This is a genomic window from Paenibacillus sp. TC-CSREp1 (assembly GCF_050171015.1).
GTDB lineage: Bacteria > Bacillota > Bacilli > Paenibacillales > Paenibacillaceae > Paenibacillus > Paenibacillus silvae.
In genome coordinates this window covers 173,014-338,023 of record NZ_JBNOKM010000008.1, presented here as the reverse complement: position 1 = coordinate 338,023, position 165,010 = coordinate 173,014, and the positions used below count along the sequence as shown (strand labels likewise).

Below are 165,010 nucleotides of genomic sequence, written 5' to 3'. Positions count from 1 at the left end.
GGCGTGGCGGAATGGCAGACGCGCTCGACTCAAAATCGAGTGGGAAACCGTGGAGGTTCGAGTCCTCTCGCCGGTATTGATAAAGAGTTTCTCAGATATATCTGAGAAACTCTTTTTGTTTTATCTGAAATACATAAAACATCAAACTGGCAGGTGGTAACTTCTCTATTAAATAACAGTAACATAGAAGTTGACGTTTCATGCTATTCGGTATATTGTAGATATATTAAGTCTTTAAATTGAAAGGACGTGTGGAAGCTGACGATTCAGCCATTAACAGCAAATACAGAGATTTTGTTTGACCTCGGTGTGTGGGAAGAAGCCTGGAAGACACGTCCCAGAAGTTCAAGGTATCAGAAAAAAAGTGCGCCCTTTGATACAGAGGAAGCTTTTGAGCGGTGGGCTCGTAATTATCACGCCCAGTCGTTCACCGATGAAGGTCAGAAACGTGCAGCACGCATTATGGGATGGATTGAAAATCAGGGGGTGACCTTTCAAGGAGCCTCGGTGCTTGACATAGGTGCAGCCTCTGGTATTTTCACGATTCCGTTTGCAGAAAAGGGTGCTGTGGTCACTGCAGTTGAGCCTTCTGCCTTGCTTGTCTCGTTAATGAAGGATACGATCCCTGCTGATCTGCAAAATAACATCACGATTGTATCGGAGCGATTCGAAGAAATATCTATCCAGGACAAGGGCTGGGAGAAACAATACGATATCATCTTTGCATCAATGTGCCCGGCGATGTCGAATTGGGAAACGATTGAGCAAGCCATAAACTGTGCCCGAAAATATGTCTATGTCAGCATGATGGCGGGTACCAAAGAGCATACGCTTATGGATAAGCTAAGAACGGTGCTCGGCAAGGAGGTTCCTTATAAGGCAGGAGATATGGCATATCTTCAGCAGCTGCTTTACCTTAAAGGTTACTCATATACAATGATTGTTACGAGAGAAATAAATGATTTTGAGATTACAGTGGAAGAATTAATTGAAAAGCTGCCTGAATGGCTGCACACATATGATATGCCAAATGATGCAGCAGCTTTAAGTAAAGCAGAGAAATATATTCGTGAAACATATCAAGAAGATGTAGTCCCGTTCTCACGCGGAGCAAGGTTTGGTAAAATGCTTATTCATCTGGAACAAGCACATATGAAAACCGTGCCTGCTGTCAAAAGATAGAACATGTAGACCTGATCTGGATGAAAAAAGCTGTGTGGTGGTCTACGGATGATGAACAGCAGGCAGTTCGGTAACATTGGCTCTATTTTTGCTATCCCTTTTCCCTGTACACTTGATAGCCTCTCTTATTGGTCACTGTTAACTTTTAACGGCCCGTTCTGGATGCTGTTTGCGCTCCCGGTATTTTCCGGGAGTCATACCCTCCCACTTGCGAAAGGAGCGGATGAAGTTCTGTGGATTCGTGTATCGAAGCCGCTCTGCGATTTCTTTTACCGTCCATTCACTCTCATCCAGCCATCTTTTGGCGATATTTAGCCGATACCTGGTCAGGTACTCGCTAAAGGAGGTACCGGTTTCTTTACGAAAAACACTGCTTAGATAATTGGCGTTGTAATGAAGACGTTCAGCACATTCCTCGAGGGTTAAATCTTTATCATAATCTTGCTGGATCATGGCAATCATCTTTTCGGAAATGTTCTGATATTGTGCATACTGTCTTTCTTTGAAAATATCAATAACAGGCAGAATCACCTCTCGATAGAACCATTGCTCGATCTCTGCGGCGTACTGTAAGTTATGCAGCTCCTGAAAAAGGGAACGAGAGCCTGCACTGATCTGTGAGAGCCTTACTCCCGATTCTTGAGCCACTTGCAGGACTCGTGTCAACAGCCTCATTAGAGCAGCCTGATACTCTTCCGGGGTGCATTTAAGGGTAAATACCGTCTGCATCATTCCGGTCAATTGCGCAGCAGCTGCAGTCTCGTCTGCTTGTTGAATAGACTGAAGCAGGGAATACTCCAGCGCCTCAGGGTAAGTCATAGCCCATGCTGTGGAGACCAGATCAAATTGCCCATATTGAACAATAATACCAGCGCCAAGCCGCATTCGATGTTTCAAGGCATCCATAGCTTCGTCATAGGCTTGCGGGATATGATCCATGAAGAGATGTGGCTGGCTCAAGCCGATACTAACCTTCAAGTCAAGCACCTCATGGATCTGTTGCTGCAGCTGCTCTGTTCGTAGCAAAAGCTGCTTTGAGAACAACTTCTTATCTTCCTCGATTGTGCCCACCACCGTTACAACGTTTTGCTCCATAACTATGGGGAGCAGCTGTTGATCTGGTCTAATGCTTTCCTCCAGAATGTTCTGAAGCGCAAATAAAAGCAGGGAACGATCTTCCATGGTGTATCTTTCATGATTCAACAGTTCGGGCTGCAGTGCAATAACGGCAATGTTTTGCCATGTTGAAAGCTGTGTGACATAGCCCTGTTCGCGTAATGTTTCATGCATGGTATTGGGGCAAGTCCGACCTTGTAACCATTGAAGCATATAATATGTGCGTATCTGGCCCTGATGCTGAATTAATGTGGATTCCAACTGGGAACGTGCATCGGATAAACGGGTGACACCCAGCCGAATCTGTTCAAGTTCATCAGGCTGACTCACTACATTCTGGTTCAGCGAGACGGTATGTCCGCTCCCCTTAACGCTCAAGTGATCACCTAATTGAGCAAGAAGACGTTTGATCGGAGCGAGCATTTGCCTGGAGCCAAGCCAAGCGAGCAGCAGCGAAAGTAAAAGCATAGCCAGACTTATATAAAGTGTGTGAAAACCGATTTGGATATAATCCTTGGTCAACGTGTTCTCGGGGGAGATGAGAATATACGTCCATCCCTTTAATGTCGAGGGAGTATAAGTTAACGAATAATCCGCATCGGCAAAACGCACTTCACGTTTCGCAAAAGCATCCGAATAAGTCACAGGTAACAAGGTTTCAATAGATTCACCTTTATTTCGATCCTGCAGTCCCAAAGCGGATAACGGTTGTCCGATATACGCGGCATTCGGGTGAGCAATGATCCGCTGATCCCGATTAATAATGATGAGACCGGAGGCAGATGAGTCATTTGCAACAGATTGCCCCAGTGGGTTTTGCATATAACAAGCTGGAATTCCGGCCACCAGGGCTACATTGGATGAGTGAGCGACATCAGGAACTGTTCTGGCAAGAGCAATATGATAGATACAGCTTGTCCTGGAAGCGGTATTCTCGCTGCTGTTCTCATGACTGAAAATAGATGATGGTGCAAGCTGCCATCCCGAGGTTAACGTATTTGTAATGAGATCTTTCATCGGCAGAGATAATGGAAAGCGAGTATTCGCATACAAGCCCGCATGATCAATGAGCCAGTTCTGGGACTGATTAACCAGCATAATGTCCAGCATCGGCTCCCAGGACCTCATATGCTGAAACTCGGTTTGCAGCTCTACTGCCTGTAACGGTTTTTTTCGTTGCTGCAAAGCAGGGTCAGTAAGGGAACGGCGTGTGATTGGAGAACGGACAGCCTGATCCAGCATATAGCTGACTGTAGCCAGCTTGTGTTCTACATTGGATTGTATTTGTTCAAGCAGCTGCTCGTTTGCTTCTGCGCGGTGCAGCTCAGTCTGGCTGGAAGAGTACATAATAGCGGCAATTCCCGTCAAAAGAATGGGTACGGTGCTTAACAGCAGGCCGAATATAATCATTTTATGAAGATAACTTATTTTTCGCACAGGTCCGCTCCTTGACGTAAATAGTAGATTTACCTTTATTTTAGTAAACGCTTTCAATTAGAACAACTTAAATTTTGTTTATTTGGATAAAAAAGTAATTCGGAAAGGACAGTCCAAGGTCCAAGAGGAACCCCGACCTGAGTCTAGGATCAAAAACCGTCCACGGTCTGTTTTGAAAAATAACAGAATCCCCTAGAATAAAGACATAAGGTTGAACAAGAAACACGGAAACAAACAACAAAGCAAATGAGCTAAATGAAAAAATCTTAAAACAAATCATTAGCAAAACGGAAAGGGTGGTGAAGAACAATTATGAGAATGAACAAAGGAAATGGCTGGGCAATCGTGTTAATCGTGCTGGGAGCATTACTTTTATTCGGAAAATTGACCCCGCTGCTTGGACACCTGATGGGTTATCTGATTCCGATCCTGATGATTGCACTGGGATATTACGGAGTCAAGCAAGGTAACGCAGTCTTCGGCTGGATCGTACTTGTCATCGGTATTCTCTCGCTGGTGGGGAAACTCTCCTGGCTCATCGGACCGATTATCGCCATTGCATTAATCGTCTGGGGAATCTCGATGCTGGGCAACAATCGTAACAAATATCGCCGTTACTAAAGTTCCACGACTAAGGAAAAGGAGGACAGAACCTAATGAGTGTATTTCGTCGAATGCGGGATATTACCGTAGCTACTCTGAACGAACATCTGGAACAAAGTCAGGACCCGGTTAAATTGATTGATCAATTTCTGGTCTCGACCCGCCAAGACATTGGAGAAGCTGAGAAGCTTCGTCACCAGTATGCAAGTCATACAAGACAAATGAAACAGCAGGCTGATCAGGCCGCAGCAATGGTGAACAAACGGGAAGAACAAGCATCCATGGCCTTGAAGGCTGGAGAGGAACATCTCGCCAAGCTGGCTTTGCAGGAGAAGATTCTGCATGAGGAAAAGATGGATCAATACAATGAGCTGTACACACAAAGCGCTGCCGCACTGCAGGAGCTTGATGATCAGATTCACCAGTTGAAGGCAGAGTATCAGAATGTATACAGTAAACGCCAATATTATTACGCCCGGATGCAAACCATCCAGCTGCAGCAGCGAATGAATCAACGTGGAAATTACAATGGTCAAAACGTACCTCGTATGTTTAACCAGTTGGATGATCAGGTCTCTGATCTTGAATATGAGGCACAAAGTCTCCGGGACATCCGGCGCATGAGCCAAGAAGGTTCGGGAATATCGGGAGGCATGTCATCCTCTATGCTGGACAAAGAATTGGAGCGTTTGAAGCAAAAGCTCAATAACGATAAAAAGGAGTAGTCACATGAATAAATTATACCGCTCAACGCGAAATCATATGCTGACAGGTTTGATCGGCGGCATATCTGAAAATCTGGGATTAAGTACCACGCTGCTACGGATCATATTCTTCATCAGTATCTTCGCAACGGGTGGTACATCACTATTCATCTACTTCATTGCTGCACTGATTGTACCAAAGGAACCACACTACGCTGATCCGTACGTTATCAATCCAGATCGCGGCAGAGGTTACAAGTAAACGAAAGGAGAAAGCACATGAGCAAATTATACCGCTCAACGCGTGACCGAATGATGACTGGTCTGATCGGTGGCATATCTGAAAATATTGGAATGGATTCCACACTGCTGCGTATCATCTTTGTTATCAGTATTTTCGCCACCGGAGGCACAACGTTGTTAATTTACTTTATCGCCGCTCTAGTGGTACCGAAAGAGCCGTTCCCGCCATATGATCCATATGGTTACGGTCCGGGACCTGGTCCAGGCAGAGGTTATGGCGGTTACGACCAGCAGCCACCAAGAGACCCTTATCACAACAGTCACAATCAACCAGGTCCCGGCTTTGGCCCAGGCCCTGGATACAACAACAGACCGCAAGCAGGCTCGCGCTCTTATGACAACAACATGTATGGAACAGGAAGCCAGAACGAAAGTGAACTGGACTCCATGATGAAAGATATTGAGAAAAAGGCACTGAAAAAAGAAGTGGAAGAGCTTCGCCAAAAACTATCTCGTTATGAGAAGGGAGAAAAGTAAAATGGGAGTATTTAAACGGATTAAGGATATGACGAAAGCATCTGTAAATGATATGTTGGATAAGGTAGAAGATCCGATTGTAATGTTGAATCAGTACCTGCGTGACATGGAGGCCGAAATTCATGAGGCTGAGGTTACTGTAGCCAAACAAATGGCGAATGAGCGTCGCATGAAACAACGTCTGGATGAAGCGGAACGTACTTCCGTACAACGTGAATCGCAAGCGGAAGCTGCCTTGGCTAATGGTCAGGAAGAAGTAGCTCGTAAATTGCTGGAAGAGAAAATCTATTTTGATCAAAAAATTACGGAATACCGTGAACTGCATGCTCAATCCGAAGCACAAGCGAAAGATTTGCTGCAACAGCTGCACGACATGAAAGACGAGTTCTACAAAATGCGTAACAAACGCAATGAGCTTGTATCCCGTGCACAGATGGCTAAAGCCAAAAAGCAAATGTCTTCAATCAACAGCTTACATTCCATCGAAAGCGGAAGTGCATCTCTCGGATTCCACCGTATGGAAGAGAAAATCATGCAGCTTGAGGCTGAAGCCGATGTAGCACGTGCGCCATACCGCAACACAGGTTCTACGTATACCAATCCGGTTGATGTGGAAAAGCAATTCAAAGTAGATCAGCAATTGCAGGCGTTGAAAAACAAAATGGGTAATGCCGCCAAAAATGAATCGAGCAATTCTGCTAAAGAATAACTGTTCGCATGATGGACAATATGATATTCTATAGATCGTGTGTACTATACGAATCGTAGAACAAAAGTTAAGCCATACAGGACTTGATTGCCTGCTATGGCTTTTCCGACGAAACAAGAAAAATGACTTGCAGAGGAGGTGCGGCAGCATGAACAGAAAAAGCCAGTGGCTTGCGATTATTATTATTATAGTGGGTATGCTGATGCTGTTTAATCGGCATATGAATTTGCTGACCGCTGCTGCACTGATCCTGTTAACAGTGGGTATGCTTCAAATTCGCAAAGGGGATACCCATAAAGGTTATCGTTATCTAGGCATAGGTGCAGCCCTGCTGCTGCTAGATAACTTGATGATTGTTTTTTTGATTGTACTTGCCTCATTAGCGTATTTTTATTCGAAAAATAAAAAGATTCATTTTCATGATTATGTATGGAAAAAACAGAATTTCATGGCACGTTACTACTGGGATCAATCCTCCTGGAGGCTGCGCAGCATGAGTCTGTGGCACGCCATTGGCGAAGTTAATGCCGATCTTTCTCTCTCGATTCCGGAGGAGAAGCAGACCATCGTGCTGCTGCAAGGTGTTATGGGGAATGTACGATTGACCCTGCCTGAGGATTATGGCGTCGAGATTGAAGCGTCAGTGCTGTTTGGCAGAATCAATCTGCTTGGCGAGCAGGACAGCGGTATGATGAACAAATTAGTATGGAGAACTCCTGGGTACGAATCCAGTGAACATAAAGTAAAATTCGTTATTTCTTATATTGTTGGCGACTTAAACATTCGTAATCCGTAGTAAATAGAATAAATGGAGAAAAGGAGGAATCCCGATTGAAGAACAGAAAACATACTGACATGGTTACCCGAAGTATGCGTGAAGGGGTCCTCCTTGTTTTCATTGTGCTTGCTGTTGTTTTATATGTATTGTATACATATGGATATCTGGCTCCGTTTAAAGGCTGGAGTCATCTGATTCAATCCGGGCTCGCATTGCTGTTGCTGCTGATTGGCATTGGTGCCATTTTCGGATTTTATCAGAGCTACAGGGTCAAACGAAGGCTTGAATTGTTAACGGAAACCCTGCTTCAATGGGAAAAGGGATCACTATCCCGTACCGTGCCCGATCTCGGTGAGGATGATGTGGGGCGGCTAAGCGAGCAGCTTGGCCGGATCGGCAAGAAGTGGGAGGATCAGGTATCCTCCCTTCAAAGGTTGTCCACCAACAATGCGCAGCTGGCAGAGCAGGCCAGAATTACAGCCATTGTAGAAGAGCGCCAGCGGCTCGCACGTGAGCTGCATGATGCGGTGTCACAGCAGTTATTTGCAATCTCGATGACAGCAACGGCGGTAGGACGGAAGATGGGGAAGGATTTTGAAAGGGCGCAGCGTCAGGTCGCTTTGATTGAAGAGATGGCTTCGGTTGCCCAGTCCGAGATGAGAGCACTGCTGCTGCATCTGCGTCCGGTTTATCTGGAGGGTAAACATCTGGAACAGGGGCTGCGTGATCTCGTAATGGAGCTGAAAACCAAAGTGCCGATGGAGATTGTGCTGGAGATGGACGAAGATATCGACCTGGTTAAAGGAATCGAGAATCATCTGTTCCGAATCATTCAGGAAGCCATGTCGAATACACTGCGCCATGCGAAGGCTGAGAAAATGGAAATTCGTCTGCAGCGCAGAATGGATGCGGTTCGTGTGTTGATTCGGGATGACGGGCAGGGCTTTGATCTGGATGAGCAGAAGCAGGCTTCATATGGCTTGGCAAATATGCGGGAACGGGTAACAGAAATTGGTGGAGCTATCCAGTTTGTGACAGCTCCTGGCAAAGGAACACGAATTGAGATCACGATCCCTGTGATGAACGATGAAAGCGAGGTAGAAGATGTCAATGGAACCGGAAGTCGAAACGGAGACGGAATCGTCGATCAGAGTATTGCTCGTGGATGATCATGAGATGGTGCGTATCGGTCTTGCTGCTGTGCTTGATACCGAGGATGGCATCGAGGTCATCGGTGAAGCAGGAAGTGGAGAGGAAGGCATTCGGCTTGCACAGGAGTATAAGCCTGACGTAGTGCTGATGGACCTTGTCATGGAAGGCATGGATGGTATTGAAGCGACACGTCAGGTGCTCAAGATCAACCCGGAATGCAAGGTTATTGTGTTGACTAGTTATCTGGATGATGAGAAAATGTATCCGGTCATTGAAGCCGGAGCTTTCAGTTATTTGCTGAAAACGTCCAGAGCCAATGAAGTTGCTGACGCGATTCGTGCAGCTGCCCGCGGTCAGTCCGTTCTGGAGTCGCAGGTAGCATCCAAAATGATGAATCGGTTTAGACAGCCACAAGCGGCTGCGCCTTTGCACGAGGAGCTTACCGATCGGGAGATGGATGTTCTGCGCTTGCTGGCTCAAGGCAAGTCCAATCAGGATATTGCGGATGAGCTGATTATCGGCATCAAAACGGTGAAGTTCCATGTAACCAATCTGCTTGCCAAGCTCGGAGTAGATGACCGGACACAGGCAGCAATCTATGCGTACAAAAATGGTTTAGCCGAGTAAGACGCAGTATGTGAAATGGTAGGAGATTCATCCGTATCGGGAATGTTAGAATATGCAAAAGCAAGATGATCATGAAGCTTGATTATAACAGGAAGCTCAGTCTGCCTTTACGTGGCAGAGGGGCTTTTTTTGTTTTGCCATGGAAAATAAGATGCTAGGAGTGAAGGACAAAGGGGAAGTCCCCCCTCAGGCTGTATAATCCCGTCTGAAAGAGGGTATGCTGGTTGATAGATTCATAGAATGGGAGAAAGAAACAGGGGGGAATTCACTTGTTGAATCGTTGGATGACGACAGGCATTATTACAGTGGCAATTATTATTTTAATCAGTGTTATACATGCACAGGTATATGCGGAAAATATGACGGCAGCAAAGCCTTTATCCGAAACAGCGGCTTTGGAGAAATTGCTGCATACAGCAGATTCGATGATCGACCGTACGGATCGCTTGGTGATCAAGTGGCAGGCTGGGGGGAAGGGGAACGCTCAGGAGCATGCGGTGAAGCTGGCTCTGGAGCTCGGACTCGCGGCACCAGTGCAGATGTGGAAAAACGGACATCAGGTGTATCGCAGTGAGGATACAATCCGAGCTGAAATATCAGGCCAAAGCACCCGAGTGCTGCTCAACGCAGTGGATACGGATGATGAAGGCTATTACATTATTGTACAGCTGTCTGGAGGAAGGAATCTGGACCGTAATACATTGTTAACATGGCATGGGCAGATGGCAGAAGTTATGGAGGAGCTGGGCATGAAGGCGAGCTGGAATATGTCGGTGCAGGGTATGGTGGATGAAACAGCGACAGACATAAAGCCCGAGACAGATGGACAACTCGCAGTGATGGAAGCCAAGCTTTCCCGTACAATGAAGATGAGGGCTGTGGAGCGGTATGAGGATGAAGCAACAGCAAGCATTTCCTATCAGGCGGCTGACTTGCCTCTGGAAATTCAAAGCGGTACACATCGATTAAATATGCAGCTTGCGGTGCATCAAGTGAGTGGGCAGCAGGCTGCTCGAGTTACGGCAGGTTTTCCACTCATCACGATTGAATATTGAATGGTGGAGGTAATGAAGTATAGTGCATCCGGCGAGGTGATATGCTAAAATGGCATCACATCCAGGAAGAAACTGGATGGTCGATGTCGGATGCCTGTCAGAAGCAGAGCAGATGAACACTATTACATAGCTCGGGAAGCAGACTAAGAAGAGTCCTCCCGGAAGAAAGAGGAGCCTATGGATAATAAACAGATGCAAAATGAAGTGCAGACACCAGGTGCAGTGTTTTTCATTTTTGGAGCGACGGGCGATCTGGCCCGCCGGAAGCTGTTTCCGGCCATCTATAGTTTATACCGTGAGGGCAAGCTTGCCGAGGATTTTGCGGTCATTGGCGTAGCCCGGCGTCCGAGGTCACAGGAGCAGTTTCGGGACGATCTTCTTGAATCCATTCAGGAGTTCTGCCGTTATACGGCAGGAGAGCCTGAAGAATGGAATGCTTTTGCCGAGCATTTTGAATACAAATCACTCGATATTAACAACGTAGACGGGTTTCGTGAGCTGCGGGAGCAGACGGAGCAGCTGGAAGCCAAATTCAAAACACCAGGCAACCGCTTGTTCTATCTGGCGCTGGCTCCTGAGCTGTTCGGTAGTGTGTCGTACAGCTTGAGAGATGGCGGAATGCTGGAGGGCAGAGGATGGAATCGTCTGGTGATTGAGAAGCCGTTTGGATACGATCTGCCATCAGCAGAGAAGCTGAATGAGCAGATTCGCGAAGTGTTCAAGGAGGAGGAAATCTACCGGATTGACCATTATCTGGGCAAGGAAATGGTGCAGAATATCGAGGTCATTCGCTTCGGCAATGCGTTCTTTGAGCCGCTGTGGAATAACAAACATATTGCTAACGTGCAGATTACGCTGGGTGAGACGGTAGGTGTGGAGGAGCGTGGCGGTTATTATGACCATTCTGGTGCTCTCCGCGATATGGGGCAGAACCATATGCTGCAAATGCTGACGATGATTGCGATGGAGCCGCCAAGCCGTCTGTTCCCGGAGGATATCCGCGATGAGAAGGTGAAGGTGCTGCGTTCCCTGCGGGAGTTTACGTCAGATGAAGATGTACGAAACAATGTGGTGCGAGCTCAGTATACGGAAGGGGAGTACCGTGGAAAACAGCTTCCAGGGTATCGCCAGGAGGACAAGGTTGATCCGGAGTCCAATACAGAAACGTATTTTGCTGCGCGTGTATTTGTAGACAATTTCCGCTGGGCAGGTGTGCCGTTTTATATTCGGACAGGCAAACGCCTGCCGGTAAAAACGACGGAGATTGTCGTTGAGTTCAAATCGATGCCGAATAACGTATATCTCGGTAAAAAATATAAGCTGGAGCCGAATCTGCTGGTCATTCGGGTGAATCCGATGGAGGGCATTTATATCAAAATCAATGCCAAGAAACCGGGCTCGGATTCCGAGATACAGCCGCTGGCGATGGACTTCTGCCAGAGCTGCATGATCGGAATCAACTCGCCTGAGGCTTATGAGCGCCTGCTGCACGATGCAGCAGAAGGCGATTCCACGTATTTCACCCGCTGGGATGAAGTGGCGACGGCCTGGTCTTTCGTGGATCGCATCGCAGCTGCGTGGGGGCGGAATCAAGGCGAGCTGCACACGTATCCTGCAGGCACGTGGGGACCAGAGGCGACAGGCAAGCTGCTGGAGCAGGATGGTTTCCATTGGTGGCCGGTGAACGGACAGGATGAGGACAGTGTTATTTGGCATGTGAATGGTTAAGGTCATGAGCATGTGAAGATAAGGATGTATATGTGATTAAACAGAGTTCAGCGGCTTGAGGGAAAGCAACTGGAATCAAATCAGTACAGGTTAGTGTCAAAGAGATGGTTATTCAAGCCCGGAAGATCGCAAGAAAGATGCGGTGTTTTCGGGCTTTTTTTTCGGTTGAGATCAAAGGGGAAAGAGGCGCAGAAAGGCAGCTCCATCATAAGGAAATAAATAATTAAAATTAAGTAATTGACAAAAAGTAAGTATGTAACTTATACTCAACACATGAGTTAAAGAGTTACGCAAATGACCTGCTGCATTCGGGCCACACAAAAATACAATAATCCGAGTCAGGGGAGCATTCATGAGATAAAAGGTAAACCAGCTGAAGGGGTTTGCGGCAGACAGAATCATGAAAAAATTTGGCATAATATCTTTAATCTAAGAATACTATTTTGTAATTATCGAATGGAGGAAAAAGAAGATGATGTTGGATCTAGGGTTGTTGTTAATTCGTTTGGTGATTGGTTTGTCGTTTATGGCGCATGGGGCACAAAAGCTGTTTGGATGGTTCGGGGGTTACGGTATTAAAGGGACTGGCGGCTGGTTTGAATCGATCGGCATGAAGCCGGGCGCACTGCTTGCTCTGCTCGCAGGACTTGCGGAATTTGGTGGCGGCTTGCTGCTGGCGCTGGGTCTGCTCACACCGGTAGGCGGCATTCTGATTGCACTGACTATGGTGATCGCTATTGTGAAAGTGCATGGTGCTAACGGCTACTGGTCTACACAGAACGGATTCGAATACAATCTGGCGATTCTCGTACTGGGCGTAGCCCTTGCTCTGACAGGCGGCGGGCAATATGCGCTGGATGCACTGATTTTCTAAAATCGAATAATCTGCAAGGAATGAGAGGACCCGGATGCCAGCGGTATGGCAGAAGGGTTCTTTTTTGCGAAGAAAAGTGTAGAAGTTGGGGAAGGTAATCGGTTATTTTCGCTACAGATTATGGTACAATAGGAGAGTTGAATTGAGAACGAGTGATGAAACAGGAATGGAAGCGCCGAATCTGAAAGGATGAACTCCATTGTAAATGTGTAAAATGAATTTATCGTGTACTTCCAATTATGGGGACGACATGTGAATGAATAGACAACCGGCTTCGCCGGGTGGCATAAGTTTACCAAGGTTTGGCTACTTGCAATAATGGACCGGCATATGCCGGATTAACGTGAATGAACGGACGAAAGGGATAGACGCTATGAGCAAAGCTGCAAACAACATTCTGCAACAGGAAGTGGACAAACGTCGCACGTTTGCCATTATCTCTCACCCGGATGCGGGTAAAACGACTTTAACGGAAAAGCTGCTGTTGTTCGGGGGCGCGATTCGTCTTGCGGGAACAGTAAAGGCCCGGAAAGCCAGCAAACACGCGACAAGCGACTGGATGGAAATTGAGAAACAGCGGGGGATCTCGGTTACGTCTTCCGTTATGCAATTTGACTATCTGGGTCATCGGGTTAACATTCTGGATACACCAGGTCACCAGGACTTCAGTGAAGATACGTATCGTACGCTGACGGCTGCCGACAGTGCGGTCATGCTGATTGACGTGGCAAAGGGTGTCGAGGCACAGACGATTAAATTGTTCCAGGTGTGTGCGAAGCGCGGCATTCCAATCTTTACGTTTATTAACAAGCTGGACCGTGAAGGACAAAGCCCGTTTGATCTGATGGAAGAGCTGGAGAACGTACTGGGTATCCGCTCTGTGCCAATGAACTGGCCGATCGGAACAGGACGCGATCTGTGCGGTGTATACGACCGGATGAAAAATCAGGTGGAGCTGTTCCAGGGTGACGATCACTCCACCATTAAAGTGCAGAAGGTTGAAAGCTACAAAGATCCGATCATTCGTGAGATGGCGGGTGAATACCTGCATGAACAGCTGTGTCAGGAGCTTGAGCTTCTGGATGTTGCAGGTGATCCGTTTGATATGGAAAAGGTACAGCGCGGTGAATTGACGCCGATTTTCTTCGGTAGTGCGATTAACAATTTCGGTGTGCAGACGTTCCTGGAGAACTTCCTGGAGCTGGCTCCCAAGCCAGAGCCGCGTCGCAGTACAGCAGGTGAAATTGATCCAACAAATGAGAAATTCAGCGGATATGTATTCAAAATTCAAGCAAATATGAACCCGGCACACCGCGACCGTATTGCGTTCCTGCGCATTGTATCCGGCAAGTTCGAGCGTGGCATGAGCGTGAAGCATAATCGTGTGGGCAAAGAAATCAAGCTGTCTCAGCCGCAGCAGTTTCTGGCACAGGATCGGGATATTGTCGAAGAGGCGTATGCAGGCGACATTATCGGTCTGTTTGATCCGGGGATTTTCCGAATTGGAGACTCCTTGAGCCAAGGCAGTGAAGTGGTGTTTGATGAGCTGCCAACGTTCTCGCCAGAGATTTTTGCCAAAGTTACGGTTAAAAATGCGTTAAAGCACAAACAATATCAAAAAGGGATTGACCAGCTGACAGAGGAAGGCACGATTCAGGTGTTTAACACGGTGAGCTTTGATGAGACCATTCTGGGCGTAGTCGGTCAGCTCCAGTTCGAGGTATTTGAATACCGGATGAAGGGTGAATACGGGGTAGATGTGCAGCTGCAGCGGATGCCGTATCAGTTTGCCCGCTGGATTATAGATGAGAATCTGGACCCGAGCAAATTCCGGATTAACTCCGCGCTGGTTAAGGATAAAAAAGGAAACTACGTCGTTCTGTTCGAGAACGAATATGCGATGAGAACGGCTATCGACAAAAATCCGACAGCGAAGTTCCTCGAAACTGCGCCTTAATGGAAAAATAGATCATCCTGAGCATTTATGCGACTATGTACGCACGCAGGCTTAAATAGTTCAATCCCTCCGCCGTCTGGTGGAGGGATTGTTGCTTTACCCTTACCTTCAAGGCATGCATAGACCTGCCAATCAGGGAGAGTTTTTTTCGCAGACAGAACAAACGGTTTGATGGTTTCCCTTCGTCCGCCAGTGCTTCGGTTAGCGAAGCGGCTGAACGGGAATGTTGTGCAGATGCTCCTGCGCGATCTGAATCAGTTCCTCCTGCTTGGCAGGTTCGGTGTTCTTCCAGATCATTTCGAAAATGGCGCCAAGTCCGGGCAGTGCTGCCTCAGGTCCGTCCACTGAACCTTCGATCATCTCTCGCAGTTGGTCATCACTTTTGTCATGAACCTTATGAACAATCGCTTCACGCAGGCTTAATGTAATGGGCATCGCATTTCCCTCCTCGTATTATTCGGCTGCTGTATTACTGTTCCCTGCGGAGGGGGAGCGCATTCAAGTTTCTCCGCCTTTGTGGTATACTACGAAGGATTATTTACGTTGGCATCGTACCGGAAGAGGTGCGTCATGCCGTAATGCAGCGGGAGGTTAAAGACCCTGATGGCAAAGAAACAATATGCTGTAATTGGCATGGGACGGTTCGGGTCAAGTGTGGCCAATGCACTGAGCGGTATGGGATTTGACGTGCTGGCGATTGATGCGAACGAGCAGCGGACGCAGGAAATGTCCAATGTGGTGACTCATGCGGTATCGGCAGACTCAACGGATGAAGAAGCGCTGCGCGCGCTGGGCATTCGCAATTTCGATGTAGTTGTTGTTGCGATTGGCGAGGATATTCAGGCCAGCATTCTGACAACGCTGATTTTGAAGGACATGGGTGTACCGGTGCTGATCGTAAAAGCTCAGAATGAGCTGCATGGCAAGGTGCTGCAGAAGATTGGTGCGGACAAGGTGATCTACCCGGAACGGGATATGGGGCTGCGTGTAGCGCATCACCTGACATCCCCGAACATTCTGGATTATATTGAGTTATCCGAGGATTACAGCATTCTGGAGATGAAGGCATCGGAGCAGATGATTGGCAAAAACCTGCTGGAGCTGAACATCCGGGCACGATTTGGCTGTAACGTCATGGCGATCAAGAGCGGGGGATCGATGAACATCTCTCCATATGCCGAGGATCGGATAGTAGATGGAGATGTGCTGGTTATTGTAGGGCACAAGGATCATCTCACCAAGCTGGAACTGGCTTATCCGAAATGAAATGGGAATTCGGGAAGGATGGAACGATGGATATTGTATCACCGCAAAATACACGTGTAAAAGAATGGGCCCAGCTGCTGGAGAAAAAGCATCGGACCCGTCAGCATAAATATATTATCGAGGGCATTCATCTCGTACAGGAAGCACTGCGTGCCGGAGCCGATCTGGAGTGCATCGTGTACGATGGGGAGCAAGGGGTGCCGGTGGAACTCGCCGGATTGGAAAATCCGCTGAAACGAGTAGAGTGGGTCAGTGTGTCTCCTGCGGTTATCGCTAAATGTACGGATACGATGACACCACAGCCGGTATTTGCAATTGTGCGGAAAAGCACAGAGCCACTGCAGAGCCTGATTGCAGAGCGTGCAGGTCTTGTTGTTGTATTGGACGGGGTACAGGACCCCGGCAACGTGGGTACCATTATTCGCAGTGCGGATGCCGCCGGAGCGGCAGGAGTCGTGCTTGGCGCTGGCTGTGCGGATGTATATAACCCCAAAACGATTCGTTCGACGATGGGTTCATTGTTCCATTTGCCTATTGTAGAGGGAGAGTTGGGGCTGCTGCTGCCTGAAGCGAAGTCCTCAGGTGTGAGGCTGGTCAGCACCTCGCTGCAAGCAGAATATTCGTGCTATAGCTATGATTTTACACAACCTGTATGGCTTGTCATTGGAAACGAAGGCAAAGGCATCTCTGACACTACGGCACAGCTTGTAGATGACGCAATTACGATTCCGATGCAGGGCCAAGCCGAGTCCCTCAATGCTGCGATGGCTGCAACGATTTTGCTGTTTGAGGCGATGCGGCAGCGGATGTTTAACTAACTAATAATTCCTGTCTAATTTTATTTTTACTGTCCCTAACTAAAATTAACTGTCCCTGAATAAAAATACCTGTCCAGAGTCACTCGAAGACTGGAGAAATGCAGCGTATTTAATCGCACATTTCCCCAGTCTCTTTCTCTCCCTTTTTCTTTTCCTCAAGCATTTCCTCTTTCTTTTTCTCTGAGCTTTAGCCTTTGTCCATTGATTTCTCTTTCATTTTGGACAGTAATTATTCTCTCGTTACGTTCACAATTGAACCAGTTCTTGACTAGTTTTTCTCCCTTACGACCTGACATGAAAGGAAATGAATTTTTATCCCGAAAATCGGTTTCTGCCTTGTGGGAAAGGGATTTAGGGCATGTTGGAGAAGGGCAAGTTTTGAGGCAGTATTTTTTCGTTCTTACAGGATGATGTAACTAAATTGAAAACCAAATGTGGTTTATAGAGTATTTAGATGACAGATTAACAAGTTAAATGTGACAGTTCCTCTAAAAATGATTAGTGAGCGTCTCCACCTCAACATTTTTAGCATCTTCATCCATTACACCATCCCACGCAAGAACTCTCCTGTCTGTTACAAGCACAGACTCCTAGAAGAAGCATTGAGGTTTATCAAGTTGGCACAAAGCGTCAACACGAAAAGAGATGATAGCCTTTATCTCAGTTTATTGATATACGACCCTCATTGTATCAATTTCCATGTGGTGGTTGCCTACAAAGACTGCCTTCACTTTTATGACCAAACGTTTGTTATTGGAGATTAAAAAATGAAAAGATTCATTTTATAAATACACTTACGTGAAAAGAAAGGTAGAAATATTCGATTAGCAATATTAACTGAGTACTCCTTTGCGCTTTTTCGATACTTATAACGTTACTCTTCATCTCCTGCATCCAGAATTCCAAGCACTTTTTCCCCGTTTCAACCGCCTCATCTATTTTTGTTCAACATTTGCTTCTCCTATTCCAGGATAATCCAAACTCGCCGAATTCCTTGTACCTCTTCTTATTTACCTGTTGTCAACTACATATTCTATAATCTCACAGGTTATTTCCAATAGATTGACAGGTTATACTTATTTATCTATCGTGTTAAGATGTTTTAAAGTTTATTAACAAATTAATTTTTTTTAGCAATTAAAATTAAAATTTCAATTTACTTAATATGGAAATTGGAGGATTGGAATATGGAGGTACAAAATGCACATAACAAATTATTAGAAGTTTTATTTTCTACCTTTTATGAGAAGTTTTCTTCGAATAGCAATCAACAAGTAATTAATTATCGCTTAATAAATAAAATGTTTATTCAGTTAATAGCTGTACATAAACTCGAGTGTCGAATCGAAACGGAGAAACTTAAAATTAATAAATATGTGAAACTTGATCATGTTTTTTTTAACGATTTGGAACTTATAAAGAGCAAAACTAGAATTAAGTTTGATAAACAAGTACTTGTGCTAAAGGAACTTTCTGAAAATTTCAAAAGTAGAGGATTTATCGATTTGCCTATAGTGATTAAAGGAGCCTCCGTTTTTGGAATAACAGGAGATTTGCGCACGTTAAAAAGAAGTAATGACATAGACATTATTTACTCTGATCTACCTTTGTTGGAAAGTGTACTGACAGAGATGGGGTTTGAAAAAGATGAAATGAACACCCCTAGTAAACACGAGTACTCTTTGATGGTTAGAGGAGACATATTAATTGATATTCATAAATGTATACCGATATTAAAATATTCTGAAGGGATCATCGAGAAAGCTGTTAAGGCAAAAAGAACAGGAAGTAATATACTTTTTGAGTCCTTTACTCAAATGCAGGAATATACTGTAGAGTATTCTGAGCTAAGGCATAACTCTTTTAAGAGCTCTTCTAATTTAGATATGGATGTCCCGGAGATACACTACCAAATATTGATTCTCTGTGCAGAGATATTCAGAGATTATGTTAAATCACAATCCCATTTTTCATCGGGAATTGTAATGGCTGATTTACTTGATGTTATGGAACTGGTTGGAAATCCAACTTTTCAAATGAGCAAGTTTAAAACAATAACGAGTGGAGAGAGAAGTCTTTCTGTATCATTTGTTGCTTACTTATTAAAAGAAATATTCAATAATGACTTACTTGATTCATTTATAGATGAACAAATGCGCTATCCTAAGTTTTTATTCTGGAATGGAACAATGTATTTGCCTACAGAATCTTATGAATATATCCATTCTGATCCAAGTGATATTACTCGTCTACTTCATTCAGAAACATTTAATTTATTTGAAAATACTAAAATCATAAATCCTAAACATTCTAGTTATAATTCTCACGGAATATCAAACGTAAAACGGGTTCATTTAGAGAAACATAACGGTTTGTTGAATATAAGAATAACGTTGTTCAATAAACCAATAACGAACACAGCTGATGTTTTTGAAATGACAATTGAAGGAAAAAGGTGTTGTGCATCTTTTGATGGAAGTTACTTCAGAATTGAAGAAATTCTTAAAGGTTGTACAGTCGATTTGTATGATGAAAAAGAAGAGTATTCAGTAAAATTGAGTGTTCCAATAAATATGTTATTGACCCCCTTAAAAATGATCTCTGGAATTATGATTTGTGTTACGAGATGGGGCGATGGTCCGCTATCAACTATTATCCCCCTGACTGTGATTAGTAGTTAGTAATTCATAAAATTTTTCCTAGAAAGGAGGTGATAAATATGCTGAAATATGAGAAACCAGCAATTGTGGTTTTAGGTTGCATATCAGAATTAACTGGATCTGGAGGCCAAAACAACAATGATGGCTGGAGCTGGTCTAGATTGGCATAATGCTTATCTGTAGTTAATAATAAAGGAGATCATATGGATATGGTCTCCTTAAAAAAGGGGGAGTTCATTATAAATAATCTAAAACTTTCTAAAGATTACTTTGGATTTAAAGGATCATTTAACTTTAATAATAGGAAAAATGAGTTAATATACGTTGATCAAATCGATCTCGGATTTTCATCTCCTCAGAGTAATAAAATCTTTCAAATTATTACAAAGGGAAACCAACCTAAGACTAGTCATAGTAAAGATGAATTATTTTTGGCAGGATACATATGGGAAGAAGTGGAGAAAGAAAGGGGGATCATTAAACATTTAAAAGAAGCATTAAAAGAGAACAAATTAAATAGTGTACGTGCTATTAATGGTCAGTTTTCAGGTGGACTTTTGGAAGAGAAATCTATCATATTGTTCAGAACTATACATTCTCCTAAAAACATCTTTTATATTGTTGTAGAAGACACATTATATTTTTCTACTTCATACATGGATTTAGTGAGTTTTGTTGAATTTGATGAGGGTTTATTACCTGCATTGTGTTGGGGAGAAGATGTACTCCCTTTTAATGGAATAAATATTCTTGAAGAAGGAGAGGTTTTAACTTTCGATGAAGATGGAATCATGATTGAAACATTTGATTTTTTAGATCAAATGAGCAGTAGCAATAATATAAACGATCTAATACAACACTTTAAAGAGATATTCTCTGAATCATTATTTTCTAAGATAACACATTATAATTCTCCAGGTTTGATGTTAAGTGGAGGGATAGATTCTTCAATCGTTATTGGTGCTCTCTACAAAGGCGATTATGATTTGAGTCGCTTGTTTACCTATACTTGGGGTTCAAACAAATTTACGTCATGCAATGATTTTAAATATGTTAGTAAAATTAAGGATATGCATACATTTAATGAAAATTTTATAGATGTGGGTGAGTTTGAACAAATTGATATGCTTGATATGTGTAGTTCTTTTATACTTCCCTCTAATCATTGTCTAAGTTCTTGGTGGATGAGTGCAGTGAGCCTAGCTAATTCAAATAAGAACACATGCATTATAAGTGGTCTTAAGGCAGACACTTTATTCGATACATTCAAATTAAGACCAAAAACTACTCACTTGAACTTGAGGGAAAAATTTCATTTGTTCTTACACGGTTTAAGTGTCCCTTATTACAATTATTTTTGGAATAACTCTAATCCCTATCATAATTATAAGTTTAACGGGGTGGATTCCAGAGGAATAGATATATTCACTGAGAAATCCAAACAACAACTATCCTCTTATATGGAAAATCCGTATAACAATTTTAATTCACAATATTTAACCCTTGATTATGAAGTATTTTACCCCAACGGTATTGTTCATTTCTCTCCCTTTAATGATCGAAAAGTCCATTCATTTGCGAATAGTCTACAGGATATATATAAGCGGTTCCCTTTTCAAGGTAAGGATATAAGTAAACCCATCTTAAGAGCAGCATATATAGAAGAATTACCACACGAGGTGTATTCAAGAATATCTAAATCCAATTTTGAAGAAGTAATTTATAGATACGTCGAAACTAATAAAGAGAAGATACTAAATATATTTAAAAAATCATTTTTATTAGAAAAAGAAATTATTGATTATGAAAATATACAAAGAGTCTTTAATAACCGAGATTTGTTAGAGCTAAATACAGGAACCATACTCATATCTGCAATGATTGAATTATGGATAAGTCAATTTAAAAAAAATGTAATTAAACCTACCTAAAGGAGAGGAATTTATGATAATTCAATTAAATGAGAACGTTCTTTTTGAGAAGACGGATACTGACAGCTATTTTATCGATTTGAATTCTGGGAAATATGTGTACAATAATGCATCTTCCACTGTAATTATCGAACAATTGTTAAAATCAAGTGATATCGAAGAGGTTATCGAATATTTATCAAAGATATATATTGTTGATAAGAATGAGTTGAAACAAGATGTTTTAGAGGTGATTGAAGAGCTGCAAAGAATATCATTAATATTCTATGAGAGCGGTGAGTAATGTGTATATATATAAAAAAATTGGTGGAATGAATTTATGTATCGTTATGAACAATAATTTTTATGAAGAATTTATTAATAAGTTCCTTATATTTAATGTGTCCAACTCTAGTGATATTCAGTGTAAAATCAAAATAAATTTCATGAAAAAAAGGAAAATTCAGGATCAATCGCTAAGCATATTGAAGTATAGTAAAATCGAATTAAAGAATGCTTATTATTATTACAATAAAAATTTAGAAGAATATTTTGTAGAAGGTTTTGGTTTTAGTGGAAATATCAATGTCATTAAACAAGAGGTGAACTGGTTCGTTTATGAAATGATTGACCCAAGGACATTTTTTCATTTACTCATACTAGATCCAGTATCATTAATCTCACCTTATTATAACCTATTGATTGGTCATGGAGCAGTCATTAGAGAGAATAATGATGCTCATGTAATTTTTGGACAATCTATGGCTGGTAAAAGTACGATATCTAGACTTATATCGGAACAATATATGGAGATGAATAAAATATCAGATGACACTTTTGCCTTAGCAGTAGAAGATAATAGTATGGCAATTATACCTTTTAATACAGGCGATGGATACTTAAAATCCTCTTCGGATATAAAAAGAGAATTAGAGAAAAAGAAGAATGGATTGATTTTAGAGAACGAAAAAAAAATATATGTTATTGATGAACCTGATTCCATAGTAGACTCTCTTGTCCTGAAGAATAGTTTTTTTCTGAAGAAAGATATTTCCGTGAACGATACTGAAATTACAAAATTGAATACCACTCATTATTTTAAAGAACTATTGGAGTTCCATGCTTCAATTCCGAGCTTGTATACCAAGAAGAAGTTTCAATTGTGGAAACTAATAAGTAATTATTCTCAAGGTTACTTAATCAGATATAAAGATTTGTGTGATGTAAAAAGACTTGGTGAAGCTATGAGGTGGAAATATGAAAAATGATTTCAAAAAGTTATCCTATATGATTATGAAAAAAAGTGAGCCCAATTATATGCTAATTTTGAAAAAAAATATCTCAATAATTTTTTCTTTATTCGTTTATCTAAGAATTTTGAAAATGTACAAAATGAAAGGACTAAATAGTACACTACAGTTGAACAAATCAATAAACAAAAATATAAATAAAACAAAAAAAATGAAAGGTGAAATCAGTAATGATACTTTATTAAATTTTTCGATGATGTTAGTTTTGTTCTACAGATTTTTTGGGAGGCTTTATGGTGAAACAGGAAATTGCTTAGAGAGGTCTGTGCCTCTTTATTCAGCTCTGCTCTATTTAGGTTTTGAACCTAAACTAGTTATTGCAAAACCTAAAAAACGGGGATCTCTCACTTTTATGTTTCATGCTTGGGTCGAGGTTTCCAGTAAACCGGTAAATGACTTCGCTGATATTAGGGATCATTATTATGTGCTGTATAATTATTAAAGGAGGTTGTGATTGCCTATGAATCAAATCCGGGCAGGGATTATTGAGATATTGTATAAAAGTAAAACAATCATTTTTTTAATTTTGTTGTTCAATATCTCAGCCTCGTTAGTCTCTATCGTGCAACCACTCCTTTTTAAAGATTTATTTGACGATATTTTACCTGGAAAACATATGGGGACGGCTACATTATATATTATAATACTCGTTCTTATCCCCATTGTTTATGCCGCATTAAACAGTGTTACCACGTATTATAACAATGAGTTAGGGAACTATCTATCCAAGAACCTTCGGGTACGCTTGTTTTCTCAATTGCTTCAAATCCGACCAAGAAATGTGGACAAAATCGGAAGAGGAGAAATTATTAACCGAATCACCTCACAAGTAGGAATGCTTTGTGAAGTTTTTGTAGTAGAAACCATCATGTCGATCGTAACGAATGCCATTTTGTTAATTGCCACTTTGTGGATCATGCTCTCCATGAGTGTTGAACTAACGTTAGTAGCCATTATTTCATTCCCTGTGTTTATGTATGGCTTCAAGCGCTTTAGGAACAAGACGGAGAGGTTGGATAAGAATTATTATAACATTTTGGAACAGGGCATAAGTTATTTGAATGATTTCTTTTATAATTTGAAAGCGGTTCATATGTCTAATGGGCATCAGGCTGAGAACAAGAGGTGGAACAACTGGAACGATGAAGCCTGGAAGATTTCAAAGCAGGCTCGGGTTTTTCATCATATGGTGTTAAACCTTGTTGCGGACACTGTTATTTCCTTGATTACGGGTATCATTTATGGCTATAGTCTGTACCTGATCCTGATCGGTCAAATTTCACCAGGGACTTTGCTGGCCTTTATTGTTATACTCCCAAGATTGTATAGCATTTTCAAGTCGCTTTTTACGCTAAATATCGATATGAGCCGTATGAAAGTGATCGTAGATAACTTGAATGAAATACTTGAATTAGAAAAGATCGAATCAGGAGCTAAACTTCCTGATTATACCCAAATCCCTTGCCTTCAGATGAAAAATGTATCGTATCGTTATGCGTCAGAAGACTCCTTTGGTATCTCGAACTTTAATTTAGATATTAAGCCAGGAACTTTCGTTGGTATTGTTGGTCTAAGTGGATCAGGGAAATCCACGATCTTTGAACTTATTCACAGATATATAGAACCGGATGACGGGGAGATATTACTGGACGGCGTACCTATAAAGGAAATCGATCTTTATGAATTAAGAAAATATATTGGCTATTCTCCGCAAAAGGGAGTGTTGTGGAATAAGTCTATTTTAGAAAACATTATTTATCCGCTGGAAAAAGAAGAAATGGATGAAAAGGCTTGGCTCAGATTCAATACCGCTGTTGAAGTAGCTCATGTTCAATCATTTGTTCAAGCCATGCCTGAGCAATATGAGAAGAAGGTGGAGAGCCACGGAGATAATCTCTCTGGTGGAGAAATTCAACGAATTTTATTAGCTAGGGCATTCATGAATGAATCTCGAGTTCTGATGCTGGATGAGTATACCTCTGCTCTGGATGCCATGACGGAGAGCGACTTGAATGATACCTTATTGAACCTAAAGGGGAAGAAAACTATATTGGTCATAGCACACAGGCTCTCAACCGTGAAGAATGCTGATTATATCCTAGTGATTGAAAAGGGGCACATTATAGAGCAAGGCAGTCCAAGTGAATTGCTGTCTCGAAAGGGGAATTATTACAAGATGGTGGATAAACAGCAATTATAAGACTGTATTCATGGGATAAAGCTCTTGAGGAGCCGGACGTTTTAATAAAGAACTCCTGTTCAATTCCTAATTGTTTGTAATAAAATAAACTGTCTCTAAACCACCAAAGATTAAAATAACGGTCCAGAAATACTCGAAGACTGGTTGAAATGTATGTATTCAAGCCCACATTTCCCAGTCTTTTTGGACATGTGATTTATTACATCAATTGAGACTGATAACAGTATGAGATGAGACTATCTATAACCTTAAAATAACACTGATATAGTGTCGTAAAGCCAGCAATGGCCATTTAAACGCAAAAAGACATCTAAAGCATGGAATTCTTAGTTTACATAGATATATTATATTAAATCAAAAAAGTGGAATTAATTGAGACCTTCTTACTTTTAAGATAATGTGCTCTGTCACAGGACGGAGATGAGTATATTGGGGGTTTTTTCCATTTAAAATTAAAATTAAATCGAACGATATCGCCTGCTAAAACCAATATATAGTGTAAGAAGAAAGGGGATGGAAAATGAGTGAGGAGAACGAGTACATACGATTGGTGAAGCTGACCTTGGCTGGAAAACATGAGGCTTACGGAGAGTTATACGAGAAGACGGTAGCGGATGTGTATCGCACGGTTCGTTTTCTGGTTTATGATGCGGCGGATGCGGAGGATTTGGTACAGGAGATTTATATCCACGCGTATCAATCCTTGGAAAAATTTGATACTGGACGGGCTTTTCGGCCATGGTTAATGGGAGTCAGCATGCGGCAGGTCAAAAGTTATCGACGCAGGAAGCTGATGCAGTTTCGATTCAAGCAGCGGATTGAACAGATGAATACCGGTACAGGCATGGAAGCCGATTTCTCATCTCATTTAATCCATAGACTGGCGAACCGTCATTTACTGGAGCAGGTACAGCGTTTGCCCTATAAGCTGCAGCAGGTCGTTATTTTACACTATTTGAACGAATATACCCAAGAAGAAGTCGCTGACATTTTAGATATCCCGCTAGGTACAGTGAAATCCCGAATTCATGCTGCGCTGGCCAAGTTGAGACAGAAACAGCAACGGCATTCCGAAATGACACGAAAGGTGGATCATGCCAATGAAATTGGATGAACAGTTACGAACGGCATATCAGGAGGAAACAAAGGATTGGATGATCTCAACTCGTGTCAAACATAACGTAATGAATAGGACTCAGAAGAAAGCATCTGGTGTACAACGAATCAGAACATGGCGGGTGACTATACTACTGGCCGCAGTGCTTCTAATTCCTACTGGAGCTTATGCGGGATATACATACTTGGCTGACAGCATATACGGTTCGAAAGATCAAATTACCTCATTAGGTGGGACAACAGCAGATTACGAACGATTGGAAGCAAAGCTGCAGCAGGCCAAGGCTCATTTTACGGAAAAGGAATTCGAGTTGTACATGGGGCTGCTCAAACAATTTGGACAGATGGCATTGACTCATGCAGACGCACAAGGGAAGTTGAATCCAGAGAGCTGGAGTATGGCAGAACAGGAAAAGTATAAAGAATTAGTGGCTGAGCTCCAGCCGTTCTTTGATAAGCTGGAAGGGTTGGAGAGCAACTCTTCCAAGGCTATACCGGTTTCACCGAGACTAATGGACGAAGAAACATTCTGGACGGAACAATTAACAAAGGCAGAAGAGATATTTACGAAGGAGCAATATGCTGACTTCAGGTCGGTATATGAACAGATGAATAAGTACAAAGCACTAGTGGAAGATTCTGACGGGATATATCATATGGATCGATTGTCCAAGGATCAGAGGTCTGATCTGGATCACTTAACAGAACGAATGGGTGTATATTTGGAAAAGCTGGGGCTGGATGTGCGCTGATGCACAGTACACAGACAGACAGCTTGGGTAAACTCGGGAATCAGGTTACTCTCAAGCTTAATTTGCTAACTATTCGCTACTAGCTAATCCCTTCCTCTCAATCTCAAACGATATTGATGTGGTGTGGTGCCCGTTGCTTTTCGGAATACTTTACAAAAATAAGAGGTGCTGGACATGCCTACACGATGGCCGATCTCGGGAATGGACAAGATTGAACGGCTTAGCAGTACGCAGGCTTGACGAATACGGGCGGCTTGAGCATATGCAATGATGCTGTTGCCCGTTTCTTTTTTGAACAAATGAGATAGGTGATAGACGGATAGATGAAGTTCATCTGCTATATGCTCTATACGAAAAGGCTCTGCATAGTGCTGCTCAATCCACTGCATGGCTGCCTCGGCATGGGGATTCATAAAACCTGAGCGAATTGTTGTCTGATCTGAGAAGTGCGAATGAGGGGAATGGGCTTCACTTTTCCATAAATAGCGAAGTTGCGTCAGTATATTTAGTGTGAAAAGACAGGCATCCTCCGCTGCTTCATAAGGCAATAGGTCTGGATACTGCTTACCAAAATGTTCAAGAAGCTGAACAAGTGGAGCATCAGGCATCAGATATAGTGGGGGTGTGGATATTTGCTCATTGAGAATGTGATATGTGAAATGGTGTGTAGTGATAAAGTGCGGCCAATATTCCTGCAGCAGATCAAGCTCTACCATAAGCACTGTGCGAATGAACGGGTGCTTGCTCGATACCTGCATCTGTACATGGTGCAGCTGGAAGGGCCGGAAAATCATGAGCATCCCCGGTTCGAGTGGAAAGGCATGGCCCTCGGTAATCAACTGTCCGTAACCATCATGAATATAGGTTAATTCTAATATGTACGCTTTATCATGCCGTGCATCATATAGATGCCATGCTCTGGATGATGGGGGCACCTATCGAGGCGCAGGCTATGATTGCCAATACGGCGCATGATAATGCCGAAGTGGAGGACATATCCATGGCGATGCTACGCTTCAGCCAAGGAGCAGTGGGGATGATTACAAGTTCCGTGGTGCATCACGGAGAGGAGCAGCAGTTAATTTTTCAAGGAAAAAAAGCCCGCGTGTCTGTTCCCTGGAAAGTAGTGGCTTCCACTTCGCAAAGTAATGGATTTCCCGAACCTAATCTTGATCTCGAACGGTACCTTCATCAGCAGTATGACGCATTGCCTGAAGTTATTCATTCAGGTCACGCCGGACAGGTTGAGAATGTGCTGGATGCTATAGAGAAGGGGACATTGTTAGTTGTTGATGGAGAGAGCGGACGGAATACGCTGGAGCTGATTGTTGGTATCTACAAGTCTGCAAGTACTGGGGAGAAGGTGGTTTTTCCCATTCCATCGGATGATATATTTTATTCCAGGGAGAGTATGATGCGGCACGTTATTCACTTTTATGAAAAGAAGTCGTCTGTTGAAAACTTTGAGGATAGGGGCATTACGCTTGGACGCAGATTAGATGAAAAGTATTAAAAGGACGCATAAAGGTATTTCAAGCATGCATAATTAACGTGAAACAAAAAGGTGAACATAGATAAAGAGACCGCTGTATCCACGGATACAGTGGTTTTTTATATCGGGGACTGTAAGTATAGTGGGTTCTTTTCATGGTATTATTAGTAAGGAAGAATATGTATTAGTGATAAATTTCGAGGTGATATATTTGTTGTGAATCTGGTCAGTTCCAGATAACTTTCCTAACGGCAGCGTGGGTGAATATATTAAAGGCAGTGGAACGGATCGATTTGTTTTTAGAGAAGTCAAAAAATTGACCGAGCCTATTGTTGCCCCTAAAGTTGAATTTAAAACCTTAAGCGATGTATTACAGAATAGGATGTTTTTGAAAGAAATAAAATTAAAGGTGCTACGTTTATTCAGAGGCTTTGAGAAATTTGAGGATTGATAGTTGAATGTTTTGCAAAATTAAAGGAGAGGTATATGGACAAGAACAGCCATGCGGATTGGAACGAACCTTTTAGAGAGATCAATCATTTTAATGATTTTGTGGATGTGATAAAAAATTGGGAGAGCTTATATGAAGAGTGGGAGCAGTATAACATCTATGGCATGATTGCCATTTTAGCTGCCAGTTTAGACAATATCGAGGAAAATTTTTTGAATGATGAAATCGAGAATTTGCATGAGCATCTCACTGACAAGCAGTTGAACTTTCTCATTAGACTGGGGAAAGTTGCTGAGAAAGGCGTTAAGTAGTAAAGAGGGACGGATAGGGGGATGATTTGGGGAATCTCACTGGATGTATTCTGGGAGTATTGTGTTTGCACCTGAATTTAGAATCTGATTCGAATGTTACGGAGAGTAGCTTGAATAGGAGGAGTTGAAGAGCATATGAGCAGGTTAAAAGTAGAGAGCATCGTAATCAGCTTTGGCAAACAACACATAACCATTTACGGATTTTTAAATATTAATAATAAGAAGATAGGTGATTAATATTCACTTCGTTTGGCAAATGTCAAAGTATAAAAAGGACGAACTGCCTTTGTATCAACCAGGTAAGAAAGAAACATGGACATTTGGTATCTGATATTGGAAAAGTAATGTGCGGTAAAATGGTCACGGGTCATGAATATCTTCAGGTAGAGAATGCATTTGTCGAGGGTATACAGGTATTTATGATGTATTCAAAGTCACCTCATCTCACCATCAAAAAACTTGAAAAATCACTACAACCGGAAATAATCAAAGCCGATATGACTAAAAAGGGATTTTCTCTGGAGCGTTATATTAAATTGCTTGATTTCTTTCTGTTATTGGAAAAAGGCCTGAAATTGAATATTGAAAATATGGAACATGTTGCTCGTTTGGCTTTAAGAGAATACATCTGGATTCAGTTAGCGTCAGAGTCCATGTTTGTTCGCTTCAATTATGATTATTATGTGGACGTTGGTACTAAGGACAGATGTGATGAAGCAGTTCAAAAAGTAATGGATTTGGAGTTATCCATAGGATCTCTGGGATGAACCATATCCATTAGCATAGGAGTGGATACAATGACTAGTCAATCGGAAGCATTTATGAGGAAAATGTTAGAGTTTTTACCATCAACAGAGGCATCCTACAGAGAATCCATCGAGTTTAATGGTGAGGTGCTGGAGACGGTTATAATCGAGAGTGTTTTCATGCCGGCATTCATTGAACTTATAAGACAAGAGCAAAACATCGATCTATTAGAACGGATTTTTGAATATTTTGAAGAAGTTTCGAATGATAAAGATACTCACTTAATAAATACATTTTCAATTACGGTATTAGAAATACTGGGTAACGAAAATAATATTTTACGAACTGCAAAGAAATACATGGGACCTAAAACGACAAAAATGCAAATAGAAGCGGATAAAGCTCTGGGTAGAGAAGTTTAGCTGATAACGCTCCTAATTAATTGGAAGGTGTATGATGAGCATAGAGCCATTTAGTAACATATCATTGAGAGGTCGAGTTGCTTATGCAATAAGCTGCCTGGAGAACATGATTTCAGCTTGGGATTATGACATTAACAATTGGGAATCAGTCATGCTTACTCTGTTATTGAGGGACATGGAATGAATAGTCTGAATTGTTTGGAAAAAATTATTTTATTTATGGAAAAGAACCAATTCCCATTACCGGATGTCCGTTTATTTCTGATGTACTCTTTTGATGAAAATAGAGGATGGGGCAACTGGTTTGATGGTAAAAGAATATCAAAATGGCTGGAGGGTAAGCCAGGTGGATAAACCTCTTTACGACTTAATAACAAAGTTGAAAGTAACACTTGAAGCTGAACCAGACAGTATTATCTACGGTGAATTAGGTGAAGGCAGGCCTAACCTTGAAATGAAGGATACCGCTTTGGAACTATATCTGGAGTTTTTGAAGAAATTCGATGGTGCAAGATGTAGAGTAATAGATCTATGGTCATTTGAGACATTAACTTCACATCAGTATCGTATAGCTGGTTTTATGGGGGAACCAGATGAATGGCTAGAAGTAGGTCAAATATTGTATGAACCGTTAGTGATTAATAAGAATTCTGGACACATCTATTATTTTACACAGAATCACCAAGAAGTATGGACCAAGGGGGATCTGGGGGATTTCAATCACTTCCTTTGTCATTATGTTTTTGGTCTCAAATATAAAGAAATTGTACCTGATGTATATCGAGATGATTGGTATTCATTACTTGAGAAGATAAATTGGGCATCAAAATAATTTGAATTGTTCTTTAAAACGGTTTTACAATCCGTCTTATGTAGAATCCCCTTTCGAGTAACCGAAAGAGGATCTTTTCTTGAATATGTTACCAATGTTGGATTTATTTGAGTTAAATCATTTATGATCTAGAAATAAGCTAAAATGCATCCTTTAATGATGATGTTACGATTATATCAAAGACTATCTGGGTTTCGTCATCAACAATAAACGCGATCATACGCACATCTTCCATATTTGGTATGGGATCATAGATTGAAATATCCTGATATGTACCATCGTTCATCTTTTTATAATAGTATTCTACGATTCCATGACCTCTTACTCCAGCTGACCCATATTGGTTTATAACATCGAATAAAGTACTTTTGCCCAGTACAATTCCCTTTTTCGTAAGTAGTGAAATATCTGTATAAGTGGAATCATCCGTGTATGAGTAAATACTCCAGCCATCTAACTCTCCGCTTTGGTTAAAGTGTGCATTGAATAATGGATAGTTATCATAATCAAAAATATTCTTCCCTGTAGATTTTCCAAATTGTTCATCAATGGATTTTTTCGAGTCTCCAAATCTAAGTTCTGAACTATTGCCCTGAATGACCAAATTAAAATCCTCATCGGTCAAGGACACTGTACTGAAATCAGGAATCACCTCAGAGGGAGTACCAACCAGATCAGGCAAAAGACTGAGGTCCGTAGGAATTTTTGGTCTTTGCTCAATTTTAAGTTTTCCATGAAAAGCAAGTTGACGTATCCATTGGAGTGCCTCTGCTCTTGAAAGTGTACTTTCACCATCAAACTGCTGTGGAGAAGTTGCTTTGCTGTTGGCTAATCCTTGTCCAATCAGGTAGGTTACTGCATAATGACCAGTAAAGTGAACACCTTGAGATGCACTGATGATTTCGGCAACACGTAGTTTTGTGATCGGTTTCATTCTCATTGCGAAGTTGTTTTCTCCAATTGTCGGATGGTTGTATAGTTTGGCTGTCCTGTAGAGGCCTTCTGTCCAATTCTCGCTGGGAAGATATGCACTATTTGCACTTGCATTTGGAATAGCTAGACCCACTGCTCTGTAAAACATCTTAAGGAACTCAGCCTCTGTAATGACATGGTCTGGTTTAAGATTGAAATTAGTATATCCATTGATTATGTTACTAGAGATACCCCATTGAAATAAACGCTTGGCCCAGTGCTCATTCATATTTTTCACTGGGATTCCTCCCCATGTCCAAGCGGTTATTTCTTCATCGTTCTGCTGAGTCTCGGATTGAGCTGCTACAGATGTAAAACCCAATAGTGATGCGGTTAAAATGAAAAAAGCGGTTATACGTCTGAGACTTATCACGATCTGTACTTCCTTTCCTGGATTTATTGTAGCCATAGTGATTTATCGGTTTATTGTCTTATAAAGTAAAGAATAGAAGTGAAAAAGCATAGGTGAAGGGGGGATCCTTCACCTATGCTTTTTTTTATTTCTTTTTTTGTCATAACAAGTTAATCCATCCTGTTTGATTTTTAACATATTGATCTTTTGTTTTCTTAAACATTCAAACTCACAACCACTTCTCCGCCCATCGCTCCACCGCGCTTAGCGCTCGTCCTAGCTCGGTTCCTTTGCGGGACAGCATATATTCAGTTCGAACGGGACGCTCTGTAATTACATGTCTGACGACCAGTCCCTCTTCCTCTAATTCCTTCATCCGCTCATTTAATACACGTTTACTCAAATCAGGAATATAAGCATGAATTTCACTGAAGCGTTTGGGCTCCTCCATCAATGCATGGATAATCAGGGCTACCCATTTCCGGCCAATGATCTGATAAGATAGTTCCACCTTTTCGCATAATTGCTTGGCATTCTTATCATCGTTCATAACGGTTACTCCTTTGGTTTAGTATGGCTTGTAATATCATTAGTATACTTATTGTAACCTGAATGTCCACAAGGTATATGTATAAAATATCACATGCCAATTGTTATTAAACTTACCACATAAAGCGTTAACATTCAATAAAATTGTCTGTAACCCTTGGTACAGCTGGAGTTCACAGCTTAGACAAGAATATTGACGAATTGTGACGACAGGTGTAATATGAGTAACGTTAATTATTAGTGGTTACAATTTATAACCTATGTCAAATAGTGATTCAGGTTGTGGAGAGAAGGAATGTTCCCATGGTTGGATTCAGGTCATGTGCATAACGGAGGCGAGGCGGGCGATGTACCCACTTATTCCGTCTTTTGTCATGCTTGGATTTGAACATTTTGCAACATCATATACTATACTGCACAGATCATAGGAGGCACTCCAATGGACGCAATGACATTTGTCTTGTTCGGGGCAACAGGCGATTTAGCCAAACGCAAAATTTACCCTGCATTATACAATCTGTTTGTAGATCAGAAAATGCCTAAGGCATTCTCCGTAATTGGTTTGGGACGTCGCGAGCTGTCAGATGCGGATTTCCAGGCGAATGTGGAAAAGTCACTGCATGAATTTTCCCGTCAGAAACCGGAGGAAGCATCACAAGTACGTGATTTCATCGGTGCTTTCCGTTATTGCTCACTGAACAACACCAAGCCTGAAGATTACACACGGCTTCTTCAATTGGTACAGCAGCGGGAGCAGGAGCTTGATATTCCTGAAAATCGCATGTTCTACATGTCGGTTGCACCTGAGTTTTTTGAACCCATTGCATTAAACATTCAAGAGAGCGGCCTGGGTAACACCAAGGGCTGGAAGAAGCTCATCATCGAGAAGCCGTTTGGACATGATTTGCAATCTGCACGTGAGCTGAATGAGAAGCTGAGCAATACGTTTGCGGAGGAAGAAATTTATCGCATCGACCATTTCCTTGGCAAACCGATGGTGCAAAATATTGAAACCTTGACGTATGCCAATCCGGTTATTCAGGCGCTGTGGTCCAATCGCTACATTGCCAATGTACAGATTACAGCGAGTGAAACTGTAGGTGTTGAGGAACGTGCAGCGTATTATGACCAGAGTGGTGCGCTTCGCGACATGTTCCAGAACCATATGCTTCAGTTGCTGATGATGATCGCATTGCATCTGCCGAAGCGCTGTACACCACAGGAAATTCAATATAAAAAGAAAAAAATTGCTGAAGCTCTGCGGCCGCTAACCAAAGAGAATGTCGCTTCTGAAGTCGTTCGCGCTCAGTATGGTGCAGGAGAGCTGCAAGGCTCCTCTGTAGTCGGTTATCTGGACGAGCCGGGCATTCCGGCCGGATCGCAGAATGAGACATATGTGGCTGCAAGGCTGTGGCTGGATGACCCTTTCTGGAGCGAGGTTCCGTTCTATATTCGTACAGGCAAACGCATGGCTGAGAAATCAACCCGTATCGTCATTGAATTCAAGTCACCGCTCAAAACAGGGCATGAGTCTGAAAATACGATGGCTCCGAACTTGCTGACACTTGAAATCGGCCCGGGCGAAAGCCTGTCCCTTCAATTAAATGTGAAGAATCCGCTGAACAAGGGTGAGGTTGAGCCGATGAATATGACCTTCCAATCCGGGGAGCGCAACGTTCCAGAGGCGTATGAAAACCTGATTTTTGATGCGATGCGCGGTGACGCAACGTTCTTTGCACACTGGAATGAAGTGGAGCTGGCTTGGCAGTGGGTACAGCCGATCCAGGAAGCTTTTGCAGCCGGTTCAATTCCACTGGACACGTACAAAGCTGGATCAGATGGACCAGAATCTGCTGATCGTCTGATTGCGGAAAATGGCTTCCGCTGGTGGTAAGCTCGAGCTGATTGCAAGCCACAAATTATGTAGTAAGTACGCATCATTTTTCACTCAAAATTATACCGTTTCAATTTTGCATAAGCCCTTTCGACTTTCGCAGCCGAAAGGCCGCAAACATTTTCTATATAGATGGTGTTTGTTAAAAATGTTTTCGCATGGTAGCAAAGAGAAGTGTAGGGGACGAAATCGATTCCGAAGAAGCGAAGCGTGCGCCTTTATCACCGAATTTTCCCCTCGAAATAAGAGCATCCAAAAAATTCGGGGATAACAGCGCTCGAAGGAACGATTCGTAACCGGAACGGATAATTTTGCTAGATGGTTATGAACTGGTTTTTAATAATACACTTAACACTAAATATTTGCATAACAGGAGGATTTTATTATGAAACTCGGACTTATCGGACTTGGAAAAATGGGCTTGAACCTGGGCAGAAACCTCATTGATCACAAACACGAAGTGGTTGCCTTTGACCTGAATGCAGAAGCGGTTAAAGAAATGAAAGAATACGGAGCTCAAGGCGTTTCCTCATACAAAGAAATGGTTGAATCTCTGGAATCCCCACGCGTGCTGTGGATCATGGTTCCTCACAACGTTGTAGATGCTGTACTGGCTGAAGTAAGCCCGCTGCTGTCCAAAGGTGATATCATCATCGAAGCAGGAAACTCCCACTACAAAGAGTCCATCCGCCGTTATGAAGAGCTGAAGCCACAAGGCATTCATTACATGGATGCAGGAACTTCAGGCGGTATGGAAGGTGCGCGCAACGGGGCATGTTACATGATCGGTGGAGATCCGGAGGCTTGGGCGATTGTTGAGCCTGCATTTAAAGATACTTCTGTCGAGAACGGTTATCTGTATGCCGGTAAAGCAGGTAGCGGACACTTCCTCAAAATGGTGCACAACGGAATTGAATACGGCATGATGGCTTCCATCGGTGAAGGCTTCGACGTGCTGGAGAAAAGCGGCTTTGACTTCGACTTCGAAAAAGTAGCGCGTGTATGGAACAACGGTTCCGTTATCCGTTCCTGGCTGATGGAATTGACAGAGCGTGCCTTCTCCAAAGATGCTAACCTGGACGAAATCAAAGGTGTAATGCACTCCTCCGGCGAAGGACGCTGGACGGTTGAAACGGCATTTGATCTGCAAACGGCGACTCCGGTTATCGCGTTGTCCCTGCTGATGCGTTACCGCTCCCTTGAAACCGATACGTTCACAGGTAAAGTCGTTGCGGCATTGCGTAACGAATTCGGTGGACATGCTGTGGAGAAAAACTAATTCATTCCAAGTTCAGCTATTGTGAAAAGTAAACCTTTCGCCTGTGCAGATGACATATCTGCTGCGGGCGGAAGGTTTTTTTATATTGGGGCATCCTGATCTGTTCATCCTGCGGATATCAAAATCAGGATACCCCAACCCGCTTGGCAGCAGAACCGTGCAATACACGGTAAGCCTCTCTGCGTGAGGCTGCCTTGTACCGCACCTGCAGCATCGCCAGCTGAGCATCGCAGGGCGCTGTCCTTCTTTTTCGGGACAACGCTGCATAAGCATTACATATAAGCCTATGGCTCATCCCGCAGGGGAGGGACGCTTCGATGATGCGAAAGAGATGGCGAAGCCGAAAACGGCGGCCCAAGCCGCCCAGCGGCAGACGCAAGGTGTGGTTCATTGTTTTGCTCGTGGCAGCGTTTTGTTTAATGCAGGGATTTGCATATGTGGACAAAAAGATGAAACCTCCCATTATGCACCTCGCCAAAATTCGGGTGAAGCAGATTGCAACAGAGGCAATTAACAAAGCGATTACGGCTCAGGTCGCTGAAGGCAAGACAACAGAAGGGCTGATAGATTGGAAAACGGATACGAAGGGCAAAGTTTCGGGGTTCATGCTGAACTATAACGAGCATATGCGAATTACGGCAAGCACGATGAATGTGGTACAGTCTACACTTCAGAATGTGCATATGTTGAAGGAAAAAATCCCGCTAGGTCAGGCTTTGGGCAGCCCTGTGCTGGCTTCGTTTGGGCCAAGTATCCCCGTTCGGATTGAACCGCAGGGTGCAGTGAAGGTGGATCTGAATACCCGCCAGCAGAATGCAGGCATTAACATGATTCTGGTGGAGGTATATATCCACATTATTGCTGAAGTTGCTGTGGTGGTGCCTTTTGACATGGAGCCGGAGACGGTGGATACCGAAATACCTATTTCTTATCTGCTCGTGGTTGGTGATGTGCCGATGTATTATTACGATAATCAGGGCAAGCCGGTTGGCAGCAACGGCAGCAATGCTCCAGCAATCGCGCTCCCGTCAGGTCAATCAGGGGTATCCAGTGGTGGAAGTGGTCATACGGGAACGGAGAATGGTACAGGTGCTAATGGCGGGAACAGCGCCGGTGGAACATCTGGACCACTTCAGGTTCAGCCTCAGACTCCGCAGCAAGCACCGGGCAGTGGTACGCAGTCGAACGGCCTGGAGCTTGAACTGGACCCGCCTGATCTGAACGGCAATGCTTCATCTGGTCAGAGCGGGCATCCATAAGTGAACGGCAAAGAAGGCCTCTCGCATCGTGCGAAGGCCTCCTTTGCGTTCTGATTTTGGATTTTGTACATAGAAATCTTTTTGCTTGCTAAAGATTTTGTTTGTGTTCCGGGAGATCTATTTGCTTTTTTTATTTTTCTGACTGCGTTCATCCTGCTCCCAATGTCTGAGCAGCGGATAGGGATCGAAGGACCATTCATGCAGGCCGCTGTCCCGATATATGCCATAATGAAGATGTGGAGGGAATTTGCCTTGCGTTCCCGGTTTGCCGTAGCCAGAGCTGCCTACCCAGCCTACGACCTGACCGGGAGTAACGACATCACCGATCTTGACCCCTTTATCAAAGCCGCTCAGATGAGCGTAATAGTGATAATGGTTATTCAGATCCCGAATACCGATACGCCATCCTCCAAACGGATTCCAGCCTTTGATCTCCACCATACCATAACAGGTACTGCGAACGGGCAGACCGTGAGGAGCGAAGATATCCGTTCCTTCATGGATGCGGTAGCCGCCCCAGCTGCGCTTGGTTCCCCAGGTGCTGCGGTACGAATAGTTGGTGCCCAAAGGCACAGGGAAGGCGTGTCCAAATAAATCAAGCGTGTCAAAATGCTCATATAATTTCGCGAATTGCTGTATCCGTTGAACTGCCCTGGAATTATGGTAATACTCCCACAGACCAATGGCGAAATCCTCCTGCTTGCTGCCGTACTGCCGTATGATCGAGGCCATGCTGTACAACACATCCAGATCATTGTTTGGGTCTGCTACCCCGTCACCAGAGCCATCCCGCCCGTTCCCGTTGAAAAAAAGAATGGAGGCCGGGTGCTGGTCCGTTTCATCCGGGTTCAGCCATCCTCTCCATGCCGGTGCAGTCATGAAAATGCCGGTTAACCGTTCGGGATGCTTGCGATCCTTCGGGTGGGCACGTGTGATGGTTCGCTCATATTGATCAATAGCGGCGAGTCTGTACCACGGAATTTGTGTCATCTGCCCGATACTTTCATACAGATGGCGCCTTGCGGCAAAGATATCAGCAGGTTTAGGCTCGGTAGCTTGTGCAGCAGGCGCCGTTTGCTGCACAGATTTACCGTGAACATCAGCAGGCAGGAATGGGAGAAGCAGCGCGCCTGCGAGTAGTGTTTTCAAGCAAAAGCCGTAGGTGTTGCGAGTTATCCAGTGCTGTTGCACAGGGAAGCAGCCCCTTTCCGTTAAGATGATGCACATGTGCCCGATAAATCAAGCTATACCCTAGCGTTCTTCAAAAGCTCTGATTTTATCCATGTCAGCTTGAAAGCACAAGATGTGACAAATGGGGGTTTTTCCAAGCCTTTCATGGTATAATATGTTCCGAGCAACAGCCTAACTTCAGGTAGAAAGAAGGTTTATGCATTGGCTAAACGTGTGAAAGAACCGAAACCGGACTGGATTCGGATTAAATTGACAACCGGAGACAACTATCAGGAAATTAAAAACATGATGCGTTCCAAAACATTGCATACCGTATGTGAGGAAGCACGGTGCCCGAATATTTATGAATGCTGGGCGAATCGAACAGCTACTTTTATGATTTTGGGGGATATTTGTACAAGAGCCTGCCGATTCTGCGCAGTTAATACCGGTTTGCCTACAGAGCTTGATTTGCAGGAGCCGGAGCGTGTAGCAGAAGCAGCTGAGCAGATGAACCTGCAGCATTGTGTTATTACAAGTGTAGCCCGGGATGACTTGAAGGACGGAGGGGCTTCCATCTTTGCAGAGACGGTTAAGGCTGTGCGCAGACGCTTGCCGCTGTGCAGTGTAGAGGTGCTTATCCCGGATTTCATGGGAGATCGGGATTCACTGCAGATCGTTATGGATGCCAAGCCGGATATTCTGAACCATAACATTGAGACGGTTGAGCGGTTGTCAGACAAAGTGCGTGCCAAAGCAAAGTATAAACGTTCCCTTGAACTGCTTGCCCGTGCAAAAGAGATGCAGCCTAACATCCCGACGAAATCAAGCATTATGCTCGGTGTCGGTGAGGAATATAATGAAATTTTGGCAACGATGGATGATCTTCGCGCGGTGAACTGTGATATTATGACGATTGGTCAATACTTGCAGCCATCCGAGAAACATCTGTTTGTTGAAAAGTACTACCCGCCTGAAGAATTCGCAGCATTGAAGCAGGAAGGGTTGAAGCGTGGATTCAGTCACGTGGAATCCGGTCCGATGGTTCGCAGTTCTTACCATGCACATGAACAGGTGAAATCAGCGAATCAGCATGCGGAACAGGCGGCAACACACGCATGATGGAGGAGTCCGGATTGGAACAGGATAAAAATAAGGAAGAACAGCAGGACCAGCAGCAGACACAGGAGACTGTGCAGGAAACCGTTCAGGAAAAACCTAAAGCCCCTGTCATTGTACAGGTCGGCAGCAAGAATTATGAAATTGTTCAGAACCACAAAGAGGGCTGGAATCCTGAAGTGTTTCGTGACCGGTACAGTGAAGTGCTGGAGCGGTATGACTATATTATTGGCGACTGGGGTTACAGCCAGCTGAGACTCAAGGGTTTTTACCGGGACAATCATCCCAAAGCAACCAAAGATTCAACGATCTCTTATCTGGTGGATTACATTAACGAATACTGTAATTTTGGCTGTGCCTACTTTGTGCTTCAAAAGTGTAAAGAGCAGCCTCAAGCCAAAGCAAAAAGCGGTTCCTGAGAAGGACCGCTTTTTTAATGCTTTTTTCTGCATATCCAATGATAATCTCTGTCAAGCATGATTCGGCTGAATTAATCCAGGAAGGCTGTCCGAACCCGGTTCCAGAACGGATACGGGCGAAACCGCGCGAAGCTGACCTTCTGCTGCGACACCTGACAGCGTACCGAGATCAGATCCTCAACCATCACATTGACATGATCAATCGTTAGCAGCAGACGCTGATCTTTACGTGAGAAAATGTCGCAATGATGATGCTTGGGCAAAATGACGGGTGAACCTAGTGTTCGATACACACGGTTGTTGATCGAGGCAATCTCCGCAATCTGGATCGCATCAATCGTTGGATGCACCATGGCGCCCCCAAGCGCTTTGTTGTAAGCTGTACTGCCCGAAGGTGTAGATACGCAGATGCCATCGCCCCGAAACATCTCAAAGGTAACGTCGTTGATGTCCACCTGAGCCACGACGGTACCGTCTACCCCTTTTAACGTAAATTCATTCAGTGCGATGTAAGAGGCGTTGCCTGACTTTTTACGAATCTCCAGCTCCAATAGAGGGTACTGCACAATACGTGGCTTGAGGAGGTCAGGATCACCTTTACCGCTCATTAATCGCACCAATTCCCTTAATTCTTCCTTCTTCCAGTCGGCATAGAAGCCGAGATGGCCTGTATGAACCCCAACAAAAGCAATGTCCGGAATGCGGTCGATGAAATTGTGAAAAGCCTGAAGCATCGTACCATCGCCTCCGATGGAGATGACGATCTCCGGCGATTCTGCATCCAGTTTGAACCCTTCTTCCTTCGCCAGCGCATGAAACTGCTGACTGAGATCAATTGATAACTGGTCTCCGCGGTCTTGAACATAGTATCTCAAGATGAAAGCTCCTTTGTGGTCATTATACTACCGATGATAATCAATTCCGCGCCAGAACACAACGTTCGATTGAACTTCCGGACAAACTATTTGCACAAATCCTATTTTTTTCCTCGTTTGATCATGAGCTTTGAACCGATCCAGGCAAGGCATACCATTAGAAAAAGTACAGAACTGAACACGCTGATTCCTGTTATGCCGATACGTTTCCATTCTGGTGAATAGGCAGACGGAGGTATAAATGCATCATTCACAAAAGTAGGAGAAGCCATGCTGCTCATCAGCAACGGCCATAACAAAACAACAAGCAGTGGTGCAATGGCTGCATGAATTGCTCTTGCCAGTAAGAATGGTCCGTACCGCATCGGGGTGCTGCTTAACACACTCATAATCTGTGCATGTACCGACAGTCCTCCCCAGGAGAGCACGAAGGAGGCAGCAGCGACTTTGAACACTAGAGGAACGGAGACAGCGCCTGCTTCCTTGGCGCCAAGAGTTACTTCAAACAAACCTCCCACAAGACTGTGAGACAGCGAAGGCGGCAAAGCGGCGAGATGCAGCCCCTGTTCTGTCAGGTTATATAAGACGCCAAGCCATCCGGTCTGAACCATTAATTCCATAATGACGGAAAAGAATACAACAAGCCCGCCTACGATAATAATAAGGCGAAGGGAAGAGGAGACAGCATGTCTCAGCAACTCACCCAATGTCCTTCCATCTGCTTGCCTCGCTTCGTGCATCGCGTATATGGCGCGCATGAAGCGGCTGCGATGTTCTTCTTGTGCAGCAGGGGGCGTGGCGGTGGAGGCATCCGAACGACCGTGAAAACGCATGAGCATCCCGACAAGCACAGCAGCGGCATAATGAGATGCCACAAGAATCGGAGCGATGGACGTGTCATGGAAAAAACCGACCGATACCGCTCCGATCATAAAGATCGGATCAGAGGAGGTCGTGAATGCGACCAGACGCTCGCCTTCCTCCCGCGTAACCAGCTTCTGTTCCCATAGTTGTGCTGTCAGCTTGGCTCCGGTTGGATAACCTGAAGCGCAGCTTACTGCAAAAACAAAGCCTCCGCTTCCCGGAACGCGAAAAAGGGGGCGCATAAGTGGATTAAGCAGTGTGCCGAGAAAATGTACGATACCAAAGCCGAGCAGCAGCTCGGACAATACAAGAAAGGGGAACAGTGAAGGAAACAGCACGTCCCACCAGATGGCTAAACCTCTGACGCTTGCATGCCAGGTCTCTGCCGGATATAGCGCCATCAGGGTACAGAAGATTAGGAGAGCCAGTGTAGTCAGCAAGGGAATGACGCGCTGAGCAGCAGTCATGTGTTTTTCTCCTTTATGGTTAAAATAGAATGATCTGCAGCCGATCACGGGCTTTTGCCATCAATATATGAGAAAAAGCGGACAAACAGTACAAAATATTTATAAGAAAGCGTTTGCAAAAGTGGCTGTGTTTTTAAATGATGTATGCTAAAATAGGTAAAACGCCTCAACGTCACCTAATGGTCAATAAGGTGGAATCAATAAGGATGGAGTGATGATCATGAGTCTTGTCGCCGGAGTCCTGGTCTGTGCATTTGTGTATGTTATACGTGCCTCACTGGTACGTACCGAAGAGGAAGATTGGCGAAGTTATTAATGGAATATGCGGTGCGCCAGCCTTAGGGGTGGCGCTTTTTTTGTCTTTTTTTGATAGAATGGAGATGCTGGCTTTAAGGGCCAGGTAGTTGACTTACTGTTCACCATGTTCATGTGACGTGTATTATATTGCAAAATTCGACATCAGAAAGAGGTGAGAACCATGAATCCCAGTTTAAGCATTTATGATAATCTTGGAGGTGCTCAAGGCGTTCGTGCATTGGTCGAGGCTTTTTATCCGATTGTATTGCAGAATGAGCAGCTTGCACCCCTTTTTCCGGAAGATATTCAGCCGGTAATAGACAAACAGTACATGTTCCTGTCTCAATTTTTTGGAGGACCGGCGTTGTTCTCCGAAGCTTACGGACATCCGATGATGCGTGCTCGTCATATGCATTTTGAAGTAACGGTTGAGCGAGCAGAAGCATGGCTTGCCTGCATGAATAAGGCGTTAACACAAATTGGTGTAGAGGAGCCTCTGCATTCGTTTATTTTACAGCGTTTATCAGGGCCGGCGCACCATTTTGTGAATACGCCATAGTTCCAAATATACGACAAGCCTTACGGGAGAGGGATGGAACAAGTGGAATTAGAGCCGCTGTATAAGGTGAAGGTGAAGTGTCATTATTGCGAGACTGAATTTGAAACCTCACGGGTAAGACCTAGCTTGAAACGGCCTTACCGGACAGATTCTGATTTTTGTGCGTATTACAAACAGGAGAATCCAGATTTTTATGTCGTTCGGATCTGTCCTTCGTGCGGATTCGCTTCGACAGAAAATTCAACGGTCAATCTGAGTGATGTGCAGCGCAAGGCGTTTATGGAGCAGATTGGTAACCGCTGGCTCAAACGGGATTATAGTGGTGCAAGAAATTTGGAACAGGCACTCGCTACATACAAACTTGGCTTGTTGTGTGCTCAGGTAATACAGGAGAAGGATCGCGTTGTCGCTGGTCTGTTGCATCATATCGCCTGGCTGTACAGATATATGGAGGATCATACACAGGAGCATCGTTTTCTTGAATTCAGCCTGGAAGCATACGTCAAGGTGTTCGAAAGGGAAGGTACAGGCGGTAATGAAGCGAAGCTGCTGTATTTGCTCGGGGAGCTGAATCGCAGAGTTGGTCGATTTCATGAGGCGGTCCAATGGTTTGGACGAGTTATTCATGACAAGCGCATTACCGATGCAGCCATGATCCGGGCTTCAAGGGAACAGTGGGCACTGCTGCGTGAACAGATGTTATCCAGCAAAATGGAGCTGCCTGAGGAAATGCTGGAGGCAGACAAAGAGGCTGCGAAGCGCAGCCCCCTTTAGTCTGATCTCGTATCAAATTAGCGGATAGGCCGACTGGCCAACAGATAATCGTTATCGGTGTCAATGACGGTTATGCTGCTGTTGCAGCAAGGGAAAACAAGTAATTTCTTTTTTCCTTCACGAATACGGATAAGTTCCTTAGGTTTAAGGGGTAACAGTACATTGTTGGTGTCACAGAAGGGGCACTGCTGCACGTAAATATCCCCCATAATGATGTCATATGGCCAGCTGTTCTCAAAAGGAATCATTCCGCGCTGCCTTCTTTGTCCGCAGGTTTGGCCGCTTCTTCCTTTGCGAGTTCTGCAATCTTCTGCATGAGAATATGTTGAGGCATATGCATCAGATGCTCCAGAGGCACGCCGAGAGATGCTGCTAGTTTGACGGCAGTTTCAGCCGATACTTGTAAAGGTTTCATACATTGACCTCCTGAAAAGTTGTTGCATTATTTCTCTAGTATAGAGATACGTTGCGTATAAAACCAGTTTTTAATTCAAAGTGTTACATTCAATCTACAGAAAGAGGTGCCTTAATTAGATGAAAATGCCATTACACCCTGTGTGGGATCTGGAGTCCATCTTTAGTGGAGGTTCTTCTTCCGAAGCATTCGCCTCATATCTTAACGAACTGGACAAAGATGTACGAACATTGAAGCAAACCCTTCAGCAGATGGCTGCTCCTGCGACGCTGGAAGATGCAGCTGCTTATGAGCCTGTTCTGGAATTGCTGCAAAGCTGTTATGTGCGGATATCGGAGGGCTCTGCCTTCGTATCCTGTCTGTCAGCACAAAATCAGCAGGACAAAAAAGCGGCCCAGCTTCAAGGTGCTGTCAGCTCCATTGCCGCAATGCTGAATAGCAGCAAGTCGAAGCTGGATAACATCTTTAGCGAGACGCCGGATGTTGTATGGGATCAATGGCTTGCGCAAGCTGACATACAGCCGCTGTCCTTTGTATTAAACGAAAGTCGGGCTCAGGCTAGAGACAAAATGTCACCTGAACTGGAGGGACTGGCTCTCGATCTTGGTGTTGACGGTTATCATGGTTGGGGGAAGTTTTATAATACCATCGTAAGCAAAGTGAACATTCCGTTTGAGCAGGATGGAGAGACCGTTATGCTGTCTGCCGGACAAGCGGCCAACAAGTTAAGTGATAGTGAGCGTGAAGTTCGTGAGCGGGTATTCAGCTCATGGGAGCAGGCCTGGACCGAGGTCGAAGATTTCTGTGCAGACACACTGAATCATCTTGCAGGGTTCCGTCTGAAGCTCTACGAGAAACGTGGCTGGCAAGATATTTTGAAGGAGCCGCTGGCGATTAATCGGATGTCACGACAGACGCTGGATGCGATGTGGGACGTTATTAATGGAACCAAGCCGGTTCTTGTGAAGTATCTGGAACGAAAAGCCAAATTGCTTGGTGTGGATAAGCTGAGCTGGAGCGACGTAGATGCGCCGGTAGGAAAATCTGTAGGTAAAGTAACGTATGATGAGGCGGCGTTGACGATTGTTGAGCAATTTGCGAGATTTAGTCCAAAACTGTCCAGCTTTGCGGAGATGGCGTTTGAAAAACGCTGGATCGAGGCTGAGGATCGCCCGGGGAAACGTCCAGGAGGCTTTTGCACGTCACTGCCGCTAAGCAAAGCGACTCGCATTTTCATGACGTTCTCTGGTACTGCGTCGAATGTATCCACGCTGGCTCATGAGCTTGGACATGGCTACCATCAGCACATTATGGAAGAACTGCCTGCTCTGAATCAGCGCTATGCGATGAACGTGGCTGAGACAGCTTCGACATTTGCCGAGATGATTGTAGCCGATGCTCTGGTGCAAACAGCGCGTGATGAGCAGGAAAAGCTGGCGCTGCTGGAGGATAAAATCCAGCGCAGTGTTGCCTTTTTTATGAACATCCATGCTCGTTTCCTGTTTGAAACCCGTTTCTATGAGCAGCGCAAGAAAGGCCTGGTAAGTGCCGACGAGCTCAGCGGATTAATGGTAGAGGCTCAGGAAGAAGCCTTCTGTGGCGTTCTTGCTTCCACTCATCCGCATTTCTGGGCATCCAAACTTCATTTTTATTTGACGGGTGTGCCGTTCTACAACTTCCCTTATACGTTCGGATATATGTTTAGTGCGGGAATCTATGCCCGGGCTCAGCAGGAAGGCACGGCTTTTGCTGATAAATATGATGATCTGCTTCGTGATACGGGTCGGATGACCGTGGAGCAATTGGCTCAGAAACATTTGGGTGCGGATCTGACCCAAGCTGATTTCTGGCAGGCTGCAGCGAATCTGGCTATTGCGGATATAGAACAATTTATGCAAATGACGGAGAACATGATTTAGTTTAAACCTTTTCTTTCATAATCATTAAGGGTCGTAATTTGATGTCGGAGAGACATGAATTACGGCCTTTTTTTGTTGTGCACACATGTTTTTTGTTCTGAATTATTTTGTCGTAAATCAAGGAAAAAGCTCATTTTAAGGAATGCAAATGGCAATAAATTGCGCAAAATTTAGTAATAATTACCCAAAATTGTTTTATTTTGTTGAGTAATCACATATGTTGTCATATAATGAGCCGTAAGTCCTTGTTTTATAGGACTAAAAGCATAATAGGAGGAGTGTTATCGTGAAAATGGAACAGCTTTCACTAGCAAGGCAGTTAGATTTGGTATTTAAAGAGCTTGATCAGGAGTTGGCAGGTCTGGATTCAGGGGTAGTTTTTGTGCAAATACGAAATAATATTATCGGAAAGTTTGGTGTTCGACATAATCCGATAACGGGTCGGGATGGACAGATGGAAATGGAGGGAGCTGGCCTCACGCATGCACAGCGAGTTTCTTTCCGTGCGATGGCGCTGGAGACACTGAAGTTCAAGCGCAATTGGACGCATGGGGAAATAAGCTATGATTTTACAGTTCGACAGAATATGATTCTGGTGGATGCAACGATGGAGTCCAATTATAATATGGCGAACCTGATGATTCGATATCCCAGAACGAATACATATCTGGATTCAAACAGGGAATCATCTTAACAAAATAAAGCGGCACTTCCGAAGAAGGCCGCCTTTCCGTTCAAGCTCTACTCAGGGCAGAAGCAATAATTTCGAGCTTACGAACGACCCGATAATTGCTGCTCAGCGATTTGTACCAGACGTTTGGTGATGTAACCACCCAGAGAACCTGTCTCACGGGAAGTGTAGTTACCGTAGTAACCATCTTGCGGGATTGTTACACCCAGCTCTTGTGCAGCTTCCATTTTCAATTGTTGCAATGCTGCTGTCGCTTGAGGAACAACCAGGTTGTTAGAGCGGCTTCCGCTACCTTGGTTTTGGCTTCCGTACATATGTCTCACCTCCTTATAGGTTGGTGATGTTAGTATGGATCGGGAAAGCGGAAATATACATGATATGGCGTAAGGGAATATATGGATAATCAAAAGGGTTCATGTCAACTTAAACAGCCGATCCATTGCGGATCGGCTGCTTTTTACAGGAGCATATAGATAAGTTAAACTATTTATTTACACGTGAACGGAGAGGACAGAAAAAAACTGAAAAGCGGATCGGTCGCCTTTATCACCGGATTTTTCCCTTTGGAAAAGGGAATAGAAAAAATCTGGGGATAACAGCGATTGGAAGGTTGTTCTGTCATCGGAGTGGATTGTGTAAAATCTTTAGTTCAACTTATATAGTTATGAAAATATTAGCCGAATGAATGGATTCATATCATCATCCAGACGGCTTCATTTGTTCGTTGAAACAACCTCAATTTTTGAGGTCAACTCGACGGGCTGTTCTGGCTCAAGCCGAATCAATCCTGTGATATCGTCGGTCATGGGCAGGTTTGGTGCATCTGGCAGCCAAGTGTAGGGTTCAATGCACAAAAATTGATCTGATTCACCCTTGGTATACAAAACCCAGTGTTTGAAAAAAGCTTCATCCACTGAATATTTCAGTGTATATCCATCTTTTCTGCGCAAATGAGCCACCGCCGGTTTGCCTTCCGCAGCACGAAGCAGTGTATCCCAGTTCCGGCCTTGCATGTTAATGCCTTCGCTGATGGAGGACCATTCATCATGTAAAGCTTCTATTTCGCCTGTAGGCAGCTGCTCTTTATTTTGGGCATATAATCCGGAAACCGGCAGCTGGAGCGTCCAGTCGGCAGGCTGTCCGTCGAGCAAGAACCATGTATGATATCCCATTCCGAAAGGAGCAGGTGTTGTGCTCAGGTTAGTGACACGCAATCGTTGGGTCAGCACAGCATTTTGCAGGCTGAACGTCATTTCAAGCTTCAACGGGATGGGGAATTGCTCCATCCAGTGCTCTTCGTTTTCGGTCAATAATTCGGTTGTGATCGTGCAGCCATCTTCATCTTCCTCAATATCACTGACACACCAGGCCTGGCTGCGATGGAGACCATGAATATGGTTGCCATGCTCCGTATTTTGATCGAACTGATAACGTACACCTTCATATTCGAATTGTCCCCGGTGAATGCGTCCAGGTGGTATAAGCAGAGGAACCCCGAAGTGATATGGCTTCTGCAAATAGAAGGCCAGATCATTCTCGTCCGGACGGCGAACAATATCCCGGTTATGCACCAGATCGCGAATCGAAATGATATTATTTCCCAGACGTGGCAGCAGGGTGATTTCCAATTCACGGCTATGTAGGATATACGTGTCGTAACCATTCCATTGACCTTTGGTCACTTGTTTCATATCGATGCTCCTTTTCCCACTTGAAATCTGTCTGCAGCAGTACGTGTTGCCGCACTGCTGCAGGCGTGTCATTGTTGTGTTCATGCCAGCTTGTCGTGTGACATCCTGCAAGCTGCTTCTAAAGACATGGCAGGATGGCACTACCATCATAACAGATTTTAAACGATCGGGAAAAAAAACGCATCCCATTTTGACATTCTGGCTCCCGCGCATTAAGATGGAATTCTGAACATTATTTTTGAATTGAATGATGTCAACGCGATGACAGGGACAAGTAGGTAAGGAATATTCTCTTCAGAAAGCCAGTGGTAGATGCGAACTGGTGTGAACTCTTTGCTGAATGGACCCTTGAGTGTATAACTGAACAGGCACTGCCACTGCAAGGCGGCCTCAGTAGGTATACCGGTTATTCCACGTTAAGGAACAATGAAGGCTTTTCTTTTGTTATGCTGCTTGTCAGTATAACGGAGAACAAGCGAATAAGGGTGGCACCACGGTCTCACGTCCCTTGCGGATGTGGGGCCTTTTTGCGTTCGCAGGATGAATTGCAAGAGCCACAAGGTGCGAGGTCATTAGTTATTGATGAAATCAGGGAGGTTTAAAATGATGAAAACAGTATTATCAGGCATTCAGCCAAGCGGTAAGCTGACATTAGGGAATTACATCGGCGCGATTAAAAATTTTGTGAAATTGCAGCATGACTACAAGTGTCATTTTATGGTTGTGGATCTGCATGCCGTTACCGTGCCGCAGGAGCCGGCAGCGCTTCGCGAGCAATCCGAGGCCGTTGCTGCCTTGTTCCTCGCAGCGGGCATTGATGCATCCAAGTCAAATGTATTTCTGCAGTCCCATGTGCCACAGCACGCGGAGCTTGGCTGGTTGATGACTACGCTCACTTCGATGGGTGAGCTGGAACGCATGACACAGTTTAAGGATAAATCCTCCGGTAAAGATTCGGTCGGTGCCGGTTTGTTTGTATATCCGTCTTTGATGGCTGCAGATATTTTGCTGTATAATGCCGATCTTGTGCCTGTCGGTGAGGATCAGAAGCAGCATCTGGAATTGACTCGTGATCTGGCTGGACGCTTTAACCATCGTTATGGAGAATACTTCACCATTCCTGAGCCTTATATTCCACAGGTGGGTGCGCGTGTGATGTCGCTGGATGATGCTTCCTCGAAAATGAGCAAAAGTAATCCGAATGCCGGCAGTTATATCGCTTTGTTAGACCCGCCGGATGTCATTCGCAAAAAAATCAGCCGTGCTACAACAGATTCAGGCCGTGAAGTCGTTTACGATCCGGCAAATAAACCGGAAGTCAGCAATCTGATGAGCATTTATGCAGAATGTGCAGGTATGACGCTGAATGAGGTTGCCGAGCGTTACGAAGGAAAAATGTACGGTCCGTTCAAAAAGGAGCTGGCTGAAGTGGTTGTATCTGTCATTGAACCGCTGCAAACAAGATATAATGAAATTCGCGAGTCTGGTGAACTCGCAGAGGTATTAGAAACTTCGGCAAGCCGTGCGGAAGAGGTTGCTCAGCAAACGCTGGATGCGGTGAAAGAGCGCATGGGTTTTGTTCCTAGACGCAAGCTGTAATTGGAATTGTATTGAACGGGGCATAGGATGAGCAGGATGGATACTCCAGCCTCAGTTGAAGAACAGTCCATAACCAAGCCTGTAAATCGTTTATGCTGTTAAAAAAGAGGAGGCGGATGAAAATATCCGTCTCCTCTTTCCTTTGCGCTGGATGATATCGTTAACGAGCCGGGAACGTTAAGAGGCTGATTCGGAAGCCGAATGGGCTTCCTGACGTTCTTTTTTGGCACGAATGATAAATCCCCATACGATATTAGCCATAGAGAGAACAAACAGTAATGTGGCAAGCCAGCCGTTGTAAGAAATCGTGATTGCTGTAACCGTTAACAAAACGATAGATGAGAATGCGAACCATAAGGATAAACCTTTGCTCATTGGGAAAAACCTCCATGTACAAATTTAATGAATTTTCGTATAACCTGAAGCGTGCGAGCCATAATAATCTTGCAAGCTTGCAATACATTACAGACACAGATTGAAAGGAGATTTTAAATATGGCTCAAGGATCTCGCTCTTCTAACAACTTGGTGGTACCTCAAGCGACAGCAGCACTGCAACAATTGAAAATGGAGGCTGCACAGGAACTGGGTGTAACTATTCCACAAGACGGATACTATGGCAACTACACTTCCCGTGAAACCGGATCTTTGGGTGGTTATATCACCAAACGTCTGGTACAAATCGCTGAGCAGTCTCTGGCTGGGTCTGGCAAATAATTATTATACCAAAGCAGCAAAGGCCCGGAGCGGATAACGCTCCGGGCTTTTCCCGCGCAATCATTCCTATATCTGATTGTGCCCCGCAATCCACACGACGTCAAGGGCGGGCGGATAAAAGTTTTTTATCCATCTTTTCATCACTCAGCCAGCCTACATACGTATCAATGGTTTCGAAATTGCGATCCATCACTACGACGGCGACAAAAGGATACTGTTTTCGGTGTCGATACCGGACATCTGCCCAGCGAACCTTATAGCCTGCGGGTAGTTCCTCTACATCTGCCACCGCGTAAGAAGTAAAGTAGAGAAACGCACTTACTTCCGGTGATTTACGTGAAGCGGCTACAGCGGCATGAGTGGATGAAGTGGCATGAAGGCTCCAGGTCAGCTCATTTCCGTCTATTTTGCCCAGTTCATAACTGCCATCCTTATTCGTTTTTACAACGTGCCAGCGGCTCCAGGAAATGGTGGGAATGACGATATATTTGGCTGGCTCCGGGCTGTTGTCCATCAGTTTCACTTTTCGGGCTACCAGTGCGCGTGTGATCGTGCGCCAGATATAATACACTCCAATCAGAATATACAGCGAAGTGAAGAGTGGAGCAGGCTGCACCAGATCAAAGGCCCATAGCAGAATAGCAATAACATGAGTGGTGAACAGGAACGGGTCGAAAATATGAATCACGTTCCAGGCAATCCAGCGTTCCGTAAAAGGCCGTGCGGCCTGGGTTCCATACGTATTAAACAAGTCAGTGAATACATGCACACCGACAGCGACAGCCGTCCAGAGAACGACGTGTGCAAGGGGAATCCCCTGGAAGATTAATCCGATTACGCCTGTAATCATGAGCACCCATAGCAATAAAAATGGCAGTGAGTGGGACATCCCCCGATGATTCCGAATGTAGAGTGAATTGCTTTTGAAACGCAGAGCAGTATCGATGTCCGGGGCCTGAGAGCCTGCAATGGTGCCAACCATGACCGCGGCAGCGAGCATCGGATTAGCAGCAACAACAGGATCAATGTAGGCGAGCCCGGCCAGACCAATGCCCATGACAAAATGTGTAGAGGTATCCATAAACGTCTCCTTTATGAGGTGTATCGTGTTCCAGCATTATACTTCTCTATCTAGGTGATACCCATATCTAGTGTATATTATCCGCCTGTACAGATGCAAAACAGGAATAACTTTGACAGGAATCTGTCCGATTTCCAACAAATGTACGAACATTGTCAAACTATTCAGTGAATTCCTGTGATAAAATTTATATCGGATGTGATCGACAATAGGGTCACTATTTTATACATATGTACCACTGAACCATCGCGATAACGCAAAATTTGAAGGATATGTGCTGAATCGGTTGAATCTTGTGACGTTAGAAAACACCAGGTATGCGTCAAGCTGAAGAGTATTGGTACTGATCAAAGATGTATGCGTATTCACTTTTATATTGTTGGGAGGAAAAGAAGAGGATGCAGGTCATAAAGAAATACAAATGGACTTGGATATTGCTTGGAATTGCCCTGATTATGGCGGTGTATTTAATGTGGAATACGGCGTTTGCCAGCAAGGAGAAATTACCCGAGATTCGGGAGATCCAATCGTTCTCCATGGAAAATGTAGACGGGCGCACCGTATCGCTGGCGGATACGAAAGGCAAAGTGCGATTGTTCTACTTTTATTTTACCAGCTGCCCTGATGTGTGTCCGATTACGACATTTACACTGTCTCAGGTGCAGGACTTGCTGAAAGAGGACGGTACGTTTGGAGACAAGGCGTCCTTTGTATCCATCTCTTTTGATCCAAAAGTGGATACGAGAGAGAAGATCAAAACGTTTGCCGACCGTTTCCATGCGGACTATTCCGGCTGGTATTTCCTGCGAGGGGATATGGATAAAACAAAGCAGTTCGCCAAGGAATCCTTTCAGATTCTGATTGAAGGCGAGAACAAGGATGATTTTGCCCATATGAATATGATTGGTCTGGTCGATGAAAATAACCAGCTGCGCAAAGTGTATAACGCATTTAACACAGAGGACGTGCAGCCAGAAGTCATTGCTGAGGACATTCGCAGGCTGATCAAGGAATAGAATATCGAAAGTTTAAATTGCAGATCAAGTTTCAACATTAGCGATAGATGAAAGGCTGTCTCCAGTTGATATAACCGGAAACAGCCTTTGTTGTCGTTGTTCATTTAATATGAAGGCTGCTCGGGATATTGAATATATTCCTCTAACCCGGCCTTCTCCAGTTGAGCAATGATGTATTCGTCAGGTGTGCCTTCTACCCCTGCGTACCCGCGTCTGGTATACATCTGCACGGCATCGGGAAAAGCATCGCGCAGCACCCCTCTTATTTTTTTGCCAGAGCTATCATTATCCATAAACAAATAAACCTCATCATATCCGACTTGCTTGCGCAGCGTCTCCAGTTTGAGGGAGTTCAGTGTGCCAAACGTGCATAAAATATTTATTTCTGGACCCACCAGACGTTTAAGCTTGCTGCGATCATTTTTACCTTCGACAATGACGTGTATAGGCATCTTGTTCACCCCTGATTCGAGAGCTGATGTCGACATTCCCCGGGAAATGTTACAGCGAAAATCGACTGAATGTACCTATAGTGTATCTGGAAACGGGCGAATGATGCAATAAATTACCCGAGCACACTTTTGGCATCGGAAGAAGAGAGGGACGCAGCAGGTCTGGATGTATAATACGGAAGCAACAGGATGCCAATCATGAGTAAAATAAATGCGATAAAATAAGGAGACACTCCAGTGCGGAGCTGTCCTGCTGTAATTGGACCGATGAATGAGCCAATAGAGGTGGCAATCGATTGTAACGAGAAGATGCGCCCAAGCTTGCTGCCGCCGCTTAAATGAATGAAGAGTGTAGCCATAGCAGGGAAAATAATACCTTTAGACATACCTAGCACAAATAACACAATGGATAACGAAATCTGAGGCATGGCTGCCATAACAAAAAAGCTCAAGGACATTAGCAGCACACCAGCGACTAAACGCAGTTTGGGTGAATAACGGTTAAGAAACAGCATGCTGAGTGTAAACAATGCACCGATGCTGATGATAGAGAACAGTAAACCGGTAGACATCATGGAAGAATGACCGCCTCCCCGCAGAGGCAGTTCAAAGAACAGAATGCCCTGTGCACAGGCGATGACGAGTGGAAGCATAAAATAACGCCAGGATACGGGCAGGAATGCTTTGGATGGCTCTGCTGGTGTATGACCGGATTTGGATTTAGCAAAACCAGAGGGTGCAGGTACAGACTTCGCGGGTTCGGTTGCCGGCTCCGGCTGGCGAATCAAACCTCTTGGCATAGTTAACAGTGCAATGACTCCTGTCAGGATCAGGAGGTAACCAAGACTGGAGAAGGTGGCAGAGAAGCCCATCGCCCCTACAATAACTGCACCGGCAGCTGGTGATACGACAGAGGCCAGTGTGTGCACGACACCATGTCCGGACATATATTTCCCCTGTTTGACAGGATCATTGGAGAGCTGGGCGAGCAGAGCCAGACAGGCGGGTGACAAAAAGGCCAATACAAAGCCGCTGATCGAGCGCAGGGCCAGCAGTTGCCAAGGGGTATGAATATGGGCCTGCAAGAGCAGGATGATGCCCGCACCCAGCAGGCTGAACACAATATATCTTCGGCTGCCGTGTTTATCAATCTGTGTTCCGGCGATCAGATTGCCAGGCAGATGAGTCAGGGAATAGATGCCCATCATCCAGCCGATGAAGGTTGGAGCTGCCCCGAGCGATATGGCAAAAGGCGTCAGGATGGGATACTGGGCGTGCAGATCAAATACTGCCAGGAACAAAAACAGGTATAGCCAGATGGCCGTCTTCACAAAAGCCCCTCCTTGTTAGGCGATGCCTGTTTATACACAGGTCTGGAACGTATCCACGTTCGTCGGACGAATCCTCATGGTACTACTTGTACGCCCCGCAGGACGAACTTAGACCGTTTATTTTTGCCGGAAAGGGCTTAGCTGACAGCGGGTTCGGAAATCATGTATAATATTCGGGAAGTGTCCTGATCAACTCTAATACGGAAGGTGTAGCCATGAACATAGAAGTTATAAAGGAATTTGTAATGCAGAACTGGCTGGTGATCGTTGTTGCGCTGATCATTTTGTTCTTTGTTCTGAATGTAGTCAAAACGATGTTGAAATGGGCGATTGCTATTATCATTATTGCGGCTCTGCTGATATACAGCGGTATCTCCATGGAGCAGATCAAACAGACGGTCACTGATGTGCAGTCCAGTACGATGGACACACTCAAAAAAGAAGCGACAAGCATTATGCTGGAGGAGGCTTCGAAGGCAACCTATGCAGCGGGACAAAATGGTGAATTTACGATTACCAGTCCCAATGTAGAAATTAAGGGCAGCACGAAGTCTGATAAAGTGGACGTTACGTTTCGCGGCATTTCGGTAGGAGAATGGAAGCTCGACAACGAAACGATCCGAACATTTGTCGAACAGGCAAAAAAGAACAAAACAGCACCAGCTTCGTAGTCAAAGGAGGAATTAAAACGTGCTGCAAACTTGGCTGGACAGCCTGAGGGAGCTTAACGGCATAACGATATTGCTGCTGCTTATTGTAGCGGCTTCCTTATTGCAGGGATGGTCCAGAGGGGCTTCACGTTCTGCGGGGAGACTCTTTGGTTTCCTGATGGACGGTATTATGGCAGTGATCGGTATTTTGTTATCCATCGGTTTAACCTTGTGGCTTGCGCCATATGTACAGCAGTGGTTATCCGAGCATGCTTCAGCTATGCCTAATCGGGAGCTGAGCCGATGGGAACAGTTGTATTATACGCTGGTTACAGCGATTGCGGATTTCCCGCTGATGCGGTTCGCTGTACTATTTGTACTCAGCTATGGCATTATTCGTATGGTTCTTGGTTTGTTGTCCTCTTTGATCATCAGCAGAAGGCATGCGGAGCACGAACCAGGTGCACCCAAAGGGGTAATCAGCCGACTGACTGGTGCAGTGATTGGTACCATTATCGGTTCAGTTCGCGGAATGATTGTTATTGCTGTATTGTTCATGATCGTCAGTCTCTATCCGGGCAGCATGTTCAGCCGTTATGTGGAGGCGTCGCCGATCTATATGCAAGGGGCAAAATCGGTGATTGAACCGTTGTCCGGCACGTTTATCAAGGACAAACTTCCCGTATTTACACAGGCGGTTCAGAAGGAACTTGGAAATATTCTGCAGCGGAAATATGAGGTCATTGATCATAACATTCCGGCAGATATTGAGCAGGCTGCGCAGGAGATTGTCAAAGGCAAATCTACGGATGAAGCAAAAGCGAGAGCTTTATATGACTGGGTAGGCACCCGCATTCAATACGATTACGGGAAAGTGGATGATTACGAGCAGAAGGGCATCTGGCATGAGCAGACCCCGCAGAATACGTTTGATACACGCAAAGGGGTATGTATTGACTACGCTCGTCTGTATGCGGTAATGGCTCGTTCTCAAGGGCTGGATGTCAAGGTTGTTACAGGTCTTGGTTATAACGGTCAGGGAGGCTATGGTCCTCACGCGTGGAATGAGGTATATGTATCAGACACCGAAAGCTGGATTCCGCTTGATCCGACATGGGCAATCAGTGGAGACTGGTTTAATCCGCCGAACTTTGCGGACACCCACCTGAAGGATCAGTCTGCTTGAGTGTAGACCTGACAAGGTTCGCAATATGACGACGTTGCCAGGTAATCATGCCGGAACTATTCAGTTTTCTGTGGTATGCATCAAGTCATGAAAGAGGTAGGAAGAATGAAAAAGCATTCCAATGAGAAGGATGAACTTGCGGACAAACGGCGTTTTAGCTACCGAATGAACGTATTTTTCTTCGCTTCCTTTATTATTTTTAGTGTAATTATTGTGCGTTTGGCCTATTTGCAGTTTGTCGAAGGGCCGGAGCTCAGCCAGGAAGAAGCGAGCAACATTACGAAGGATGTGCCGCTGGCTCCGGTAAGAGGAACGATCTATGATTCGACAGGTACGGTGAAGCTGGCCTATTCCAAGCCGATTCAGTCTCTGTATCTCACATTGTACAAAAACTATGGAGATGTGGATGGGCAGCCCAATCCGAAAATTGGTGAAGTGCAGGAGATGGCCGCACGATTGAATGACGTATTTGAAAAGTATAAAGCCCCTAATTCCGAATCCTTGACCGTGGATCAGATTATCGAGGAGATGGACCTGAATTCACGTAAGGCGAATGGTTTTATGCCACGTCTGATCAAGAGTGATCTGTCCGAAGGAGAGGTTGCTTATTTTCTCCAGCACAAGGATGAATTCAAGGGCATTCAGATCGTAGAGGAAAGTGTGCGATACTATGATCCGGATACCGTTGCCGTGCAAACCATTGGTTATCTGAAAAAATTCAAAAGCTCAAAATCGTTGAAAAAATATCAAGAAGTGGATGAAGCGAACAAAACGCAGACGGATCCGGGCTTGGTATATACGGAAAATGAGTTTGTCGGCTTCGATGGGCTGGAGTTCCAGTATCAGGATAAGCTGCGGGGGAAAAGTGGATATACGTCGGTTGACGTTGATTTACGTAACTTGCCTGAGGGTGTAGCGGGCACTACGCCGCCGCAGAAAGGCTATGACCTGATCTCCAGCATCAACAAAAATGTGCAGGTGAAAACCGAGCAGGCCATTATGGATCAGCTGAGCTGGCTGCATCGCAATCCGGTATCCGGTAAATTGCATCCCAACGCCAAAACAGGCTTTGCCGTTGCCATGGAAGTGGACACAGGTAAAATTGTAGCGGCTGCCAGCATGCCAGACTATGATACGAATGTTTGGAGAACAGGCAGCATCAGCACAGAAGATTACGATAAAATCAAATATATTTACCAGAATGGTACCATTCGGGGCTTCCCGCCGGATGATTCAAGAAAACGTGCAGAGTCGGTTGTCCTGCTTGGTTCAACGATCAAACCGCTCAGTGTACTGATCGGCTTGAAAGAAGGTTTCTTTACGACCAACACGGTGTACATTGACCGAGGATCAACAACATTTGGGGGAGACAACCGTCGCGTTCAGAACTCATCAGGTCACGTCTATGGTGCCATGTATCCACGCGATGCCATTCGTCATTCCTCCAACGTATTTATGATTGACGAGATTGGGAAGAAGCTCTATTCACAGTATGGTGCAAAGGGTGTTGACGTTTGGAACAAGTATATGGAGCAGTTTGGTCTTGGTATAAAAACAGGAGTGGACTTGCCGAATGAATATGCAGGATTCAAAGAATATGAAAGTAAATCTGAAAGCTCTTTAACCAAGCTGGCCTATGCTTCCTTTGGACAACAGGGGAAATATACAACGATGCAGCTGGCACAGTATACAGTGATGCTTGCCAACAAAGGAAAACGTATGGAGCCGCAGCTTGTGAAAGAGTTCCGGGATTCAGAGGGCAATGTGGTGGAAAAAGTGAAACCGAAGGTACTGAGCAAAGTAGACTTCAGTGATGCCTACTGGAATGAGGTACAGCGCGGTATGGCAACCGAGGTTTCTTCATTCAGCGGCTTCCCGTATGACTTTGCCAGAAAAACAGGTACTTCGACACAGAATGTTGGCGGGAAACTGGTGGATAACGGGGTATTTATCGCCTATGCACCACGTAACAATCCAAAGCTGGCTGTTGCCGTCGTGATCCCTGAAGGGGGCTTTGGTTCCAACAGTGCGGCTCCGGTTGCACGTGCCATCTTTGATGCTTATGATCAGGAATTTGGTCTGGATGGTATTCCGAAAAAAAATCAAAATAAAGAAACTGAAACAAATACGCCATAATTCGGTAGTGGAGACACTACAGGCAGAAGAAGGGCCTCAGCATGCTTTGTTGGGGCCTTTTTTTGTTGCAATTTTATGTAACCTAATGACGGGGATAACGTTATATACAGAGGAGAGTTCGTCTTTTCGGACTTGAATTGTGAGTTTGTATATTATTTGTCATATGAAGCTCATTACGAAAATGTAACCAAAAATAGAAAGACGTTACAGTAAGCTTTTGATAAACTTATAAAGAAGATTGATGCTGTTTTGCATCTGTAATGTCATTTTAACTTGGATATCTATTTTGTCTTTTACCATCTTACAAAGAACGGAGAGAACAGCATCTATGTTCAAACGATTCAAGAACAAACCGCCGAATGAAGACGAGCGCTCGGTTAACAAACCTTCCACAGCCAGACTGAACCTGTTTTTTTTCGCGGCATTTGTTATATTCAGTATCCTCATTTTCCGGCTGGCGTTTGTGCAGTTTGTCGAGGGGCCTGAGTTGACGTATATGGAGTCTACCCGCAATACAAAGGATATTCCGCTTGCTCCAGTACGTGGTCCGATCTATGATGCGACCGGTAAAGTGGCGCTTGCTTATTCGGAGCCAGTACAGTCCCTGTATGTTCTCTTATATGAAGATTATCGCAATGACGATCGCAGGCAGGAAGCAGAGGAACTGGCACAAGAGCTGGCAGATATATTCAAACGCTTCAATCCGGGAGATGAGAAGCAGCCCGATGCGGAGGAGATTATTAAACGACTGGATCTGGATCACCAGAAGACATTCGGTTATGTGCCAAGACTGGTTAAGTCCGATCTGACGACCCAGGAAATTGCTTTTTTTATGGAGAAAAAAGCAGAGTATCCCGGCATCATGGTTCTGGAAGAAAATGTGCGCCGATATGACCCGGACCGGGTGGCTGTGCAGGTTATTGGTTATACACGGGAATTTAAGGGAGCAGGCGCATTGAGGCAATACAAAACGATCATAGAGCAATCGGCTTCGCAACGTGATCCAGGATTGGTGTATTCACAGGACGAGAGGGTCGGATTCGATGGTCTGGAGCTGCAATATCAGCAGGAGCTTCGCGGAAGAAGCGGATATCAATCCATTGATATTGACTCTCGGAATTTGCCTACAGGCGCAATGGAGTTGACTCCACCAGAGAAGGGGTACAGTCTGATTTCCACGATCAACAAGGATGTTCAGCTTGCGGCACAAAAAGCCATTACGGATGAATTACGAAAGCTTCCAAAGGCGATTACGGGTTATGCTGTAGCTATGGAAGTCGACACAGGTAATGTGGTCGCCATGGCGAGTATGCCAGACTATGACCCGAATGATTGGGACTATGACAAAATCAAATTTGTATTCCGCAATGGAACGACAGAGTCTTTTCTGCCTAATGATAAGAAGCCGCGTCACGCCGAATCCGTGGTGTTGCTGGGATCGGTTATTAAACCGCTCAGCGTGCTTATCGGGTTGAAGGAAGGATTGTTCACTGCAGGACAGACGTATCATGATAAGGGTTATGCTGTACTCGGCAAAGATGGTCGGCAAGTGAGAAACTCACACTCGGCGTACAATGGAAACATTACTGCGCGGAGAGCCATCGAAAAATCATCTAATGCATTCATGATTGATATGGTAGGCAAGCAGTTGTTAAGAAAATACGGTGGAGACAAGGGTGTTGATAAATGGGACGAATACATGAAGAGTTTTGGTTTAGGTGTGTCCACTGGCATTGATCTGCCTAATGAATTTCTTGGCCGTTTGGAGTACAGAGAGGGAGAGGAGCATGAAAGTGCTCTGACACGTCTGGCGTTTGCGTCCTTTGGTCAGCAGGCGAAATATACGACGATGCAGCTGGCCCAATACACAACAATGCTGGCGAACAAGGGCAAACGAATGGAGCCTCACCTGGTGAAGGAGATTCGGGATGCAAACGGCAATGTGGTGAAGAAATTCACGCCTAAAGTACTTAATGAGGTGAAGTTTGCGGATGAACACTGGAACGAGGTGCATAAGGGCATGGTAACCAAAGTAAGCTCTTTTGATGGATTCCCGTATGATTTCGCCAGAAAAACAGGAACATCCGAGCAAGGAACCGGGCCGAATAAAAAGGAGAACGGTGTGTTTATCGCTTTTGCACCACGAGATAATCCCAAGCTGGCTGTAGCGGTAGTCGTACCGGAAGGTGGATTTGGTTCGGTCAGCGCTTCACCGATCGCACGCAAAATCTTTGATGCGTATGATGAGGTGTATGGCCTTGACGGCATCCCTAAGGGCAAGAAGGATCAAGAAAAAGAGTAAAAGCAAGTAGAATTCACACTTGTAGCTTTTTTGTACAATTTCGTGTGTATCTTCAAGGTAAAGAGGCCTGTTGATCTGGTCTGAAAATTTTAATCTCATATCCTTATGGACAGGCAAGGGAAATTATCCCTTGCCTTTTGTTTTGTCATCGGATAAAATTTGCACAAGGGAAACATTATTAGACGAGTTTAAAAATTAACGCCTTGTACAAGTTAATTAGTTATGGACAAATATTTTAGCGTAGGGAAAGGAGAGATGTAGCTTGATTAAGGTGAAGATGAGGGGCATTCATCGAGGTTTGATGACATTGGCATGTGTTGTGCTGATTATCGTACCGACCGCTTGTTCTGGTACTACGGGTGAGGGTGAGGATGACGGAGGGAAGGTTCAAGTGACTGCCACTACAGGTATGATTGCGGATGTCGCACGAGAAGTAGGCGGAGCGTATGTTGAGGTTACCGGTTTGATGGGGCCAGGGGTGGACCCGCATCTGTACAAAGCATCCCAGGGGGATATTCGCAAGCTGGAGCAAGCGGAGGTGATTTTCTATAACGGTCTGCATCTGGAAGGTAAAATGACCAGCATCCTGGAGAAAATGTCCACAAGCAAGCTGGTGACCGCAGTGGCCGAGAGAATTCCGACAGGGGAGCTGCATTCCGGTCAAGCGACAGGCGGAACGGAGTATGATCCGCATGTCTGGTTTAACGTCAAACACTGGATGCGCGCAGCAGAAGCTGTCCGCGACACACTTATAGAAGCGGACCCGGACCATACGGAGCAGTATACAGCTCAAGCTGAGCGTTATCTTGAGAAGCTGGATGCACTGGATACAGAAGTACGGGAGAAAATCGGACAGATTCCCGAGGCAAGCCGTGTGCTGGTTACAGCACATGACGCATTCGGCTATTTCGGCCAAGCCTACGGGATCAAAGTGATGGGGCTTCAGGGCATCAGTACCGCTGCTGAATATGGAGCCAAAGATGTAAGTGAGCTGCGGGATTTTCTTGTAGAAAATCAGATCAAAGCGGTATTTATTGAATCCAGTGTACCTGCGAAAGCGATGGAAGCGATCATTGCTGGAGCCGCTGAGAAGGGCCATACCGTCAGCATTGGCGGGGAATTGTTCTCGGATGCAATGGGGGCTGAGGGAACGGAAGAGGGCACCTATATCGGAATGGTTCGGCATAATGTCGAAACCATTGCAACGGCTCTAAAATAATATTCAACCTGGAAAAGGGAAGTGAATGAATGATGAATGGCATGAATGAGATGAATGCCGCAAGTCAGGAGGCAGAGCGTGTGGATCATAAGTGGCATGGAGAAGCCGTAAGGGAAGCAAACACGGCGGTTACTCCTCTTCGAGTAAGAAACCTGGCGGTGGCTTATCATAAGAAACCGGTGCTCAGCAACGTATCCTTTGATGTGCCTGAAGGGCAGCTGATCGGTATTCTTGGACCGAACGGAGCGGGCAAGTCAACGTTGATCAAAGCTGTGCTGGGGCTTGTGCCGAAGATGCACGGTGACATAGAAATTTTTGGACGTTCATACCGTGAAACACGGCGGCGTATCGGATATGTGCCACAAAGGGAGTCTGTGGATTGGGATTTTCCGACTCACGCCCTGGACGTAGTTATGATGGGCAGATATGGACATCTGGGCTGGTTTCGCCGCCCGGGCAAAAGGGAGAAGGAACTTGCTGCTCATTGTCTTGAACAGGTGGGCATGGGAGATTACATGTACCGTCAGATCAGCCAACTGTCGGGTGGACAGCAGCAGCGTGTATTTCTCGCCAGAGCTTTGGTGCAGGATGCAGACCTGTATTTCATGGATGAACCGTTTGCAGGGGTGGACGCTACAACGGAGAAAGCCATTATCTCGCTGCTGGAACAGCTGAAAAAGCAGGGCAAAACGGTACTGGTTGTTCATCACGATCTGGCTACGGTAGAAGAATACTTCGATCATGTATTGCTGCTCAATGGGCGTCTGGTTGCGGCTGGACCAACCAATGAAGTATTTGTGCCGGATACATTACAGGAGACCTATGGAGGCCGGATTGCAATGATCGGCAGCCCGACGGAGAAAGGACAGGTGTAAGTAATGGGGAACTGGCTGCTTTCCATTCTGTCTGATCCGAATACCCGCTGGATTTTGCTCGGCTGTTTATTGCTTGGCTTCAGCAGCGGCATTATCGGCTCGTTCACTTTTCTTCGTCGTCAAAGTCTGATGGGGGATACACTTGCACACGCGGCACTGCCTGGAATCTGTATTGCATTTATGCTGACAGAAACCAAATCGATCGGATGGTTTCTGTTGGGTGCGCTGGTAGCAGGCATTGTGGCGACTTTCGGCATTTCATGGATCACCCGCTTCTCAAGGATCAAGCAGGATACGGCAATGGGCATCGTATTAACTGTATTTTTCGGAATCGGTGTGGTGATGCTGACACGAATCCAGCACAGTGCCAGCGGGAGTCAGAGCGGGCTCGACAAGTACCTGTTCGGTCAAGCCGCATCCATGGTGCAGACCGATGTGTATGTTATGGGCGGAGTATGTCTTGTACTGCTGATTGCCTGCCTTGTCTGGTTTAAAGAATTCAAGCTTGTCAGCTTTGATCCGGGCTTTGCAAGAGGTATGGGACTGCCTGTAGGAGCTCTGGAACAATTCATTCTGCTGCTCACGGTTATTGCTGTTGTCGCGGGCATTCAAGCGGTGGGGGTGGTGCTGGTTGCAGCGCTGCTAGTTACTCCAGCGGCAGCGGCAAGGTGCTGGACGGATTCGCTTGCGCTTATGGTGCTGTTGGCAGGACTGTTCGGTGCACTAAGCGGTGCCGCAGGCACATTGTTCAGCACACTTGTCCCCAACCTGCCAACAGGACCGGTCACAGTGCTCGCGGCTACGGTGCTGTTCGCCGGGTCAGCGCTGCTCGCACCAAGACGTGGACTGCTTGCTCGCAAGCTGCGCAGCATTCAGGCGAGATCTGAATATTTGCGCGAAGAGCATGCATCGCTTCAGACACTGTCTGCTCAGGGCAAGATGCAGGAACGGGGGGAGATGTAAATGGCCACATTCTGGATTATTTTAACGGCAGTATTAGTGTCCTCTGCTTGTGCCATTCTTGGATGTTTCCTGATCCTGCGGCGGATGGCTCTGGTCGGAGATGCCATCAGCCATGCGGTATTGCCCGGAATTGCGATTGCTTTTCTATGGAGCGGCTCCAGAGACTCCCTGTGGATGCTGCTTGGTGCAACGGTGTTTGGGTTACTGACGGTATTTTTCATTCAAAGCCTTCAGGCGGGAGGGCTGTCCTCGGATGCTTCCATTGGCATTGTATTCACTGCACTCTTCGCCGCAGGTGTTATTCTGATCAGTCTGAACGCTCAGCATATTGATCTGGATCTGGACTGTGTATTATTCGGAGAGATTGCTTATGTACAATGGGATACGCTAACGTTGTGGGGAATGGATGTGGGGCCTAGAGCGGTGTGGATGCTGGGCATTACCCTGCTAGTCATTCTTGTCGTTGTGGGACTGTTCTATAAACAATTCAAGCTGTGTGCGTTTGATCCGGCTCTGGCAGCGGCTTGCGGCATCCCGGTGGTACTGTTCCATTATGTGCTGATGGGGCTGGTGTCCATGACATCGGTGGCTTCTTTTGAAAGTGTTGGCTCCATTCTTGTGGTTGGCATGTTGATTGTACCTGCGGCTGCCGCTTATCTGCTCACGGATCAGCTCGGCAAAATGATTGTGTACGCTGTCCTGATTGGAGCGGCTTCCTCTGTTGGCGGTTATCTGATGGCGTATGTGATGGATGCTTCGATAGCAGGATGCATGGTGGCTGTTGCAGGTATACTGTTTGTGCTTGCGCTGCTGTTATCACCAAAACATGGAATTGTGCTTCGTTATGTACGTCGTAAATATGCGGCAAGGTGAGGCCGGATGGACAGAATCCGTAAAAGACCGTCTGCAGCAGTGAACTTCATCCCAATGGATAGAAACAACTACCCATTGGAGGTGCAGTTCACGGCAGGCGGTTTTTGATGTTTTATTTTTCGGAAACGAAGCGTCAAAGCGCCGAATACAGGTTACTTTGTTGCATATGCATGTTCTGTGGTAAAATGTCGTTAGCTGTGACGTCCGGGGGGAGTCTGCCATTGGCGGGTACCGGGCGATCTTGTTGTTTTAATGGAGAGAGAAATACTGGAGGAGGATTTACAGCATGAGTGAACTGAAATACAAGCTGCTCGCCCTGGATATGGACGGTACGCTGCTGAATGATAATCATGAAATTACACAGGAGACGGCCAAATGGATACAGATTGCAATCCGTCGCGGGGTACATGTGTGCCTGTCTACAGGAAGAGCGGTATATCACGCCATGCCTTATGCGGTACAGCTTGCATTGGAGACTCCGATGGTAACGGTTAACGGCAGTGAGGTCTGGAAAGCGCCGCATGAGCTGCATATGCGCCATCTGATGGACCCGTCCTTGATTCGCAAGATGTATGAGATCGGTGAGAAATATAACAGCTGGTACTGGGCATACTCCGTGGAGGAACTGTTTAATCGTGATCGTTGGACGGATGATCTTGAAGAACGGGAATGGCTGAAGTTTGGCTTCACCACCGAGGATGATGAGATTCGTCATCAGATTATGACGGAGCTGCAGGAGATGGGCGGTCTGCAAATGACGAATTCCTCCCCTGTGAACATTGAGGTGAACCCGGAGAATGTATCCAAAGCGACCGGTGTAGCCGAAGTGTGCAAGCTGCTGGGCATCGACATGTCGGAAGTGGTTGCTGTAGGTGACAGTCTGAACGATCTTGCCGTGATTGAAGCGGTAGGTCTGGGTGTTGCCATGGGTAATGCACAGGAGCAGGTGAAGCAGGCAGCGGATATGATTATTGGAAATAACAATGAGGACGGCATTGCCCACCTGATTCGTGAACATATTTTGAAGGGGGAATAACCTTTGCTTGCAACCGTTGGCTGGATTTTAATTGTACTGCTCTTTGCGGTAGGCATGGCTGGCACGGTATATCCGATTCTGCCGGGTGCGATTGCGATTTTCTTCGCGTTTCTGGTCTACGGCTGGTTTTTCAGCTTTGATCCGTTCGGTGTGTGGTTCTGGATCATTCAGGTTCTGATTGTTGTTGTACTGTTCGTGGCGGATTACGTGGTCAGTGCTTGGGGTGTAAAAAGGTTCGGCGGCTCCAAGCTATCCACAACGCTGAGTACAATCGGGGTCATTATCGGGCCATTTGTCATCCCGGCCTTTGGACTTGTTCTCGGCCCCTTTCTTGGCGCATTTATCGGGGAATTAATCGGAGGCTCTTCCCCTTCCAAGGCATCCAAGGTTGGATTCGGCTCTGTTGTCGGGCTGTTTACAAGCACAGTGATGAAAATTATTTTGCAGCTGGTGATGATTGTGTTATTCATTATTTGGGTGGTCCGATTCGCCTAGAATGTCAGGTTAGCTAGCTTAGGGCCCGAGAGAGGTCCGGTGTGGGGGAAAGAAGGGGAATTCGTTTTGTCTAAGAAAGAAACATTTATTAAAGGTACGCTCATTTTGGCGGCCGCCGCACTGATTGCAAGGGTGCTTGGTCTGGTGCAGCGCGTGCCGCTGGAGCATATCCTCGGAGATATCGGTAACGCATCCTTTACGATCTCCAATACGGTTTATTTAATGCTGTTAACTGTTGCAACCGCAGGTATCCCGAGTACGCTGAGTAAAATGGTTTCGGAACGCTACGCGCTCGGACGTGCGGGGGAAGCGCAGCAGATTTACCGCGCTGCCTTGATCTTTGCGGCAGTGGCCGGTGTGGTCATGTCTGTGCTGTTATGGTTAGCGGCACCTTTCTATGCAACCAACATTTCCAAAGTGCCAGAATCTGTGAGTGCCATTCGGGCGCTGGCTCCCGCCTTGCTGCTCTTCCCGGCAATAGCCATGATGCGTGGGTACTTCCAAGGACGCGGCAATATGACTGCGGGCGGCATATCGCAGATTGTGGAGCAGTTCGCGCGTGTAGGTACAGCCATTGTTGTAGCATATGTGATGCTGCAGTGGAATTACGATGATCAGACCATTGCCGCGGGCGCGTCCTTCGGGGGTGTGTTTGGCAGTATCGGGGCGTTTGCCGTCATGCTGTATTTCACATTAAAGCTGCGCAAGAATGATCGTGCGGCACAGCTGAATTATGAGCGGGCAGAACAGCTGCCGATGCGGGGCATTTATGCTGATATTTTCAAATTATCGATTCCGATTGTGTTGTCTTCCCTTGCGGTTCCGGCAATCAACTTTATTGACTCCTCCCTTGTTGTTCCGCTGCTCAGTGGACGGATCGGACTGGAGGAGGCGACTGGCGTACTGGCGATTCTCGGGGCAAAGGCACAAAGTATTGCAGGCATTCCTCCGATTCTGGCGATTGCACTGAGCCAGTCTCTGGTACCTGTGATTTCGGCGGCTTTTGCCCGCAAGGATGAGCTGCATCTGAAAAACCAGGTTACGCTGGCTATGCGTATTTCCATCTTGACGGGCATGCCCATTGTGATCGCGCTGTGTGCAGCTGCTTATTCGGTAAACGGTTTGCTGTTCACGAGTCCGGATGGAACGCCGATTATTGCGCTGCTGACGTTCGGTACCATCTTCCAGATTACGATGATGACTACCAACTCGATCCTGCTGGGGGTAGGTAAACCGCGGATTACCATGATCAGCGTAGCGGCGGGTATTATCGTCAAGCTGATTGCGAGTCTTATTCTGGCGCCGCTGTTTGGCATCTATGGCATCATCATCGCAACGGCCCTCTGTTTCCTGGTGATTACGTATCTGAACCTGCGCGTGCTGCGCAAAATTGTAGATTTCTCTATTATGGGCGATCGCTGGCTGGGCTTCATTGTTACGGCGCTTCTCGCGGCAGCGGTCGGTTTTGCAGCCAATTGGAGCGGAAATCAGATTTTTGGTGCGTTCCTCCCTGCACGTGTATCATTCTTGTTAACCTGTATGGTTGTAGGCGTGCTGGTCGTAGTGGTGTACCTTGTTCTGATGGTGGTGCTTCGCGTACTGCGCAAGGACGAGCTGGGCAGTTATCCACGGATTCTGCAAAAAATTCTCCGTCCGCTCATGCGTCTGCAACGCGGCGCCGGACAACGGGGATGAGAGATAAGAAAAGAAAAGATAAGATAAACAAAGCGCTGTTCGCTCCTGTAGCGAATTGCGCTTTGTTTATTTTGTGGGTTTTGAGTTTTTTAAGTTCTGTGTGTTTATACGTTGTTGAAAGTTCTGAAAGATGATCTGAAAATTTTGTGATTTCTAAAAGTTTCTGAAACTTATGTGCGTTTTGTTGGTTTGCAGGATTTTGTTTGTAGATTTTGCTGATGCAGGTGGGCACCGAGAATAGTGTTTAGGTCTAAACAGTACTAGTGGGTAATCTGCTGTACATCATGAGCCAGGGCGGTTTTCAGCATGCCGTACCGATGCTCATGACTCATCTCGAACAGCCATGGCCTGCGGGGCGCCGTCAGGTATCCGAGGCAATCTCTTGTCTGGAGCCAATCCTGTCTCGTAATCGGTTCATACGGTGTATCTCCCCAAACGGCAAGCAGCTCAGGTGAATACAAACGCTGTCCTTCCGGCAGCCATTCCTCGTTCAGCAAAGCTTCAGCATACAGCTTGTGATCCTGTGGTCCAGCATGGTGTGTCGTGAACAGTCCGGGCCAATATTCAGCACGTGAACCTCTGTGAGGTATGGCGCGTGCGAATTCCAGTACCTGCTGGAGCACCTGTTCTACACCGAATAACAGCGCATACAGGCTTTTGCCGAACTGGATACGCTCATTGATTTTGCCGAAATGCTCAATGACCCGCCCGGTGAGTCCTGCTCCTTGTCCAAGAGGGAAAACGATGTGATTCAGTCCGGCCAGATTGTGCAGATGAAAAGCAGGCTTGGAGAGCACTTCTTTTTGAAAATATGGATGTTGTACAACTCTGCTCTCGATATAATTCTGCTCATTAATAATTAAGGCAACACTTAATATAGAGCTGCATCGTTCCAGCCAGAATCGCTCCCAGAACGGGGTCATAAACGCCGAGACGTGAAAATGGGATAATAGATGAAAGCAGCTTCGTCCAAGCCGCCGACTGTGTATATAGAGCTGCAACTGGGGATAGGCATCCTGGAAAATGAGGGCATTGCATCGCTCCAGCAAGCGGTACATATGCTCACGATCCTGCTGATTCTGCAGATTATGCATCAGATCACTATGCAAATCTGTCATGTGGTACCCGCCGTTGCGGGACACCATATGCGCCAGCAGTGCCCAGTGCAGTTCGGGGTACTGCTCGTAACATTCCAGATACGCTGCTGTGCGCGTCACGTTACTGCGATTATGCTGTTGTGTCAGCGTTTTGATGTCCTCAAGGATGATGCAATCCTCCTCGCACACGAGCGTACTGTTCGCCTGAATGCTGCGGGATGGCGATATGCCGCCAGTTCCAGGTAACAGCCGTTCAACCTCGGCGTGCAGAGCAGCCGCTGTATCCGAGTTCCAGCCCAGATCGCGCAGAGGATGTCGAAGCAATGAGGACGCCTGCCAGGCGGCCTGTTTGCCGCGCCATACTTCACGGGCCGCTCCGGGAATTGATCTAACAATCTGCAAAAACGAAGCAGGGTGATGTGTTTCGGTCGTGTCACTTCTGGTGGAAGTCATGAATGGAACATCCTTTCATGAAAAATGGTGTTTGATATATCAGGACTTGTGGTTATTCTAAGTATGCGCTGAACATTTGACTTCCAATCGCCAATTTGCTTCACTAAGATGGAGACAAAGGTACAGAAAGGGAGATGTGACTATGGAACAAATTACATCCAAGCCGGAATTTGATGTGGCGATTCAATCGCCGCGTTTGACGGTAGCCGTATTCAAGGCAGACTGGTGCGGGGATTGCAAATACATCGATCCATTTATGCCAGAGGTAGAAACGAAGTATTCACGTGATCTGACACTGATTGAAGTAGACGTGGATCAGGTTGGCCCGGTAAGTCAGGAACAGAATGTTTTGGGCATTCCGAGCTTTGTTGCCTATACAGATGGACGGGAACTGGTACGTTATGTGAACAAGCTGCGCAAGTCGCGTGAAGAGATTGAACAATTTCTGGATCGCGCCGTTGAGGTATACAACACGATACACAAGTAAGGGTAGGCGGCGCGATTGTAACTGCGTTTCGTTGTCACATGATGCGAAGCCGCTATAAGGATAACCATCCCAGCACGCGGTGCCCTGTCTCATGACAAGGTGGTCAGCAAGGAATTGATTTTGCAGATGCAGGGCATACTGTGAACAAGTTTCTCAAACTCAGGGCTGTCGGTTGAGCCGTAATCTGGCTTAAGACAGCCTTTTTCTGCTTAGTTAGGCATGTTGTGGGTGTAAATTGTAATTGATTTCCATTAAATCACAAGTTTGCGATTCAAACCATTTGGAGAACGGCACTAATGAGTTACTGGGGGAGGGCAATGGTGAGGGAATGGGTGAACGGTGTGGTGCAGCTTTTTCGGCGAGTTCCGTTACTCTAACGAATCCCAGAAACGCTATTTGGCCCAAATTACATGTTTTTATTTTGTAACGATCTCAGGAAAGCTTATTTCGGGAATTTCATGTGAAATGGGATGTATTTAGCGGGTTTTAATTGAAATAAGGTTTCTGGGGATCGTTAGAATCTAAGAAAGCTCTATTTTGCTTAAATAAGCTCATCTGGGATCGTTACAATAAAAGGGTGAAAATTAGGCACATCATAGGCACATCCTAGGCATGTCATAGGCACGTCAGAGACACTAAGAACACCGAGAATGCGGTAAAACGTCGCAAATATCCAAACATTGAAAACTTCACTGAACCATCCATCGAAGACAACGAAAACATCACGCAATCGGTAATGTTGAATACAACCGAATACAACACAACCGAACACGACCTAACTCAATATGTCGTTTTAATCAGGTTCCTATATATCGTTTAAATGAAGATTCGGCGTTTACGCGGTTGTCAATGTTTATTGTCTTCGTTCTCTAATTCCTGAATTGCTGTGTTTTTTGATGTTATCGATGTTACCTGTGTTTTGTATCCGGTCTTACAAATGGGGGAATCGGAGATCCTTATGATCTGTTCTCATAAAGTTTCACATCCAGAAAGCAGGAAAGCCTTACAGAAGAAACAAAAGAAGCGCTGCACAATACAGAACAAGCAAAGCACCACAAAACACCGCACAATAAAGTACTGAACAAGCAAAACACCGCTAATTGCTACACAATAACGAAACGAACAAACAAAACACTGCACACCTAAGCGTTACATAATAAAAACTAACATAAAAAATCCTAAAGAAGAAATACATAAATAAATTACACAACAAAGCTATCCACCAGCCGGAAGGCCCTAATATGACTATCGGGTCAAAATTTTAACAGACGTTAACATTTTGTCACAAAGCACGGCGTCAATGATGCTTTTATCCGTTATAATAAATTTAGTTGTGAAATTAGTGTCAAAGTACAGAATAAAATATCAAACGAACGATCATGAAGCGAAGATGCTCTTCGCCATCTTAAACTAACAGCGGGTGAGAAAAAATTGAAGCACTTAACATTGTTTAAATGGTTGACCGTATTAACCTGTCTTATTATGTTTCTGGCCACTTTTGGCGGCGGGATCGTAACCAAAACTGAATCAGGCCTTGGATGTGGTAATGAATGGCCTTTATGTAACGGAAAGCTCGTTCCTGCACATACTGTGGCCTCGCTCATTGAATACTCCCACCGTGCCGTGAGTGCATTGGCGGGCCTGCTGTCCATCGCTTCGTTTGTTGCCTTTTTGCGATTTGGCAAGCAGCGTCGTGATCTGCAGCTTTTCTCATTTCTGACCCTAGTATTTGTCATTATACAGGGGATTATGGGCGCTTTTGCCGTGGTATTCTCACAATCCTCTGCAGTCATGGCGCTTCACTTCGGATTTGCGTTAATTGCGTTTGCAAGCTCCTTAATGATGGCTCTCGGTATTCGGCAGGAAGCCAGGTACGGCGGTCTCGAACGACTGAACAGATATCCACGTGTCAGCAAAGGCTTCCGCAATCTGGTCTGGTTCTCAACCATTTACACATATCTGGTCGTGTATACAGGGGCATTTGTGAGTCATACAAACTCTGCTGGAGGTTGTTCCGGGTTCCCGCTATGTAATGGACAGATCGTTCCTGAGCTTTCGGGAGGGGTAGCTGTAGCATTTGCTCACCGTCTTGCTGCGGCATCGTTAGTGATTGTCATTGCAATTCTGGGACATTTTGCGTATCGCAAACATCCGGATAATCGGGAGCTGCGTACGCTGGGTGTGTTATCCGTAATATTGATTTTGATGCAAGTGGTTATCGGTATGTTTATGATGTGGACGATTAACCGCCCAGAGGTGTATATGTTTGTAGCACTCGCACATATGCTGGATATCGCTATATTATTCGGTGTGCTGACGTATATGAGCTTCCTGGTGTACAAACTGTATCGCCCGGTAAATCGCTTCTAAACTGAAGCAGCTGTCTATCTTAGAAAAGAATTCAGTTCCTGCACTTTTAACCCTGCACTTGCAGCCAGGCTGCACTATATTTGGAAAGTCCACCCTTCGGTGATACAGATTACTGGAGCAGGTGGACTTTTGTTTTTGTTTGATGTTTGAATCAACAGGGCAACCTAAACCAAGTTATAATGATTACAGTATTTGCAGCGGTTATTGGGGAGAGGTAGTGACTGTCCAGCAGCTGTGACATCATATATTTTGCATCATCAGTGGAAAGAGGAGGACATCTATGCTGCGTACGTTACTTGGTGAGAAACCGCGGGTCAATCAGGGTATTCTGAAGGAAGCGATGGATACGATGGCACACACGCTGGATTCATTTGAACGCCAGATGCATGTGGACCATGACCCGGAACATGATTACAGGAAGCTTTATATCTGGACGCAAGGGCTGATATCGTCATTGGATGAATTGGAGCAGAGTTATTTTGCAGCAGCCCATTTTCGTAAAAAAGTGGTTGCCGGCTCTACCGAAGATATGACCTCTGCCGAAAAGGCGGAGTATGCGCGTTATGTTTATTTTTATAAGGATGCATTTATTCGCTGCTTTGCCATCCTGGACAAACTGGGAACCGTTTTGAATGAAATATTCCAGTTGAATACTTCAAAGACGAAGGTGCATTTCTCTTATTATACGGTACTTAGGCAATTTGATTATCATCGGGAACACCATGCACTTGCATTGCAATTAATCAAGATCAAGGAAAATTATCGTGAACCCATGAGCAGGCTCCGCAAGCGGCGCAATATGGAGATTCATTACATGAACTCTGAAATGCAGGACGATCTATGGCAGCTGCATCAGACGATGAAGGGGAAAGTCAAGCTGGAGGATCTGGATCAGCATCTGCTGGAGATGCAGCAGGGTGTGGATATGGTCTGTGAAACTCTGCACACGGCATATCGATATATCACTCGAATCTGGCGTAAACAAGGCATGAGGCGATAATGGCATCAAGCTTTTACTCGTTTACCACAGTAGCTTAATGAAATAATACCCTTTGACAAATCGGAATACTTGGACTATACTGAGTTGCAGATCAGAAACTTACATGGATTTGTTATTTATCTAAAATGCACTATTTAATACAGTTTTGATATTGTAGCATTTAATGCAGTTTAATGATGTAATATTTGATGCAGTTCGATCATTATATATGATGAACTACAATAACCTATATAATTCTACAAAACATTATATTTCTCTTATCGAGAGTGGCGGAGGGACAGGCCCGATGAAGCCCGGCAACCGATCTGTGCTGATGACATGAATGTGTTTCATTACAGATGTTAGGTGCTAATTCCTACAGAATCATAGTGAATATGATTTTGGCAGATGAGAAGGTCATTTCACGTGAAGAGCCATCTTTGTATCTGCAAAGGGCTCTTTTTTCGCGTAAAAAGGGGAGTTTTCCCTTCCTTCGGGTAAAGATATATGTAGGTGATGGGGAAGGAGCCGTACTATTGATAGAACTGGTTGGATTAACCAAAACATATGGCAGGCGTGGAAAGACAACCACGGCGTTGTCAGAGCTTGATCTAAGCATCCAGAAGGGTGAAATATTCGGCGTTATTGGCCACTCGGGTGCGGGGAAAAGCACATTGATTCGTTGCATTAACTTGCTGGAACGTCCGACAGCAGGCGAAGTGTGGGTGGATGGCGTTAACCTGACGGAGCTTGGCAAAAGTGAACTTCAGCAGCAAAGACGCAAGATCGGCATGATTTTTCAGCATTTCAATCTGTTGTCTTCTGCCACAGTGTACGATAACGTTGCTTTTCCGTTAAAGCTGGTGAATACACCCAAGGATGCGATTGACCGCAAGGTGAAGGAGATGCTGGCTTTGGTCGGTCTGGAGCAGCACAGCAGCAAATATCCGGCACAGCTATCGGGCGGACAGAAACAGCGGGTTGGCATAGCACGAGCGCTTGCAAGTGATCCAAGTGTGCTTCTCTGTGATGAGGCGACCTCTGCGCTTGACCCGCAGACAACGAATTCAATTCTGAAGCTGCTCCTGGATATCAACGAAAAGTATAATCTGACGATTGTGCTTATCACGCACGAGATGCATGTGATTCAGACCATCTGCGACCGGGTGGCAGTAATCCATCAAGGTGGCATTGTAGAGCAAGGGCCGGTAACTGAAGTGTTCCTGAAGCCGCAGCATGCGATAACTCGGGATTTTGTGAGTCGTGATCGTGAAGGTGGACTGGCGCTGGAAGAAATGGTGCTTGCGAATGCCGGAACGGAGCTCGGAACAGGTGTATCATCCAAGCTGGTGAAAGTGTCGTTTTTGGGAAACAAAACGTATGAAGCGATTTTATCCAGAACGGTTCGCAAAACCGGCGTGGATTTTGCCATTCTGCAGGGCACAATCTCTACGATCAAGCAAGTTCCCTATGGTCAATTAACTGTAAGATTCGAGGGCGATGTTCAAGCCATTGAGCAGACGTTATCCGAGCTTGCTGCAGAAGGACTTGATGTGGAGGTGCTTCGTTAATGGATTTTTCAAAAGTAAACTGGGATGAGGTTGGCACCGCCTCGATTGAGACGTTACAAATTTTGGCCGCATCCGGCTTGTTCACCGTTCTGCTTGGTCTGCCGCTTGGTGTAATTCTGTTCATGACAGGGCGATCCGCATCAGCCAGATCTCGAGTAACCTATGTTGTTTTGTCTGTCATTGTTAACATCTTACGTTCTGTACCTTTTATCATATTAATTGTTGCTCTGATTCCAGTTTCACGTGCGCTGGTGGGGACAGCTACTGGGGTGCTCGGCGTCATTCCACCTCTTGTTATCTCTGCTGCGCCGTACTTTGCACGTCTCGTAGAGAATACGTTGCGAGAAGTGGATCGCGGCGTCATTGAAGCGGCACAGGCAATGGGGGCATCTACAGGACAGATTGTCAGACGAGTGCTGTTGCCAGAAGCTCTACCGGGTCTGCTTGCCAGCATTACCATCACGATTGTTACTCTGGTATCATACACGGCTATGGCGGGTATGGTTGGCGGCGGCGGATTGGGAACGTTGGCAATTAACTACGGATACTACCGTTATCAGAACGAAATCATGATTATTTCTGTTATATCCATGATTATTCTGGTCCAGCTTCTGCAGATGCTTGGCGATCGTCTGGTCATTTATTTCACCAGGAAATAACACATAGATGAAAAAATATAAGGCGAAGGGGTTTTACAGATGAAAAAATGGTCTATTGTTCTACTCAGCTTGATGTTAATCGCAGTGCTTGCAGCTTGCGGAAACAACAAGAAATCGGACAGCGGTGCGGATAATTCAGCGGGCGCTCCGCGTACCGTTGAATTGAAAGTCGGGGCTTCTCCTACACCTCATGCTGAAATCCTGGAAAGCATCAAACCTGTGCTTGAAGCGGAGGGCATCCGCTTGCAGGTTGTTACATTCAATGACTATGTACAGCCAAACCAGCAGCTGGAGGATGGCAAACTGGATGCGAACTTCTTCCAGCATCAGCCTTACCTTGATGTGCAAAATAAAGAGCGCGGCTTCCACCTGGTTGCTGTAACGCCGGTTCATGTAGAACCTTTTGGTGGTTACTCCAAAAAGATTAAATCGCTGGATGAACTGAAAGACGGCGCAAAAGTAGCGATTCCTAATGACCCTTCCAATGGCGGACGTGCACTCCTGCTGCTGGCGAAGAAAGGTCTGATTACACTCAAAGACAATACCAACATTACTTCCACGAAACAGGACATTACAGCGAATCCGAAAAATCTGGATATTATTGAGCTCGATGCCGCGATGATGCCTCGTCAGCTGGATGAAGCTGATCTGGTGTTCATCAATTCAAACTATGCACTGGAAGCTAATCTTAATCCGGCTAAAGATGCACTGCTGATTGAAGACCTGCAAGGCAATCCATATGCCAACATTCTGGTATCCCGTGAGGATAATAAAGACGCAGATGCCATCAAAAAGCTGGCTGAAGCTCTTCACTCCGAAGAAGTGAAAAAATTCATCAAAGAACGTTACCAAGGTGCAGTTGAACCTGCGTTTTAAGGTGATAAAGAAATATGTTATTTAAGGTCATAAAGGAATAGTTTAAATTAAAAGCCCCGCACATTTCTTATTTTGAAATGTACGGGGCTTTCTTTAGATGAGCATCATAGAGCCTTATGAGCAAAGGACTAAGGGAAGGCTAACTAAAGCAGCCTACGATAATCTTTTGTCTTTATCGTCATCTTCTGCAGACGATAAAGACTCCTGTCCCGCAGCATGCTGCTGATACGCTTCTTCCGCAGGGGAGAGCGCGGGAGCCTCTGACGATTCCGTTGGTGATGCGGCGGCTGCATCTTTTCGGCCAGTAAGTTTACGGCGCAGCCATCCGAACGCACCAGCGAGGGCTGCAACGATGAAAATCCAGCCTTTTTTGAGCAGGAGCAGCAGACCAACCTTTTTGGCAACGGCAACCCCGGCTCCACCCAAAATAAGGCCGGTAAGGCCAAGCTCCGATTTTTTATCCAGAGAAGCATCAAATTCACCGTATGTATAGCCGCTGTTAACCGTAAGATTATTCAGCACATGTTCTTCAAATTGCTTGCGATTTTGTTCAAAGTTAGCACTGTCCGAGACAAGAATAACGCCAATATATCCTTCACGTGTCAATACATTTACGTTGTAATTCACAAGTGCTTCCTGCTGTGCATCCTCTAATGCTAATGAATATCGCAATTGATGCTTGCTGTTATCATAGGCAGGCTCGATATCCCAACCGACAACGTTCAACTGATTATCAGCACTCGTTTTTTTGTTTTGCTCTTCTGTGCCGCGTTTGTAGCTCTCCAGCAGTTCATTGGCATCCAGATCGTTTTTGTCACTATCATCAATATGTCCTGTATGATTATACTCAAAAATGACATACCAATTGGATTGTTCACCAGCACCGTATAGACTTCCAATCTCACTTCCGTTAGGGAAAGATTCAGAGTCCTCCATAAATCGCTTGGTATTGTCTGCATCCAGAAACATCAGATCTTCCGCTACCTTTAATGTAGCTTTATCATCGAGCGATACGGTTGCAGGTCCATCCTTCCATTCATAATCTGTGGTGGTGGAGCTGTCACTAGCCGCAAATACCTTCACGCATGATGTGAATTGCCATGTGACAATAAGAAGCAGAGAGAATACGAGGTGCAGCCATTTCTTGTTCATTACTTTGATTCCTTTCAACACATGTAATGCAGGCATGTACATGTTGATTGTATTATGTCGTTATCATCATAAGATAATAATGACTTATCGAGGGTACCACAGCAATTTACATTTGATCAAGGTATTTATGGATGTTAAGGGTTTATTTTCCTACAAAAGTCCTGATATTCAATTCATGATTGTAATTAGAAATAAGGACATGGTCCCTGATATACGCATTTTTGAAACTGGAACAGATTGTGAAGAGCAGGCAAGTTGTGAGGGAAGCATAAATCTTTTATACTGGATGAGTGACTGCTCTTTGAAGAGGGGGATGAACGTGAAGGGAAAGATTGCCCTCATAACGGGAAGTGCCAAAGGCCTTGGGAAAATGACAGCACTTAGTCTGGCAGATCAAGGATGCCATATTGCCCTCAATTATGTCCACAGCCGATCAGAGGCTGAAGCGCTTCAGGCTCAGATTATTGCCAAAGGCGTGCGTTGTATTGCTGTACAGGCAGACATATCCAAAGCTGAAGAGATTCATGCGCTTGTAGCTGCCGTGGAAGCGCAGCTGGGGCATATCGATATTTTAGTAAATAACGCGGGGCCATTCGTACGTGAGCGCCGGGTGTTTGCGGACTATTCCGAGGCAGAGGTGCAGATGTTAGTGCAGGGAAACCTGCTGGGACCGATGATTCTGGATCAGCTCGTCCTGCCGAAAATGCGCCGCAAGCAGTGGGGGCGGATTATTCATTTTGGCTTCAGTCATGCCGGTGAAGCGAGGTCGTGGCCTCATCGTGCCGTATATGCTGCTGCGAAGGTGGGGCTGGTTTCGTTTACAAAGACACTCGCCGTGGAAGAAGCGCCTTACGGGATTACGGTGAACATGGTATGTCCTGGAGATATTCGTGGTGCAAATAAAGAGAAAACCATTGATGACATTGTGAACATACCTGATAAGGAAACGCCAAGAGGGCGCCCCGGCAGCGGAGAAGATATAGCAAGAGTGATTACGTATCTGTGCCTGGATCATTCGGATTTTATTACAGGTAACATTATGGATGTGTCTGGAGGGCTTGATCCGATCAGGCCAACAATATAAAAGGGTACCAAAAAAAGAGCCCTCCGCTTCTTACGAAGCGAAAGGCTCTCTGAGGTTTATTTCGTGAAGGATTGATTAGAATACTTGTACGACTTCTTGTACACCCTCAACTTCTTCAAGAAGGGCGCGTTCAATCCCGGCTTTTAATGTAATGGTGGAGCTTGGGCAGCTGCCGCAGGCACCGACCAGTTTCAGCTTAATGATGCCGTCCTCCACGTCGACCAGTTCCACGTCACCGCCATCGCGCTGCAGGAACGGACGAAGTTTATCAAGCACATCAGATACCTCATCATACATGGTGCTTTGTGCGTTTTCGCTCATATTGTTCAACTCCTTTCCTCCTTATAGTATATTACAAACGACCACAAATTAAAATGGTCAAACAAAGCAGGTGAATGAAATGAGACCAATTATTGAATTTTGCGCTAACAATATGCATTTTGGCACAGATGAAGTCATGGATCAACTGGATGAAAATCCGGACTATGACGTCATCGAATATGGCTGTCTGACCAATTGCGGTCAATGTTATATGACCCCTTTTGCCTTGGTTAATGGTGAAGTGGTGACCACGGACAAAGTGGAGGATCTATACAGCGCCATTCTTGCCAAAATCGCCGAAGCGGATGCATGGGATGAGCTCGATCTTGATTAATTAACCGAGATGGCGCTTGGACATCCAGAGCACACCGCTTTTCAAAATACGAGGCACACGTCCCATCATGGACGTTTTGCCCATTAGCCCAAATCCAGCCTTCTTGCCGAGTGCGCCTAATGTGCCGCGAAGCTTGAGCGGCTGCGGATTGGGCTTTTCGCCTTTCCAAAGCGCATGCTGAATATGAGCGATTTGCTCACCCTGAACCTCCGCAGCCTGACCACTTGGTGCATAAGGTACACTAGCACAGTCACCTACAACATACACGTCGGTATACTCCGGAATTTGATAATATTCGTTTAACACGACACGACCCTGTGGGTCCTTGGTTACATTGAGGTCCTGAACCACCTTCACCGGCTGGATACCCGCCGTCCATACAACGGCATCTGTCTGAATTTGTTCGTCGCGGTTATAAATGGCGTTAGGTTCAACCCGGGAGATGGCGATATGTCCACGCGCTTCCACCTGATGCTCACCGAACCACTCATGAACATAAGAGGAGAGACGTTGAGGGAAGGCAGAGAGTACCCGCTCACCACGATCCAGAATGGTGATATTCAGGTCGGGTCTGCTTTCACGGAGCTCGGCAGCCATCTCCACTCCGCTTAGACCGCCGCCCACGATGTGGACATGGCCATAAGCTTTGACTTCGTTAAGACGAAGATAGGTCTCGCGTGTTTTGCTGAAGCTTTGAATGGTACAGCTATATTCCTCGGCGCCGGGGGTGTTGTGAAAACGATCCGTACATCCGAGTCCAATCACAAGCTTGTCATATTCAAGCGGCTCCTGACCTTCAAATTCAATCTGACGCTGCTCCAGGTTAATGGCAGTTACTTCACCGAAGCGGTGGGTGACTTTCTCATTGACCGGGAAATGGATGCGCAGATCGTAATCCGATACGGTTCCTGCTGCGAGTGCGTAGTATTCGGTCTTCAACCCCTGGAATGGGCTGCGGTCCACCAGAATAATCTGTGTGTCTGCAGGGATTTTACCTTCCAGAAGTTCCTTGATGATGGTGAGGCCGCCATAGCCGCCTCCAAGAATGACGAAATTTTTCATGACTCGGCTTCCTTTCTGCATCAGTCCCAAGCGTTGGGGCTGTAACCTGCAGAACAGCTATGCATTGACATAGCTGCTCTGTGTGTTGTTTAGTTTTAAAAAAATAAATAGTTAAGATTGAGAAATTGAAAATTTGAGATATGAGACCACAGTTAAGCACCACTCTGTATAAAACGTGCCCCTGATTAAAGAAGGTTTCGTTCCTGGATGAGTGATGCCTTTGCTGTTGTAATTATTGTTTCAGATTATTATTGTTGTGAGGGAACAGAACTATTCGTAAACCTGGATTTCATTGTAGAACGTATCCCGTTCAACAGGAATACGACCTGCTCCTTTGACGAGCCAGATCAGCTCTTTGCGTGTCAGCCCTTCCGGTGTCAGTGCGCCAGCAGCATGGCTTATTTTCTCGCGTACAATGGTACCATGCACGTCAGATGCACCAAAACTCAGCGCTACTTGTGTCAGCTGCGGACCAATATTAATGAAGTAAGCCTTCACGTGCTGAATGTTATCCAGCATCAGGCGGCTGATTGCAATCGTTTTGAGATCCTCATACGCAGAGTTACGGCGCATAATGCTTGCAGATTTGCTTTTTGGCTGCATGGACAGCGGAATGAACACCATAAATCCGTTGGTTTCATCTTGTAATTCACGAATCTGCGCCATATGGTTTACACGATCCTCGTAGGACTCGATGGAGCCATAAAGCATCGTAGTATGTGTACGCATGCCCAGATTATGAGCAGTACGGTGAACTTCGAGATAGCGATCTACGTTCGCTTTATCTACACGCATTTTTTTACGATATTCATCTGACAGAATCTCTGCGCCGCCGCCCGTCAGGGACTTCAGACCAGCCTTTTGCAGCTCTTGCAGCACTTCCTTAATGCTCAGGCCGCTGATGCGGGTGAAGAAATCAATCTCTGCAGCAGTGTACGCCTTCAGCGTAACATCCGGATATTTTTCGTTTAAAGCACGCAGGGAATCGACATAATATTGAAAAGGAACATGGTTGTTATGTCCACCGACAATGTGGAATTCACGCACACCCGGATGAATATGCTGTTCCACGTAATCGATCATCTCAGGACCGGATAACGTATAAGAGCCTTCCTCACCCTGGTCTTTGCGGAAATTACAAAACGCGCAGCGAGCTTCGCATACGTTGGTGAAATAAAGGCTCATGTTCTCGATAAAATAAACTTTCTTGCCATTCTTCCGCAGATTGGCCTCATTGGCCAGCTGGCCCAAAGTCAGCAGATCATCTGTTTGGTACAGATAGACGCCGTCTTCTACGCTCAGCCTTACGCCGTTCTGCACTTTCTCAACGATTTCAGCCATTCTTTTGTCTGTGAACGGTGTTACCAATGTAGACATGCTGTTTCCTCCTGTTCTTTACCGGAATTCGAGTTGTGATGTGTAGGGCTTCTAAGCAGAACTACATAGCAAAGATGCGGTCAACTGCCGCCTTCTTTATAAAAGACTAACTCTTATTACCCGGTGCAGCTTGTGCTGCATGCGAAAGTTTCATTTTTCCAAAATGAGTCTGGCGACTCTCTATGCATTGGGGACTGCAGTACAGTCTCGAAATGTGAAAAAAATTACAACTCTATATATGACCATCATCCGAATAAGTCATGGCAAAATATTGACATTTTCAGAGTGACCACCTATCCATTATAAACCTCGCGTCCCGGGGGTTCAATACACTGGGAAGAAAAAGGAGTTCAGGGTGAACGCGGAAACGGGCAAACATGACTTGAGCCCCTTGACGGGGTGGAGTATAATTTAAAGGGAAGAGTCGATGAAAAGGAGAGTGACCTGGCATGATTAACATTAGCGAAACGGCTGCTGACCGATTGAAAGAGATGCTTGCACAGCAAGAGACACCCGGAATGTTCCTGCGTCTTGGCGTAGCACCGGGCGGTTGTACCGGATTTTCGTACGCCATGGGCTTTGACGATAAAGAGTCCGATGAGGATATATATATGGACATTCATGACATGAAGGTTGTTGTGGAGAAAGAAAATGTGAAATATTTGAATGGACTTGAAATTGACTTTGAAGAATCCGGCATGTCTGGCGGCTTCACCATTCATAACCCGAACGCAGTAGCCACATGCGGCTGCGGTTCATCGTTCCGTACGAGAGAAGAAGCGGGTGTACCGGATAAGGATTGTTAATCTGGCACGGGTTTGAGCGTGTTTAACTCCGGGTGACGGACGCAAGCCTATGACGGTAGCCTGAACGGTGGGGATTGCGGATTGCGCAGGTATTTCGGTAGGTTAACAACCCCGAATGATGAACGTTAACAACCCTTGAAAGGGCATTTCAGGGTTGAGGATCACGGCCTCTATGGCGTATTAGTCTCGTACTAATAACGTTATGGAGGTCTTTTTGTTATGGCGTTAAAGAAGCGAGAACGGCGTGCTCCAGTTGGTGCGCGAGATGTACGGTTGTACCCGGAACTTACATTAGAGCAGGCGCTTGATTTCGTAATCAGCGCAAAAAAGGTGGAGGGACTACGCGAAAGGACGCTTAATGATTACGCAAAGCATTACGGCTATTTCGTTACTTGGCTGCACGAGTTTCATCCGGAAATTACGCTTATTGAACACATCGACATCGGCATTATCCGCGACCATATTTCGTATATGAAGTACGATCGCGTACGTTACGAAGGACATAAGCATATACCGTCGGAGGGTCAGCGCGTCGGGTTATCGGACACGACCGTTAATATTCGTATTCGAACGTTAAAGGCGATCTTCAACCAGCTTGAGCGCGACGAGTTAATCGAAGTGAATCCAGTGAGTAAAGTAAAGCTACTGCGCCAAGACGTAGATTTAACGAACTGTCTGACGGATGATGAGATTACCGCAATATTAGCGCAACCGAACCGAAGGGACTTCGTGGGATTCCGCGATTATGTCGGCATTATGCTGATGCTCGATAGTGGTTGCCGCGTATCTGAAATGCTCGGTCTACGTATCGGTGATATCGACTTTCAGACGCGGTTCATTACGTTGTCCGGTGAAGCTAATAAAAACCGTAAGCCGCGCATGGTACCGTTCTCTGCAGCAGTGGCGAAGTTACTTCTGCAGCTTATTGATGAGAACAGACAACACTTTACTACAGATCGGATATTTCTTTCGTGCTTCGGTGATCCGATATCCGCGAATCAATTTAATAAGAGGTTGAAGTATCACGGTGAGAAGGCTGGCGTTGAAGGGAAGAAGATGACCGCGCACGTATATAGGCATACATGGGCAAGAGCTATGGTCGTAAACGGAGCTGATCCTTTTACCATACAGAAGATGGGCGGATGGTCAGATATCCGAACAATGAGACGCTATATTCAGATGGATACTGAGGATGTCCGGCGCAGTCACGACCAGTTTTCACCATCAAGTAAGTTCATTAAGAATCGAGTAGGCAGATGAGAAAACGATTTGAGGACCGCCTGAAAATTCGAACCTGGGAAGAATGTTTAACGGAGTTTCTGAACTGGAAACGCGTCCAAGGGTTAAGTAAACAAACGATCAAGGACTATCGGCAGAGCGTGAATCTCTTTATGTCGCGGTTCCCTGACGCGTGGAACTCTCCGTATAATCTAAAAACGATGCTATACGAACATCTCGCGCAGCCTGATATCGCACCGGCAACGTATAATAGCCGCCTTGTATATTTGCGCTCATTCCTGAACTGGTGCGTAGAGAACAACTATGTTAGAGAAAATCCTATCGCTAAGCTTAAAAAGCGCTACGAAGAAGGCCGCCGGGTCAGCGTTGATATCGAAGTTCTCCGCGAACTACTAACGGTTCCCGATCAATCAACGTTCGTCGGCCTACGTGATTACGCGCTGATCTTATTGACGCTGGATACCGGTATTCGTCCATCGGAAGCCCTGGCGCTAGTTCCGAGCAACTTTCGTCCCAAAGCTCGCGAGATTCACGTAACGGCGTTAACGGCGAAGACGCGGCGCTCCCGTGATCTACCGATATCAGACGCGACAATCAAGGCGATAAGCAGGCTAATACGCGTGCGGCCGCTGAGTTGGGCGGATAAGGTTCCGATATTCTGCACGAATGAAGGAAACAAGCTGAACCGTCACGTATGGGGCGATAGACTTGAGCGTCACAGTAAGAAGATCGGCGTTCACATCCGGCCTTATGATCTGCGGCATATCTACGCGCTAGAATCAATCCGTAATGGCTCATCTACCTTCGCGGTACAAAAGACACTCGGTCATACGACGATGGAAATGACTAAGCGATACGTCGCGCTGATTAACGATGACTTGAAGGTTGAACACGCGAAAACTTCACCGCTAAATAAAATCGCGGACGAGGAACCGAAGAGGAAGAGGTTAACGAAGATTAGCGTGGAGGAAGACGAAGAATAAAAAGAGGGCGCAGTTCTCGCGGGAGAGATTCCGTTGAGGCTGCGCCTTTTCTTCGTTTATTTGATCGGTGCCCACTTGAACGGAGAAACCTTAGTATCGCCGTATTCTGCTAAAGGGCTGTTATAATCAGCAAAGTAAGAAGTAGGGTCTTTAAATTCATAAGTAACCCATACATTTTTAACGTACCCTATGGGTTCAACCTTTAGAGTTGGGTATTTATAGTAGCTCCCGTCAGTAATGCCTTTAATTTTCTTTGTAGGTAACTTAACAGCAAGGTTCTTCGCAAATTCTTCAATGAATTGTTTGATTTGACTTTCTGTTTTTGTTGCTTTGAGCACTGAGTTAGAATCGATTGAATTTTGGTTATCAAAGATGAGTTGGTCTACACTTTTCACATCATAATGAAAGTTAATAAGAAAGTCATATGCTTCAAATTTAGATTTGTTTTCTGTAACGCTAAAACTAAATTTTATGTCGGTAAGTGATGTTTTAAGTGGAGACTTCACTCCATAAGTTTCATGAAGATATTTTTCGATGCTTTTTGCATCTGTAAGTGATGTCGTAGTTTGCTTTTGAGTATTTGTGGTAGGGATACTGATATCAGATGAGGTGAGATTAATGCTATTATTACTGCTATTATATGTAACACCAGCATTAAATACTTTTGAAATTTCTTTTAATGGGACATAACTTGTTCCATCAATGACCTTAATGGAAATATCAGATTTTTGGCCGTTAATTAAAAGCATTGTTTTTGATGCCGCGAATGCCCCCATGGTAAATGACGCAAACAATGACGCGCCAATTATTGAAGAAACAAGTAGTTTTCTTTTCATCTAACATCCTCCTAATAAGCTTTTCTTTTATACTACCAAATATGTGGAAAAGGAACTATATAATTATTTCTGCAATCCACAACCGCGAAGAAGTGTCACATCGATTGTTGTCAAAACATGTGATGTCGCACGATTTCAGTGCATGTATACAACACGTATTTCCCACGCGTACTCACCTCATTCGAACGTCGGGTTCACATTGAACCTGAGCTCTAAATGGTGCGTCAAGCGTATCGCGGATAACATCGTAATCATCCTCCGCTTTCTGTGCGCGTGCTTCGGCGTACTCTCGCGCCTCTCGTTCCGCCTTGAGTGCGGCTTTGACTTCGCGTAGCTCACGCACGGTCATGCTGTCTGGTGTCTTTGTAGCGCCGGAACTGAGCGTGTGGCCTCGCGTTCGTTCTTCGGGTGGTAGCGTTGCAATTTCGTAGAGTGCTCGGAGCCCTGCATGTTTGAACGTGCAAACGTCAGGTCCGAGTGTCGAGAACGCCTCAATGAACATGTGCGCCTGTGACCGCTTAAATTCAACGTGCCCTTCGAGCCAACGTATCCAGCCGCCTGCATCCTCGCGCTGTTGTGCAAGCCTGCGTTCGTCCGCCGTTTCCGCATCAATCTTCGCGTCGCGTACCGATTTGAGACGCTTACCGATTTCGAATATAGCTTCGCCTGCCACGCGTTTGTACGCGTTGATCTCTGCGGTTAGCGTTGGGAGGTCGGATGAGAGTGTTAGTTCATTCGTTGTCATTGCGGCGCTCCTTTCTGTTCGATAGATCAGAGCAATGAACGAGAAGCTATCTATTTACCAAATTCTAACCCTTTAGTATAGTAAGATGAACTATAAAACTCAGAATGAAAGTTGGCTATCAATATGAAGAAAGTTAAGAATTACTTAATTTACTGCTTCTTAGGAGCTTCAGTTTCCTGCGTACTAATACTTTTATTTTCTTACTTAGGAGTTACTGTTTTGGCATTTCAAAAATATGGTTGGGATTTGTTAGCCTTCGCGGGCTCAATTATAGGAGGTATAATAACTTATTTGGGTGTCAAAATGACGATCACATCACAACGAGAGGATAGAAAAGTAGATAAGTACTACCAGGACATCAGTGTTCTGTATTATATTGTTAACAATACATCATTTATTAAAAATGTAGAAATTTTTGAGTGCGGCGAAGAGCTCGAGGATGGTTCTTATAAAGTAAATATTTCTGACACGTTGGCAATGCAGTTAGATTACATAGTTGATTTTATGGATATAGTTCAGGATAAAATATCTGATCTTATAAAATCACTAGATGTAGATTCATTTGCTGTACTTGACGTGAATATGAAAAATCTGTCAGGTGCAAGACTGTTTGTTAAGGAATTTGATCTCTATTTTCGAAGAGACGGCGAGAATAGAATGAAAGAACGAGTTAGTAAATACATAGATATCTCAGAAAAAATCCACAAACTGATAGAAGATCATATGGATGATAGAACAACGGAATATCTAAAAATCAAGAAGAAAACGAACTAACTGAAGGCTCGGCCGATGATGTAACAAGGACTTACACTACAGCACTTTTAGCAGGAAATTTGCGCCAATTTGGCGAAGTATATACGTAGCCCACAACGAAAGGACTACGTCTATATATGCGTCCGCTGACCTCCGATATCCAACTTTATACCGCGCGAATGGACCGGACACCCATCGTTATATTTATTGGCGCGGAGCTCGTTGGTAGCGGAGTTTACGGAAATGAGCGTAATGCGCGGAGTCTGTACGTTTAAATATTCAGGATAAATAGGGGGAGTACCATGAAGTATTTATTACTAGACACTAACATCTATCTTGACATGCTTTTTTCCAGAACAAAATTAAGTCCGCCTGAAACTATTTCAAGATTAGATAGTCTATTAAAATGGGGCACCGCCCGTTTGATAGTGCCTGAAATTGTTGTTATAGAAACCCAAAGAAACATCAATAATTTAGTATGTAATATTGATATCAATGTTAGAAATATGATTAACCTAATGGAAGAAAGCTATTGGATTAATACAGAACATGAGCTACCCAAGTACAAAAACACTGTCAAAGAAACTGTGAAAAGCTTGAGAGAATACAAGGTTCGACTAGATAATAATAAAGAAAATTACATTAAGGGACTAAACATTAATGTAAGTAGTTTATTTGACATGGGGACAATTATTAAAACAGACAATGATTTAATTGCTAGTGTACAGAAAAGGAAGTTATTCAAGAAGGCACCTCTTCATACGAATAAGGATTCATCCCAAGATGCCCTTATTGTAGAGACCTTGCTAAACATAAAAAAATACGTGGACATACTACCGGATGATGAAATTTACTTCATTAGTAAAAATTATTCTGATTTCTCAAAAAGTAAATCCGAGATACAAACAATTCATGATGATATTAATAATGATTTAATAAATGCAGGATTGGACGGGGTAGTGAAGTATCGGAACTTATTGTTTAGAACTTTAAAAGATGATTTTGATGTTGAGTACATAACAGCTAATGAAATCGAGGATGAGTATAATGAATTCTTATTTTCTCAAGAATATGACTATGTTGATGCTTTTGCAGAAGAAATGGACGTGCTTGGGGAGTACCCAAGACATTAAGTGCTAAAACAGCGTTTTTGCCAAACAAGACCGCAGCCCGCAAGCAGGGTTAGCGGTTCTTTCTCGTTTTCTACGTCGAATCACCGTATAATCCCCACATCCAGCCCGTGCAGGTACGTTCGCCTTACCGAAGCCTAAACACGCTGATTTCACGGTAAAACCACGCAAAAAAGAGCCACGTATGATTAGCGGCCCTCTTCGTTTTCATCCGGTATGTATTCGATCAGATCGCCAGGCAGTACGCCAAGCTTTGCACATAATGTATTCAGCGTTGGGAAGTCGATCCGCGCGTTAGCATTTAAAGCTAGAGCCTTTACGGTGTTACGGTTTATGCCCGTGATATGAACAATGTCTTTTTGCTCGAGCCCGCGTTCTTTCATTATCTTATCCAGTGAGAACCGAATAGCCACAAAAATTCCTCCAAAATAATGTAGTAAACTAGTTGACAACGTTACAATCGGGGTGTATATTAGTAATCAAGTAAACTAGTTGACAAGATAACTCGTTAACAACTTATACGTATTATAGTATCAAACGGTTTCAACTTTCGCAACATCGTCGTTCTGAGCTTCTTAAAATTCATTCGAAAAGGGGATACATAATATGCAACTCACTATTAATAATACTAAAAATACATCTAACAACATTGAAACGAGCAAATTCGCCCGCCGGTTCGTCAAACTCCTGCGCGCACTTTATTGCATTCTGGTGATAACGAAGGAGATCGTGGCATGAGCACGCTGGCTAAAGTGTTCATCCTACACGTATGGGAAGAGAAGGCGGAGGACCACGCTTTAACTCCGGCCTGGCTCGTAAACAGCAACACTGCGATTTATCTCTCGCATTGCACCATTTTCTTAGTCCGCGTCATTCCGATCAGACTCGGCCACCTCACGCGCTACTACGTCGAGGATACGGCCACATGCGGCATTCACCTCGCACAGAACGTCGATGGCGATCCGGAGTTAATTGTAGCGAGAATTATTGAGAAGCTGCGTAATGTATCAGCGCTGGATTGGTTGGCGCGCGATGTACTCGATGATATGACGGGACTGTTCGAGTTTCAAACGATATAACCGCCTGACGAGTCTGTGCGCGGAGCTCAGACGAAACCTACGGACTATGTCCGGACGGTCGCGGAACTTCCGCAAGTATCATGTAACAACGTATTGTAACGGTGATATAACCAAACTAATAGCCGCGCGGGCTTAAAACGTTGAGGAGGCATTCATGGAACAAACGACAGTAGTCGAAATTGGTTATGTACGCGATCATCGCACTGGTAATTTCATTGTTACGCTTATTGACGAATCATTCCATCCTAACAGCAACCGCCGACGCCAGCAGATCGTTGTGTTACCTGGCGCATTCTTCCGCATCCTAACCAAAATAGACCGCCGATCCATCGCGAACACAGAATATGTCACGTTGGAACAAGCGGCCGATCTCGGATTCATTGTATCGAAAATTCCTTTAACCGTTGAAGCAATCGCCTAATTTCGTTTTACTATCCGTACCGTTAGCGCCAACTAACGGATCGATATGCGGATACTTTACACTGAGTAACGCCAATTGCTCGGTACATTTCGCCGGTCTAGCGCCAACTATTCCGGCCTTCCTTTGAATATTCCGCGGCACGAAGGCGGCAACCTTCGTTCAGGCAGCGCGTTCACATATATCGAGTGTAAGCGGGAACTTACGCTCTTCAATGACGGAGAGAGCGGCGATTGGCTATCGCATAGGCGCGCTCTTTTCCGTTGTTATACCAAGTAATACGCAAGGTAAAAGAAAGAGTTTCGTTTTTGAGTAAAAAGTTTTGGAGGGAATGTCCCACTTTGGTGGAGAAAATGTGCCTTTATTAAGTATAGGGATTTTTTCTAAGCAGTATGTTGGGGAGGCCGCAGATAAAAGCGACGTCACAAATTAGACACATATTTGTGAAAAACGTGCCCCAACTAGTCAAAATAATGTCCTTATAAAATATAGAAGGATTTTTCGGAATACACCCGAGATCACAATCGGTCGGCACTATAACAGTATAAGACGCCCGAGAATTGAATCCGCCGGCATTAGTAGAGTATACCCGAAATTGGAGGTGAGCGGAGTTAATACGGCATAGAGAAATTTTCCGTAAAGTGTTCGAAGGACGATCGGTAGTTGTCAATATAAGTATAACGAAATTTCCGACTGACTGTGCGGATTCGCATTTCGCTGTAGATAAAATAATAGGCGAAAGTGTGCGAAACGTGAATAAGAGTCGTCAAATCAAGTAGGACCGTAATTGTGCGAAATGCAATCGGCCGGCAACAAAGGAGTATAGGGTTTCCGCGGAACATTCCGCTTCACATAAAACCAAAACGAAAAGGGAGCGATTTATTATGATGAACCTTACCTATGCAACAAAAGTAGTAGAGCAAACAGGCAAATTTACTAATGCATTAGATCTATTATTCAAAACGCATGAACTGGTTTGGGAAGATGGAGTATCATTTGCTACATTCCAGATGCTAGTTGACCGGGAGAACAGAAAAATGCAAATGGCCTTACAGGAGTGTGAGGAACTATCGGCTCCGCGAGGCTTAAAAGCTGGACACTTACGTTGTTCTCGATCATTAAAACAAGTTTATGACCAACTTCAACAACAAATATCGATCTATCGAGAAGGAAATGTTCCTGATGGTAACGACATTGCTTGTCGCATTCAAAGTGAGTTTGAGACAGTTACGGCTCATACAGAAAACGCAATAAGAAAGGCTGAACGTGCGATTTCAATCTTAGTAACGAAAGGAGCATCGCAATGACTAACGACGTACACAATGACGGATTTGCGCGCATTCCAAACATCCTTTTCCGGAGGTACCCGTTACTCGACGGGTTTACCTTGGAAACGGTGGGCTTATACGGGTACTTGTTATCCTGGCGTCAGAACAAGGCGGACCACGCAATGTATGGCATGGCATGGCTCAGGCAGGCGGATATAACGGCGGAAACGGGCATGTCCGCGCATAAAATACGGCAACATACGGAGGTCCTGCGCCGTTACGGGTTGCTAAGGGTTACGAAGTCGGATCGTATTGCGAACAAACTCGTATACGAACCGCTTGAGCCGCTGACATACGAGGAGTTTCGGCGGACTTATTGGAGAGAGGAGGCGGCGAGCTCATGAGTAGTCTCGGAGAACTCGCGCAATTAGCGGTTAGGCAGAAGGCGAAGGTACTGGAGAGCGAACACGGCGGGTACTCCCCGTCGTTGCATTCGTTGTTCCGCGTTCATCTGAAAGAGCTCGGCGATAAATATAAGAAGAATGACGCCCGCGACGCTATATTCCTTCTTCTTTACCTTCACTCGTATGTGAACGGTACAGAGTCGAATGATTTCTATATGTGGGCGTTCCCTACCGTAAAACAGATTCGCGAGGATACCGGTATTCATAGCGATCGAATTAAACCGCTGTGCCAGATACTTGAGATCGAAGGGCTACTCATTACGAAGAAGATTCCGTGGGCAGGTAACACAAAGAAGCTCTATCTTCCGTTATTCTACCCGCTAGAGGAGCAAGCACCAGAGACAGCGATTCCCATAAACGGAGCGGCTTAAATCCCGTATTTAGGAATCGTCGCGATCCGTTTGTAGGAAAATAATAAGAACGAAGTAACAAGAACGAACTAATAAGAATAAACATTACCGCTCGGTTAAATTCGCATACGCTCATTGAACCTCACGGGACAGTGTTCTGACGCGCATAAAGGTATGTAGGGGATGAATAGCGCGGGGAAAAAGAAGAGTAAGAACAAACGATACGCGGAAGTTAAACCGTTCAACAACCACAAGGGGGAAACGACAATGACAAGCAAAACTGAGGTTCTCAAAAAAATCCAGGAGTTTGTAATCGAACATAAGGACGCACCTAGCGCCTGGCGCCCCGAACTGGTCCGTCAGCTTACTGATGAGCTCGAACAAGGCGGAGTCCAGCGTCAGTTATATTGGATGTGGAAAATGCGCCATCCATCGCTTCTCAAAAAGAGCGCAGCTTACCAGACGATCGGAGATATCCTCGCGGACTTCATTATGAATATCGGAGAGGTAGCGGAGAGAGAGGTGGAGTATCCCGTTCGCGGCGCGGAGAAGGCATACCGTGAGGAGGTCCGCAGTAACGGTCGCGAAGTGTTATTACGCTTTGAGCGTTCTGAGCTTAACCCCGATTATCAACCGCGCGGTACCGTATTTGAAGACGCGATCCCGCAGACAAACTCAGTAGAGGACGTTTTATATGGGGAGCGTACGGACATGTCGGAGGAAGAGTTGACCGGCATTTTGACATCCGTTAAGCAGCATCCGCGTGAGTTTATTGGTCAGTATGCAGACGGTAGCCCGTGGAATAGGGAAACGGTTGATAAGCGCAGGTCAGCGGAGAACATTGGTGAAGCCCTAGCGCGGATTGACATGCGGCGAGTCCGAGTTTGCAAGGTTTGTGGGAATGCGTTTTATTCTCACAGCGCGCAGCCAGGGCGGGTAAAAGTGTGTGACATCCTTCTGCACTACAAACAAAAACCGAAGTCCGTCTGCCAAGTAGAGCGAGACAGATTACTCGCTAAAATACGGAAAGTTAAGGCGAAAACGGCCTAATGTAATCGAACTTTATTCCAGTAGTATGTATAGGCGGTATCCCGCCAACGAGATATTTTATTTGAAGCAAAAGTAACAAGAAGAATATTGAAGGGAGGTTTGTAACCGTGGATGCACAATCAGTTAGAGCAATCCGAATATCTCGGAATATGCGTCAAACGGATTTCGCAGAAGCGTTGTCCGTTTCGCGTTCCTGTATCGCTGCGGTTGAAGGAGGTCACCGTCCAGTATCCCATAATCTACGTATCCGGATCGCTCAAGTGTTCGGCACCGGAGAAGACGTATTAACTGCAATTCAGAGAGCGAAGGAGTCCGACAAATTGGCGCTGTAAGAGGCGCTTATTATTTTGCGCACTAACTTTAACACTTTAAAACGTTAATCTTAGGAAGTGAACGAGATGGAGAACGCAATTTGGCGATTAGACAGCGACAACCTAGCCGCTTATACAGAAAGTGAGGACGTGTGGCGCCGGATTAAACGTAGCTATCCGGACTTTGTCGTCATGGCTACGTATGAGCGCGAAGGCCAAGTAACCGGAATGCAATACCGTGTTCCAGCCGCAAGAAAACGCGTAGCTAAGAGATTGTTCAACGTGGTACAGATTACGTAGATTTTACGTGAATACAGAGCTTTGAACAGGCGGAGGAACTACGACCCTCGGCTTCTTTTTGGCGCGCCTATAATCAAGCGAAATCACGGAAAAGGGTGCGATATATGCAAGTTTTTGAGAGGGGAATACGTAAGTGGACAAAGAGGATACGAGGCAATGCGAATACATCAATCCGGACAAGACATGCGCACTTATGATTGCGCTCAGCGGCGAAACTGACCCGCGCTGCAAGTTGTACCGTGATGAGCCGCAGGATTGTCGCTACTTGAGGTTGTTCGTTCTCAAAGGACGCGGGCTCTACCGCGGAGGACGAGCGCGAAGACAGCAAAAGGGAGCTGAGGCGCAATGATGATCGACCGCACAGTAAAGGTAACGTACGCAGACGGTATCGAAATCACGTTCGGCGAAACGGCAAGCCGCGCATGGATAAGGTTCATGGCTCCAATCCTGGCGGAAGAAGAACGCAAGCGCCGGCGGAAGGGGCGGAAGAGATGATCACGGAAAGCTTCGAGATAGATTACGGAGCCAAGCGGACGCTGCGTTTCGAGCCTTACGTAATCGACAGTTATGTGCGCGAGGACTTTCTATCAGTCATTTACGGCCACGTCGAGCGGAATGTCGTCATGAGTACCGCCGTTAAGATGGAGGGTGCGCGGCTATATCGTTTGATCGAGAAAACCGCGATATCAATATGCAAGGCATATAGTCCAACGAAAAATTATGGAATTACGAAAGCAGAGATAAGAGCGGCGATCCTGGCGCTCATTAACCACTATAAAGGAGAGATTACGAATGGGTAACGTATGGAATGGCTTGCAGAACGGTGAAATGGACGAGATCAACGCGCTAATCGGGCCAAGTTTAGGCAAGTCGCTCACACAAGCGCCAGAACTACGCAAGCCGAAACGCTCAAAGGGCTCCGTAAAAATGTTCAACGCGGATAAGAGTTACGGATTTATCGAAACCGGCCGCCGTTCGATCTTCTTCCATTTAAGCGCGTGTGAAGACTCGGACACGGCGTATATTCCGGTCGGGCAGCGTGTGAGCTACGAGGTCGGCGCGGATAAGTTCGGCAAGCCCTGCGCGGTTAACGTGCGAATGGGTACGCGCTGATGATTATGAGCCGAGACATCACCTACGGCGAGCCGGAAGAACGCACATATACAAGCGCTCGTAAGGCGGGGTATTACAATTCTAAGCCAGAACATCCGCGCGAAATAGTTAAGGTGAGCTGTAAGTCAAGCACGCCGTTCGGTTCCGTATCTACCACCCATACGTTCGAGGCAGTGAGTGCGGAGGGTGTTGTTATTCGGGCCGAATCTTTCAGGCTTCCCGTTCTAGCTGCCTCAACCGCTGTAATGGGCCGGTTATGGGATTTCTGTAAACTTCTCGAAGACGACGGTTACGATGTGGTGACGGAATGAAGCCGTTAATTATCGCGGATTGGGTCAGAGTGGAAGGCGTTGCGCAGCTCCTTCATATCCAACTGTACAATTCACGCGGCCAGCTTCAAACGTCCTCAATCGCTCCGTGCTCCGATCCGTTGCTTGCGATACAGCTTGCGCTAGAGGTTGCAGAATTTGCGCAGATTAGCGGAGGCTTTGACCTGCAGACGAGTGACCGCGAGATATTTCGTCACGCGCTGGCTGATCCGGAGATTAACGCGGAGATTCTACATCCGTCAGACATGGCGCATCTTTCCCGCATCGTGAAGGATAGTCCGGAAGTTTACCGGGAGCTGTATCCGTCAGAACCTCCGACCGAAGTTACCATCGAGTTAACAGGATGGCGCGCCTGCGTCGTCAGTTGGCTATATAAACTAATCCAATACATTGAAAAAGGGGATAACAAAAATGAAACAATTTGAGAAGCTTGAGCAATTCAAAAAACAACGTGAAGAAACGTTTGCAAGACAGGGGGAGTGGCGAGCTAAGCAAGATGAGGCCGCGAGAGCTGTAGAAGAAAGCAAGCGCGAATATGCCGAACTTGTTGCGCGGTCCGTCCGTGAGGGTATTAACCTCGATAAACAGATCGACGAAGCAGACACTAAGGTATCCGATGCAGAACGTGCGGTTCGCAGGATTGCGGCCCAAGCACAAGCACTTGCATCGACATCCTTAAATACTAATAATATCACGCCGGAGGATGTAGTAGACGCATGGAATACGGACTATGCGGCAACTTACTTCGAAGAGGTACTAAATCCCGCAATTGACGAGCTTGGACGTGCGGCTGCAGCTTACAAACAAGCTTATGAAAAAGCGACAGAAGTAGCTAAGGAGATTGAGAATGAGCGCCTCGACATGATCAATACGATAGACGGAGGTAGCAATAGAAGCAGATTTATGTACAAAACAAACAGACCTGATCTAAATACAGTTGGGGGAGCGTTCCACAAGGCAACCCTCACAGAGCATGATTTATACCAACTCGATAACCTAAGACGCGCAGTAGGCTAATTAAACTGAGGAGGAATTTACATGAACACGGAATCAATCAGCTACACAAACGTAACAGAGGCGCTTAAAATGGCTTCGGGATATCCGGAGAAGATCGTAAGAGCAAAACGCATGGAGCGAGAGTATAACGAAACGGTTGAGCTAATGTTCAACGAGGAGTCCGGAGTGAGCTTCATTCCGGTTCCTACCGCGCAGGACGTCGACCGTTTTGATACTCGCGCAAAGGAAACGAACGACCCCGACGATATTACCCGCGCTTACCTCATCCGTGACCGGTTCGACCATTACGAAGGGGAAAAGATGGCGCACATTGATCATCGCATTCTTGGCAGTCAGCTCCGCACTAAACTCGCGGACGGTACCGTAACCAGGGCGGATGTCAAGGCGGCGGAACGCTACGCGAAGAACAACCCATCTCCGGATAACATCGGATTATACACGCAGATTAAGCGAGCTGCCGGGGCAATTTAAGAGAATTTGAGTAAGTGAGGGGCCGCGTGCCTCTCTTTTTCATATCAAAGGAGGAGTAGCGATGAGTTTATGTATATGTGTCCAGTTTCCCGATCGGATGATCATAGGATCAGATACCGCGATGACATTTCGTATGTTGGACGGTAGTAAAAGGCGGCATGTGGAGCCCGTTCAGAAGTCGTTCATTATTGGCGACACAATCATCTTCTTGGCCGGAGATGCTAAGACGTGTTTTAACATCGCTAGTGAGTTCGACCGAGAGAAAACAAAGAATATCACGGTATTCCGGCGCATTTTAAAAAAACATAACCGCGGATTAGCTGAGCGCTATAGCGGAGAGAGGCAGGATATGCCGCTTAATGCCATCCTATTCAAAATGGATCAGTCAGGCCGAACGGTTTCTCATACATTCTTGCCAAGTAGCCATTTCAATCCGGTTACACGGCGCGGAACAGACGGAGGGGTTCACATAGTAACAGGTGGTTACGAAGCCGACAAAGTGTTAACTCGGGCGTTGCAAACGTGGGATGACGGAAAGGATACCGGTGAGTTTATCCGCGAGTTATTCGAAGAATTTTCGGGCGCTGAGATTGGCGGCGAACTTGATCTATTCGAGTTTAACGTTAATGGCGCGTACTATCTCGGTCGTCAGCGCTTAAATGAGACTCCGCGCATTGAAACGATTACGGTTGAAGAGACACTCGCATTATCAGCGGGATTGGTAGGCGGTACGGTGACCGGCGCATTGATACGCACAGCAGCAGCCAACCGGCGTATTGAAGTCGACGCACAGGGTTTACGGACATATGACGCTAATGGTACGAATCGCATCCGTATAAATACCGGCTCGGACAACGGCGTCTCTGCTATTACGTTCTTCGGAACGGGTGGAAGCACGGCCGGCGAGATCAATTCGTATCAGAACAGCGGTGGCATCTCGCTAATTAGTTCCGACGTGTTTATCGGATCAAACAATACCGGTAATCCGATCCGTCTACAAGGCGCGGTAACGATCGACGGTACCGTTGAATTTCGCCGCGAAGTAACAGGGCTTAACGTGGGGATCGGAAGTGTAACCGGGCTACAGACGCAACTTGACGCGATATGGGCCAAGCTTAATAACCATACGCACGATATTACGTTGCCTACGCACAACCACGGCAATAGCGCGAATCAGAATTGGGGCGGTACGTTCACTACTTCGAGGTCCGCGTAATTGCGGGCCTTTTTAATACGAGGAGGAGATTTAAACGATGGCAATGACTAACGCGGAGTTACGGACAGATATCGCTAGGTTAGATGAGAAGCTGCGGCAAATACGCATTGATAACGGAAGGAATCCCAATCCGAAGCCACGCCCGAAGATCGTTGATATTCCGTTGTCGGTGGCACTAATAGATCGACTGCAGCCGCTTAAAGTAATTGCGGTTAAGTATGCGGCGGTACTGGCGGCGGGCCAAATAACGCGAATCGACGTAAGTAAGCTCGCTAAATACGAGGAAGCTGCGAAAATCCTACGTTACTCTATGGGTTTTTGGTGCGGATTACATGCGCTTGGAGCCGGTGCGTTCCTGCAGATTATTAGGCGCGTGAATGAAGCGATTGATACCGGTAAGACAGACGAACTGGATATTAACGGACTTATGCGGAAGGTGCATTTCAGCATCGGACTAATGACGAAAGATTCCGCGTTATCCTACGAGATTAGAGGCGCGGCTGTTATTGCGGAAGAAGACGTCGATACCGCGATTGCCGATGTACTGCCAGAGATTAACGAATATGAGGAGGACGATAGCTATGAGTAGACAACGTAGTGTATTAGAGGCGCAGCTTACCGTACAGCAAAGGAAGGCCGCGCAATTACTGGTGAGTAACGAATGGGGAGAGCTGCTGTCCGAGGATGGCCGTAAGAAGAGTATGCAAGAAGTAGCGGAAGAGATCGGCATCGCACGTTCAACTCTTTACGAATGGAAAGCGCAAGAACATTTTATCGATTACGTTAATTATCTTACAGATATTAATCTGCGCGGAATGCAATCGGAAGTAAACGTTGCTCTGGTGAAAGCGATCCGCGGCGGAAATAACGGTTTGCCTTCCGTAAAAGCCCTCGATCTTTATATGCGTCGCTTCGCGTTGTTGTCCGATCGAACAATCGTTGAAGATCGACGCGATGAAATCGTAAGCAATCGTAAGACAGACGAGGAAATCCGCAGAGATATCGAGGAATTGAACGAATTAGTTGGCGGAGAATCTGCGTAAGAATAGCGGACGTTACCGGACAGGATAGCGGTGAGGGGGCGTCAAAACCTACAACGCGCACCTGGCGGACGGCCACGCTAAAACTCCGGGGTTGAGCGGTGCATAAACGGTGTATACTGCGCGGGTAATCGGATGTATAAACTGCCAGCGGTTATTAACGTAAAGGGCGGATTATCCGCGTGGTTATGCGGTTTATTAGCGTATAGAACTGGAAATGTATATACGGTGAATAGAGCGGGATTATGCATACGGATAGGAAACGTAGGATTGGCGCGGGTTTACGGGGGATACGAGGGATTGATAATCACATATCCGCAATCCTCCGAGGCTGTATATTTATGCGAGAGGGCACGGCACGTTCTCCGCTACCCCAAGGCCCATGCGAGGCGCGCCGTAATCAGGTACCCGAAAAATCCGCGCATCAAATTTTCGTCAAGGGTTGAAATCTGCGTTGACTTGTCCGTCTTCACTAGGGTAGAATGCGATTAACGAGATTATGCGCTATAGTAGCGCGTGATTAACAAGTAGTCGTGCGGATTCACAATCCCGGTTGTAACCGAGAAACCGCGTAGTGACGGGCGTTAAGCCTTCCGAATAGCCAAGCGTAGATTCACCATTCATAACCCGAACGCAGTAGCCACATGCGGCTGCGGTTCATCGTTCCGTACGAGAGAAGAAGCGGGTGTACCGGATAAGGATTGTTAATCTGGCACGGGTTTGAGCTTGTTTTTTGAGTAGTGATTTGCAAAAATAGCAGGACGCATTTCCAGCGAAAAGTTTCGCGAGGAAGTGTGTCCTTTTTTATTTGTAATGATGGGAAATAAAAAAGAATCCGATATTCAAAAAAACTCCATAACCACTATGAAAGTGATTATGGAGGAGGTACGTATCAATGAGTCAACGCTTGTAATACCCAAGGGCCCATCAGCTTGGCGGCGTCGTTTAAAATCGTCAAATGTTTCTCGCCGGGCACGATTTCCGTTGATGATTGCTGGCTTACCCGTGTCGCCAAGCCAGCGAATGCGGCTACTTTTTGCGGGTCCATAATTTCATCCTCAGCCCCGATCCATAACCCGAAAGGCTTGTTTATCCGGGCAACTTCCTGCGGCGGATGGGAAGGATTAAGCGCCAGCGCCATATTAACGGTGTTGTATTGGATGAGCCCGATGCTTGACTTCAATTGCTCCTCCGAGTAATTGTACCGAACACCGATTGCATGTCCTTTGAGCAGCCCACCTGTCAGGGCGTTGGCTATGAAGGATTTGACACATACCGTTGCGAAATTTCCGTTGCCTTCCTGCATGGTGTCGGATTTTGGACCGAAATCCGGCGAGACGAACAGATAACCATTCACGGCTTCGGGATGCGGCGAATTGATATAATTCATCACTAGCCCTGCTCCCGCGGAATGTCCGCCCAAAAATACAGGCACGGAAGGAAATTGATGGTGCGCAGTGTCAATGATGCTTGTGACATCATCGTACACCTGCTGAACGTTTGGTGCGTCTCCCCGGGGACCTTCGGACAAGCCGTGACCTCGAATGTCCGGCAAATACGTCGCTATTCCGAAACGCTGACTCAGTTCCTCCCCGATCGGCTCATAGCCCGCCCCGCTATTTGCACCCGAACCGTGATAGAAAATGACAACGGCCTTCGGGTTAGTAGGAGCGTATGCCCGATAAGCCAGACGAGTGTGATCATTCGCTTCCACATATTGTACATGATCTGCAGCGGACGGCTTACCGCCGCTTGAGTTCGATTGACCGAGACCACTTGTTGACACATCGGAAACTACTTTTTCCGGAAACGAACAGGAAGAAAGAGGTGTAGCAGCGTAAGTGATTATGGCGAGCGAGGCGATCACTATAATAGCAAGCATAATTAGTAGCAGGCGCTTGATCAGTCTCATGGTTGTAAAAACTCCCCTTATGTGGCTTGGCTCTGAGCACGGCGATGGTCAAATTGTCATTTTAAGCTAAACCAGTTCTTTGCTTCAGTGCTGTTTAGCCTCCAAATAATGAGCACCGGCAAAATAACACCCAGCAAAAAACCGATACTTTGCCAGACGGCAAATTCGATGAGCCTTAGCACGATTATCACAACAGATAGTGAGATGGCTAAACTGCGCCGTGATACGTGGGGAGCACTAAGACGGGCTCCGACCCATATAGAAGCGACACCGACGACAATCATGGCCAGGCATATCAATTTTTTAACCGTCCCTTGACTGCCAAGCGAGTAGATGCCGTTTACAATATTCACAGCCGCCGCTAAGTAAAACAAAATCTGGGTGAACGTAACTGCCGACGGTTTTTTGGCACTGGCCTGTAGTCCGTTTGTCATAGGGAGTCCTCCTTGTCGTTAGAAGCTTTCTTGTTTTCCGGGGAGAGCAGGGATGCCTCAGCTTGGTCGCACCAATCCAGAACCGTCTCCGCGAACCCGATTCCATAGCGCTGCAGCAGAAGTGGTCCCGCAAGGGAAGGGTCTTCCTTCGAACTTTCCCATGTGCTGCCCGGCTGTGTCTCTTTAATTGTGTTCAGAAACCAGGTGAAGCTTTCCCGTCTTTCACGGATCAAATGCAGCAGCAATTCTGGCCCCTCTTGGGCAGCAAATAAAAATTTGACAAGATTCTCATCGCGTATCTGCAGATGGGCTGACGGGCTGACAAGCCATTTGCGGAGAGCTTTCCGACCCGTATCCGTTAGCTGCCATCGCTGGCGTGACCGGGGACTCTCCACACCGTTCGGTGCTTCGATCAGCCCCAGATCCTCAAGTATTTTCAATTGGGGATACAGTTGTCCGTCACTAACGCCCCAAAAAAAGCGAACCGACCGTTTCGCGGCTTCACGAATTTCGTATCCGCTCCTTGGCTGCAAAGAAAGAAAACCCAATATTGTCCATGCAGTCGAAGTAAGTTCAAAATTTTCCGTTGCAGACTGTGTTGAGGATGAATCCGTCTCGGCTGTGTGGCCATTTTTCATTAAAGTTCACCTGGCTTTCGTTGGATATCATATATCTCTTCAAGAGATATAGTATCGCTGCGAATTATCGCTGTCAAGCTTTCATAATTCATGCTAAAGTACAGCAAATATGGTGTGCCTGACCGTAAAATTTATACATATCCCATCACATAAGGTTACTGTGAGCGAGATACTCTCTTCCAATGAATGTAATTCCAAACGTTTTCGGATTCCCCAGCGAGGAAAAAATGGTGATAAGCATATGCTTTCAAAGATCCACGAATCCACATATATTTTGCTTGTTGTGGTTAAAAAATAAGAAGAACGTGTTGACAGAATTAGTTGTAACAATTATAGTTACATTATGAAATTCAAAAACAGCTATAGTCTGAATAACCTTCATTTTAAAGGAGAGATTGATGATGAAAATTGCAGTTATTGGTGCAACAGGCAAAGCAGGAAGTATTATTTTGAAAGAAGCGGCGGATCGCGGACATGAAGTAACCGCAATTGTGCGTAACGCATCCAAACTGCAAGACAAGAGTCTGAATGTATTGGAAAAAGACGTATTTGATCTCACGGCTTCAGACGTGCAAGGTTTTGATGTGGTTGTGAATGCGTTTGGAGCTCCGGCCGGGAAAGAAAACCTGCATGTTGAGGTGGGACAAGCTCTGATTAATCTTCTGAAAGAAGCACCGAACACCCGCTTGATCGTTGTGGGCGGTGCAGGAAGCCTGTTCACTGATGAATCCAAAACGCTGCGTCTTGTTGACTCCCCAGGGTTCCCGGACGCGTATAAAGCAACTGCTTCGAATCAAGGGCAAAACCTGAAGGACCTGCAAGCTTCCTCCGGCATTCAGTGGACGTTCCTGAGCCCGGCAGCTTTCTTCAATCCGGAAGGCGTACGTACAGGTCAGTATAAGGCAGGTCAGGATGTTTTGATTGTGAACAGTGAAGGCAACAGCTACATCAGCTATGCCGATTATGCGATTGCGCTTGTGGATGAGATTGAGAAGCCACAGCATCAAAATCAGCGCTTTACTGTGGTAGGGGAAGCGAAGTAACGGATTTCAACCTCTTAACAATTTTCTTATCCCTGTTTCGGCATGAGGTACAAGTTGCGTACCTGTGCGTACAGCGACTACGCAAGTTGAGCAACCGACTGATCTTGAATCACAGCTTGCTGCTTGAGTAAAATGAATGAAGGGCTCTGCATACTGCGGAGTTCTTTTGTTTGCATGAAAAAAAGTGAAAACAACTGATAGCTGAGCGTTTTAAAAGTAACTTTTCCGTATACTAATGGTTGTAAAGTCCACAGATGTTTAATAAAATGGAAGCAAGACAAAAATAAGAGTAGCCTGGCCGGGCTACTCCTGTACAGCTTTTCATTTGTGGTGGGCTTCCTCCCGTAGTGTAACTTAGAAAGTGACCCGCCCCGTAAGGCCCTCAACCTGTGGCGAGTCACTTCTTCTTGTCAATGTAAGTCAGGAGCGCAAGCACAAAAGTTGCGAACATGAGAACATCGGAAAAAGCGAAGTTCATAGACATCACCTCCCACTGGAGGCTTGTCTATACCCACCACAAATTGGCTGTACAAATTAAATTATACCAGCGTATGGACGCTCAGACGAGTGTCTTTTTATTTTTCTATAGACTGAGTTCCGAATTTCGAAAATGGTTCAGGACGAGATTTCGTCCCCTAGCTTCGTTTGCTTTCATCCATATACAACAGATTCCAGCGGTGGCCATCCAGATCGGCAAAGCCTGCACCATACATCCAGCCGTCCGTTTCACCCGGTCTGCCAAAGACACGTCCTCCGGCAAGCTCTACCTTTTGAATAAAGGCATCAACCTCTTCTCTGCTATCAGCACCAATAGAAAAGATTACTTCTCCACTCTGAGCAGTATCTGTCGCTTTGGAGCCTGTAAATTTTTCAAAGGTTTCAATCGGAAAAAGAAGAATCTTCGTTTGCCCTATCGAAATTTGGGCTCTCACATTGCCGACGTTCATGGCTTGCAAGCCAATCGAATTGAAAAAAGCTGTTGACTCCTCGACATCTTTGACCGGCAGGTTAATCCAGATATCCTTTGACATGATGATTTCAGCCTCCTAAAGCTTTTTTTATACTATACATTATTTTGGTCAGCAAAATAGAGAAATAACAAAAAATTATAAGACAATGTCGGCTGGCATCCATTCAGCTGCATATTGTTTTGTTTTTTTTATAAGTATTTCTTTACTTATGCAAGTAGCCGGGCGTATAATCCGTTGAGACATCTGAGACACAAACAGAAAGAAAACAGAGATTAAAAAGAGAGGTAGGAATCATGAACAACGGATTAATTAATGCGATTATTGCTTATATCATGTGGGGCGTGCTCCCGCTATATTGGAAGCTGTTTAATGATGTGCCGGCAGGTGAAATTTTGTCACACCGTGTGGTGTGGTCATTTGTATTTATGGGAATATTAGTTGCGATTCAGCGCCGCTGGAGTGATGTCAAACGAATCTGGACCAGCCGCTCGCTTTTGCTGCCACTAACGGCCAGCGGGCTGCTGATTGCGATCAACTGGCTGATCTTTATCTGGGCCGTTAACAACGGTCATGTGGTAGAGACCAGCCTCGGCTACTACTTGAACCCACTGCTGAACGTGCTGCTTGCCGTAGTATTTCTTCATGAAAAACCAAACCGGGGACAATGGCTTGCCATCGCTATCGCAGCAGTCGCGGTGCTGATTATTGCCATCGACTATGGGCGTTTCCCGTGGATTGCCATATCTCTGGCGGCGTCCTTTGGTTTATACGGCCTGGCGAAGAAAAAAATTAAACAGGATGCTTCGGTGGGGCTGTTGTCAGAGACCGCAGTTGTCCTGCCCCTTGCGTTAGGATACTGGATTTATCTAGGTATTGCTGGTCAAACAACAGCCTGGACGCTACCTCCGACGATGTTTTTCGAATTGCTGCTCTCCGGTGTTGTGACGGCGCTGCCACTGCTGTTCTTTGCACGAGCAGCTGCGCGTATGTCGCTGTCTACGCTCGGGTTTGTTCAGTACATCGGTCCAACCATCATGCTGATTCTAAGCATATTTGTGTTTAAAGAATCCGTATCGCCCGTGCTGCTTGGTGGTTTTGCTCTGATCTGGACAGCACTTATTGTCTATGCTGCTGCATCAATGCGTGCGGCCAAATTGGCGAAGGCATTGTAAATGCAGGTGTAGATGTAAATGTAAATGTAAATGAAGATGCAATGCTCACAGAGGTAACGACATGTTATTTCATTAGTCCTTTCCCAACTTTTAAAGTGTGCCTTTTTGCAAAGGACATTTGAGGATGGGGAGGACTTTTTTTTATCTTTGTACAGATGAACGGGAGCTTGGATAATTCTTGTATTTACAATTTAAGGAACGTATGTTCTAATTATGAGAGTGGAAATTATCGGATGTTGGAGGATGTTTTTGGAATGAAAAATCAGCAAGGGATAGTACTCGTTTCAAGTGTTTCCATTCTACATAAAGGCAAGGTACTTATTATTAAAGAAAATAAGCCATCTGTCCAGAACAAATGGAATTTTCCCTCAGGCAGAGTGGAGTATGGGGAAACAATAATGGATGCGGCGCGCCGGGAAGCGAGAGAAGAGACGGGATATGATGTTAAACTGACAGCGGCGACAGGAGTGTACAATTTTATAAGCAGCTTGCAGCAGCAAGTGGTTTTATTTCATTTTCTCGGTGAAATTATCGGTGGTTCGCTGAAGCTGAATGCAGCGGAAATTGCAGATGCGAAGTGGATCACACCTGTGGAACTATTCAATTCGGAATCACTGGAGCTGCGTGATCGGGATGTGATGAAGCAGATTACAGGCAATATGATATCTAATAAAGAGCATCCATTAACGCTTTTTCATAACCAGGTATAGAAACGGAGAAACATGTCCATGAAGTCTTCTTATTTAACACGTCCCTTTTATTATCTATGGACAACCCAGACGGCAGCAAATGCTGCTGATGTGTTATATATTATGGCCCTTACGGTGATGGTGCTGGACCGCACCAATTCACTTGTGTCTGCAGCCCTTTTACCCTTGATACGCAGTGGAGCCCAGATGTTAAGCAGTCTTGTTGCACCGCTGCTCATTCAACGCTTTCAATTGTCCAGACTGCTTTTATTGTCACAAACAGGGCAGTTTCTGCTGTTTATTTGTCTCGCCTTGTATCTACAACTTAATGGGGATTCCTCCTCATTGATGCTGGTATTCTCGCTTATATTTGTGATGTCTTTTCTCGATGGATGGACAACTCCGGCTCGTAATGCGTTGATACCGCGGTTGGTGACACATGAGCAAGGATTACTCAAAGCAAATGGACTCATGAGTGTCAGCGACCAAGTTGTGCAGTTCGCCGGCTGGGGACTGAGCGGTGTAATTGTTGCGTGGATCGGGTCCAGCCCAACGCTGATGGTTACTGCTATAATTTATGGCTTGGCTGCAGCTTTTACCATTGGAGTCCAGGAGCCAAACCATGCAGACTCGTTGGCGAAAAGTAAATTGCAAAAGTCAGCTGGGATTACTGCGGAAACGGGCACAAACAGGTGGCAGACATTAACGGAAGGCTGGAAAATGATCTGGCAAACACCACGTTTGCGTGTGCTTACGTTCATGGATATGATCGACATGCTGGGGGGTTCCATATGGGTTGGTGCTTTTACCCTAGCTTTTGTCCAGGTGGCACTTGGTCAAGGAGAAGAATGGTGGGGCTTCATTAATGCGGCTTATTTTGCCGGCACAATTGGCGGTGGATTACTGGTGCTTGCTCTGGCCAAAGTGATTGGACGCCGATATTTCGGAGTGATGATGCTTGGCATGGCAGGGTATGGCGTATTGACCGCAATATATGCAATGAATTCACAACCGCTCGCTGCATTGATCCTGGTCATGCTTATGGGCCCATTTGCCGAGCTTGCCATGATTAATCGCCGCACTTTGATTCAGAGCAGTGTGGCAGCTCCGATGCTGCCCAAAGTGTTGTCTGCTCAATCCTCGATGATGCATCTCGTATTCTGCATTTCTTTACTAGGTATGGCCTGGCTTGCTGAATACATTGGAATTGTGAATCTCTATTTGTTTGCAGCGGCTTTGACGATCCTTGCAATCGTTGCGGGGTTGCTGAACTACCGGGCTTTTCAGGAGAAAACGTTTCTTCGTCAAACGGTGAAGTAAGAAGGGGCGGTGATTGTATAATGCACGATAATTCTAGCCAAAAGAATGTTCCTTTCATGCAACAGAGAAAAGCAGTGCGTCTCTTATCTCCCTTCATATTTTCAATGATCATTGGTGCTCTTTATGCTGCGCTGATCTTTAATGAAAAAGCACTTATTTATATCAACAAAATACTTCCGAGCATGGATGGCCCTGATCTTTATCAGTATCTTCCGGTTGTATTCCCCGCTTTTGTCTATTCATATGCTGTCCAGAGAAAACACATGATCTGGATTGAAAACCTGTCCTTCAGCTGCATTCAGGCGGTAGTTGCTGTCCTGAGCTTTGCTGCATGTCTTTTGGTTGTTATGGTGATGATGTGAATGTTAAGCTAATTAAGTTCGTTTATTGAAATGGAAGGAGTCTTAATGAGTGCCTTCATCCGCATCGATATCTGCACCATCTACAGCATCAGCAGCATCTGCACCGTCTACAGCATCCAGTACCCCGACAGCGAGCGTTGTCACGGCAGCAGCAGCAATGAGATGTTTGGCGCCAAGCTTGGCTCGATTTACGTCATCTTCTTTAATGCCCATGACAACGTCCTTTCCGCTGTTATATACATATTTTGCAGAGACAGCGACACCTTTGGCGGTATCGTTAACGGCATGTTTCAGATCGGCAAAGCCTGCCTGGATCGCCCCGTCATCCTTTCGAATGACTCCACTGGCCAAATCATATGTGCCGCTGGCCAATTGTCCTACCGTTTTACCCGTATTAATCGTAGCTCTCTCTACACCGTTCCCGATATCTTTAATAAAGGAACTGCCCGTAACTTCACCAACAACCCTGACGCTGCCGCCAAGCACTCTCCCACTTACCTCTCCAGCAAACTGCCCTAATCCTTTTAGAAAGCTCATTCCTGTTTCCTCCTTCATGCAACTTGGACAACGCTATATATAAACGTAATAAACCTATTATATTGTTCTGTGATGCAAAAGGCCATTTATATCCAGCCACGCTTTTTAACGTCAAATGGCGCTGGCCTAAAGGGGCAGCGCCTTCTGCTTTTACCCTGCTCCCGTGCCAAGCCAAAGCACGTTTTAGAAGCTTTTCCTCAAGGAGCAGCGCGTAGTGGAGGGGGCGGGAGCGATTCTGTAGAAGCGAAGCGTGCGCGTTTGTCATCGGATTTACCCGTATAAAGGGAATTCAAAGAAATCCGAGGACAACCAGCGATCGGAAGAACGCCCCGCCCCCGGAACGTCCACCCGCAGCTCCATCCCTCCTGTAAAGGCTTCTAACCCCGTGCCTTAGTCAATAAACCCTTCCATGACAGCCGTTGGCATCATATTGGACTGCCAAGCGCCTTTGCCGTACCCACCGTTATAGCCAGGTGTAGCCTGCGGCTCCCAGTAGAATACGCCTTTTCCTTTGCCATTTGGCAGATTGCGAATCTGATTTTTCATCGCCGCTACGAAGCTTTTGCCTGCCGCCGGCTGATTGTTGTCCATGCCAATTTCGGAGATCATAATTTCTTTACCATAACGATTGATCATATCCTTCGCATTGTTAACCGTGTTGGTCACAGCTGTATTCCAGCCGGAAGCGGAAGGATAGAGAGACATGGCTATCATGTCGAAGTTAGCACCGTTGTTGATAAGGCCGCCAATATTCCAGACGTACAGCGCATTGTCGTCGCCACCCGCCAGATGTACGATCGTTTTGGTGCCGCTGCTGATGGATTTTACAGCATTATGTCCGGTGTTCACGAGCCATGCATAGTTTTTCATGTTAACAGAGGCTTTTCCGTCATCCCATAACATGCCGTTGCTCGTTTCGTTACCGATCTGTACCCAATCCGGCGTAACGCCTTTGCTTTGCATGGCTGTCATTACTTCACGCGTATAGTTCCATACAGCATCCATCAGCTGTTGGAAGGTGTAGTTTTTCCACGCAGCCGGTTTGGTCTGTTGACCTGGATCTGCCCAGGAATCGCTGTAGTGAAGTGTCAGCATAACACTCATGCCTGCATTTTTGGCACGCTGTGCAAGAGCGGCAGCACGATCCTTGTTCATGTAACCGTTACCATAATCATTCGATGGATTAACGAACACCCGGATCCGGACGGAGTTGATCTGGTAATCATTTTTCAAAATATCAATAATATCTCGTTGTACCCCGTTTTTATCCTTCCATTTGTACCCCTGAGCTTCCATACCAGGAACCCAACTGATGTCAGCTCCCTTCGCAAAACTCGGTGCGGCGCTGGCGTGCTGGCCTGCAGGCAGTAGAACAGCAGTAAATAACAAAACAAAAGCCAGCAAAATACTTGTTTTGATCTTGAAACCCCTTACATTTTTGAACATTACAACATGCCTCCTCGGTTATATGATGGACTGCATCCTCATTATAGCCGTCTGCATTCAAGCTGCTAAAGGGTCGGTTTGCAATATTTTGGTTGTTTTATTAACCTCTATGCCCAAATTCTGTTCGGCTCACTTCCTGCATAGCATTTCAAAAGAGTTCAAAAAGGCAAAACAAAAAGCCGTCCGAAGACGGCTTTTCTACCCGTGGCGCTTTTTGAAACATTGATCCGTATCCCGCGCCTCCATCAGTCTCCTGTTAATTGGAGCTAGTGGATCGGGTAAGGGACACGTTCAACATGTGATTAGAAATGTTGACGCACCTCCTTTCCTTGTGGCAAGAGTATACAACACTCTGTTTCGGAAAGCTAGTCTTTTTTTCATAAATACGCAAAAATTATTTCTCGGTTTGAAACATCGTTGTTTCCCGGGCGTAATGGCTCTTTGTACCATTCTCATTGCGGATTCGCACACTTTCATCACTGATGCGCTCCACGATGCCGCGGCCCACTTCACAATATACACCTGCCGGATCTTCCTGCCATGCGGTAACTACACATTGAGACAGGGCGGCGGTGAAAAACTCAATATTTTTTTGCAGCGTTCTAGGTTTGTTCGATTTCATGGGAGACTCCTTTAAATGACTTTAATATGGAATAATAACAACAGCCGATCAAATCACACTGTAGTTCACTTTACCTTGTCTATTGCGCTTTGTAAAGGGATGGAAAAAGTTGCGGTCATGAGTTATCATTTACATAAATTTAACACTCCGTTAACATTCCGATGACGCTTGGAGTCGATTACGAATAGTACAATTATAAAAGAAGTTCGAATAAGAATTGACATGCATCACATTCGGAGGCCAGACATGCATAAGGACATTAAAACAGGCAATTATGTTAACCGTGATTTGAGCTGGGTTGAATTTAACAGACGTGTGCTTCAGGAGGCTCAGGACGCTACAACGCCGATGCTGGAGCGCATGAGGTTTCTTGGCATCGTAGCCAGCAATCTGGATGAGTTTGTCAGTGTCAGACTGGCGGAGACCAAGGAGAAGATCAAGGCTGGATTTACGCAAAAAGACTTCACAGGTTACACCCCTTCGGGGTTATACCGCAGGTTGATTAAACGAACCGGGGCCATGGTCGCGGAGCAATATAAAACGTATCGTGAACTCGTTCGCCTTCTCGCCAAGAAGGGCGTGCTTATTCAGGAGTATGTCGATCTTAACGTGACACAGCAGCGAGCGATGGATCAATATTATCATGATATAATTTTTCCGGTGCTGACCCCGATGGCGATTGACCAGAGCCGTCCGTTCCCGCTGGTGCATAATAAGTCTGTATATTTATCAGTGATGCTGCAAAAGGAAGACGAGCAGGATGGCGAGCCCTTTATGGCAATTGTACAGGTGCCTTCCAATCTTCCTCGTATTGTGAAGGTTCCCCTGCGGGCGAACAGCAAGAAGAAAACATTCATTCTGATCGAGGATCTGATCAAACATCATATTCATACCCTTTTTAGCGGATATGTGTCGCTGGCTGTTCAGGAGTTCAGAGTGACGCGTAACGCTGACCTTTCGATTAACGAGGAGGAAGCTGAAGATCTGCTTGAGGCGATTGAAAAAGAGCTGCGGCGCAGACGTCGCGGAGCGCCTGTCAGGCTGGAAGTATGCAAAGACTTCCGCAGTGACGCACTGCAGGAGCTGCAGGATGAATTTGAGATTCAGGACCCGATTTTTGAAATTGACGGACCGCTGGATCTCAGCTTCCTCGCTGGATTTGTAGATAGTCTCGACGGCTTCTCTCATCTCAAGTACAGCGCAGTGCAGCCCGTTTACCCGCCAGAGTTTGTGCCAAGAGAGAGTCATTTTGAACTGCTGCGCAGAAGGGACGTGCTTGTGCATCATCCTTATGAATCGTTCGAGCCGGTAACAGATTTCATTCTGGAGGCTTCGGAGGACCCTCAGGTTCTGGCGATCAAAATGACGCTGTATCGGGTGAATGGCGATTCGAGACTTATTCCCGCACTAGCTCTTGCAGCTGAGAGCGGCAAGCAGGTCACGGTGGTGGTGGAGCTGAAAGCCCGATTTGATGAAGAGCGCAACATCGCTTGGGCACGCAAGCTGGAAAAGGCCGGTTGTCATGTCGTTTATGGCTTGGTGGGCCTGAAAACACATGCCAAAATCATTCTCGTTGTCCGCCGGGAACAGCAGGGGCTGCGTCGTTATGTTCACGTTGGCACAGGGAACTATAACGAGAGCACGGCCAAAGTGTACACGGACGTTGGGCTGTTCACTTCTAACCCTGTAATCGGGGAAGATGCATCCGAGCTATTTAACGAGATTACCGGGTACTCCGGACCCAAGGCGCTGCAGGCCTTCCGTGTTGCGCCGGACGGGATGAAGGACGAGTTGTTTGCTCTGATCCAGCGTGAGACCGAGCATGCCTTGAAAGGCAAGCGTTCAAGAATTATTGCGAAGATCAACTCCTTATCCCATCAGGATATCATCGATCAGCTCTATGCTGCCTCCCAGGCTGGAGTGCAGATTGATCTGATTGTGCGCGGAGTGTGTTGCCTGCGTCCAGGCGTAGAAGGATTGAGCGAGAACATTCGTGTTATCAGCATCGTGGATCGTTTCCTTGAGCATTCTCGCTTGTTTTATTTTGAAAATGATGGGAATCCAGACGTTTTCATCTCAAGTGCAGACTGGATGTCACGGAACTTGAACCGGCGCATTGAACTGATGTGTCCTGTATTTGATCCCACATTGAAGAAGATGCTGGTGGATATACTGAATCTGTCTCTGAACGACAATGTGAAGGCAAGACAGCTTATGCCAAACGGCAATTATGTATTTGTAAAAAATGAAAAGCCCCCGCTGAGAAGTCAGACGGAGGCGATGGGAATTATCCCTTGGAAGCCTGCTGAATGGAGTGTTTTAACGTAATTCCCCAAGCTTCCTGCACATCTTTGACGGCATCTTCCAGGCCGTTCAATTCCAGAAGAGGCTCGTCTGTACAGGTCAACGTGACCAGCAGCGAGTCTTTTTCTACGTGTGCATGTATGGCGGCGATGCTCTCAGCACGGTTTATGGCTTCGGCTGCACGCAGCAGCGAGCCGATCCGATGAGCGCGCCGTACATCCGAATCGTTCAGAATGTCCTCATGCTTTTGAATGAGCTGAGGTGTTCTTTTTTTCGGGTGATAGTCGGCGGCAATGGCACTAAGAATCGTTTCCCGGTGAGAGAGTCCGTAAATGCTTGCGTTCATAATCCAGTATGCCGAGTGCTGTGTGTAGCGGAAATAGTTAATCTGCTTGCCAGCCATATGCAGCATGGAGGCGGTGTACAGAACATGATCTTCCGATGCATCAGGAGCAGCCCCCTGCAGCGCAGTGTACAACGTAACCATATCCTGATAAATACGCTGCAGACGCTTCTGCGGAATCGGCGGTCCGAAGTGAAGGAAATTACGAATGCTGTCTTTCAGAGCATCAGGAGCTGCGGGTTGACCAGAAGCCAGATAATCTCTCAGCAGTCCATCCCGCAAACCGGCTCCGCTTACGACATAACGATCTCCTTGAATGAGATGGAAGACGGTGCGCAGTATCAGTACACCCGGCACAATAATATCTGCCCGATCTTTGGCAAGGCCAGGCACCTTTTTTCGTTGAGCGGAAGTCAGGTAGGGCAAGGTACGAGCGATATTTTCCATCGCTTCTGAACCAATTTCATAGTGATGTGTAATCGGCAGCGAGTATTGAATTCGTTTCTGCTCGACTTTTGCCAAAGTACGCATCGTGCCGCCCAATCCAATTAGCGGCAGCCCCGGATGCTTTCCGATCCAGTCCTGATCCTGCAATGCAGCAATGACCTCATTGCATAACGCCTGTTCATTTTCTTCGGTCCATTCATCCTCGCCACCGTAACGCGCATGGGAATTTACAGCCCCGATGGGCAGGGAGACGCTGTGCAATCTTTGGCGATTGCGGAATACCGTAATTTCTGTACTTCCGCCCCCGATATCAACCACAAATCCGTCTGTCAGCTCAATCGACTGAATGACACCCAAAAATCCGTAGTAGGCTTCCCGGTCGCCGGAGACACATTCAATCGTAAGTCCCGTTTCACTCTCGAGCCAATGGATAATCTGTGCTGCATTGACTGCATTGCGGATGGCTGCTGTAGCAGCGGCGCGAATGTCCACGGTCTGGTAAGACTCGCAGGTAGCTCTGAATTGACGCAGAATAGTTACGGCCGTATTCAATGAAGACCGCTGGATTGTACCGTCAGGCTCGACAACTCCACTGAGTCTGGCGGCATATTTGTCTTCATGAATAATGCGGTAGGCTCCCTCTTCATGTAACTCATAGATGACCAGTCGAATGGAGTTGGAGCCGATATCAACAATGCCAAGTGTTTTATGTTGTGTCATAAATATCTCCTTCTACAGAGGTTCAGTTACCCGTAACGGTACAGGGCAGCCATCGCTTCCGGTGAGCCTGGAGGCGTGGCAGAGAAGGGCGTGGTCAGCATAACAACGATGATAAAGACGATGAAACAGGCAAACAATATGCAGCTCAGGGCGAAGCCTCGATTGCGTTTTTTGATAAAAAGACGAATACCGATGACAAAGAGAAGTATCGTCACCGCAACCAGAACGATGGACATTGCGAAATAGGCTACGCCGTACAGTGATTTGAAAAATGCTTCCATGTCTTCTGAACGCTCCTTAAATCCTCATTTTGCCTTTACAAGTCATTCTTTAGTAGCATACGACAGATTGAAGCGTTTGAAAAGCAAAGCGGCTGTTGTCTCGTATTCCTCCAATCCAAGCGGGACAGGTTCCCTGGAAAAGGGGCCCCTGCCTTGGACAATCATCCAAGAAAACCGATCATGGGTTGAGTATGTATAAGGTAGGACCATTGTTTGGAGAGAGGAGATCAACCTATGTCGAGACAATTAGCAAGCAAATGGCGCAAGACGGCGCTTTTAATGAAATATCCGGTCGCCGCTGCCCATATTCCGCAGACGAAGGCATTTAATTCAGGCAATCTGCTCCACATGCTCCAGCGTTATGGAATGGTATATATTAAACCGATTGTTGGCGGTGGTGGATATGGTGTTATCAGAGTGTCCCTAAGCGGCGGAGTTTACAGGTATACACATATGAACATTAGCCGTTCATTTAACAATTTCGGGCAGATGTATCGTTCTCTCTTGCGAGTGAAGGCGAGACGTAAATATTTGATTCAACAAGGCATTCATCTTGCCACGATTCACGGAAGACCTGTGGACTATCGAGTCAAGGTGGTCAAGACCGAGCAGGGTTGGGTATTTCGTTCTTTGGTCGGAAGGTGGGCTCGTCCCGGTCTGTGCGTAACCAATCTGAGCAGGGGAGGAACGATGCTGTCCGGCAAAAGGGCGCTGGCATTATCACTGCCTCATATTGCGAATCGGTATAAACGTCGAGAGATGCGTTCTTTGACGTTGACTTGTACACATATTATGGAAAGCCAACTTCCAGGCATAGGCCAGCTGGGTTTTGACTACGGGCTGGATCACTCAGGGAAAATATGGATTCTGGAAGTGAATACCAGACCTCAATGAAAATAGGCAAAAAGACTAAAGGAAATTCAGGAAAAACCGATAGTATATACAAGAGGAATGGTAAGAAAAGCGTTTGAAAATTTTCAATCTTGGGTAATACATTCCGAGAAACGCTGGAAAATATGAAAATAGTTCTAAATTTTTGTCTATTCGTAGTTCTAATAGGGTACTCATATGTCCTGTGTATAAATAATGTCCACATTATCCACTGTTATATATTCTATGTTTTTTCCAATTATCAACAATCTATACACAGGATTTCCACATGATGTTGTGGATAACAAGAACGCTTGTTCTCTTTGCGAATCTCTGATATGATAGTTTTGAGGAAAATAAAGGAAAGGTTGTGGCGGGAAATGGCTATGTTATCCGATGAGATGTTGTTGGATTCCTACCATAAAGCGATCGAACTGGATCTCGAACGAGATTTCATCGCGCTGCTATTGGCAGAAATCCATAAGCGCAAACTGGATACCAACGTATCTGCCATTCTTCACTAGAGATCCTCATTGCAGGCAATGTTACAGGTTTCCGGACAAGTCCCATAAAGAGACAGGCTGTACGATGCTTGTCTGACAATGGTGACAATACATCAGGTGATTGCAAACGCTCTCGGTTTCGTCTGCCATGTCAGAGGAGGCCTGAAGTTCGTAGGGGCTGTATGGTCCGGTGTAGTCGTCCAATTTGCCGCATTCTGACAGTCCCTGGAGGCAGTGGGGACAAGCCTGCTCCGGTACAACCAGACCGTTACACAGCGGGCATATATAAGACAAGGGTATCCCTCCTGATTATGAAATCGTTCAGGAGTAAGATACCCTTTTTTGTACCAAATTATGCGATTGGTTCTACCATATAGGATGTGATTATCGTTCAATTAGCGCTTCATATTACTGCTGTGTCCTGGAGAAAGCTTCGCCTCAGGATCGAAGTATACCTTGGCATTGTTCACTGCCGTAGGCGCTTCACCGAAGCCGACAGCGATCAGTTTCAGCTTGCCTGGATAAGTCGTAATATCGCCAGCAGCAAAGATGCCAGGGATTGACGTTTCCATACGGGAGTCTACAACGATAGAATTGCTGTCAATCTCGATTCCCCATTCTGCTATCGGGCCGAGGGAAGAAACAAAGCCGAAGTTGACGATGACATCATCCACTTCAATCTCCTGAGTTTCTTTGGTTTTGACGTGAGCAAGAGTGACCTTTGTAATCGTGTCATCTCCGTGAAGCTCGGTAATTTCAGTCGGTGTTACTACGTTAACCTTGGAATTCATCAGGTTTTCCACACTATGCTCATGGGCACGGAACTTGTCCCGGCGGTGAATCAGTGTAACCTGCTCAGCGATCGGCTCCAGCATAAGCGCCCAGTCTACAGCGGAATCTCCGCCGCCGCTGATCAAAACTTTTTTACCTGCAAAAGCGTTTAAATCACTGATGAAGTAATGCAGATTTGTTTTTTCAAACTTGGCTGCACCTTCGAGTTCAAGGCGACGAGGTTCGAATGCTCCGACACCAGCCGTAATGATAACCGCTTTGGCATGATATTCATTCTCATCTGTCTTTACGATGAAATGCTGTTCTTCTTTTTTCTCGACCGAAACCACTTTTTCTTCCAGGCGGATGTTCGGGTTAAAATGGCTCATTTGCTCAATCAGGTTATTCACCAGTTCCTGAGCTGTTACTTTCGGGAAGCCGGCTACATCATAAATGTATTTTTCCGGATAGAGAGCTGCGAGCTGTCCGCCAAGCTGAGGCATGCTTTCAACGAGTGTAACGGATGCCTGACGCATACCTCCGTAAAATGCAGCGAATAGGCCAGCAGGACCGCCGCCGATAATAAGCAGATCGGTCATTTCATGACCGGAAGTTTGTGCAGTCAACAATCAACAACACCTTTCTTATTTTAATAGGTAAGGAACAGGTTTTATTTTTGCAAATTACGTCACATAATCTGCATGGGTGTCAAACTGTCCTTCCTATTATAAACGGTGTAATCAGGGTTGCAAAGTTAGCTGCCTCACGAATCTGAGAATAATTGATGAAGATCAGATGAGAATAGGGTGAAATTGGAAATGAAAGGTTATGAAAAATAACAAAAAAAACCTTGATCTTTACGAGAAATACAGATATCCTTGACCTGTACTATGTGTTTTTTTTGTCAAAATTAGAGTGATGATGTCAGGTCGGAACAACCTCGCGTTTTGTGGAAACTTGTGGTCAATTTCACAACTCAAATCGATGATATGCGTATAGAATTTCAAATACATTCACGAAGTTTACATTTCTCGTCATAATGGATAAGACCTCATCAATACTTGTAAGTAAGAGCATTTTAAGGAAGTGTATTGCATTCCACCTGTTGAAGGGAGGGTGCGAGCAAAACCGGAAGGGGTACAGACATGAGCAGCATTCCCAAAATCGTCATTCTCGGAGCGGGATATGGCGGAATTCTGACAGCCCAGCGGCTGCAGAAGGAACTGAACTATAACGAAGCTGACGTCACATTAGTGAATCGGCATGATTATCATTATATTACTACACATCTACATATGCCGGCAGCCGGCACAGATAAAATTGAACACGCGAGAGTGTCTATTTCCAAGCTGATTGACGAGTTCAAGATTGATCTGGTGAAATCCTCCGTGAAGGAGATTCGGCTTCAGGATCGCAAGGTTATTCTGGAAGATGGAACCCTGTCTTACGATTATCTGATTATTGCACTTGGCGGAGAGCCGGAAACGTTCGGCATACCAGGTATGCTTGAGCATGCCATGACTATTCGCAGCATCAACTCGGTAAGGCTGATCCGTGAACATATCGAATATCAATTTGCCATGTACAAAAACGATAACAAACGAAACCGTATTCGGTTCGTTGTGGGCGGAGCGGGTTTTAGCGGCGTTGAATTTGTTGCCGAGCTGGCAGACCGTATCCCGCAGCTGTGCAAGGAGTTTGATGTTGATCCCAAGCATGTACACATCTATAACGTGGAAGCGGCTCCATCTGCGTTGCCGGGGTTTGATCCCGAACTGGTTGAGCATGCCATGAATGTGCTGAAGAAAAAAGGGGTTACGTTTAAAATCGGAGTCCCGATCAAACAATGTCTGCCTGACGGGGTTATCGTCGGAGAAGGCGAGAAGATTGATGCGGCTACAGTGGTATGGACAGGTGGAATTCGGGGCAATTCCTTACTTGAACAGGCTGGGCTTGAAGTGATGCGCGGACGCGTAAAAGTGGACGAATACTTGCGCGCTCCCGGTCATGAACATGTGTATGTCATCGGGGACAACTCTCTTGTATTTAACAAAGAGGGCAGACCCTATCCGCCAACAGCACAGATTGCGATGCAGCAGGGTGTAAACTGTGCGAAAAATATTGTCGCAGCCATTCGCAGCAAACAGCCTCAGCCTTTTGAATTTACCAGCAAAGGTACGGTTGCTTCCTTGGGTAAGGGAGAAGCGATTGCAGTTGTTGGGGATAAGAAATACAAGGGCTGGAAGGCAGCACAATTGAAGAAACTGGTGGATCTGCGCTATTTGTTCATCATCGGGGGTATTCCGCTGGTCCTGAGGAAAGGACGGTTTTTCGGATGAGACATTGTAGTGTGCAGGTTCGCGGTCTGTTAACGCGGGATGAACTGGATCGATATAACGGACTGATGCAGGTTGGCGGTTATCTGGAGGAACAGAACCAGTATGACCTCGCTTACATCGTGCAGAAGGAAGTGGATATTCTCATCCTGCCAGCAATCGAGCGTCTGAAGGAAAAAAGTCGTGATCGGGACCGTGCGACCGCCGAGTTTCTGGAATCTCTGAAAGCTGTGGATGAAGAGGAGCAGGATTGAGACTTCAGTTAAGTTGTAAAAAGAGTTTACACTTATACACTTCAATGACAGAATAATCTTTCAATCGCTGTTATCCCCAAATTTTTTGATTCCCGTTTGTTAAAGGGGAAAATTCGGTGATAAAGGCGACCGCTTCGCTTTTCCAGTTTATTTCTGTCCTCTCCGTTTTTGTGTAAACAATTAGTTCAACTAAAATAAATCTAAATCAAGCTTGAAATGAAGTAATACTGAAAACTAACAAAGCACCGCGGAGCAATCCTTAAAGGATATATCCGCGGTGCTTTATTTATGGCGATTAGATCAATAGCCTATTTTACAGCTTCAGCATTTCTTCCAATGAGCCTTCATTCAGCAGACTTCCTACATAGAATGAACCAAATTCGCCGTAACGTGCACTTACTTCATCAAAACGCATCTCGTAAACGAGCTTTTTGAATTGCAGCGCATCATCCGCGAACAAGGTAACGCCCCATTCCCAATCATCAAAACCGACAGAGCCGGTAATAATTTGTTTCACTTTGCCCGCATAGCTGCGACCAATCATGCCATGACTGCGCATCATGCTGCGTCGCTCGTCCATAGACAGCATGTACCAGTTGTCGTTCAGCTCACGCTTTTTGTTCATCGGGTAGAAGCAGATATATTGGCGCTGCGGCAGCACCGGCTTGAGACGAGCAACAATCTCCGGATTTTGCATCGGATCTTCGCCCTCTTTGCCGAGGTAGTTGCTCAGTTCAACCACGCTGACATACGAGTAAGCTTTAGTTGTATACTTGGCAAACGTTGTTTTGTTAAAAGCATTCTCAACAGCTTTCAGGTCTTCCAGCGTTTCACGCAGATGCATCATGACAAAGTCTGCCTTCTGGCCAATCACTGTATAAACAACGGTACTGCCTTGGGAAGCTTGCTCCACGTTTTTCCATTCGTTCCAAAACTCCTGAAGCTCGTCCAGGGCAACAGCACGCTCTTCATCATCTGCTGCTTTCCAAGCGGTCCAGTTCATGGAGCGAAAATCATGCAGGGCATACCAGCCCTCCAGGGTTGATGCTGCTTCGTTCATGGGTTTTGTTCCTCCTGCAGGTTATATTTCCAAATCCCGGTAAGGGATGGTTCAGTGCTTTATCGTTATATTGTATCCCATCATGAAGCAGAAGGGCAAATGATCTTCTCGTGAAAATCGGCAGATTTGTCCAGAAAGTTCGTTGCTTCGCCACATTTTTTGCGGTAAACTTACTACTATCCAGAAGAGAAAACCGAATGTGTGAAAGAAGAGGTGAACGTCAGCCAATGCAATTTATACCGGTGCTTGTATTAATGGTGTTATTTTTTGTGATGATGTTTGGTATCGGTTTCATTTTGAATATGCTTATGAAGACCACCTGGTTTCCTTCCTATTTGTTTGTTATCGTCATTTTACCTGTGGTGGTATATTCCTTATGGGATCACTCGTCCACGCTCATGTCACATCTGGCATCATTCCAGCTGGTAGATTATATGACAGGAGTTGCCGGATTGGCGGGGGCCATTATTAGCGGCTGGACGATTCAGAAGCTGCGCCTGGGCGGATATCGAATGTTCTGATGGCTGGAAAGTGAAGGCAGCTGCCGCACTGAATTGGAGAAAGTCTTGTCTTTGACGCAGACGCATACGCGTGCAAAGGAAAGGCTTTTTTTTGCATGCTCAGTACAGAAAAAGCCTTTTCGCTATACTATGAAGTATGGGAATGTCTGTCCGCCTTTTCTCATATATATATGAAGTAAATAATGGACTATATTTTCACTTGTATTCCGGGACTACAGCTTTTATAGTAATCTAGCGCGGCTTTATGGAGTGAATCATTTTTATTTGAAAATTCGCCCAATTCTGCGAAAACGTGAACGATGTCGACCTAGGACGAAACGGAGTGAGAACGAGTCTGTTTTTTACCTGTTTTTGAGCATTTGAGGATCGGACTTTTATGATAGAATAGAAAAACAGTCTTTGGGAAAGAGGAGATCAGGTTATGCGCATGAAGAATTTGCATCATTATACCGAACATCATCGCTACTGCGTATACAGGGAGTTTGGACTAAGCGCCCTGGACGACCGCATGCTTACAGGAGCTTACCAGCCTATGGTAGGTGCTTTTGCGGTCGGCTTGTATCGGCTGTTATTTCAGCATCTTCCCGGAGAACAGGTCGGTTATTCCCCGCTGGAGCAGCAGCGCAGGTTATTTATGACCCTGGGGCTGGAGCCTAGTGAGAAGGGGCGTAAATATCTGGTTGAGCAGGCGTCCAAGCTGGAGGCTGTGGGCCTTCTTCAGACGTCGCGGGTGTACACTCCCGAAAATGACGATTACATCTACGAGTATGAGCTGCAGCCCCCGCTCTCGCCGGCAGAGTTTTTCCGTACACAGCATTTGACACTGCTGCTTCGAGATAAAATTGGCAAGTTCGCAGTGCTCTCCCTGCGAGCCGGATTCTCGGCTGCCGAGAATGGGGAAGCACCCTACTCCGCTGCTAATAAAGAAAATATTTCTGTTCCCTTCTACGATATATTTGAATTGAACACCCACGTCATTGATTATGAGCTGGAACAGGCCTTGTCCGAAGTATCCAGCTCCGCGCAGCGAACAGGCACCAATGACGCAGCAGAAGAGATGACGCTGAATTATGCCGACATTATTTTACGATTCCCGCGGGAGTCGGTGAACCGTCGTTATGTGGAACAGCTGCGCTTTGATCATGAACAGCTTGGGATTGTCAATTATGTTGTGAACAAGTTTAATCTCAGTGTGCAGGATGTATGCCGGCTGTTGGATGAGGACGATGTCTTTAATCCGCAGGGCCAGCTGCTTTTGGATGAGCTGCAGCACAAAGCGAGCATGCAATTCAGACAGACGAAGAAACGTCAGGAGCAGCAGACAGTACAAGCCGCCAAAGTGGTTGCACTTCGGCAGCACATGGAGGAGCCACAGCCTTATGCTGATGCAGGTGAGCCGCCGGTAGAGCATGTGGTGCAGATGGAGTATTATGTGGAGGTTCCGCCGCAGTTTGCGACCAAGTGTGATATTCACCAGTACAACATGATGCTGCGCAACGAGCCGTATACACGACTGCTTCAGACGTTCTTCCCGGGAGCTGTGCCGGACAATCTGATTGATATTTTTGCGAAAATTGATCTAAGCTACAAGCTGCCTGGAGAAGTGATCAACGTCTTGATTCACTATTTGATGGCTCTGCTTGTATCGGGCGGAGAGCAGCGAATTAACCGTAATTTTGTTGAGGCCATTGCCTCTAATATGCTGCTGAAGCAGGTCAATACGTATGAGAAGGCTGTGCAATATATTCGCGATCAGGCGAAGGTAAAAGGCAAGCAGGCTGCAGGAGCAGCTGGAACCCGCACCCGTACATACGGCAAAGGAACCAAAGCCAAACCCGAAATTCCGATTGTACAAGACATAAGCCATGATGAGGACAGCGTATCGGAGGAAGAGTTTGAAGAGATGATGCGTTTTGCCCAGCAGATGCAGGCCAGCAAGCAAAAAGGAACTTTATAATCGTTTATACAGGCGGGTCCCCTATCAAGAGGTGGCTCGCTTTTTTTCAAAGGTATGGCGTACACAGGTCACACATATGCAAGGAGGGGGGGCGTACCGCTTGAGTAAAAATCAAAGAGCCATCGAGTGTTATGAAAATAATGAGTATGATGCGGCGTTAGCTCTGTTCAGAGCAGCATTAAGCGAATCGAGAGATGTTCAGTCGTTGACGAATTTGGCCTGGATCTATTATCACGAAGAAGGCGACGTAGAGGCGGCCATAGAGCTGCTTCAAGAAGCACTGAATTTGAATCCAACCTCGCACTTTCCTTACAGTTTGCTGGGGGAGATCTTGGTTCGGGAGGAGAGATGGGCTGAGGGGGAGGCTGTATTGTTGCGTTCGATTGCCATCGAGTCCTCCAAAGAAGCCGTCAACAATCTTGCTGTCGCCAAATACCATCTGGGAGAATGGGATCAGGCTGCGACGTTGTTTTTGCAAAGTGCGGAGCCTTCGGATTACGCGATGTACAGTCACATCTACTGTTTGATTAAATTGGGGCGAATGAATGATGCCAGGCATAAGCTGCATGCTTTTTCAGAAGAGGATGAGCATTTTGCCGGGGAAGTGCATGTGGCCGAGCTGTATGTGGAGTTGCAATGCTTCTCTGAAGCGGTTCACTGGTTTAAAAAGTCATGGAACACGTACTACAAGTCACCAGACTGGGTGTGCAGATATATTTATGCCCTGGTGCAAATGAATGCAATGCAAGCTGCGATTGAAATCACGGAGCAGTGTATTCAATTAAAACAGGATGATATCGAGGAAGAGCAGGCGGAGCTGTGTGATGAGGAATGGACAGAAAGTGACAAAGCCGTGTATCTCAAGCAGCTGGAAATGGAGAAGCAGGAGTATATGCAAATTCTGGCCAAAATCTCTGAAGGCTATGTGCCACCGTTGGATTTCATGACATCCGTAAATTCAGCATGTTACTTGTTCGGCTGCTCCAGACATGGTCATTCGGAATATAAGGATTGAATGAATTATCAACAGATCAACAGCCCTCTCCATTCCCTTCAGGGAAGAGACAGGGTTGTTTTTGTTCTACAGGCCAAATTAAAGATTTCGAGGTATAAATTAAAGAATAGTTGTGCGTGACAAGGATATGTCGGAGGGCGGGTGATATAATGCAAGACAGAAAAACGAGCAGCAAAGGGGGAGCCAGCTTGAGAATTGTTAGCGTTTACAATGTTTTTTTCAAAAATAATATGTTTATGAAAATGCTGCTGATCTTTTCGCTGATCTCGATCGTTACGATTATTACGCTGTCCTATCTTATTTTTCTGTCTGTATCAGATTCCACCATTCGCCGGGAATTGGCTATTCAGAGGGCCGCGATGGAGCATGTAGACCGCTACATGCATCAACAGTATGAATTGGTGCAGAACATGGTGCGGGATATGCATCAGAATGAGGCCTTATCGGCCAACATCATTTATCTGATGAACCACTCGTATGCCGAGTATGCTCAGCATATGACGAACGGTTATTACGCCAATCGGGACGACTATTCGGCCGAGGTGCTCAGGCATTTTCAGAACATGATCGACCGCAATTCGGACATTCATCAGTTAATGCTGTACAGTGCCGAGAAGCAGAGCTTGCTCACCTTCAATCAGTATAAGCAGTTCCGCAGGCTGGACGCCAACGTAGCGAGATCTTATATTCCCGATGTGATGGCTATGGAGATGCCAAATATCAATGCACCTAATTACTGGATTCGCAAGGCGATCAATCTATGGGATCCTGAGCTGTATGCCATTCGTGTGCCCATTAACAATACACAGACCTTGCGCAATATGGGACAGCTTCTCATTTATTTTGACTCAAAGGGCATCGGCAGCGCACTGGATAACTATGAGCGGAATCTGAAGGGGGATATCGCAGTGCTGTCTGCCAAAGGCACGGTATTATTCGATTCCAGCGGCAGGTACTACGGGAAGAAGTATCCTTATGTCGAAGCGGCAGATTCACTGTTTGACCAGACCGATATGGATGCGATCAAGAAGGAACAGAACATGTATGTGAACCGATTTGTGTCTGCTGATCAGGGGTATGTCGTCATTGGTACAGTACCTGTGAAGGAGATGGCAGAAGCGTATGCAGGAATTCGGAATACCATTATTTCCATTAGCTTGATTTCTCTGCTGTTTGCCGTGTTTGTTCCGGCCTTTTTCATTATTAACTTTGCCAAGCGTACTCGCAGAATCATTCGTTTCACCCAAAAAGTAAAATACGGCAATTTGTCAGCACGCATTGATGATGCCAGAGAAGATGAACTGGGACAAATATCGCACAGTTTTAACGATATGCTGGATGAATTGAATCTGTACATTGAACGAGTATACAAAGCAGAGATCAGGCAAAAGGAGACCGAGCTGGTAGCACTCCAGGCACGAATCAATCCGCACTTTCTGTACAATACACTCGAAGTGATCCGTATGAGGGCTATTTCGCAGGGGGCAAGAGATGTAGGGGAGATGATCTACAGTCTGTCGGTGTTGTTCAAAAGCCTAGTGCAGCAAAAGCCCGATTACACGCTGAAAGATGAAATGGAGGCTTGCCGTTTGTATCTGGAGCTGTTCCGTATCCGGTACAAGGATATTTTTATATATACGATACAGATGGATAACAAGTATTACGAACACCCTGTGGTGAAGCTTTCGCTGCAGCCCATTATTGAAAATTATGTGGTACATGGTATGCGCACAGAGTGTAGTGACAATAAACTGTCAATCAAGGTGCACGAGGCCGGGGACATGCTGCAGATCGAGGTGCGTGACAATGGCAAAGGCATTGATGCTTCCCGGCTTGCAGAAATTCAGGAGGAACTGGAACGTGCAGAAGAATCCGGCCAGATGTTTGGATTGCGGAGTGTACACAGTCGCTTGAAATATTTGTTTGGTCCACAGTTCGGAATCACGATTGAGAGCACTCTTGGAAAAGGGACTATGATCAGAGTGAGATTTCCTTATCAATTGCGTTCTTGAGACTTTCTTATCAATACCATTCTGAAATTTTCTTATAATACAATTCGGAAAGGAAGGGTGTATGACATGTACAAGGTTTTTATTGTGGATGATGAGCCGTTCATCATTGAGGGGTTATACGACATTGTGGATTGGGCTGCGTTCGGGATGGAAATTGTAAACCATGCGAGCAACGGACAAGCCGCTCTGCAAGCTCTTCCCTGTCAGCCGGTGGATATTCTGATAACGGATATTTCCATGCCCTTGATGAACGGACTTGAGCTCATTCGGGAAGCCCGGCTGCTGCAGCCGGAGCTGAAGGTGATTATTCTGAGTGGATTTAATGAATTTGAATATTTAAAAGAAGGCATGAAGCTCGGCATCGAAAACTATCTGCTCAAACCGATTAACGTAGACGAGCTGGAATCCACGCTTCGTAATACAGAAGCGAAGCTGGATCAGCTCGTTACACCGCGTCTGGAAGAGAAATACGGTATTCAGATCTTAAAGGACAATATTCTGCATCGATGGCTTACCGGGCAGATTGCGGCAGCGGAATTTGAGGAGCGTGCCCGTGTCATGAATCTTTCACTGGCTGCACCTTATGTCACTGTTGCCGTGTTGCGTGATCAAGGTCAAAAAGGTCAGTTGCAAAGGTCGGAGCTGCTGTTTGCACAAGTTGAACAGCTGGTTGCAGGACAATCCCATCTGAACCTCTTTCAGGATATGGATGGAGATATCGTGGTTGTAGCCAATACAGGAGACGATGCGGGGGAAACAGACAGGCTGATGTCAGATTTGCAGGAGTTGGCGGACAAGCTAGCGGTGACGTATCCCGATCTGCATATTGGTGCAGGCCGCTTGGTGCATGGACTTTATGAGGCGCCTGCCAGTTACGAGCAAGCGAAAAAGGCACTCCAGTATGTGATGATCTATCCTGATCGGCGGGTGATCGATTATACGATGCTGGACCAGCGAGGTTATGCTGGGGGACCTTTTTTTATAGATTGGAGAGCCTACGCCAAACTCATTTTGTCTCGCAGTACGGAGCAGCTCGCTGCGCAAATTCGAACCGATTTTGAACAGTACCGTTATAAACTAACACCTGAGCAGCTGCAGAATACAGCTCTGGAAGTCGTAATCCGTTTCAAGATGGAGCTGGAGAGCATCAAACATGCGGAGGAAACAATAATTTATCAGCAGGGACTCCGTCAGGTGCTGGATAGCATATCCTTTGAGGAACTGGTACATGCCTTGCAGCAGGTGGCAGCCCGGACGGTGGAGTCCCTTATTCAGGACTTGAGAAATCCCATGGTGAGTCAGGTGCTGCAGCACATTGAAAACCATTATGCTGAAGAGCTTTCCTTGAAGTTGCTTGGTGCACAGTATCATCTGCACCCGGTTTATTTGGGGCAGCTATTCCACAAAGAGACAGGCGAGACATTTGCCGAATATATCAACAAGTATCGAATTGAGCGTGCCAAAGAGCAATTACGCACCTCCAATCTCAAAGTACATGAGATTGCCCGGAATGTAGGGTACTGGGAGATGGGATATTTCTATAAACAGTTCCGCAAATATGTGGGCATCTCACCGACGGACTATAGAGTGTTTGGGTGAACCGATGGACATTTCTCTTTAATTTGTACCTCGAAACCTTAAGTTTACCTTCTTTTTGCAAACGGTTTCATCAGATAAGGTTAAAGCAGATAGTTGATGACAGCAAGAGAACGGAAGAGGGAATATGAAAAGGGAGGATCACGTAAATGAGTAAAAGCAAAAAACGTTACTCGCTCGTTCTTTCATTGATCATGACCGTTACGTTTTTTCTTAGCGCATGCGGTGACAGCAGAGAGGCTTCGGAATCCGGCGGAGCAGGGAACGATACGGTGCAGTTGATCTGGTACACCATCGGTACCCCGCAGAAGGATGTCAATAAAGTTATGGAGACTGTTAGCCAATACACCAAAGAGAAAATTAACGCCACCGTGACCATGAAAATGGTGGATTGGGGTGATTATGCTCAGAAAATGCAGGTGAACGTAGCATCCGGTGAACCGATGGACATTATCTTTACTTCTGCTGGAGGTTTTGACTATGTGCAAAATGCCCGAAAGGGCGCATTTCTGGAACTGGATGAATTGCTTCCCAAATACGGCCAGGACCTCATCAAAACGATAAATCCTGCTTTCCTGAGCGGTTCCAAGGTAGACGGTCACAACTACGGTATTCCTGCCAACAAGGAGCTGCCGCAGCAGGAGGTTTGGCGTTTCAACAAAACGCTGCTGGATAAATACAAACTCGACACCTCGGATGTTCGAACGTTAGATAGTCTGGAGCCTTTGCTCAAAACGATCAAGGAAAATGAGCCAGGTGTTACCCCTTTTGCCATGGATAAAAACTACGTGCCTTATGTGCCGTACGATTACGTGATCCAGAACCTGCCAATGGCAGTGAAGCTGGACACAACCGATTTCAAGATCGTTAACATTCTGGAGACACCGGAGATGAAGGAAGCACTGACCACCATGAACAAATATTACAAAGCGGGTTATATTTCTTCAGAAGCTGCAACAACAGGCTCTACCAACGATCTGACAACATCGGGCAACTGGTTCCTGGATCGAGCCCAGACACAGCCGCTCGCGGACAATCAATGGTCGGCAAGTTATGGTTATCCTGTCGTATCTACCCCGGCAAGTGATGCCATTATTACCAATACATCCGTACAAGGCTCCATCATGGCGATATCGGCCAACTCGGAATATCCAGAGAAAGCAATGGAATTTCTGAATTTGCTGAATACAGATCCTGTGCTGCGTAATATGGTGGACTCAGGCATTGAGGGTACACACTACAAAAAAGTGAATGACACTCATATGGAAAATCTGCCTGAATCCAAAAACTACGATATGCCTTCCTACTCCCTCGGAAATAACATGCTGCTCTATCTCAACAGCAATGATCCGGATAACAAATGGGAGGAGTTCAAAAAATTCAATGCAGAAGGCGTGGATTCGCCAATCCTCAGCTTTAACTTTGATACAAGCAAAGTATCTGCTGAACTGACAGCGGTACAGAACGTGAAAGAGCAGTATTGGGCAGCATTGATGACAGGCACAATCGACCCGGCAACCAATCTGGATCAAGTGATTGAGAAATTCAATCAGGCTGGACTGGAGAAAGTGATGGCTGAAGCCCAAAGCCAGCTGGATGCCTGGAGAGCAGAGAACAAGTAAGGATACGAGAGATGGGATCGGGCGGCTGCTTGTAGCGTTCGATCCTTTTTATTCCAGCCTGAAGGAGGATATCCGCAATGAGTACATTTTTGAAAAATCTGATCAAAAACCGAGTCATGCTGCTCATGGTGCTGCCCGGTGCCATCTGGTTTTTCTTCTTCTCTTATCTGCCGCTGGCAGGTACCGTCGCCGCCTTCAAGCAGTACCGCTTCAGTCGTGAAGGCTTCTGGGCCAGCCTCATGAAGAGTGAGTGGGTGGGATGGGATAATTTCAAGTTCCTGTTCAGTACGAATGATGCCTGGCTGATTACACGCAATACACTGCTTTATAACATTGCGATCATTGTTCTTGGTCTGTTTTTTGCGGTTGGACTGGCAATACTGCTCTCCGAACTGATTAACAAACGTCTTGCGAAGCTGTATCAAACCGGGATGTTTCTGCCGTACTTTCTATCCTGGGTTATCGTAGGTTACTTTGTATTCAGCTTCATGAGCATGGATCGCGGCATGCTGAACCAGATCATTGGCTGGTTCGGATTCGAACCGATCCAGTGGTACTCAGAGGCCAGGTACTGGCCGTATATTCTGATTTTCGTTGCGTTATGGAAAACGATTGGATACAACAGCATCGTCTATCTAGCCTCTATTCTAAGCATCGACAAGTCGCTGTATGAAGCCGCCATGATTGATGGTGCGAGCAAATGGCAGCAGATGCGAAATATTACAATACCGCTGCTGTCTCCAATCATTACGATTATGACCTTGCTGGCCGTGGGCCGGATCTTCTACGCGGACTTTGGTCTCTTCTATCAAGTGCCGAGAGATTCGGGAACATTGTATTCCGTTACGAATGTCATTGATACGTATGTCTATCGTGGGCTGAAAACAAGCGGTGAGATCGGCATGAGCACAGCAGCAGGTTTGTATCAATCGGTTGTGGGGTTTGTGCTCGTCATCATCTCGAACTACGTGGTTCGCAAAATCGATAAAGACAGCAGCTTATTCTAGGATTACGAGAAAGGAGTGAACCTCTGTGGCTCAAGTCAGGCTTGTCAAAAAACGTGACTTCCACCACGTATCCGCTGCCTGGAACGTGTTGATGAATATCATCGCCGGACTGTTTGCATTGATCTGTGTATTTCCCTTTATTTTTGTCGTGATTATCTCTTTTACGGACGAAAAAGTGCTGGCTCGCGACGGATATCGTCTGATTCCGTCGGAATGGAGCCTCGCGGCCTATCGGTTTGTCTGGCAAAGTGGTGATACCTTGCTGCGAGCGTACGGGGTGACCCTTCTTGTCACCGTGCTGGGGACCATCATCAGTCTGATTCTGATGTCACTCTATGCCTATGCAATCTCGCGCAAGAGCTTTCGTTATCGGAGATGTTTCTCCATCTTTGCCATTCTGACCATGCTGTTCAATGGAGGCATGATCCCGACGTATATGGTTGTATCCCAATTGCTAGGTATGAAGGATACCATCTGGGCATTAATTCTTCCGCTGGCAATGAATGCCTTTTACATTATGATTTTGCGTACGTTTTATTCGACCAGTGTGCCGGATGCCATTATTGAATCGGCGAGAATGGATGGTGCAGGAGAATTTCATACATTTCTGAAAATCGTCATTCCGTTGTGCCTGCCAGGTCTGGCAACGATCGGTTTGTTCAGCACGCTGGGTTATTGGAACGACTGGTTTAATGCGTTGTTATATATAGATAATCCAAATCTGGTACCGCTGCAGTCTATGCTAATGCGGATTGAGTCGAGCATTCAGTTCATTCAGCAGAACTCAGCCAACAGCTCGATGAGTCTGGCAGCTATGCAGTCCATTCCGCAGGATACGTCCCGAATGGCTATGGTTGTGCTGGCCACGCTGCCGATTATATTCGCATATCCGTTCTTCCAGCGTTATTTTGTTCAGGGTCTGACGGTGGGTGCTGTAAAAGAATAACGGGATGCCTCTACAGGATCAGAGAGGGGACCCCTATCTCACCAGAGCAATTTTCCAAATGTATCAGTTGAGTTATTGATGGCTTTTCTATAGAATGAACTGTATTAATACCACCAAAGGGGGCTTGAAGCCATGGAATCCTTGGGAGGACTGCTTCAGCAGCTGAACCCTTCCTTTCGTGAGCAGTCGCGGCGAATTATGGCGGATTTGCTGGAGGACCCGTATGTGCGTGAGTTCCGCGCAGGTCATCCTGAACTGAAAGATGCACAGCTCATGCCTGACCTGAGCAAGCTGTATCAGTATGCCAAAGATTCGAAGAACTGCGCGAATTGTCCTGGACTGGACAACTGTCCCAACGATTTTCAGGGTCATTTTTGCAAACTGGAAGTTGAGAACTTCAACGGTAAACCCGAAATTATAGATATCAAGGCACCTTGCTCGAAACAGATCGCCCGTCAGAACGAACATATGATCAAGCAGCGGATTCGCAGCTTCTATGTGGACGAACGTGCTTTAAGTGCGGGATATAATGATGTGGAGATTATGGGTAAGGATCGCCTGCGTGCACCAGCGGTGAACCGGGTGCTGCGTTATATCAGTGAAACGAAGGCAAACGGACTTTCAACGCAGGGACTGTATCTGGAAGGCTCATTCGGAACCGGCAAAACGTTCCTGATGTGTTATCTGCTGCATGAACTCGCAGTTGCGGGACATACAGGTGTCATCATTTATATGCCTGATTTTGTGGAGGATTTGAAGTCCATGATCAGTGAGGGGCAGAAGCTGAAGGAAATGACGGACATTTTGAAAAGCTGTGATCTGCTTATCTTTGATGATATTGGTGCAGAGAACCTCAACCCATGGGTACGTGATCATGTCATGGGCTCCATTCTTAATTATAGGATGAATCGCAAGCCGACGTTTTATACGTCTAACTACAACCTGGAAGGGCTTGAGAAACATCTGAGCTTCACCAATCGGGATGGGGAGGAAACGAATAAAGGTCAGCGTCTGATGGACCGGATTCGTCCATTTGTAGATGTCATTCAAGTACGGGGCGAGAATCAGCGGGGCAAGAGCTGAGTTATTTTTCTTATTAAGCCGAGTTCTTATGCAAAAAGGTTTATGGCGTTAACAGCTGGAATCATTGTGATCTTACGTTAAAATAACACAGATGCACCCAAAAAAGCCTGGCTTTCGCAATATGCGAGAACCGGGCTTTTCTGGTCTGTGGGAGCCTGAAACTGCCTTGAACATCTTATTCGGTCAGGAATTTAAAAATTACCATACCAAAAAAGATAACTGTCATCAGACCACCCATGCCGACAACGCCCATAATCAGATCGAAGAGATCGTTTCGGGGCTCCTCGTTCACATGCTCACGCGGGTCGGTCATCCGAATATTAGCGTCCATCGTATTGCCTCCTTATGAGGATTGACAGCTTGGCTGCTGTAAGCAGGGCTGCAACCCGGAGTAATTTTAGTATACTTGGAAAAGAAAGCGTTTGTAAAGAATTTGCAGATGGTGTGCTGCACCTGTAATTGTGAAGATTTCATGTTGGGAAGATGAACATTAGTCGTTCGTTTCACAAGTTTAACGCACATGTGTTATACTGGAAGTGTCGTTCACGACGTTACAGGTTAAAATAAAACCGTAAGTATATATAAGGAGGACAATTTCATGGCTATTGTTAACGTATCCGATCAATCCTTTAACACGGAAGTCGAAGGAGAAGGAACGGTTCTGGTTGATTTCTGGGCGCCTTGGTGTGGTCCTTGCAAAATGCTCGCACCAATCCTGGAGGAGCTGTCCGCAGAAGTTGGCGATTCCGTTAAAATTGCGAAAGTCAACGTAGATGAAAATCCGGAATCTGCTTCCCGCTTTGGCGTAATGAGCATTCCAACGTTGATCTTCTTCAAGGATGGTCAACCGGTAGATAAAGTGGTTGGTCTGAACTCGAAGGACGCGCTCAAAGGTATTATCGAAAAACATCAATAATCAGTACAGCAACAAAATATGTGCAGGCTGACACATCGCCTCCGGTTTACATGCCGGGGGCGTTTTGCGTCGAAAAGCGATATGCAGGACAATATAAAAGTAATATATAAATGATGTGATAAATTATTTATATTATATAATTGAATATAAAATGAAACTGGAAATTTACATGATTAACGGAGAAGACAGAAAAGAACTGGAGAAGCGGAGCTAAAAGCTTTCTGAAAGAAAGCTGCACCGGAAGCATCTGCTGTAGTGTTTATCACCGGATTTTCCCCTTTGGAAAGGGATCAGAAAAATCTGGGGATAACAGCGATCGAAGGTTCATTCTGTCATCGGAGTGTAACATGTAAGGTGAAGGCTTCAATTTTTCGGAAGGGAGGACCCACCGAATTATGGACCCATTTATGCAGCAGTTAGAAGAGCAGGAGCAGGCACTGGAGCAGATTCGTCACAAGCTCGCACTGCTTCCGGATATGCCGGGCTGTTATCTGATGAAGAACAGTGAAGGGACCATCATCTACGTTGGTAAAGCTAAAGTGCTCAAAAACCGTGTGCGCTCTTATTTTATTGGCAGCCATAACGGAAAAACGCAGCGTCTTGTTTCTGAAATTCGTGATTTCGAGTACATCGTGACAGGCAGCAATATGGAAGCTCTCATTCTGGAATGTAACCTGATCAAAAAGCATATGCCTCGTTATAACGTTTTGCTCAAAGACGACAAGACCTTTCCTTATCTTAAAATAACGAATGAAAAGCATCCGCGGCTCGAAGTCACCCGCCGTGTGCTGAAAGATAAAGCCAAATACTTCGGTCCTTACCCGAACTCGTATGCGGCACATCAAACGAAAAAACTGCTGGACCGCATGTATCCGCTGCGCAAATGTGGTGTGATGCCGAAGGAAGTCTGCTTGTATTATCACATGGGCCAATGCCTTGCTCCTTGCGTGAAGGAGATTGGCAAAGAGCAGTATGACGAGATTTCACAGGAGATCGGATCATTTCTGAGCGGTGGTCATGAAGAGATCAAAAAGGATTTGCAGCGTAAAATGCAGGAAGCGGCCGAAGATTTGTACTTCGAACGTGCCAAAGAGCTGCGTGATCAGGTGATTGCGATTGATGCAATCATGGAAAAACAGAAAATTACGATGGCAGATGCAAGAGACCGCGACGTCTTTGGGTTTGCGATTGATAAGGGCTGGATGTGCGTCCAGATTCTATATATGCGTCAGGGAAAAATGATCGAACGTCACGTGTCCACCTTCCCGTTTTACGGCGAGGCTTATAGTGATTTCATGTCCTATGTTACACAGTATTACAGCGACAATCCGGCCTTACCGCAGGAAATCCTGCTGCCAGAGATGCCGAAGGAGCTGCTCATTGGCGAGCATGTTACCGATTCGGCACATTTGCACGATATAAATACGCCAGAGCATGGGCAGGCTGCGGTAACGGCCGAATCCACGCAGGAGGAACAGCCGTTAGAAGCCAACCCTGTGATAGCTGCTGAGCCGCTCGTTGCCGAGACTCGAGCAGCTTACGAGGCGAGTACTGCAGAGGAAACAAAGAGCGATGCTGCCGATGAACTGCATAGCGAAGCCGAAACCGAAGCTGCTAATGCCAAGCTGCCATCCGAGCAGGAGGACCCGTCCCAGATGGCGGCTGCCCTTCAGGAATGGCTGGAGATCAAGGTGCACATTCCGCAGCGCGGGTTGAAGCGTCAGATGATTACGATGGCACTCGACAATGCGCGAGTGGCGCTCGAAGAGAAATTCCGTCTGATCGAACGCAACGAAGAGCGTACTTCGAAAGCATCTGAAGGTTTGGGACGCTGGATCGGTCTGGAGCAGCTGCGCCGGATTGAAGCCTTTGATAACTCAAACATTCAGGGAACCAACCCGGTATCGGCCATGATTGTATTTACGGATGGCAAGCCGGATAAGAAGGAATATCGCAAGTATAAAGTGCGTTCTGTTGAAGGCCCAGATGATTATGAAACGATGCGGGAAGTCATTCGCCGGCGTTATGAGCGGGTGCTTAAAGAAAACCTGACCCAGCCTGACCTCATCGTGGTCGATGGGGGTAAAGGGCAGATTTCGGCCGCAGTGGATGTGCTTGAAAACGAGTTGGGCTTGTTTATTCCGGTCTGCGGATTGGTGAAGGATGCGAAACACAAAACATCCCAGCTGATGATCGGCAACCCGCCGGAGGTTATCGCCTTGCCTCGGGATAGTCAGGAATTCTATCTGCTGCAGCGGATTCAGGAAGAGGTTCACCGTTTTGCCATTTCGTTCCACCGTGAGCAGCGCGGCAAATCCATGGTTACATCCAGGCTGGATGCCATTCCGGGCATTGGGGAGAAGCGGCGTAAGCTACTGCTCAAGCATTTCGGCTCTTTACGCAAAATTAAAGAGGCCAGCGTCGAAGACTTCCGGCCTCTATCTATTGGTGACAAGCTGGCAAATCAGATTATTGCAGCACTTCGTGATGAGGAGTCGTAACATACGGCTTCTCTTTTTGTTTGGGATTAAAACGATAAATTACATATCCCACGATAGCTGGAAGTACAATCCAGAAGATGCCGGCACCGATGTTCAATGCATCTCCCATGAAAATCAGACTGAGTCCCATCAATAGACTATCGAAGATGACGTGAGCAAACACAACGGCAATGAAACCGTGGCGCAGCATAATCAGGCTGAACAGCAAGCCGATAACGGTCAGCTCGATCGGGCGTGTAATGACAGGATAGATCGGATACAGCGTATGTCCCAGTGCCCATATGATCGTAGGGATCAAGCAGGCGATAAACGTATTGCGCACCACCTTTTGCATCATACGTATTCCGAACAAGCGATATACCGCTTCTTCACCAATCCCGGCCATCCAGGCCATAATCGGGAAAACCCAGGCGTATGTCATGTTATAGGTGGATTGATCCGCTGACGTTGTGGACCATGTGCCAATGCTCCGCTCCAGAATAAAGAACAGCACCGATTGTACACCCAATAAAATGAAAGCCCACAGATATCCAGTGTACATGCTATGGAGAACATATTTGCCGTAACCGGGCTCCTTGGCCCGAGGCCATGGATTCCAGCCGATTTTGCGCCACATCCCGTCTCCTGCCACAAGGGACAAATAGATGGTAACACTCATCACAATCGTAAGTCCTGTTTGAATGAGCATGAGGAACGCCAGCATGAAGCTGGAAAGTCCTTGTGCCTGAAACAGCGGCAGCATGTTCAGTGTACCGATCATGGAAGCCGCGAAGTACACAATTGACAATACCACTCCTCGTTTGAACGACGTGTTCGCACGAGCCAGAATGCTGTAGATGATAGCAAGCACCCCGAGCACAAACGTCAAAAAGGCGTAACCACCGTAGGTTAACCAGTTCGCAAGTTGGGTCTGGTCCTTCACATAATCCGTATGTGCCTTCGGTACCGAGAATCCGGGATTAAAGGAACGCACTGCACCATTTTCAAACGTAAACTTCAGCTCTAGCCTGGAATCTCCGATTGTTTTACTCGCATCGGTGTACTTCAGACCCGGTTCGCCATCTCGTGTATCCAGTTGAAGCGATGGCACATCATAACCGAATTCTTTCAGGATTCCAGCGGCAAGAGTTTCTTTCTCGTTCAGAGGCATGTGGCCTTCTGCAACCGATTCCGAGGTGGTTGGCATGCCCTGTTCCTGCTGGGATTCAATAGCTGTATACATAGAGGAAGGCAGCACATGTTTGAACGCGACAACCTTTCCGGTTTTCATATGTACATCAACGTTAAGGTAACCGCCTTTGTCCTGATCTATCAAGCGCACGCGATACACATCATAAGGGTAGGTTTTTTCCCACTGCTTATTGTAGGTATCGAGCTGCTTGGTCTTCGCCATGTATCCGTAAATATCAGAATGGGTCTGATAGGTTACAAGAGGTTTATTGGCGCTGCTTGGCAGTGTATAGTCATCCACCGAAGCTGCGAATGATCGTGCCGCTTGCACTGCCTGCTCCTTGCTGATGTAGGCTGCAGATGAAATTTCTGTCGTTTGTGAAGAAGTTGCAGGGAAGATCTGAAACACAAAAAATAAAATCAGGCCAATCACCGCAAGCAACCCCAAACGCATGAAGTTAGCCTTTAACTGCAAAGGCTGCCCTAAGGGATTCATAAAAGCAAGTTCCTCCTTATATTCAATTCCATATTAATGTAAAGATAGCACAGGGCAAGCACCCAATGCCAATGACATAACGAAAACGGGTGCAAAACTTTGAAAATGAATGAAAATGATCGAAACACTTCGATTCAGTGATCCCGATATGCATGTTTTTGCCGTTTTGGTCAAATTCGATGTTATTTACACAAAAATCGTTTTGTCTGCATGGCCTGCAGCGCGTATAATTTTGAAGCAATATGCTGTAATCCGCATGTCTCGGGTCGAACAAGGGAACGAATAGAACAATATAGAACAAATCATATCACTTGGAATGCAAGGGATACGAACAGGATAGGTACGGATTCCGATAATTATGTAACAAACTCAATAACATGTACCAATCCAAATGATGTGTTGCATGTACCAATTCAAATGATATGTTGCCCGTTTATATTTCATACATGTGCTCCACCGAATGGAGTTCATTTTTTTATTTGTGCAGAGGTGGTTGATATTGAAGTGAAAGCGAATGTTCAATGGATGCGATTATCGCCGCCCCGTATTCTGGTGTTAGGGTTTGCCAGCATCATTATGCTTGGCACGTTGCTGCTCATGCTGCCGGTCTCCAGCCGCAACGGGGAAAGTCTGGCTTTTATCGATGCGCTCTTTACGGCAACGTCGGCTGTTTGTGTAACAGGGCTGGTGGTTGTTGATACAGGAACCTACTTTTCAGTGCTGGGTCAGGTCATCATAGCGATTCTGATTCAGATTGGCGGCCTTGGCTTCATGACGATGTCAACGCTGGTGGCGATCGCATTTAAAAGGAAAATATCACTGAAAGAACGGTTGATTTTGCAGGAAGCGATGAATCAAAGCACGATGGAGGGCATTGTGAGGCTGATTCGCAAGGTAGTCATCTACTCGCTTATTCTGGAGGGGATTTGCGGTACTTTGTTTGCCTTACGCTGGTCGTTTGATATGCCGATTGGCCGGGCGATTTATTATGGATACTGGCATGCCATCTCGATGTTTAACAACGCCGGGTTCGACATGTTTGGTGATTTTCGCAGTCTGACCGGGTATGTCTATGATCCGTTTGTCAATTTTACCGCCATGTTTCTGATTGTTTCCGGGGGTATCGGTTTTGTTGTGCTCTCCGATCTGGTGGATTATCACAAGACAAAGAAGCTGTCGCTGCATTCCAAAGTGGTTCTGCTTATGACTGCTTTGCTCATTGTATTTGGAGCGCTGGTTATCTTTGTATTTGAATTCAGCAACCCGCGAACGCTGGGCGGTCTGAACTGGGGCGGTAAAATACTCGGCTCGTTCTTCCAATCGGTAACACCGCGCACAGCCGGAGCGAATACGGTGGACATTGCCGGACTGCGGCAGGCTACGCAATTTTTCATGATTATTCTGATGTTTATCGGCGCGTCTCCAGGATCGACCGGGGGCGGCATCAAAACAACAACATTTCTGATTATGGCAGGGGCCGTCATTGCAATGATGCGCGGGCGGGAAGACATCGTTTTTTTCCGGTATCGGCTTGTGCAGGAACGCATCTTCAAGGCACTCACCATTACACTGCTGGCATTGTTGTTTATTATTACGGTTACGATGGTGCTGAGCACAACAGAGGACAGTAGCTTTTTGATGATTTTATTTGAGACAACGTCCGCTTTCGGTACGGTAGGACTTTCTCTCGGGCTGACGCTGAAGCTGACCACCTTTGGCAAGCTAATGATCTGTTTTACGATGTTTGCAGGACGGCTTGGACCCATTACGTTGGCGTACGCACTGGGGCAGAAAAACAAAAAAGAGCTGTACAGGTATCCTGAAGGCAAGATGATTATTGGTTAATAATGAATAGGCTAATACTTGAGGATTAGGTTGGTTAATGATGATGGGGTTGCTTGATGATTATTTGGATAGAAGGGTTCGTGAAGAACGATGAAAAAACAGCAGTTTGCGGTAATTGGACTTGGACGCTTCGGCTCCAGTCTGGCGCAGGAGTTGATGGAACTCGGTTACGAGGTGCTTGGGATTGATAAAAATGAAGAGCTTGTCGAAGACATGAGTGATCTGGTCACTCACGCTGTCGTTGCAGATGCGACGGATGAGGAAGTACTGCGCTCTTTGGGCATTCGTAATTTCGACTGCGGCATCGTTGCCATTGGTGACGATATCCAGACGAGTATTCTTACCGCCATCCTGCTCAAAGAACTGGGAGTCAAAACGGTTGTGGCTAAAGCCATCTCTGTTCTTCACGGACGGGCGCTAGACAAGCTGGGCATTGACCGTGTTGTGTACCCGGAACGGGATATGGGCATCCGGGTCGCTCACCAGCTGGTGACACCCAACCTGCTGGATTACATCGAATTGTCCAATGATTACAGCATTGTGGAGATGAAGGTGCCAGCCTGTCTGCACAATAAAACACTGTCCACCCTTAACGCCCGGGTGCGCTTTAACTGCAGCATCGTAGCTCTGCAAAAGGAAGCAGGCGTGATCATTGCCCCGACAGCAATGGATTCATTGCAAATGGGGGATATAATGGTCATTATTGGCAATAATGATGACATCGACCGGTTTGAGGAAGAGGTCATTAGTCAGGAGAGCTGAGCAGGCGGGGGATTATGTATCCCCCATGTGTTCTTCTTTTCATCAAGGCGCTGTTGTTCTCCGTGAGGGCAATGGCGCTTTTGTAGTAAAAAATGCAGCTGTCTCCCGGACCCACTGTCTGGAGGTTTCGCTGAGGTCCTCCTTTTCCCCGTAAATCATGCAGGTTGTTCTTCGGGTCTGCCTGAGCTGTGGCAAATGCACGGCAGCCAGATCATTGTCTGCCAGCAGCTGCGGACGAAGGTAGGATTTGGGCAGCAGGGCAGCGGCTTTACAGGTCGGCAGCAGGCGGATAATGGCCTCAAAGGAGTCGATCTCCATGCGAATGTCAGGCATCACGGTGCAGCGCTGAAACAGATCATCGGTCAACTTGCGGTACCATGTTCCTTTGGAGAACGTAATCATCGGCAGATCCTGCAAATGCTCCATCCCGGCTTCTTTGCCTGCCAGCGGGTGCGTAAGTGGCACGACCAGCTCCAGGTGATCATCAAACAGAGGCACACAGTTCAGCCCTGCTTCACTGATGGAGGAGGCAACGATGCCGACATCTGCTTTTTTATCACGCACAAAAGAAACGATCTCATGCGTTTTGCCTGTTAACAGCTTCAATTCGGCATGGGGATGCTTCTCCATAAAAGCGTTGACCAGTGGAGGCAGAGTCGTCTGAAGAGTCGTCAGGCTGGCGCCGAGCGTAATAATGCTCTGTTCTTCATCTTTATATTGAGACAGCATGGTGAGAAATTTCTGCTGCTGCTGTTTCTGTTCCACGGCGAAGGTGTATGCGAGCTGACCTACACTTGTTAATTCCAGCCGTTTGCCCCGGCGGTGAAAGAGGGATACCCCCAGTTCATCCTCCAGCTTGGAGATTTTACGGGAGAGTGCGGGCTGGGACAGGTTCAGTAATTTGGAAGCGCGGTTCAGGCTGGACTGCTCTACAACCGCCGCAAATGCGTTTAATTCTTCGAACATGAACACAAACCTCTCTTCTTCGTGAGTGTGATTCTTGCCCTTGATTAATTTTTTTTCTTATTGTATGGCTTTTAAGTCGGTTGTTTAGAGCTTATACCTATAGGTTATAACATTTAATAATTATATTGCAATTCCCTTATAAGAAAAAAAGGAGTAACATGAGTTGTGACACAAGTTGTTCACACCTGAACAAATCGGAACAATTTGTCGAACTTTCCTGCTCAGGAAGGATTCGTGTCATGATATGCGAATGTATTTATGAAAACGTTGTATTTAGCGAAAGGGGATCGACATTTTATGAAAGGGTTTTACTCCAGAAAGCTGCACTCCTTGCTTGGCGTCATTCCGCTCAGTTTGTTTTTTGTTGAGCATCTGGTGACGAACTTCTCGGCAGTTGAAGGCGGCAAAGAAGCTTTTAACGGTGCGGTTGCCTTCCTGAACAGTCTGCCGCTCGTCATCGTTTTGGAAACGTTTCTGATCTGGCTGCCGCTGTTCTATCACGGTGTATATGGTCTGTACATTGCTTATCAGGCCAAGCCGAACGTGGGTCGTTACGGCAATGAGCGCAACTGGCGCTACACGCTCCAGCGCGTCAGTGGTGTCATCACATTTGTATTTGTGATCTGGCACGTGTGGGAGACGCGTGTGCAAGTGGCTCTCGGTAATGTAACACACGAACAGCTTGGCGGTGTGATCCATGACATCGTGATGAATCCGGTAACGTTTATTTTATATCTGATCAGTGTTGTGGCGGCATCCTATCACTTTGCCAACGGGCTCTGGTCATTCCTCGTTAGCTGGGGAATCACAGTCGGACCTCGTGCACAGCGCGTATCCTCGTATGTGTGCATGAGCTTGTTCGCTATTATTTCCATCATGTTTATCGCTTCATTGTTTGCTTTCCGGAACGTAGATTTTCAGACAGCTACTTCAATGATTGATACGGTAAAATCAGTTCTGGTTTAATTTTGTAAACAAGTGCTTGTCTCTATTTGTATGTGAATTAACATTCTCTGGTCTGAATTTTGAAAGACGCTGATAATAAGGAGTGAACTAGCAATGGCATCATCGAATGTAATTATTGTGGGCGGCGGTCTCGCGGGATTGATGGCGGCGATCAAATCGGCTGAAGCCGGAGTCCATGTTCATTTATTTTCATTAGTTCCTGTGAAAAGATCACACTCCGTATGTGCCCAGGGCGGCATCAACGGAGCGGTAAATACCAAAGGGGAAGGCGATTCCCCATGGGTACACTTTGATGATACGGTATATGGCGGTGACTTCCTTGCCAACCAGCCGCCAGTTAAGGCGATGTGCGAAGCAGCACCTGGCATTATTCACCTGATGGACCGGATGGGCGTTATGTTCAACCGTACACCGGAAGGTTTGCTTGATTTCCGCCGTTTCGGCGGTACGAAGCATCACCGTACGGCATTTGCCGGAGCGACAACAGGACAGCAGCTGCTGTACGCACTGGATGAGCAAGTACGCCGCTGGGAAGCAGCGGGTCTCGTAACCAAGTATGAAAACTGGGAGTTCCTGCAAGCTGTTATTGATGATGAAGGCGTGTGCCGCGGTATTGTGGCACAGGATTTGAAATCCATGAAGGTGCAGACCTTCCCGGCTGAAGCTGTTATTCTGGCGAGCGGTGGTCCTGGTATCATTTTCGGTAAAACGACGAACTCTGTCATCAACACAGGTACTGCTGCAAGTGCGGTGTACCAGCAGGGTGTGAATTATGCTAACGGTGAGTTCATTCAGATTCATCCGACAGCCATCCCAGGGGACGACAAGCTGCGCCTCATGTCCGAATCCGCGCGCGGTGAAGGCGGACGGATCTGGACATACAAAGACGGCAAGCCTTGGTACTTCCTTGAGGAAAAATATCCTTCTTACGGTAACCTTGTACCGCGTGATATCGCGACGCGTGAAATCTTCAGTGTCTGCGTAGACATGGGACTGGGTGTAAACGGTGAGAACATGGTGTATCTTGACCTTTCTCACAAAGATCCGAAGGAGCTGGATGTCAAGCTGGGCGGAATTATCGAAATCTATGAAAAATTCATGGGTGACGATCCACGTAAAATTCCGATGAAAATCTTCCCGGCAGTCCACTATTCCATGGGCGGCATGTGGGTAGACTACAACCAAATGACAAACATTCCGGGGCTGTTCGCAGCTGGCGAATGTGAATATCAATATCACGGTGCGAATCGTCTGGGAGCAAACTCTCTCGTATCCGCGATTTACGGTGGTATGGTGGCTGGACCGAAAGCGGCTGAATATATCAAAGGACTCAAAAAATCGTCCGCAGATATTTCTTCTTCCGTATTCGACGGTTATACGAAGCGCCAGACCGAGAAATACGAAGGTATCCTGAAAATGCAAGGTACCGAGAATGCTTATGTAATCCACAAAGAGCTGGGCGAGTGGATGACGGCGAACATGACGGTGGTACGTTACAACGACAAGCTGGAAGCGACCATCGGCAAAATCAAGGAATTGAAAGAGCGTTATGGCAAAATCAACATGTACGACAACTCCGGCTGGAACAATCCGGGCGCGGCGTTTACCCGCCAATTGTGGAACATGCTTGAGCTTGCTGAAGCAATGACACTGGGTGCACTGCTTCGTAACGAGAGCCGCGGAGCGCACTACAAGCCGGAATTCACGGAGCGTAACGATGAGGAGTTCCTGAAAACAACGATCGCAAGCTGGACGAAGGAAGGTCCACAAATCTCGTACGAGCCAGTGGACGTATCCCTGATTCCACCGCGTATCCGTGACTACTCGAAGGACTAATCTGTACGATTCAGCTTAATTATTCAATAGGTGAACTATTAAGCTGCTGTTCATAATTACAGCAAAGCAACATCCAAGGTGAAAGGGCGTTCCGCGACCGAAGCGTCCACCCGAGCACCAACAAAAAAAGCTTTGCGCACCATCATTCCATTCAAGGGCCCCATATTAGCGGGCTTCCAGCAAACGATTGCAATCCAGCATGAATGGATTGCTGTTTCCAGCAAAGCGCCATCCAAGGTGCAAGGGCACAGCGGAGGAAGCGGAAATGGCCGAAAGAAGCGAAGCGTTCGCGTTTATGATCGAATTTTCATCCTATATAAGTTGAACTATTCATTTACACGTTAACGGAGGGGACAGAAAAAACCTGAAAAAGCGGAGCGGTCGCCTTTATCACCGGATTTTCCCCTTTGGAAAAGGGTGTCGAAAAAATCTGGGGATAACAGCGATTGGAAGGTTATTCTGTCATCGGAGTGGCTTGTGTAAATTCTTTGGTTCAACTTATATAGTAAGGGTGGATCCAAAAAATTCGAGGGTAATGGCGATCGAAAGGGCATTCCACGACCGGAGCGTGCCACCCGAGCACCAAGAATAGAAGCTTTGCGCACCAGCAATACAATCATCGTCACCAGAGGAGGGGACAACGATATGGCGGAACAAGCAACAGCAAGCAAAACCGTCAAGTTTATTATCACCCGTCAGGACAGCCCGGAGTCATCTTCGTATACAGAGGAGTTTGAGCTTCCGTATCGTCCGAACATGAACGTGATCAGCGCCCTGATGGAGATTCAGCGGAATCCGGTGAACAAGGATGGCAAGTCCATCGCTCCGGTATGCTGGGAATCCAACTGTCTTGAAGAAGTGTGCGGCGCCTGCTCCATGATTATCAATGGCAAACCGCGTCAAGCGTGTGCAGCTTTGATCGACAAGCTTGAGCAGCCGGTTCGGATCGAACCGATGAAAACATTCCCGGTAGTACGTGACCTGGTCATTGACCGTTCCCGGATGTTTAATGCACTGAAACGTGTGAAGGCATGGATTCCAATTGATGGAACGTATGACCTTGGTCCGGGACCACGGATGCCTGAGAAGAAGCGCCAGTGGGCTTACGAGCTGTCCAAATGTATGACTTGCGGTGTATGTCTCGAAGCTTGTCCTAACGTGAATGAGAAAACGGACTTTATCGGTCCGGCTGCGCTGTCCCAGGTTCGTCTGTTTAATGCTCACCCTACAGGTGAGATGAATGCAGAAGAGCGCTTGGAAGCGCTGATGGAAGATGGCGGTATTGAAGGCTGCGGTAACTCGCAGAACTGTGTGCGTTCATGTCCGAAAGGCATCCCGCTCACAACGTCTATTGCCGAAATGAATAAACAGACAACCAAGCATATGTTCAAACGCTGGTTAGGTGTATAAACAAGTGTAACGCTGATACAGCGTTCTGCTCTGTTACTTGAAGAAGTCGTGATTCCGCGCAGCAATCGCCGGTATTACGGCTTCTTTTGCCATCCGCCAAAGGAACCGGGTGTTTCGTGAAGAATATGGTATACTACAGGGATGAATACGGCCGTTAACGGTCTTGAAGAAGCCCGATGCGAGGAGGGGGAGAGATGGGACAGACACCGCGTACACACAGCAGCAGCTCGCCGTCCCGGCGCTTGAGCAGAACGGACAGTTCGAAGGAACCTCTTTTTCCCGGAGAAGAAAAGGATCATGACCCTTCTCGTCGAAGTTTTCAACTGCGGAAAATCATTATGACCCTGGGAGCAAGCATGCTGACACTAGGGTACGCACTATGGGAACCAAGGCTATTACAGATTAGCCATATTAATCTCAAGCTCCCGTCGTTCCCGGCATCGTTTAACGGATTGCGCATCGTTCATTTCAGTGATGCACATCTGGGCTTCCACACCGGGGTAAAGCAATTGAACAAGCTGGCAGCACGAATAAAGGAGCAGCAGCCTGACCTGATCTGTTTTACCGGGGATATGGTGGAGAGGCAGGCCGGACCAATGCGCGAATGTGTACCCGTTCTCGCCTCAATGACAGCGAAATACGGGAAGTTTGCGGTTTGGGGTAATCATGATTATCGAGGGCAGCAGCAGCAGGATGTGCAGAATATGTTTGAGGAAGCGGGCTTTACACTACTGTGCAATGAGCATGTGATTATAGAAAAAGATGGAGACCAGCTTGCTGTTACAGGTCTGGATGATGCCTTAACGGGCAGCCCTGACCCGGAAGCAGCTGTTGCCGGACTGAAGCAGCATGTCTGGAAAATGCTGCTTATGCATGAACCGGATTATGCTGATTATGCAGCTCCGTATGGATTCGGATTGCAGCTGTCGGGTCACAGCCATGGCGGTCAGGTTCGTTTTCCCTGGTTTGGTGCGATGACGACCCCGCGGGGTTCACGTAAATATATACAGGGGCTGCACTACACCTCCCGGCATCACATGCCCGTGTATGTAAATCGTGGATTTGGCATGACACTGCTGCCCATTCGTTTTCTGTGCCGGCCGGAGTTGACGGTGCTTCACTTGCAATCAGACAATGAAAGCAATCATTCTTAGGAAGAATGCTAAGATATCAGATGGGATTGGAATATATAACGAAATGGACATGAATGGAGGGGAAGTAATGGAGCGAATTGCAATTGTATCCGACATTCATGGCAACATGACTGCCTGGGAAGCTGTGTGGAAAGATATACAGCAGCGCGGCATAGAGAGAATTTTCTGTCTCGGTGACCTTGTAGGTAAGGGGCCGCGGCCAGCTGAAGCCGTGGATCAGATCAGAGCGGCATGTGAAGTGGTTGTTCGCGGCAACTGGGATGAGCTTGTTGCTGTGAATCAGGATGTGATTGATTTTACGTGGCAGGCTGAACGGCTGGGCGCAGATCGAGTGGCTTATTTGGCGAGTCTTCCCTTTAGTTATGAATTGAAGCTGAGTGGACGTAACGTAAGGTTCGTGCACGCTTCACCACAGAGTGTGTATCATCGTGTTCAGCCTTGGGATGAGATGAATAAGAGACTTGCAATGTTTGAGCCTCCAGCTGACGAGGCAGGCTCAGGAATGGCTGATGTGGTCGGTTATGGTGATGTGCATAATGCCTTTTTGCAGTATTTGGATGGAAGAATGCTGTTTAATACAGGAAGCGTGGGCAATCCGCTGGATGTTCCACAAGCCTCGTACTGCATTCTTGAAGGAGAAGAGGGCGAAGACAAACAGAAGCCGTTTAACCTGCAGTTTGTTCGGGTTCCGTATGATATTGAGCAGGAAGTGCAGATTGCACAGCAGCATCAAGTTCCGGCACTGGATGCTTATATTCGTGAACTGCGTTCAGGCATTTATCGTGGATTACAGGGGTAGGGGAAAATTGCAGTATAACCTTCATTATAAAGATGACATACTATAGTGAATGAATCAGATTGTGATAGGATGCCGGATCATCGTCAGAGCATGCTTGTCTTACCGGACTAAAACCCGTTAGGCAAAGGAGAGAGTGCCATGCTTACCCGAGATATGCTGATTCAAGGCTTACCTGTCTTAGGAACAGAACGCCTTGTCCTGCGCTCATTACGTCAAAGTGATTACAGTGCATTATCCGAGCTGTTGTCCGATCCACAAGTCATACGATACGTGAATCGTGGCAGCCAGTCTCCCCCAATACGTGCGAGAAAATTGCTGAACCAGATTCGGAGCAGCAGTGCCAAGTTAGATTCACTACATTACGGTATCTGTTGCAAAGGCAGCGAGCAGGTCATTGGCATTGCGTCCTTCCAGCACTGGAATGATCAAAAAGGTACAGCCCAAATCGGGTACATCCTTAACAAATTATACTGGGGCAAAGGTTTGGCAACTGAAGCGGTTCAGCGTTTGTTAACATTCGGATTTGACGAACTTCACCTGTGGAGGGTTGAAGCTCGTTGTTATGAAGCAAACTCATCCTCAGAAAGGGTGCTCCTTAAAATGGGCATGCTTTACGAGCGCAGTCTTCCAGCCTTCGGGCTGAATGATGATGATGACGAGGTCGGTGAGGGCTCCAGCTCCATGGACGTCAAGGTATACGGAATGTCTCGTGGACAGTTCCAATCGGGTGTAAACGGGAAAAGTCTGCATTCGCCAGCATGGGACAACCCTGAAATATCATAGAGTATATCAGGGTATGAGAACTGAAACGAACTTCAATCATTTGTTACACAATTGAAATATAGCTGCAATTGAATTCTAACAGACAGAGGGTAAACTTATCTCATGACCCCCTTTTTGATAATAGATAATGCAGTTGGGACCCGCGATGAGCGGGTTCATTTTTTTGTCCATTAAAGTTTCACGAGTCCAGCGGGCGCGCTAATAAAATAAAAAAAGATCCCCATGCTGGTTACTTACGCGGGGATCTTTGTATTTAGACAGCTTTTGTTCTTACAGGGGAACAATCTGCATTTGCTTCTGTTTGAAATAAACCCATTCGGTGAAACCAATTTCCTTCAAACGTGTCCGCACTTGCTCAAGCTCATCGGCAACTCTTCCAGGGATATGTGCATCCGAACCGAAGGTGACTTTTACCCCGTAATGCCGGGCACGTTCGAGAATGGCATCAGATGGGTACCAGCCACCGCTGAGCTTGGTTTTGCCCGAAGTGTTGATTTCGATCGCAACATTGGCTTCGGCAATAACCTGAAGCGTTTCATCAATAGCGTGGTCTGCCATAATCTCGGAGAATGGGGGATAGTTACCTTTCATTGCATCAATATGTCCAAGAATCTGGAAGATGCCGCTACGGGCCGATTGTGCAATTAACTTGTAATATGCTTCCTTAACTTCGATTTTGCGAGCATCCGATAATCCTTTCCAGCGGGTTTTATTGAAAATACTGATCTCCTCTGTGTGATGAACGGAGCCGATAATATAGTCAAACGGATACTGTCCGAGCGTTGAACGATACAGTTCGGCATGGACTGGAAAATAATCGGATTCAATCCCGAGCAGGACGTCGATTTTCCCCGCGTATTCTTTTTTAAGCGAGAGCACTTCGGCTACATAATGCTGTAACTCAGATTTACCCATCGCAATTCGTGGATGCGCCTGTTCCAGCTCACTGCCAAAGTAAGGGGTATGATCAGAAATTCCGATGGCCTGAAGTCCCGCTTCAATACCTGCTTCAATGTAATCTCTGATGTTGCCATCCGCATGACCGCAGCGGAAATGGTGCGTATGAAGATCAAATTTCATATGGAATCCCTGCCCTTTCTTTTGATCTATTTAAGTTGAACTAAAGAATTTACACAATCCACTCCGATGACAGAACAACCTTCCAATCGCTGTTATCCCCAGATTTTTTCGATTCCCTTTCCGAAGGGGAAAATCCGGTGATAAAGGCGACCGCTCCGCTTTTTCAGGTTTTTTCTGTCCTCTCCGTTCACGTGTAAATGAATAGCTCAACTTATCTAGGTTTATTCCGAGCTGATGAATTGAGTTTCCGGCATGCCCTTGAGGTCACTCAGAAATTGATGCATCGCCGAGTTGAGATAACGACTGGATTTGTAGATGACACCTACAGGATGGCTGACCTCCAGTTCACTTAAAGGGATCATCCGCAGTGTACCTTGCCGCAGCTCATGTGCTACCGATTGTTTGGAGATGATGGCAGCCCCGAGATCAATCTCAACCATACGTTTCACTTCTTCACTGCTGGACAATTCCATCACCACATTGGGCTCAATATTGTATTTTTTGAAAACAGCTTCAGTAAACCGGCGACCTACCGTATCGGGCGACAGAAGAATCAGTGGCGTGCTTCGCAGCACGTCTACGGCTGCATGCTTTTTCTTCGCGAGTGGATGCGCAGGAGATACGACCAGTTCAAACGTATCATAGTACAGCACAGAGGTACTAAGGTTAGGATTACGTTCAGTAAGGTATCCAATACCGATGTCCACCAAACCATTTTCGACCTGTGTATAGATCTGTGAAGAAGGAAGCGATTGAATGCTGGTTTTGATGAGCGGGAATTGATCCTGAAAGTAGGATAACACCCTTGGCAAAATCTGAATGGCGATGGACGTTGTCGTTCCGAGCACAATGCGTCCTTGTGGGGTTTCATCAAGATCGGACAGCTTCTGTTTTAGCTCGTCTACAATATCGAGCATGCGTTCAGCGTGCTCCAGAAAAACCTGTCCGCGATCCGTCAGCGTTACCGGCTGGTTCCGATCAACAAGCACAGTGTTGAATTCGTCCTCCAGGCTTTTGATCTGGGCCGATACAGCCGGCTGGGTCAGGTTAAGGAGTTCGCCCGCTTTGCGGAAACTCATCGTTTTGGAAATGGTGATCAGCGTTTCCAGTTGGCTGATGTTCATATACGGCCTCCTTGCAGCTAAATATCTCTGTATGTCATGTGTCGTGCTGTAAAAGTCCGTGACGGGTACAGTTTCTTTTATATTAAATTATAGGGGATTACGGTCATCAGAGCAATGAAGGGGAAGGGGCATATGAAAAGTAGTTCAACAGACTAACAAACATAAGATCAGTTATTATTTAAAATTTTAAATAAATTAAAAATCAGTATAAAAGTCCTACAAGTCTTTAGCAGTTTGAAGATAGTCAAATAATTTTTCCAAAGAAGTGAAATACGGACAAAAACAGCTATAAACATTTGCTATTCGAATGACGATAAATTATAGTGCACATGCTTTGCTGAATTCTTAATGAATTCTCGTACGTGATAAAGTATAATAAATTTAATAAATATGGGACTTTTGGTGGTGTGACCAATAACCCAGTGTGAGGAGGACATAAAAAGTGAAAGCGGAAGTGATAAATCCATTCCTGGAATCGGCACGTAACGTATTTGAACAGCTCATCCAGGTTTCGCCTTCCACCGGGAATCTTGGCGTGAAGAATGTAGAATACATTGCTGACCATGTCTGGATTGTAATTGGAATGACGGGACAGCTGAGCGGAAATATTGTTTTTGGTATACAAGAAACGGTTGCTTTGAAAATTGTTTCAGCCATGATGGGTGGTTTTGTAATCACAGAAATGGATGATATGAGTAAAAGTGCGATCTCCGAGCTGGGCAACATGATCAGTGGGAATGCCAGTACAATTCTGTCCAACCAGGGCGTCGTTGTGGATATTACACCACCTCAAGTGATGCAATCGGAGCATTTAACGTCATTCAGTGCAACGAAAGCGTTAAGTATTCCTCTTCTGATGGATGGAATTGGCGAGATGGATATTCAAGTGATGATCTCGTAAAATAGAAGCATGGCCTTTATGAGGCAAATGTGTTCATTACGGGAGGACATCAACCATGCTGAAAGATCAGATTGTTTTTATTACAGGCGCATCGAGCGGAATCGGTGCACTTTGCGCACAAATGCTGATCGAGGAAGGAGCCATCCCGATTCTGGCCGCCCGTTCACGGGACAAGCTGGAACAGATTGGTGCTTCACTACAAGGACGGCATGAATTGCTCACACTGGACGTTACCGACAGTGAGCAGGTTCAGACGGCTGTAGACGCGATGTTACATAAATACGGAAAAATTGATATTCTGCTGAATAACGCCGGTTACGGAAAATTTGCTGCCATGACGGACATGTCTGTAGAGGAGTTTGACGAGATGATGGACGTGAATTATATGGGCATTGTGCGCTGTACCAAAGCGGTGCTTCCACATATGCTGGAACGGGGCACAGGCCAGATTGTGAATGTTGCTTCGATGGCTGGCAAGATCGGAACGGCCAAATCGGCTTCTTATACAGCTACAAAGCATGCGGTGCTTGGATTTAGCAACGCGCTGCGTCAGGAGCTGCGCAAGACGGGCATTACGGTCACGACGATTAATCCTGGCCCTATTGATACACCATTTTTTGATCGCGCAGACCCTTCAGGACATTATGTGAACAATGTGCGCTGGCTGATGCTGACACCACAGAACGTAGCAGGCCACATGATTCGGGCGATGAAGAAACGCAAGGAAGAAGTGAATTTGCCAAGGCTGGCAGCTGCTGGTATCTGGCTGTATCAGTTATTTCCACGGCTTGCCGATCGACTGTCACACGGTGTAATGAATCAGAAGTAGAATGTAACAAGCAGCACCATATATCGGATGATGAAGGGCTCCGCCGAGGGGCTTTTCTTTTTTTTGTGCGGACTTGCACGTTTTCAGAATAAGATTTGGTACACAGGCTTTTTTCGCATATAATGAAAGATAATGTGATGACAGGTTTTTGTTTTTTACGAATAAATTTAAAGGATGGAATACATGACGAATCAAACTTTTGCATCAATAGGCGTGGCACAGGATTTGGAGGCGCTGCTGGCCCAGCACGGCATTAACGAGCCTTCTCCGGTACAGGCGCAGACGATTCCGGTTGTTCTGGAAGGCCGTGATGTCGTATCCAAATCGCAGACGGGAACAGGCAAAACGCTGGCCTATCTGCTGCCGCTGCTGCAATCTATCAAGAATGACATTAAGGGCACGCAGAAGCTGATCATCGCGCCGACGCAAGAGCTTGCCATGCAAATTGTGCGTGAGGCACAGCGTTATGGAGCAGAGCGTGGCATTGGTGTTCAAGGTCTGATTGGTGGTGCGGCTGTGAAACGTCAGATCGAGAAGCTGCGTGAGCATCCAGAGCTTGTTGTCGGCACGCCTGGACGGTTGAAGGAACTGATTACACTCAAAAAGCTGAAAATGCACAACGTATCCACCATTGTGATCGACGAAGCGGATCAGGTGTTCCAGCTCGGCGGCGTAAGTGATGTGGAATTTGTGCTGAAAAGCGCCTTGCGTGACCGTCAGTTAATTTTCCTGTCCGCAACCATTGACGAGCATACAGCTGCACTGGCGAAGCGCGAGATGAAAGAGCCTGTGCATATCGGTATTGAACCGGATCGTGCAACAGCGGCAGGACTTGAGCATTATTACTTCGTAGAAGAGGGCCGCAACAAGGTTGATCTGCTGCGCCGTCTGGTCAGACAATATAACCCGGATCGGGCCATTGTATTTGTCAATGCAACCGAGGACATCGGTGAAGTTGAAGCGAAAATGAATCACCTGGGACTGTCCGCAGCTGCGCTGTACGGGGATGCCGACAAGGTGACACGCAGCAACGTACTGTCAGCATTTCGCAATGGTAAAATCCAGCTGCTGATCGCCTCCGAGGTAGCGGCAAGAGGACTGGACATTGAGGGCTTGCCGATGGTCATTAACTTTGATCCGGCTTTTGACTCCGAGCACTACGTTCACCGTGCAGGCCGGACAGGCCGAATGGGGCGTTCAGGCATCGTGCTGTCTATTGTAGATGAGACACAAATTTTCATTATGCGCAAATTCGCTCGGGAACTTGGCATTGAGCTGCAGGAGCGTGTTCTTTTTGGCGGCAAAGTATTGGAAGCTGATCCAAGACCGGATACTCGCCCGGAAGGGCATTCCTTCTCGCGTAAACCGGGACAGTCCCGCGACCGCAAGCCAGGTCAGGGCAGCCGGAAGCCGGGCCCAAAAGCGACGATCTCCAATCAGCGTTCAACAGGCAGCAAGCCGGCTGGAGCTCGTACGGGGCGCGACCAGGATCGCAAAAACAAGGGTGCACCCAAGTGGAGCAAAGACAGAGCACCGCGCTCTGAGGAATAATCGGATGAAAGGGGTGCAGGGATAGATGGAGAACGTTCAATCGCCTGTGCTGCAGATCAGCGGGCTTAGTGGTGGGTACAGTGCCAAAAGGCCAGTGCTGCACGGCATTAACCTGGAAGTGGGACGCGGAGAAATGGTCGGGCTGATCGGATTAAACGGTGCTGGCAAGAGTACAACGATGAAACATATTCTAGGCCTCATGACTCCGCAGCAGGGAGAAGTTCGAGTGATGGGCAAGAAGCGGGAAGAGGATGCACAGATCTATCAGTCCGCGATGGCCTTTGTCCCGGAATCTCCTGAATTATATGATGAGATGACCGTAATGGAGCACCTGGAGTTTACAGCGCGAGCTTACAACGTGTCGGAGGCAGATTTCAAACAGCGGACAGAGAAGCTGCTGAATCTGTTTCGCATGAATGAAAAGAGTACAAGTCTGTCAACACATCTGTCCAAAGGTATGAGGCAGAAGGTGATGATTATGTGTGCGTTTGTTGCCGGGCCACCGCTCTACATCATTGACGAACCTTTTCTGGGACTTGATCCGCTGGGCATCCGTTCCTTGCTCGATTTCATGCTGGAGATGAAAGCAGCGGGCTCTTCCATTCTGCTGAGTTCTCACATTTTGTCCACTATCGAAAATTATTGTGACCGCTTTGTTGTACTGCATCGTGGACAGGTTATTGCACAAGGCACACTGAGCGAGCTGCGTGCCCAGTTCGGGGAGTCTGATACACCGCTGGAGCACATGTTCTACTCCCTTGTGCAAGGCAGGGACTGACATGGATCTCAAGCTGTTATGGAAGCAACGTCGGACAGGTTTCTGGAATGGGATTCTTCCTTATGTGGGTTATGTGATCCAGAGCGGGGTTGCGATGGTCTTTTTATTTCTGGTCATTGCGTTCTCTGCCTGGTATACCTCGTTTGTACAGAACATTCCTGCGGGATTTCCAATTCGCTGGATTGCTTTATTGCTGCTGGCTCCGCTTGTGCTGCTCAGCAGTTACCGTACATATCTGCTTCCGGCGGATATTGTTTTCCTGCGGCCGCAGGAATACCGGATGCAGGAGTATTTGAAGAACAGCTTTGTTCGTGGCGTTATTTATAAAATGCTGGGGCTGCTGCTCGTATTTCTGACGTTATGGCCGCTTTATGTAAGGGCAGATGCAGATGCCAAGCCGCTGGGCTGGTCGATTCTGTTTCTTGTGTTGTGGAAAGTGTTGTCCAGTTATGGAGCGTGGCAAGAGCTGAGGATGGTACAGGCCGGAGCATCCAGAGCATATCGTCTGCTTCGCTGGGCACTGGCCATCCTGGCTGTGGCGGCCTGGCTGTGGCAGCCGCCGTTCCGCAGTCTCTGGTTCTTGCTGCTGCTTGCGGCCGTATATATTGTTGCGCTGCGCGTGCCCGTGAAACATCGTGTCGCATGGGAGCGTCTGATTCAGGTGGAGCAGACGCAGGCGGGCAGAGTGATGCGAACATTAGGCTGGTTTGTGGATGTGCCGTCGTCCGGACAGAAGGTAAGCTCTCGCCGCTGGCTCAGTAAATGGGGAAACGGTCTTCCATGGAATGCAGGGCAGGCTTATCGGTACCTTATGACCAAAACATTCATCCGAACAGAAGTATTTACGATTGTGCTTCGTCTGATCCTGCTTGGCATGCTGTTGTCCTGGTGGACAGCGGGCAGTTACTTTGGAGCCGGCGTGTATCTGTTCTTCCTGCTGCTTGCAGGTATTCAGCTCGGGGTGCTGCGTCGCAGTCACAGTGAATCCTTCTGGATCATGATCTACCCGATCTCAGGGGAAAGTCGCCGCTCGCAGGTGCTCGGTTTTATTTTTCAACTCCATGCATTCGCCGCAGTGCTGATGTGGCTGCCGATGCTTGCAGCCGGAATTGAAGGACTTACCGTAACAGGCACTGCACTGGTGCTGGGCATACTTGTCATCGTGCTCATGCGCCGTTCTCAGGGAAGTAAATGGCTCAAGGAGGAAGAGGACGAATGAAGTCAGTGAATCTGTCTCGTCACAAACGAGCTGTTTCTAAATTATATCGGTGAAGTGTTATAACAAATATACGTTCAAAATGGGACAAAGCAGGAGTCTATCTTGCTTCGTCCCATTTGCGTTTTTTGATCACCTCGCATTTTTTTGAGTGGATTATGGGCAAAGTAGCTGCTCAGGTCCTCGTCTTCTTTAAGCTATTTGAAAATCTTATTCCTCCCACTTCCATATCCGCTACCGATTTTGACTGTTTTCTTTTTCCAAGCAGTTTATTATCAAAGAAGTAATATTTTTAATTGTTTTGACCGTATTGCACGGGTTTAAAACATGCAGACATGCATGCACATGAGCAATTACTAACCTATCGCCTCCTTTTATAATCTCATTATGTTAATATATGGTATAGAAAAGGAGGCATATAATGAAAAAAAGTGCTCTAATGCTTTTTTTAGTATTTGTTCTGGCCGGGTGTTCAAATGAGCAAAAATTCAATGAATCAACCGAATTGGGCAGCAGCAGCTCTAATGATGCTAAAATCCAGAAATTACAAAATGAAAATAAACATCTAAAAGAAGAATTAGAGAGCAATCAGGAAAAAATGAATGATGAGATCCAAAGAGATGCGCTAAGAGAATCATTAAACCTGACGTTTAAGCTTCTTTCAGCCATGGGCGATAAAGATTATGATTTTATTAAATCAATTTCTTCTATTAATGTAAAAGTATCTCGTGAACAAAACATTCTTATTGTAGACAACGGGAAAGACTCTTACGAGGTTGCCTTTCAAAGTAAAATGGGCTTGGAAGATTTGGAATTTAGAGGATATGATTTAAAGGATGAGCATCACATTAAGTTAATGATGGCTAGAATGTTTAATCAAGACATAAAAGGTTCAGAAGGGCATAGTGCATTATATTTCGATTTTGTCCGTTCAGAAGATGGCCGTTGGCTTTTAGACGGATTTATGACAAATTAAAGGGGTGTTAGATGAGGAGATATAGATGATCAATAGCAGGTGAAATAGATGTATACATCTACTCTGCTACACAACAACAAAGTTAATGGCAATTGGGGCATTTACAATTATGAATGGTTGCAGGCAAAATTAAATGGCCTCAGTCCCAATGAATTCAGGACCAAGACCGTTTACCCATCTTTTTATTTTTTGACTGTCTAGTTGACGGGGGCAGTTCACACTTACGGGAAAGCCTCTTTTTTGTGCGTGATCTAGAATCAAGATGTCATGTGTGCAGGAAGAGAGGTTTAACTAACAAAGGAAGGATTTTGTGATGATAACGAGCAGGATGAACAGTACAAGAATGGCACCTGTGTTTGTGAATCCTCCGTATCCGCAGTATCCGTATCCGCCTCTTGTATCTTCCACTTGGGACATGGGTCATACCCCTTTCGAGTGATGGTTTGGCACGCCCTTGCGTACATCGTATATTATGTGCCATGGATTTAGGCTGATTGGGCACTTGCCCGTTCATCGCCGTTTTGGGCATCTGTCCCGCAGGCAGAGACAGGTGCCCTATTGTACAGAAGGTGAGGTCCAGGACGAGACGATATGTTGTTTCTGTTGTGTGTAATGTAGAAAGAACCCTTTGGCATCATAAGCTTGCGCCGATGCAAAGGGTTCTGTTGTTAAAGCATATTATATTTTTGAATGGTTATATTCTATGTCGTTTGGTTTAGCGCTTTTGCAGATCCTGAACGCCGCGATAGACTGTATCGAACAGTTCTTCAAGACCATTTTCTTCAATACAGGAGAAGGCAATTCGCAGGTCGGTTTCACCCAGCGCAATCGTACCTACGCCATATTGATGCAGCAAGTGACTGCGCAGCTCTTCGGCACCAACATGCTTCAGCTTGAGGCACATGAAGTAACCGGAGTTGAACGGATAATACTCCCATACATCTCCATACTTGCCGCTGTCGAGAAGTTCTTTGACTTTATTGGCGCGGCCTTTCATAATCTCGAATTTCTCCAGCTTCTGCGCTTCAAACTCCGGTGCTTTCAGCGCATCCAGCACAAATGTCTGTGAAGGATGCGGTCCGCTGGAGATGGTTGCACGGATGATGCCGAGTGTTTTTTGCTCCAGGGCATGCAGCACGGCAGCATCCTCATGAGCAAACGTAATAAAACCGACACGGAAGCCCCAGACGAATTCTTCTTTGGTTGCGCCGTCAATCTTTACGGTTAATACACGCGGATGAATATTGGACAGCTTGCCAAACAGGGACTCATGAATGGAATCCTCGAAGAACAAACCGAAATAAGCATCGTCAGTCACAGCGACTACATTTACTCCAGCCTCAGCAGCTTGGCGAATGGCATCTACGATAGCATCTGCTTCAGCGGCACCCGGTGTGTAACCTGTCGGGTTGTTCGGGAAGTTGAGCAGCACGATGGCTTTTCCTTTATCCTTCTGCGCAAGCAGTGCCTGGAGCAATCCGTTGCTGTTAAAGTTCATCTGATCATCAAACAATGGATAATGAATCAACTGGCCGTGACGACGAATTCCGAAAGTCAGCTCGTAATTCTCCCAGTTTTTATCCGGATATATAACAGCGTCCCCTTCTTCTGTGAACAGGTCGGCTACAATACTGAGTCCATGGGTCAGCGCATTGGTTACAATTGGATTACCGAACGATTTGCCTTCCAGAGAAGGTGTTTCCTTCAGCATCTTGTCTCTCCAGACGGTCCGTAGCTCAGGTTTACCTGCCGGCGGCGCGTAAGGGTACAGATCCTTCGGCTGGAATGCAGACAGCTTCTCCTGAATCACCTGGAGATGCATCGGCACACCACCCTCCAGGGCGATACCAATCGTTGCATTGTAGGTCTTGGCCAGGCTTGCTGCTTCCGCAGATTGACTCAAGATACCTTCTTTCGGAAAATAAATTTCTTTGCCGAGTTGTGACAGCATGGAGTAGACGTAACTGCTGCCGGCCTGAATACTTTCGTTCAACTGTTCAGCCAGTGGATTCATTCTTTTCATCCTTCCAAGTCTTTGTGATTCAACTGCCTAACATTATATCACCTTGACATTCCCCCGTCACGGAAATTACGCAATATGACAGTTATATCACTTCACCGCGTTGTTGTGGATGGAGAAAGCATATCATTTTGGTTCGCTTTTTCAGTTTTTTTCTGTCCTCTTCGTTAATGTGTAAAAGAATAGTTCAACTTATATAGCCGAGTTTACTGCTGGTGAAAAGGGCAATATTTCCGCATCATCTCGGCTGTTTCCTGATCACGGCCTTCATTCCGTTTCTGTAGCTCACCGCTGATATGCTCGAATCGTTCGGGATTCAGATTTTGTCCGAATTTGAACTTGGCACTGATTCGCTCCGGCACGATCCGAACGACAGCAACGGCTTTCAGCCGCCCTGTATAGCGAGGGTCCTCTGCATTAATCGGTGCATAACCGCCTTGCGGCTGAAGCTTTTCCATAAAACGCTGAAGCACTTTTCCTTTTATTTCAAGCTCTGTCACGGGTTCTGCATAACCTGCAGCCATGACACTTTTGAAAAAGGAGGTTGCGGGACAAGCCAGCTCAGGATCACTGAAAAAGGAAGGAATCAGCGAGAATTCCTCTGCAACGGTAAAGCTGACTGTGGAATGCTGTTTAATCTGCTTCATTTTTTCCCCGGCCAGACTCCCATGAAAATAAAAGCACCCATCCATATATACAAAATTCAGCGGTGTCACTCTCGGTTCTCCCTCCGGGCTGACAGTGCCCAGAAATCCGAAGGAGCATTGGTCCAGAAAGGTGATCATTTCCTGTTCTTCTTCTACAGCGAACTCTTTGCGTCTCATATCATTTCCCCCATTATTAGATCGTTTACGAAAAAGGATTTAGCGTAATGTTCCTTGGCATAACGATAAAACGAATATTGACAGCTAAATAGATCCAATTTACATTCATTTTTATAGTCCAATCGGGAAGAAGGATCAGTGCAAGCACAACTGACAAGTGAACAAAAGGGGATGCTTACATGGAATTATGGCTGCCGCTTGACTCATACGAGCTCCAGCATCGTTACAAATATCAGGCGTTATATTACGCACTGCGGGACGCCATTCATTCGGGTACACTGGAGGCAGGAACACGGCTACCTTCTACACGTGTGCTGGCGAAGCAGTACGCACTGTCACGCGGCTCTGTAGCCCAGGTTTACGATATGCTGCTTGCGGACGGGTATGTCCAGGCCTACCGGGGAAAAGGCACCTATGTAACAGAATCAATATCCACACATTCTGACCAGCAAACCGACGCGATGCTGCCTCTCTCTCCATGGGGTGAACGATTGCTTGCATCGGCGGCAGTTGATAAACGATCCCCTGAAGAGACACAGTCGGGACATGAGTCCGTCATTAACTTTCGGATGCAGCGTCTGCAGCACGATCATTTTCCTGCGGCGGAGTGGAAAAGTGCGCTTGCCGCTGTTCATCGCAGCGGCTGGAGAGAGCCGGCAGGTGCAGCCGGGGACCTGGAACTGCGGGAAGCCATTGCCTCCCATCTCCGCTGGACACGCGGTATTCAGACAGAGGCATCCCAGATCGTGCTTTTCAGCGGATCGATACAGGGCATTACGTTGATCTCCCAGCTGTTCATTGCCGAGGGAAGCCCGGTTGTGCTGGAAAATCCGAGTTATCCGGGCATCGTTCATGCGGTCAGATCCTGTGGTGGTCAGGTCATTCCAGCGGAAGTAGATGAGGGTGGTATTATCCCGCAGCCGTGGCAGGCACAAACGCTGTTTGTTACGCCGACAAGACAATTCCCGACAGGAGCAGTGCTGGGTCTGGAGCGAAGACGAGCACTGCTGGCTTGGGCATCGAGGCAAAATGCCGTGATTATTGAGGATGATTATGACAGTGAGTTTCGTTGGGGCGGGCGGCCGATCGAACCGCTCAAGGTGCTTGACCACGAGCAACGTGTTATTTACATCGGCTCCTTCTCGCAGACGATGCCAGCTTCGTTCCGATTAGGTTATGCGGTACTACCGCCCAGTCTTGTGGAGCCGCTGCTGGCTGCCAAAGCGTTGTACGAGCCAGTGTCACCGGCACTGCTGGAGCAGCGTGCACTGGCCAGGTTTATGACAAGAGGAGGCTATATGCGCCATCTTCGCAGGCTAACCCGGCTGTATGGGGAGCGGCATGATTTTATGGTGCAACAGATGGAGCGGTGTATGCCCAAGGCGTTCACGCTGCTGCCCGGGGATGCCGGGCTTACGATCTATGCGGTCTGGAACGGGGATCGGGCCAGCTACGAACGTTTTACGAAGCAGGCTCATGAACAGGGAGTATTGTTCCGGGATGTGGAGCGATATCGCTTGATGCCGGGGCGGGCTGCGATCTGTTTCGGGTTTGCTCATCTGGAAAAAGCAGAGATTCGTGAAGGTGTGCGGCGAATGCAAACCGCGTGGGAGAAGTGCACATTTTCGTTTCGTTGAATTCCGCTGTATAATGGGATAAGTGTGTAAAGAGATTAACTTTCAAGGGGGAGTGGCGACATGCTGCAGGCATCGCCGTCATCATTTATTATTTTGCCCGCTGTCGCTAAAATTGTCTGTGAACCGGGCTGGAAATGGCAAAAGCGGGAAAAACCGATGCAAAATTATGATTTATTTTACGTGTGGAGCGGTGAAGGCACGGTTATTCTGAATGATCAGCCTTATGAGGTTGGCAAAGGGAGCTGTTTTCTGTTCCGTCCCGGCGATCATACAAGTGCAACACATAACCGGCAGAAACCGCTTGTGCTGACGTATATTCACTTTGATGTGGACGGGCCTGTGACCGATGTGCCTCAGTCTTATCGCGAAGTGCAGGAGACGGTGGAATTCGAGCATCTGCTGGCACGGTATGTGCGGTTGTTTTTATCCGACGTGTATGGACATGATGAAGAAAGCAAGCTGATTCTGAAGCAGCTTATGATTCATTTGCTGCGGGCTGATACGGAAGAGCCAGTGGAGAAAAAGGTAAGCAACCAGCTGTCTGATGTCATCCAGGAGGTTGCCAATTATGTTCGCCAGCATCCAGGGATTACACATCGCGTAGAGGATCTGGCCGCACGGGCCGGGCTTTCTCCTCGTTACTTTTCGATCAAGTTCAAGGAACTGGTTGGCTCATCGGTGCAGTCTTATATTATTCGTATGCGTATTGAACGGGCAGAGCATCTGCTGGTGCATACCGGCATGAATGTGACCGAAGTTGCGGATGCACTGGGGTATCGGGATATCTTTTTCTTCAGTCGTCAGTTCAAGCAGTATACAGGTAAAAGTCCGTCCGAGATTCGTTAACTGCCTGTCCGTGTCTTGCTTCTAACCCGAATCCCTATCGTTTCATTGCTGGATTGCAGGGGTAAGTAAATAGCAATCCAGATGACCATATAAGGAGGAACAGGTGATGATCAGAAGAAAAAGACGGGTCCGCCACCGCAGGAATTCGATGAGGGGATACAGCATTTACCGGAATCGTATGCGCCGGCTGGTGCAAGTGGAGGAACCGCAGGATATCTGGTTTTAACGTTAATTTAAACAGATGATTCAGGCGAAGCGGTGCTCCGCCATGCATGTATACAAAGCATAAATAAAGAGGATGACGCAACACCTGATTGCAGGTGGTGTGCCATCCTCTTTATTTGCATATGCACTTATGACTGCTTAGGCTTCAGGCGGCCAAGTAAAGAACCCATTTTTACGGAATCTCCCGGCTTCAAGTCAGGTGCTGGTTCGAAGGTGTTTGTCTGCATGAGCAGCACAACGGTTGAGCCAAATTCAAAATAAGCCAGATCGTCTCCCTGAGCCCAGGCGCGGGCATCTGCATCTGCATATTGAATACTACTCACGTTCATCGCACCAACTTTGACAACCGCTACTTCACCATAGTCATGTTCAATATACGTAATGAGCCGTTCATTCCGGCTGAGCACCGATTTCATATGGGTGAGTCCGAAATCATTGACAGGATAAACCTTGCCCTTAATGTGCTCGCTCTCCATTTTGCGACCGCTGACAGGTGCATGAATACGATGATAGTCACGCGGGCTGAGATAGAGTACAAATACGTAGCCATGCTTGTACTTCTCCAGATGCGGAGAGTGATTTAATAATTCAGCAAGTGTATAATTTTGTCCCTTAACATTCAGAATGGTTCCAGCGGAGATCGGGCCGGCTGCTGTAATTTTGGCATCAACGGGGCTGATCAAAGCATGTTCTGAAGAATCCAGCGGGCGCATCCCGGGTTTTAATTTGCGAGTAAAGAAATCATTCAGGGAACGATATTCCTTCCAGTCTTTCTCGGCTTCCTGTGCAGGGATGTTGTAGGTCCGGACAAAATAAGGGATAAATGCCTTGCTTCCCCGGCTTTTGGAGAAGGCTCCCACGGTCCGGGAGATCCATTTGCGCGAAGATAGCTCGGTCATTAATCGCAACAGCGTTTTTGCCATGAATATCCCCCTTAGGGTTAATACAAACTTCAAGGCCGCAAAAGCGGCCATTCTGCATAATATTGACACAAATCACGAGTGAAATCAATACAATCCGCGATCATAGGTTTGCGGCTGTCTTGGAATGCTGAATTTCTGATCCAGCAGCATACGTCCATATGCCATCGGTTTGCTGTAAGTCATCTGCCAATGCTCGTTCATGCCTGCTTTGCGAAAACCATACCGCTGGTCTCGTCCATTGCATTCAATGAAGAAAATGTCTCCCCCTCGCGTAATGCCAAGATCAAGGCCCAGATCAGCCAGATGTGGCAGACTGGAACTCAACGTGTGCGCAATTCGTGCAGCTACTGCTGCGATTCGAGCTTCAAGATGGAATAGCCCCGTCCCTGGCTCGTTTAGCCCTAATACCTCAGAGATCGTCATCACTTTCCCGCCCTGGGCGATGTTGGTGACAAACGTATGGGCGGGTGCTGCTTTGGCAAACATGCCTGTTACGCTCCATAACCCGTCACCACCACGCTGTACGGTTACTCTGAGATCGACAGGCCTCCCCTCATGCCGGATGAGTGGAATGCGTTCTTCAATCAGGTACGTGTGGCGGAATATCCGCCGAAGTGCAGCGGAAGGCAGCTGCCCCCGATTCAAGCGAAAGGTTGCCCATCCGCTTCGCGATGCTCTGGTTTCACAGGTCAGCTTCCAATGCCCCTCCTGCTGAAACAGCCGCATAATGCCATGACCGATGCTGCCATTAGATGGTTTAATGACGAGATCATTGTAATGCCGCATCATATAGGCAAGGGATTCGGGAGTTGCTTTGACGGCATAGGGAAGATGTGCTCTCAAAAAAGGGTCCTGCTGCAGCATGTCATGCACATGATGCTTGTGGTAGCGATTACGTACGTTGTAGACCTGAATGCCTTGCAGCAGTAAACGTGTGATCTGTCTCTGCTCCGCACCTCGGAGCTGGAGCGCCCGGTTATGAATAACAGAGGGCAGGGTTATGCGCTCACGGACGTATTGCCCTTCTTTTTTCACATAAGCCCTGCATACCTTACGTTCCAGATCAATATCTTCCAGCCGTAAAAAGCAGGGTGTTAATCCGAAGCTGGCTGCGGCCAGCTCATAATTAGCGAGTGATTCCTGACCGGTCCTTCCGGCCGGTATCCCCCGGTACATGCGTGAATCGAACATGATGCCGATCGTTTCTTGAGGCATGACCGTTCCTCCTTCGTTGTTATCGCGACCCTCCATCGTTGTCCTTTCGGCACGCCGGTCTGCCTAGTGCTTGGCTCTGACATCGCGATAACACTGACCGGTGTGCAGATGCGTTCCAATGCATCCGTGTATGCTCAGACATCATATCCTATGAGCGGAGCAGGAATGGGGCGTGGACAGCCGCCTTGTCACTTGTTTGTGTTCAGCCTATTTACAGCTGGACAGGTATGGACTATGGTCTGAATTCGCTTATAGCAGATTGCAGATATTGCAAAAGTCGGCCCAGAAATGTGGCAGATGCCCAGAATGAAGCATATGATGCGGGAGACGAACGTTAGGGGAAGGAGCTGGCCTCATGAATAAAAAGGGCAAAAAAAAGATTTCACCGCCGAAGCTACCTCATATCAGTCCAAAATTCAGGGAACTGGAGCTGACCGATCGGCGGATTGAATCCACAAAGCTGGAAAGAGCAGTGAAAAAGGAAGAGAATTCGGTTCCGGACACTATTGCTGCCGAAGCAGTTGCTGCTGAAACGACAGCAAAGCCGGAAGCTGTCACACCGGAGTCCGAGTTCGTGCAGATTAAACCCGAAGTCGTTATGGAATCGGAAGCTCTCAATAAACCACATTCGGATGAATTATCACCCGAAGCTCCAAGCCTGGAACAGAAAGAGGATACTGTCCAGACGACTGTGGAAAGAGAGATTTATATCAGCAGTATTGCTCCCCCTCAGGAAAAACAGGAGAATTCGAGGTGGCTCGCGGGCAAGCAGCACCTGGAACAGCTGAATCAGAACCGGATGCCTGGTCATGAGGGGCATTATATCTACACGGATGACATCAGTGATTTTGCTGTGACCGAAAGCAAGCTGGCGCCCTTTGCAGTAGATGCATCCAAGCTGAAGTCAGGGGCAGTAGGCAGTGAAGCTTTGCAGGATTATGCGGTGACGAGCATTCATATTGCAGACGGTGCGATCGTATCTGCTAAGCTTGCTGAAGCTTCCATTGCAGAGGAGCATCTGATTGATGGCTCTGTATCCGGTCACAAAATCAGAAATGCCTCGATTGCCGGGGATAAAATCCGGGACGGCAGCATCACTTCACAGAAGCTGAGCAATCAGGTTATTGATGCTGCCAAAATTGCGGATGGCTCGATTGGAACGAGACATCTCAGTCGACTGCTGGTCACTGAGGATTTGATTCAGAATCACGCGGTAACCGCAGACAAAATTGCGATCAGCGGTATTGAAACGCGCCATTTAGCCGGTGGTGCAGTGCATACGTCAAAGCTGGCAGACGATGCAGTCACGAGTGCCAAAATTCGTGAAGGCGCGGTGACTGGCAGTAAAATTGAAGATCAATCCATCGATTCACGTCATATTCAGGCAGGCTCGATTAAGCAGGCTCATCTGGCAGAGGGGGCAATAGGACGTAATCAGTTGTTAGGTGGCAGCGTCGGCAGCGAACAGATCGAGGACGGAGCTATTCAAACCCGGCATGTAGCAGAGCATGCTTTAAATGGAAAACATCTTGTGGATGGTTCGATCGG

Annotated in this window: 168 protein-coding genes, 1 pseudogene, 1 riboswitch and 1 other annotated feature (1 of these 171 cut by a window edge); of the genes and pseudogenes, 121 read left to right on the top strand and 48 right to left on the bottom strand. The window is 46.3% G+C overall.

The features are described from left to right. Positions 1 to 249: 249 nt before the first annotated feature. Entirely contained in the window at positions 250 to 1,182 is a 933-nt protein-coding gene (locus ACQSGY_RS14790) for a methyltransferase domain-containing protein (protein WP_427052438.1), read from the top strand. A 138-nt stretch (positions 1,183 to 1,320) separates the two neighbouring features. Here the strand turns inward: ACQSGY_RS14790 and ACQSGY_RS14785 are convergent, their stop codons facing one another. After that, positions 1,321 to 3,735 (bottom strand): AraC family transcriptional regulator, encoded by a 2,415-nt coding sequence (locus ACQSGY_RS14785; protein ID WP_427052437.1) that lies wholly within the window; start codon positions 3,733 to 3,735, stop codon positions 1,321 to 1,323. A gap of 312 nt (positions 3,736 to 4,047) precedes the next feature. Here ACQSGY_RS14785 and ACQSGY_RS14780 point away from each other — a divergent pair, with 312 nt between their 5' ends. The 12 genes from ACQSGY_RS14780 (at position 4,048) to ACQSGY_RS14725 (ending at position 14,702) form a co-directional block, all read left to right on the top strand. Beyond that, positions 4,048 to 4,356, top strand: a complete 309-nt coding sequence (locus ACQSGY_RS14780; protein ID WP_184183092.1) for a LiaF transmembrane domain-containing protein — start codon at positions 4,048 to 4,050, stop codon at positions 4,354 to 4,356. 35 nt (positions 4,357 to 4,391) lie between these two features. Continuing rightward, positions 4,392 to 5,063 (top strand): PspA/IM30 family protein, encoded by a 672-nt coding sequence (locus tag ACQSGY_RS14775; protein WP_427052436.1) that lies wholly within the window; start codon positions 4,392 to 4,394, stop codon positions 5,061 to 5,063. 4 nt (positions 5,064 to 5,067) lie between these two features. Continuing rightward, positions 5,068 to 5,304, top strand: coding sequence for a PspC domain-containing protein (locus ACQSGY_RS14770; RefSeq protein WP_216518292.1), 237 nt, complete (start codon positions 5,068 to 5,070; stop codon positions 5,302 to 5,304). Between the two features lie 17 nt (positions 5,305 to 5,321). Next, positions 5,322 to 5,822 (top strand): PspC domain-containing protein, encoded by a 501-nt coding sequence (locus ACQSGY_RS14765; protein WP_289376828.1) that lies wholly within the window; start codon positions 5,322 to 5,324, stop codon positions 5,820 to 5,822. 1 nt (position 5,823) lies between these two features. Next, positions 5,824 to 6,531, top strand: coding sequence for a PspA/IM30 family protein (locus tag ACQSGY_RS14760; RefSeq protein ID WP_111273194.1), 708 nt, complete (start codon positions 5,824 to 5,826; stop codon positions 6,529 to 6,531). A gap of 148 nt (positions 6,532 to 6,679) precedes the next feature. Further along, entirely contained in the window at positions 6,680 to 7,327 is a 648-nt protein-coding gene (liaF, locus tag ACQSGY_RS14755) for a cell wall-active antibiotics response protein LiaF (protein ID WP_111273193.1), read from the top strand. Between the two features lie 35 nt (positions 7,328 to 7,362). After that, positions 7,363 to 8,478: a sensor histidine kinase gene (locus tag ACQSGY_RS14750; protein ID WP_427052435.1), complete on the top strand. Its 1,116-nt coding sequence runs from the start codon at positions 7,363 to 7,365 to the stop codon at positions 8,476 to 8,478. After that, positions 8,420 to 9,088, top strand: a complete 669-nt coding sequence (locus ACQSGY_RS14745) for a response regulator (RefSeq protein ID WP_111273191.1) — start codon at positions 8,420 to 8,422, stop codon at positions 9,086 to 9,088. Before ACQSGY_RS14750 ends, ACQSGY_RS14745 begins: the two co-directional genes overlap by 59 nt. Positions 9,089 to 9,357: 269 nt before the next feature. After that, positions 9,358 to 10,143, top strand: coding sequence for a YwmB family TATA-box binding protein (locus tag ACQSGY_RS14740; protein ID WP_427052434.1), 786 nt, complete (start codon positions 9,358 to 9,360; stop codon positions 10,141 to 10,143). Between the two features lie 177 nt (positions 10,144 to 10,320). Then, entirely contained in the window at positions 10,321 to 11,871 is a 1,551-nt protein-coding gene (zwf, locus tag ACQSGY_RS14735) for a glucose-6-phosphate dehydrogenase (protein WP_427052433.1), read from the top strand. A gap of 475 nt (positions 11,872 to 12,346) precedes the next feature. Beyond that, positions 12,347 to 12,745, top strand: coding sequence for a DoxX family protein (locus ACQSGY_RS14730; protein WP_111273203.1), 399 nt, complete (start codon positions 12,347 to 12,349; stop codon positions 12,743 to 12,745). A 373-nt stretch (positions 12,746 to 13,118) separates the two neighbouring features. Next, positions 13,119 to 14,702 (top strand): peptide chain release factor 3, encoded by a 1,584-nt coding sequence (locus tag ACQSGY_RS14725; protein ID WP_216518284.1) that lies wholly within the window; start codon positions 13,119 to 13,121, stop codon positions 14,700 to 14,702. A gap of 201 nt (positions 14,703 to 14,903) precedes the next feature. On the opposite strand, the gene sspI is transcribed toward ACQSGY_RS14725, so the two are convergent. Next, on the bottom strand, positions 14,904 to 15,137 hold the full coding sequence (gene sspI / locus ACQSGY_RS14720) for a small acid-soluble spore protein SspI (protein WP_427052432.1): 234 nt from the start codon (positions 15,135 to 15,137) through the stop codon (positions 14,904 to 14,906). Between the two features lie 168 nt (positions 15,138 to 15,305). On the opposite strand from sspI, the gene ACQSGY_RS14715 reads away from it, so the two are divergent. From ACQSGY_RS14715 to ACQSGY_RS14670, 10 genes are all read left to right on the top strand, one after another. After that, positions 15,306 to 15,968 (top strand): potassium channel family protein, encoded by a 663-nt coding sequence (locus ACQSGY_RS14715; RefSeq protein WP_145406545.1) that lies wholly within the window; start codon positions 15,306 to 15,308, stop codon positions 15,966 to 15,968. A 26-nt stretch (positions 15,969 to 15,994) separates the two neighbouring features. Continuing rightward, positions 15,995 to 16,786 (top strand): TrmH family RNA methyltransferase, encoded by a 792-nt coding sequence (locus ACQSGY_RS14710; protein WP_427052431.1) that lies wholly within the window; start codon positions 15,995 to 15,997, stop codon positions 16,784 to 16,786. A gap of 1,187 nt (positions 16,787 to 17,973) precedes the next feature. Then, entirely contained in the window at positions 17,974 to 19,467 is a 1,494-nt protein-coding gene (locus tag ACQSGY_RS14705) for a hypothetical protein (RefSeq protein ID WP_427052430.1), read from the top strand. A 182-nt stretch (positions 19,468 to 19,649) separates the two neighbouring features. Further along, positions 19,650 to 21,377 carry an asparagine synthase-related protein gene (locus tag ACQSGY_RS14700; RefSeq protein WP_427052429.1) on the top strand — a complete coding sequence of 576 codons (1,728 nt, stop codon included), beginning with the start codon at positions 19,650 to 19,652 and terminating at the stop codon, positions 21,375 to 21,377. A 13-nt stretch (positions 21,378 to 21,390) separates the two neighbouring features. Beyond that, positions 21,391 to 21,660, top strand: a complete 270-nt coding sequence (locus ACQSGY_RS14695; protein WP_427052428.1) for a PqqD family protein — start codon at positions 21,391 to 21,393, stop codon at positions 21,658 to 21,660. Beyond that, the gene (locus ACQSGY_RS14690; protein ID WP_427052427.1) at positions 21,644 to 22,624 is read left to right on the top strand and encodes a hypothetical protein; all 981 of its coding nucleotides are present in this window, start codon (positions 21,644 to 21,646) and stop codon (positions 22,622 to 22,624) included. The genes ACQSGY_RS14695 and ACQSGY_RS14690 overlap by 17 nt, the downstream gene beginning before the upstream one ends. Then, positions 22,614 to 23,108 carry a lasso peptide biosynthesis protein gene (locus ACQSGY_RS14685; protein ID WP_427052426.1) on the top strand — a complete coding sequence of 165 codons (495 nt, stop codon included), beginning with the start codon at positions 22,614 to 22,616 and terminating at the stop codon, positions 23,106 to 23,108. Before ACQSGY_RS14690 ends, ACQSGY_RS14685 begins: the two co-directional genes overlap by 11 nt. Positions 23,109 to 23,126: 18 nt before the next feature. Beyond that, positions 23,127 to 24,866, top strand: coding sequence for an ABC transporter ATP-binding protein (locus tag ACQSGY_RS14680; RefSeq protein WP_427052425.1), 1,740 nt, complete (start codon positions 23,127 to 23,129; stop codon positions 24,864 to 24,866). A 520-nt stretch (positions 24,867 to 25,386) separates the two neighbouring features. Further along, the gene (locus ACQSGY_RS14675) at positions 25,387 to 25,980 is read left to right on the top strand and encodes a sigma-70 family RNA polymerase sigma factor (RefSeq protein WP_427052424.1); all 594 of its coding nucleotides are present in this window, start codon (positions 25,387 to 25,389) and stop codon (positions 25,978 to 25,980) included. Continuing rightward, a complete protein-coding gene (locus ACQSGY_RS14670) occupies positions 25,967 to 26,734 on the top strand; it encodes a DUF3600 domain-containing protein (protein WP_427052423.1) in 768 nt (255 codons plus the stop codon). Before ACQSGY_RS14675 ends, ACQSGY_RS14670 begins: the two co-directional genes overlap by 14 nt. An 83-nt stretch (positions 26,735 to 26,817) precedes the next feature. Here the strand turns inward: ACQSGY_RS14670 and ACQSGY_RS14665 are convergent, their stop codons facing one another. Then, entirely contained in the window at positions 26,818 to 27,669 is an 852-nt protein-coding gene (locus tag ACQSGY_RS14665) for an AraC family transcriptional regulator (RefSeq protein WP_427052422.1), read from the bottom strand. On the opposite strand from ACQSGY_RS14665, the gene ACQSGY_RS14660 reads away from it, so the two are divergent. From ACQSGY_RS14660 to ACQSGY_RS14635, 6 genes are all read left to right on the top strand, one after another. Continuing rightward, on the top strand, positions 27,630 to 28,247 hold the full coding sequence (locus tag ACQSGY_RS14660) for a Gfo/Idh/MocA family oxidoreductase (RefSeq protein WP_427052421.1): 618 nt from the start codon (positions 27,630 to 27,632) through the stop codon (positions 28,245 to 28,247). The genes ACQSGY_RS14665 and ACQSGY_RS14660 overlap by 40 nt on opposite strands. A 235-nt stretch (positions 28,248 to 28,482) precedes the next feature. Continuing rightward, the gene (locus ACQSGY_RS14655) at positions 28,483 to 28,677 is read left to right on the top strand and encodes a hypothetical protein (RefSeq protein ID WP_427052420.1); all 195 of its coding nucleotides are present in this window, start codon (positions 28,483 to 28,485) and stop codon (positions 28,675 to 28,677) included. Between the two features lie 35 nt (positions 28,678 to 28,712). Beyond that, positions 28,713 to 28,988, top strand: coding sequence for a hypothetical protein (locus ACQSGY_RS14650; protein WP_427052419.1), 276 nt, complete (start codon positions 28,713 to 28,715; stop codon positions 28,986 to 28,988). 320 nt (positions 28,989 to 29,308) lie between these two features. Beyond that, the gene (locus ACQSGY_RS14645; RefSeq protein ID WP_427052418.1) at positions 29,309 to 29,755 is read left to right on the top strand and encodes a hypothetical protein; all 447 of its coding nucleotides are present in this window, start codon (positions 29,309 to 29,311) and stop codon (positions 29,753 to 29,755) included. A 30-nt stretch (positions 29,756 to 29,785) separates the two neighbouring features. After that, positions 29,786 to 30,157 (top strand): DUF7674 family protein, encoded by a 372-nt coding sequence (locus ACQSGY_RS14640; RefSeq protein ID WP_427052417.1) that lies wholly within the window; start codon positions 29,786 to 29,788, stop codon positions 30,155 to 30,157. 277 nt (positions 30,158 to 30,434) lie between these two features. After that, on the top strand, positions 30,435 to 30,989 hold the full coding sequence (locus ACQSGY_RS14635; RefSeq protein ID WP_427052416.1) for a hypothetical protein: 555 nt from the start codon (positions 30,435 to 30,437) through the stop codon (positions 30,987 to 30,989). Positions 30,990 to 31,128: 139 nt separating this feature from the next. On the opposite strand, the gene ACQSGY_RS14630 is transcribed toward ACQSGY_RS14635, so the two are convergent. Together ACQSGY_RS14630 and ACQSGY_RS14625 are read right to left on the bottom strand one after the other, a co-directional pair. Continuing rightward, complete coding sequence (locus tag ACQSGY_RS14630; protein WP_427052451.1) at positions 31,129 to 32,190, bottom strand: S-layer homology domain-containing protein; 1,062 nt, start codon at positions 32,188 to 32,190, stop codon at positions 31,129 to 31,131. A 352-nt stretch (positions 32,191 to 32,542) separates the two neighbouring features. Next, the gene (locus tag ACQSGY_RS14625; RefSeq protein WP_110897317.1) at positions 32,543 to 32,863 is read right to left on the bottom strand and encodes a winged helix-turn-helix transcriptional regulator; all 321 of its coding nucleotides are present in this window, start codon (positions 32,861 to 32,863) and stop codon (positions 32,543 to 32,545) included. 438 nt (positions 32,864 to 33,301) lie between these two features. Between ACQSGY_RS14625 and zwf (ACQSGY_RS14620) the strand changes: the two genes are divergently transcribed. After that, entirely contained in the window at positions 33,302 to 34,756 is a 1,455-nt protein-coding gene (zwf, locus tag ACQSGY_RS14620) for a glucose-6-phosphate dehydrogenase (protein WP_184182919.1), read from the top strand. A gap of 385 nt (positions 34,757 to 35,141) precedes the next feature. Next, the gene (gene gnd, locus ACQSGY_RS14615) at positions 35,142 to 36,035 is read left to right on the top strand and encodes a phosphogluconate dehydrogenase (NAD(+)-dependent, decarboxylating) (RefSeq protein ID WP_111269543.1); all 894 of its coding nucleotides are present in this window, start codon (positions 35,142 to 35,144) and stop codon (positions 36,033 to 36,035) included. 124 nt (positions 36,036 to 36,159) lie between these two features. On the opposite strand, the gene ACQSGY_RS14610 is transcribed toward gnd, so the two are convergent. Continuing rightward, positions 36,160 to 36,330, bottom strand: a complete 171-nt coding sequence (locus ACQSGY_RS14610; protein ID WP_427052415.1) for a hypothetical protein — start codon at positions 36,328 to 36,330, stop codon at positions 36,160 to 36,162. A 22-nt stretch (positions 36,331 to 36,352) separates the two neighbouring features. Here ACQSGY_RS14610 and yunB point away from each other — a divergent pair, with 22 nt between their 5' ends. Then, positions 36,353 to 37,294 carry a sporulation protein YunB gene (gene yunB, locus ACQSGY_RS14605; protein ID WP_427052414.1) on the top strand — a complete coding sequence of 314 codons (942 nt, stop codon included), beginning with the start codon at positions 36,353 to 36,355 and terminating at the stop codon, positions 37,292 to 37,294. 117 nt (positions 37,295 to 37,411) lie between these two features. Here yunB and ACQSGY_RS14600 read toward each other — a convergent pair whose 3' ends face one another. After that, positions 37,412 to 38,485 (bottom strand): M23 family metallopeptidase, encoded by a 1,074-nt coding sequence (locus ACQSGY_RS14600; protein ID WP_427052413.1) that lies wholly within the window; start codon positions 38,483 to 38,485, stop codon positions 37,412 to 37,414. A 201-nt stretch (positions 38,486 to 38,686) separates the two neighbouring features. Here ACQSGY_RS14600 and lipA point away from each other — a divergent pair, with 201 nt between their 5' ends. Both lipA and ACQSGY_RS14590 read left to right on the top strand, forming a co-directional pair. Continuing rightward, positions 38,687 to 39,586 carry a lipoyl synthase gene (lipA, locus tag ACQSGY_RS14595; protein ID WP_111269540.1) on the top strand — a complete coding sequence of 300 codons (900 nt, stop codon included), beginning with the start codon at positions 38,687 to 38,689 and terminating at the stop codon, positions 39,584 to 39,586. Further along, positions 39,583 to 40,002 (top strand): YutD family protein, encoded by a 420-nt coding sequence (locus tag ACQSGY_RS14590; protein ID WP_427052411.1) that lies wholly within the window; start codon positions 39,583 to 39,585, stop codon positions 40,000 to 40,002. The genes lipA and ACQSGY_RS14590 overlap by 4 nt, the downstream gene beginning before the upstream one ends. A gap of 71 nt (positions 40,003 to 40,073) precedes the next feature. Here the strand turns inward: ACQSGY_RS14590 and ACQSGY_RS14585 are convergent, their stop codons facing one another. Both ACQSGY_RS14585 and ylbJ read right to left on the bottom strand, forming a co-directional pair. Then, on the bottom strand, positions 40,074 to 40,877 hold the full coding sequence (locus tag ACQSGY_RS14585) for an NAD kinase (protein WP_111269539.1): 804 nt from the start codon (positions 40,875 to 40,877) through the stop codon (positions 40,074 to 40,076). A gap of 101 nt (positions 40,878 to 40,978) precedes the next feature. After that, entirely contained in the window at positions 40,979 to 42,208 is a 1,230-nt protein-coding gene (ylbJ, locus tag ACQSGY_RS14580; protein ID WP_427052410.1) for a sporulation integral membrane protein YlbJ, read from the bottom strand. A 478-nt stretch (positions 42,209 to 42,686) separates the two neighbouring features. On the opposite strand from ylbJ, the gene ACQSGY_RS14575 reads away from it, so the two are divergent. Further along, on the top strand, positions 42,687 to 43,064 hold the full coding sequence (locus ACQSGY_RS14575; RefSeq protein WP_427052409.1) for a globin: 378 nt from the start codon (positions 42,687 to 42,689) through the stop codon (positions 43,062 to 43,064). Positions 43,065 to 43,106: 42 nt separating this feature from the next. Further along, positions 43,107 to 43,838 (top strand): DUF2225 domain-containing protein, encoded by a 732-nt coding sequence (locus ACQSGY_RS14570; RefSeq protein ID WP_289369792.1) that lies wholly within the window; start codon positions 43,107 to 43,109, stop codon positions 43,836 to 43,838. A gap of 17 nt (positions 43,839 to 43,855) precedes the next feature. On the opposite strand, the gene ACQSGY_RS14565 is transcribed toward ACQSGY_RS14570, so the two are convergent. Further along, positions 43,856 to 44,086 (bottom strand): hypothetical protein, encoded by a 231-nt coding sequence (locus ACQSGY_RS14565; protein WP_111269535.1) that lies wholly within the window; start codon positions 44,084 to 44,086, stop codon positions 43,856 to 43,858. Further along, complete coding sequence (locus ACQSGY_RS14560) at positions 44,083 to 44,253, bottom strand: YycC family protein (RefSeq protein WP_184182907.1); 171 nt, start codon at positions 44,251 to 44,253, stop codon at positions 44,083 to 44,085. The genes ACQSGY_RS14565 and ACQSGY_RS14560 overlap by 4 nt, the downstream gene beginning before the upstream one ends. 119 nt (positions 44,254 to 44,372) lie before the next feature. Between ACQSGY_RS14560 and ACQSGY_RS14555 the strand changes: the two genes are divergently transcribed. Beyond that, entirely contained in the window at positions 44,373 to 46,172 is a 1,800-nt protein-coding gene (locus ACQSGY_RS14555; RefSeq protein ID WP_427052408.1) for a M3 family oligoendopeptidase, read from the top strand. Positions 46,173 to 46,455: 283 nt separating this feature from the next. Then, entirely contained in the window at positions 46,456 to 46,866 is a 411-nt protein-coding gene (locus ACQSGY_RS14550; RefSeq protein WP_427052450.1) for an O-methyltransferase, read from the top strand. A gap of 77 nt (positions 46,867 to 46,943) precedes the next feature. On the opposite strand, the gene ACQSGY_RS14545 is transcribed toward ACQSGY_RS14550, so the two are convergent. Together ACQSGY_RS14545 and ACQSGY_RS14540 are read right to left on the bottom strand one after the other, a co-directional pair. Further along, on the bottom strand, positions 46,944 to 47,177 hold the full coding sequence (locus tag ACQSGY_RS14545; protein ID WP_111269531.1) for an alpha/beta-type small acid-soluble spore protein: 234 nt from the start codon (positions 47,175 to 47,177) through the stop codon (positions 46,944 to 46,946). Positions 47,178 to 47,576: 399 nt separating this feature from the next. Beyond that, complete coding sequence (locus ACQSGY_RS14540) at positions 47,577 to 48,554, bottom strand: aldose 1-epimerase (RefSeq protein WP_427052449.1); 978 nt, start codon at positions 48,552 to 48,554, stop codon at positions 47,577 to 47,579. Between the two features lie 252 nt (positions 48,555 to 48,806). Further along, positions 48,807 to 49,066 (top strand) — a binding site (T-box leader). Positions 49,067 to 49,160: 94 nt separating this feature from the next. On the opposite strand from ACQSGY_RS14540, the gene trpS reads away from it, so the two are divergent. Beyond that, a complete protein-coding gene (trpS, locus tag ACQSGY_RS14535; protein ID WP_427052448.1) occupies positions 49,161 to 50,153 on the top strand; it encodes a tryptophan--tRNA ligase in 993 nt (330 codons plus the stop codon). Between the two features lie 177 nt (positions 50,154 to 50,330). On the opposite strand, the gene ACQSGY_RS14530 is transcribed toward trpS, so the two are convergent. Then, positions 50,331 to 50,528, bottom strand: a complete 198-nt coding sequence (locus ACQSGY_RS14530; protein WP_145405408.1) for a hypothetical protein — start codon at positions 50,526 to 50,528, stop codon at positions 50,331 to 50,333. Positions 50,529 to 50,647: 119 nt separating this feature from the next. Here ACQSGY_RS14530 and ACQSGY_RS14525 point away from each other — a divergent pair, with 119 nt between their 5' ends. Beyond that, positions 50,648 to 50,869, top strand: a complete 222-nt coding sequence (locus ACQSGY_RS14525) for an alpha/beta-type small acid-soluble spore protein (RefSeq protein ID WP_056702318.1) — start codon at positions 50,648 to 50,650, stop codon at positions 50,867 to 50,869. Positions 50,870 to 50,969: 100 nt separating this feature from the next. Here the strand turns inward: ACQSGY_RS14525 and ACQSGY_RS14520 are convergent, their stop codons facing one another. Continuing rightward, a complete protein-coding gene (locus ACQSGY_RS14520) occupies positions 50,970 to 51,950 on the bottom strand; it encodes a metal-dependent hydrolase (RefSeq protein WP_427052407.1) in 981 nt (326 codons plus the stop codon). Positions 51,951 to 52,348: 398 nt separating this feature from the next. Here ACQSGY_RS14520 and ACQSGY_RS14515 point away from each other — a divergent pair, with 398 nt between their 5' ends. Then, positions 52,349 to 52,966, top strand: coding sequence for an SCO family protein (locus ACQSGY_RS14515; protein ID WP_188593472.1), 618 nt, complete (start codon positions 52,349 to 52,351; stop codon positions 52,964 to 52,966). Positions 52,967 to 53,070: 104 nt separating this feature from the next. On the opposite strand, the gene ACQSGY_RS14510 is transcribed toward ACQSGY_RS14515, so the two are convergent. Next, entirely contained in the window at positions 53,071 to 53,418 is a 348-nt protein-coding gene (locus ACQSGY_RS14510) for a toprim domain-containing protein (protein ID WP_111269526.1), read from the bottom strand. Between the two features lie 113 nt (positions 53,419 to 53,531). Further along, positions 53,532 to 54,749: an MFS transporter gene (locus ACQSGY_RS14505; RefSeq protein ID WP_427052406.1), complete on the bottom strand. Its 1,218-nt coding sequence runs from the start codon at positions 54,747 to 54,749 to the stop codon at positions 53,532 to 53,534. Positions 54,750 to 54,964: 215 nt separating this feature from the next. On the opposite strand from ACQSGY_RS14505, the gene ACQSGY_RS14500 reads away from it, so the two are divergent. From ACQSGY_RS14500 to ACQSGY_RS14450, 11 genes are all read left to right on the top strand, one after another. Next, positions 54,965 to 55,420, top strand: a complete 456-nt coding sequence (locus ACQSGY_RS14500) for an ATPase (protein WP_111269524.1) — start codon at positions 54,965 to 54,967, stop codon at positions 55,418 to 55,420. Between the two features lie 19 nt (positions 55,421 to 55,439). Next, positions 55,440 to 56,585 (top strand): transglutaminase domain-containing protein, encoded by a 1,146-nt coding sequence (locus tag ACQSGY_RS14495; RefSeq protein WP_427052404.1) that lies wholly within the window; start codon positions 55,440 to 55,442, stop codon positions 56,583 to 56,585. Between the two features lie 105 nt (positions 56,586 to 56,690). Next, entirely contained in the window at positions 56,691 to 58,721 is a 2,031-nt protein-coding gene (locus ACQSGY_RS14490) for a peptidoglycan D,D-transpeptidase FtsI family protein (protein WP_427052403.1), read from the top strand. 328 nt (positions 58,722 to 59,049) lie between these two features. Next, positions 59,050 to 61,023: a peptidoglycan D,D-transpeptidase FtsI family protein gene (locus tag ACQSGY_RS14485; protein WP_427052402.1), complete on the top strand. Its 1,974-nt coding sequence runs from the start codon at positions 59,050 to 59,052 to the stop codon at positions 61,021 to 61,023. A gap of 277 nt (positions 61,024 to 61,300) precedes the next feature. After that, positions 61,301 to 62,242: a metal ABC transporter solute-binding protein, Zn/Mn family gene (locus ACQSGY_RS14480; RefSeq protein WP_427052447.1), complete on the top strand. Its 942-nt coding sequence runs from the start codon at positions 61,301 to 61,303 to the stop codon at positions 62,240 to 62,242. Between the two features lie 29 nt (positions 62,243 to 62,271). Then, positions 62,272 to 63,117, top strand: a complete 846-nt coding sequence (locus ACQSGY_RS14475) for a metal ABC transporter ATP-binding protein (RefSeq protein ID WP_427052401.1) — start codon at positions 62,272 to 62,274, stop codon at positions 63,115 to 63,117. 3 nt (positions 63,118 to 63,120) lie between these two features. Beyond that, positions 63,121 to 64,080 carry a metal ABC transporter permease gene (locus tag ACQSGY_RS14470; protein ID WP_427052400.1) on the top strand — a complete coding sequence of 320 codons (960 nt, stop codon included), beginning with the start codon at positions 63,121 to 63,123 and terminating at the stop codon, positions 64,078 to 64,080. Next, positions 64,081 to 64,953: a metal ABC transporter permease gene (locus ACQSGY_RS14465; protein ID WP_184182861.1), complete on the top strand. Its 873-nt coding sequence runs from the start codon at positions 64,081 to 64,083 to the stop codon at positions 64,951 to 64,953. A 286-nt stretch (positions 64,954 to 65,239) separates the two neighbouring features. After that, on the top strand, positions 65,240 to 65,989 hold the full coding sequence (locus ACQSGY_RS14460) for a Cof-type HAD-IIB family hydrolase (RefSeq protein WP_427052399.1): 750 nt from the start codon (positions 65,240 to 65,242) through the stop codon (positions 65,987 to 65,989). Between the two features lie 54 nt (positions 65,990 to 66,043). Beyond that, positions 66,044 to 66,484, top strand: coding sequence for a DUF456 domain-containing protein (locus tag ACQSGY_RS14455; protein ID WP_111269559.1), 441 nt, complete (start codon positions 66,044 to 66,046; stop codon positions 66,482 to 66,484). A 66-nt stretch (positions 66,485 to 66,550) separates the two neighbouring features. Continuing rightward, positions 66,551 to 68,179: a putative polysaccharide biosynthesis protein gene (locus ACQSGY_RS14450; RefSeq protein ID WP_427052398.1), complete on the top strand. Its 1,629-nt coding sequence runs from the start codon at positions 66,551 to 66,553 to the stop codon at positions 68,177 to 68,179. Positions 68,180 to 68,439: 260 nt separating this feature from the next. Here ACQSGY_RS14450 and ACQSGY_RS14445 read toward each other — a convergent pair whose 3' ends face one another. After that, the gene (locus ACQSGY_RS14445) at positions 68,440 to 69,729 is read right to left on the bottom strand and encodes a DUF2515 family protein (RefSeq protein ID WP_427052397.1); all 1,290 of its coding nucleotides are present in this window, start codon (positions 69,727 to 69,729) and stop codon (positions 68,440 to 68,442) included. A 142-nt stretch (positions 69,730 to 69,871) separates the two neighbouring features. On the opposite strand from ACQSGY_RS14445, the gene ACQSGY_RS14440 reads away from it, so the two are divergent. The 6 genes from ACQSGY_RS14440 to ACQSGY_RS14415 all read left to right on the top strand — a co-directional run bounded on the left by ACQSGY_RS14440 (position 69,872) and on the right by ACQSGY_RS14415 (position 76,671). Continuing rightward, on the top strand, positions 69,872 to 70,216 hold the full coding sequence (locus tag ACQSGY_RS14440) for a thioredoxin family protein (RefSeq protein ID WP_427052396.1): 345 nt from the start codon (positions 69,872 to 69,874) through the stop codon (positions 70,214 to 70,216). A gap of 1,482 nt (positions 70,217 to 71,698) precedes the next feature. Then, a complete protein-coding gene (locus tag ACQSGY_RS14435; RefSeq protein ID WP_253299361.1) occupies positions 71,699 to 72,586 on the top strand; it encodes a COX15/CtaA family protein in 888 nt (295 codons plus the stop codon). 280 nt (positions 72,587 to 72,866) lie between these two features. Next, positions 72,867 to 73,586 carry a Cthe_2314 family HEPN domain-containing protein gene (locus ACQSGY_RS14430; RefSeq protein ID WP_111269514.1) on the top strand — a complete coding sequence of 240 codons (720 nt, stop codon included), beginning with the start codon at positions 72,867 to 72,869 and terminating at the stop codon, positions 73,584 to 73,586. Between the two features lie 254 nt (positions 73,587 to 73,840). Continuing rightward, positions 73,841 to 73,980: riboswitch (SAM riboswitch) on the top strand. Between the two features lie 121 nt (positions 73,981 to 74,101). Continuing rightward, positions 74,102 to 75,136: a methionine ABC transporter ATP-binding protein gene (locus ACQSGY_RS14425; protein WP_427052395.1), complete on the top strand. Its 1,035-nt coding sequence runs from the start codon at positions 74,102 to 74,104 to the stop codon at positions 75,134 to 75,136. Continuing rightward, positions 75,136 to 75,795: a methionine ABC transporter permease gene (locus ACQSGY_RS14420; RefSeq protein ID WP_427052394.1), complete on the top strand. Its 660-nt coding sequence runs from the start codon at positions 75,136 to 75,138 to the stop codon at positions 75,793 to 75,795. The genes ACQSGY_RS14425 and ACQSGY_RS14420 overlap by 1 nt, the downstream gene beginning before the upstream one ends. A gap of 39 nt (positions 75,796 to 75,834) precedes the next feature. Continuing rightward, positions 75,835 to 76,671 carry a MetQ/NlpA family ABC transporter substrate-binding protein gene (locus ACQSGY_RS14415; protein ID WP_427052393.1) on the top strand — a complete coding sequence of 279 codons (837 nt, stop codon included), beginning with the start codon at positions 75,835 to 75,837 and terminating at the stop codon, positions 76,669 to 76,671. A gap of 153 nt (positions 76,672 to 76,824) precedes the next feature. Here ACQSGY_RS14415 and ACQSGY_RS14410 read toward each other — a convergent pair whose 3' ends face one another. Continuing rightward, entirely contained in the window at positions 76,825 to 77,823 is a 999-nt protein-coding gene (locus ACQSGY_RS14410; RefSeq protein WP_427052392.1) for a DUF2167 domain-containing protein, read from the bottom strand. Between the two features lie 319 nt (positions 77,824 to 78,142). On the opposite strand from ACQSGY_RS14410, the gene ACQSGY_RS14405 reads away from it, so the two are divergent. Beyond that, positions 78,143 to 78,907, top strand: a complete 765-nt coding sequence (locus ACQSGY_RS14405) for an SDR family oxidoreductase (RefSeq protein ID WP_427052391.1) — start codon at positions 78,143 to 78,145, stop codon at positions 78,905 to 78,907. Positions 78,908 to 78,982: 75 nt separating this feature from the next. Here the strand turns inward: ACQSGY_RS14405 and ACQSGY_RS14400 are convergent, their stop codons facing one another. Continuing rightward, positions 78,983 to 79,228 (bottom strand): NifU family protein, encoded by a 246-nt coding sequence (locus ACQSGY_RS14400; protein ID WP_053783253.1) that lies wholly within the window; start codon positions 79,226 to 79,228, stop codon positions 78,983 to 78,985. Positions 79,229 to 79,307: 79 nt separating this feature from the next. Here ACQSGY_RS14400 and ACQSGY_RS14395 point away from each other — a divergent pair, with 79 nt between their 5' ends. Continuing rightward, positions 79,308 to 79,562, top strand: a complete 255-nt coding sequence (locus ACQSGY_RS14395) for a YuzB family protein (RefSeq protein WP_216518189.1) — start codon at positions 79,308 to 79,310, stop codon at positions 79,560 to 79,562. Here ACQSGY_RS14395 and ACQSGY_RS14390 read toward each other — a convergent pair whose 3' ends face one another. Both ACQSGY_RS14390 and mqnE read right to left on the bottom strand, forming a co-directional pair. After that, on the bottom strand, positions 79,563 to 80,624 hold the full coding sequence (locus ACQSGY_RS14390; protein ID WP_426333369.1) for an NAD(P)/FAD-dependent oxidoreductase: 1,062 nt from the start codon (positions 80,622 to 80,624) through the stop codon (positions 79,563 to 79,565). Between the two features lie 270 nt (positions 80,625 to 80,894). After that, positions 80,895 to 82,001 carry an aminofutalosine synthase MqnE gene (gene mqnE / locus ACQSGY_RS14385; RefSeq protein ID WP_111269507.1) on the bottom strand — a complete coding sequence of 369 codons (1,107 nt, stop codon included), beginning with the start codon at positions 81,999 to 82,001 and terminating at the stop codon, positions 80,895 to 80,897. 449 nt (positions 82,002 to 82,450) lie between these two features. Between mqnE and ACQSGY_RS14380 the strand changes: the two genes are divergently transcribed. From ACQSGY_RS14380 to ACQSGY_RS14370, 3 genes are all read left to right on the top strand, one after another. Beyond that, positions 82,451 to 82,807 (top strand): HesB/IscA family protein, encoded by a 357-nt coding sequence (locus tag ACQSGY_RS14380; RefSeq protein ID WP_123064700.1) that lies wholly within the window; start codon positions 82,451 to 82,453, stop codon positions 82,805 to 82,807. A 219-nt stretch (positions 82,808 to 83,026) separates the two neighbouring features. Next, positions 83,027 to 84,067 carry a tyrosine-type recombinase/integrase gene (locus ACQSGY_RS14375; RefSeq protein WP_427052390.1) on the top strand — a complete coding sequence of 347 codons (1,041 nt, stop codon included), beginning with the start codon at positions 83,027 to 83,029 and terminating at the stop codon, positions 84,065 to 84,067. Then, positions 84,064 to 85,029: a tyrosine-type recombinase/integrase gene (locus ACQSGY_RS14370; protein ID WP_427052389.1), complete on the top strand. Its 966-nt coding sequence runs from the start codon at positions 84,064 to 84,066 to the stop codon at positions 85,027 to 85,029. Before ACQSGY_RS14375 ends, ACQSGY_RS14370 begins: the two co-directional genes overlap by 4 nt. A 56-nt stretch (positions 85,030 to 85,085) precedes the next feature. Here the strand turns inward: ACQSGY_RS14370 and ACQSGY_RS14365 are convergent, their stop codons facing one another. Together ACQSGY_RS14365 and ACQSGY_RS14360 are read right to left on the bottom strand one after the other, a co-directional pair. Next, entirely contained in the window at positions 85,086 to 85,865 is a 780-nt protein-coding gene (locus ACQSGY_RS14365) for a hypothetical protein (RefSeq protein WP_427052388.1), read from the bottom strand. 172 nt (positions 85,866 to 86,037) lie between these two features. Further along, on the bottom strand, positions 86,038 to 86,610 hold the full coding sequence (locus ACQSGY_RS14360) for a DUF3102 domain-containing protein (protein ID WP_427052387.1): 573 nt from the start codon (positions 86,608 to 86,610) through the stop codon (positions 86,038 to 86,040). Between the two features lie 219 nt (positions 86,611 to 86,829). Between ACQSGY_RS14360 and ACQSGY_RS14355 the strand changes: the two genes are divergently transcribed. Next, positions 86,830 to 87,384, top strand: coding sequence for a hypothetical protein (locus ACQSGY_RS14355; protein WP_427052386.1), 555 nt, complete (start codon positions 86,830 to 86,832; stop codon positions 87,382 to 87,384). A gap of 281 nt (positions 87,385 to 87,665) precedes the next feature. Further along, positions 87,666 to 88,496, top strand: coding sequence for a PIN domain-containing protein (locus ACQSGY_RS14350; RefSeq protein WP_427052385.1), 831 nt, complete (start codon positions 87,666 to 87,668; stop codon positions 88,494 to 88,496). Positions 88,497 to 88,681: 185 nt separating this feature from the next. Here the strand turns inward: ACQSGY_RS14350 and ACQSGY_RS14345 are convergent, their stop codons facing one another. Continuing rightward, complete coding sequence (locus tag ACQSGY_RS14345) at positions 88,682 to 88,906, bottom strand: helix-turn-helix domain-containing protein (protein WP_427052384.1); 225 nt, start codon at positions 88,904 to 88,906, stop codon at positions 88,682 to 88,684. A gap of 321 nt (positions 88,907 to 89,227) precedes the next feature. On the opposite strand from ACQSGY_RS14345, the gene ACQSGY_RS14340 reads away from it, so the two are divergent. From ACQSGY_RS14340 to ACQSGY_RS14260, 17 genes and pseudogenes are all read left to right on the top strand, one after another. Further along, positions 89,228 to 89,572: a hypothetical protein gene (locus ACQSGY_RS14340; RefSeq protein WP_427052383.1), complete on the top strand. Its 345-nt coding sequence runs from the start codon at positions 89,228 to 89,230 to the stop codon at positions 89,570 to 89,572. 154 nt (positions 89,573 to 89,726) lie between these two features. Next, positions 89,727 to 89,993: a hypothetical protein gene (locus tag ACQSGY_RS14335; protein WP_427052382.1), complete on the top strand. Its 267-nt coding sequence runs from the start codon at positions 89,727 to 89,729 to the stop codon at positions 89,991 to 89,993. An 881-nt stretch (positions 89,994 to 90,874) separates the two neighbouring features. Beyond that, positions 90,875 to 91,297, top strand: a complete 423-nt coding sequence (locus ACQSGY_RS14330; protein WP_427052381.1) for a hypothetical protein — start codon at positions 90,875 to 90,877, stop codon at positions 91,295 to 91,297. Further along, a complete protein-coding gene (locus tag ACQSGY_RS14325; protein ID WP_427052380.1) occupies positions 91,294 to 91,662 on the top strand; it encodes a hypothetical protein in 369 nt (122 codons plus the stop codon). Before ACQSGY_RS14330 ends, ACQSGY_RS14325 begins: the two co-directional genes overlap by 4 nt. Further along, on the top strand, positions 91,659 to 92,093 hold the full coding sequence (locus ACQSGY_RS14320) for a hypothetical protein (protein WP_427052379.1): 435 nt from the start codon (positions 91,659 to 91,661) through the stop codon (positions 92,091 to 92,093). The genes ACQSGY_RS14325 and ACQSGY_RS14320 overlap by 4 nt, the downstream gene beginning before the upstream one ends. Positions 92,094 to 92,339: 246 nt before the next feature. After that, positions 92,340 to 93,122, top strand: a complete 783-nt coding sequence (locus tag ACQSGY_RS14315) for a hypothetical protein (protein ID WP_427052378.1) — start codon at positions 92,340 to 92,342, stop codon at positions 93,120 to 93,122. Positions 93,123 to 93,229: 107 nt separating this feature from the next. After that, positions 93,230 to 93,454 (top strand): helix-turn-helix transcriptional regulator, encoded by a 225-nt coding sequence (locus ACQSGY_RS14310; RefSeq protein ID WP_427052377.1) that lies wholly within the window; start codon positions 93,230 to 93,232, stop codon positions 93,452 to 93,454. Positions 93,455 to 93,520: 66 nt separating this feature from the next. Continuing rightward, on the top strand, positions 93,521 to 93,733 hold the full coding sequence (locus ACQSGY_RS14305) for a hypothetical protein (RefSeq protein WP_427052376.1): 213 nt from the start codon (positions 93,521 to 93,523) through the stop codon (positions 93,731 to 93,733). 422 nt (positions 93,734 to 94,155) lie between these two features. Further along, the gene (locus ACQSGY_RS14300; RefSeq protein ID WP_427052375.1) at positions 94,156 to 94,533 is read left to right on the top strand and encodes a hypothetical protein; all 378 of its coding nucleotides are present in this window, start codon (positions 94,156 to 94,158) and stop codon (positions 94,531 to 94,533) included. Continuing rightward, positions 94,526 to 94,846 carry a cold-shock protein gene (locus tag ACQSGY_RS14295; RefSeq protein ID WP_427052374.1) on the top strand — a complete coding sequence of 107 codons (321 nt, stop codon included), beginning with the start codon at positions 94,526 to 94,528 and terminating at the stop codon, positions 94,844 to 94,846. The genes ACQSGY_RS14300 and ACQSGY_RS14295 overlap by 8 nt, the downstream gene beginning before the upstream one ends. A 307-nt stretch (positions 94,847 to 95,153) precedes the next feature. Beyond that, positions 95,154 to 95,600 (top strand): hypothetical protein, encoded by a 447-nt coding sequence (locus ACQSGY_RS14290; RefSeq protein WP_427052373.1) that lies wholly within the window; start codon positions 95,154 to 95,156, stop codon positions 95,598 to 95,600. Next, positions 95,587 to 96,192 (top strand): hypothetical protein, encoded by a 606-nt coding sequence (locus ACQSGY_RS14285; protein ID WP_427052372.1) that lies wholly within the window; start codon positions 95,587 to 95,589, stop codon positions 96,190 to 96,192. The genes ACQSGY_RS14290 and ACQSGY_RS14285 overlap by 14 nt, the downstream gene beginning before the upstream one ends. Before the next feature lie 21 nt (positions 96,193 to 96,213). Next, complete coding sequence (locus ACQSGY_RS14280; RefSeq protein ID WP_427052370.1) at positions 96,214 to 96,663, top strand: hypothetical protein; 450 nt, start codon at positions 96,214 to 96,216, stop codon at positions 96,661 to 96,663. Positions 96,664 to 97,075: 412 nt separating this feature from the next. Then, positions 97,076 to 97,879, top strand: coding sequence for a hypothetical protein (locus ACQSGY_RS14275; RefSeq protein ID WP_427052369.1), 804 nt, complete (start codon positions 97,076 to 97,078; stop codon positions 97,877 to 97,879). A gap of 37 nt (positions 97,880 to 97,916) precedes the next feature. Continuing rightward, positions 97,917 to 98,468 (top strand): hypothetical protein, encoded by a 552-nt coding sequence (locus tag ACQSGY_RS14270; RefSeq protein WP_427052368.1) that lies wholly within the window; start codon positions 97,917 to 97,919, stop codon positions 98,466 to 98,468. Then, positions 98,461 to 98,922 (top strand): phBC6A51 family helix-turn-helix protein, encoded by a 462-nt coding sequence (locus ACQSGY_RS14265; RefSeq protein ID WP_427052367.1) that lies wholly within the window; start codon positions 98,461 to 98,463, stop codon positions 98,920 to 98,922. Before ACQSGY_RS14270 ends, ACQSGY_RS14265 begins: the two co-directional genes overlap by 8 nt. A gap of 609 nt (positions 98,923 to 99,531) precedes the next feature. Continuing rightward, positions 99,532 to 99,627, top strand: a pseudogene (locus tag ACQSGY_RS14260) (iron-sulfur cluster assembly accessory protein); the annotation flags it as partial. Positions 99,628 to 99,811: 184 nt separating this feature from the next. On the opposite strand, the gene ACQSGY_RS14255 reads toward ACQSGY_RS14260, so the two are convergent. The 3 genes from ACQSGY_RS14255 to ACQSGY_RS14245 are packed head-to-tail and all read right to left on the bottom strand — an operon-like array spanning position 99,812 to position 101,903. Continuing rightward, positions 99,812 to 100,831: an alpha/beta hydrolase gene (locus tag ACQSGY_RS14255; protein ID WP_427052366.1), complete on the bottom strand. Its 1,020-nt coding sequence runs from the start codon at positions 100,829 to 100,831 to the stop codon at positions 99,812 to 99,814. A 56-nt stretch (positions 100,832 to 100,887) separates the two neighbouring features. Continuing rightward, entirely contained in the window at positions 100,888 to 101,265 is a 378-nt protein-coding gene (locus ACQSGY_RS14250) for a hypothetical protein (protein ID WP_427052364.1), read from the bottom strand. Beyond that, positions 101,262 to 101,903 carry a PadR family transcriptional regulator gene (locus ACQSGY_RS14245; RefSeq protein ID WP_427052363.1) on the bottom strand — a complete coding sequence of 214 codons (642 nt, stop codon included), beginning with the start codon at positions 101,901 to 101,903 and terminating at the stop codon, positions 101,262 to 101,264. The genes ACQSGY_RS14250 and ACQSGY_RS14245 overlap by 4 nt, the downstream gene beginning before the upstream one ends. Before the next feature lie 401 nt (positions 101,904 to 102,304). Here ACQSGY_RS14245 and ACQSGY_RS14240 point away from each other — a divergent pair, with 401 nt between their 5' ends. Then, complete coding sequence (locus tag ACQSGY_RS14240) at positions 102,305 to 102,946, top strand: NAD(P)-dependent oxidoreductase (protein WP_145405387.1); 642 nt, start codon at positions 102,305 to 102,307, stop codon at positions 102,944 to 102,946. Positions 102,947 to 103,343: 397 nt separating this feature from the next. Here ACQSGY_RS14240 and ACQSGY_RS14235 read toward each other — a convergent pair whose 3' ends face one another. Continuing rightward, complete coding sequence (locus ACQSGY_RS14235; protein WP_427052446.1) at positions 103,344 to 103,424, bottom strand: putative holin-like toxin; 81 nt, start codon at positions 103,422 to 103,424, stop codon at positions 103,344 to 103,346. A gap of 157 nt (positions 103,425 to 103,581) precedes the next feature. Beyond that, entirely contained in the window at positions 103,582 to 103,977 is a 396-nt protein-coding gene (locus ACQSGY_RS14230; protein ID WP_427052362.1) for a VOC family protein, read from the bottom strand. Between the two features lie 233 nt (positions 103,978 to 104,210). On the opposite strand from ACQSGY_RS14230, the gene rarD reads away from it, so the two are divergent. The 4 genes from rarD to ACQSGY_RS14210 all read left to right on the top strand — a co-directional run bounded on the left by rarD (position 104,211) and on the right by ACQSGY_RS14210 (position 107,460). Further along, the gene (gene rarD, locus ACQSGY_RS14225; RefSeq protein ID WP_427052361.1) at positions 104,211 to 105,089 is read left to right on the top strand and encodes an EamA family transporter RarD; all 879 of its coding nucleotides are present in this window, start codon (positions 104,211 to 104,213) and stop codon (positions 105,087 to 105,089) included. A 254-nt stretch (positions 105,090 to 105,343) separates the two neighbouring features. Next, positions 105,344 to 105,799, top strand: a complete 456-nt coding sequence (locus tag ACQSGY_RS14220; RefSeq protein WP_427052360.1) for an NUDIX hydrolase — start codon at positions 105,344 to 105,346, stop codon at positions 105,797 to 105,799. Positions 105,800 to 105,817: 18 nt separating this feature from the next. Then, on the top strand, positions 105,818 to 107,098 hold the full coding sequence (locus ACQSGY_RS14215) for an MFS transporter (RefSeq protein ID WP_427052359.1): 1,281 nt from the start codon (positions 105,818 to 105,820) through the stop codon (positions 107,096 to 107,098). A 20-nt stretch (positions 107,099 to 107,118) separates the two neighbouring features. Continuing rightward, positions 107,119 to 107,460: a hypothetical protein gene (locus tag ACQSGY_RS14210; protein ID WP_427052358.1), complete on the top strand. Its 342-nt coding sequence runs from the start codon at positions 107,119 to 107,121 to the stop codon at positions 107,458 to 107,460. A 42-nt stretch (positions 107,461 to 107,502) separates the two neighbouring features. Here the strand turns inward: ACQSGY_RS14210 and ACQSGY_RS14205 are convergent, their stop codons facing one another. The 3 genes from ACQSGY_RS14205 to ACQSGY_RS14195 form a co-directional block, all read right to left on the bottom strand. Continuing rightward, complete coding sequence (locus tag ACQSGY_RS14205) at positions 107,503 to 107,997, bottom strand: hypothetical protein (protein ID WP_427052357.1); 495 nt, start codon at positions 107,995 to 107,997, stop codon at positions 107,503 to 107,505. Positions 107,998 to 108,387: 390 nt separating this feature from the next. After that, on the bottom strand, positions 108,388 to 109,443 hold the full coding sequence (locus tag ACQSGY_RS14200) for a glycoside hydrolase family 53 protein (RefSeq protein WP_427052356.1): 1,056 nt from the start codon (positions 109,441 to 109,443) through the stop codon (positions 108,388 to 108,390). 394 nt (positions 109,444 to 109,837) lie between these two features. Beyond that, positions 109,838 to 110,065 carry a hypothetical protein gene (locus ACQSGY_RS14195; RefSeq protein ID WP_111269498.1) on the bottom strand — a complete coding sequence of 76 codons (228 nt, stop codon included), beginning with the start codon at positions 110,063 to 110,065 and terminating at the stop codon, positions 109,838 to 109,840. A 246-nt stretch (positions 110,066 to 110,311) separates the two neighbouring features. Here ACQSGY_RS14195 and ppk1 point away from each other — a divergent pair, with 246 nt between their 5' ends. After that, positions 110,312 to 112,393, top strand: a complete 2,082-nt coding sequence (ppk1, locus tag ACQSGY_RS14190) for a polyphosphate kinase 1 (RefSeq protein ID WP_427052355.1) — start codon at positions 110,312 to 110,314, stop codon at positions 112,391 to 112,393. Here the strand turns inward: ppk1 and ACQSGY_RS14185 are convergent. Together ACQSGY_RS14185 and ACQSGY_RS14180 are read right to left on the bottom strand one after the other, a co-directional pair. After that, entirely contained in the window at positions 112,353 to 113,879 is a 1,527-nt protein-coding gene (locus ACQSGY_RS14185) for a Ppx/GppA family phosphatase (RefSeq protein WP_427052354.1), read from the bottom strand. The genes ppk1 and ACQSGY_RS14185 overlap by 41 nt on opposite strands. A 26-nt stretch (positions 113,880 to 113,905) precedes the next feature. After that, positions 113,906 to 114,160, bottom strand: a complete 255-nt coding sequence (locus ACQSGY_RS14180) for a hypothetical protein (protein ID WP_111269495.1) — start codon at positions 114,158 to 114,160, stop codon at positions 113,906 to 113,908. Positions 114,161 to 114,394: 234 nt separating this feature from the next. On the opposite strand from ACQSGY_RS14180, the gene ACQSGY_RS14175 reads away from it, so the two are divergent. Further along, positions 114,395 to 115,054: a YheC/YheD family protein gene (locus ACQSGY_RS14175; RefSeq protein WP_427052353.1), complete on the top strand. Its 660-nt coding sequence runs from the start codon at positions 114,395 to 114,397 to the stop codon at positions 115,052 to 115,054. A gap of 356 nt (positions 115,055 to 115,410) precedes the next feature. Then, entirely contained in the window at positions 115,411 to 115,554 is a 144-nt protein-coding gene (locus tag ACQSGY_RS14170; protein ID WP_111269493.1) for a sporulation histidine kinase inhibitor Sda, read from the top strand. A gap of 21 nt (positions 115,555 to 115,575) precedes the next feature. Here the strand turns inward: ACQSGY_RS14170 and ACQSGY_RS14165 are convergent, their stop codons facing one another. Together ACQSGY_RS14165 and ACQSGY_RS14160 are read right to left on the bottom strand one after the other, a co-directional pair. After that, a complete protein-coding gene (locus ACQSGY_RS14165) occupies positions 115,576 to 115,827 on the bottom strand; it encodes a hypothetical protein (protein ID WP_145405376.1) in 252 nt (83 codons plus the stop codon). 101 nt (positions 115,828 to 115,928) lie between these two features. Further along, positions 115,929 to 116,930 (bottom strand): NAD(P)/FAD-dependent oxidoreductase, encoded by a 1,002-nt coding sequence (locus tag ACQSGY_RS14160; protein WP_111269492.1) that lies wholly within the window; start codon positions 116,928 to 116,930, stop codon positions 115,929 to 115,931. Positions 116,931 to 117,449: 519 nt separating this feature from the next. Here ACQSGY_RS14160 and ACQSGY_RS14155 point away from each other — a divergent pair. Together ACQSGY_RS14155 and ACQSGY_RS14150 are read left to right on the top strand one after the other, a co-directional pair. Then, the gene (locus ACQSGY_RS14155) at positions 117,450 to 118,643 is read left to right on the top strand and encodes an NAD(P)/FAD-dependent oxidoreductase (protein WP_111269491.1); all 1,194 of its coding nucleotides are present in this window, start codon (positions 117,450 to 117,452) and stop codon (positions 118,641 to 118,643) included. Beyond that, positions 118,640 to 118,894: a hypothetical protein gene (locus ACQSGY_RS14150; RefSeq protein ID WP_111269490.1), complete on the top strand. Its 255-nt coding sequence runs from the start codon at positions 118,640 to 118,642 to the stop codon at positions 118,892 to 118,894. Before ACQSGY_RS14155 ends, ACQSGY_RS14150 begins: the two co-directional genes overlap by 4 nt. 313 nt (positions 118,895 to 119,207) lie before the next feature. Here ACQSGY_RS14150 and hemQ read toward each other — a convergent pair whose 3' ends face one another. Beyond that, positions 119,208 to 119,954 (bottom strand): hydrogen peroxide-dependent heme synthase, encoded by a 747-nt coding sequence (hemQ, locus tag ACQSGY_RS14145; RefSeq protein ID WP_111269489.1) that lies wholly within the window; start codon positions 119,952 to 119,954, stop codon positions 119,208 to 119,210. A gap of 227 nt (positions 119,955 to 120,181) precedes the next feature. Here hemQ and ACQSGY_RS14140 point away from each other — a divergent pair, with 227 nt between their 5' ends. From ACQSGY_RS14140 to dnaI, 9 genes are all read left to right on the top strand, one after another. Then, a complete protein-coding gene (locus ACQSGY_RS14140) occupies positions 120,182 to 120,475 on the top strand; it encodes a YuiB family protein (protein ID WP_111269556.1) in 294 nt (97 codons plus the stop codon). A 421-nt stretch (positions 120,476 to 120,896) separates the two neighbouring features. Continuing rightward, positions 120,897 to 122,432 (top strand): DnaD domain protein, encoded by a 1,536-nt coding sequence (locus ACQSGY_RS14135; RefSeq protein ID WP_184182801.1) that lies wholly within the window; start codon positions 120,897 to 120,899, stop codon positions 122,430 to 122,432. Positions 122,433 to 122,532: 100 nt separating this feature from the next. Beyond that, positions 122,533 to 123,447, top strand: coding sequence for a tetratricopeptide repeat protein (locus tag ACQSGY_RS14130; protein WP_427052352.1), 915 nt, complete (start codon positions 122,533 to 122,535; stop codon positions 123,445 to 123,447). Positions 123,448 to 123,677: 230 nt separating this feature from the next. Next, positions 123,678 to 125,459 carry a sensor histidine kinase gene (locus ACQSGY_RS14125; protein WP_427052445.1) on the top strand — a complete coding sequence of 594 codons (1,782 nt, stop codon included), beginning with the start codon at positions 123,678 to 123,680 and terminating at the stop codon, positions 125,457 to 125,459. A 66-nt stretch (positions 125,460 to 125,525) separates the two neighbouring features. Then, positions 125,526 to 127,058 (top strand): response regulator, encoded by a 1,533-nt coding sequence (locus ACQSGY_RS14120; RefSeq protein WP_427052351.1) that lies wholly within the window; start codon positions 125,526 to 125,528, stop codon positions 127,056 to 127,058. Positions 127,059 to 127,204: 146 nt separating this feature from the next. Then, entirely contained in the window at positions 127,205 to 128,677 is a 1,473-nt protein-coding gene (locus ACQSGY_RS14115; RefSeq protein ID WP_427052350.1) for an ABC transporter substrate-binding protein, read from the top strand. A gap of 77 nt (positions 128,678 to 128,754) precedes the next feature. After that, entirely contained in the window at positions 128,755 to 129,684 is a 930-nt protein-coding gene (locus ACQSGY_RS14110) for an ABC transporter permease (protein WP_427052349.1), read from the top strand. A 25-nt stretch (positions 129,685 to 129,709) separates the two neighbouring features. Then, positions 129,710 to 130,630 carry a carbohydrate ABC transporter permease gene (locus tag ACQSGY_RS14105; protein ID WP_427052348.1) on the top strand — a complete coding sequence of 307 codons (921 nt, stop codon included), beginning with the start codon at positions 129,710 to 129,712 and terminating at the stop codon, positions 130,628 to 130,630. 132 nt (positions 130,631 to 130,762) lie between these two features. Next, complete coding sequence (dnaI, locus tag ACQSGY_RS14100; RefSeq protein ID WP_111269482.1) at positions 130,763 to 131,713, top strand: primosomal protein DnaI; 951 nt, start codon at positions 130,763 to 130,765, stop codon at positions 131,711 to 131,713. A gap of 175 nt (positions 131,714 to 131,888) precedes the next feature. Here the strand turns inward: dnaI and ACQSGY_RS14095 are convergent, their stop codons facing one another. Then, positions 131,889 to 132,044: a YqzM family protein gene (locus tag ACQSGY_RS14095; protein ID WP_110897381.1), complete on the bottom strand. Its 156-nt coding sequence runs from the start codon at positions 132,042 to 132,044 to the stop codon at positions 131,889 to 131,891. 267 nt (positions 132,045 to 132,311) lie between these two features. On the opposite strand from ACQSGY_RS14095, the gene trxA reads away from it, so the two are divergent. Together trxA and uvrC are read left to right on the top strand one after the other, a co-directional pair. Beyond that, complete coding sequence (gene trxA, locus ACQSGY_RS14090; RefSeq protein WP_110897382.1) at positions 132,312 to 132,629, top strand: thioredoxin; 318 nt, start codon at positions 132,312 to 132,314, stop codon at positions 132,627 to 132,629. A gap of 395 nt (positions 132,630 to 133,024) precedes the next feature. After that, entirely contained in the window at positions 133,025 to 135,130 is a 2,106-nt protein-coding gene (uvrC, locus tag ACQSGY_RS14085) for an excinuclease ABC subunit UvrC (RefSeq protein ID WP_427052347.1), read from the top strand. On the opposite strand, the gene ACQSGY_RS14080 is transcribed toward uvrC, so the two are convergent. Continuing rightward, on the bottom strand, positions 135,099 to 136,796 hold the full coding sequence (locus tag ACQSGY_RS14080) for a CPBP family intramembrane glutamic endopeptidase (RefSeq protein WP_427052346.1): 1,698 nt from the start codon (positions 136,794 to 136,796) through the stop codon (positions 135,099 to 135,101). The two genes, uvrC and ACQSGY_RS14080, sit on opposite strands and share 32 nt — an antisense overlap. A gap of 525 nt (positions 136,797 to 137,321) precedes the next feature. Between ACQSGY_RS14080 and ACQSGY_RS14075 the strand changes: the two genes are divergently transcribed. Together ACQSGY_RS14075 and ACQSGY_RS14070 are read left to right on the top strand one after the other, a co-directional pair. After that, positions 137,322 to 138,641: a TrkH family potassium uptake protein gene (locus ACQSGY_RS14075; protein ID WP_427052444.1), complete on the top strand. Its 1,320-nt coding sequence runs from the start codon at positions 137,322 to 137,324 to the stop codon at positions 138,639 to 138,641. Between the two features lie 90 nt (positions 138,642 to 138,731). Next, complete coding sequence (locus ACQSGY_RS14070) at positions 138,732 to 139,403, top strand: potassium channel family protein (RefSeq protein ID WP_111269478.1); 672 nt, start codon at positions 138,732 to 138,734, stop codon at positions 139,401 to 139,403. A 42-nt stretch (positions 139,404 to 139,445) separates the two neighbouring features. Here ACQSGY_RS14070 and ACQSGY_RS14065 read toward each other — a convergent pair whose 3' ends face one another. Further along, positions 139,446 to 140,369 carry a LysR family transcriptional regulator gene (locus ACQSGY_RS14065; protein WP_145405364.1) on the bottom strand — a complete coding sequence of 308 codons (924 nt, stop codon included), beginning with the start codon at positions 140,367 to 140,369 and terminating at the stop codon, positions 139,446 to 139,448. Positions 140,370 to 140,666: 297 nt separating this feature from the next. Here ACQSGY_RS14065 and ACQSGY_RS14060 point away from each other — a divergent pair, with 297 nt between their 5' ends. From ACQSGY_RS14060 to ACQSGY_RS14030, 7 genes are all read left to right on the top strand, one after another. Continuing rightward, the gene (locus ACQSGY_RS14060) at positions 140,667 to 141,335 is read left to right on the top strand and encodes a succinate dehydrogenase cytochrome b558 subunit (protein ID WP_427052443.1); all 669 of its coding nucleotides are present in this window, start codon (positions 140,667 to 140,669) and stop codon (positions 141,333 to 141,335) included. Positions 141,336 to 141,428: 93 nt separating this feature from the next. Continuing rightward, positions 141,429 to 143,171, top strand: coding sequence for a succinate dehydrogenase flavoprotein subunit (gene sdhA / locus ACQSGY_RS14055; RefSeq protein ID WP_111269475.1), 1,743 nt, complete (start codon positions 141,429 to 141,431; stop codon positions 143,169 to 143,171). A 78-nt stretch (positions 143,172 to 143,249) separates the two neighbouring features. Next, positions 143,250 to 143,516, top strand: a complete 267-nt coding sequence (locus ACQSGY_RS14050; RefSeq protein ID WP_427052345.1) for a hypothetical protein — start codon at positions 143,250 to 143,252, stop codon at positions 143,514 to 143,516. A gap of 300 nt (positions 143,517 to 143,816) precedes the next feature. Beyond that, positions 143,817 to 144,581 (top strand): succinate dehydrogenase iron-sulfur subunit, encoded by a 765-nt coding sequence (gene sdhB, locus ACQSGY_RS14045; RefSeq protein WP_145405362.1) that lies wholly within the window; start codon positions 143,817 to 143,819, stop codon positions 144,579 to 144,581. Positions 144,582 to 144,775: 194 nt separating this feature from the next. After that, positions 144,776 to 145,735 carry a metallophosphoesterase gene (locus ACQSGY_RS14040; RefSeq protein WP_427052344.1) on the top strand — a complete coding sequence of 320 codons (960 nt, stop codon included), beginning with the start codon at positions 144,776 to 144,778 and terminating at the stop codon, positions 145,733 to 145,735. A gap of 67 nt (positions 145,736 to 145,802) precedes the next feature. Then, positions 145,803 to 146,534, top strand: coding sequence for a metallophosphoesterase family protein (locus ACQSGY_RS14035; protein WP_427052343.1), 732 nt, complete (start codon positions 145,803 to 145,805; stop codon positions 146,532 to 146,534). 138 nt (positions 146,535 to 146,672) lie between these two features. Further along, positions 146,673 to 147,317: a GNAT family N-acetyltransferase gene (locus ACQSGY_RS14030; RefSeq protein ID WP_427052342.1), complete on the top strand. Its 645-nt coding sequence runs from the start codon at positions 146,673 to 146,675 to the stop codon at positions 147,315 to 147,317. A gap of 270 nt (positions 147,318 to 147,587) precedes the next feature. On the opposite strand, the gene ACQSGY_RS14025 is transcribed toward ACQSGY_RS14030, so the two are convergent. Together ACQSGY_RS14025 and ACQSGY_RS14020 are read right to left on the bottom strand one after the other, a co-directional pair. Further along, complete coding sequence (locus ACQSGY_RS14025; protein ID WP_427052341.1) at positions 147,588 to 148,397, bottom strand: histidinol-phosphatase; 810 nt, start codon at positions 148,395 to 148,397, stop codon at positions 147,588 to 147,590. A 221-nt stretch (positions 148,398 to 148,618) separates the two neighbouring features. Beyond that, entirely contained in the window at positions 148,619 to 149,521 is a 903-nt protein-coding gene (locus ACQSGY_RS14020) for a LysR family transcriptional regulator (RefSeq protein WP_110897395.1), read from the bottom strand. A 442-nt stretch (positions 149,522 to 149,963) separates the two neighbouring features. Here ACQSGY_RS14020 and ACQSGY_RS14015 point away from each other — a divergent pair, with 442 nt between their 5' ends. The 6 genes from ACQSGY_RS14015 to ACQSGY_RS13990 all read left to right on the top strand — a co-directional run bounded on the left by ACQSGY_RS14015 (position 149,964) and on the right by ACQSGY_RS13990 (position 155,772). Continuing rightward, complete coding sequence (locus tag ACQSGY_RS14015) at positions 149,964 to 150,422, top strand: chemotaxis protein CheX (protein WP_145405357.1); 459 nt, start codon at positions 149,964 to 149,966, stop codon at positions 150,420 to 150,422. Positions 150,423 to 150,477: 55 nt separating this feature from the next. Continuing rightward, positions 150,478 to 151,251, top strand: coding sequence for an SDR family NAD(P)-dependent oxidoreductase (locus tag ACQSGY_RS14010; protein WP_427052340.1), 774 nt, complete (start codon positions 150,478 to 150,480; stop codon positions 151,249 to 151,251). 183 nt (positions 151,252 to 151,434) lie between these two features. After that, positions 151,435 to 152,802: a DEAD/DEAH box helicase gene (locus ACQSGY_RS14005; protein ID WP_427052339.1), complete on the top strand. Its 1,368-nt coding sequence runs from the start codon at positions 151,435 to 151,437 to the stop codon at positions 152,800 to 152,802. 25 nt (positions 152,803 to 152,827) lie between these two features. Continuing rightward, entirely contained in the window at positions 152,828 to 153,580 is a 753-nt protein-coding gene (locus tag ACQSGY_RS14000) for an ABC transporter ATP-binding protein (protein WP_111269465.1), read from the top strand. 1 nt (position 153,581) lies between these two features. Further along, positions 153,582 to 154,799 (top strand): ABC transporter permease, encoded by a 1,218-nt coding sequence (locus ACQSGY_RS13995; RefSeq protein WP_427052338.1) that lies wholly within the window; start codon positions 153,582 to 153,584, stop codon positions 154,797 to 154,799. 418 nt (positions 154,800 to 155,217) lie between these two features. Beyond that, positions 155,218 to 155,772, top strand: a complete 555-nt coding sequence (locus tag ACQSGY_RS13990) for a hypothetical protein (RefSeq protein WP_427052337.1) — start codon at positions 155,218 to 155,220, stop codon at positions 155,770 to 155,772. Positions 155,773 to 156,063: 291 nt separating this feature from the next. Here the strand turns inward: ACQSGY_RS13990 and ACQSGY_RS13985 are convergent, their stop codons facing one another. The 3 genes from ACQSGY_RS13985 to ACQSGY_RS13975 form a co-directional block, all read right to left on the bottom strand. Further along, the gene (locus ACQSGY_RS13985) at positions 156,064 to 156,189 is read right to left on the bottom strand and encodes a YjcZ family sporulation protein (protein ID WP_216518126.1); all 126 of its coding nucleotides are present in this window, start codon (positions 156,187 to 156,189) and stop codon (positions 156,064 to 156,066) included. A 298-nt stretch (positions 156,190 to 156,487) separates the two neighbouring features. Next, positions 156,488 to 157,786, bottom strand: a complete 1,299-nt coding sequence (locus ACQSGY_RS13980) for an aminotransferase class I/II-fold pyridoxal phosphate-dependent enzyme (RefSeq protein ID WP_216518306.1) — start codon at positions 157,784 to 157,786, stop codon at positions 156,488 to 156,490. A 212-nt stretch (positions 157,787 to 157,998) separates the two neighbouring features. Further along, positions 157,999 to 158,616, bottom strand: a complete 618-nt coding sequence (locus ACQSGY_RS13975) for a pyridoxamine 5'-phosphate oxidase family protein (protein WP_427052336.1) — start codon at positions 158,614 to 158,616, stop codon at positions 157,999 to 158,001. 179 nt (positions 158,617 to 158,795) lie between these two features. Here ACQSGY_RS13975 and ACQSGY_RS13970 point away from each other — a divergent pair, with 179 nt between their 5' ends. Next, entirely contained in the window at positions 158,796 to 160,253 is a 1,458-nt protein-coding gene (locus ACQSGY_RS13970; protein WP_427052335.1) for a PLP-dependent aminotransferase family protein, read from the top strand. Between the two features lie 60 nt (positions 160,254 to 160,313). Then, complete coding sequence (locus ACQSGY_RS13965) at positions 160,314 to 161,099, top strand: helix-turn-helix domain-containing protein (protein WP_427052334.1); 786 nt, start codon at positions 160,314 to 160,316, stop codon at positions 161,097 to 161,099. A 353-nt stretch (positions 161,100 to 161,452) separates the two neighbouring features. Here ACQSGY_RS13965 and asd read toward each other — a convergent pair whose 3' ends face one another. Together asd and ACQSGY_RS13955 are read right to left on the bottom strand one after the other, a co-directional pair. Further along, positions 161,453 to 162,247 carry an archaetidylserine decarboxylase gene (gene asd, locus ACQSGY_RS13960; RefSeq protein ID WP_216518118.1) on the bottom strand — a complete coding sequence of 265 codons (795 nt, stop codon included), beginning with the start codon at positions 162,245 to 162,247 and terminating at the stop codon, positions 161,453 to 161,455. 84 nt (positions 162,248 to 162,331) lie between these two features. Continuing rightward, entirely contained in the window at positions 162,332 to 163,462 is a 1,131-nt protein-coding gene (locus tag ACQSGY_RS13955) for a YheC/YheD family protein (protein ID WP_427052333.1), read from the bottom strand. Between the two features lie 355 nt (positions 163,463 to 163,817). Here ACQSGY_RS13955 and ACQSGY_RS13950 point away from each other — a divergent pair, with 355 nt between their 5' ends. Beyond that, a protein-coding gene (locus ACQSGY_RS13950; protein ID WP_427052332.1) for a WIAG-tail domain crosses the window boundary here: on the top strand, positions 163,818 to 165,010 show its beginning. Its footprint extends 4,201 nt past the window's final position; only the first 1,193 of its 5,394 coding nucleotides appear in the window; it begins with the start codon at positions 163,818 to 163,820; the stop codon falls past the right edge of the window.

Excerpts from the sequence above, each read along its gene's own strand:
- ACQSGY_RS14780 (WP_184183092.1), top strand. The coding sequence starts at position 4,048 with ATGAGAATGAACAAAGGAAATGGCTGGGCAATCGTGTTAATCGTGCTG.
- ACQSGY_RS14775 (WP_427052436.1), top strand. The coding sequence starts at position 4,392 with ATGAGTGTATTTCGTCGAATGCGGGATATTACCGTAGCTACTCTGAAC.
- ACQSGY_RS14770 (WP_216518292.1), top strand. The coding sequence starts at position 5,068 with ATGAATAAATTATACCGCTCAACGCGAAATCATATGCTGACAGGTTTG.
- ACQSGY_RS14765 (WP_289376828.1), top strand. The coding sequence starts at position 5,322 with ATGAGCAAATTATACCGCTCAACGCGTGACCGAATGATGACTGGTCTG.
- ACQSGY_RS14760 (WP_111273194.1), top strand. The coding sequence starts at position 5,824 with ATGGGAGTATTTAAACGGATTAAGGATATGACGAAAGCATCTGTAAAT.
- liaF (WP_111273193.1), top strand. The coding sequence starts at position 6,680 with ATGAACAGAAAAAGCCAGTGGCTTGCGATTATTATTATTATAGTGGGT.
- ACQSGY_RS14745 (WP_111273191.1), top strand. The coding sequence starts at position 8,420 with ATGGAACCGGAAGTCGAAACGGAGACGGAATCGTCGATCAGAGTATTG.
- zwf (WP_427052433.1), top strand. The coding sequence starts at position 10,321 with ATGGATAATAAACAGATGCAAAATGAAGTGCAGACACCAGGTGCAGTG.
- ACQSGY_RS14730 (WP_111273203.1), top strand. The coding sequence starts at position 12,347 with ATGTTGGATCTAGGGTTGTTGTTAATTCGTTTGGTGATTGGTTTGTCG.
- ACQSGY_RS14725 (WP_216518284.1), top strand. The coding sequence starts at position 13,119 with ATGAGCAAAGCTGCAAACAACATTCTGCAACAGGAAGTGGACAAACGT.
- sspI (WP_427052432.1), bottom strand. The coding sequence starts at position 15,137 with ATGCCCATTACATTAAGCCTGCGTGAAGCGATTGTTCATAAGGTTCAT.
- ACQSGY_RS14715 (WP_145406545.1), top strand. The coding sequence starts at position 15,306 with ATGGCAAAGAAACAATATGCTGTAATTGGCATGGGACGGTTCGGGTCA.
- ACQSGY_RS14710 (WP_427052431.1), top strand. The coding sequence starts at position 15,995 with ATGGATATTGTATCACCGCAAAATACACGTGTAAAAGAATGGGCCCAG.
- ACQSGY_RS14705 (WP_427052430.1), top strand. The coding sequence starts at position 17,974 with ATGGAGGTACAAAATGCACATAACAAATTATTAGAAGTTTTATTTTCT.
- ACQSGY_RS14700 (WP_427052429.1), top strand. The coding sequence starts at position 19,650 with ATGGATATGGTCTCCTTAAAAAAGGGGGAGTTCATTATAAATAATCTA.
- ACQSGY_RS14695 (WP_427052428.1), top strand. The coding sequence starts at position 21,391 with ATGATAATTCAATTAAATGAGAACGTTCTTTTTGAGAAGACGGATACT.
- ACQSGY_RS14690 (WP_427052427.1), top strand. The coding sequence starts at position 21,644 with ATGAGAGCGGTGAGTAATGTGTATATATATAAAAAAATTGGTGGAATG.
- ACQSGY_RS14685 (WP_427052426.1), top strand. The coding sequence starts at position 22,614 with ATGAAAAATGATTTCAAAAAGTTATCCTATATGATTATGAAAAAAAGT.
- ACQSGY_RS14680 (WP_427052425.1), top strand. The coding sequence starts at position 23,127 with ATGAATCAAATCCGGGCAGGGATTATTGAGATATTGTATAAAAGTAAA.
- ACQSGY_RS14675 (WP_427052424.1), top strand. The coding sequence starts at position 25,387 with ATGAGTGAGGAGAACGAGTACATACGATTGGTGAAGCTGACCTTGGCT.
- ACQSGY_RS14670 (WP_427052423.1), top strand. The coding sequence starts at position 25,967 with ATGAAATTGGATGAACAGTTACGAACGGCATATCAGGAGGAAACAAAG.
- ACQSGY_RS14650 (WP_427052419.1), top strand. The coding sequence starts at position 28,713 with ATGGACAAGAACAGCCATGCGGATTGGAACGAACCTTTTAGAGAGATC.
- ACQSGY_RS14640 (WP_427052417.1), top strand. The coding sequence starts at position 29,786 with ATGACTAGTCAATCGGAAGCATTTATGAGGAAAATGTTAGAGTTTTTA.
- ACQSGY_RS14635 (WP_427052416.1), top strand. The coding sequence starts at position 30,435 with ATGAAAATAGAGGATGGGGCAACTGGTTTGATGGTAAAAGAATATCAA.
- ACQSGY_RS14630 (WP_427052451.1), bottom strand. The coding sequence starts at position 32,190 with ATGAATGAGCACTGGGCCAAGCGTTTATTTCAATGGGGTATCTCTAGT.
- ACQSGY_RS14625 (WP_110897317.1), bottom strand. The coding sequence starts at position 32,863 with ATGAACGATGATAAGAATGCCAAGCAATTATGCGAAAAGGTGGAACTA.
- zwf (WP_184182919.1), top strand. The coding sequence starts at position 33,302 with ATGGACGCAATGACATTTGTCTTGTTCGGGGCAACAGGCGATTTAGCC.
- gnd (WP_111269543.1), top strand. The coding sequence starts at position 35,142 with ATGAAACTCGGACTTATCGGACTTGGAAAAATGGGCTTGAACCTGGGC.
- ACQSGY_RS14610 (WP_427052415.1), bottom strand. The coding sequence starts at position 36,330 with ATGAGCCATAGGCTTATATGTAATGCTTATGCAGCGTTGTCCCGAAAA.
- yunB (WP_427052414.1), top strand. The coding sequence starts at position 36,353 with ATGATGCGAAAGAGATGGCGAAGCCGAAAACGGCGGCCCAAGCCGCCC.
- ACQSGY_RS14590 (WP_427052411.1), top strand. The coding sequence starts at position 39,583 with ATGATGGAGGAGTCCGGATTGGAACAGGATAAAAATAAGGAAGAACAG.
- ylbJ (WP_427052410.1), bottom strand. The coding sequence starts at position 42,208 with ATGACTGCTGCTCAGCGCGTCATTCCCTTGCTGACTACACTGGCTCTC.
- ACQSGY_RS14575 (WP_427052409.1), top strand. The coding sequence starts at position 42,687 with ATGAATCCCAGTTTAAGCATTTATGATAATCTTGGAGGTGCTCAAGGC.
- ACQSGY_RS14565 (WP_111269535.1), bottom strand. The coding sequence starts at position 44,086 with ATGATTCCTTTTGAGAACAGCTGGCCATATGACATCATTATGGGGGAT.
- ACQSGY_RS14560 (WP_184182907.1), bottom strand. The coding sequence starts at position 44,253 with ATGAAACCTTTACAAGTATCGGCTGAAACTGCCGTCAAACTAGCAGCA.
- ACQSGY_RS14555 (WP_427052408.1), top strand. The coding sequence starts at position 44,373 with ATGAAAATGCCATTACACCCTGTGTGGGATCTGGAGTCCATCTTTAGT.
- ACQSGY_RS14545 (WP_111269531.1), bottom strand. The coding sequence starts at position 47,177 with ATGTACGGAAGCCAAAACCAAGGTAGCGGAAGCCGCTCTAACAACCTG.
- ACQSGY_RS14540 (WP_427052449.1), bottom strand. The coding sequence starts at position 48,554 with ATGAAACAAGTGACCAAAGGTCAATGGAATGGTTACGACACGTATATC.
- trpS (WP_427052448.1), top strand. The coding sequence starts at position 49,161 with ATGAAAACAGTATTATCAGGCATTCAGCCAAGCGGTAAGCTGACATTA.
- ACQSGY_RS14530 (WP_145405408.1), bottom strand. The coding sequence starts at position 50,528 with ATGAGCAAAGGTTTATCCTTATGGTTCGCATTCTCATCTATCGTTTTG.
- ACQSGY_RS14525 (WP_056702318.1), top strand. The coding sequence starts at position 50,648 with ATGGCTCAAGGATCTCGCTCTTCTAACAACTTGGTGGTACCTCAAGCG.
- ACQSGY_RS14520 (WP_427052407.1), bottom strand. The coding sequence starts at position 51,950 with ATGGATACCTCTACACATTTTGTCATGGGCATTGGTCTGGCCGGGCTC.
- ACQSGY_RS14515 (WP_188593472.1), top strand. The coding sequence starts at position 52,349 with ATGCAGGTCATAAAGAAATACAAATGGACTTGGATATTGCTTGGAATT.
- ACQSGY_RS14510 (WP_111269526.1), bottom strand. The coding sequence starts at position 53,418 with ATGCCTATACACGTCATTGTCGAAGGTAAAAATGATCGCAGCAAGCTT.
- ACQSGY_RS14500 (WP_111269524.1), top strand. The coding sequence starts at position 54,965 with ATGAACATAGAAGTTATAAAGGAATTTGTAATGCAGAACTGGCTGGTG.
- ACQSGY_RS14490 (WP_427052403.1), top strand. The coding sequence starts at position 56,691 with ATGAAAAAGCATTCCAATGAGAAGGATGAACTTGCGGACAAACGGCGT.
- ACQSGY_RS14485 (WP_427052402.1), top strand. The coding sequence starts at position 59,050 with ATGTTCAAACGATTCAAGAACAAACCGCCGAATGAAGACGAGCGCTCG.
- ACQSGY_RS14480 (WP_427052447.1), top strand. The coding sequence starts at position 61,301 with ATGAGGGGCATTCATCGAGGTTTGATGACATTGGCATGTGTTGTGCTG.
- ACQSGY_RS14475 (WP_427052401.1), top strand. The coding sequence starts at position 62,272 with ATGATGAATGGCATGAATGAGATGAATGCCGCAAGTCAGGAGGCAGAG.
- ACQSGY_RS14470 (WP_427052400.1), top strand. The coding sequence starts at position 63,121 with ATGGGGAACTGGCTGCTTTCCATTCTGTCTGATCCGAATACCCGCTGG.
- ACQSGY_RS14465 (WP_184182861.1), top strand. The coding sequence starts at position 64,081 with ATGGCCACATTCTGGATTATTTTAACGGCAGTATTAGTGTCCTCTGCT.
- ACQSGY_RS14460 (WP_427052399.1), top strand. The coding sequence starts at position 65,240 with ATGAGTGAACTGAAATACAAGCTGCTCGCCCTGGATATGGACGGTACG.
- ACQSGY_RS14455 (WP_111269559.1), top strand. The coding sequence starts at position 66,044 with ATGGCTGGCACGGTATATCCGATTCTGCCGGGTGCGATTGCGATTTTC.
- ACQSGY_RS14445 (WP_427052397.1), bottom strand. The coding sequence starts at position 69,729 with ATGACTTCCACCAGAAGTGACACGACCGAAACACATCACCCTGCTTCG.
- ACQSGY_RS14440 (WP_427052396.1), top strand. The coding sequence starts at position 69,872 with ATGGAACAAATTACATCCAAGCCGGAATTTGATGTGGCGATTCAATCG.
- ACQSGY_RS14435 (WP_253299361.1), top strand. The coding sequence starts at position 71,699 with ATGTTTCTGGCCACTTTTGGCGGCGGGATCGTAACCAAAACTGAATCA.
- ACQSGY_RS14430 (WP_111269514.1), top strand. The coding sequence starts at position 72,867 with ATGCTGCGTACGTTACTTGGTGAGAAACCGCGGGTCAATCAGGGTATT.
- ACQSGY_RS14420 (WP_427052394.1), top strand. The coding sequence starts at position 75,136 with ATGGATTTTTCAAAAGTAAACTGGGATGAGGTTGGCACCGCCTCGATT.
- ACQSGY_RS14415 (WP_427052393.1), top strand. The coding sequence starts at position 75,835 with ATGAAAAAATGGTCTATTGTTCTACTCAGCTTGATGTTAATCGCAGTG.
- ACQSGY_RS14410 (WP_427052392.1), bottom strand. The coding sequence starts at position 77,823 with ATGAACAAGAAATGGCTGCACCTCGTATTCTCTCTGCTTCTTATTGTC.
- ACQSGY_RS14400 (WP_053783253.1), bottom strand. The coding sequence starts at position 79,228 with ATGAGCGAAAACGCACAAAGCACCATGTATGATGAGGTATCTGATGTG.
- ACQSGY_RS14395 (WP_216518189.1), top strand. The coding sequence starts at position 79,308 with ATGAGACCAATTATTGAATTTTGCGCTAACAATATGCATTTTGGCACA.
- ACQSGY_RS14390 (WP_426333369.1), bottom strand. The coding sequence starts at position 80,624 with ATGAAAAATTTCGTCATTCTTGGAGGCGGCTATGGCGGCCTCACCATC.
- mqnE (WP_111269507.1), bottom strand. The coding sequence starts at position 82,001 with ATGTCTACATTGGTAACACCGTTCACAGACAAAAGAATGGCTGAAATC.
- ACQSGY_RS14380 (WP_123064700.1), top strand. The coding sequence starts at position 82,451 with ATGATTAACATTAGCGAAACGGCTGCTGACCGATTGAAAGAGATGCTT.
- ACQSGY_RS14375 (WP_427052390.1), top strand. The coding sequence starts at position 83,027 with ATGGCGTTAAAGAAGCGAGAACGGCGTGCTCCAGTTGGTGCGCGAGAT.
- ACQSGY_RS14370 (WP_427052389.1), top strand. The coding sequence starts at position 84,064 with ATGAGAAAACGATTTGAGGACCGCCTGAAAATTCGAACCTGGGAAGAA.
- ACQSGY_RS14365 (WP_427052388.1), bottom strand. The coding sequence starts at position 85,865 with ATGAAAAGAAAACTACTTGTTTCTTCAATAATTGGCGCGTCATTGTTT.
- ACQSGY_RS14360 (WP_427052387.1), bottom strand. The coding sequence starts at position 86,610 with ATGACAACGAATGAACTAACACTCTCATCCGACCTCCCAACGCTAACC.
- ACQSGY_RS14350 (WP_427052385.1), top strand. The coding sequence starts at position 87,666 with ATGAAGTATTTATTACTAGACACTAACATCTATCTTGACATGCTTTTT.
- ACQSGY_RS14340 (WP_427052383.1), top strand. The coding sequence starts at position 89,228 with ATGAGCACGCTGGCTAAAGTGTTCATCCTACACGTATGGGAAGAGAAG.
- ACQSGY_RS14335 (WP_427052382.1), top strand. The coding sequence starts at position 89,727 with ATGGAACAAACGACAGTAGTCGAAATTGGTTATGTACGCGATCATCGC.
- ACQSGY_RS14330 (WP_427052381.1), top strand. The coding sequence starts at position 90,875 with ATGATGAACCTTACCTATGCAACAAAAGTAGTAGAGCAAACAGGCAAA.
- ACQSGY_RS14325 (WP_427052380.1), top strand. The coding sequence starts at position 91,294 with ATGACTAACGACGTACACAATGACGGATTTGCGCGCATTCCAAACATC.
- ACQSGY_RS14320 (WP_427052379.1), top strand. The coding sequence starts at position 91,659 with ATGAGTAGTCTCGGAGAACTCGCGCAATTAGCGGTTAGGCAGAAGGCG.
- ACQSGY_RS14315 (WP_427052378.1), top strand. The coding sequence starts at position 92,340 with ATGACAAGCAAAACTGAGGTTCTCAAAAAAATCCAGGAGTTTGTAATC.
- ACQSGY_RS14305 (WP_427052376.1), top strand. The coding sequence starts at position 93,521 with ATGGAGAACGCAATTTGGCGATTAGACAGCGACAACCTAGCCGCTTAT.
- ACQSGY_RS14300 (WP_427052375.1), top strand. The coding sequence starts at position 94,156 with ATGGATAAGGTTCATGGCTCCAATCCTGGCGGAAGAAGAACGCAAGCG.
- ACQSGY_RS14295 (WP_427052374.1), top strand. The coding sequence starts at position 94,526 with ATGGGTAACGTATGGAATGGCTTGCAGAACGGTGAAATGGACGAGATC.
- ACQSGY_RS14290 (WP_427052373.1), top strand. The coding sequence starts at position 95,154 with ATGAAGCCGTTAATTATCGCGGATTGGGTCAGAGTGGAAGGCGTTGCG.
- ACQSGY_RS14285 (WP_427052372.1), top strand. The coding sequence starts at position 95,587 with ATGAAACAATTTGAGAAGCTTGAGCAATTCAAAAAACAACGTGAAGAA.
- ACQSGY_RS14280 (WP_427052370.1), top strand. The coding sequence starts at position 96,214 with ATGAACACGGAATCAATCAGCTACACAAACGTAACAGAGGCGCTTAAA.
- ACQSGY_RS14270 (WP_427052368.1), top strand. The coding sequence starts at position 97,917 with ATGGCAATGACTAACGCGGAGTTACGGACAGATATCGCTAGGTTAGAT.
- ACQSGY_RS14265 (WP_427052367.1), top strand. The coding sequence starts at position 98,461 with ATGAGTAGACAACGTAGTGTATTAGAGGCGCAGCTTACCGTACAGCAA.
- ACQSGY_RS14255 (WP_427052366.1), bottom strand. The coding sequence starts at position 100,831 with ATGAGACTGATCAAGCGCCTGCTACTAATTATGCTTGCTATTATAGTG.
- ACQSGY_RS14250 (WP_427052364.1), bottom strand. The coding sequence starts at position 101,265 with ATGACAAACGGACTACAGGCCAGTGCCAAAAAACCGTCGGCAGTTACG.
- ACQSGY_RS14245 (WP_427052363.1), bottom strand. The coding sequence starts at position 101,903 with ATGAAAAATGGCCACACAGCCGAGACGGATTCATCCTCAACACAGTCT.
- ACQSGY_RS14240 (WP_145405387.1), top strand. The coding sequence starts at position 102,305 with ATGAAAATTGCAGTTATTGGTGCAACAGGCAAAGCAGGAAGTATTATT.
- ACQSGY_RS14235 (WP_427052446.1), bottom strand. The coding sequence starts at position 103,424 with ATGAACTTCGCTTTTTCCGATGTTCTCATGTTCGCAACTTTTGTGCTT.
- ACQSGY_RS14230 (WP_427052362.1), bottom strand. The coding sequence starts at position 103,977 with ATGTCAAAGGATATCTGGATTAACCTGCCGGTCAAAGATGTCGAGGAG.
- rarD (WP_427052361.1), top strand. The coding sequence starts at position 104,211 with ATGAACAACGGATTAATTAATGCGATTATTGCTTATATCATGTGGGGC.
- ACQSGY_RS14220 (WP_427052360.1), top strand. The coding sequence starts at position 105,344 with ATGAAAAATCAGCAAGGGATAGTACTCGTTTCAAGTGTTTCCATTCTA.
- ACQSGY_RS14215 (WP_427052359.1), top strand. The coding sequence starts at position 105,818 with ATGAAGTCTTCTTATTTAACACGTCCCTTTTATTATCTATGGACAACC.
- ACQSGY_RS14210 (WP_427052358.1), top strand. The coding sequence starts at position 107,119 with ATGCACGATAATTCTAGCCAAAAGAATGTTCCTTTCATGCAACAGAGA.
- ACQSGY_RS14205 (WP_427052357.1), bottom strand. The coding sequence starts at position 107,997 with ATGAGCTTTCTAAAAGGATTAGGGCAGTTTGCTGGAGAGGTAAGTGGG.
- ACQSGY_RS14200 (WP_427052356.1), bottom strand. The coding sequence starts at position 109,443 with ATGTTCAAAAATGTAAGGGGTTTCAAGATCAAAACAAGTATTTTGCTG.
- ACQSGY_RS14195 (WP_111269498.1), bottom strand. The coding sequence starts at position 110,065 with ATGAAATCGAACAAACCTAGAACGCTGCAAAAAAATATTGAGTTTTTC.
- ppk1 (WP_427052355.1), top strand. The coding sequence starts at position 110,312 with ATGCATAAGGACATTAAAACAGGCAATTATGTTAACCGTGATTTGAGC.
- ACQSGY_RS14185 (WP_427052354.1), bottom strand. The coding sequence starts at position 113,879 with ATGACACAACATAAAACACTTGGCATTGTTGATATCGGCTCCAACTCC.
- ACQSGY_RS14180 (WP_111269495.1), bottom strand. The coding sequence starts at position 114,160 with ATGGAAGCATTTTTCAAATCACTGTACGGCGTAGCCTATTTCGCAATG.
- ACQSGY_RS14175 (WP_427052353.1), top strand. The coding sequence starts at position 114,395 with ATGTCGAGACAATTAGCAAGCAAATGGCGCAAGACGGCGCTTTTAATG.
- ACQSGY_RS14170 (WP_111269493.1), top strand. The coding sequence starts at position 115,411 with ATGGCTATGTTATCCGATGAGATGTTGTTGGATTCCTACCATAAAGCG.
- ACQSGY_RS14155 (WP_111269491.1), top strand. The coding sequence starts at position 117,450 with ATGAGCAGCATTCCCAAAATCGTCATTCTCGGAGCGGGATATGGCGGA.
- ACQSGY_RS14150 (WP_111269490.1), top strand. The coding sequence starts at position 118,640 with ATGAGACATTGTAGTGTGCAGGTTCGCGGTCTGTTAACGCGGGATGAA.
- hemQ (WP_111269489.1), bottom strand. The coding sequence starts at position 119,954 with ATGAACGAAGCAGCATCAACCCTGGAGGGCTGGTATGCCCTGCATGAT.
- ACQSGY_RS14140 (WP_111269556.1), top strand. The coding sequence starts at position 120,182 with ATGCAATTTATACCGGTGCTTGTATTAATGGTGTTATTTTTTGTGATG.
- ACQSGY_RS14135 (WP_184182801.1), top strand. The coding sequence starts at position 120,897 with ATGCGCATGAAGAATTTGCATCATTATACCGAACATCATCGCTACTGC.
- ACQSGY_RS14125 (WP_427052445.1), top strand. The coding sequence starts at position 123,678 with ATGTTTATGAAAATGCTGCTGATCTTTTCGCTGATCTCGATCGTTACG.
- ACQSGY_RS14120 (WP_427052351.1), top strand. The coding sequence starts at position 125,526 with ATGTACAAGGTTTTTATTGTGGATGATGAGCCGTTCATCATTGAGGGG.
- ACQSGY_RS14115 (WP_427052350.1), top strand. The coding sequence starts at position 127,205 with ATGAGTAAAAGCAAAAAACGTTACTCGCTCGTTCTTTCATTGATCATG.
- ACQSGY_RS14110 (WP_427052349.1), top strand. The coding sequence starts at position 128,755 with ATGAGTACATTTTTGAAAAATCTGATCAAAAACCGAGTCATGCTGCTC.
- dnaI (WP_111269482.1), top strand. The coding sequence starts at position 130,763 with ATGGAATCCTTGGGAGGACTGCTTCAGCAGCTGAACCCTTCCTTTCGT.
- ACQSGY_RS14095 (WP_110897381.1), bottom strand. The coding sequence starts at position 132,044 with ATGGACGCTAATATTCGGATGACCGACCCGCGTGAGCATGTGAACGAG.
- trxA (WP_110897382.1), top strand. The coding sequence starts at position 132,312 with ATGGCTATTGTTAACGTATCCGATCAATCCTTTAACACGGAAGTCGAA.
- uvrC (WP_427052347.1), top strand. The coding sequence starts at position 133,025 with ATGGACCCATTTATGCAGCAGTTAGAAGAGCAGGAGCAGGCACTGGAG.
- ACQSGY_RS14080 (WP_427052346.1), bottom strand. The coding sequence starts at position 136,796 with ATGAATCCCTTAGGGCAGCCTTTGCAGTTAAAGGCTAACTTCATGCGT.
- ACQSGY_RS14075 (WP_427052444.1), top strand. The coding sequence starts at position 137,322 with ATGCGATTATCGCCGCCCCGTATTCTGGTGTTAGGGTTTGCCAGCATC.
- ACQSGY_RS14070 (WP_111269478.1), top strand. The coding sequence starts at position 138,732 with ATGAAAAAACAGCAGTTTGCGGTAATTGGACTTGGACGCTTCGGCTCC.
- ACQSGY_RS14065 (WP_145405364.1), bottom strand. The coding sequence starts at position 140,369 with ATGTTCGAAGAATTAAACGCATTTGCGGCGGTTGTAGAGCAGTCCAGC.
- ACQSGY_RS14060 (WP_427052443.1), top strand. The coding sequence starts at position 140,667 with ATGAAAGGGTTTTACTCCAGAAAGCTGCACTCCTTGCTTGGCGTCATT.
- sdhA (WP_111269475.1), top strand. The coding sequence starts at position 141,429 with ATGGCATCATCGAATGTAATTATTGTGGGCGGCGGTCTCGCGGGATTG.
- sdhB (WP_145405362.1), top strand. The coding sequence starts at position 143,817 with ATGGCGGAACAAGCAACAGCAAGCAAAACCGTCAAGTTTATTATCACC.
- ACQSGY_RS14040 (WP_427052344.1), top strand. The coding sequence starts at position 144,776 with ATGGGACAGACACCGCGTACACACAGCAGCAGCTCGCCGTCCCGGCGC.
- ACQSGY_RS14035 (WP_427052343.1), top strand. The coding sequence starts at position 145,803 with ATGGAGCGAATTGCAATTGTATCCGACATTCATGGCAACATGACTGCC.
- ACQSGY_RS14030 (WP_427052342.1), top strand. The coding sequence starts at position 146,673 with ATGCTTACCCGAGATATGCTGATTCAAGGCTTACCTGTCTTAGGAACA.
- ACQSGY_RS14025 (WP_427052341.1), bottom strand. The coding sequence starts at position 148,397 with ATGAAATTTGATCTTCATACGCACCATTTCCGCTGCGGTCATGCGGAT.
- ACQSGY_RS14020 (WP_110897395.1), bottom strand. The coding sequence starts at position 149,521 with ATGAACATCAGCCAACTGGAAACGCTGATCACCATTTCCAAAACGATG.
- ACQSGY_RS14010 (WP_427052340.1), top strand. The coding sequence starts at position 150,478 with ATGCTGAAAGATCAGATTGTTTTTATTACAGGCGCATCGAGCGGAATC.
- ACQSGY_RS14005 (WP_427052339.1), top strand. The coding sequence starts at position 151,435 with ATGACGAATCAAACTTTTGCATCAATAGGCGTGGCACAGGATTTGGAG.
- ACQSGY_RS14000 (WP_111269465.1), top strand. The coding sequence starts at position 152,828 with ATGGAGAACGTTCAATCGCCTGTGCTGCAGATCAGCGGGCTTAGTGGT.
- ACQSGY_RS13995 (WP_427052338.1), top strand. The coding sequence starts at position 153,582 with ATGGATCTCAAGCTGTTATGGAAGCAACGTCGGACAGGTTTCTGGAAT.
- ACQSGY_RS13990 (WP_427052337.1), top strand. The coding sequence starts at position 155,218 with ATGAAAAAAAGTGCTCTAATGCTTTTTTTAGTATTTGTTCTGGCCGGG.
- ACQSGY_RS13985 (WP_216518126.1), bottom strand. The coding sequence starts at position 156,189 with ATGTCCCAAGTGGAAGATACAAGAGGCGGATACGGATACTGCGGATAC.
- ACQSGY_RS13980 (WP_216518306.1), bottom strand. The coding sequence starts at position 157,786 with ATGAATCCACTGGCTGAACAGTTGAACGAAAGTATTCAGGCCGGCAGC.
- ACQSGY_RS13975 (WP_427052336.1), bottom strand. The coding sequence starts at position 158,616 with ATGAGACGCAAAGAGTTCGCTGTAGAAGAAGAACAGGAAATGATCACC.
- ACQSGY_RS13970 (WP_427052335.1), top strand. The coding sequence starts at position 158,796 with ATGGAATTATGGCTGCCGCTTGACTCATACGAGCTCCAGCATCGTTAC.
- ACQSGY_RS13965 (WP_427052334.1), top strand. The coding sequence starts at position 160,314 with ATGCTGCAGGCATCGCCGTCATCATTTATTATTTTGCCCGCTGTCGCT.
- asd (WP_216518118.1), bottom strand. The coding sequence starts at position 162,247 with ATGGCAAAAACGCTGTTGCGATTAATGACCGAGCTATCTTCGCGCAAA.
- ACQSGY_RS13955 (WP_427052333.1), bottom strand. The coding sequence starts at position 163,462 with ATGCCTCAAGAAACGATCGGCATCATGTTCGATTCACGCATGTACCGG.